The sequence below is a fragment of the Mesosutterella multiformis genome, assembly GCF_003402575.1.
Taxonomy (GTDB): domain Bacteria; phylum Pseudomonadota; class Gammaproteobacteria; order Burkholderiales; family Burkholderiaceae_F; genus Mesosutterella; species Mesosutterella multiformis.
Genome location: NZ_BGZJ01000001.1, coordinates 1 through 230,686, shown reverse-complemented (window position 1 = coordinate 230,686; position 230,686 = coordinate 1). Strand labels below are relative to the sequence as shown.

Genomic DNA, 230,686 nt, shown 5'->3' with positions numbered 1-230,686 from the left:
CATCGTGGTAAATTACCTGAACCGTCCGCTTTTCCCGGAACTCGTGCGGCATCTCGCCCCGGGCGGCGTCCTGATCTATCAGACGTTCACGAAGGCGCACGCCGAGGCGAATGGGAAACCCGCGAATCCGGATCACTGGCTGAAGTCAGGCGAGCTCCTCACGCTGGTTTCCCCGCTCACCGTGACGGCGTTTGAGGAAGGGCGGGCCGCGAACTCCTTTGTCGAACGGATTGTGGCCGTTCGGGAGAAGGACGACGGGGAGGCTGAGCGGTTTCCGCTCGCCGCTTTCCCCTAGAAGAAAGTATGAGGACTTTGCTTTAAAATCACCCAATCGATGTCTCCGGACGGCTCTCGGGAGTGACCCGACACGGAAGCGGAGGCAGTTCTGAAACAAAAGGTCAGAAAACATGATTACTGGTGCTCTGGTTGCGATTGCGACCCCGATGCGGGATGACGGTTCTATTGACTATGACTGCTATCAGAAGCTGATTGACTGGCAGGTGAGCGAGGGAGCTGACGCCATCGTTTCGATGGGAACTTCAGGCGAAAGCCCGACGGTCTCCTTTGAGGAACATACGGCGGTGGTGAAGGCCGCGGTTGAGGCTGTCGCGGGGCGCGTTCCCGTGATCGCCGGTACCGGCGCGAACAGCACGGCTGAAGCGATCCGCCTAACGCGTGAAGCGCTTGAAGTCGGCGCTCAGTATTCCCTGCAGGTGGTCCCTTACTACAACAAGCCCACGCAGGAAGGTCTCTTCCAGCATTTCTCCGCCGTGGCGCGAGAGGGCGGGCTGCCGGTGATCCTCTATAACGTTCCGGGCCGTACGGGCCGCGATATGACGAACGACACCGTGCTGCGCCTCGCTGAGGTTCCCGGCATTGTCGGCCTGAAGGACGCGACGGGTGACCTCGCCCGGGCTGAGGCGCTGCTTGCCGCGCTTCCGAAGGATAAGGACTTCGCGCTTTACTCCGGTAACGATGACTCGGCTCTCGCTCTCGTGCTCGCAGGCGGCCAGGGCGTGATCTCGGTGACCGCGAACGTCGCTCCGAAGCTGATGCATGAAATGGTTGAGGCGGCGCTTAAGGGCGACATCGCCACGGCCCGCGCGATCAACAACCGTCTCCTCCCGCTTCATAAGGAGCTCTTCTGCGAATCGAACCCGATTCCGGTGAAGTGGGCTCTGAACCGCATGGGGAAGATTCCGGCCGGTATCCGTCTCCCGCTCACCTGGCTCACTCCCGCGGGTCAGAAGAAGGTCGAGGCGGCGCTCGCTTCTGCCGGGCTCATTTAATTCACTACTTTTTGACTCGCCCCGGGCGGCCGTCTGAGAGATCTCTCGCACAGGCTGCCCGGTAAAAAGAGGTTTTTGGATTCTGTTATGAAGATGAAATTACTGCGTGTTGCAGTGCTTGCTGTCACTCCGGTTGCCCTGAACGCCTGTTCTTACCTCGGTGCCCAGTTCACGAACGACAAGGTTCAGTACGAGTCAAGCAACTCGCGCGCGCCGCTTGAAGTTCCGCCGGATCTCTCCCAGGTTCCGCACGATAACCTCTATAACGTCCCGCAGCGGACGCGTGACGTGTCGGCGAGCAGCATGCAGCAGGGGCAGCAGGCCGCGGCCGCGAACCGCACCTCTGCCGCTCAGTCGACTGTGCTCCCCGAAACCGTGACCGCCAAGGTGATGCGTGACGGCGATATCCGCTGGGTCCACACCCAGGTGCCGGCGCAGCAGCTCTGGCCCGTGGTGCAGGACTTCTGGGCTTCTGTCGGCCTCACGATCAAGAATCAGGATCCGAAGACCGGTTACATCGAAACGGAATGGGCTGAAAACAAGGCCCGTCTCCCGCAGGACATCATCCGCGCGACGCTCGGTAAGCTGATTGACGCCGTCTATTCGACCGGTGAGCGTGATCAGTACCGCTGCCGCCTCGAACGGAATCCGGATGGGTCGACGGATGTCTACATCACGCACCGCTCGATGGTGGAAGTGGTGAAGGGCAATCAGGGCGACCAGACGGTGTGGCAGCCGGGTCCGCGTGACCCGCAGCTTGAAGCCGAAATGGCGACGAAGCTCGCTCAGAAGATTGAGTCTGAGTTCAACCCCGATCTGAAGAAGGCGGATCTCCCGTCGACGAAGCAGGCAGCGCTTGAGAAGACCGCGGGGACGGCAGCCGCTAAGGCCGCGGCTCCGGTCTATAAGAGCGAAATCGTGAATGGCGCGGATGGCAAGGCCGCCGCGATCATCATCAAGGAACCGTTCGATCACGCCTGGCGTCGTACGGCCCTCGCGATTGACCGCATGAACTTCACCGTGTCTGACCGCGACCGCACGAAGGGCTGGTTCCTCGTGAAGTATCTGGATCCGACGTACGAAGCCGAGAAGAAGCGCGAACAGGGCTTCTTCACGAACCTCTTCAGCCAGACGAAGACGGTTGAACCGCCGACCTATCAGATCAAACTGACGGACGAAGGCAATCAGACCCGGGTGACCGTGCTGAACGCGAATGGCGGTCCGGATACGACCGGTGTTGCGCCGAAGATTTTGACGCTTCTTGGCGAACAGACCCGCTGATCGGCAGAGCGAGGGAAGAGTCTGTCCGAAGGACAGAATTCCCTCCCGGCTGATCCACTGAAGGGCGCGGGAAGCCTTTCCTCATCCGGGCATTTGGGGTGAGAAGAGGCTTCGCTGCGCCTTTTTCTATGTAATTCTGGAGGATTCTCTCTGTGGCGCTTTTATCTGAAACGCCGTTACTGAAGGACATTGCCGCCTGGACCACCGCAGGGCGTCTCACACGCGCCCGGTTCGGAGGCGCACTCGCACTCTGGCTCGCTGTTATGATGGCGGGCTTCGCGGCGGCGTGGCTTGGGCTCCGGTCCGGGGCCTCCCCGATGCTCGGGGGCGGTCTGATCGCGATCGGTCTCTGGTTCGCGGTCTGCGCGACCGCTCGCCGCCTTCACGACATGTCGCACTCGGGCTTCTGGGCGATTCTCGTTTTCGCGCTTTTCCCGATCGGTTTTATTCCGCTTCTCATCACGGAAAGCCGCGCGGGGGAGAACGCCTGGGGCGAAAATCCGAAAGGACTGCTGAAAATCAATGACCCGAGACTCCTCAGGCGTCTGACTGAGAATGCCCGCGAGGGATCGGTGATGCATGAAGTCGGAAGCCGGGATTCAGAAGAGAAGAAATAACGCATCGGATGCCGCCTGAACCTTCGGCGGAAAGAATAGGAAATCAGGAAAGAATGACTAAGAAGATTGAAAAGGGTGATCTCGTCACCGTATTCGTCACGGTCTGGGATCTCCGGGACCATATCGTCGATCAGACGGGAGAGGAAGGCGTGACGCTGCGGGCCGGGGCGGAAGACGTTTTCCCGCGCATGGATCAGGCGCTTCTGAAGCATAAGGAAGGAGATCGCTTTGATCTCGTGCTCGAACCTGAGGAGAGCTTCGGGGATTTTGATGAAAACCTCGTGCACCTTGTCCCGGTCGATAAGCTTGGGGTCGAGAATCCGAAGAAAGGCATGCGGTTCTCGCATATCCCCGGCGTGCCGGTGGATGACGGGCGCGGCTACATCATCACGGATGTCGGCGGCGGCATGGCGGTGCTCGACGGCAATCACCCCTACGCCGGCTGGACGCTCCGCTTTGAGATCCAGGTGATGCGCGTGGAATTGGTGGAAGAGGGCGATATCGCCGAGTCTGACATCTTTATTCCGGATTTCCTCAAGGTTGCGAATGACTCCGTGAAGGAAGAGGCGGAGGACCGTCTGGAAGTGGACGAAGCCCGCGCGAAGATCGCGGAGCAGCTGGATAAGGTGGATGAGGCAAAGCCCCAGAACGCGATGGGCACCGGGCTTTTCACGTCGCTTGTGCCGAAGAAAGAGGACTGATCGCTTTTTCTTTTCTGATAGGAGAATCGGAATGCCGGAACTGCCAGAAGTTGAAACCGTAAGACGCTACCTTGACACCAAGCTTCCCGGGGACAGAATCACGGCGGTGACGGTGGATCTTCCCCGTCTCATCAAGAACCGGACGGAAGACGCCTTCAGACGCACTCTCACGGACCGGGTATTCCGGGCCGCTGACCGGAAGGGGAAGTATCTGATTCTGAGGCTGGATGGTCCGGAGAGCCTCATGGTGCATCTCCGGATGACGGGGCGTCTCGTGTTTCAGGAGGATGAGTCGCTTCCGGATCCGCCTTATACCCGGATCCGGTTCAGCCTTGAGCGCGGGAAACTGACGTACGGGGATGTCCGGACGCTTGGCGACCTCTGGATCATTCCGAGCGAAGGGAAGACCGGAATTTCGAGGTACGACACGCTCGGCCCCGACGCGATCGGGGACGCTTTTACGCCGGACTATCTTTACCGGAAGCTGAAAGGGACCTCCCGCGCTGTCAAAGCGGTGATTCTGGATCAGACGGTGGTCGCCGGGGTCGGGAATATCTACGCGGATGAGGCGCTCTTTCTTGCCGGCATCCGGCCCTCAAGACACGCGGACCGGGTAACCAAGGCGGAATCCGCGAAGCTCTGCGAGGCCATCCGGTCCGTGATGCTGGGGTCGATTGAGGCCGGCGGCACGACCTTCAGGGATTTCCTCGATGGGGCCGGGCATGAAGGCGGAAACGTGGAGAATCTCCGGGTGTATGGCCGTGACGGCGAACCCTGCACGGTCTGCGGAACCGAGATCCAGCTGACAAAGATCGCGGGACGCGGCACGCGCTACTGCCCGAAGTGCCAGAAGTAGCGCCGGCGTAATGCAGCGCCCAAGCAGGAAATTCAGAACCGCCCGGAGTCTCAGTACTTCGGGCGCTTCAGTATGCGCTCCACAGTGTCTCGGTAGAACTCGTAACGCTTTGGGTCAATGTCTCCCCGCGCCACAGCGTCCTTCACACCGCACTGAGGCTCATTCAGATGCCGGCAGTTGAAGTAGCGGCAGCCCGTGACATACTGCCGGATATCCGGCATCCCGAGAATCACATCGTCAAAATCGAGATGCTCAAGCCCGAACTCCTGGAACCCGGGGGAGTCCACAATGGCTCCGTCTTCCCCATAGTCGTACCAGCAGGTGACAGTGGTGGTTTGTTTCCCGAGGTCGAGTGCTTCGGAGAATTCCCGCGTCCGAGCACCGGCATCTGGAATGAGGAGATTGAGGATCGTGGACTTTCCCATGCCGGACTGCCCGACAAAAAGCGTTTTGTGATGCGCGAAACGGGTTTCGAGAATCGGTTTTGCTTCTTCAGGCTTTGATCCCGCGGAAATGGAAAGGGTTTCGTATCCCAGGGCTTCAAGCTGCCGAAGAGCGGCGTCCGCTTCTTCCCGCCCCTCTTCAAGGTCCGTTTTATTCCGGATCACGATCGGCGTGATGCCGGCTTTCGTCGCGGCGAGGAGCGCCTTCCAGATGAACCACGGATTGAAGGTCGGGCGGCTCGCGAAGACAATCGCGACGAGATCGATATTAGACGCGAGCTCCTTGGTCCGCCATTCGTCACTCCGGAAGAGGAGGCTCGTGCGGGGAAGCACTTCCTCGATCGCCACAACGCCGCCAGAAGGTTCTGAGTAGCGCACCATGTCTCCAACCACGACGTCTCCCTTCCGGCCCCGCCTGTGGGCCTCGTAGAGTGCCCCGTCAGGCCCCTGCACGAAGTGGTGCCGTCCGTGGCTCCGTGTGACGCGTCCCGTCAGCAGGGACTCGGAAGCGGCGGATTTTTTGGGTTTTGCGGGTCGGGCCATGTAGGATCCTTTGTGATTGATTCTGCAAACATACCCCGGAAACGGCGGAGCTGCAAATAGAATTCCGGCGGCGATCCGCGCAAAGTGCGAAAATGACAGACCGCGGTCCGGAAGACGGCCGCCGCGTGTTTGGTAAAAAGGAATGCAAATGACTGATACGAAGCGGGATCCGCTCTTCTCTGAAACGAACCTCATCTGGATTGACCTTGAAATGACGGGCCTGCAGCCCGAGGTGAACCGGATTATTGAGCTCGGGGCCATCATCACGGACGCGCAGCTGAATGTGATTCACGAGGGACCGGTGATCGCGATCCATCAGGACAAGTCAATCCTCGACGCGATGGATGAGTGGAATACTAAGACGCACGGGAAGTCCGGTCTGATTGACCGCGTGCTTGCGAGCACGATTGATGAAGAGGAAGCGTCCGATATCTGCATCGAAACGTTTTCCCGCTTTGTCCCTGCGGGGAAGAGCCCGCTCTGCGGTTCCACGATCGGCCAGGACCGCCGCTTCATGGCGCGCTGGATGCCTAGGCTCGAGAACTTCTTCCACTATCGCTCGATTGACGTCTCATCCATCAAGGAGCTCGTCCGCCGCTGGAAGCCTGAGGATGTGTGGACTTCTGTGAAGTCAACGAAGCATCAGGCGATTTCGGATATTCAGGAGTCGATTGATGAGCTGAAGCATTATCGAAAGCACGATATGTGTATCTGATCAGAAAAAGCCCGTTTCTGAAAAAACGAAAGCCTGAAATCCTTGGGTGGATTTCAGGCTAATTATTTGACTATTATAATATTTTATTCAAAATAAAATATCTTTTTATTATTATTATTATTTTTGTTTTTTCTCATTTTAAAATATAAATTGATAAAACTATCTCCCAGTCTGTAAATAAGCAATCTTCTTGCGTATTTGCTTCCGTAGATTCTTGCGTTGATTTTTCTTATAGTGCTGAATTTATTCTTGCAAGTGATTTTTTCTTCTGCATTATTGGTGGTATATGCATGCTTTAAAGTTCCCCACCAAGCATCTAATATTGATTTTTTTATATAATTTTTTAGATATAAATTTTCTGGAGATTTTTTTAGATCATTCTCAAGGTTCAGCATATTTTCCAAAGGCGATATATCAGCCTTTGAGAGTGATGATGCTCTTAATCGGTAAAAGTAGTTGCATTGCGGAATGTATACTCCAGTTTGCGCTTTTCTTAAAAAATTTATAATAAAATCAACATCTTCTCCAACTTTAAGATTTGGGTTGAATCGGAGATGTTTTACAATTGATGAGCTGTAGAATCTATTGGCAATAAAGATATGACTGGTTGAGCCTTGGTTTTTCCATTTTCCAAGACTGAAATATTGTTCGAATATGTCAGAATCTCTTAGTTCCATCGTTTCTTTATATTTTAAGTGATCGTCAGAACGATTTATTTTATCAAAACTAATTACCCCGCAAACGCCATAATCTGCATTTTTTGAAGTCAGCTCTTTCACAAAAGTCGAAACAAAGTCCTTCGAGATTATGTCGTCAGAATCTACAAAGGAGACATATTTTATAGATTCATCGTGTTCAATACTGTTGAGAGCTAGATTTCTGGCTGCGGAAACGCCGGAATTTTTCTGGTGGAGTACATGTATAGCCGGATTTTTATTACTGTAATAATTTAAAATATTCAAAGAGTTATCAGTTGATCCGTCATCGATAGCATAGATTATTATATTTTTGTAATCTTGATTGATAATCGAGTCTAAGCATTCTTTCAGATATTTTTCGGTATTGAAAACCGGAAGGATAATTGCGACTTTGGGGGAGGATTTCATAGGTGGCAATTTAAGTTAAGACCGTCGATACAGCCGATCTGTGGGATCAGTTTCTCGTAGGATTCAATGAATAATCCTATTTCAATGAGATTCTGTGGGCTGAGTATTTTCCTCGTTTTTTGTTTTCGTTTGACTTGAGTTTGGTCTCTCAGGCTGTGCTAACCAGGCTGTGAATAGGGCGGAACCGAGCGAGAGGAAGATCGGCCCCAGCAGAATGCCAAGAAACCCGAAGGAGAGAAGACCGCCGAACACGCCGAGGAACACGAGCGCCATCGGAAGCGGAGTCCCCTGCGAAATCAGCATGGGCTTCAGGAAATTATCGACACTTGACACCGCGAACGTTCCCCAGAGCGCGAGGAAGATGGCGTATCCCATTTCTCCCTTCAGATAGAGCGCAATAGCGACAGGTACCCAGACAAGCGGCGGCCCCATCGGAACCATGGAAAGGATAAAGACGAGGAACGCGAGCAGTGTTTTATTCGGAATACCGCAGATGAAAAAGCCGATATAGGCGAGGAGCGCCTGGCCAAGAGCGGTACCGAAAATCCCGAATACGACAGAGCGTGTCGTATTGACAAGGATTGAGCTGAAGGCGTTTGAAAGATTGCCGCCTACTTTATCGAGAATCCCCTGAACCTTATTCGCAAGCGATTCACCGTTCCGATAGAAGACGAAAGCGATAGCCGCGATCAGCAGGATCTGAATAATGACATTCACGATCGACGCGGTTGAGGTGAGGATACCTTTCGAGGCGGCCGTCGCGATCTGCTTCAGCGCGGTGGTGACTTCCGGGTACTCGAGAATCTTCCCGACCGGGGCGTGGAGATATTCGCCCACCCAGGGGAGCGTGGAGAGCCAATCAGGAAGCGGCATCCCGGCCGCCACCCAGTCCCGGATCAGAATGATGGTTGCTGATACCTGCTGGGCGAGGAAAATGACCAGAATAGTGAGCGGGATCAGAACGATCACGGCAAGAAACGCGACCATGAGAACAGCGGACAGCGTTCTCCGGTGCCCGAGCATGGTGTCGACCCGGATAAAGAACGGCCAGGTGACGACGCAGAGCATGGCGGAAATCAGAATTGCTGTCGCAAACGGAGCGACCACGAAGTAGCAGCCGATCGCCACAGCGACACCGAATCCGATCTTGATCAGAAGATCGATACGGTCCCGCAGACTGCTTTTGAGGTTATCTAATGGGATCTGCATGTTTTGCGCTGAAGCCTTAAAAAAGAGGAAAACCGCGTGCTTCGGAATCATCCTACCGCAAATGGAAGGCGGTTAAATCCGGTGTGTCGCGGAAAAACCTTTTTTTGGCTACAATGTCACCCCTGTTCCCGGAGACTGTCCGGGAACCCCGGTGTCCCCGTAGTTCAACTGGATAGAACGAGCCCCTCCTAAGGGTTAGATCCGAGTTCGAGTCTCAGCGGGGGCACCATTTTTTTTATCCGAATAATTCCAACTGGATAAAAATTAAAGCGTTTTCGTAAGGTTAAAACGCTGCTCTTCAGTTACGGAAATACATAAAGCCTTCGAACGGAAAAGACACCCATATCTGTGTCGGATGGTCCCGGAAATGTCCTTGCGTCAAATCCGGGTTGAAGGGGCTGCATTTCGTTCGCAGCTCTATGACGTCTCAACGTACTGCAAGAAAGAGATAGAACCCAGACATTTGCCTGACAGCCTTCACTTCAGCTCGTGGCTGGGGTAAGATGTCCGACCTGCTGAGAATAACGGTCCTGGCAGGAACAGAAACATCTAAGACGTCCCAACCGACATCATTTCTGCAGAGAGGAATGAATATTTTTGGGACGTATCCGTAAGTTCTTGATTTTTTACACCTCAGAATCTCAGCGGATGGTACTGCCCATAATCCAGTAACCGAATGATAAGGTTCTGGATTTTTTCATTTTTGCAATACCCCAAGAAGAAAATTCCGAGCCTGCTGATACATCTGTCTCAGGCGGCATGGGAATTTCCGAAATCCACTAAACTTCTCAGATTGGTGCTCCCGCTGAGCGCCAAAACTGATTCGACCTGAATCAGTATCTGCGACTTGTCTATCAATAAAGGTAAGAAGGATGGAAAAAGGCATCAATCAGGAAAAGCCGATTTCAAGCGTGATTCGTGAACGCATCAGGGAGGCAGGCGCGCCCTTTGCCGCGAACGACAATATCGCGCAGTACATCCGCGAAGGTGAAATGCCGCAGCTCGAGGCAGAGCTCGAGGAGAAAATCCAGGGCGTGCTCGAAACCCTCCTTATTGATACAGAGAACGATCACAACACGCGTGAGACCGCTCACCGCGTGGCGAAGATGTATCTCGGCGAAGTCTTTTCCGGCCGTTATACGGAGCGCCCCCGGATCACCGAGTTCCCGAACGTGAAGCAGCTGAACCAGATCTACACGGTCGGACCGATCGCGATCCGGAGCGCCTGCTCGCATCACCTTGTTCCGATCATGGGACAGTGCTGGATCGGCGTGATTCCGTCAGACCACGTGATCGGCATTTCCAAGTTCTCGCGTCTCGCGAACTGGATCTTCTCCCGCCCGCAGATTCAGGAAGAGGCGACGGTGCAGCTCGCCGACGAGCTCGAACGCCTCATCAAGCCGTATGGCCTCGCGGTCATCGTGAAAGCGAAGCATGAGTGCATGTCGTGGCGCGGCGTGAAAGAGCATGACTGCGCGATGACGACCTCTGTCATGCGGGGCTATTTCCTTAAAAACACCGCGACCCGCCTTGAGTTCCTTTCTCTCATCAAGGATCTCTGAGGCCGCTCTTTCAGGCGTCTCCCCCTGATAGGCTTTCTGAGTCCGAAGGCGTCAGGCAAAGGTCTTGCGGTAATATTGAACGTCTCAGATGCCTGAGAACCCGTTCCGGGTTCCCAGGCTGCTTCCTATTGTCACCTGAAGAATGGGCCGGATCCCGTTCTTCCCCTTTCAGAGAAAACATGGCAACACGCAAACAAGCTGGCAGCTACGTAGAGTCGAGCGTCCGGGTCCTGAAGGGGCTCGAACCGGTGAAAGAAAGACCGGGGATGTATACCCTCACCTGCGACCCGCTTCATATTATTCAGGAAGTGGTCGATAACTCGAGTGACGAAGTGCTCGCCGGGTTTGGCTCAAAAATTGAGGTGTGGCTGCATCCGGATAATTCGGTAACGGTTGAGGATAACGGCCGCGGTATTCCGGTCGGCATGCATCCGACAGAGAAGCAGCCGGTGGTGCAGCTGGTCTTTACGTCACTGCACGCGGGCGGCAAGTTTGATAAAGCGTCAGGCGGCGCGTACGCGTTTTCAGGCGGTCTTCATGGTGTCGGCGTTTCGGTGACCAACGCGCTTTCCACCCATATGGAAGTGGTGGTCTGGCGCGACGGGCTTGAAAGCCGGATTACCTTTAAGGATGGGTTTGTCGATGAGCCGCTCGCTTCCAGAAAGAGCCCGAGGCGTAAGAGCGAGACCGGAACCCGGGTAACTGCGTGGCCGGATCCGAAGTACTTTGATTCTCCCGTGATCCCAGTGTCACAGCTCGTGCGGCTGCTCCGCTCGAAAGCCGTTCTGATGCCGGGCTGCGAAGTGATCTTCCATAACGAGATTGCCGGAACCGATCAGCGCTGGCTTTACGAAGGGGGGCTCGGCGAATATCTGGCATCCGAAATGGCGTTTCCGCCCGCGGTGCCCGCGTTTGAGGCGGAAGGGTTTGCAGGCCCTGATACCGAAGCCTTTTCTGAAGGCGAGGGTGCCTCCTGGGTGGTCGCGTGGACGGAGGAAGGTCCGCTTGTCCGTGAGTCCTATGTGAACCTCATTCCGACGCCTTCAGGCGGTACGCATGAATATGGCTTGAAGGACGGCCTCTTTCAGGCGATGAAGAACTTCATCGATGCGCATCAGCTCGCCGTGAAGGGCGTGAAGCTTCTCGCGGAAGACGTCTTTTCCCGCGCGTCCTATGTGCTTTCCTGCAAGATGCTGGATCCTCAGTTCCAGGGGCAGACAAAGGATAAGCTGACGAGCCGTGACGCTCTGAAACTCGTGAGCGCTTTTGTGACGCCGCAGTTTGAGTTCTGGCTGAATGACCATGTGGAAGAGGGGAAGAAGCTCGCGGAACTCGTGATCCATCAGGCGCAGAAGCGTCAGCAGTCCGCGCCGAAGATTGACCGGAAGAAGGGATCGAGCGTCGCGGTGCTCCCTGGAAAACTCACGGATTGTGAGAGCTCGGATATCACGCGGAACGAACTCTATCTCGTGGAAGGTGACTCCGCCGGAGGCTCCGCGAAGGTCGGCCGCGATAAGGAATTCCAGGCCGTGCTTCCGCTTCGGGGGAAGATTCTGAACACCTGGGAAGTGTCCCCAACGAGACTCTTCTCAAGCCAGGTGATTCATGACATCGCGACCGCGATCGGTGTGAACCCGCATAAGAAAGCGTCCGACGCGGATCTCTCGCACCTCCGCTACGGCAAGATCTGCATTCTTGCTGACGCGGACGTCGACGGATCTCACATTCAGGTGCTTCTCCTCACGCTTTTCTTCCGGCATTTCCCGGGACTTGTTGAGGCGGGGCATGTTTATGTGGCAATGCCGCCGCTCTTCCGCGTGGATGTGCCGGCGAGGGGACGCCGCCCGATGCGACGGATCTACTGCCTGGATGACCGGGAACTCGCCCGGACGCAGCAGAAGCTCGCGAAGGAAAAGATCAATCCTGAGGATCTCACCATTGCCCGATTCAAGGGCCTGGGTGAGATGAGCGCGGCAGAACTCGGAGAAACCGCCCTGAACCCGGATACCCGCTGCCTTCTTCCGATCTCCTGGGGTGAAGTCGACAAGGCTCAGACAGAAAGCGTGATGACCATGCTGATGGGGCATAAGGAATCGGGAGCCCGGAGAACGTGGCTTGAACGCTACGGTGACCGGGCCCGCGCGGACATCTGATAAACAAGGAACAGCACTGAATGACGAAGAAAGACATGAATCCGGAAGACGGCGCGACGGAATCCCTGTTTACGGATGGTGAGGAACAGGATTCTGAAGAGATGGAAGCGGTGGATGAGGACGAGAACGAGACTGCGGCGGATTCCCGTGACGAACCCGAAACCGCTGAAGAAACGTCTGCCCTGCAGCTGATGGGACAGTTCCTCGGCGAGGACGAGACGGATGAAAAGGATGAGGGGAAGCTGACGCTCGCCCGGTTCGCGAGCCGCGCGTATCTCGATTACGCCATTTCGGTGGTGACAGACCGAGCGCTCCCGAATGTCTGCGACGGGCAGAAGCCTGTGCAGCGCAGAATCCTCTTCGATATGGCGAAGGAGCTCCATCTCTCCGCTGATAAGAATTATGTGAAGTCCGCCCGTGTGGTCGGCGATGTGCTCGGTAAATTCCATCCGCACGGCGATCAGTCGGCGTACGACGCCATGGTCCGCATGGCGCAGCCTTTCAGCCTCCGGTATCCGCTTGTGGATGGTCACGGAAACTTCGGAAGCCGTGACGGTGATGGCCCTGCCGCCATGCGTTACACGGAAGCCCGCCTCACGAAGATTTCCGAACTGCTGCTTTCTGAAATCGATCTTGGCACGGTGGACTTCATCCCGAATTACGACGGGGCGTTCAAGGAACCGGCGGTGCTCCCGGCGCGGCTCCCGTTTGTACTGCTGAATGGCGCGAGCGGCATCGCGGTCGGTATGGCAACGGAAATTCCGCCTCATAACCTCCGGGAAGTGGCTGCGGCTTGCGAGCTGCTTCTTGAGAAGCCTGACGCGACGCTTGATGACGTGCTCGCGGTGCTCCCTGCCCCGGACTATCCGGGCGGCGGCCAGATTATTTCTTCTCCTTCGGTGATCCGGGAAACGTACCGGACCGGCCGCGGCACGCTTCGCGTCCGCGCCCGGTATGAGTTTGAGGAGATGTCGCATAACCAGTGGCGTCTCATTGTGACGGAGCTTCCGCCGCAGACTTCGACCGCTCAGGTGCTTTCTGAAATCGAGACGATCACGAACCCGCGCCCGAAGGCCGGGAAGAAGACGCTGACTCCGGAGCAGCAGCAGACAAAGAGCGCGATGCTCGCGCTCCTTTCGCACGTCCGCGATGAGTCGGATAAAAACGTGCCGGTGCGGCTCGTTTTTGAGCCGAAGACGTCTAAAGTCGATCGGAACGCCTTTATCGCGGCGCTCTTCTCGCAGACGAGTCTCGAGAGCAACGCGCCGATGAATCTCGTGATGATCGGGAGTGACGGGAAACCCCGTCAGAAACCGCTTCTTGAGATTCTTTCCGAGTGGGTGGCGTTCCGCGTGGCGACGGTCCGCCGCAGAACGGAAGCGCGCCTCGCGAAGGTGCAGGATCGGATCCATATTCTCGAAGGCCGCACCATCGCGCTTCTCCACGTGGATGAGGTGATTGCGGTGATCCGGGAGAGCGATGAGCCGAAGCCCGAACTGATGCGCCGCTTCAGTCTCTCTGAGCGTCAGGCTGAGGACATTCTGGAAATCAAGCTGCGGCAGCTCTCCCGGCTGTCCGAGGCTCAGATCAAGTCTGAGCTTGAGTCGTGCCGGGATGAAGAGAAGAGCCTGACGCGGCTTCTATCGTCTGACCGGCGTCTTGCCACTGCGGTGGCGCGCGAAATTGAGTCTGACGCGAAGACCTACGGGGATGACCGCAGGACGCTTGTCGAAGAAGCGGCTCCGCTTCAGGCCGCGCCTCAGGTGCTCGATGAACCGGTCACGATTGTTTTCTCCGAGAAGGGCTTTATCCGAACGCGGTCCGGGCATGGGCATGATATTTCGCTCATGAATTACAAGATCGGTGACGGACCTGGACGTTCGATCGAATGCCGGAGCACGGAGACGCTCATTCTGATTTCGAGTTCGGGGCGCTCCTACTCAATCGCCGTTTCGGCGCTACCCGGGTCGCGCGGCGACGGGCTGCCTCTCACGAGCTTTATCGATCTTGAGCCTGGAACCGAGATTGTCGGTATCTTCTGCGGCCCTGCCGATCAGAAGATGTTCCTCGCCGGAACGAAGGGCTACGGCTTTATTTCGAAGCTCGGCGATATGCCGGCGCGTGTCCGGAGCGGCAAATCCTTTGTCCGAGTCGATGAAGGACGGGCGCTTGAACCCGTGCCGATCAAGGCGGAGGACGAATTTATCGCGGTGCTTTCTGAGCACGGCAGACTTCTTGTCTTCCCGATCTCCGAAATGCGGATGCTGCCGTCTGGCGGCCTCGGCGTTTCTCTGATGGGGCTTGAGCCGGATGAGAAGATAGTCGCGGCGATCCCGATTACAGCCTCCGGTGTCGCGGTGATCGGAGAGGGCCGCGCGAAGCAGCCGCGTGAAGAGACGGTGAGCGGCGCGAAGCTTGCTGAATACACGCTGCACCGGACGAGGAAGGGACGCGGTGTCTCTCCCCGCCTGATCCGGGTAACGGGGCTCCGGGCGCTGCCCGCGGGGAAGGATCCGTCTCCTGCCGTTGAAAACCTGCCCCCTGAGGATGAAGAGGGGAATGTAAGGCTCCTCTGAGCTGAACGAAAGAGGGACTAGTCCCTTTGAAGCCGTGCGGCGGAAAAATAATTATTCGCCGTGCGGCTTTTCTTTTGTATAGTATTCAGCGAATTTTTCTACAGTTATCTGCCCGGTTCAGGCAGCAAAAATCCGGAAATATTTCCTATGCAGGTTCAGAAGTTTCACAGCCTCTCAATGAGGCTTCTCGCACTCACGGCGGCGTGGGTCTCTTTTGTGGTCGGTGTTGTGGCCTATACGATGCTGCTCAGCTGGAACGCGGAGTCGTCCGCCGCCGCGCTGAACCAGGTAAACGAAATCAAGATCCACTTCCACCGCGCGAATGTCTTCACGAACACGAATTACGCGCCGGAGATGTTTGATGAGGAAATCCGGGTTTCGAACACGCTGATCAAGGGGCTTCACGATATCGATCTCTGGTCGCCCTTCAAGGTGCCGAATACGCCGGATATCGAGGACTCCATCAATAAGGCGACCCAGGTCTGGGAGACGCAGGCGCGTCCGCAGCTGTTTCAGCAGCGGGAGAACGGCGCGACGATTGACACCGAGATCTTTAATTCCTACACCGGCGCTCTGAATCACCTGAAGGATCGGATTGAAGATTACCGCGTTCGCTATCTCTGGCAGATGCGGTATCTGCAGACGCTGATCATCGCGCTCGCTATCGGCAGCCTCTTCGTGATTCTCTTCCTCCTCAAGCGCTGGGTAATCCGCCCGGTGAATAAGCTCGGAGAGGTGATTGATAAGGTGCGCGCGGGAGACCTTTCCGCCCGTGTGAACGTCGGAACGAATGACGAATTCGGCCGCATCGGGGAGGGCTTCAACCGCATGGCGTCGAGGCTCGAGGATCTCTACGACAATCTGGAAGCGAAGGTCGCGGAGAAGACCGCTTCAGTGCAGGAAAAGAACACGAACCTCTCGCAGCTTTACGAGATGACGACGTTCCTCTCGCAGGCCGTGTCAATCGAAGATATGAATGAGGGCTTTATCGACCGGATCCGGAGCTACACCGGGAGCGACGCCTGCGCGGTGCGCCTGGTGGATGAGAGCGGAAAGCTTTCCATTGTGGCCTCGTCCGGACTCTCCGGGCGGTTCCTGGAACTGTCGTCCCGCGAGAGCGACACGGACGCGCCGATTTACCGCGCGTATCAGAAGCCGCTTCCCACACGCTTTGATCTGCTGAAGGGAACGCGTGACACCGCGAAGGAACTCGTGAAAGAAGGCTTCCAGGTGTCTTACGGATTCCATATCCGGAATGGCCAGACAAGCCTCGGGACGTTTGAGGTGTTCTTCCGCGATAACCGCGATATTGCGTCGCCCGCCTTCCGGCAGCTCGAGTCCTTCGGCACGCATCTCGGCATCGCGATTGATAACCATCGGCTGAACGAACGCGAGCGGCAGTTTGCTGTGGTTCAGGAGCGCACCTTCATGGCGCAGGGTCTGCACGACTCGATCGCTCAGACACTTTCCTTCCTCAACATGCAGGTGCAGCTCCTTGAGTCAGCGCTCGCGGGGAACGATAAGCAGATGGTGGATGAGACCGTGAAGCAGATCAAGGCGGGTGTCCAGGAGAGTTACGAGAACGTCCGCGAGCTGCTCCTCAATTTCCGCGAGAAGATTCATAAGGAAGACTTCAAGACCGCGCTGCTCACCGTGACCCGGCGCTTTGAGGCGCAGTCAGGTGTCAGCGCCAAGGTGCAGTTCTCCGGTAACGGCCCGAACCTCACCGAGAAGCAGAAGCTTCAGGTGACGTTCATTATTCAGGAAGCGCTTTCCAACATCCGGAAGCACGCCAAAGCCTCTCAGGTTGAAGTGCGGATCATGAATAACCGCGACTTTGTGGCAAGCGTGCGGGATAACGGCGTCGGTATTGACCGGAAACTCGCTGAGGAACGGAAAGCCCGTCACGTGGGTCTTTCCATCATGGAAGAGCGCGCGAAGAAGATCGGGGCGGAACTCGTGATCGATTCCGAACCCGGCAAGGGCACAACGGTTGAAGTGCGGCTTCCTGAAGAAAACCGGAAGAACGACTAACGGTTTCCCCAGCCTTCGCGCCAGAGCGGAAGCGCGGCGCGAAGGAAAGCGGGAACAGAATCCGCTCCGAGCGGTCGGAAACCCAGAGACCGCCAGGCGCGTTCAAGTTCAATGAGGGGCGACTCCGGATCCACCGGTGTCGCCCCTCCCTGTTTGGAGAGCTTCTCACCCCGGTCGTTCAGCACAAGCGGAAGGTGGAGGTAACGCGGAGTCGGGAGTCCCAGAGCTCTCTGAAGGGCGATCTGACGCGGTGTGTTCCCATAGAGGTCTTCACCCCGGACAATATCTGTCACGCCCTGCAGACCGTCATCCATGACGACCGCGAGCTGATAGGCGGGGAGACTGTCAGCTCGCCAGATCACGAAGTCGCCAAGCTCTTTTTCGAGATTCTGGGTGAGCGTCCCGAGACGCCGGTCCGTAAAAGAGACTGGCTCCGAATCAACCCGGAAGCGGATGGCCCGGGGTTTACGACCTCCGGTGCCGTTTCGGCAGATCCCCGGGTAGACCGAAGGATCGCCCCCGTGGATCCGATGCCACTCCGCGATATCGTGCCGCGAGCAGGCGCAGCCAAACGCCTTTCCTTCAGAAACCAGCCGGGCGGCGGTTTCCCGATAGGCGTCAAGCCTGTCATGCTGCCACAGCACCGGTTCATCGGACTCAAAACCGAAGCGGCTGAGTGTCTCAATAATCTTCTCACCGGCACCGGGAATATCCCGCGGGGGATCGATATCCTCAATCCGGATCAGCCAGGTGCCGTCATGCGCCCGGGCGTCAAGCCACGAGGCAAGAGCGGCGAGGAGGCTCCCCGCGTGAAGGAGCCCTGTGGGGGAAGGCGCGAAGCGCCCCCGATAAGCGGATTCGAGAGACTCAGACATCGCGAGGTCAATTACTCAGAGGCGGCTCCAAAGCGGCCGACGGCGTAAAGCATCAGGGAGCCTGACGCGACTTCAAGCGCTGACTCGAGGAGGTCATCCGCATCCGACACCGGAATACCGAAGTTATGCCCCGCATCCATCATGAGAACATTTTCTTCGTAGGCGGTCTTGAGATACGCAGTGATGCCGGGAGCGTTCGGAGCGATACCGGCGTCAGAAAGGAGCAGCGCGGCTGATCCCCCGTCATCCACCTGCCAGCCGCCGATAGAAGCGTCTTCTGTCACAAAGATCATCACAGACTCTTCGGTGCCAGGATAGCGAAGTCCGGTCGTGAGAACCAGGGTGCGGTTCTCTTCATCCCACTCGGATGAGACAAGGGGGAGTGACTGCAGAATGGGGGTGAATTCGCTGGGTATCGGCATGGAGAATAGTCTCGCGTCGGTTAAAACTGGGAAAAGAGTTTCTGGAGGTCTGTTCGCTTGGCTCTCGGGTTCTTAAGGAGAGCGAGCTGCAGAAGAATACGGCACTGAGCGGCAGAAAGCGCTCCGCCGCAGACAAATCCGTTTTCAGCGTCGTTAATTTCTCCTGCTTCCAGCACGGGGCCGTAAGCACAGCGGCTGGACCGTACGACAGCAAGCCCCGATTCCGCGGCAAGCCGCAGCGTGGGGAGGAGACCTCCGGGGATATTGCCGTCACCGAAACCTTCAATGACGAGTCCCTGATAGCCGGCATCCATGTAGGCGGATGCGGCAACGCCGTCAGAACCAGCCCAGACCGCGATGCAGGCGATTTTGGGAAGCGAACTCTCGCGGATTGCCCCGAGGTCCCGGAAAGAGGGAAGGGATCGTTCAGGCGCGGGACTCACGCTGAAGTGCGTGACACCGCCCTGCGTCCAGCCAATCGGACCTCCGAAACGGGTACTGAATGTGTCAAGCGCCACCGTCTTTGATTTGAAGAGCCCCCGGGCGGCGAAGAGTTCTCCGTTCATCGCGGCTATGACACCATAGCGAGACGATTTGGGAGCCGCGGCGGCAGAAACCGCGTTATAGAGGTTTTTAGGACCGTCAGAAGAAAGAGCGGTGGAGGGGAGCATGGCTCCCGTGATCACAACGGATTTTCCTGCCGGCACGGTGAGGCTAAGGAAGAAAGCGGTTTCTTCCATAGTGTCAGTGCCGTGCGTGATGACGAACCCGTCAAACTTCTCCGCGTCCTCACGGATCGCGGAGAGAAGGGCGAGCCACACGCCTTCTGTCATGTCCTGAGAAGGGATGGAGGCGATTTCCCGCACTGTAATATCAGCAACCCGGCTGAGCCCAGGGACTGAGCGGACAAGTTCGTCTCCAGGAACTTCTCCCGCGTGGTAAGAAGAGCCGGTTTCACTCTCTCCCTTTCCTGCAATCGTGCCGCCTGTCGTCAGAATTTCAATTTTTGGCAGAGCCATGGCGTGGTGTTCCTTTTTGCTTTGAGGGATCAGAGGCGTCGGAGTTCGTCCGACACGAGAGCCGCGAGACGCTGAACACCTTCAATCGTCTTTTCCTTCGGAACAGTCACAAAGGAAAGTCGGATATGGTTCTGCTCAGGGGAGTTCGGGTAGAACGCGAATCCCGGCACATAGAGAAGCTTCATCCGGAGCGCCTTCGGAAGCATGGCAAACGTGTCAATCGGCTTCGGAAGCGTAAGCCAGATAAACATGCCGCCCTCTGGCCTGGTCCAGCTGATGCCGGGGTCTTTCGGCATGAATTCAGAAAGCGCCTGCTGCATATCGAACGAATGCTCGCGGTAGATCGCGCGGACTTCCGGGAGATGCGTCTTCAGAAGGCCGCTTGCGAGCACTCGGGCAGCGACGAGCTGATTGATGCAGGGAGTGGAGAGGACAGCGTAGCTCTGGATCTTCGAGAACATCTGAATCACGTCACGCGGCGCGATGATGTAGCCAAGGCGAAGACCCGGGGCGAGGATCTTCGAGAAGGAGCAGAGGCGGATCGTGCGGTGCGGCGCCAGATTCCGGATGGAGATCGGAGGCTTCTTTTCGTACCAGAGTTCGCCATAAGGATCGTCTTCAACGATCCAGAAATCGTACTGCTCGGCTTTTTCAATCAGCTGCTTCCGGCGCTCAGCGCTCATCGTCTGTCCGGTCGGATTGCAGTAAGTGGCGAGCGTATAGGCAAACCGGACACCGCGCGCTTCTTCCCCGATTTCAGCCGGAGCCGCGCCTTCAGCATCAGACGGCATTTCAACGTACGTCGGCTGAGAGAGGTTGAAAGCTTCCAGGGCGCCAATATAGGAAGGACGCTGAATCAGAATCTTTGAACCCGGGTCACAGAAAACCCGGCCGCAGAGATCAAGCGCCTGCTGACTGCCTGACGTGACAAGAATTTCGTCAGGCGACGTCGGATTCCCGCGGGAAGTTTCGTAAGCGGCGATCTGCTCACGGAGTTCCGGTTCTCCTTCCGGTCCCGAATACTGCAGAGACCGGCTCGGGTAGGTCTTCAGGCACCAGTCGGAGGCTTCCCGCAGCGCTTCAACAGGGAAACCTTCTGGGCAGGGAAGACCGCCGCCGAACGAAATAAAATCCGGTTTTGAGCCGTCAGCGAGAATCGGTCCCAGGATGTCGTCCGCAAGGCCAAGGGCCATCTGGGAATACCTGGGCGTGAGGTGCTTCGTTCCTTCCATATATGCTGTCTCTTTTTTCTTTAGCCGCTAATAAACCGCGTCGAAATTCCGAGAGGAAATTTCAAAACGTAATCTATCTATGTTAGCGGAGCTGAGAGAAAGCGGAAACTGCAACCGGCCTGGAGTGATGGAGGAAAAGCGTCAGGATGACTTTTTCTTCCGGGAAGCGGAAGCGGCGCGCGGTTTCCGGCCTTCTTTTTTGGGAAGGATATGAGGAATCGGTTTTTCCTCCGGCGCAGGTGTCTTTTCGTCAAATTCGCAGAGATCCCGGATCGGGCATTCCCAGCATTTCGGGTTTCTCGCGGTGCAGCAGTAGCGGCCGTGAAGAAGGAGCCAGTGGTGCGCGTTATGGAGATATTCCTTCGGGCAGACGCGGACGATAGCTTCTGATACTTCGTCCGGTGTTTTCCCGGGGGCGATGCCGGTCCGGTTCGCGACACGGAAGATGTGGGTATCTACAGCAACTGTGGGATGACCGAACGCGACGTTAAGAACAACGTTTGCTGTCTTGTGCCCGACACCAGGAAGGGAGCAGAGCGCATCAAAGTCTTCCGGAACTTCGCCGTTGAAGCGCTTGATCAGCTCGGAGCAGAGCCCGATCACGTGTTTTGCTTTGTTCCGGTAGAGACCGATCCTGTTGATATAAGGGATGAGTCCCTCTTCTCCGAGCGCGAGAATCGCCTCAGGGGTGTTTGCGTGAGCGTAAAGAACTTTGGTGGCCTCATTCACGCTCTTATCGGTCGCCTGCGCGGAAAGCACAACGGCAACGAGGAGCTCAAAAGGCGTCCGGTAGTTCAGTTCGCTTTTGGGATCAGGACGAAGTTCGGCGAGGCGCCTGAAAATTTCCCGGATATCGGCTGAATTCACGTGAAAGCACCTCCCGAATTTGGATGAAACTTATTTTTTGGCGGCAAGCGCGAGGATGGCTTCGATAGCCGCCTTCTTGCGGGCGAGATCCCCCTGACCCAGAGCCGCGTAGCGGGCTTCCTGTTCCAGGGATTCTCTCTCAAGGCGGGACTTGCGGGCCTGATGACGGTTTGAGGCGGCAGACGCCTTTTCGGGCGTCCACTCGGCCCCGGTTTCCACCATGCTGATACAGGCAATCGGACACGCGGCCTGGCAGAGCGAGCAGCCGGTGCAGGCATCCTCAATCACAGCGTGAAGACGCTTGGGACCGCCTGTGATCGCGTCTACCGGACAGACCTTGCGACAGCGGCCGCAGCCAATGCATTCGTCACCGCGGATCCGGGCGACAGCAAAAGGAAGTTCCCGACCGTACTCAGGGTCAAGAGGAAGGTAGAGCTGATGCGTGATAAGAGAAAGCGCATGAATGCCCTCATCGCCGCCTGGGGGACAGCGGTTAATGGGAGCAAGGCCGGCAGCAACCGCTTCGGCGTACTCACGACAGCCCGCAAAGCCGCACTGCCGGCAGAAGGTCTGCGGCAGCGCGTCGTTTATGCGGTCTGCGAGGCTCTGAGTCTTATCAGCCACCGTTCGCTTACCTCTTCAGGTACTGAAGCTTATTCGGCACGCCAGACCATTTCTCCCAGTCATCAGGAGCGGGCTTCTTGCGGGTGATGGAAGGCCACTGCTTGGAAAGCTCCGCGTTGATCTGGATATATTCCTGCTGATCTTCAGGAACATCTTCCTCCGCGAAAATCGCGGCTTCCGGGCACTCCGGAATGCAGACCGCGCAGTCGATGCATTCATCAGGATCGATCACGAGGAAGTTGGGACCTTCGCGGAAAGCGTCTACCGGGCAGACGTCCACGCAATCAGTGTGCTTGCAGTTAACGCAGCCATCACAGACAACATGTGCCATGAAACAAGTACCTCTAGAGAAACAGAGTTTATGAATAGCGACGTTTTCGGCGTCTCTTTTTGTCGTAGGGGACAGTATTTTAGAAGAAAAGAAGAACGCATGACAGGATGAAAAAGGATGACTTTGAGAGGGTGACAGAGGTCCCTAGAGGGTGTGTAATTTTTTGTGGGCGGCTCGTTCAAGGTTAATCGATGTAGGGGGTGATTCGGTCACCAAATAGCACAACCAATTCTCTCATAGCGGCACTCCAGTATGGAGAAGGCCGCACCCATCTTTTCTCTACTTTCCGGATTGCCAGAAAGAGAAGTTTCAAAGCAGCCGTTTCAGTAGGGAAAGCAGCTCGGGTCTTAATTACTTTTCTTAGATCCCGATTAAGGCTCTCTATGGCATTGGTTGTATAAATAAGTCTGCGGATATTTGGGGAAAAATCAAAGAAGGGGATCACCTTATCCCAGGAATCGATCCACTGTTTGGCGATGTAAGGGTATCTGAGCCCCAGTTCCGACTGTGCAAAAGCGTCCAGTTCCTTCCGCGCATCAGCCGCGTTTACGGCCCGGTAAATGGGCTTCAGCGCGCCGGCTACGGCCTTGTAATCCTTATATCCGACGAATTTCAGACTGTTCCTGATCAGGTGAACAATGCAGGTCTGCAGCAGAGTGTTGGGAAAGGCAGCTTCAAGCGCCTCCTTCATTCCCTTGAGTCCGTCTGTGACAGCAATCAGAATATCAGACACCCCCCTGTTTTTGAGTTCAGTGAAGACCTTAAGCCAATATTTTGCGCTTTCGTTATCAGCGACCCACATCCCCAAAACTTCCTTGCGGCCCTGGGCGTTTACGCCCAAGGCAAGATGGACCGCTTTCGGGGTAACAATGCCATTATCACCTCGGATTTTGACTCGAATAGCGTCAAAGAAAACAGTTGTATAAAACGGATCCAGAGGACGGTTCTGCCATTTTTCAACCTCAGGAAGGATGGCGTCCGTAACATCGCTGATAAATTCGGCACTGGTCTCCATACCGTATTCATCATAGAGAAAGCCTTGAATTTCCCGGGTTGAGAGCCCTCTGGCGTACAAGGCCAGAACCTTGTCCTCAAACCCCGCCAGCTGGCGTTTATGCTTAGGAACGACCCTCGGCTCAAACTCTCCCTTGCGGTCTCTGGGTACGTCAATACGGATATTTCCAAGGCTGGACGATTTGAGGGTTTTCGAACTATGCCCGTTACGCTCATTTTCGGTGACACGTTTACCGCCTCTTTCGTAACCGAGATGATTGGTCATTTCACCGTCAAGCATTTGAGTCAGCAGCCGACCGAGCATATGGGCCATAAGATTTTCCGCATCCTCTGCGGTATTAATCTCAAGCCCGGATTTCTTGGCGTTTTCTAAAATCTGTCCTGCAACACTATCCAAGGGGTCTGTCTTTCGTTTCATTTGAGGCTCCTCCAAGAGCAATTATCTCAGAGTCACCCACAAAATTTTCCTCACCCTCGGTCCCTATGACAGCAATCAGAAAAAAATGTTGTGGCTATGCCTTGACAATGTGATATGCATCCGTATAATTTCAAGTCTCGCTAGCCGGTAACGCTGGTTGTCCTGAAGACGTAAACCTTTATTCGGGACGGGCTTGAAAGCCTTAGTGGAACCCATCCTGGAAGGGTGGCAGAGTGGTTGAATGTACCGCCCTGGAAAGGCGGCATAGGGCCTGGCCCTATCGAGGGTTCGAATCCCTCCCCTTCCGCCAGTTGTAAGTAAACCCCCGAAACTCTTAAGAGTTTCGGGGGTTTTTGCTATTGCTCTAAGCAAGCCCGAATCTTGAATGCTAAAGTTTGTACTTATACCTGTGGAGTGGAAGAGATAGAGGGTTAGGGCACGGACATCTGATTTCACGGAAATCCTTTTGTGACAGGTAATCCAATGCCGAGTGAGTATGAATTCTGTTATAAATATTCTGTACTTTTCCTAATGATTCCATTGCGGTATAAGCGCTGGTTAAATCTTTGAAAGGGAGATAATCCCGTTTCAGGATTTTGATAGAAGCCTCTGCTATGCCGTTGCTTTGCGGCCTGCAGACCGGAGTTTTGCAATCAATCAGCCCCAGTCTGCAAACGAGGTCTGAGTCGATATGGATGTGTAGGCTGCCCCGTTATCCGTCAGAAATTGCACAAGGACGTGGTTTCCTGAAAGATTTTCAAATCTTCTTTCTGTGGCGATAATCAAGGCGTCCCGCACCATAGCGGGGGTCAATCCCTTGCCTGATTTTGCGACAAGAGAAAGACACCCCCTGTCACAGCAATCAATTACGAAGGTAGCGGTGACGATCTCACCATTTAGGCATCTGAATTCGAGACCATCTGAGCACCAGCGGCGATCGAGTTCAGCGACAGCAATATGTCCCCGGTGATCGGAGGAAAAGCCATGCAGCGGTAATTTCTGAGGCAAAGTCAGATTAAATTGATGGATTATCCGGAAGATTCGTTTATGGTATCGGTGGCTTGCCCAGGTTTCTGCGCCTCTGGGCTATGACCGCGCTGATTCGGCGGTACCCAAACGAAGGAAATACCTTCAGCACTCCCATTACGTCAGAAAGAATAGATTGGTCAGACTCTGCGAGACCGTCCTGTTGGCTTTTATCCTCTTGTCAGTCCAGTTTTCTTTCCGGTGGAGCATGATCTCAAGATTTGAGCGTGCTAAACCAAGCACCCTGGAAACCCCTTGATTGGGTGCCCTTCTTGTATCAGGCTCAGCGCGTATTGAATTTTTCTCCTGACATCATCTCCACAGCTTCTTTGAGGAGCTCGTTATCAGAAACAGCTCTCCCAAGCAGTTTTTGCAGGCGCTGGATTTTATCCAGCGCCTGCGCATACTGAGAAGCTGGGACAGTTTTCTCACCTGCACTGTGCCCTGACGTCAGTAACCCTTTCTTCGCCTTTGATCTCCAGGCAAAAAGCATCACAGGGGATATGCCGTACTGCCGCGCGACAGAGGACATGGTATTTCCGTCCAGATAGGTCAGCCTGATAATCGACAGCTTCTGCTCAGCTGTCCAGCGCTTCCTGGTTTCCCTGACGACAACCACTGGAGACGAATCTTCTGACACCGCGTCATCAGGATCATCAAGATGCGGGGAACTTCGGGCACTAATTTCTCAGCCTCAATCCCGGAAGTCTCCTAATAAGAACTACTAGTCGTACGACTAGTCGCAGAACTAGTTCTTAAAGTTTCCACTTTCTTCTTGATCGTCATAGCTTTCCCCCTAAAGAAATTTTAGGTTAGAGAAAGTGTCCTGTGATCAATGGGAAAGGTACAATCTGCGTGAAAAAGTTGATGGGTAACAGTTTATTTTTATATAATTTTAAAGAGTGTATTACTTTTATGGTGAATTATCAAATCAAGTGCAAAGTTACTGAATAAAAGACTTCAGCCGGACACTTCCAATTGAGACGTTTTCTGGGTCTGAAATTCAGAGCATTGAACCGTTTCTGAACTTCTGCCTGAGAAATTTTATCGATACTCATTCCTTTTGGGAAAAAGTCTCTAAGAAGTCCGTTTGTATTTTCATTACTTCCTTTCTCCCATGGATGATGAGGCAAGCAGAAATACACTTTGGTTCTGAGATCTTTCTCCAGTTTTTCAGCCCAGGAAAATTCTTTTCCGCGATCTACGGTAATCGTACGCAGATCCTTATCTGACAGAGATTTCTCAATTACGGCAGACACATCGGCCGCAGTCTTGGAAGCGGTTTTCCCGCCACAGAGAAAGCCGGACTTCCTATCGACCAGAGTCGTGAGGCAGGCTCCGCCCTTTTTTCCGATGACGGTATCGCCTTCCCAATCCCCCAGGCGAGATCTGTTCTGAGCTTCCAGGGGTCGCTCTTCAATGCTGTGAGTGATCTGGATCTTTCCTCGCCTCTCGGTCATGCCTTTACGGTGACGCGTTTTACCGTGGTGTCGCAGGTGTCGGGACATCTTTCGGCCATCCACAAAGCGATCCAGAAAGCCAGAATTGATTCCTCGGTAGATTGTCGTGGCGCTGATCCTTAGATTCGGCAGCTCCTTTCTGAGACGGTATTGAATCTGCTCCGGAGACCAGAATTTCTTAACCAGCAGATTTGAGACAATCCTTGTCAGCAACGAGTCAGACTTCAGAATGTTTCTCTTTCCGCAATGCTTTCTCTGTCTCTGATATCGGGCCTGCGCGGCACAGGGATCATAGGCAGCTGAAGCCCCATCCTGGGCCGATACAGCCTTGTTTCGCTTCAGTTCGCGGGAGATCGTAGAAACATTTTTCCCAATCGCACATGCAATTTCAGACAGGGATTTGCCTGAAATCGTTAAAGCCGAAATAAATACTCTGTCCCGAAGAGTAAGATGATGATAGTGGCTCATGAACTGAGGGTGAGGAAAATTTTGTGGGTGACTCTGAGATAATTGCTCTTGGAGGAGCCTCAAATGAAACGAAAGACAGACCCCTTGGATAGTGTTGCAGGACAGATTTTAGAAAACGCCAAGAAATCCGGGCTTGAGATTAATACCGCAGAGGATGCGGAAAATCTTATGGCCCATATGCTCGGTCGGCTGCTGACTCAAATGCTTGACGGTGAAATGACCAATCATCTCGGTTACGAAAGAGGCGGTAAACGTGTCACCGAAAATGAGCGTAACGGGCATAGTTCGAAAACCCTCAAATCGTCCAGCCTTGGAAATATCCGTATTGACGTACCCAGAGACCGCAAGGGAGAGTTTGAGCCGAGGGTCGTTCCTAAGCATAAACGCCAGCTGGCGGGGTTTGAGGACAAGGTTCTGGCCTTGTACGCCAGAGGGCTCTCAACCCGGGAAATTCAAGGCTTTCTCTATGATGAATACGGTATGGAGACCAGTGCCGAATTTATCAGCGATGTTACGGACGCCATCCTTCCTGAGGTTGAAAAATGGCAGAACCGTCCTCTGGATCCGTTTTATACAACTGTTTTCTTTGACGCTATTCGAGTCAAAATCCGAGGTGATAATGGCATTGTTACCCCGAAAGCGGTCCATCTTGCCTTGGGCGTAAACGCCCAGGGCCGCAAGGAAGTTTTGGGGATGTGGGTCGCTGATAACGAAAGCGCAAAATATTGGCTTAAGGTCTTCACTGAACTCAAAAACAGGGGGGTGTCTGATATTCTGATTGCTGTCACAGACGGACTCAAGGGAATGAAGGAGGCGCTTGAAGCTGCCTTTCCCAACACTCTGCTGCAGACCTGCATTGTTCACCTGATCAGGAACAGTCTGAAATTCGTCGGATATAAGGATTACAAGGCCGTAGCCGGCGCGCTGAAGCCCATTTACCGGGCCGTAAACGCGGCTGATGCGCGGAAGGAACTGGACGCTTTTGCACAGTCGGAACTGGGGCTCAGATACCCTTACATCGCCAAACAGTGGATCGATTCCTGGGATAAGGTGATCCCCTTCTTTGATTTTTCCCCAAATATCCGCAGACTTATTTATACAACCAATGCCATAGAGAGCCTTAATCGGGATCTAAGAAAAGTAATTAAGACCCGGAGGGTGAGGAAAATTTTGTGGGTGACTCTGAGATAATTGCTCTTGGAGGAGCCTCAAATGAAACGAAAGACAGACCCCTTGGATAGTGTTGCAGGACAGATTTTAGAAAACGCCAAGAAATCCGGGCTTGAGATTAATACCGCAGAGGATGCGGAAAATCTTATGGCCCATATGCTCGGTCGGCTGCTGACTCAAATGCTTGACGGTGAAATGACCAATCATCTCGGTTACGAAAGAGGCGGTAAACGTGTCACCGAAAATGAGCGTAACGGGCATAGTTCGAAAACCCTCAAATCGTCCAGCCTTGGAAATATCCGTATTGACGTACCCAGAGACCGCAAGGGAGAGTTTGAGCCGAGGGTCGTTCCTAAGCATAAACGCCAGCTGGCGGGGTTTGAGGACAAGGTTCTGGCCTTGTACGCCAGAGGGCTCTCAACCCGGGAAATTCAAGGCTTTCTCTATGATGAATACGGTATGGAGACCAGTGCCGAATTTATCAGCGATGTTACGGACGCCATCCTTCCTGAGGTTGAAAAATGGCAGAACCGTCCTCTGGATCCGTTTTATACAACTGTTTTCTTTGACGCTATTCGAGTCAAAATCCGAGGTGATAATGGCATTGTTACCCCGAAAGCGGTCCATCTTGCCTTGGGCGTAAACGCCCAGGGCCGCAAGGAAGTTTTGGGGATGTGGGTCGCTGATAACGAAAGCGCAAAATATTGGCTTAAGGTCTTCACTGAACTCAAAAACAGGGGGGTGTCTGATATTCTGATTGCTGTCACAGACGGACTCAAGGGAATGAAGGAGGCGCTTGAAGCTGCCTTTCCCAACACTCTGCTGCAGACCTGCATTGTTCACCTGATCAGGAACAGTCTGAAATTCGTCGGATATAAGGATTACAAGGCCGTAGCCGGCGCGCTGAAGCCCATTTACCGGGCCGTAAACGCGGCTGATGCGCGGAAGGAACTGGACGCTTTTGCACAGTCGGAACTGGGGCTCAGATACCCTTACATCGCCAAACAGTGGATCGATTCCTGGGATAAGGTGATCCCCTTCTTTGATTTTTCCCCAAATATCCGCAGACTTATTTATACAACCAATGCCATAGAGAGCCTTAATCGGGATCTAAGAAAAGTAATTAAGACCCGAGCTGCTTTCCCTACTGAAACGGCTGCTTTGAAACTTCTCTTTCTGGCAATCCGGAAAGTAGAGAAAAGATGGGTGCGGCCTTCTCCATACTGGAGTGCCGCTATGAGAGAATTGGTTGTGCTATTTGGTGACCGAATCACCCCCTACATCGATTAACCTTGAACGAGCCGCCCACAAAAAATTACACACCCTCAGACCCGAGCTGCTTTCCCTACTGAAACGGCTGCTTTGAAACTTCTCTTTCTGGCAATCCGGAAAGTAGAGAAAAGATGGGTGCGGCCTTCTCCATACTGGAGTGCCGCTATGAGAGAATTGGTTGTGCTATTTGGTGACCGAATCACCCCCTACATCGATTAACCTTGAACGAGCCGCCCACAAAAAATTACACACCCTCCATGAGCTCCCTCTATAGTTATCTTGACAATCTCTATTATGGAAGCTTTATGGGCCACTATTCTTTTCTCAGGCTTTGCACTTGATTTGATAATTCACCACTAAAAAAATTTACACAATCCCTCTTCAGTATTTTCCAGAAAATCAATCTGTCACTGTTGTAGTAGGAAATTTTAATCACTATTTTCTCCTAAACTTCCTGCATTTTACAGAGTTTGGCATAAATCCCATTTTCTGTTAAAAGAGACTGATGATTTCCTTCTTCCTTTATTTCTCCATCTGATATTACATATATCCTATTGCAATCCTCGATAGTTGAAAGGCGATGTGCAACTGTAATTGAGATTTTCCCCTTGGTCAGATTTTTCAATGCATTCTTGATTTCGTTTTCGCTTTTGCTATCTAAAGCGCTAGTCGCTTCGTCAAGAATAATAATCGGGGCATTCTTTAGGATGGCCCGGGCTATCGATATTCTTTGCCTTTGTCCCCCTGAAAGCAGCTTTCCTCCTTCTCCGACGGATGTGTCGATGCCCTTAGGAAGGCTCTTAACCAGTCCTCTCAAATCAGCTGCATCTATTGCGGCATCGATTTCTTCTTCAGTTACTGAGCTCTTCACACCATATGTGATGTTGTTTTTTATAGTATCTTCAAAGAGGAATACATCCTGTGATACGAGAGACATCTGCGATCGGAGACTTTCAAGTGTGTAATCTCTGATATCAATTCCATCGATTGTTATCTTGCCCCCAGTTACTTCCAGAAATCTAGGAAGCAGGTTCACAATAGATGTCTTTCCGGAACCTGATTGCCCCACCAAGGCGATTGACTCACCTTTTTTGACGGTAAAAGAAATTCCCTTCAGTGCGTCTGCGTCTTGCCCAGGGTATCTGAGATGTACGTCTTCAAAGGCAATTCCTTGGTGAATTTCTTTGAGCTCCTTTTTGCCAGTATCTAGTTCAGGTTTGGCATCAATGACATCAAAGATGCTTTTTGCGGCCACAGAAATACTTGCAAAAGTAGAGTTAAGTCCTGCGAGATGTTGAACAGGAGCTTTGATCAGTAGAAGGGCGGACAGGAAGGTTACGAACTGACCGAATGTCAGCGCACCTCCTTGAGCTTCAATCAGCGCTACTGCCACGACGAATGCAACCGCGACCATTGTCAGAATCTGCGTCAGAGGCGTAGGAAGCCCCTGCAGAATATTGGTTTTCAGAGCCAAGCGGCGGATTCTCATGTTAACTTTTGAGAACCGTTCATCTTCAAAATCATATGAGTCGTTGATTTTGACAATTCGTTCCGCTTCATATGATTCCTGGATTCGGGAGATCATATTACCCAGCGTTTCCTGACTTTGTTTAACAACGACTTTGACTTTTTTGGATAGAAGACGAAGCACTATAAACAATGCCGGTCCAATGACAAACGTGACCAAAGTCAGAATCCAGTCGTGCCAGAACAGAACACATAGAAGACCGATGATTTGGACAGTATCGCGAATCATGACAGTAACTGAATCCGCTGCCCCTGAAAGGGCAATGGTAGATTCATTTACAAACTTTGAGCTTATGAGACCAGTAGATACTTTCTGATATTGGGATTCCGGCCAATGCAGTACGCTGTTGAAGAGTTCTTTTCGAAGGGTCACCAGTACAGACTGGCTTACCTGAGACATGATATAGGCGCTCAGGACTGTCGAAATGGCAAACACCAGGGTGACCGCGATCAATGCAGCAGGCAAAGCAAAAACCAGCCAGCTTCCTCCTTGGTAAAAACTCACGTCTGTCAGCTTACCTAAAAGGGTGGCTGTAGCGGATGAAGTTAACGCGGTGGCAATCAGAAAAATACTGGCAATGGCTATTTTTCCTTTATAAGGAAGAAAGTACTTATAAAGCCTCACCAGGTTTTCGTCTCTATGCTTCAGTATGTTAATCATTCTGTTTCCAAAACATGAAGAGATTGCAGATGGCAGAGATTAGCGAAGAGACCGCCTTTTTTCATCAGCTCATCCCGGGTCCCAACCTCTTTCACCTCCCCTTCAGCCATCGCAACAATAGTTGTGGCTCCGGATACTGTTGAAAGTCTGTGAGCGACAATAAACACTGTTCTGCCCTTCATCAGTTTTGCCAAAGCGTTTTTGATATGGGTTTCGCTGATGCTGTCAAGAGCGCTGGTTGCCTCATCCAAAATCAGGATAGGAGCGTCTTTCAGAATGGCGCGTGCAATAGAAATTCGCTGTTTCTGCCCGCCTGAGAGGAAATTTCCTGCTTCGCCAACCGGAGTCTCCAAACCTTTTGGCAGTGCATCGATGAATTCTCTCAGAGCAGCATCATCAATGGCCTTATTAATTTGCTCTTCTGACGCATTGGGAACTCCGTAGGCAATGTTGTTCCGTATCGTGTCGTCAAAGAGGATGACATCCTGAGAAACAATAGCGATTTGTTTTCTCAGGCTTTTTAATGTGATATCACGGGTGTCGTAGCCATCAATAAGGATACGTCCGGACGTTGGATTCCAGAATCGTGGAATCATGTTGACCAGAGATGTTTTTCCTGATCCCGAGAAGCCTACAAGAGCAACAGAATCGCCAGGATTGACTGTCAGGTTAAAGTTGTGTACGGCGTCACGTTCAGAATTAGGATAGCGTAGAGATACGTGATCAAAGATTACCTGCCCGCTGCAGTATTCCAGTTCTGTCTTTCCCCTATCTTCTTCTTCCTTTTCATCCAGAGTGGCAAAAATACTGTCTGCAGCTATCCTGATCATGATGAAGCCGGTATTCATGCCAGCCAGATTCTTGACAGGAGGAATGAGAAGAAGGAGAGCCGCGAGAAACGTAACAAACTGTCCTCGATCCAGAGCACCATTCTGCATCTGAAATACCGCGAATGTCAGAACAACCGCAATTCCGATCATGCATAGGACCTGAGACGCTGGAGTTCCAAGCGTTGTGATTTTCGTCATTCGCACCATCATTTTGTAGATTTCATTATTGATGTGAGAAAAACGGTCGTATTCAGCTTTATACGTATTGGAAATCTTGATCAGTCGGTGTGCTTCGTATACTTCCTTAACGCGTGAAAGAATACTCGCAAAAGATTCCTGGCACGATGCCATTACTGACTTTATTTTTCTCGATACATATCTAAGAAGTACGAAGATCAGCGGCCCGACGATCAAAGCTACAAGGGAGAGTTTCCAGTCCTGCCAGAAGAGAGTGACCACCAGACCGACCACCTGACTTGAATCACGAACCAGAATGATGCAGGACTTCGTCGCGTTTGAGAGCATGACATTTGCTTCAAACACAAATTTGGACGTGATGGCACCGGTGGAGTTGTTCTGATAGGCTGCAGAAGGCCATCGTAGCAATCGATGAAACATTTGCTGACGCAGTGTGGCGGATACGGACTGGCTGACTTTCCCGAGCAGATAGTTGCTCATAAACATGCTGCCGCCGTGAAGGAATGACACTCCGATCAGTCCAAGAGGTGCTGCGACGATAATCCAGGCAGCCTGGTTATAGAACCCCACATCTGTCAGCTTACCCAGCAGCCAGGCGATCAAAGAAGATGCTGCGCCTGCTGATACCATAAAAAAAATGGAAAGCGCGATGATGCCTTTATAGGGGGGCAAATAGCCTAAGAGTCTTTTCAGGCTTGAACCAGAAAAAAGATTCCTCAGTATCATGAAAGGTCTTAAAAACTAAATAAGCGGCAAGTTCAAGAGCATACGGAGAGGGCATCAAACAGATAAGGCTGAATTTCTGACTCAAAATGTTGAAAAACAGCGCTTTGACACCGATCTTGCCTAGATTGAAATCAAGTACTATTTTTGATGACTTAATTCCCTTGCCGTGACCGCTTCAGAATTCACGTAGAAAGCGGTCATAAACGGGAGGGCATTTGCTGATTCTTTCAGCGAAGCGCCCTGAATCCTGACAATATTAACCTGTTTCACCTACGGATATTGCATCGATTTGTCATTGGATAAGAGCTGTAGGCTTAGAGGGGAACACTGTCACGACAATTCATGAGCAATGAAAACAAAATCCCCTTTGACACTCCATATGAAGTCAAAGGGGATTGAAAGAGCTTAAAAGGCTTCTTTTAGTGCTTGGCAATCAGAGCAAGCAATGCGGACTTCAGCTCTTCAATAGAAAGACCGCTGTGACGGCTCATGTCACCGGCTGTTGCCTTGGGGATCATGATCCTTGCGAGCGGCGTCTTAAGGGCCTTGAAGACAGGCGAAATGGTAGACAGCTCATCCTTCAGCCAAGGGAAGGCTTTCAGGATATCCTCAAGACGGGTGGATTCCGTCAGGGTCTCAATGATGGAGGGCGTATCGGCCGCGTCAGACGCTTTGCCAGTCAGATTGCCATCCTTCGTTACAGGGGCGTCGTCGCTCGTACCGGGTTCCGAGATGCCATAGACCCGTTCCGGGGCATGGGTTTCGTTGCTCCAGGTGAGCAGTGTGCGGGATCCCGTCAGTTCGCGGATACGGGTGCAGTCCTGCATCGTCTCAAGAACGCCGCGGAACTTGCCATCCGCATCACGCACGGCGACATATCGAATGTAGATGAACGCGTCCTTCTTATTGATCCAGAAGTCAGCGACATCCTCTTCTCCGGCCTTGAACTTCGCGAGGATTTCTTCCACATACTTCACGCTCGTCTTCGGGTGGCAGTTACGGACCTGGCGGCCGATCACGTTCTTGCTTCGGGGGAAGATTCGATGCTCCGTATCGGAGTAGAACGCGACGAGATCATTTTCGTCGACGAAGGAGATATCAAGAGGCAGGTTCTGCAGTACGAGGTTCACCTGATCAAGCGTGAGTTTTCCGTTCCGCATTTCGAGCTTCTCATCAGAGCCGGCTCCGGAGGCGAGACCGTACTTAGCGAGAAGCTTTTGAAGATCGCTGACGAAACCCGTGGCTTCAGCCGCGGCGGCCGGAGCCGAAGCAACCGGGGCAGTTGCAGGGGCAGCGCCGGTATTTTCAAGCCAGGCGTAGCCGATCTCGGCGTCTCCCGAGCGCATGTCATCGAACTCCTTATTGCTGATCAGCATGAGGGAAGTCGGAAGAAGAATCTGCTCTTCCTTATTCATGAGATCGGTCAGATCGTCAATCAGAGCCTGCTGACGGGAGAGGAATTCGTCATCAGACCCAGCTTCGAGAAGCGCGCGGTTATCGCGAATTTCATCCCGGATCGTGTCGTCGAAGAGCCACATATGAGTGGACGGGCGGTCAAAGCCCTTCTTTTCAAGAACCGAGTAAAGCTGATTCTGTTTCCTGGAAAAATGCTTCTTGATCTCGGCGAGGCGATCATAAATATCAAGCCACTGATTGCGGATCACGGGATACTGCGCGAGATCCTCAATCTCTTTGACAATGCCGCGTTCCTTATCGTTTTCCTGGAAGTAGCGGGCAATCGGATGATCCTCGGGCAGCTCAGGACGGCTGCGATCCATGATGGGACCGTAGATCTTGAAAATATCGGAAATCCGATTCAGACGGCAGGCTTCATCGCCTTCTTCAGGGCTGATGTTCTGTTCAATCTGGGCGATCTCCCAGGGTTTCAGAGACTGGATTTCGCTCTTCAGCTGACGCTGCGCTTCTTCAAGTGAAATCTGGTTCTCGTCATAAGCCTTGCGGATAGCAACCGCCTTTTCTAGCTTAGCGTTATCAAGTCCGGGAATTTCTTTCAAGCTGGTTATGGCAACCCTGTGTTTTGTGTTGGGGGTGGTAGAAAACGGGAATCATTTTAAATGGAGACTCAGAAAAGCGAGAGGCTTATTTCTGTCGGAAAACTCTATGCACCGGGAGTCTTCTTAGACCGGGAAACTGACTGAATTTGCGTCAGATATCTTCACTGTAGGTAGCGACATTGATGCCCTTATAAGAAAAAGATTCGGACGCTATACTGCTGATATTGAAAATGGTTATTAATCCCGAAGGGAGGAAGAGACGATGCTGAGACGGACTTTGGCCTTGGGAGCGGCTTCGTTTTCTCTTCTGATTGCCTGCAGCAGGGGAGGAGCCCAATCCATGGAAAAAGATACAAGAATGCTTCCCGCGGAAAAGCCCCGGGCGGGAGAGAAGGAGATTTATCTCGCCGGCGGCTGCTTCTGGGGAACTGAACACTTCATGTCGAAGGTTGCTGGTGTCAGGGTGTCTGAGTCGGGATACGCCAATGGCACCGTTGCCAATCCAACTTATGAAGACGTGTGTACCGGCCGAACCGGAGCCGCGGAAACAGTGCATGTCATTTACGACCCTGAAAAAGCTGATCTGCCATTCCTTCTCGGTCTCTTCTTTGAAACCATTGATCCGACAAGCCTTAACCGCCAGGGGAATGACATCGGAACCCAGTACCGGACCGGCATTTTTTATACCGATCCAGGCGATAAACCCATCATTGAGGATGAGGTAAAGAAGCTCTCAGCCAAATATTCAAAGCCTCTGGCGCTTGAAGTGAAGCCGCTGACCTCCTTCTACCGGGCTGAGGAATACCATCAGGATTTTCTCGTGAAGCATCCGGACGGCTACTGCCATATTCCGCGGCGCCTGATGGAAGAGGCTGAGAAAGCCAAGTATCAGCCGACCCATAAGGGATTTCGAAAGGCCGGATCGCAGAGTCTCAAGGATCGCCTGACACCAGAACAGTATGACGTCACGCAGAACTGCGGCACCGAGCCGCCTTTCCATAACGCCTATTGGAATGAGCACCGGGCAGGGATCTATGTGGATATTGTGAGCGGAGAGCCGCTTTTCTCCTCTTCAGACAAATTTGATTCCGGCACCGGGTGGCCGAGCTTCACGAAGCCGATTTCAGAGTCCGCTCTGAAAAATACGACGGATACGTCGTACGGTATGGTGCGGACTGAGGTGAAATCAGCCGCGAGCGGATCTCACCTCGGGCACGTGTTTCCGGATGGGCCGTCTGATAAGGGCGGACTTCGCTACTGTATGAACAGCGCGTCTCTCCGGTTTATCCCGAAAGAGGAAATGGAGAAGGAAGGCTATGGGGCGTACCTGAAGTATGTGAAGTAAAAACAGTTCAGGCGTTCAGAACGAAACCGGAGATAGGGCAGCCTCTCTCCGGTTTTTCTTACGGCAGTTGATATCAGCTGCGCCAGGTATCCCGGAGGACATTCACCATCTCCCTGATGACAGAAAGCCCTCCGGCAGGAATAATAGTCACGCTCACTTATACACAGTAAAAGGGTTCCGGCATGGCATCTGCAGAAATATTGAAAATCGGGGCTTCGAAGGAAGTCCTTGAATCCCGGCTGAAAACCGTTCTTCCAAAGATTCATGAAACGTTTGATGGTCAGGTTCAGGTCATTGAAGAATCGGATACAGATGTGCTCGACGCGGTTATGTCGGGAGAGCTCGACGCCTGCTTCACTGTCAGGGGAGAGGAAGATGATGCGTTTAATCGCTGGCCCCTTTTCTTTGAGGACATCATGCTGATTTATCCGGATTCTCATATTCCGGTGGAGTCTCAGATGGATCTCGACGATGTGCCGTTCCTCGTGATTCCTGAAAAATCAGTCTGCAAAGACCGGATGCTTTCATGGCTGTCAGACGCCGGTCAGGCTCCGATCGGTATTGAGGAGGCGGGGGACTTTTTAACGATTATCCGTCTCGTTTCCGAAGGCGCGGGCTTCAGCGCGGTGCCGGGATCGCTTTTTGCCGGATCTCCTTATAAGACAGAGATTCAGGCGGATCCGATGGAAGAACCTTACCGTACGATGCGTATCGATCTTGTGGCACGAAAGGGAGTCCGCGAGGATGAGATTCGCAGACTTCTCGGGCTCTTTGGAAAATAAAGCGTCTTCTGTCTCACCGGAAAAAATAAAAGCGGGTAGAATAGACCTTCCTTGGGGCTGCCTTGGTTTCGACGTGGATTACGAAGGAGCACGGGGCATGTCGAGGTCCGAGATCCTCGTTAAACAGTTCGGAAAAGTAATAAACGCCAATAACAAGCGTTACGCTCTCGCTGCTTAATACCAGCGGGACGCTGCACCGGTTCGCCTGAGGGCCGGGTCAGCCTAAAAACTGACAGCAGCGCCATATACTCGGGCTGGATCCTGTTGGAGCCGTGACGGCAGGATTAAGATCAAGCGGCTGGTCTTCATATGGCCTGCTGGTGGGCATGGATGAAGATGAGATTTAAAGTTCATCAGATACGCATGTAGAACCGTCTTTGGACAATTTGCGGACGCGGGTTCGACTCCCGCCAGCTCCACCAGACACTAATCCCAGACTGTCTTAGGACGTCTGGGATTTTTTATTAAATCAATAAATTACAAGCGAATTCCGCCTATAGCCGTCCAAGTCTGTCTAAAGAAATCCATGTTTTTATGATGGGTGGTATGATGGGTAAATAAGAGTTAAAAAATCACATATATTTTTACCCATCATAAAAAGGAGGTTCCTCCCATGCCAAAAATCACAAAAGAGCTGACGGCACTTGAGGTTAAGCATTTGGGGTACGGAACCTTTTCTATTGGCGGAGTGAAAGGGCTTTACATCAGAAAAACTCCCCATCAGCAGTTCTTTTTCCTCCGATACAAAGACGAAAGCGGGCGCCATGATTATGCTTTAGGTAATTACCCTGAAGTGTCTGTCGCACAGGCACGAAAGGCTGCTGCTGATGCACGTGCGTCAATTGCCAAAGGGACCAACCCAATAGATGAAAGACAATCGGAGAGGGCAGCAAGACTGGCTGCTAAGCAGGCAGCTCAGGCAGAGCTCGAACAAAAAAAGCAGACCTTTGAAAAAATAGCCAATGAGTGGGTGGAGGATCGCGTTAACCATGGCTACTGGTCAAAGAATCATCGCGGGGAAAAAGACACTCGCCAAATCCTCAGCAGACACCTTTTCCCCATTATCGGTGCCAAGAACATTGATCAAATTACTCCGGAGGATATCCGGGAATGTCTGTCTCCCATTTGGCAGTCGGCGCCGTCAACGGCCAAAAAAGCACGTACGCATGCTCGAAAGATCTTTCAATGGGCGATCGCATTTCATAAACGAAAGAATAGGGAAAACCCTGCCGATATGGCAGGAGCGCTCGGCGTATTAATGGAGCCGTTTCAGAAGAACAGAAAGCCCAAGCAAAACCATGCGGCATGTCCGGTCGAAGAGATCCCCAGACTGATGGCAACGATTCATGGATACGATTCCATGTCGGCGCGGGCCTGTGAATTTGCCATTTTGACCGCTGCTCGGTCTCAAGCCGTGCGAATGGCTCAGTGGGACGAAATTGATTTGGAACAGGGAATATGGGTTATTCCGTTGGACCATGACAAAATTAAAGTGCCCAATAGAGACCGAACTATATTTCTGTCCTCCTTTGCTTTACAGCTCCTGAAGGGGCTAGTGCGTTATGAAGATAGTCCTTATGTCTTCCCCAGCTCTCATGGGAGCGCCTTTTCTGATGCAGCTTTAACCATGTTTTTGCGAGGTCTTCACGAAAAGCGCTTACAAAAAGACCATCGGGGCTGGATAGATCCCATCAAATCTTCAAAAATGGGCAAACCTTGCGTGATCACCCTGCATGGTACGGCGCGCGCTTCATTCCGCACGTGGGCGAAAGATGATGAATTGGAGAACAATCGCCGTTTTGATCAGCAGGCCGTGGAAATGTGCTTGCTCCACGCAAAGAATGATGCCTACAACGGCGCCTACGATCGCGCTCCCTTAGCCAAAGAGCGCCGGCGGATCATGGAAGCCTGGGGGAATTTTTGCATGTCGGAGATCCATAAATAACCCGGGTGGTTCTTAAAGTTTCGAGTGAGTAAACCTGATTTTTTGTTGAACTAGCTTTTGAGCGTGTGTCGACATTTTCTTGAGACCGCGGGAAAAAAGGTAAAAAACCAGAGAAACCTCTCGGACAGCAGCCCTGGGTTGTTTTGTGTCTGGCTGTTTTGCCATTCAATGTTTTTTCCAGGTGCTTACGAGCATCAGTAGAATTGAGAGCTATGTGAAAGCGGCTTTGGGAGAACCCAACCGTTTCGGGGCTGTTACACATTTTCAACGGGGCTGCTCATGAACAAATCGACGGAGATGGCGGCAGCTTCCCTTTCTTCCACGTGAACCGATTTGGCAGGATTAACAATGGCGGCGCTCAATCAGGCGAAGATCATCAAAGGCCTCAGAGAAATCACCTCAGGAGAGCCTGACCGCACCTTTTTCTTCAAGTTCCTGAAGCTTTACGGATTTCCCAGGACCACTATCCAAAAGCTCGAACATAACGATCCAGACCGGAATATTGCTCTTCGCGAAGGCGACTATGGCCTAACCAAACAGATTTTTTTCCGGGAGGCGAAGGGGCAGGACCCTAACGAGGTGCTTGAAAGCCTTCTGAACGCCCCCGAGTTGGAAAGATACAAGATTCGTTTCTTTATCGTTACCGACTTTGAAAGACTCGTAGCCTATGATCGCCGGGTAGACGACAGCATCGATATCGATTTTTCGGATCTTGCAAACAATTTTGATTTCTTCCTTCCACTTACAGGTCAATACGAGAAGCCGCTCGCATATGCTGCACATCCTGCAGACATTAAAGCCTGCGAAAAAATGGGGCGACTCTACGATGCGATACGAGAGTTGAATCATTATGAGAATGACGAATTACACGGGCTGAACGTCTTTCTCGCTCGGTTGCTCTTCTGCTATTTCGCAGAGGATACGGGAATTTTCCCTAAGCCTGGGCAGATGACAGTGGCGCTTGAATCCATGACTGCGAAAGATGGAAGCGATCTTCCACAGTTCTTCGAGACGCTCTTCGCGGCCCTGGGCACGCCAGAACAGGATCGGCGCCGTCTAAACCTTCCCGCGACGATTCGAGAGTTCCCCTTTGTGAATGAAGAGTTTTTCAGCGAACGGGGCTGCATTCCGAAGTTCAATACAAACGTCAGACGGCATCTGATTGCTGGCGGCAAGCTCTCCTGGAGGGAAGTTTCACCCGTCATTTTCGGTTCCATGTTTCAGTCGGTGATGGATCCTGAACTCAGGCGTGAACTCGGGGCGCACTACACAAGCGAAAAGAACATCTTCAAAGTGATTGGCCCTTTGTTTCTTGACGGGCTTAATGCAGAGCTCGAAAACATTCTTGGCATCAAGACAAAGTCTCTGAGAAAAAAGCGGCTAAAGGAGTTTCAGGAGAAGCTCGCTTCGATCAGGATAGGAGATCCTGCCTGCGGATCCGGCAACTTCCTTGTGGTTTCCTATCGAGAACTGAAGATGCTCGAACTTAGGGCGGTCAAGGCAATCCTGGATACAGATCCAGATCGCGGTAGATCTCTTTTGACCGACTGGATGAACCAGTACTCGAAGGTTTCAATCGACCATTTTTACGGGATGGAACTGGAAGAATTCCCTGCGTACATCGCCCGCGTGTCCATGTGGCTCATGGAGCATGTCATGAAGCAGAAGTTTGGCGCATTGCTCGGAGCGGTGTCGCCATCGCTCCCGCTTGAGGCCAAAGCAAATATCGCCTGTGTCAATGCACTCACAAGCGATTGGACCACAGTCTTTCCAGCAAAGCAACTCAGTTACATTATTGGCAATCCGCCTTTTGGTGGCGCGTTGCGCATCAGCAAGTCGCAAAAAGCGGAAGTACTCGCAATTTTCCCTGATGTTAAAGATGCGGGAAAACTTGACTATGTGACCTGTTGGTACCAGAAGGCAACACAGCTTATGTCGGTCAATCCTAGGATTGAGTGCGCTTTTGTTTCAACAAACTCTATTTGCCAGGGGGAGCAGGTAGCACCCCTGTGGGGAAAACTTTTCAGCGAAGGCGTTCATATCAACTTCGCCCATCAGACTTTCCAGTGGCGGAACGAGGCCCGCGGGAATGCCGGGGTTTATTGTGTTGTTGTCGGTTTCAGCAAGAAGGAAAGGGAGAGGAAATTCCTCTATCAGTATGAAAATCCGCAGGCAGAGCCAGTGACGGTACAAGTAAACCAGATCAACGCTTATCTGTTAGATGCGAAAGAATCTGTTTTCATAAGAAAGGCTTCTTCAGCTATTTCAGCAGATAAGCCGATGTTCTTGGGAAACATGCCGAACGATGGCGGTAACCTCATCATCGAGCCTGCAGACTATGCAACATTTTGGGCTGTTGAAAAGCTCCGTCCGTATATCAAAAAGCTAATCGGATCGCGCGAACTGCTCCATAGTGAAGAACGATTTTGCCTGTGGCTTCACAGTGCGCCAGAAGAGATTCTAAAAATTCAATTAGTGGCCGAACGAATAGAGCGATGTAGGTCCGTGAGACTTGCAAGCAGAGATCCTGGTTGCCGCAAGCTTGCACAACGGCCTCATGAGTTCCGGGACCTGAACAACCCAGAAAGCTGCATTGTTGTTCCGCGCGTTTCTTCTGAACGACGGGAATATATTCCTATGGGGTTCATCGGTAGCGACACGATCCTTACGGATCTTTGCCATATGGTGCCAAACGGTACTCCCTATGACTTCGGCATTCTCGAATCCCGCATGCACATGGTATGGATGCGGACAGTATGCGGGCGGCTAGAATCGCGGTATCGCTATTCTCGCAATCTCTGCTACAACACTTTCCCTTGGCCGCAGGTCTCGGAAAAGCAGCGAGAGCAGATTGAAAATCTCGCTCGCAACATCCTCATGATCCGCGAGTCCTATCCTGGGACAACGCTTGCTGATCTCTATGATCCGGACAAAATGCCCTCCGACCTGAGAAAAGCTCATTACGAGCTTGATGTCGCGGTTGAACGCCTTTACCGTAGGAAACCGTTCCAGAGCGATGAAGAGCGTCTATCGCATCTCTTCAGGCGCTACGAAAAGCTGGTTTCCCACGAAGACGACTCTTCCCTCTTTAATGAGGAATGAACAAGATGACAGATATTCTTACCGTTCGTTATGCCCAGACCGGCAAAAGCACGGCTCCAAATAACATGGGCATGCGTGAGATGCAAGCCCGTGCTTATGAAAAGAGGGATGCGCAGTATCTTCTTATCAAAGCCCCGCCTGCTTCTGGTAAGTCCCGTGCTCTCATGTTCATCGCGCTCGATAAGTTGTTCAAGCAGGGATTGAAAAAAGTCATTATTGCCGTGCCCGAGATGTCGATTGGCGGTTCCTTTAAGGATACAGACCTTACCTCTCATGGTTTCTTTGCCGATTGGAAGGTCGATCCTCGCTACAACCTCTGCACTCCAGGAAACGAGGGTAAGGTAGACCGCGTGATCGAATTCCTCGAAGATCCGTCGGCGCGAGCCCTCATCTGCACTCATGCAACCTTTCGGTTTGCTTATGACCGAGCCGGAAGTGCTCGGAAGTTTAACCAGACGTTGGTCGCAATCGACGAATTTCACCATGCCTCGGCAGAGGAAGGCAACATTTTGGGCGGCATTGTGAGTGATCTGATGGCGCGCTCCACCGCCCATATCGTCGCGATGACAGGCTCTTATTTCCGGGGTGACGCCGTACCGATTCTGACGCCGGAGGATGAAGCAAAGTTCACTCAGGTCACCTATACCTACTACGAACAGCTGAACGGCTACAAATATCTGAAGTCTCTGGGCATCGGTTACCACTTTTATCAGGGACGCTATTTTGACGCGCTCAAAGAAGTCCTGGATGTTACGAAAAAGACCATCATTCACATCCCAAACGTCAACTCGATGGAGTCTACGGGCCAGAAGCTGGATGAAGTAGATCGCATCATGGATGTCATCGGCGATGTGCAGGGACAGGATCCTGAAACTGGCATTTATCGCGTGAAAACCCGCAGTGGAAAGATTCTCTTTGTAGCCGACCTAGTAACCGATACGCCGATCCGTCAAAACGTTCTGACCTATCTCCGGAACATCAAGAACGCGAGCCAGATGGACATCATCATCGCGCTTGGCATGGCAAAAGAAGGCTTCGACTGGCCCTGGTGCGAACACGTACTCACAATTGGCTATCGCTCATCGCTTACCGAGATCATCCAGATTATCGGTCGCGCTACCCGTGATTGTGAGGGCAAGACTCACGCGCAGTTTACAAACCTCATCGCACAGCCCGATGCAGAGGATGAGGACGTTCGAAACTCGGTCAACAACATGCTGAAGGCGATCACGGTATCGCTATTGATGGAGCAGATTCTTGCTCCCAATATTACCTTCAAGCCTCGTTCCCTCATCGGGTCGGGGGAAGCTCTCCCGCCAGGCACCGTGATTATCGATGATTCGGAGGCGCCTGTGAGCGCCAGGGTCGCTCAGATTCTTGCCAACGGTGGCACTCAAGACGTCATCACTGCAGCCTTGCAGAACACCAGGGCTATTGCTCCGATGATCACAGGAGAAAGCACGCCAGAGCTCTTCACGGAGGAAACGCTCCCTAAGATAGTGACTCAGCTTTATCCTGACATCACCCCGGATGAAGCCAAGACCATTGCGAAGGCAGCGCAGACCGCCATGGCGATCCACAGCAACGGCGGCCTCGTTCCCGAGGACGAGCTTCCTCCAGGCGTAGAAATAGCTGACGATTCAGGCTCCATGGTCTCGGACTCTCTAGATTCAGGCTCTGCCGGAGGGGATGAGAATCAAGAAGGCCGTGATCCGCAGCGCCGTGTATCCGAGTTTCTCAAGGTGGGTGAAAAATTCATCAACATCGAAAAACTCAATATCGATCTCATTTCGAAGATCAATCCCTTCCAGGGAGCCTATGAGATCCTCTCCAAGTCGGTCGACGCCCCGATGTTGAAGACTATTCAGGATATCGTGGTCTCAAACCGTTCAGGTGTCACAGAAGAAGAAGCGGTTCTCCTCTGGCCTAATATTCAAGAGTTTGTGCAGGAACATGGCGGCAAGAAGCCCTCGCTTTCTTCCGAGGACGCCTATGAGAGACGGCTCGCTGAGGTACTTGCCTTCATCGCGAAGAAGCGCGCCGAGAAGCTGGCCCAGCAGGCCTGAAAGAGAGGGAAAAGTAATGCCTGACTTCAAATCCCCGCTTTCCTTTGATGACATTATTTCAGGAAATTGTGATCCTCAGGGGATTCTGAATGACCTGAAGCCCGAGATGAAGAAAAAGTCTGCGCCAGCCGATTCGCTTGCCCGCAGACAGTTCGAGGAAATCAACGCTTTTCGGGAGCGGACGGGCCGCCCCCCTTTCTACGGTGCGACAGATATCAATGAAATGCAGCTTGGAGCGCGCCTGAAAACCCTTTGAGGGAAATGCAAAGCTTGCAGCAGAAGTTTCTGACCTCGATTGCTATGGCCTTCTTGCAAGTACCAGCGTCCACACCAAAGAACACGCCAAAGAAGAAAGTCTTCCAGTTTCTGCCACGGTATCCAGTTTTGATGATGTATTGAACGCCGCCGGAGCGCTTTTGGGGGATTCGGATCCCTCTATTTTTCAGATCGAGCATGTGACCGAGCAGCGGGCAGACGCAAGACACTGGCCGGACGAAATTGCGAACCGGAAGCCTTGCAAAGACTTCTATAACTTTGAAAAACTCTTCCGGGATATGCAGCGTGACATCATCAACAGGAAGGCTCAGACGGCCTGTTTCAAAAGCAGTTCCCAGATTGTGCCTGGCGATTTCTTCATCCTGAGCGGCCTTCTTTGTTTTGTGGACAGCGTCCTGAAAGAGGGGCAGGACCGAGCAGGGCAGGACAATCCTCGCTATCGCGTCATCTTTGAAAATGGAGTTGAAACCAACATCCTGAAGCTCTCGCTTGCGAGAGCGCTTTATCAAGACAGCAACGGGCGCCGCATTATTCCCGATCCTTCAACCGTGGAAAATAATTTCTTAGGCCTTTCTCGCAAAGATCGGGCGACAGGCTGCATCTATATCCTCGCTAGCGAAACCAAGGCTCCGGCTCTTGCAGACCTTAAGAATCAGGGGCGGCTCGTAAAAATCGGGTATTCGACCCAAAGCGTCAACGAAAGAATTAAGAACGCGGAAAACGACCCTACCTATCTTGAGGCGCCGGTCAGAGTTCTAGCCTCCCTTGACTGCTATAACCTCAATCCCCAGAAGGTGGAATACCTGATCCATGCTTTTCTGGCTAAGCAGCGAGTCAACATCACGATCATCAGCTCTAAAGGCGTTCCATACAAACCGGTTGAATGGTTTGCGGTGGATCGCGACACAGCGGTCGCAGTTGCCGAACACATCGTAAAGGGTGACATCCTGAACTACCGTATGGACAATACAACAGGAAGAATAAAGCGAGTGGCATGAGCCGGGAGGGATTGGCAGGACCCGTAGGATCAAAAAACGAGACTCGGATAAAACATTTACCTTCTTGAGGAAAGTCAGTTCTCTGCGGTTCGGGTAAGCTATTTTCTATAGTTGGGTCTGTTTTGATGTCGGATAGTCAATTTCTCGTCAAGATCCCGTTTTCATTCTCGGGGGCCCCATGAGCCAAACGCTTTCCATTCAAACCTTTCTTCGGAAATACCCCGCAGACCTTGTGGCCCGGTATTTCGGCTCTGTCTACGGTTGCAAAAGTTCAGCCCTTGCAAAGAGATCAAGCTCGCGACAGGGTAAGATCGTCGCCTGGCAGGGACTGCAGCCGGAGGTCCGAGATAAGGTAGAGAGCGAGCTCGGCGAAGTGATCGCGATGTCTGATGAAACTGGCCTTCACGCGATTCAGACTCTGCTCAGCTTCGACACTCTGGCACCAATAGAAAAAAACGGGGATGAATGCAAAAAAGAAGCCGAAACCATTGAAACTAGGGTATTCAGGACTTTTATCGAGCGCAAAAGTATTTGGCCACAGGCTGTCGATTTAGCATTTGCAGACCGTATTTCGAGCCGTTTTTGGAAAAAACGCAACAATGTCCCAGCGGATGGTCTGGATACATCTCGCGAAGCGTGTGAGGCACTCAAGGAAAGAATTGGCGCCTTTCTGGCAAAGACGGATAGCCGCGGGAAAAGTTGTGATGTCGAAAAAATCGAGCGCGACGATCGCATCTATTTCTTCGCGTCGTTTGAAGACTTTGCTCGTAGCAGCGAAGAATGGCAACGTGGAAAGCTCACATCCAGGCCCGTTAAACGCGCCAAGAAGCTGGTTTTTCTATACGACTCGATTGAGGAATCTCTGTCGATATACTGCAAGGGATTCTCAAAGCTTTACGAAGACCTGGAGGCCATTTTCGCAGAATCATGCCTGGGGATTAGCAAGCTTTCCTGTTCAAAAACAGACCTGAGTGTATATGATCTGACTCCGTTGCTTTCATCAGATTTTTCGTTCACTTGGCCTCCCACCAGTCGGATCGTCTCGGCGGATATCGCCAAGTTGCGCCTTACTCATCTCGCGAAAAACCGCAGGATTATCTTCGAGGCGCCTCCTAAAGGCGGTTCGCAGGATATTCAGGAGATGCTCTCCGAATTCAAGAAACGTCAGTCTCTTGACCCCTACAAGGTATCTCAGGCCGAAATCAAAGTCAGGTACAAGACCGAAAACGGTTCCACCAGATCAAAGCGAGTGGCTGTGACATGTCCTTGTTGGTGCAACCTGGCTTCGGCTGAGATTGATAGCATGATTCAACAAATGTTTATCATGTCAGGCATCGAGCCGCATAAGAGGGTGGGTGATGGCACGCCCAAAGAAGAGAGAACCAGCGCCACTTCCTTCTGATGATCCACTGCGTCAGCTCCTGGCTTCTGTTTCTCCTGAAAGGCGAACTCTTACCTTTAGCGAACAGCAGAGAGAAGAGGGCGGCTGGTCCGATAGCAGGTGGAAGGCGTTGCTTGACGCAGATCTGGTAAAACCGGCGCCTCCGTCGAAAACAGCAAACTGCGATAGGTGTGAGCAACAATGCATCAACCTTGACGTCATCCAGCCCTACGGCAGGAAAGACGCGACCTTCATCGTCTGCCCGGCACACCACGGAGACATCATTGCTATAAATCCATCGGTGAGTGTCAAATGATCTTTCGCCGAAATTGTTCGTAAAAAAATAGGTTGCAGTGTTTGTTCAAGCAGCCCCCGGCAAACGCTTTTCCTCAAGCTGTCCATTTTCGGGGTTAAGCCATACCCTGCCGATCGGAGTGCAGTTCAGCACGGAATCGCCGATCCAGCGCTCCGGGTGGTTTCTGCGAGCCTCCAGCATCGTTTCCCTGCGTCGGCGCAGCACCTCCGCATCTTCGCAGCGGTAACGCTGTCCGGGTGTAACCATTCGGATGCCGCGATGTCTGTGGTGCTCGTTGTAATGTTCCACAAAACTTTGCACCCATTGTTCAGCTTCCTCGACGCTGTTAAAGCCGTCTCGGGGATACAGGCAATCGCCGCTGTACTTAAGCGTACGGAAAAAGGACTCAGAATACGGGTTGTCGTTACTGACTCGCGGACGGCTGTGCGAGAAGATAATTCCGTTCTTCTCAAGCAAAGCCATAGTGGGCGCGGCTTTCATGCTCGCGCCATTGTCTGAATGCACGACAAGCTGTCCGGGCCTGATTCCATATTTTCTGAAGGCATCTCCGAGAAAGCGCACGGCAAAATCAGCATTGTCTGCGTCGAACACCCTGGCACTCACAACCATACGGCTATAGACGTCGACAATGACGTACGCGTAGTAGAACCAGCCCGTGTAAGTGCTGGAGCGAAGATAGGTGATGTCCCAGGTCCATACTTCATTAGGCTTCTCCGCGCTGTAAGCGGTCGGCCTGCTGCGGAGACGGGCTTTCCGGGTGGGAGCGCGGCGCGCGTTCAATCCCCGCGCTCTGAAAAGACGGTAAAGCGTAGAGAGAGAACACCAGTACTCCTTGTTTTCATCCAGAAGCTTGTAGAAAGCCTGCGTCAGGCTGAGATCGCGCACATCCTCCCGACAGAATCGCTCCACGATCTGCTCCCGCAAATCCTCCGGGATTTGCCGGGAGCTCGTAAAATTGCTCCGGTCGAGCCGTCCATCGCCATCAGGGGCATGCCGCCAGTTTTGCAATGTACGCGGAGTAATTCCAACTGCTTCGCAGGACAGCCTCTGCGACAGTCCCAGCGATTGACCGAAATCGACCAGTGAAATAATTTCCTGACGATCCTGGGCACTGATCAGTTTTCCTTTTCCCCCCAGATCGCCTCGGCTTTTTTTGACAGCATCAGCATCGTCGCAGCATCAGCCAATGCTTTGTCTTTTCTGGAAATTTCCTGAGCCTGTCTTGCGTTTTCCTTCTTGAGCTCGGTAATAGCGGAAGCCTGGGCTTCATGCTGTCTCTTGTCTACGGCATCCGGGTGTTTGCTGAACCATTCGGCCCAGGCGTCCACAGTGGATGCGAGATAGCCGTGTTTACGGCAGTATTGACCGAAGTCAGTCTCGCTCAGGAATGCTTTGGCGTTGACAGCGGTATGGGCTTGCAGGTAGGTCACACCCTTAGGAAGCTTAAGGTCGGCCATGGGCTTGGAAATTCCTGTGTTAGGCAGCGTGACGCAGTCTGATTTCTCTTTTGCCTTCTCGAGCCAGTACCTGATTGTTGATTTGCCTATCGAGTACTGAACGGAGGCTTCAGAGATTCGAAGCTCTTTGCTCAGAATGCGGGCCACGAGGTTATCTATAAACTCCTGCGAATATCGCATGTTTTACCACTCCATGTAAGACTGAAAGAGTGGCGAAAGTTATTTTGACAGATAATGCTGTTATCAAAGGCTGACGGTTTGCATTCACAATGGATTTGAGAAAATGGGAGGCTTTGGAAGTGGGAGGCGCCCTGAGCGCACACGGTACGCAGTAGAAGATATGCGCTCTATCCCGATGAGTTGGATCAAGGTGAATAAGGCTGCATTGTTAAAGGCACCACGGGTCATCAATTGGAAGGTTGGTGATTCTTCATACGGCAGTGCATTGATCGGGCTGGAGGGCAACAGCGTACGCGTAACCTTTCAGGTTCGAGAGGCAAAGGATCGACCGTGGCAGCATCTAGCGGTTTCGGTCGAAACGATTGAGCAACCTTGCCATCTCGGTGGGGTACGCCGATGGTTTGTGTGCCCGAGATGCGGACAGCGAGTAGGAACGCTGTACATTGGTTCAGACGTGGGCTGCCGGCACTGCATGCGGCTTACTTACTGGAGTGCCCAAGCCGACAAAATGGAAAGGCTTCGATTGAAAAAGAAAAAAATCCTATCTCGGATGGAGGGAGGGCATTTGGCCGCGCCGCAGCGGATGCAACAGAAAACTTACTTACGACACCTACAACAGTACCAGAAGGTAGAAGAGCAGATTAACGAACTGTTTCTCCTGGAAATACAGAAAATTTTGCAGACTCGGGTTCCGCTCGGAAAAAACGGATGGTTGTAACTGTACCGTCTGTCGGTGAGATAAGAGACAGAACGAGAGGATTGACCACCCCGAGGCGGGTAAAAATAAAAAACTCAGCCGAACCTAGACCGCGTCTTTAACGATTTTTTTGCGCGTGCAAAATTTTTTGGACCGCAAGATAAAATAAGAGATGGGAGAAAAAGGGGGTTTTAGAGGTTTTTACCCTTTTCCTGAGCGACCGTAGAAAAATGTCAGCAAGGGAAAATGAGGAAAGTTGCACTTGAATCCTCGGCGCCCAGCAAGAATTTTATGATGGGTAAGATGATGGGTAAATTTTTTTAACCCGTCTGTAAGCCCTGATAATAGGGGATTCTTTGCTCCCGCCAGCCCACCAAGATCCAGAATCCCAGCCGATACCGGCTGGGATTTTTTTGTGGGTGCAATGCGAGGAACTTAACTGTCAGGATGGACTCTGGCAATTGAAGACCGCCCGATCCAGCATCTTGGTTTGTGTCAGAGGGGGAAAGGGGGGGAGAAAATTACGCTCCCGTCTGATGAGACACGATCTGATAAAGCGCTGAGATCGCGAGAAGAACAAAGATAACGGCGGATCCCTTGTTCAGAACACGCTGCCACATGGGTTTCTTCAGCCGAAGAGACAAAGCCCCGGCAAAAAACGCGATCAGGGTGAAGACAAGCAGTGTCGCTGCGATGAATGTGATTCCCATGATGAGCATCTGTACCCAAACCGGCGCGGCGCCGGCCCCCTCGAACAGAAACTGAGGAAAGAACGCTAGAAAAAAGATCTGTACCTTGGGGTTCGTGATGTTCATCAGTGTGCCGCGCCGCCAGGCAGCCTGCGGAGCGAGGGATGAAACCCGGGCTGAGGGTTCAGCCACGATCGGAGCGTGCCAGGCTCCCCAGGCGATATAAAGAAGATAGAGTGCTCCGAGCACGCAGATAGCTCCGAAGAGCCACGTGCTCGCCGCGACTACAGCCGCAAGCCCCAGCGTGGCGCAGAGTGTCTGGAATACGAGTCCCGTGCAGAGCCCCAGAATCACGAAGAAACCGGATCTGAAGCCGTTTGTCGCGGACTGCAGGAGAACAAAAATGTTATCCGGTCCGGGGACAAAAGCGAGAAAGATGCTGGCTGAAAGAAAGCCAAGCCATCCAGAAAATTCCATTGACAGCTCCTGATGCGGGGAAAGAGAAAATAGACGAAGAGTGACGGGGAATGGAACCGGGTCGTCTGCCTGATGAGAGATTGTAATTTTTATGGGCGAATTATCACTTCAAGTGCAAAGCCTGAGAAAAGAATAGTGGCCCATAAAGCTTCCATAATAGAGATTGTCAAGATAACTATAGAGGGAGCTCATGAGCCACTATCATCATCTTACTCTTCGGGACAGAGTATTTATTTCGGCTTTAACGATTTCAGGCAAATCCCTGTCTGAAATTGCATGTGCGATTGGGAAAAATGTTTCTACGATCTCCCGCGAACTGAAGCGAAACAAGGCTGTATCGGCCCAGGATGGGGCTTCAGCTGCCTATGATCCCTGTGCCGCGCAGGCCCGATATCAGAGACAGAGAAAGCATTGCGGAAAGAGAAACATTCTGAAGTCTGACTCGTTGCTGACAAGGATTGTCTCAAATCTGCTGGTTAAGAAATTCTGGTCTCCGGAGCAGATTCAATACCGTCTCAGAAAGGAGCTGCCGAATCTAAGGATCAGCGCCACGACAATCTACCGAGGAATCAATTCTGGCTTTCTGGATCGCTTTGTGGATGGCCGAAAGATGTCCCGACACCTGCGACACCACGGTAAAACGCGTCACCGTAAAGGCATGACCGAGAGGCGAGGAAAGATCCAGATCACTCACAGCATTGAAGAGCGACCCCTGGAAGCTCAGAACAGATCTTGCCTGGGGGATTGGGAAGGCGATACCGTCATCGGAAAAAAGGGCGGAGCCTGCCTCACGACTCTGGTCGATAGGAAGTCCGGCTTTCTCTGTGGCGGGAAAACCGCTTCCAAGACTGCGGCCGATGTGTCTGCCGTAATTGAGAAATCTCTGTCAGATAAGGATCTGCGTACGATTACCGTAGATCGCGGAAAAGAATTTTCCTGGGCTGAAAAACTGGAGAAAGATCTCAGAACCAAAGTGTATTTCTGCTTGCCTCATCATCCATGGGAGAAAGGAAGTAATGAAAATACAAACGGACTTCTTAGAGACTTTTTCCCAAAAGGAATGAGTATCGATAAAATTTCTCAGACAGAAGTTCAGAAACGGTTCAATGCTCTGAATTTCAGACCCAGAAAACGTCTCAATTGGAAGTGTCCGGCTGAAGTCTTTTATTCAGTAACTTTGCACTTGATTTGATAATTCACCTGCCATAGCCCTGCCGATGACGATATGCAGGGAACCCAATATTCAGGATGCCGCGTTCCAAAACTAAAAAGAGGGATCCATAGACGCTTCCAAACCGCCTAAGATAAGGCATTACGTCTGAGTAATGTCTTTGGAGACTGAGTCACTATGGAATTTGTTCTCAAAAGAATTTACGATCCCGCGTCACCTGAAGATGGTTACCGTGTCCTGGTTGACCGGCTGTGGCCCCGGGGGGTGAAGAAGGCGGATGCCGATATCAGCTGCTGGGCTAAAGAGATCACGCCATCCCCGGATCTCCGGAAGTGGTTTCACGAGGATAGAGAAGGGCGTTTTAAGACTTTTTCCGAGCGCTACGCGAAGGAGCTCGAGGATTCCCCAGCGGTTGGGGAATTTATTCGCTCTATTCCGGAAGGCACTGATCGGGTAACGCTCCTCTATGCGGCAAAGGCCGGAGCGCCGAGTCACGTTGGAACACTGAAGGCAGCGCTTGAAAAAGCGGCCGCTGCCATTTCCCTGAAAAAGTAATCCCTGAGATTGGAGACGCGATGCCTCAGGCCGTAGTGCTTCTGTTATTCAGCGCGCTTCTGGTTTTCTGCGTCGCGTCCGGGCTTTCCATTCTGTATGCGCTTGCGGGAGGATATCTCCTCTTCGCGGGCTTCGCGGTCTTCCGGGGGTATGGCCTCAAGGAAGTCTGGGAGATGTCGATTGAGGGTGTCCGTACGGTAAGCGGCATCCTCATCACGTTTCTCTTTATCGGCATGCTGACCGCGAGCTGGCGGGCAGCGGGCACGATTCCGGATATCGTGATTTTTGTATCCGACCTCATCCGTCCGGAATTTTTCCTCGTTCTCATTTTCTTCGCGAATACACTGCTCTCGGTTCTCACGGGAACGTCTTTCGGCACCGTCGCGACCATGGGCGTGATCTCAATGACGATCGGGGCGTCACTTGGCGTTTCGCCGCTTTTCACAGCGGGTGCTGTGATGTCAGGAATCTTTGTTGGGGATCGGTGGTCTCCGATGTCGACCAGCGCCATGCTGGTTTCAGCGATCACGCATACGGACCTGAGATGTAACCTGAAGAGAATGCTGGTGACCGGAGCGCCGGCTTTTATTCTGGCGTCTCTCCTTTACCTTCTGATGGGGTTTCTTTATCTCGGGAGCGGCCAGGTTCCGGAGATCCGCGGAATTTTCGCTTCCGTTTTCGTTTCTTCCTGGATTACGGTGATTCCGGCTCTGATTGTGGTGGGGCTCGTACTTTTTCGCGTCAACGTCAGGCTCACCATGGGGATCAGCGTCGCGGCGGCCTCTCTCATCTGCTTTTTCATTCAGCATATGGGAATTTCTGACATTCTCAGAATGCTTGTACTGGGCTACCAGTCAGAAAATGCCACTGTTGCTCATCTGATGAATGGCGGCGGCATGGTGTCCTTCGCGAAGGGGATCGCGATTGTCTGTATTTCAGCAACGTACGCCGGGATTTTCATTCGTACCCGGCTGCTTCAGGGGATCCGGGGGCTGATTGAACGAGTCGCGGCCCGGGTAACAATTGTCAGTGCGGTGACGCTGGCCGCGATTCTTGCCTGCGGGGTCTCCTGCAATCAGTCGTTCGCCGTCATGCTGACTCATGATCTCTGCACTGGCGTGAGACCGGATCAGGAGAAGCTCGCGCTGGATATTGAGGACAGCGCGATTGTGATCGCGCCTCTGATTCCCTGGTCAATCGCGGGCGCTATTCCGCTCTCCGTTCTCGGCGCGGCCCCCGCGTCGCTCGCTTTCGCGTTTTTCCTTTATCTGCTCCCCGCAAGCCGCCTTGTACTGGATCGGGAAAAGCTTGCGGGAACATAGAACCAAACGCGGAGAAACGCCCTCAGTCAGGCGTTTTCAATCTGGGTCTGCTCAAGCGCCCGGTCAAGCGACTCACGGATCGCACCGGCTTCTTCCTCTGAGAAGAGACCTTCTGCGGGGCTTGAAACATAGTTATTCATGAAGTCGTTCCAGTCGACATTTTCAAAGTAGTCAGAGGCCCAGCTGAAAATATCGAAGGCATCCGGAACTTCAGACTCGTGGAAGAGCAGAACCAACGCCTCAGCCACAACGCCCTGATCCTCTCCTGCGTCAATCATCTCGTAGCCGCGCTTGAGAGCAATCATCGCGAATCCTCTCAGCACCTCATCGGTCTCGAGGTAATGGGAGAAATCATTCGGATCGATACCACCTTCGTCTACTTCAACGTCATCCCATTCCTGATCTAATTGCATATTATGCCTTTTCTGTAACACTTTATAAAAAAGCCGGTCTTTTCAATTCCGGGAAGCTCCCTAATAATAGTGGGAAAGAAAAGCTTTTTGAGGCTTTTCCTTCTGATCTCTCGGATTGAAGGAGTTGCGTGATGGAAAAAAATTCCGGATGGACCACTGGCGGTCTGATTGGTGCCGGCGTAGCGGTTGGTCTGATCTTTCTTGGCTGCATGTTTTATACCGGCGTTTCCCAGTATCTGGGACAGACCCGGGTTGTCACGGTGAAGGGCCTTGCTGAGCGGGAAGTCCCGGCAGATCAGGTGATCTGGCCGATTACCTTCAAGGAAACCGGCGACAACCTTCTCACCACGCATACGAAGGTTGAGGCGGACAGCCAGAAAGTGGTGGCGTTCCTGAAGAAGAGCGGGCTTGAAGACTCCGAGTTCAGCTTTGGGGCCCCGGAAATTCAGGACCGGAACGCTGAGGGGATGGATATGCGCGGTCCGCGCTATACGCTCACCGGCTCCATTACGGTGAATTCCACAAAAGTGGATCAGGTTCGCCGTCTGATGGCGGCCCAAAAGGAGCTGATCGGCGAAGGCGTTCCGGTGACCACGGATAAGTGGAATACGGTGTTCCTCTATACCAAACTGAACACAGTGAAGCCTGCGATGGTTGAGGAAGCGACGAAGAACGCGCGCGAGGTGGCGCAGAAGTTCGCGGCGGACTCGGGTTCCCATATCGGAAAGATCAAGTCCGCGAACCAGGGACAGTTCTCCATTACGGATGCCAATCAGAGCACGCCGTATGAGAAGAAGGTTCGTGTCGTGACGACCGTGACTTACTTCCTGAAAGACTGATCACCTGATCGGTGTACCAGTAAAGAAAAAGCACCGAGGCGAAGTCTGCTTCGCGTCGGTGCCTGAAGAAGAGGGATCGCCAGACGGAGATCCCTTCTTTTTCTTTGGAATCAGGCTGCTTTCGTCAGCTCGTCGATACGGTAGGTGAGCTCGTCGCTGGGAACAGCGCCGACCACGTGATCCGCCACTTCGCCATCCTTCATGAAGACAAAGCACGGAATCGAACGGATGCCGAACTGCGCCGCGATTTCCTGCTCTTCGTCGACATTGATCTTGCCGACCTTCACTTTGCCCTCGTAATCCTTGGCAATTTGGTCAACAACTGGACCCATCGTACGGCAGGGACCGCACCAGTCGGCATAGAAATCGATCAGCACGAGCTTATCGCTCTTCAGCACTTCGGTTTCGAAATTGTCTTTCGTGAACTTGTATTCCATGGTGTTACTCCATCAATCTGTATGTCGGTTTTCAGGCTTGAGGTTTTCTTTAGGTATCGGGGATTTCTGCAGTTGTAGAAGCAACCTGATGCCCCATTCCTCAATCACGTTGAACATCAATCTAGCATGAAAGAAAACAACGAATGAGCCTTTTTGAGCCGCATTCAGATGGGGAAGGTAAGCATCCGTTTCAGCGTATTCTCTCTTGGAGAAGGCGGCCTGAAAACAATACAGAAGTGATAGGAGCGGCTGAAAAACAGGGCGGCTTTCCAGAGGGAGCAAAGGATGCCGTATCCGATTTAAGCGTGAGAGGAGATAACCGCCTGTTGGCCAGCGAAGCTGCGGACATCAATGGAGAGTCAGAGGATGCGCAGAAATCCGAATCGGCGGATCCGGATCCCTGCCATGTGTCCTTCTCTCTATCAATCCTTCTTCTTTGCTTTCTGGATGAGTTCGTAGAGTGAAGCGAGCGCTTCCCGCGGAGTGAGGGTATCCGGGTCGATTGCGAGGAGATCATCCCGGATGGAGAGGGCCTTCTCCACCTCAGGACTCTCACGTTCCTCCTCCAGTTCGATTTCGGGTTCCGGAAGTGAAGCCGCCGGAGAGGAGAAAAGATCCGGTTCAGGGCCATTCTCTTCCGCCCGTTTCTCCAGTTCCCGAAGCATCGCTTTCGCCTCGCGGATCACATGCTGCGGCACCCCGGCGAGCTGCGCCACCGCGATACCGTAGCTCTGGCTTGCCGGCCCCTCAGTGACTTCGTGCAGGAAAACCACTTTTCCGCCGCTCTGCACCGCTTTGACGTGTACATTCGCGACTTCCGCGCAGGTCTGCGCGAGCATCGTGAGTTCAAAGTAATGCGTCGCGAAAAGCGTGTAGCAGCGGATCCGGTCCGCGAGTTCCCGCGCGATGGCACCCGCGAGCGACAGACCGTCAAAGGTTGATGTGCCCCGGCCGATTTCATCCATGAGAACGAGTGACCGGTCAGTGGCCTGATGAAGAATCGCAGCGGCCTCCACCATCTCAACCATGAAGGTGGAGAGACCGCGCGCGAGATCGTCACTCGCGCCGATGCGGGTGAGAATCCGGTCGATCGAACCGATACGGGCGTGCTTCGCCGGAACCCAGGAGCCGGCGAGCGCAAGAATCACGATCAGCGCGACGCTGCGCATATAGGTCGACTTGCCGCCCATATTCGGGCCGGTGATCACGAGAAGCCGCCGCCCGGGTTCTAGCGAGCAGTCGTTTGCCACATAGTGCTCCAGCGCCTTTTCAACCACAGGGTGCCGGGCCCCTTCGATCATGAGCCCAGGGGCGTCCGAGAGCTCGGGGCACGTCCACTCCATATCAGCCGCGTGCTTCGCGAAGGAGAGGAGGGCGTCAAGTGTTGCCGCGGCTTCAGAGGCCCGCGTCAGCGCATCAACATACGCGCTGCAGGACTCGATCAGCCCCTGGTAGAGGCTTCGCTCGAGCGCGAGCGCCCGGTCTTTGGCGGCGAGCGCCTTGTCTTCAAGCGACTTGAGTTCCGGCGTAATAAAGCGCTCGGTGTTCTTCAGTGTCTGACGTCTGCGGTAGTCATCCGGCACCTTATCGGCCTGAGCCCTGGAGACCTCGATGTAGTAGCCGGAGACACGGTTATATTCCACCCGGAGTGTCGGGATGCCGGTCCGCTCTTTTTCCCGCGCTTCGATCTGCGCGAGCACATTGCCGGCATTGTCCCGGAGTTCCCGGAGTTCTTTCAGCTCGTCACTGAAGCTATCCGCGATCACGCGTCCATCCCGGAGCGTAACGGCGGGAAGTTCAAGAAGCGCTCTCCCGAGGAGATCGGTAAGCGCGGGATCGGGTTTCAGGATTGCCGCGGTGTCGGAGATAAGCGGAACCCGTGAGAGCGCGGCGGCTTCAGAGAGCCTCTGCAGAGCCGGGAGCGCGTCCCGTAACCCGGAAAGCTCTCTTGGCCGTACGGAACCCAGCGCGATACGGGACGCCACGCGTTCCAGATCGGGAAGGTTTTTAAGCGGCTCGGAAAGTGCGTCGCGGAGTGATTCGTTTTCAATCATCTCCCGAACGGCTTCGTGCCGCGCGCGGGGAACCGTTGGATCCCGCAGCGGCTGCGTGATCCAGCTTCGCAGCATCCGGGATCCCATCGAGGTGTGGCAGTGATCGATCGTGGAGAAAAGGGTCGGTCCGTTTTCGCTCCGGAGCGGTTCTGTGAGTTCAAGATTCCGTCGGCTTGAGGGATCAAGGCCGACAAAGCGGCTCGACTCCTCAAAGACGAGAGGACGGATATGCGGCACCGCGTCCACCTGAGTCTGTTCCACGTACCCCAGAATGGCGCCGGCGGCCGCGAGAACCCCTGGCTTTTCACTCACCGCCCAGGCGTCGAGATTCTCCATATTGAAGTGATGGAGCAGCTCATCGGTTCCGTGCTTCGGGTCAAAATGCCAGTCGGGAAGCGGGGTGAGCTGCGCGGCTCCTGAGAAAGACTTCGCGGTTTCCCGGCAGGAATCCGGTATCAGGATTTCCTGAGGCGAGATACGGGCGATTTCGCCCGGAAGCTCGTCCTCTGTGCAGCAGAAACCCTTGAACGCGCCGCTGGAAAGTACAAGGGACACCACGGACCACTGCGGGGATTTTTTTCCGGATGGCGGGCAGACCGCAATTAGCGCGGCGTCCGCCTTCGCGGGAAGCAGCTCATCCTCTGTGATGGTGCCGGGGGTCACAATCCGCACGAGTTTCCGCGGCATCGTGCCTTTGACCGCTGCCGGGTCCCCAATCTGCTCCACAATTCCCACGGATTTCCCGAGTTTCACGAGACGCGCGAGATATGAGTCCAGCGTCATAAAGGGGACGCCCGCCATCGGAATGGCATCCGGCTTATCCTTTCCGCGGCTCGTGAGAGTGATGCCGAGAAGCCTGTTGATTTCCACCGCGTCTTCAAAAAACGTTTCGTAGAAGTCTCCCATCCGGTAGAGGAGCAGGATATTCGGATGCTGCTTCGCGACCTCTGTGCGGATTTCAATAAACTGCCGCATGGCAGGGGTGAGCGTGGAGAGATCAGCGTTCTCTGTGGATTGGTTAAGGCTGGGCTTGGTCACTTTGTAAAGCGTCTCCCGGGGATTGAAGAAAAGCGGGCAGGGTGAAATTTTATCCTGTATGCCAAGAGAGAATAGAAAAAGGGCGGCTCATTCAGAAATGAACCGCCCCGATTCAGAGAGTGTCTGAAGTTTCAGACCGCTGCCGTACTCAGGCGACCTTGTTGGTAACGATCGGGAAGAGCGTTCCGAAGATCTTCGGCGTACCGGCGACGATGGAGCCGGTGTCGAGATAGTGGTCTTCTCCCTCAAAGTCAGTCACGAGACCGCGGGCTTCAAGAACGAGGAGAGAGCCGGCGGCAATGTCCCAGGGCTTCAGACCGCTTTCCCAGAAGCCGTCGAGACGGCCGCAGGCGACATAAGCGAGGTCGAGCGAGGCAGCGCCGGCGCGGCGGATACCGGACGTCTGCTTCGCGACAGAAGTGAAGACACGGGCATAGCCCTCAAAGTCATCACCGCCGCGGAAGGGGAAGCCCGTGCCGATCAGCGAAGCGCCGAAGCTCGTACGGCCGGAAACGCGGATACGGCGGTTATTGAGGCGAGCACCTTCGCCGCGGGTCGCGGTGAACATCTCATCCTTCAGCGGATCGTAGACCACAGCTTCGAGAATGTCGTTCCCGCGCTTCAGCGCGATCGACACGGCGTACTGCGGGAAGCCATGAATGAAGTTCGTCGTGCCGTCGATCGGATCCACGACCCAGACAAACTCGGAATTCGTCTGACCGACAAGCCCGGCCTCTTCGGAAAGAATGGCGTGATCCGGGCAGTAGTGAGACAGAATATCGATGACAGCGCGCTCGGCAGCCTTGTCCGCGTCGGTGACGTAGTCATGAAGAGCTTTCGTCTGGACGTTGACGTTTTCGATGTTGCGGGAAGCCTGGTTGATGATGTCGGCTGCTTCGCGGGCCGCACGGATGGCGATGTCTATGTTGGCCATATGTTCAGATGCACCTGGTTGTTAATGGGATAAGTGGATCGGGGAAAAGAGAACGAGGGGGGACGATAGAGTGCCCAGGCGTGATTTTTCCCTGCAATAAAGAGACCGTTATTTTAACGAGTAAAAATAATTCCGGCGACAGAAGGATACAGCGGAAAAGCGGGGATGGGAGGCGGCACCCTCGCCTAAAGCTGTTACCATCTTCAGGTTTCAATTCAGCTTTATGCGTGAGTATCAGGAAATGCAGACTCCTAACAAGGCTTCCCGGGTGAGGTTTGTCCTCTGCGACCCCAGTCTCCCCGCGAACATCGGTGCCGCCGCCCGGGCAATCAAAACGATGGGCTTCAGAGACCTTTGGGTGGTGAATCCGAAGCACCCGGATTATCGGGAGCATCCGGACGCGATCGCGCTTTCGACAAGCTCGGTCGACGTCCTGCGGGAGAGCCATTCAGTCGCGACGCTGACTGAGGCGCTGAATGGAGTTACCTTTGCCTGGGCGCTTTCGGGGTATGACCGTGAGTACGGTCCCCCGATCGAGGAACTCCGGTCCGCGGCTTCCCGCGCCTGCGATTTCCTCGCGTCTGAACCCGGTGACATCGCGTTTGTGTTCGGTACGGAACGCAGCGGTCTCACGAACGCGGAGATCGAGGTCTGTCAGGGGATCGCAGCCATCCCCGCGGATCCTGAGAGCCCGAGCCTTAATCTTGCGCAGTCCGTGCAGGTGACCGCGTATGAACTTCATATGACGGAGCGCAGCCGGGCTGGGGAAGAGGGCAAGCTCTACGACTGGGAAACCCGTTTCGACCGGGATCCCCCGGCAGAAGTGCCCGCGATTGAAGGCTTCCTTGAGCACTGGGCCCGCGCGATGACAGCCTGCGGGGCTCTCAATTCGGCAGAACCCAAGTTTCTGATGCCGATGACCCGCCGGATTATTGCCCGCGCAGGTCTTACGCAGCCGGAAGTCGACATGCTGCGGGGCGTGTGCGCGGCCATCATCTGCCCGAAAACCGAACGGAAGGGGCAGAAGAAAGCCGGGAAGAAATCCGAGCTGAAATAAATTTCGACGCCCGCTTAAACCCGAGTGAAAAAGTCGGGTAATATAGGCGAATCCTGCCAGAACCTTAAGGACTGATTTCCATGTTTGAGCGAGTGAGAGAAGATATCCAGATCATCCGGGAGCGAGACCCGGCGTGCCACAGCACGCTTGAAGTGCTACTCGCCTATCCCGGGTTTCACGCGGTGCAGTTCTGGCGGCTGAGTCACTGGTGCTGGATCCAGGGCTGGTATACCTTCGCCCGCTGGGTGAGTCATGTTGCCCGGTTTCTCACCGGGATCGAGATTCATCCGGGGGCAAAAATCGGACGCCGTGTTTTCATTGACCACGGTATGGGCACAGTGATCGGCGAAACCGCCGAGGTGGGAGATGACTGCACGATTTACCAGGGCGTGACGCTCGGCGGCACGAGTCTCGGACGAGGTGAAAAGCGTCACCCGACGCTTGAACCCGGTGTGATTGTCGGTGCCGGCGCGAAGGTGCTCGGCGGATGGACTGTCGGACGAAACGCCAGAATCGGCTCGAACGCGGTCTGCCTGAAGCCGATCGCGGCGAACGCGACGATTGTCGGCGTTCCGGGCCACGTGGCCGGTGAAAAGAAAGCCGCGAAGCAGGCGGATCACGAGCACTTCAGCGCATACGGTGTTGTCGAAGGCGCTGAGGATCCGGTGACGCGGGCCTTTAATCAGGTGCGTAAGGAGCTGGATGTCCAGCGCAATACGATTAATCGCCTGGAGCGAGAAATCGCAAAACTGAAGGGGCTTGATGAAGCGGACGCTCCGGCGATTGAGGATCCCGCGGAACGGTCATTCCTTGACTCGGCGCTCTGAAGTCCATTCGGCGGACTGATCTGCTTCATAAAAAAGAACCGGCATTTTTCGGGGAGACTCCTTGAAAATGCCGGTTTTCTTTTGGGAGCGGATTCTCTTACTTTTCCGCGAATCCCTTCTTCTGCAGGAAATCGAGGACAAACGGACGCCGTTCGCGAAGCAGAATTCTTTCGAGCTCATCAGACCAGGCGGTGTCTTTCGCGTTGGACGAGCGATGCTGGTAATAGTTCCTCATCTGCTCATCGTAGGCTTTCAGTTCCGCCGGATCCGGTTCCTGATAGGCGTTTTCGCAGAGCGTGATGGAGGCGGGGAGCCGGGGTTTCAGTTCATTCTTATGAGCGGGGTGTCCGAACGCGAGGCCGACCACCGGGAAGGTGTTCTGCGGAAGCTTAAGGAGACGGTCCACTTCCTCAATGTGATTCCGGATGCCGCCCGCGTAAACACCGCCGAGCCCCAGAGCTTCAAGCGCGGCAAAGGCGTTCTGAGCCTGAATCGCGGCATCCACGCAGCCCACAATCAGCTGCTCGGTCCAGCCGAGATCCGCCTTCGGCACGAGGACCTGATCGCGGTGATAATCCGCGCAGAACACCCAGAATTCAGGAGCCGCAATGATGTGCTTCTGATTGCCGGCGAGTTCCGCGAGCTTCGCCTTCAGTTCCTTATCCGTGATCCGGATAACCGTGGTGACCTGCAGAAAGCAGGTGGAGCTTGCCGCGCGGGCGGATTCATAAATCGCTTCGAGATCTTCCTGGCTCACCGGTTCATCAGTAAAAGCCCGGACTGAGGTGTGGGCGCGAAGCGTATCGGTCATGGGGTTAGGTGTCGCAGACATAGAGTCTCCTTCAGGAGTAAGAGCGGATTCCGGCTGAATCTAAGAATAACGCGGACACAAAAAAAGGAGGAGATCCGGCCGTGAGGCGCGGAATCTTCTCCTTCAATAGCGCGGGCAGCGCGCAGCTTACATGATGATCTGCAGGCGCTGACCGTTCACCGTGCGGATATAGCCCCAGTGATCTTTTCCTTCGCCGGAATCGAGATCCCAGTCAGGAATCACCCAGCGCTCGATATCCGCGAGTTCGTGGCTCGCCGGCTTATGCGTGTGACCATGAATCACGATATCCGCGTTATGCGCTTTGGCGGCCTTGTAGACATCCACATCCACCACATCCATGATGGCGGCGGATTTGCTGCCCTTTGTGGTTTCGGACTGAGCGCGCGCCTGGCGGGCAAGCTCAATACGCTTCTCAACCGGAAGGCTGAGGGCGGAGAGCTGCCACTGCGGGTCGCGGGTCATCGCGCGGAACTTCTGATACTCCTCGTCCTTCGTGCACCACTCATCGCCATGCGAGAGAAGAATGGTTTTTCCAATGCACTTCACCGCGACTTCAGGCGCGAGAAGCGTGGCGCCGCAGGCCGCGGCAAAGTCGCGGCCGAGCATCACATCACGGTTCCCCTGGGCAATCAGAACGCGCTTCCCGATGGAGGAGGCGTAGGCGAGCGCCTTGACTACGGACTCCGCGGACGAAATGGTGTCGTCACCGAGCCAGAAATCGAAAAGGTCGCCGAGAATCACGAGCTCGCTGTAGTAAGGCACCTGCGTCTTCATGAAGCGGAAGAACTGCATCAGCGTCTTATCGTGCTCCGGAGCGAGATGCAGGTCCGAGATGAAAACCGGATTTTCAAGCGGAGCTATTTCTTTGGTGCCGGCAAGAGCCGGCGCAATCATTTCAGCCATTTCTCAAGCGATTCCTTTTCCTTTGCAGGTCCGTTCCCCGGGCGCAGGCTGCGCCCGGAGGCCTTGTTACAGCGCTTCGGCCTTGAGGATGACGATGTCTTCAAGCGGCACATCGTCGTACCAGCCGCGGCGTCCGGTGCGGACCTTGGCGATGGCGTCCACCACCTCGGTGCCCTTCGTCACACGGCCGAAAACAGCATACCCCGGATTGCCCGGGTTGTAGTTGAGGAAATCGTTATTGGCAACATTGATGAAGAACTGGGCGGTAGCGGAGTCCGGGTCACTCGTGCGGGCCATCGCGATCGTGTACTTGTCGTTCTTCAGGCCGTTCTTCGCCTCGTTCACGATCGGATCGTGAGTCTGCTTCTCGCTCATGCCGGCCGTGAAGCCGCCGCCCTGGATCATGAAGCCCTTGATGACGCGGTGGAAGATGGTGCCGTCGTAGAACCCTTCGGTGACATAGCGTTCGAAGTTCTTCGCGGTGATCGGAGCTTTTTCGCTGTCGAGCTCAAGTTCAATCGTGCCCTGGTTGGTCGTAAGACGAATCATGCTGTCAGTCCTCTTGCTGGTAACTGGTAATTAAGTGGCTCAGCGGGGGAAGAAACCGGAAAAAAGAGCCGGTTCGGACTCCCGCCTGAGAGGCATCCCATTGTAGCGGTTCATGCCCGGTGTGTTGAGTCTCAGTTCAGTTCGGGAAGCGGCTTGAAGAGCGTGCTCTTCGTGGTGCTCCCGGTACCGTTTTCCTTCGCGCTGTAGCTGCCAGGCTGCGGTGCTGAAGCCTGTGCCGGGGAGGCAGCCGCGGGAGCCGCGATTTTCTGAACCGTTTCCGTGATGCCGCCAGTGGTCGTGGTCACCGCGTTGGAGGCCGCTTTGGCCGGAGCGGTTCTCTGTGCCGCGCGGTTCTTCAGCACGGCAGCCGCGGCGGCGCTCCGCTTCGCTTCAATTGGGTCCGCTTTCGCCGCGGGCTTTTCCTGAAGCGCCGGAATCTTTTCCGCCCCCGGCTGCTTCAGCAGATCCGGGTCCGGGTCGTTCCCGGTCGCTATCTGCAGCATCGCGATTTTTTCACTTACGCGGCGGCGGGCGTCGCGGTTTGCGGGAGTGTTCGCCGGCATCCCAAGACGGTAATTCTGCAGAGCCTTCAGCGCGTAAAGGTCTCCCAGATTTTCGTGTGCCGTCGCGAAGTTCGGGTTCGCGGTGATCGCCCGGTCAAGGAGCTCAATCGCGTGATCGATATCGCCCTTGCCGCCGTCAGCCGTCAAGATGGCGAGGTTGTTATAAGGCTCCGGAATCTCGGGGTAGGCGTTGATCAGCTGCTGATAGGCTGCCATCGCTTCATCCCGCCGTCCCAGGTGCTCGAGAATCGTCGCGCGCTTAAACATCAGGGCGACATTCCGCTTATTTTTGGCGAGGCCCTCATCCGCGTACTGGAGCGCCTTCGTGTAGTTTCCGTCCGCGATCATCCGGTTCACGAAGATCGGATAGTCCTGCTCAGTCTCCGGAGCCTTCTGCTGCTCGGGAATCGGGTAAAGGACCGTCTGTGAAAAAGCCGGAACGGCCGCGAGGCTAATGAAGAGGGCAAGCGCCGCGCTTCTGAAAGTGTGCTTCAGCATGAGGTATCAGACCTAGAAAAAATGAGAAAAGCCGCAAAGCGGCCGGGCAAAACCGGGACCGCTGTCCGCTGAGGGCGATTCTGAACGGCTATACTTTTCCCACGATTTTAACCGCTCGAAAGGGAAAGCACCGGAACCGCGGGAAGAGAGGTCCCGCGGTCCGCGTCCGCGGCTTTCCGATCCGAGAGCCAATTCTGTCCTGGAGGGGCACTGCCCATATGACTATCACGAAACCTCTGACGCTTTACTCCACAATGAGCCGCAAAAAGGAAACCTTCAAACCCATCAAAGAGGGAAAGGTGGGGATGTATGTCTGCGGGGTGACGGTCTATGACTACTGCCACATCGGGCACGGCCGCACCTTTGTGGCGTTTGACGTGATCCGCCGCTGGCTGATGGAGCGGGGAAACGAGGTCACCTTTGTCCGGAATGTCACGGATGTGGATGACAAGATCATCCGCCGCGCGGCCGAGAAAGGCATTTCGACAAAAGAACTGACGGATTTCTATACGAAGGCGATGCAGGAAGATATGGAGTCTCTCGGCTGCCTTCCCCCGACCTATGAGCCTCACGCGACGGATTTCATTCCGCAGATGCTTGGCATCATCGGAAAACTCGTCGATAAGGGCTACGCCTATGTCGGCGGCGACGGAGACGTGGATTACGCGGTCCGTAAGTTCCCGGCCTACGGGAAGCTTTCCGGAAAGAGCATCGATGATCTGCAGTCCGGCGCGCGTATTGATGTCGCGGAAGGGAAGCGTGATCCTCTCGACTTTGTGCTCTGGAAGAAAGCGAAGCCGGGTGAGCCGCAGTGGGAAAGCCGCTGGGGTGCCGGCCGTCCGGGCTGGCATATCGAGTGCTCAGCCATGAGCTGCCACTATCTCGGGGAAAATTTCGATATTCATGGCGGCGGTCCTGACCTCATCTTCCCGCATCACGAGAACGAAGTGGCGCAGAGCGAAGCGGCGAACGGAAAGAAGTTCGCGAACTACTGGATGCACTCTGGTCCGCTTCGCGTCCGTTCCGCGGACGGCACAGAAGAAAAGATGAGCAAGTCGCTCCACAATTTCTGGACGATCCGCGACGCGCTGAAGGAAACCGATGAGCAGTTCGGGGCTGGAAACGGCGCTGAGGTGCTTCGCTTCTTCCTTCTCCGGACGCAGTACCGGAGCCCGATCTCCTTTAACCCGGACCTGATCGTCGACGCCCATAAGGGACTCACGAGGCTTTATGAGGCACTCCAGGGGCGCGAGGGTGATGGGAAGCCGCTCGACTGGAATGAGCCGAATGCCGCGGCGTTCGCGGACGCGATGGATGATGACTTCAATACGCCGGTCGCGGTGGCGCAGCTCTTCAGTCTCGCGACCGAAGTGAACCGTACCGGGGATCCGGCTCTCGTGCGGCAGCTGAAGGGGCTCGGCGCTGTGCTGAATATCCTGCAGAAGGATCCGGCGGTGTTCCTGAAGGGAGCGACCGAAGGGCTTGATGAGGCGGAGATCCGCCGCCTCATCGATGAGCGCGCGGCCGCGAAGAAAGCGAGGAACTTTGCCCGCGCGGATGAGATCCGGGACGAGCTGCTCGCGAAGGGCATTACGCTGCTCGACAAGGCGGAAGGCACTGTCTGGCGCAGAGCGTAAAAAGAGTCCCGGCTGAGTCTCAGTAAGACGCCGGGTAACGCGGGGCTTCGTCCGTACGGATGAGGTCCCGCTTTTTTCTTTTCAGCCCATAGCCGCTAAACTACAGGGAATATCGGAAAGACAAGGCCCGCGTCCCGGGAGCCTCAGCGCTTCCGGCCGCCGGCTATCTATTGGATGAAATCGTGAAAAAAACTTTCCTTGACTTTGAAAAGGACATTGAGGCTCTTGACGAAAAGATTGACGAACTGCGCTCCATGCAGGAGTCGGATCCGTCAATGGATATCGGTGAAGAGGTCGACCGTCTCGAGCAGAAGTCTGCCGAGCTTCTGAAGCAGACCTACGCGGAACTGACCCCGTGGCAGATTTCCCAGGTGGCCCGCCACCCGAACCGCCCGTATACGCTCGACTACATCCGGATGATGTTCTCCGATTTCTATGAGCTGCACGGCGACCGCCGCTACAGTGATGATCCGGCGATTGTCGGCGGTCTCGCGCGTCTTGGCGGTGACCCCGTGATGGTGATCGGGCATCAGAAGGGCCGTGACATCAAGAGCCGTACGTACCGCAACTTCGGCATGGCAAACCCCGAAGGGTACCGGAAGGCGCTTCGCCTGATGAAGCTTGCCGAGAAGTTCGGTCTCCCGATCATCACGTTTGTTGATACCCCGGGCGCTTACCCTGGCATTGACGCTGAGAAGCACGGGCAGTCCGAGGCGATCGGCCGGAATCTCGTAGAGCTCACGCATATCTCGGTTCCGGTTATCACGACGATCATCGGTGAAGGCGGTTCCGGCGGCGCGCTCGCGATCGCCGTGGCGGACTCCGTTCTGATGCTGCAGTATTCGACGTACTCCGTGATCAGCCCTGAGGGCTGCGCCTCCATTCTCTGGAAGGACGCGGGCCGCGCCTCTGAAGCCGCGAACGCTCTCGCGCTGACCGCTGACCGCCTGAAGGAACTGAAGCTGATCGATGAGATCGTGCTGGAGCCGATGGGCGGCGCTCACCGCGATCCGGAACTGATGGCGAAGACGCTCCGCAAGAATCTGACGGACCGGATGAAATATCTGCGCCGCTTTACGCCTGAGAAGCTGATCGCCCGCCGTCTGAACCGCATCATGCGTTACGGCGAGTACGAGACGGTGACAGCTGCCGAAGCGGAGAAGATCCGCGCCGAGGCGATCGCGGCCCGCGATGCCGCGAAGACCGCGAAGATCGCTGAGGCGAAGGCGGAACGCGAAGCCGCGGCAAAGACCGCGGCTCCGGCGGCTCCTGAAGCGAAGGAAGCCGCGGACACCAAGGAAACGAAGCCTGCGAAGTCCCGCGCGGCGAAAGCGACCGGCGCGGCATCGGCTGAAGCAGCGGAGAAGAAAGAGGCCAATTAAGCACGTCCCCCGGTGAGGGGCGGAAGGAGCGAGGATGGAGCGAAAAGCACAGAACGCGGTTCCCGGCGTACGGACGCTTGAGGAAAAGCTTCTTGAAGCGCTGGCGGAAAGCCTGAAACAGGTCTGCGCCACGATCCGGGGCCGTTCTGACGATATCCTTCAGCCTCTTGAGCGGCCGCTTCAAGTCGGAATCGCTTTTTCAGGCGGCCGCGACTCCATGGCGCTACTTGAAGCCGCGCACCGGCTGACACGGTCCCGCCGCTGGGGCGGCCTGATCGAAGGCCTTTATGCCCTTCACGTGAATCACGGCATTTCAGAAAATGCCGACTCCTGGGAATCCACCTGCCGGGCGTTCTGCGACGCCCGCCGCATTCCGTTCTCGGCGTACCAGGTCCGCGTGGACCGGAAGGGAAAGGGGCTTGAGGCGGCGGCCCGAGAAGAACGCTACCGGGCTCTCGCGTCTGCCGCGCGTGAGCTGAAACTTGATGTCATCCTCACCGCGCATCACCAGGATGACAGGCTTGAAACTTTCCTCCTTCAGTGGATGCGTGGGGCCGGGGTCGATGGACTCTCCGGCATGCCCGCTGTGCGGGAGTTCGGCGAAAACGGATTGCTTCTTGCCCGGCCCTGGCTCGATATTCCGAGAGCCTGGATTGAAGCCTGGGCGAAGGCCCGGGAGCTCGCCTGGGTGGATGATGAGAGTAACGACGATACGGCGTTTCTCAGGAATCTGATCCGGCATGAAGTGCTGCCGGTGCTGGATAAGGCCCGGCCCGGATTCAGAAAGGCCGCGAGCCGCTCGGTGGAACTTGTGACGGAAGCGGGCACCGTGCTTCATTCGGTGGCGGCGGAAGACGTTGCCCGCTGCACGGATAAAACCCGCCCCCGGGCGCTGAAGATCGCCTCTCTCCTCAACCTCTCGGTGCCCCGTCAGGCGCTCTGCCTCAGGGCCTGGATTTCCTCCTACGGGATTGAGCCGCCCCCTCGCGCGACGCTGATCGAGGCGCTCCGTCAGGCGAAGCAGACACACTCAGACACCGCGCTCACGATCCGGCTCGGCGCCTGGGATATCCGCCGCTGGGGTGCGGATATTGTTCTTCATCCTTACGCGAAACCGGTGCGTGATACGTCGAAAACCGTTTCTTTTGTCTGGAACGGCGAACGCGAGGTGGAACTGGCCCCCTGGGGCGGTGTTCTCGCCTTCAGACCCGCGGAAGCGGACGAGGATGGGTTTCCCGGGGAACTGCTGCGGACGGGCCCTCTTGAAGTCCGGGCCAGACGGGGCGGCGAGAAGATCAAGCTTTACCGGCTTCGCCCGAGCCGCAATCTGAAGCATCTCTATCAGGCGGCCGGTATTCCGTCCTTTGAGCGGGGGGATCTCCCGCTTCTCTGGTGCGGCGAGGATCTGATTTATGCGGCGGGGCTCGGCCCTGAAGTCCGGAAGCTTGAGCATCCGGACGGCTCCGGACGCACATCTCCGGACCGCTGGGTCGTCTCCTGGGAGCCGGATAAACCGCTCTTTGGCATATAGTCCAGGAAAAGTAAATAACTTTCCCTACTGCATTCAGGGGATCAGTGAAAGTTTTATACCCGGCAGAGGGTTCTCTGGGCTATCTTTCTTAATACGCTTCCCGAAACCGGAGGCGGGTGAATGTTCCCGCTTTCCTCTTTCGGGACCTTAATTTATGTCCCACTGAGAAACAAACCATGTCTCTGATTGTTCACAAGTACGGCGGCACTTCGATGGGCTCTCCCGAGCGCATTCGCAATGTCGCCCGCCGTGTCGCTAAGTGGCGCCAGGCAGGCCACCAGGTGGTGGTCATTGTCTCCGCGATGAGCGGCGAGACCAACCGCCTTCTGGCCCTAGCTAAGGAAGTGTCGCCCCGCCCGGATCCCCGCGAACTTGATGTCATCGCGACAACCGGTGAGCAGGTGTCTATCGGCCTCCTCGCGATGGCGCTGAAAGATATCGGGGTCGACGCGGTGAGCCTGACCGGATGGCAGGTTGCTGTTCACACCGATAACTCCTATATGAAGGCCCGCATCGATACGATCGATGATTTCAGAATCCGTGAGGAGCTGAAGCGCGGCCGCGTGGTTGTGGTGGCAGGTTTCCAGGGTGTGGACCCCGAAGGCAACATTACGACGCTTGGCCGCGGCGGTTCGGACACGTCCGCTGTCGCGATCGCGGCAGCGCTTCACGCTGACGAGTGCCTGATCTTTACGGATGTGGATGGCGTTTATACGACCGACCCCCGCATTGTGCCGGAAGCAAAGCGTCTGAACAGTATTTCTTTTGAGGAGATGCTTGAACTCGCGAGCGCCGGTTCCAAGGTGCTGCAGATCCGCTCCGTTGAATTCGCGGGCAAGTTCAAGGTTCCCTGCCGAGTCCTTTCCAGCCTCACAGATCCGGATCTGCCGGTCGAAGTCGAGGCCGTCTCCGGCACCCTGATTACCTATGAGGATGATCCCAAAATGATGGAAAAAGCTCTCGTGTCCGGCATTGCCGCTTCCCGCAGCGATGCCAAGGTTACGCTGCATAACGTTCCGGACATGCCCGGCGTCGCGTCGAACATTCTGGGACCGATCGCTGAAGCGAATATCGAAGTGGACATGATTGTCCAGAACGTGAGCGTTGAAGGAAAGACGGACTTTACTTTCACGGTTCCGCGCGGTGACCTGGAGAACACGCTTGAAGTGCTGAATAAGAAGGTGATCCCGGTTGTCGGCGGCGGCCCCGTCGAGACGAACGATCACATCGCCAAGATTTCGGTGGTCGGCATCGGCATGCGCTCCCACTCCGGTGTGGCTTCCCGCATGTTCAAGGCGCTGTCGGAAGAGGGCATCAACATCATGATGATCAGCACCTCCGAAATCAAGGTGAGCCTCGTGGTGGATGAAAAGTACACGGAACTCGCGGTCCGCGTGCTGCATCACGCCTTTAATCTTGAGAACGGCCCGAGCGAGGTCTGATTCTTCGCAAAGGGGGAGCAGGGCATTTGCCTTTATCCCCCTCTGACGGTAGAATTCGAAATCCATCGTCAATGGAAGGGTGGCAGAGCGGTTTAATGCATCGGTCTTGAAAACCGACGAAGCTTCAAAACTTCCGTGAGTTCGAATCTCACCCCTTCCGCCAAGTACACAAAATCAATGGTCTTCCTACATCACCATTGATGATCAAATGTAGCCCGTAAACCCCTGAAAACATAAGGTTTTCGGGCTTTTTCTTTGCTTATTTTCTGTTCAAGTCCCTTCATTCATCATCACTGAAAAGCGCCTTTAATCAAATTTCAGAGTACCATCCAAAGTACCACACGTGAGTTTGTTTAAACTCTAAGTACCACATAAAGCTACATGGGAGGAGGGATGAGAACAGCACGGGTTCTTACGCCGTTGGAAGTTCGGCAAAAATCAGAAGCGATCGGTGAACACAATGTGGGCGGCGTTGCAGGGACGCTGTTGCTGGTTGTGAGGAAAACTCAAGCTGGCGAAATTAGCCGGGCGTGGAAGTTTGTCATTCGGACAGGCGGAACCAAGCAGACCTTTGGGTTGGGCAGGTACACATACAAACAGCAGGTAGGCGCGGTAACGCTGGCCGAAGCTCGGGAGAAAGCCCAGAAAATCCGGGAAGACATTCTTGAGGGGCGTGATCCAAGGGCAGAGGTTTCTCAGGAAGTAAAGAATGATAAGCCTACCGAACATACTCTGGATGAGCTTTTTCCAAAATATTTTGCTTACTGCGAAAAAATGGATCTTTGGAAGTCGCCGAAAATGCTTCCGGATTATGAACGCCTCTACCGGCTTCACTTATCTCCGGGGCTGGGAGGGAAAGGGGTTAATGAGGTTACCCCGGCGGCCATAGCACAGGTATTGACACCTTTGCTGATAAAGTCGCCTTCAACGGGCAAGAAAGCCCAGCACCTTCTTTCCCCCTTCTTCCGCTGGTGCCTGAGGCTGGAGAACAGCTATCGCAGTCCCGCCCTAGGGAATCCGGCAACGAGTGAAGTCTTGAAAGACAGGCTCCCAAAGGCTGGGCAGTGCAAAGCAACCACCCATCACCCTATGTGCCACTTGGAAGACTTGCCCCGCTTTGTCCGGCTTCTGGTGGAAAGCGGGAGGGTGAATGACGTGGGCGGCATGGCTTGCCTGTTTATCCTTTTGACTGCTTCAAGGCAGGGGAATGTAATCAAAAATTCCCGTGCCGGCGCCAAATGTCATGCAGTTTGGGCTGATATCGATAAGCGCCGCGCACTGTGGACGATACCGGCACAGAAGATGAAAGTGGCGGCCAACGGGGCCCATGTTGTCCCGCTCAGCAAGCAGGCGTTAGCCATTCTTTCGAGGCTGGAGGCGCTGGGGATGAGTTCTGATGAGGATGCGGTTTTTCGCAGTCTACGCGGAAAAGTTGTAGGCGAAGCGGCCTGCGCCAGAATCATTAAGAATCTGTCCGTAAGAGATCGAGAGGCTGGAGGCAACGGCTTTGTCGACAAAGAGCAAGGCGGGCGACTGATGACAATGCACGGGACGGCACGGGCGGCGTTCCAGACATGGGCGGCAGAGCAGGGATACAGCAGAGATCTAACGGAGGCTGCCTTGCACCACACAAAGGGCGGTAACGGGGATGCCTACCTGAGGACAAAATACGCAGAACAACGCCGCCAGATGATGCAGGCATGGGCGAATTTCCTTTTCAATGAATGTCCGAAAGATTGGGCGAAGTTCAGAGCGAAATAAGTACAGGTCCTCAAAATCGTCTTCCCTCCACAACGGGGAGGAGTCGCTCGCAGGGAACTCCTTACTAATACGGGGTAGATGGGAGTAGACGGTTTTAAGACCGCAAGCTTACTATTGCATAAGGTATCCGTCTCCTGCAGAAGGAGATGCATATTTCCCTAGTCAAATGGTATTTCTCGTTCTCCTTACTTTCAGAGGAAAAACAGCGATGAATCTCAAACTCTGCCTTGCTTCTATCGGAACTGCCTTCTGCCTTTTAGCCGGGACGCCTTCGTCCGCTTGGGCAGGAGCCTTAGAAAACGCAAAGGCTGCTTATGATGCTAAAAATTACTCCGAAGCGGCAAAGTGGGCCAAAATAGCGGCGGAACAGGGAGCCGCTGTCGCCCAGTTCAACCTTGGAGTCTCGTATGCCAACGGCCAAGGTGTCAGGCAAGACTATCAAGAAGCGGCGAAATGGTACAGGAAAGCCGCTGAACAGGGCTATGCCTCCGCCCAGAGCAACCTTGGAGTCTTGTATGACAACGGCCAAGGTGTCAGGCAAGACTATCAAGAAGCGGCGAAATGGTACAGGAAAGCCGCTGAACAGGGAGCCGCTGTCGCCCAGTTCAACCTTGGAGTCTTGTATGACAGCGGCCAAGGTGTCAGGCAAGACTATCAAGAAGCGGCGAAATGGTACAGGAAAGCCGCTGAACAGGGCGATGCTGTCGCCCAGTTCAACCTTGGAGTCTTGTATGACAACGGCCAAGGTGTCAGGCAAGACTATCAAGAAGCGGCGAAATGGACCAGGAAAGCCGCTGAACAGGGCTATGCTGTCGCCCAGTTCAACCTTGGAGTCTTGTATGCCAAAGGCCAAGGTGTCAGGCAAGACTATCAAGAAGCGGCGAAATGGTACAGGAAAGCCGCTGAACAGGGCTATGCCGACGCCCAGTTCAACCTTGGAGTCTTGTATGACAGCGGCCAAGGTGTCAGGCAAGACTATCAAGAAGCGGCGAAATGGTACAGGAAAGCCGCTGAACAGGGCGATGCTGTCGCCCAGTTCAACCTTGGAGTCTTGTATGCCAAAGGCCAAGGTGTCAGGCAAGACTATCGAGAAGCGGCGAAATGGACCAGGAAAGCCGCTGCACAGGGAGCCGCTGCTGCCCAGTTCCACCTTGGAGTCTTGTATGACAACGGCCAAGGTGTCAGGCAAGACTATCAAGAAGCGGCGAAATGGTACAGGAAAGCCGCTGAACAGGGCTATGCCGACGCCCAGTTCAACCTTGGAGTCTCGTATGCCAACGGCCAAGGTGTCAGGCAAGACTATCAAGAAGCGGCGAAATGGTACAGGAAAGCCGCTGAACAGGGCTATGCCCCCGCCCAGGGCAACCTTGGAGTCTTGTATGAACAAGGTCAGGGCGTCCGGCAGAACAAGGCCGTGGCGAAAGAGTGGTTTGGAAAAGCCTGCGACAACGGCGACCAGAAAGGTTGCGATCAATATCGACGCCTAAACGAGAAAGGCTTTTAAAGCATGGACCGGAGCGATCCCCTTTCCCGGACCTTTTGGAAAACACTCGTGTACCCTTTGGGCTGCCCTTGCACGAGGGTGAGGAAAATTTTGTGGGTGACTCTGAGATAATTGCTCTTGGAGGAGCCTCAAATGAAACGAAAGACAGACCCCTTGGATAGTGTTGCAGGACAGATTTTAGAAAACGCCAAGAAATCCGGGCTTGAGATTAATACCGCAGAGGATGCGGAAAATCTTATGGCCCATATGCTCGGTCGGCTGCTGACTCAAATGCTTGACGGTGAAATGACCAATCATCTCGGTTACGAAAGAGGCGGTAAACGTGTCACCGAAAATGAGCGTAACGGGCATAGTTCGAAAACCCTCAAATCGTCCAGCCTTGGAAATATCCGTATTGACGTACCCAGAGACCGCAAGGGAGAGTTTGAGCCGAGGGTCGTTCCTAAGCATAAACGCCACAGCTGGCGGGGTTTGAGGACAAGGTTCTGGCCTTGTACGCCAGAGGGCTCTCAACCCGGGAAATTCAAGGCTTTCTCTATGATGAATACGGTATGGAGACCAGTGCCGAATTTATCAGCGATGTTACGGACGCCATCCTTCCTGAGGTTGAAAAATGGCAGAACCGTCCTCTGGATCCGTTTTATACAACTGTTTTCTTTGACGCTATTCGAGTCAAAATCCGAGGTGATAATGGCATTGTTACCCCGAAAGCGGTCCATCTTGCCTTGGGCGTAAACGCCCAGGGCCGCAAGGAAGTTTTGGGGATGTGGGTCGCTGATAACGAAAGCGCAAAATATTGGCTTAAGGTCTTCACTGAACTCAAAAACAGGGGGGTGTCTGATATTCTGATTGCTGTCACAGACGGACTCAAGGGAATGAAGGAGGCGCTTGAAGCTGCCTTTCCCAACACTCTGCTGCAGACCTGCATTGTTCACCTGATCAGGAACAGTCTGAAATTCGTCGGATATAAGGATTACAAGGCCGTAGCCGGCGCGCTGAAGCCCATTTACCGGGCCGTAAACGCGGCTGATGCGCGGAAGGAACTGGACGCTTTTGCACAGTCGGAACTGGGGCTCAGATACCCTTACATCGCCAAACAGTGGATCGATTCCTGGGATAAGGTGATCCCCTTCTTTGATTTTTCCCAAAATATCCGCAGACTTATTTATACAACCAATGCCATAGAGAGCCTTAATCGGGATCTAAGAAAAGTAATTAAGACCCGAGCTGCTTTCCCTACTGAAACGGCTGCTTTGAAACTTCTCTTTCTGGCAATCCGGAAAGTAGAGAAAAGATGGGGGCGGCCTTCTCCATACTGGAGTGCCGCTATGAGAGAATTGGTTGTGCTATTTGGTGACCGAATCACCGAGGGTGAGGAAAATTTTGTGGGTGACTCTGAGATAATTGCTCTTGGAGGAGCCTCAAATGAAACGAAAGACAGACCCCTTGGATAGTGTTGCAGGACAGATTTTAGAAAACGCCAAGAAATCCGGGCTTGAGATTAATACCGCAGAGGATGCGGAAAATCTTATGGCCCATATGCTCGGTCGGCTGCTGACTCAAATGCTTGACGGTGAAATGACCAATCATCTCGGTTACGAAAGAGGCGGTAAACGTGTCACCGAAAATGAGCGTAACGGGCATAGTTCGAAAACCCTCAAATCGTCCAGCCTTGGAAATATCCGTATTGACGTACCCAGAGACCGCAAGGGAGAGTTTGAGCCGAGGGTCGTTCCTAAGCATAAACGCCAGCTGGCGGGGTTTGAGGACAAGGTTCTGGCCTTGTACGCCAGAGGGCTCTCAACCCGGGAAATTCAAGGCTTTCTCTATGATGAATACGGTATGGAGACCAGTGCCGAATTTATCAGCGATGTTACGGACGCCATCCTTCCTGAGGTTGAAAAATGGCAGAACCGTCCTCTGGATCCGTTTTATACAACTGTTTTCTTTGACGCTATTCGAGTCAAAATCCGAGGTGATAATGGCATTGTTACCCCGAAAGCGGTCCATCTTGCCTTGGGCGTAAACGCCCAGGGCCGCAAGGAAGTTTTGGGGATGTGGGTCGCTGATAACGAAAGCGCAAAATATTGGCTTAAGGTCTTCACTGAACTCAAAAACAGGGGGGTGTCTGATATTCTGATTGCTGTCACAGACGGACTCAAGGGAATGAAGGAGGCGCTTGAAGCTGCCTTTCCCAACACTCTGCTGCAGACCTGCATTGTTCACCTGATCAGGAACAGTCTGAAATTCGTCGGATATAAGGATTACAAGGCCGTAGCCGGCGCGCTGAAGCCCATTTACCGGGCCGTAAACGCGGCTGATGCGCGGAAGGAACTGGACGCTTTTGCACAGTCGGAACTGGGGCTCAGATACCCTTACATCGCCAAACAGTGGATCGATTCCTGGGATAAGGTGATCCCCTTCTTTGATTTTTCCCCAAATATCCGCAGACTTATTTATACAACCAATGCCATAGAGAGCCTTAATCGGGATCTAAGAAAAGTAATTAAGACCCGAGCTGCTTTCCCTACTGAAACGGCTGCTTTGAAACTTCTCTTTCTGGCAATCCGGAAAGTAGAGAAAAGATGGGTGCGGCCTTCTCCATACTGGAGTGCCGCTATGAGAGAATTGGTTGTGCTATTTGGTGACCGAATCACCCCCTACATCGATTAACCTTGAACGAGCCGCCCACAAAAAATTACACACCCTCGGGTGAAACCCTGCGAAGTCACCTTGCCCGTTGCATCCGATGGCAATATCAACTTCGATTACATGGAACGCTACATCCGCGTCATTGAAAAACTGACAATAACCAATATAGTGAAATACAAAGACAAGATGATTGCGACTACAAGAAAGGTTGTTGCGGGGTAATTCAGACGCACCATCCGTAGCATCCCAAACCCAGTGCCTACTGGTCTATAAAAGTCAACGTTTCTCGGACGATCAGAGGGCGAACTTAGGAGACTGAGTGCCCGAGGTTTTTGATCTTTTCCCGGGGGAGGTCTGGTTCGGTCGTCAATAGCTTCAGATACCCCCTCATAGCATTCCGGAATCGGCGCCTGCTGATTATAAAATTCTGTATTCCCCGGATGGTATGTGCACCAACATTACCGGCGGAGTGCCTGCGATTTTTGCTATTTTCCCAGAGCCTGCGACCGCTTCAGCGAGTGGGAAAAAGTTGGATTTTCTGAACGGTCCGCGCGCACGTGCATGATGTTGGGAGCAGCCCGGGCCAACGGTGCGTTTTTGCGGCCTTATGTGAGCGCTTAGGGGCCGTTTCCGGCGGCGCCTTCAGTTGCTTGAACCTATGGTTTTCTAAAATAGCCGGAAATAGATATCCGGGTACAGAAAGCGAGGGGGCTTTAGCAGGGGTTTTTACAACGGTCCGTGCGGGCGTATGTGAATATGGGACAATTCTTATATGTCCGAACATATTATTACGGCGGTGGACTGAATGCAGATAACATTACGAAGCAGAGGAAGGGAAAGGACGGTTAACGTTCCTGATAATTGGGACAAGGGGCGCACGTGCCTGAACGTGTATCAGGTAACAGCGCTTTTAGGTTTGGCGCCTTCAACTGTCTGGAGGAAGGTGAAGACTGAATCCGCCTTTCCCCGCCCTTGCCGAATCGGTGCGCACAAAACAGCGTGGTACTCGGATGAACTGGATGAATACTTGAATGCTGCGCCCGCCGATTTTGGTAAGGGCGAAAGATTCCGGGACTGTGTGCTTGAAGCTATGAGGAATCCTCGATACAGGCGCGAGCTGATTGAGTTTCTTGTATCGTCCGGCCTGATCAATGAAAGCAACATCAATAAAGCTCTTAACATTACTTAGCTTCCCCACCCGCAGGCGGTGCCATCCCGGGGCTAATGTCGCAACTAGAACGCGCGCGCAGTGCCATCAGGCGGGCCGGGTATAAAGGAACACCGGCTTCATTGAGAAAGATTGGCAGCGAGAACCTGATAAAACCTGACATTGCTCGCGCGCGCGAGAACTTCTATCCGATGCCATAAAACGGAGAAAACCCCGCAGCGCCCAGAGTTAATTGAGCCATTGCGTGGGCTGCGGGTTATTGGAAGCACTGGAGCGCGGCTGTAACCTGAAACAGTTACGCACGGTATGAGCTGCTCCAGTGGCTGCGTTCTATGCGCTGCCCGGAAACGTCAACAGGGGTAGGGGGATCAGATTTTGAAATCGAAAGCCCTCGAGACCGCGCCCTTAGTCAATTTTTTGCGCACGAATTTCATTTTTTGGAAACCTTTTTTAACCATTCAAGCCAATATTGGTGGTCTTCCAGCTTGAAAAATGAGTGATCTCTCGCGCGCGCGTTAGCCCGTGAAGATGAGATAATATGTCCGGACATAACTATCGAGGTCTTGAATATGGAGAAACCGGCAGTTATCAAGGGGACGCTTCGAACAGCAAAAGGGACAAAACGGGTTGAGGTCCCGGCTAACTGGAATGCCGGACGCATTGCGCTTACCGTCTATCAGGTTGCCATTATCACAGGCATGGGGGTTTCGACCGTTTGGCGCCGCGTTAAGTTGGACCCAGAATTTTCGCGCCCTCGCGTGCTGTCGCCTCAGAGAACTGTGTGGTTCTCTGATGAAGTGGCTGAGTGGATGAATCGGGCGCCGGTGGATTTTGGCAAGGGGGAGGCTTTCCGCGATACGGTCTGGCGTTCCTTTACAAACCCTCGCTATAGGGAAGAGTTACTTGATTACTGCATCCGTACCGGCGTCATAAAACCGGAGCGAGTTGAGCATTTCCTAAATGACATTGAGCGATACCGCTTCGGTTCCAGTCCATCCTGAGTTGTTCTCCGTCATCAAGCCGACAGAGGTATGGTGCTGGCGTGCGTACTAGTAAAAACTTGGTGTTTTCTGAGGTTGCTCAGGGCGCCAGATTATCAGTTGTTTTAGGCGCTGATACCAGCCTGTTGCCTAGCCTTGTTACGCCAGCACTATAGCGCTGGATGTTTTATTTTTCAGAGTTCTATTTCTGTCTGTTTTAGGCTGTTCCCATTCCCCTCCCTTTTATTTGTCACTTGGGAGCCTAAAAGGGGCTGTAAAGGCTTAAGACAGCTAAGGCATAAGACAAAATTATATAAATCACTGATATATAATGAAAATAAATAAGAACTCAGTTCTAAGAAATTAAGACAATAATTAAGACATTTTAATACAACTGAACCCTTCGGAGCGGGAAGAAAAGAGCGCAGGATGATAACAGCGAGCGGACTTGCTACTATATGATGACGAATGATGTGAATTAACCACAATATATAAGCTCAGGAGAGTTGCGATCATGCAGTTGGTAGCGGGTTCCGAATTGGTTGAAGGTCCCAAATTGGAAGAAGGTTCCAAGTTATGGCTTGCCCTGAGAGCAAGAAGTGAATTTTCTATTGAAGAGTTTGCCCGGATCTTGGCAGGGTATCCGCCATATAAGGATCCATTCGCGGAAGCGAGAGAAGATTGGCGGGCTATTCGCGCATTTGAAGAGGCGATGAAAGAAGGTTTGACATGGGATACTGAGCCTGCCATAGAAGATATTCCGTTTTAAGTATCTGAGGAGCGGCTTTTAAAATGGCGATGAAAATCATAAGCCCAAAATTTTTTGGGGAACAGCTTTCGTTAGGTGCTTTCCGTGATGTGAGTAATGTCGATCTATTATCGCTGACAAGGATTCCCGTTCCCTTGTTAAAGAGGTTCTGCAATTGTAAGGGCATTCCTTTTCCACTGGATTCTAAGGAAGAGCGTGAGCAACGGGCAGGCGTTGCGGCTGACGAAGGCGTCGGCCAATCGGCTGAAACCGAAAAAGCGGGGAACGGATTAACGGGGGAAGAAATTCTGGGTGTAATGGAGCAGCATCCGGCGCTGGCAGATGTTGTTAATGCCGTAGCCGTGGCAGACACGATACCCTCAGACGAGCTTCACACAAAATCAGCGAAAGAAATTGTTGAGGCAAACCTTAAGCTGTCTGCTAAAAGGCACGGCTGGGGTTCCAGTCAGGGAGGGGAGCTTTCTGGTATCCAATTGAAGGTGCTTAATCGCATCATCTTCGGCGTAAATCTGGGCGGTCGCCCGAGAAAAACGGTTTGATGGGTTTAAATTCTTTTTAATACATTCAGTTATGATATCGCCGACTGAAACCCACTTTAGGGTTTTCTGGGCCGTAGAACGCTTCGATTACGAAAGCTGAGCTGACAAGAATCATTGGCTCAATAAGGCAGGGGATAAATGGAAAGCCCTTGCCGGTTTTTTTTGTCTTTATTGGCGCGGAGTTAGGAATCGAAAAGGGCGAAACCATGGGAAGAGTTTTCTTGAAACTCGCCCAAGGGTTTCTAACCCAGAAGTCTGTTTTTTTGGAAATTTAACTGCTTAAATCTGCTTCAGAAAAACGAGGAATGCGGCAAACCGCATCGGTGCGGAAACCGGCGCCTCATGTTACTGGAGTGAAAGCATGAAAGCAGAAAAAGAAATCGAAAAGACCACGCCCGAATATGCCCCCGTATCGTGGGTGTGTGAATTTCTGGGCGGATGTAGCCGGTCAACCGTTGACCGTCTCAGAAAGAACCCGGTAGTTGAGTTCCCGCGCCCCCTGAAGTTCGGCAAGGTTCCGCTTTTCAATATCGAGGAAGTTCGCCAGTGGGCGGCTACGCACAGGGAGTGAAGCCGTGAGGGAGAAGTTACCTGTGTACGCAACGGTAGAAGAGGCCTGCACGGCCTTGGGCGTAGAACCACGGCCGTTATCGAGGGCCGGGTTCATGGCCGCGAACCTGATTAACGACCGGCGCGGCCGTGGTGATGGTCGCATCAAGCTTTTCTCGGATGGCAAAGGTGGCTTGGTGACTAACTGGAAGACAGGGCTGACAGCGCTCTTTTTCTACGGCTACAAGGATAGGCACAACGGTCGGATTTCTCGTAAAGAGTGGGAGCGCTTGGAAGCCGAAAGAGAGGCTTGCAGGGTCAGGGAGGCGGGGGAAGAAGCTGAGCGGCAGGAGGCCGTTTCTGTTCTGGCGAATTCAATTCTGAGTGCGTCCTCGCCTTCGAATGCTCACCCCTATTTGAAGACCAAGAAGGTGTTGGGTTTGCCCGGCGCCCCCGCGCGAGAAATAAGCCGGACTGATGTACAGGCGCTCATCAACGCGGCGGATATTCCGCATGCAGATGGAGGACCTCAGCGCCTTGGGGGAGGAAGTCGGCTTTTGCTGGTGCCTGTTTCGGATGAGTTCGGAAAGGTCTGGGCGCTCCAGATGATTGATGAGCACGGGAGCAAGTTTTTCCTAAAAGGCGGGCGTTTCAAGGGTTGTGTGTGGCGCCCGGATGATGTTCCGGCGCATTCGGATGCAGTGACGCCGGTAGGGCTGGCGGAAGGCGTGGCAACGGCTATATCGGTTCGGGCCTTGTACGGCGTTCCCTGCTTGGCCGGAATGTGCGCCGGGTTCATGCCTGAGGCGGCCTTAGGCATCAGCAGAGCTTATCCAAGGGCCACTTTGTGGCTGTGTGGGGACAGGGACGCTAACGGAGTAGGGGAAATGGCCGCGCGGATGGCGACGAGCATAGTGCCGCGTTCAAAGCTATTTGTTTGTCCCGGCCCAGCAGGGCTTTCGAGAGATGAGCTGGCGGCGTTCAAGGCGTGGACGGGGCGCGGTAACCCGAAGGACTACAACGATTTTCTGATAGCTAGGAGCTGAATATATGGGAGAGAAAAAACTAGAAATTAAGGAGCCGGAAGGCGCCGTACCCAAATATGCGCGGGGGGCTTGCTACGAGTTTCCCAGCCGGTGTGACGGGCGTGACAAATTCAAGGTCGAGAAAGATGGCATCTATCGGGTGCGCAGTTGTTCGCAGAATGGCGGCGAAGGAGAGAGCAAAACCATCGTGTGCGCCCGGCTTGATGTAGTCGGGAAGTCCTGCGGCCGTGACGGTAAGGGTTGGGGGCGCGTTGTTGAGTTCAAGGATGATAACGGCAAGACTCACCGGATGCCAATTTCCATGGCTGAAGTTGGGGCGGGCGGCTCGAAACTTACCCAGCGCCTTCTAAGCGAGGGCTTGCCTTTCTGCGTACCTTCCAGCAGTGGGGGGATGGCGCCCGTGAACCAATTCCTGATGAGTTATCCGCTTGATGAGCTTCCGACTATTCGAACCGTGGATTGCGGCGGCTGGGCGGACGAAAACTTTTCTTGCTTTGTTCTGGGGGACGGGCTAACGGTCAAGGCGCGCAGGGCGGCAGACGCAGAGCTGGGGGCAGCGGCGGCCGCACCGGCGGTGACGGCAAAGGGAACCTTTGAAGAGTGGAAGCGGTTAAACAGTGAGATTGCTCCACACTCCAAGAGACTGAGCTTTGCAATTTGCGTAGCTCTGGCCGCCTCCGTCTTGCCTATTATCGGCGATTCGAGCCGGATTTTTCATTTTTTTGGAAAAACTTCGACCGGAAAGAGCACTGGCCTCAAGGCGGCATCGACCGTCTGGGGAGGCGCCAGCTGGGTGAACACATGGAATCTATCAGCCAATGCAGCCTCAGCTTTAGCTAAGAAGTACAACAACTTGCCGCTGATCCTTGATGAGCTAGGGCAGGCTAAGGATGCTGTCAGAGGAGTTTCCTACACTATCGGGAATGGTGTTGATCGTAGCCGTTCCGACCGGGAAGGGAACGCGAAAGAGTCCAAGGCGTGGAGCCTCTACGCATTGTCTTCAGGCGAGGGATCCTTGGAAGAGATTAAACGCACGGCAGGTAGAGGCGCGGATTCCGGAACCGCAACCGGTGAGCTGGTGCGTTTCATCAATATCCCAGCTCAGGCAGATCCCGAAGATCCTAGCAAGGGTATTTTTGAAACCTTTCCTAAAGGGCTGGCAACGGAAGGCCGCCGGAACTGGATTGATTCCCACTGCGGCAACTGTCCGGTGTATGGGACGGCGGGCGTGGCGTTCCTTCAGACGCTGATTGATGACATCCAGAATAGCGGTGTGGTGGCCTTCAAGGAAAACCTGAGGGCAGGCGTGGCGGCGTTCGAAAAGGGATACCCAGAAGCCTCTTCGTCTGCAACCATGGGGCGTGTGTTGCATGCGTTCGCAATTGTCGCGGTGGCTGGTGAGCTGGCTATCTCTTACGGCGTGTTGCCGTGGAACGAAGGGGATGCCGTGGACGCCGCTCGTGTTTGCTTCGAGGCGTGGGCGTCATCAGCAGAAACACCGGAAGCTCAGGAAGCGGCTTTTATAGAGTCGCTGAAGGAAGACCCGAAGAAGTCTGCAAAGAGTTATCAGATCTACTGGCCGGATGGGAAGATCTGTGATCTGGTCGCTAGCTATAGCCCTGCTTTCGGCCGCTTGATAGTGCAGGGTACGCCGGAAAGCTTGGAGGGGGTAATGGTAATCTACGATTCCCAGCAGTTTGATGATGTCATAGCAAGGGCAGGGCGCGGGCTTCCGAAAAGCAACGCCATTTCTGCGATAGAAAAGCGCGGCCTTTTCTACAGCACCGACAAGCACCACCAGATTTACTCAATCAGGAGGAAATCAGCTGCATTCTCCTTCGGGCTAACGGCAGAAACAAAATACCGGGTGATCGCCTTGATTGACAATCTTGAGCGTATTGACGAGATCATGGATGGAGCTGGGCTTCCTCTGAGGGCGAAGGCGAGGAAGGAGAATGACAATGATTGATCTGGCGAAAGTTGTAGACCGGCACCTTGCTCGGCGTCCCGTAGGTGAGAATGTCCGCCGCACAGAGTGGGCAGAAACCGATATAGAAGACTTGCTAGAGTTCTACCGCGAGCGCTTTGATGTTGCGGTTTATGACGGGGAGCTGGAGGAAGAGCTGGCAAACAGTGATGCCATGGAATCACTGAGGCGCCGGTTTAAGGTGCTTAAATTGATTCAGATCTGAGGCTCAGGAAGCGGCAACGACCAAGAGAAAACTTTTGGAAATTGCCGCTTTTTAGTTATTGCCTTGGCTGCCTTAGTGTTGTCTTGGAAAGCACAGCGCCACAAAAACTACATAAATAATTGATTTATATAAAAATATTGAATTTGTCTTACTGTCTCAGTTGTCTTAGCGTTTTTGAGATAGTAGAAAGGTGCTTGTGTTCGGATTCAGAGAAAAAACCGAACAAGGTGGAGGCTAGCAAAACATGAAAGTACCACACAAAGTACCACATAAAAATCTAAATTGTATAAAATCCCTTTGTTTAAAGTATTTGATGGCTCTCACCCCTTCCGCCAGACGCGCAGCCCTGCTTCTTCAATCTGAGGCAGGGTTTGTTTTTGTCTGGATAGGTTATTAAATAAATATCTATATAAAAAGTTTCCCTGAATTCCCGCGGGAAACCTAATGCGGAATCCCCGCCTGGAGGGGGTCTGCCGGGCAGAACGCCGGAAAGAAGCGGAGAATGGTTTCAAGAGCGGCGGAAAACAGCCCCGGGTTTTAAAAGAAGGGGCTTTTTCGCGGCAGATCCTTACAAACGTAAATAAGAATCGTTAACATAAGGACTTTTGTATTCCGGGCATTCCCCGGTCCCTTAACCGCGCGTATTCAGACCATGTGGCCGTATTTCAGAAAGTATCGGGTTTTTGCCTTCCTAGCCGTGCTCTTTATGGCGGCTGAAGTAGCGGCGGACCTTCTTCTGCCCTCTCTCATGCAGACCCTTGTCGATAAGGGGGTTCTCGGGCTGACGGATGGCGGGCAGGGGAGCGCCCGGGATATTCTGCTTCTCGGATTCACCATGATCGCCATTGTGGCGGGAGGCGCTGTCTGCGGGTCGCTGAACAGCGTATTCGTGAACCTCACGTCACAGAATATCGGGAACGATGTGAGAAAGAAGGTGTTCCGGCGGATTATGCGGTTTTCCTTTCCTCAGCTTGATTCCTTCGGGAGCGGCACCCTGATTACCCGCATGACAAACGATGTCTCGCAGGTTCAGTCGCTCGTTTCCCAGCTGATCCGGGGCGGCGTCCGCACCACGCTCATGATTGCGGGAAGCATCTACTTCATGCATCGCCTGAATCCGGAATTCGGGCTGATTGTTCTTGCGGCGGTTCCTGTGATGGCGTTCTGCGCCGCGGGTTGCGTCGCCTGGGTGAAACCGCTTTTTCCGAAGCTGCAGTCGAGGCTCGATCAGCTGAATGAAATCCTGCAGGAAGATATCTCCGGAATCCGCGTAATCAAGGCTTTCGGCCGCGAGCTTTACGAGCGGATCCGCTTCGGAAGGGCCAATAACCGCCTGATCCGGATGCAGCTGAAGATCCTGCTCGCGTTTTCGTTTCTCAGCCCGGCGATGAATCTCCTGATGAGTCTCGTGGTGGTGGCGCTCCTCTACCGGGGCTCCGTTCTGACGGGATCCGGCGCGGCGACACCGGGTGAAATCATGGCGGGTATCACGTACACCGGGCGGCTTCTTGTTTCCATTCTGATTCTCGTGATGCTTTCTCAGATGATTGCCCGGGGTTTTGCCTCTTGGCGGCGTCTTAGGGAAGTTCTGACCGTAACGCCAGGATTCCGCTACGGTGACGCGGCGACAGGCCCCGGTCCTCAGGGCGAAGTGGAATTCCGGGATGTCACCTTCGGGTACCCGAGACTCGCGTCTCCCATCTTTTCCGGTGTCTCGCTTCGGATTCGGAGCGGAGAAACCGTTGCCGTCATGGGGGCGACGGGATGCGGGAAAACCGCGTTTGCGGGGCTGATACCCCGTTTTTATGACCCGGATGCCGGAACCGTGCTGATTGACGGGCTGGATGTCAGATCTTATAGCCGCGAGGCGCTTCTCGGGAAAGTCTCCTTCGCGCTTCAGAAGAGTGAGCTCTTCAGCGCGACGGTGAGAGAAAACATCTCCTGGGGGAAGCCTGACGCGACGGACGAGGAAATCCGCGCGGCGGCCGCGGCCGCGCAGGCGGATGAATTTATCGCGAAGCTGCCGGAAGGCTACGATACGCTGCTGACTGAGGGCGGCACCAGTCTCTCCGGAGGCCAGAGGCAGAGGATCGCACTGGCGCGGGCGATTCTTAAGCCCGCTGAAATTCTCATTCTGGATGACGCGACAAGCGCTCTTGACACCAAAACCGAGGCCGCGTTTTTCAGCGCCCTGTCTAGGTTCGCCCCGGGTGTTACGAAGATCGTCGTTGCTCAGCGGATTTCCACGGCGCGGCGGGCGGACCGGATCATTGTGCTTGAGAAGGGGCGGATAGCCGGAGTCGGGACTCACGATGAACTCCTCCAAAACTGCGCCGCGTATCAGGAAATCGCGGCCTCTCAGTCGGGGAGGGCGTGAAATGGAAAAGAAGAATTCGGGCAGCTCACGCCGGGGTTCCTGGTTCGCTGAGCATGAGAAAGCGGAGCACGGCCGTGAATCCCTGATCCGGCTTTTGAAGTTCTTCGGTCACGAGAAGATGCTGCTCACCGTGATTCTCGCGGTGGTGCTGATGGGAACCGCCTGCGCGCTGATTATCCCGGCGCTTCAGAGTCACGCGGTTGACATCATCGCGGGGGAGAGGGAAGGGAGTCTCCTCCGGATTCTCGCGCTCTTTGCCGGGCTCTCCGTCTTCTACAGCGTGCTGCAGACCATGCAGGGGTGGTTCTGCGCGAAGCTGGGGCAGCGTCTCATCAAGCGTCTGAGGCGGGATCTCTTCAGTCAGACGATCACGCTGCCGATCGCCTTCATTGACCGCCACTCCCACGGCGACCTGATGAGCCGGATGACAAACGACATCGATAACATTTCGTCCACCGTCTCTATGTCGCTGCCGACCTTCATTTCCGGAATTCTCATGATTACCGGAACAGCGGCCGTGATGCTCTGGTTCTGCTGGCAGCTCGCGCTTCTCAGCTTTGTGAGCGTACTGCTGACGGTGCTCTCGACCAGTCTTCTCTCCAAACCGGTCCGCCGGAATTCAAGAAGCCGGCAGAAGGAGCTTGGAACCCTGAATGGCACCGTGGAAGAAACGGTAGCCGGTTTCCGTACGGTCTCGGCCTACGGGCGGGAGGCTTCCGTTATCCGGTCGTTTGAAGAGACGTCTGAACGTCTGACAAAGGCCGGGGTCCGGACCGAAACCCTGAGCGGAATCTTCGGACCGGTGATGAACGCGATCGGGAATATCAGCTTTGTCATCGTGGCGGCCTTCGGCGGATGGCTCGCGTTCAAGGGCGTCATCACCGTGGGCGTGATTGCCGCGTTTCTTATGTATGTGAGACAGTTCAGCCGCCCGGTGAATGAGCTCTCCATGGTGTATGGGCAGCTCCAGACCGCGGTGGCCGGGGCGGAGCGCGTTTTCTATATTCTTGATCAGAAGCCTGAGCCGAAGGACGGCGCGGAAGCGCCCGTTATTTCAGGTTCAGAAGTTGAGTTCCGGCATGTGAACTTCTCCTACGAGCCGGGGCACTCGGTGATACATGATCTCAGTCTCAGAGTGCCGGCTGGAAAGAAGGTCGCCCTTGTCGGCGCGACGGGAAGCGGCAAGACGACGCTCTCCAACCTCCTTCTCCGGTTCTATGAGCCGGACAGCGGTTCGATCCTGGTCGGAGGTCACGATATCCGCGGGTATTCGCGTCAGAGCCTGAGGCGGCGGATTGCCGTTGTGCTGCAGGATACCGTGCTTTTTTCAGATACGGTCCGCAATAACCTCTCCTACGGGAAACGTGACGCGACGGATGAGGAGCTGATGCGGGCAGCCGAGATGAGTCACTGTGATGATCTGATCCGGGCGCTTCCGGGCGGGCTCGATGCCAGAATCGGCCGAGGCGGCGTGACGCTCAGCGCGGGTGAGCGGCAGCTGCTCGCTATTGCCCGGGCATTTGTCGCGAATCCGGATATTCTGATTCTGGATGAGGCCACATCGAGCGTGGATACCCGGACTGAAAAATCGATTCAGCGTGCGATGCAGCGCGTGATGGAGCGCCGCACGAGTATTGTGATCGCGCACCGCCTTTCAACGATTGAGGACGCGGATCTTGTGGTAGTCATGGATTCGGGGCGAATCGCTGAGTCCGGAACGCATGAGGAGCTGCTGAAGCAGCGGGGCCGCTACGCTGAACTCTATGAGGCTCAGTTTGCCGGAAAGGAAATCTAGGGTCCCTGCTTCAGGCGAGCCGGTGCTTTCCGCCGTGACGGCCCTGGGCAAAAGCCGCCCGGTGTCCCGCTCGGGCCGCCCGGAGCCGTCGGGCGTCATTCGGGTCAATGGTGAGAGGGAGCGTGATTTCGACGCGGTCGCCGTCTGAAAGCGGGGCCGAAGGATCCGCACGGCGTCCCCAGAGCGACAGCGCGGCCTCTTCCGGCATCTGAAGCCCAAACTTCCGGGCCCCTTCCAGTGCGGCCTCCATCGCGGTTGATCCGGATGGAACCGTGATGCTGTACTCGCGGCCCGCACCATCTTTATCAATCCCGCAGACGCGGATCCGAATCAGCTCTTCCGTCATCAGTTCACCTCCGGACGTATCACGCCATACATTGCTAAAATGATCCGTCATTCTACGTGTTTTTTTACATATTCCTTCGGGTAAAAGCTGTGCCATCTGACAATCCACATATCGTCAACCGAAAAGCGCATTTCAACTATGCGATTGAAGAAAAGTTTGAATGCGGTCTGGTTCTGAAAGGCTGGGAAGTGAAGAGCGTCCGCGCGGGCCGTGTGCAGATCGGCGACAGCCACGTCTATGAGTATGGCGGCGAGCTGTGGCTGAGCAACGCCCACATGAACCCGACGGATGAAATCTCAACGCACGAGCGCGCGAATCCTACCCGTACACGCAAGGTGCTGATGCATCGCCGCGAAATCATGCGCCTGATCGGCCGCGTGGAGCGGCAGGGCTACTCGCTGATTCCGCTGGATCTTCATTTCAGCCGGGGCCGCGTGAAGATGACGCTCGCACTTGCAAAAGGCAAGCGTGAATTCGAGAAGCGCGCTGATGAATCGAAGAAGCAGTGGGAACGCGATCGTCAGCGTCTCATGAAGACCCGGACACGAGGCTGAGTCTGAATCGGGATAAAAAACGGGAGGCCGACATCAAGTCGCCTCCCGAAATTTTTGCCTGAAAATCGTTTTCCCGGACTCTCAGTTCAGTGTCGGCGGGACACCAGGTTCAGGAGCCACCTCAATCGGGCTGTTCTTTTCCCCCTCGACGAATTCGCGGAGGAATACGTTCCGGAGTTTTCCCTTCAGCAGCGCCGGAACCCGATCGTAGCGGAAGCGCTCCTCTTCCGGAACCCACTTCCAATAGTTCACCACGGGGCTGTTCATCCCTTCAGGTTTCATGATGGCGCGTGAAGGGCTTCCGCGGCGGCGGACCGACAGGTCTTCCGGGAAATGCGTGAAGAGATGCACGATCACCGGGAAGACCCGCTTCCAGGCATCTTTCAGATCCTCGTTCACGGAGGCCTTTTCCTTTTCGCTCATCGGAGGTTCGGTGGCTGGGTCCTGAGCCATGAATTCCGTGGAACTCTCGATGATGTATTCGAGTGACGCGTGCACGGTGAGCGGGATCGCGTAGTCATAGTATGAGTTCTTCGTTACAAAGCCGAGGTTAAGCGACATGCCGCCCGCGATGTTCTGCCCCCGGAAGATGAAGCAGCCGAGGCACCGCTCACCATGGAGCTCGAAATCAAGTCCTGAGAAGGAGAGCCAGAAAGCGAGTGTGTGAAGGTTATTGAGGAGCGCCTTGGGGATGAATCCCGTAAGCCCCTCTCCGTCCCGCACGATCTGACGGAAAACTTCCGGCGGGTACGCGATCACGTCCTTATAGACTTCCCAGCTGCCGGCAGCGAGCCGTGACTGAATGCTCGACACAACCTGCTCGAAATTTTCGCCGCTCACTGGATCCTGCCACTCTTCCTCTTCTCCTTCTTCCGGGAAACTGGTTTCCGGGTCGAAATCCTCCGCAGCTTCCTCATCCTGTCCTTCAAACCCACCCTCTTCCTGCACCTCCACGGTGCCGGTTTCGGGATGATCCTCGGGGTTTGAGGAGAGCGGCGGGAGCAGTCCGCGCAGCTGCGGAATCACGATTCCCTGCATGTAGAAGTCGCCCGGAATCAGTATGTCTTCAGGCCAGCTCGCTTTCGAGATGTGCTTCAGGCTCCTCTGCGAGCGGTACATCCCGGCAAGCTCATCATCGAACCCGGGGAAACTTCCCTGAAGCTGCCAGAGAAAGTGCTCAGGCGGCAGGATGTCAGCGATCCGTTCGCCATAAAGAGGAAAGTCGGCAGTTCCCTTCATTTCATCATCAATATGAAGTTTGGCCGATGGTTTTTCTGAAGACATGCGAGAATTATCCGGACTCCTGCCGGGAGACAGCTAGTGTGTGATGCGGCGAGCCCCTTGAAAAGGGCTGAAAAGACACCGCGTTGCAGCCCGGGGCAAGGTCACTCATGATACCTTAAAGGAGTCTGCTGAGCAGGACGGCAGTTGTATTCTTTTTCCATATGGCTTACAGAAGAATTCTCCACGTCGACATGGACGCGTTCTACGCGTCTGTCGAGCAGCGCGACCATCCGGAACTCCGGGGCCGTCCGATAGCGGTCGGCAGGGGAGAAGGGCGGGGAGTGGTTGCGACCGCGAGTTATGAAGCCAGGCGTTACGGTGTTCACTCGGCAATGCCGTCCTACCGCGCAAAAGAGCTGTGCCCGAATCTCATCTTCATCCACCCGAATATGCAGCGCTATAAGGAAGTGTCGGGCGCGATCCAGGCTATTTTCCGCCGCTACACGCCGCTGGTGCAGCCCATTTCGATCGATGAAGCGTTTCTGGATATCACGGAGAGCCCGATTCCGTTCGCGAGCGGCACAGAGGCTGCGCTCAGAATCAAGCGTGAAATCCGAGAGGAACTCTCGCTTGTTGCGTCGATCGGCGTTTCCTTTAATAAGTTCCTCGCGAAAATCGCGAGCGACTGGAAGAAGCCTGACGGACTCTTTGAGGTGAAGCCCGAAGATGCGCTGCGCTTTATTGACCAGCTTCCGATTGAGTCTTTCTGGGGAATCGGCCCCGCGACCGCGAAAAAAATGCATGGTCTTGGGATTTCAACCGGAGAGGAACTGCGGCGGCAGCCGCTCTCGGAACTGGTGCGGCTTTTCGGGTCCGCAGGGGAAATCTATTACAGCTTTGCGCGCGGAATTGATCCCCGGCCGGTGAACCCGAACCGTGACCGGAAGTCAGTCGGCGCTGAGACAACGCTTGAGTGGAACGCGGGAAGTGCGGAAGACGTGCTTCGGGAGCTGCTGCCGGTGGAAATGAGTCTCATGAGGCGGCTCGCCCGCAACCGATTCCTCGGGGACACGCTGACACTGAAACTGAAGTTCGCGGATTTCCGTCAGATTACCCGATCGAAAATGGCGGGGCACCCGATACAGGATCCCCGTGAGGTAAGGCGGCTTTCTGAAGAGCTGCTTTCGGATGTCACGATTCCCGCGTCGGGGGTTCGGCTCGTTGGGTTATCGGTGTCACGGAGCGAAGGCGTACGCGGCACGCCTTCGCAGCCGGAACTTTTTTCAGAGTGAAGCTTATGGGGTGCTGAGCCGCTGCTTCAGGAAGAACGCGGCGTCCTGAAGCGCTTCCTTCGCGGCGTGGCTCCCGATCTTTTCAAGGAACCCGTGCGCGGCGTCCTGGATACTGCACCAGATGACCGGGACGCGAGCGGCATCGAGCCTCTGCGCGAAAAGCCTTCCTTCGTCGTGACGGATATCGTGTTCCGCGGTGATGATCATTGTGGGGGGCAGCCCCGCGAGTGACCGGGAGGCCATTGGGGACACCCGGGGGTCGTCCCGTCTCACGCCTTTCAGCGCGTACGAGGCAAACCAGTCAGAAAGCGATTTTGTCACCGGCCCGCCCTCGGAAAAAATCCGGCGCGAAGCGAGTGACTCCGCTTCCCGCCGCTGATCAAGCGACGGATAGAAGAGAAGGAGGGCCGCCGGACGCTGAGGAGTGTCAGCGGAGGCAACCGCGGTTGAGGCGGCAAGAGACGCCCCGGCGCTGTCACCTGAAAGAGCGAGCTTTCCGGGATCGATGCCGTAATCAGACGCGTGAGACTGAATAAAGCGGAAGATCGCAAGCGCGTCATCCGCCGCGGCCGGCATCGGGGACTCGGGCCCCAGCCGGTAGTCAGCGGAGATTACAGTGAGCCCGGAGGCTGCCGCGAGACTCCGGACCGCAGCGTCATGCGTGTCAACAGAGCCGATTACCCAGCCGCCGCCATGAAAGAAAAGCACCGCGCCTCCCGGAACCGGGGCTTCCTTCGGACGGTAAAGCCGTCCACGGAAGGTACCGGTTTCTGCCGGGATCTCGATATCGCGGACCGTTTCCACCTCTGCCCGCCTGGGTGTCGCGGCGGCCAGCTTCTCGTATGCCGCCCGGGCTTCAGGCGGCGTCATGGATGTGAAGGACGCGGGGGAGGATTTCCTCCCCGTACCCTGGTTGACAGACGCCATGGATGATCTCCAGAAGATTGCCGGAATCAGACCCGCGTGGGCATCTCGTAGTCAGGCGCGGTGTCGCTGTGAGACACCTCACTGAAGACGGAGCGCCACATCGGGTAGTAGGTACCGTAAAAAATTGCCGTTCCGAGGAGTGTGACCGGGAGGAGAACAAAGATCGCGATGGATCCGGCTCCCATGACACCGAGCAGCACCGAGGCGCAGCCGATCATCACGGAGAAAGTGAAGAAGGCAAGGAAGAGCGCCGTGATCACGGCCGCGAGATTGGTAAGACAGCCGGTGAACGAATAAAAAAGCGCCTTTCCGATCGTCATATTCTTCAGATAGATGAGGAGCGGCGTGAACCACATTGCCATCATGCACGGAATGTAGAAAGCCGTGGAGGCGATGATGGCTCCGTACGGAATATGCTGAAGCGCGGAGCTCCAGACCACGCGGTCATCTTTCGTGATCTGCCACTGCGCGATTTCATCCGCGCCGAGGAACTGCCAGATCGCGGCTGCCGTGACGAGAACGATCGAATAAAGAATGCCGGCCCGGACGAGACGCAGGCGCGTATCCGGTTTGGCGAAGGATTCGGCGAGCGGCCGCGTGCTCGGAATTTTCCCCGCGAGCGTATCGCGGCCCGCCCCGGCAATCATGATGGTGCCGAACGGCCAGAAGAACCCCGCGAACACAATGCCTACGATCGGGATCAGGCCAAGAAGCCCCATGATGCCAGCGTAGGCGATGACAACAGCAGTGAAGGACAGGGGCTGCAGCCTGACAGTCTTCAGACTGTCGCGGAACCAGCCCGTGCCGAGTCGGATTTGTTCAAATAGTCTCATGGGCTCAGTCGGTCGAGGCTTCAGGCCAGTAAAGATCACAGACCTGGCGGTTCACGAGAATACGGCGGAACTCTTCCGGGTCGTGAGGCTTCAGAAGCGCGGCGTCCCGCGGTTCATAGAAGTCAGAAAGACGGCTCACCCAGAAGCGGAATGCCGCGGCGCAGAGCACCCCGCGCCACATCTGCTTTTCGAGTCCCGAGAGCGGACGCACGAAGGCGTACGCGTCGAGAAACGCCTTTTCGCGTTCCGGAATGAATTCCCCGGTCTTCATATCGGTGCACCAGTCATTCATCGTGACCGCGAGGTCATAAATGAAGGGGACACAGCCCGCGAAGAAGAAATCGAAAACCCCGGTAACGCGCTCGTGCCCGGTACCGATATCGGAGACTTTCGCGTTATTGCGGAAGAGGTCTGAGTGACAGGCTCCGGCGGGAAGCGCTTTCCAAGCTTCTCCTCCCTGAAGGGCGATCTGAGCCTGAAGCTCGTGGGCGAGCCCGCTTCGGATGTCGGCCGGCACAATGGGAAGAATTCTCGGGATGGTTTCTATCCACCAGGCAAGACCCCGTGGGTTCTCCTGCCAGAGCTTGAAGTCCTGAACCGCGAGATGCATGCGGGCAAGCGTTTCACCCATCGAGGCACAGGTCGGAGCCGTGACTTCCCGGCCGTCTTCTCCCGGCAGGCGGTTCGTGAGAATAGCGGGCTTTCCGTCATAGTGATCGAAAAGGTCGCCGTTCTTCGTCCGGAGAGGGCGCGCGACCGCGCAGCCTTTTTCACCAAGGTGCTCCATCAGCGAGAGATAGAAGGGAAGAGTCTTATCCGTGAGCTTCTCAAAAATCGTCAGCACCCAGCGGCCGGTGTCTGTATCCACGAAGTAATTCGTGTTTTCGATGCCGGACGCAATCGGTGTGATCGAGCGGAAGGCTCCGGCCGGCCAGCGCGAAATAAAGTCTTTCGCGGAAATTTCAGGAACGGTAGTAAATACAGCCATGATGTCTGTCCGTGAAAGAGGGGGCTACCAGCCGAAATGAATCTGACGGGTCGTGCCGGTGGTGCTCTTCGGGTTGCCGCCCGGCGTGTCGTCAGCGGGGCGCTCTGAACGGTTCTCAATCGTATACGGGATATGAGTGGAACCCGGAGTCACGATGTACTCGACCACACGGTTATTCTGATCGCGCACCTGCTGAATCGTAGTGTTTTTGGCAGGCGGTTCAGGAGCCTTGCCAGCCTCGCGCTCAGCGCGGGCCTTTTCCATATCCGCTTTCGTCGGAAGCAGGGGGTTAGCGTCCTCGGGATTCGCGGTTTTGGCCGCGGCATCCGCGGAGGGGGCGGGAGTGGCCGGAGCCGCGATCGCCGGAAGAGCGATAGCGGCGGATGCGATAACCGCAAGGGCAAATTGTTTAAGCATGAAATCCCTCCTTGGGGTTTGAAATGCACCGGGGGCCCAATGGGGAACTCGGCTGTTCGTGCGCCGCATAGTGCGCGGCTTTTAGGATTATTGTGCCATGCTCCACGGGGGATGACAGAGCCGGATGGCCTTTTTCGTGGCTAAGCAATGCAGAAAACGGGAAACCCGTTTAGAGTTGTTCCCGGACGCCATCTTCAGGGCATCCCGTTTCACAGGAACAGACCATGTCACAGACGCTGCTATTAATAGACGGATCGAATTACCTTTTCCGGGCGTTTCACGCGCTGCCCGATCTCAGAACGAGTGCCGGAGAGCCGACAGGGGCGATCAAGGGTTTCGTCTCAATGCTGGGAGCCGTTCGGGCAATCGTGAAGCCGGACTTCGGCGTCTGTGTTTTTGACGCGAAGGGGAAGACGTTCCGATCTGACATCTACCCGGAGTACAAAGCGAACCGTCCGCCGATGCCGGATGATCTCGCGAGCCAGATCCGTCCGATTCAGGAGTTTGTCGTGGCGATGGGCTGGAAGCTCATCGTTCAGGAAGGCGTTGAGGCAGATGATGTAATCGGAACCCTTGCCACCCGGGCGAAGGCCCGCGGCATCAAGAGCTTTATCGCGACCGGAGACAAGGATCTCAATCAGCTCGTTGAGGACGGCGAAATCGTGACGATCAATACGATGAGTCACGAGGTGCTCGATGAAGCGGGCGTCACCGCGAAATTCGGCGTTCCCCCTTCCCGGATCATTGATTACCTCGCGCTCATGGGAGACAAGGTCGATAACGTTCCCGGGATCAATAAGTGCGGTCCGAAGACCGCGGCAAAGTGGATCTCTGAGTACGGGAGTCTTGATGGTGTCCGCGAGCACGCCTCTGAAGTGAAGGGGAAGATCGGCGAATACCTGCGTGAGGGACTTCCGTTCCTTGATAAAGCGCGCGATCTCGTCACAATCCGTACCGCGGTTGAAATTCCGGAAGTGAAGACAGAAGCGGATCTCGTGATCCGGGATCCGGATGAGGAGACGCTTGAGGCGCTCTATCGCCGCTGGGAAATGAAGACAGGCGGAAGCCGCGCGAAGAAGCAGCTCGCCCGGGCTGTGAAGAAGCCGGGCGAAGAGGGGCCGCAGCCCGGGGCTCAGATGGATCTCTTCGCGGCGCTTCCTCCGAAGGTGGATTCAGATCTGATGCCGCTCACGCCGACGTCCGCTGAGGACCCGGTTGCCTATAAGCTGATTGTGGATGAGCCGACACTCGGAGAAGCGCTTGAATCGCTCTCCGCCGCGGAGAGTTCGGTGATCCCCGCGGGGATGCAGATTTTTACGGACAGCACGGAACCGCTCCGCGCCCGTCTGACGGGACTCGCGATCAGCGCGGGCCCCGTGGGGAGCTGGTATGTGCCGCTGACAGGCGAGTCCGGAATCCGGACTCCTGAGCAGCAGACGGTGATCGAGGGGCTGAAGCCCTGGCTCGAGGGAAAGGCGAGGAAAGTCGCGCACAGCGCCAAATTCGTGCTTCACGTGATGGCGAATGAAGGGATCCGTCTTCTCGCGCCAGGGGCCGGCAGGCTCGATGACACGAGGCTTGAAGACTACGTGCTTGAATCGCATAACCGCCATGAGCTTGAGCGTCTGAGCCTTCGCTGGCTGCACCGCGATATTCCGGGAACTGAAGAAGTTTTCGGAAAAGGCGCGTCGAAAAAGGCGACTCACGAGGTGGAACCCGAAAAGGCCGCCCGGTGTGGTGTCGAGCAGGCTGCGGCAATCCGGACGCTTCATGCCCGCTTCACGATGAAGCTCGCGGAAGACCCGGGGCAGAAGCTTACGAGCATTTATGAGGAGATCGAACTTCCGACCGAGCGTGTGCTCTTCCGTATGGAGCGGACCGGAACGCTGATCGATACAGAGCTGCTCCACCGTCAGAGCAAGGCGCTGGGGAAAGAGATTGAGAAGCTTGAAGAGAAAGCCTGGAGTGAGGCGGGAGAAAAATTTAATCTCGGGTCGCCTAAGCAGCTCTCTCACATCCTTTTCGAGAAGCTTGCGATTCCGGCAGGCAAGAAAACGGCTTCGGGCGGCTATTCAACGGGTGAGGATGTGCTATCCGAACTTGCGCTCACTTATCCGCTTCCGAAGACGATTCTTGAGTACCGAGCTCTCAGCAAACTGAAGAGCACCTACACCGATAAGCTCCCGAAGATGGTGTTCGAGGGAGACGGCCGGGTGCACACGACGTTCGGACAGGCTACCGCGGTGACCGGGCGTCTGGCATCTTCGGACCCAAATCTGCAGAACATCCCGGTCCGGACTGAGGAAGGGCGCAAGGTGCGCGAGGCTTTCATCGCTCCGAGGGGCTGCAAAATCATTTCGGCTGACTATTCCCAGATCGAGCTTCGGATCATGGCGCATATTTCCGAAGATCCCGGGCTGATTTCGGCTTTCCGGCACGGGATGGATGTGCACCGCGCCACGGCTTCAGAAGTTTTCGGTGTCGCGCCGGACGCTGTGACGCCGGATCAGCGCCGGATGGCGAAGGTGATCAATTTCGGCCTGATCTACGGGATGAGCGCGTTCGGCCTCGCGCAGAATCTCGGTGTCAGCCGGGGCGAGGCCGCGGGCTATATCGATCAGTATTTCACGCGTTACCCGAAGGTGCGTGAGTATATGGAAAAGACCCGGAAGCTCGCGCATGAACGCGGATACGTGGAAACGGCTTTTGGGCGGCGTCTCTGGCTGCCGGATATCACGAGCTCACGGGCCGCGGTCCGGGCCGGCGCGGAACGCCAGGCCATTAACGCCCCGATGCAGGGGACGGCCGCCGATCTGATCAAAATGGCGATGGTGGCGGTTGAGAAGTGGCTTGAAACCTCAGGGCTTAAGAGCCGCATGGTGCTTCAGGTGCATGATGAACTCGTCCTTGAAGTGCCGGAGGATGAAGTGGAGACCGTGAAAGAGAAGCTTCCCGAAATCATGGACGGAGTTGCAACACTTCGTGTCCCCCTCATTGCGTCGGTCGGCGTAGGTGAGAATTGGGAGGCGGCTCATTAGACCGGACAGGTCTGGGGAAAGGAGTCCTTCGGGACTCCTTTTTTATTAACGCTATGAATAAATTGAATAAAGAAACGTATAAGACTTTAATCCCAAAACCTAACTGTGATAGCTATATAGGGTAGAAAGTATCAATTTCGATACGCTTCAGTGAAATCCCCGAGAGACTACTCAGGGAGTAATACTGTCTTTAAAATACAGTTTTCATAAACCTACCGTAGGGAGTCTGTTTAGGACTGCCGGCTTAAGTCCGCAGCGCTAAGGAAGCTCCTCACTACGGGGTAGAGCTCGGACAAGGGCTCTGTCAGGAGAGTTTCCCTGTGGCAGCGCCTCGGTTTCTCACGAGGAATAAAGGCTGCCGGATGTGTTCATCTCACACGAAGGAAACAAAAGAAAGATGTTTTATTCAGGCGTACTCGTCACGGCAAATCCGGGAGAACTGGAGAAAGCCGTGCAAAGCGTGGAAGGGAAGGGTCTCGAGATTTATCACCGTGATCCTGACGCCGAACGCTTTATTGCCGTGATTGAAGGTGAAACGATTCAGAGCGAGGCGGATCTCTTCAAGGATTTGATCACGCTTCCCGGCATCCAGAATGTCTCTCTGGTCGCGAACCTGGAAGATACGGAAGAAGAACAGCAGTAATTTACAAAGCAGTATTTAAAGCAGTTTTATCAACGGCTGAAACCCGGGGAAATAGGAGTTCGGGAGACTCCTGCAGCATTCTCTGGCGGACGCCACCCGACAGAAAGCGGCACACACTTAATAAGCCGCTCTGCGGGGTATAAAGAGGAGAAGCAAATGGAGAACCAGAACCCGGTTTCTGCGGTCCGCGTGAGCCGTCGCCGTCTGATGAAGGCTGGCGTCGCTGCTTCCGCAGCCAAGATCGCAGGCATTCCGATCACTGTTATTGCCGCGAATGAAGCCGCTGCCGCTGAGCAGGGCATCAAGTGGACGAAGGGCGTGTGCCGTTTCTGCGGCACGGGCTGCGGCCTCCTGGTCGGTACGAAGAACGGCAAGATTGTGGCCACGAAGGGTGATCCGGACTGCGAAGTGAATCGCGGTCTCACCTGCATGAAGGGCTACTACAACTCTGAGATTATCTACGGCAAGGACCGTCTCACGCAGCCCCTGATGCGCCGTACGAACGGCAAGTTCGATAAGAACGGCAAGTTTGAGCCTGTGTCCTGGAAGGAAGCGTTTGACGAGCTCGAGAAGCACTGGCGCAAGGCCTATCAGGAACTCGGCCCGACCGGCGTCGGCATTTTCGGTTCCGGTCAGTACACGATTCCGGAAGGCGTCGCCGTTGTGAAACTTCTGAAGGCTGGCTTCCGCTCGAATAACATCGACCCGAACGCCCGTCTGTGCATGGCTTCCGCCGTGGTCGGTATGTATCAGACCTTCGGTGTTGACGAGCCGTCCGCCTGCTATCACGATCTGGAAATCACGCAGAACCTGGTCCTCTGGGGCAACAACCCCGCGGAAGCCCACCCGGTGCTCTGGAACCGCATCGTTGCCGCGAAGCGCGCGAACCCGGGTTACAAGATCTTCAATATCCAGACCCATCCGACGCTCTCCTCCCGTTTTGCTGACGTCGATATCATCTTCAAGCCGAACACGGACCTCGCGATCGCGAACTACATTCTTCGCGAAATCATGCACCGCGGCTGCTACGACAAGGACTTCATCGAGAAGCACTGCATCTTCGCGACCGGTCCGTATGACATCGGTTACGGCATGCGTCCGACCGAGAAGTTTGCCTATCCGGCTGAGCGTGATACCCAGGCGAAGCAGGTGAAGAAGGTCCTCTCTGAGGATGAAGCTATCGCCCAGCGCAAGGCTCCGGGTGAAGCGGTTGAGCAGAAGAATGCGGGCGGCCCCGCCGGCAATCACTGGCAGATCACGATCGAAGACTTCAAGAAGGGTGTTGAACCCTATACGCTTGAATTCGTTTCCCGCGTCGCGAAGGGCAATCCTGACGAGTCCACTTCTGACTTCGCGAAGAAGCTGAAGATGCTCGCTGACGTTTACTGCGACAAGGCGAACCGTGTGCTGTCGACTGGCTGCATGGGCACGAACCAGCACCAGCGCGGCTCGTGGATCAATGAGCAGCTCTACGCGATTCACCTCCTGATGGGCAAGCAGGCGAAGCCGGGCAGCAGCATGTTCTCGCTCACCGGTCAGCCTTCTGCCTGCGGTACCTGCCGTGAAGTCGGCACGTTCTCTCACCGTCTGCCGTCTGACATGCTGGTCGCGAATCCCGCGCACCGCGCCAAGGCTGAAAAGATCTGGGGTCTGCCTGAAGGCACGCTGAATGGCCAGGTGGGCTTCGACGCGATGAAGATGGTCCGCGGTCTTGAAGACGGCTCGATGCGCGTCCTCTGGACGCAGGTCGTGAACATCTTCCAGTCCCTCCCGAATGCCACGCACTGGCTGAAGGCTGCCCGTAAGCCCGAGAACTTCATCGTGGTGGCGGATGCCTACCCGACGTTCTCCGCTAAGAACGCGGCTGACCTTATCCTGCCGGCTGCGATGATCTTCGAAAAGTGGGGCGCTTACGGCAACGGCGAACGCCGTACGAATGGCTGGTCTCAGATGGTGCAGGCTCCGGGCGAAGCCAAGTCTGACGTCTGGATGATGCTGGAATTCGCGAAGCGCTTCAAGGTGAAGGAATGCTGGTGCGAGCAGAAGCTGCCGGGCGGCAAGACCCTCCCGAATGTGCTCGACAAGGCAAAGGCGATGGGTATCGACCCCGAGGCCTCGCTCTACGATGTGGTCTTCCACAATGCCTTCGCGAAGAAGGTTGCCTGGCCGGATCCGCTCTATAAGGGTGTTCACTGCGGCACGGCTGAGGATCTCGGTGACGGCTGGTTCCCGGAAAAGGCTCTGTACGAGGAGTACTGGCAGTTCACTCAGGGCGCTCACCAGATCGCTCACTTCGATGAAGTGGTGAAGGGACACGGCATTGTCTGGCCCTACATCAACGGCAAGAGCATTTCTTACCGCTTCAACGGCATGTATGACCCGTTCTGCAACGGCGCGGACTTCCTCTTCTACGGCCCGCTGATGAAGGCGATTCCTTCCGGCAACCTCGACGCTGTGACGGATAAGACTCCGAAGCCGCTGCCTGGCAAGGCGAAGATCTTCTTCCGTCCGTATGCTGAAGCGGTTGAAGTGCCGGATTCGCACTACGACCTCTGGTTTGATACGGGCCGCTTCATGGAGCATTGGCACACCGGTTCGATGACCGGCCGTGTCGCGGCGCTCCATAAGGCCCTGCCGGAAGGCATGCTCTACATGAACGCGGCTGACGCCAAGGCCCGCGGCATTGCGGACGGCGATCGCATCAAGATCACGAGCCGCCGCGCCACGGTGTTCGCGAAGGCCTGCATCGGCGGCCGTATGCCGGTTACCCGCGGTATCACGTTCGCTGCGTTCTTTGACGAGAACGTTCAGATGAACCAGCTCTGCCTCGACGCGACCTGCCCGCTCTCTCTTGAACCGGATTACAAGAAGTGCGCAATCCGTGTTGAGAAGGCCTGATATCTAACCGTAACCAGCTTCCGGTTCTCCGCCGCCAGTCGGCGGGATCCGGAGGCGGAAAAGAGGAATTAATCATGATGAAAAAAGCTCTTAAGGCTGCGGTTCTGAGCGGTATTGCAGCTATGTTCAGTGTGGCGCTCGCCGGCAACGCGGCCGCTGCCCAGACTCAGACGGCGGCTTCCGCCGGTCCCGTGAATGTCCTGATCAAGCATGACACGAAGGGCATGGAAATCACGAAGGACAAGAACATGTGCGTGATGTGCCACGCCGACGACTACGGTCGTATCGGCAAGGCAAAGAAGGGTGAGGAAGGCACTGAAATGCCGGCCAACCACTGGGTGAAGGGCAAAGACGGCAAGATGACCGTTGCCCCCCAGCGCTGGAACTGCACGATCTGCCACAGCCCGGCGAACAATAACTAATTGCTCGCTTGCGGGAAGAGGCGGTTTTCCGCCTCTTCGCTGAAAAAAAGAATCCTGGAACTTAAAAAATTCCAGGATTTTTTATTGCTTCAAAGCGGGAGCGAGGTCTCAGTCGCAGGCGCCGGCGACTGACGGCACGATGCGAAGCAGAGTCTTCCCTTCGGCATTGATAAGAAGAAGTCCCTTGCCATCCTTCTTCACAGTCTTCACGCCCTTCAGGGCCGTGGTGAAGGCGGCCTCAGGTTCGAGGAACGCTTTCGCGCAGCGGCGGTCCGTGGTCGGCTGATAGTTCACGGAAAGCGAGTCGCCATCCGCCTTCCAGCTTCCTTTGAAGTCATTGCAGCCCGCGTTTCCGGCAATTGAGCCGTCTTTCCTGAACTGAATCTCAGGCGGCACCTCGCAGCTTGAGCCCTTCGGAAGCTCCATCATCCAGCTCGTGCCGGCAAGAGACGCGGCGGCGCCAGGGGCAGCAAAAGCAGTGGTCGAGATCATGGCGGCAATGGCCGCGGCAAAAATCGAACGGCGAAGAGTCATGGCGTTCCGGGTATCCTTCTGGAAAAAGTTACTGATCGGTAAAGGATAGCGCGGGAAGTCCCCGCGCGAGATCCTTAGCCGTGCTTTGCCTGATTTTTCTTGATAAAAAGTGTTGCTACGATGCCGGCCGCGATAATGATCGCGATACCGACGCCCGCGTCAAGCGAAATCCGGTCACCGAAGAAGAAGTAACCGAAGATCGTTGCGAAAATAATCGCGGAGTACTGAAGGACAGACGACACGAGAATGTTCTTCACGCCGTAGGCCTGCGTCATGCAGAGCTGAGCGATGGTGGCCGAGATACCCATGCCGGTGAGCGGGAGGAGGCTCTGCATATTGATGGCGGAGAAGCTCCCGTGCGCGATGAGGTGACCGATAAAGCCCCAGAGCGTGCCGAACGACGTGTAGTAGAACACGATTCGCCAGGTCGGCTCGTGAAGCTTCGCGAGTTCCCGGATCTGAAGTCCCACAAAGGCAGCGAGGAATCCGGAGCAGAGGCCGATCAGAGCCGGTTTGATCTGTCCGGTTTCAACAGTCGGATGCAGCATCAGGACGACACCGGCGAACCCTGCAATGGTCGCGATGATCAGCCCCCAGGGAATTTTCGCGTGCCGTCTCAGCACCATCACAAATACGAAGAGCGCCATGAAGATCGGGTTCGTGTAGTTCAGCGTGAGACCTGTAGCGAGCGGCAGAAACCCCATCGAATAGAACCAGATCGTCATCGAGAAGGTGCCGATGAAGCTTCGCTTGAAGTGACCGAAAATATAAGGCGTCCGGATTGTGCGGTGAGTGGCGAAGATCCACCCTCCAATCAGAATCACACCGAAAAGCGACCGGTAACCGACGAGTTCAAAGAATGAAAAGTGGCTTGCCCCCATTTTCACAAAGGCAGCCATAAGGGCGAAGAAGAACGACGCCCCGAGCATCCAGAATGATCGCATGCGAAGCTCCGCGGCAGGCGGGTGAAGAATTTAATCAATGAAGGCGCACATTTTAGCGCCGCGCGTGCATGGCCCGCCGCATCCTCTCTACTTGTGATCGATGGCTTTCATGTGGCTCTTCGTGAGGAGTGTCGCTGCGGAGCCAGCGGCGATGATGACCGCGATGCCAAGAATCGCGACTGGCGGAATCGACTCCCCGAAGAACACCGCGCTGATTACGGCAGAGAAAGCAATCGCCGAGAACTGAAGCACAGAGGTAAGGAGAAGATTCCCGGCGCCGAACGCCCGCGTAAGGCAGAGCTGCGCAAATAGCCCGAAGAGCCCGGTACCGGCGAGCGCCGCGATACCACGGAAAGAGGGCACAACCGAAATGCCGCCCGGCTCAAAGAACGAGCCAAGGAGCCCAAAGAGGGAACCGAAAAACGTGAAGTAGAAAACAATCCTCCAGACCGGTTCGTGCAGTTTATTCAGATCCCGGACCTGCAGATACGCCCAGGTTGAAAGGATGCCGCAGGCAAGACCGATCAGAGCGATATGCTCCTGTCCCGCAGAGACAGTGGGCCGAAGTACCATCAGAATGCCGACAAACCCGACAGCAATCGCGGCGATCAGGCTCCAGGCGACCGGGAGCTTCTTTTTATAGGAGACCGCGACGACGAAAAGCGCCATGAAGAGCGGGCTTGTGTAGTTCAGTGTCATGCCGGTTTCAAGCGGCAGCTTGCCCAGCGTCCAGAACCATAAAGCGAGGTTCCCGATACCGATGAAACAGCGCTTGAAGTGTCCCCAGAGGTAATGCGTCCGGATTTCCCGTCTCGTCGCGATGATCCAGGCGGCAATCGCGATGCAGCCAATCGCGGAACGGTAGAAGACAAGCGTGAAAGTTCCGTAGTCTGCGGCACCCCACTTGGTACAGGCGGCCATAAGGGCGAAGAAAAGCGACGCGAGAAGCATCCAGAGAGACTGCATGGGGAAAACCTTTGAAAACCGGAAACAGCCGCCGCCGGCGGCAAAGATTTTTACATTTTAGCGATGCCGGTCAGGTGAGAATAGCTGCGATCCTTCAGGATACCGATTTCACATAGTGTCCCGGAGCGCATTGGCTCCGGAAAGCGTGTTGCATACCCATCAAGCCCGGTAAAATACCCCCATGGTGAATTCTTTTTGGTTTGAGGATTGTGCGGATGTCGGTTAAGGCGCAGAAGGACCCGGAGAAGCTCTCGTATGAAGAAGCGATGAGCGAACTTGAATCGCTAGTCGGCCGTATGGAGCAGGGCGGACTGACACTTGAAGAGTCGGTTGAAAGCTATGCCCGCGGCATTGCGCTCACGAAGGCGTGCCGTGCCAAGCTTGACCGCGCTGAGGAACGGATCCGGAAGCTGGATGAAGAGGGAAAGCTCTCCCCTGTGAAGGCGTCAGACCTCCGGCCTGACAGCGCGTCGCGGGCTGAGCCTGCGGCCTCCGCTGCCGCCTCGCCTGCCGCTTCGGATGATTTCGGCGACGTTCCTTTCTGACGCAATGAACGCCAAGGAGAAACAGATGTCTGAAGTGTCTTTCAGGGACTGGATGAAGGAACGCCAGGCGCATTTTGAAAGTGTGGCCGAAGCGGGAATTCCGGGTTCGGATGTCTTCCCGCAGGGGCTGCATGAAGCGATGCGCTGGTCGATCCTGGAAGGAGGGAAGCGCGTCCGCCCGCTGCTTTGCTACGCGGCGTCCGCGATTACCCGCGCGAAGCCTGAGGCGGCTGACGCAGCAGCGCTTTCCCTTGAATGCATCCATTCCTATTCGCTTGTGCATGACGATCTTCCCTGCATGGATAACGATCTTCTGCGGCACGGCAAGGCATCGACCCACGCGAAGTTTGGTTTTGCCGAAGCGGTGCTCGCGGGTGACGCTCTTCAGGCAGAGGCGTTCCGGGTGATCGCGGACGCTCCGGTTGAGCCGCGGTCAGCAGTGCGCCTTACGCGGATTCTCGCGGAGGCGGCCGGATCCCGCGGCATGTGCGGCGGTCAGGCGTACGATCTGTCGCTTACCGGAAGCCGGAATGCCGCGATCGCGATTGAGGATCTGCGGCGGCTTCACGCGATGAAGACCGGTGCTCTGATCCGGGCCGCGGTTCTGATGGGCGCGGTGTCGGGAGACATCCCTGAAACGGATGAGCGGAAGCTTCTCGACTCGCTCTCAGATTTTGGGCGTGCAATCGGACTCGCGTTCCAGGTGGTGGATGATGTGCTTGATGTGACAGGCAGCGCGGAGACTCTTGGAAAAACCGCCGGAAAGGATGAAGCAGAAGAGAAGCCCACCTATGTGTCGCTTCTTGGACTTGAGGGGGCCAGAAGCCTTGCCCAGCAGAGCTGCAGCGAAGCGCTTGCGGCTCTGGATCAGATTGAATCACTGCCGGGTTATGCCGGCTCGACGAAGCGGCTCGCGGAAATCGCGGGCTATGTTGTCAATCGGGACCGCTGATGAGTACAGACCTGAAAGAAAAGAAAACTGAGACGGCAGGCGAAATCAACGCCCGGGACGCTTACCCCTACCGTTTCCTCGGGGCGATCAATTCCCCGGAGGATCTGCGGAAGCTTTCCAGCGCGGATCTGCCCCTGCTCGCGGCTGAGCTCCGTCACTTCATTGTGAACTCAGTCTCGCAGACGGGCGGTCACCTGGCGTCGAGTCTCGGCGCGGTGGAGCTTGCCGTGGCGCTTCACTATGTCTTCAATACCCCGGATGATCCGATCGTCTGGGATGTGGGGCATCAGGCTTACGCTCATAAGATCCTCACAGGGCGGCGCGAAGCGATGGCGACGCTCCGGCAGACGGGCGGCATTTCGGGGTTCCCGAAGCGCTCCGAAAGCCCGTATGACGCCTTTGGCACAGGGCACGCGTCTACCTCGGTGTCCGCGGCGCTTGGCATGGCGGTCGCGTCTTATCTGCAGGGTGCTACCGAACGGTGGCATGTCGCTGTGATTGGCGACGGGGCGCTCACCGGCGGCATGGCGATTGAAGCCCTGAATGACGCCGGGTCCTGGAAGGATCAGATCCGTCTCCTCATTATTCTGAACGACAACAATTACTCGATCTCAGCCCCGGTCGGAGCGCTTTCAAAGAACCTGACGAAGCTCGTTTCAACTCCTGCGTTCCTTGGAGCGCGGGAGCGGTCGAAGCAGGTGCTGTCGCATCTTCCGAGTCTCTGGGAATTCGCGAAACGCTTTGAGAAGCAGGCGATGAATTTTGTGTCGCCTCCTTCCTCCCTCTTCTCCACGTTCGACCTCAATTATTTCGGGCCGATCGATGGAAACGATATTTCGTACCTGGTCCGCGTGCTTCAGAATCTGAAGACACAGCGGGGCCCGATTGTGCTCCACGTGGTGACGAAGAAGGGGAAGGGGTACGAGCTTGCGGAAGCGGATCCTACGACGTACCACGGCGTGAGCCACTTTGATCCTGAGGCCGGCGTGCAGGCGAAGAAGAGTTCGGCTCCGACGTTCTCCAACGTGTTCGGCCGCTGGATCTGTGATACCGCGGAGAAGGATCCGAGAGCGTACGCGATCACCCCTGCCATGACGGAAGGCTCTGACCTGGACGAGTTTGCGAAGCGTTTCCCGAAGCGGTTCCGGGATGTGGCGATCGCGGAACAGCATTCCGTGACTTACGCCGCGGGTCTTGCCTGCGGCGGCATGAAGCCCGTGGTCGCGATCTATTCCACCTTTGCCCAGCGTGCCTATGACCAGATTGAGCACGATGTGGCGCTTCAGCACCTGCCGGTGGTTTTCGCGGTGGACCGCGGCGGCATCGTTGGCGCGGATGGTCCGACTCATCACGGGCTCTTTGATATTGCCTGCTTCAGGCAGTTCCCCGGTTTCACGGTGTTTACGCCGTCAGACGAAAACGAGTGCCGGCTCGCGCTGAATACCGCGTATAGCCTCGACACACCGACCGCCGTCCGATACCCCCGCGGGAAGGGGCCCGGAACTCCGGTGACAGCGGTGAACGGCGAGACGATCCCGATCGGGAAGAGTGTTGAGGCGGTGAGACTCCCGGATGATGTCCCTGAGGGACAGCAGGTCATTTTCCTCGCGTTCGGCGCGATGACCTGGCGGCTCATGGACGCGGTGAAGCAGCTGCGTGCGGGGCTGATCGATATGCGGTTCGCGAAGCCGCTTGACCGTGAGGCGATTCTTGACGCTGCACGGCGCGCGGATCTTCTTGTGACCGCTGAAGAGGGTGTGATTGAAGGCGGCGCGGGGGACGGCGTTCTTGAAGTGCTGGCGGAGGCTGATGCCGAAGTGCCGGTGCTGCAGCTCGGAGTCCCGGATCGGTTCCTTCCGCACGGCTCGATTGATGCGCTTTTCAGACTGTGCGGCCTCGATACCGACTCAGTGGTGCGGCGGGTGACCGAACGGCTCAGGAAATAGGCAGGATAGGGGAAGAGATGCTCCGCGGAACCTCTCCCTCTTCCGGCAAACTGCGTTATAAAGAACTTTTCCCGGGGCTCTGCCCCGGATTTTCATTCTTTCAGAAGATTTGACCATGCGTGTGGAACACCAGATTTCTCTTTCTCCCTTCACTACCTTCGGAGTCGAAGCCCGGGCTAAACGCCTGGTGAGACTTGAGTCCCGTGAGGATCTTGAAGCGCTGCGGACAGTGAGAGAGAAGGATGAACCGCTCCTCATTATCGGGGCCGGGTCAAATATTCTGTTCACGAAAGATTTCGATGGGCTCGTGGCCCTGAACCGTATAACGGGGGTTGAGGAACTCCCGCGGGGTGACGCCGGTGAGTATCGCTTCAGAGCGGGGTCTGGTGAAAACTGGAGTCCGCTTGTGAGCCGGATGACTGAATCCGGGCACCCGGGGCTCGAGAACCTCGTGCTGATTCCGGGGTCAGTCGGCGGCGCTGCGGTGCAGAATATCGGGGCCTATGGGATTGAAGCCGCGGAGCGGATTGATGCGGTGGAGATTTTTGATCTTGAAAGCGGTGAATTCCGGACGCTTTCCACGGAAGAGTGTGACTTCGGTTACCGGAGCTCAGTGTTTAAGAGTGAGGAAGGAAAGAACTGGGTGATCGTCTCCGTGACGTTCCGGCTTCCGAATGAAAAGGACTGGACCCCGGTGACGGGCTATAAGGGGCTTTCCGCCGCGCTTGAAGGAAAGGAAGTGACGCCGCGCTCAGTGCTCGTCGCGGTCGAAGCGCTTCGCCGCTCGAAGCTCCCTGACCCGAAGGAATTCGGGAACGCCGGCTCATTCTTTAAGAACCCGGTTGTGCCTGAGCTGCAGGCGAGGGCGCTGCTTGAAGATTATCCGCAGCTCGTTGCTTACCCTCTGGGGGGACGGCGGACAAAGCTCGCGGCCGGGTGGCTCATTGATGCCGCCGGATTCCGAGGCCGTGTTCTGGGGAACGCCGCGGTCTGGGATCGACAGGCGCTGGTACTCGTGAATCGGGGAGGGGCGACCGGGAAAGAAGTGAAGGCGCTCTGCGACGAAGTGATCCATGCGGTGAATGCGAAGTTCGGAATCGAGCTCACCCCGGAAGTGGAGATCCTGTGACGAAACATTGCCGCAGGAGCTTCTGGCAACATTCCGTTATAGATCATCGGGTTTTTACCTAAAAAGCGGGGGCTTTTCCCGCGGTCATCCCGTCCAGAATGAAACACGTCGGACGGCGATTCATGTTCCGGTTCTGAAGAAAAATCAGAGCCATGCCATCCGGCTTTCCAATAGGAAATCAATATAGATGGCTGATCAGACTGCTAGCTACAGCCTCGGCGAAGAGATCGCGAACAGTGTGACGCACGGTGTCGCCGCGATCTTCTCCGTGGTTGGGCTGATTCTCATGGTGACGCTTGCCGCGCTCCGCAGCCAGTCTGCGGTTGCGGTAACGGCGGTGGCAATTTTCGGGGCTTCGATGATTGTGCTGTACACGGCATCGACCCTTTATCACGCAATTACGAACCGAAAAGCGAAAAAGATCCTTCAGGTCTTTGATCACTCATCGATCTATCTTCTGATTGCGGGGAGCTATACGCCGTTCTGCCTGATTACGCTTCAGGGGACGCTCGGCTGGACGCTCTGCATTGCGGAGTGGGTGCTCGCGGCCGTTGGTATTCTCCTGCAGCCGATTCTCATGAAGCGGGGAAACTTTATCAACTGCCTGATCTATCTCGCGATGGGGTGGCTCGTGCTTCTCGTGATCAAGCCGCTTGTTGCGGCTCTTCCCGCGGGCGGTCTCTGGCTTCTCGTGGCGGGCGGCCTCGCGTATTCAGTCGGCGTTTTCTTTTACGTGATGAACCGGATCCCGTTTAATCACGCGATCTGGCACGTCTTCGTTTTTGCCGGCACACTGCTGCAGTTCCTGTCGGTGTTCTTTTACGTGCTTCCGGCGTCATTCGCGGCGGCGTAGAAAGCAATCGAAAGACAAAGAATAACAATAATGCCGGTGTTCCTTAAAAAGAACGCCGGCATTTTTCGTTGGAACGCCCAGCAGCCTCAGTGCGTCTTTTCGGGGCTGTGGAGCGTGAGAAGCGTGATTTCAGTCGGCGCTCCGATGCGGGTCGGTGTGCCGCTCCAGGAGCCGATGCCAGGCGACACATAGAACGGGATATTCCCGACGTGGTAAAGCCCCCGGACGTAGCCGTGGTTCTGGAGCCAGACAGACGGATACATGATGAAGATCTGACCGCCATGCGTGTGGCCCGCGAGCAGGAGATCAAGCCCCCAGCGCGGATCAGCCCATTTGGCGGCGTCTTCCGGCCGGTGGATCAGTCCGATACGAAGCGCGTTGCTCGCGTCAGCGCCAAACGTCGCCTTTTCAATATCAGGTCCCGGGTATCCGTACTGGATACCGGAGCGGTCCGTCATGCCGACCACCGTGATGACATCGTCACCCTTACGGAATTCGACATGTCCGTTTTCGAGGAATGGAACGCCGATCGATTTGTAGTAGTGGCGCCAGGCCGTGTAATCCACATAGTAATCGTGGTTCCCCGGAATCATCACGACCCCGATCTTCGCCTTCAGATCGTGAAGGAACGGCATGATGGCGCGGCGTGACTGCGGCGTGCCGTCCGCGATGTCGCCCGTAATGAAGATGAAGTCAGGATTCTGGGCATTCACCTTCTTCACGAGATCCGTAAACCGCTCTTTTTCGTAAAGCGGGGAAACGTGAATATCGGTGAGCTGCACAATTTTCAGGCCATCGAGATCGGCAGGGAGCCGGGGTACGGTGACGGCAACATTTTTCACCGGAGGATCCGTCTTCACGTTCCATCCGCCCCAGACCGCTAACACCGCGCAGAGCGCGAGAAGTCCTCCATAGAGCTTAAGCGGCATTCGGATTCCGCAGCGCCGCCCGCGGAAAAGCCGTGTGATGATGAAGGAAATCAGCCAGATGACATCCAGAATCAGCAGGAAAACAGAAAAAAATGCCGCTGTGCTGAAAAAGACCCCGATCACTGAGAGAGCTTCATGTGCGTTCGGCCACGGGTGCGTGACCCCAAGCATCATGAGGTAGGGGTAGAGTCCCATCGACAGCGCGATGAGAACCGCGAGAAAGATCCGCAGCCCCGGATTCTTTCCGCGAAGAATCTGATACGCCCGGATCTCGAGATACAGCGCTATGAGAGACAGGGCGACATAGTAAAAAGGTGTCATAACTTCAATTCTCAATCCTGTTTCTTTTCATGATAATGTCGTGAGACGAAAAAGGTAATGAGAATCGGGTTCCACTACGCCTGCCGGCTGCGATTCATCTTTACTGAATACAAAAAAAAGCGCACTGAAATCAGTGCGCTTTTTTTCCGGCGGGAAGGAGACCAGTGCTCCTTCCGGATCGGACGCTATTAGGCCATCGCCTTGATAGCGGCAGACAGACGGCTCTTCTGACGGGCAGCGGCGTTCTTGTGGAGAACGTGGCGGCAGGAGAGACGGTCGAGGATGCCGGAGGTCTTCTTGAATTCTTCAGCAGCAGCGGCCTTGTTGCCAGCGGCGACGAGCTTCTCGACAGCCTTGATGGCGGTGCGATAACGGGTGCGCTGAGCGGTGAGGCGGAGGTTGTGCTCGATGTCCTGACGAACGCGCTTGCGAGCCTGCTTGGTATTTGCCATTTTGAATTTCCTTTTCGAAGTTGCCCGGCGGAATCTCGATCCCGGTGGGGCTTATGTTTAAAGTCTGCCATGCGGCAGAAACGCAAAATATAGCAGAAAAAGACTTTTTGTTCAATAAGAAGGGAGTTATCCGCGTAAAAGCGCTAAACTCACCCTTTCTTTTCCGGAAACACCTGTCTTGCCGACGGCCCGGATGCCGTCAGTCGGGACAATGCCGCTGTCTTTTCACTCATGAATCTATTCCGAGCCGCTGCCTCAATTTCGCTTCTTACGCTCGTCTCCCGCATTACGGGCGTCGTGCGCGATATGCTGATCGCCCGATTCTTCGGCGCGTCCGTTCAGACTGACGCGTTTTACGTGGCCTTCAGGCTCCCGAATCTGCTCAGGCGGCTGTTTGCGGAAGGGGCGTTTCAGCAGGCTTTCGTCCCGATGGTGGCTTCTGTCCGCCAGACGGAGGGCGAAGAGCGGACGAAGCGCTTCGTGGATCATGTGTTCTCGATTCTGGCCCCGGTTGTCATTCTGGTGAGTATCCTCGGCGTTCTGATCGCGCCGGTGCTGGTCTGGCTGATCGCGGCAGGGTTCCGTTCGGATCCGGAGGAATTTTCTCTCGCCACGTCGCTCACCCGGTGGATGTTCCCCTATATCGCGTTTATGAGCCTGGTTGCCATGAGCGCCGCGGTGCTGAACACCTATAAGAGTTTCCGGATCCCGGCGGTCACCCCGGTGCTCCTTAATCTCTCCTTCATCGCCTGCTCGCTCCTTCTCGCGCCCCACATGTCGCAGCCAATCTACGCACTGGTGATCGCGGTGATTCTCGGCGGTATCGCGCAGCTCGCGTTTCAGCTTCCGGCGCTGAAGAAGATCGGCATGATTCCATCCTTCACCGGATTCAGAACCGCGCTCGCTGATTCTTCAGTGATCATGACCATGAAGCAGATGGTGCCGGCGCTGTTCGGCGTTGCCGTGGCGCAGCTTTCCATTCTGATCAACACAAATATCGCGTCGCATCTTGAGCGCGGCGCGGTCACATGGCTTAACTACGCGGACCGTCTGATGGAATTTCCGACGGCGCTTCTCGGGGTCGCGGTGGGCACGGTGCTTCTCCCGTCACTCTCAGCCGCTCACGCCGCAGGGAATGAGGATCGTTATAACGAACTCCTTGACCATGGCCTGCGGCTCATCGTGCTCCTTGGCATTCCGGCCGCGATCGGGCTTTTCGCCTGCGCGGATGGGCTTGTTGCGTTCCTTTTCGGAGGACGCGCTTTTACCGGAGAGGATGTCCGGCAGACCGCTTACGGTGTAATCGGTTACTCGGTGGGGCTTCTTGGGCTTATCGCGATGAAAATCGTGGCCCCGGCGTTTTACGCGAGAAAGGATATCCGGACGCCGGTCCGGGTGGCGGCGCTGAGTCTCGTCTGCGTGCAGGTCTTCAACCTCATCACGGTGCCGCTTTTCCATCAGGCGGGACTCGCTCTTTCTGTCGGTCTCGGGAGCCTTGTGAATTCAGGAACGCTGCTCTATCTGCTTCGGAAGCGCGGCATTTACCGCCCGCTTCCCGGGTGGAAGAAGCACTTCCTCGCGATCATCTGCTCGTCATTTGTCATGCTCTGCGTGCTGCTTGGCGTGCAGTGGAATATCGACTGGTCAGCGCTTTCCGATCCCTGGATACGGCGTGCCGCGAAGGTGCTTGCGATCTGCGCGTTCGGTGCCGCGGTTTACGGCGCGGGCATGGTTTTCTTCGGATTCCGCCCGCGGGATCTTCGCCCTCCGAAAGATCGGGCGGACGAAGAATAAAGCATCAGGAGAGCTGCCTCAGAACGGCAGCTCTTTTACTGGATAGGCGACCAGTTCGTCATCCTCCATCGTGTCAAGGCCTTCCGCCCCGCATCGGGCGGTGTTCACCGCGTAGTTCAGTTTGGCGTAGGCCGCAGCGATCTCTTCCGTCAGAATTTCCTCAGCTTCTTCCGGGTGGCGGGAAAGGGAGTCGATCGCCGTATCAAGCGCGTCCCGCGTGTCTTCCAGCGTTGCAAGGAGCCAGTCAGCCTGGATCGGATCAGTCATTCGGAAAACCTCATTTTTTTAGGTGGATGATGGAATGCCTCATCATATTCGGTTTTACTGAATTCAGAAGACTCCCCAAAACCGCGGCAAATCACATACAATCAAAAGAACGCTGTACGAAAACACCGCCATTTCAGGCGGATTCAACAGAGGACATCAGTCTTTAAGGACAAGCATGCCGGGTTCTTCGATCGGACGCCTTTTCAGGGTGGAAAATTTCGGTGAAAGCCACGGGCCCGCCATCGGCTGCGTGGTGGACGGGTGCCCGGCTGGACTGATGCTGTCTGAGGCCGACATCCAGACTGAGCTCGACAGGCGCCGTCCCGGCACAAGCCGCTTTGTGACGCAGCGCCGGGAGCCTGATGCCGTGGAAATTCTTTCTGGCGTCTATGAAGGCCGTACGACCGGCACGCCAATTGCGCTCCTGATCCGCAACACCGATCAGAAGAGCCGCGACTACAGCGCCATCGCCGAAAAATTCAGACCCGGACACGCGGACTTTGGTTACTGGACGAAGTTCGGTATCCGCGACCCGAGGGGCGGCGGGCGGTCGTCTGCGCGCCTCACTGCGCCGACCGTGGCAGCCGGTGCCATTGCGAAGAAGCTTCTCCGCGAGGCTTTCGGAACCGAGATCCGCGCGTGTGTCACTCAGGTAGGACCGATCCTCTTCCCGGTGGAGAACTGGGATGCCCGGGAAAAGAATCCTTTCTTTGCCGCGACGGAGAACGGCGATCTGATTCAGGAGGCCGAAGCGCTTCTTGACGGTCTCCGCCGCGAGGGCGATTCGATCGGTTCGAAAATCCATCTTGAAATCACATCTCTCCCCGCAGGGCTTGGCGAACCGATCTATGACCGGTTTGACGCGAGACTCGCGGCCGCTCTCATGGGCCTCAACGCCGTAAAAGCGGTGTCGATCGGCGAAGGATTCAATGTCTGCTCGATGCGGGGATCCGAAAATAACGATGAGATGACTTCTGACGGATTTGCCACGAATCACGCGGGCGGCATTCTCGGCGGAATCACGACTGGCGCTCCTGTCGTTGCTGATATCGCGGTAAAGCCGACTCCCTCAATCCGCAAGACTCAGATGACCCGTGATATTCACGGGAACTTCGTTGAAGTCTCGACGACCGGACGCCATGATCCGTGCGTCGGTCTTCGCGCGTCCCCCATCGCTGAAGCGCTCGCGGCCCTCACCGCGGCGGATTTCCTGCTGCTAGCCCGCGCCTCGGGCGAACGACTAACGAAGGGCGGCTCCGCCCTATAAACCGGAGCAGGCGGCCGCAACGGCCGCTGAGAGAAACATCGGTACCCCGGCGAGAGCCACAAAAAGAATCGGCCGCAGGCCGGGGATCGCCACATCGCAATACCTATTTCTTTACGAAGGAATCACTGCTATGACAGCAAAGACCCTCTACGACAAGCTCTGGGACGAGCATGTCATCAAGTCACAGCCTGATGGAACCACGCTTCTCTATATTGACCGCCATCTCGTGCACGAAGTGACGTCGCCCCAGGCGTTTGAAGGCCTTGCCGAAATGCATCGCAAGCCCTGGCGCATGACTTCTGTCGTGGCGACAACGGACCACAACACGCCGACCACCGGCTGGGATAAGGGGCTTGACGGCATTGAGGATCCGATTTCAAAGCTTCAGGTGACGACCTTGATCGATAACCTGAAAAAGAATCCTCCGGCGGCTTTCTTCCCGTTCCTTTCCCGCCGCCAGGGCATTATTCACGTGATCGGACCGGAAGAGGGCGCGACGCTCCCGGGCATGACGATTGTCTGCGGTGACAGCCACACGTCCACGCACGGCGCTCTCGGTACGCTCGCGATGGGGATCGGAACATCGGAAGTTGAGCACGTGCTTGCCACGCAGTCGCTTCTCACGAAGAAGAATAAGAACATGCTGGTGCGGGTTGAAGGAAAGCTTCAGCCCGGCATCACCGGGAAGGACATCGCGCTTGCCTTTATCGGCCGCGTCGGTACGGCGGGCGGCACGGGCTGCACGATTGAATTCGCGGGTTCCGCGATCCGCGGCCTCTCAATGGAAGGCCGCATGACGCTCTGCAACATGGCGATTGAGGCCGGTGCCCGCTCGGGTCTTGTCGCGGTGGATGAGAAAACGCTTGAGTACATCAAGAACCGTCCGCTCGCGCCCGAGGGCGAGCTCTGGGACAAGGCGGTTGCCTACTGGAACACGCTGCATTCTGACGAAGGCGCGCATTTCGATATCGTGGTCGACATGAAGGCGGAAGAGATTGAGCCGATGGTGACCTGGGGAACGTCTCCTGAAATGGTGGCTCCGATCACGGGCGTTGTGCCGGATCCGAAGGATATGCCGGACCCCGTGCGGCGCGAAGGCTGGGAACGGGCTCTTGCCTATATCGGTCTTGAACCCGGTACTCCGATTAAGGAGATCCGTCCGGATCACGCGTTCATTGGCTCCTGCACGAATGGGCGTCTCGAAGACTTCCGGGCCGCAGCTGACATCATCCGCCGCATGGGCGGGAAGGTGTCCCCCACGATGAAGCAGGCGCTGGCGGTGCCGGGATCCGGCCTCGTGAAGGCCGCGTGTGAAGCTGAAGGGATTGATCAGGTGTTCCGCGACGCCGGCTGGGAGTGGCGGGAGCCTGGCTGCTCGATGTGCCTCGCGATGAACGCCGATAAGCTGAATCCGGGCGACCGCTGCGCGTCGACCTCAAACCGCAACTTCGAAGGCCGTCAGGGCAAGGGCAGCCGCACGCATCTGATGAGCCCCGCGATGGCGGCCGCAGCCGCAATGGCGGGTCACTTCGTCGATATTCGCGACTATCTCAAGTAATCGGGAGCGGAAAGGAAAAATCATGGAAAAATTCGTACGTCATACCGGAATCGTCTGCCCGCTCGACCGCTCAAACGTCGACACGGATGCCATTATTCCGAAGCAGTTCCTGAAGTCGATTTATAAAACCGGGTACGGTCCGAACCTCTTCGATGGCTGGCGCTACCTCGATAAGGGTGAGCCCGGCATGGATTGCTCGAAGCGCCCCCTGAATCCGGACTTTGTGCTGAATAAGCCCCAGTACCGGGATTCAACGATTCTTCTCGCGAGGAAGAATTTCGGCTGCGGCTCGTCCCGTGAGCATGCTCCCTGGGCCCTGATTCAGTACGGTTTCAAGGCGGTCATCGCGCCGTCGTTTGCGGATATCTTCTACAGCAACTCCCTGAAAAACGGGCTCGTGCTCGTGACGCTCGATGAAGCGACGATTGACCGGCTTTTTGCCGGCGCGGAAGGAACCGAGGGCTATAAGCTCACGGTGGATCTTGAGAAGAAGGTGGTGATTGAGCCCGATGGCCGTGAGACGCCTTTTGAATTCAACGAATTCCGCCGTCAGGCGATCATGAAGGGGCTCGATGATGTGGGCATCACCCTTTCCTCAAACGTTGAGGCGATCCGAGAGTTCGAAGCGAAGCGTCTCGCTGAGAAGCCCTGGCTTGTGAAGACATTCCCCGGCGGCGCGGAGTAAGGCGGCGGCCGTTTCTGTAAACCTTTTAAAGAAAAATTGAGAAGCACGTTATGACAAAGAAAATTGCAGTACTCCCGGGTGACGGCATCGGTACCGAGATTGTTGAGCAGGCGGTGAAGGTGCTGAAAGCGCTGGGCGAGGATTTTGAGTACGAGTACGCGGATGTGGGCGGTGTCGCCTACGCGAATCACGGGCATCCGCTGCCGCCTGAGACTCTGGCGCTCGCGAAGGAAGCGGACGCGGTGCTCTTCGGCGCCGTGGGTGACTTCAAGTACGACACGCTGCCGCGCGCGCTCCGCCCCGAGCAGGCGATTCTCGGTCTCCGAAAGAACCTCAACCTCTTCGCGAACCTGCGTCCCGCGGTCTGCTACCCGGAACTCGTGTCCGCGTCGACGCTTCGCCCGGAAGTGGTGTCGGGTCTTGATCTTGTGATTGTCCGTGAACTCACCGGTGACGTTTACTTCGGTACGCCGCGCGGCCGCCGTGAGGCGCCGGACGGCCCCTTCAAGGGCGCTGAGGAAGGTTTCGACACGATGCGTTACTCCCGCCCCGAAGTGGAGCGGATCGCGCACGTCGGTTTCCGCACCGCCATGCAGCGCCGTAAGCACCTGACCTGCGTGGATAAGAGCAACGTGCTTGAGACTTCTCAGCTCTGGCGCGAAGTGGTGACGGAAGTCTCGAAGCAGTACCCTGAGGTGAAGCTTGATTACCTCTACGTCGATAACGCCGCGATGCAGCTCGTCCGCGCGCCGACTGAGCTTGACGTGGTGCTCACCGGAAACCTCTTCGGCGACATCCTCTCTGACGAAGCCGCGATGCTTACGGGGTCCATCGGTATGCTCGCCTCCGCGTCTCTGAACGAGAAGGGCACCGGGCTTTTTGAGCCCTCTCACGGGTCGGCCCCGGATATTGCCGGGAAGAATATCGCGAACCCGATCGCCACTGTGGAATCCGCCGCCATGATGATCCGCTATGCCTTCCACATGGATGAGCAGGCTGACCGGATTGAGGCCGCGATCCGCAAGGTGCTTTCTGACGGTATCCGCACCGGTGACATCTGGAGCGAAGGATGCGAGAAGGTTTCCTGCTCCGGGATGGGGGATGCGATCCGCGCCGCGCTTCGCTGATATCCGCATTACTTCTCGCTAACCCGACTCCCCCTGCAAGGACAGCCCTTCAGGGGGTAAGCTGTATAAGCGAGCCTGATTTTCTTTAATCGGAATCTCAGGCTTTTCAAATAATTCAAAGTGTCCCGGAGCCTGGCCTGCCCCCTTGCGGGCGGCTCCGCAGGGCGGAATTTGGGAGAAACAACATGATCCTAGGTATGGTGGGCTGGCGCGGCATGGTCGGTTCCGTGCTGACGAACCGAATGCGTGAGGAAAACGATTTCGCGTTCGCGGACAAGGTGATTTTCTATTCGACCTCGAACCCCGGCGGCGCGGCCCCTGCGCTTCCGAATGGGGAGCCGGTGCTGCTCGACGCGAATAAGATCGATGATCTCGCACGCTGCGACGTGATCCTCACGTGCCAGGGCGGTGACTATACGAAGGCGATCCATCCGCAGCTGCGCGCTGCCGGCTGGAAGGGCTACTGGATTGACGCCGCGAGCGCCCTCCGTATGGAGCCTAACGCCGTGATCGTTCTCGATCCGGTGAATGACGCGGTGATCCGCGAGTCCCTGAAGAACGGCGGTGTCGACTTTATCGGCGGCAACTGCACCGTCTCCCTCATGCTGATGGCGATGGACGGTCTGATCCGCGAGGATCTCGTTGAGTGGGTGAGCAGCATGACTTACCAGGCAGCCTCCGGCGCCGGCGCGAAGAACATGCGTGAGCTTCTCCTTCAGATGGGAAGCCTCTACGGCTCCGTGAAGGATCTGCTTGCTGACCCGAAGAGCTCCATCCTTGAGATCGACCGCCGCGTTTCCGAGCAGTTCCGCTCTCCTGAATTCCCGACCGCCGCATTCGGCGCTCCGCTTGCCGGCTCTGTCCTCTCCTGGATCGATAAGGATCTCGGAAACGGCATGTCCCGCGAAGAATGGAAGGGCGGCGCTGAAGCGAATAAAATTCTCGGCCGTCCGGCCCAGCCGCAGCCCGGCTCCCTCATTGTTGAAGGTCTCTGTGTCCGTATCAGCTCGATGCGCTGCCACAGCCAGGCTCTCACCGTGAAGCTGAAGAAGGACCTGTCGGTTGAAGAGATCGAAGCGAAGCTCGCCGCCGCGAATCCCTGGGTGAAGGTGATCCCGAACGAACGCGAGGTCTCGATCCGCGAACTCGCGCCGTCCACCGTCGCCGGTACGCTTTCCGTGCCGATCGGCCGTATCAGAAAGCTCGCGATGGGGCCGGAATATATTTCCGCCTTTACGGTGGGTGATCAGCTCCTCTGGGGCGCCGCTGAACCGCTTCGCCGTATGTTCCGCATTCTGGTTGACTTCAAGAAGGCGGCCTGAGCTGTTAAAGGCATCCGGAGCGCCCCCCCGCTTCCGGATGTCTCTGAAGTTCAGAAAAGAGCTCCTGGAGCGTCACTCCCGGAGCTCTTCGCTTATCCGGAGAAAATCTGTTCGGACACCGCGGATTTCATACTGCTATACGTCCGGGGGCCGGTTTCTTTAGAATTAGGCGGGACAGATGCCTGCGGAGCACGGTCAGCAGACCGCGGTTTGTCAGGCGAAGAAATAAAGGATTTTTGATCAAATGCCGGTTCTGAAACGATTATTCGCTTCGGCCTTGGCCGCAGCGATCGCTGCAGCTTCGCTTCCCGCTCTGGGCGACACGCCCGGACCGTCAGCGTCGGCCCCGATGCCGTCGATTACAGCGCCGGAAAGCGCTGAGCAGAGCGCGACTCCCGCTCCGGCCTCTGACGTGACTCAGGAAATTCCCGCAGTGCCCCATGTTCCGGTCCCGGCCGATCAGGAAGAGGACTCGTCCTGGGCCTCATACGCAGCCCTCGGAGCGGCCATTCTGATGCTCGCGCTCCTTTGGTTTATGAGACGCGGCCGCCGCAATAAGAAGCTTGAGGAAATCCGGAACGCTCAGGAAGAACTCTGGAACCCGGTGACGGTGGTGCCTTTCGGAACCCGGGACTCGGCGGTGAAGACGGAAGAGGCCGGGCTGAAAGCCGTGACAGATACGGTGGACGCCGTGATGGCAGCTGAAAAGGAAGCGTCGACCGGCAGCTCAGGGATTCATGAAGCGGCGGATAACGCGGCGAAAAGCATTGCCGCGATCCGAGGAGGACTTCGGTCGGCTGACGAATCCCTGCCGCCCGCAAGGCCGGAACTTCCGAAGCCTGAGAAGAAAGAGGATCCCCTGGATCCCAAGACCGCCTATCGCGAGATGCTGGCTTCGCAGCTGAAGCTCGCGCGGGACTTCCTGTCCCGCGGCGCGGTTGATGAGGCGCGGGAACTCGCGACCGATGTGGCGAAAGGCGGCGTCGCGGAACTCAGCACTGAAGCGAAAAAGTTCCTCGATGAGCTGCCGCCCGCGGTGAAGAAAGAGCGCGGAGTCTGAACGGATGAAGATCGCGCTTGGAATTCAGTACGATGGGACCCCTTTCAGCGGCTGGCAGGTGCAGCCTGACCGGCCGACCGTGCAGCAGACGCTTGAAGAGGCGCTTGGAGCCTTCGCGGGTATCGGGCAGCCGGTTCCTACAATCTGCGCGGGGCGCACTGACACCGGGGTTCACGCGACAGGGCAGGTGGTGCATATCGAAGCCCCGGTTGAACGCCCGATGAACGCCTGGGTGAGGGGAACAAACAGTTTCCTTCCACCCGCTGTCGCTGTGCGCTGGGCAAAGCCCGTGCCGGAGGATTTTTCAGCCCGTTTTTCCGCGATCGGGCGGACCTATGAGTACTGGATCGTGAATGAGCCGGTCCGGGTGCCGCTTCTTGCCGGACGGGCCGGATGGTGCTTCAGGCCGTGCGATGTGGAGAAGATGGAAGAGGCCGCGGCGGTCCTTCTGGGAGAGCACGATTTCACGAGCTTCCGGGCGGCTGAGTGCCAGGCGAAATCTCCGGTCCGCCGGATTGACTCTATCCGGTTCACGGTCCGCGGGAACATGATCGGCATCCGTTTTGAAGCCAATGCCTTCCTGCAGCACATGGTGCGGAATCTTGTCGGGAGCCTGGTTTATGTCGGCATCGGCAAGAAACCGGTCGGGTGGCTCGCCGATGTCCTCGAAGCCCGCAACCGGGCGCTCGCCGCTCCAACCTACGCGCCTGACGGGCTTTATCTCGTCGGCGTGAATTACGGAGAGGCCGGAGACGCGGCCGGACTCCCCCGCTATTCCCCCACATTCATGGGACCTTTCTGATCATATCCTGCCGCTTTTGATAAACTTTTTTTCACATTGCTTTCTTTTGCGAGGAAAGTTTTTCGGATGCAGGGCCGGTTTTTACTCCGGAGCAGCGGCTCCGGACCGCACGCGGTGCAGGTCAAGGTGTGCGGATTCACGGATGAAAAAAATATCAGCAGTGTCGCGTCGCTCCCAATCGACGCGGCCGGGTTCGTGCTGTTCCGTAAAAGTTCCCGCTACGTGCCGTCCGACCGGCTCGACTCCCTGATCCGGACGCTCCCGGACCGCGTGACCCCTGTTCTTCTCTTCGTGAATCCGGATCCGGACGAGGTTTTCGCGGTAACGCGCCGGCATCCCGAAGTGCTTCTGCAGTTTCATGGTGATGAGACACCGGAGTTCTGCCGCGCGTTCGGGCTTCCTTACATGAAAGCAGTACACTTTGAAAAACCGGGGGATTTGCTGCGGGCTGAAGCCCGCTACCCGGATGCGGCGGCTATTCTTGCCGACTGCCCTGCGCCAGATTCCGGCGCAGCGCCTGGCGGCAACGGCACCGCCTTTGATTGGGAGCTGGCCCGGTCTGAAGCCGCGTCTCTCACGCTGCCTCTTGTACTCGCCGGAGGGCTGAATGCGGAAAACGCCGCAGCAGCCTATTCGCTCCTTCACCCCGCGGCGCTGGATGTCAGTTCCGGCGTCGAGGATTCCCCAGGAATCAAGTCCAGACAGAAAATCCATGATTTTTTAGGAGCGCTTCGCTGAGTGCTTGCAGCAGAGGCGTCTCCGGCCGGAAGAGATTTCCTCTCCGGCTTCTTTGTCGATAAAGGAATCGCACATGTACAACATGCCTGACAAAAAAGGACACTTTGGTCCTTATGGCGGCGTTTTCGCGTCGGAAACGCTGATCTATGCGCTTACGGAGCTGAAGAATGCCTATGAGCATTACCGTAATGATCCTGAATTCGACAAGGAGTGGCGCGACGAGCTCAAGCACTATGTCGGCCGTCCTTCCCCGATTTACTGGTGCAGACGGCTATCGGAGGTGACAGGAGGCGCTCAGATCTATCTGAAGCGTGAGGACCTGAATCACACCGGTGCCCATAAAATCAACAACACCATGGGGCAGGCGTTGCTCGCCCGCCGCATGGGAAAGAAGCGTGTGATCGCGGAAACGGGCGCGGGGCAGCATGGCGTCGCGACCGCGACGGTGGCTGCCCGTTACGGCATGAAGTGCTGTGTCTACATGGGCGCGGAAGATATCGAACGCCAGGCCCCGAATGTCACCCGCATGAAGCTCCTCGGGGCTGAGGTGCGCCCGGTGACGACGGGCAGCGGCACACTGAAGGACGCGCTGAATGAGGCGATGCGCGACTGGGTGACGAATGTGGACGACACGTTCTACATCATCGGCACGGTCGCGGGTCCTGCGCCGTACCCTGAGATGGTGCGTAACTTCAATGCGATTGTGTCTGAAGAGTGCCTTACGCAGTTCCCTGAACTGACGGGCGGGGATCCGGACTATATCGTTGCCGCGGTGGGCGGCGGCTCAAACGCGATCGGCGCTTTCTATCACTACATTGATCGGCCGAACGTGAAGCTGATCGGCGTTGAGGCGGCGGGGCTAGGGCTCCTTTCCGGGAAGCACTGCGCGTCAATCGAATGCGGGAAGCCGGGCGTTCTGCACGGAAACCGCACGTATCTGCTTCAGGATAAGGATGGGCAGATCACGCCGGCCTACTCAATCTCCGCGGGGCTTGATTACCCGGGAGTCGGTCCTGAGCACAGCTATCTCGCGGATATCGGCCGCGCCGAGTACGTGGGCATCACGGATGACGAAGCGATGGACGCCTTCCAGAAGCTTTGCCACATTGAAGGGATCATCCCGGCGCTTGAGTCGAGCCACGCGCTAGCCTACGCGCTGAAACTTGCCCCGACGCTTCCGAAGGATAAGAAGATCCTCGTGAACCTCTCGGGCCGCGGTGACAAGGACCTGGGAATCGTGACGAAGTACCTTAAGGCGCATGAAGGAGAAGAGAAATGAGCCGTCTTGAAAAGCGTTTTGCGTCCCTTCAGGCTGCCGGGAAAAAGGCCCTGATTCCGTATATCTGCGCGGGTGACCCGTCGCTTGAATCCACGGTGCCGCTGCTGCATGAACTCGTCCGGTCCGGGGCGAGCGCGATTGAGCTCGGCATGCCGTTTTCTGACCCGATGGCGGACGGTCCGGTGATTCAGCGGGCGTCTGAGCGGGCGATCAGCCGCGGCTCGAATCTCGACTTCGTGTTCAATTGCGTGAAGGAATTCCGGAAGACGGACAGTGACACGCCGATCGTTCTCATGGGATACGCGAATCCGGTGGAGTGCCGCGGTCAGGAAGCGTTTATCCGCGACGCGGCAGAGGCGGGGGTTGATGGTGTCCTGATTGTCGACTACCCGTTTGATGAGGTGCCGGAGTTTTATGAGGCGGTGAAGAAGGCCGGGATGGATCCGATTTTCCTTCTCGCGCCGACCTCTTCAGATGAACGCGTTGAACAGGTCTGCCGTCTCGCGACCGGGTACCTCTACTACGTGTCGCTGAAGGGAACCACGGGGGCCGGAAACCGGCTCGATATCGCTTCGGTGAGACAAAACGTCGCGAGAATCGAGCGTTACGCGAAGTGCCCGGTGGCTGTGGGGTTCGGTATCAGTAACGGCGAGACGGCGCGCGAGATCGCTTCCGTCTGCTCAGGCGTCATCATTGGTTCCGCCCTGATCCGTGAGATGGATAAGACCCCGGATGATGCTGTGGGTGCTGCCGGCCGGTGGCTCGCCGGAATCCGCGCGGCGCTTGACGCCGCATAGCGGGATTTAAGACACATCGGAGCGGTCCGGATACCGCCGGACTGTTTCGGATTACCATCCGTGCGGGTACCCCCGCACGGTTTTTTTGTTGTACCCTAGTGTGACTTAAGCAAAAGGGAGCTTTCGATGAGCTGGATTGACCGCCTTCGACCGAAAATCAAGAAAGAAACCAACGCGACGCAGAGCCGCGTTCCTGAAGGCCTCTGGAATAAATGCCCGAAATGTGATCAGGTAATCTACAGTCACGAACTGGAAGCCTCTCTCATGGTGTGCCCGAAGTGCGGCTATCACATGAGAATGGGTGCCCGCGCGCGTCTTGAGGCGTTCCTCGACTACGATAGCCCGAAAGAGGAAATCGGAGCCGAAATCCTCGCGAAAGACCCTCTCAAGTTTGTTGACTCGAAGCCCTACCCGAAGCGTATCGCCGAAGCCCGCGCGAAAACCACGGAAACTGACGCGCTGGTCGTGATGGCTGGTGAGCTGAAGCATTACCCGGTGGTCGCCGCCGCATTTGAATTCGGTTTCATGGGCGGATCGATGGGGTCTGTGGTCGGAGAGCGTTTTGTCCGCGGTGTCGGCTATTCGATCGACCACAACTGCCCCTTTATCTGCTTCGCGTCTTCTGGCGGTGCCCGCATGCAGGAGGGTCTCGAATCCCTTATGCAGATGGCGAAGACATCTGCCGCTGTGGCGGAGCTCTCAAAGGCCGGTCTTCCCTTCATTTCGGTCCTCACTGATCCAACGATGGGCGGTGTTTCCGCGTCGTTCGCCTTTGTGGGCGATATCGTGATCGCGGAGCCGGGTGCCCTGATCGGCTTTGCTGGTCCGCGCGTGATTGAGCAGACCGTCCGCGAGAAGCTTCCTGAAGGCTTCCAGCGCGCCGAGTTCCTTCTTAAGATGGGCGCGATCGATATGATTGTCGACCGCCGGGAGATGCGCTCCACGATCGGCCGCGTCCTCGCGATGCTCGCGAAACGGCCGCCCCGGGCGCATGACCTGCCTGCGGCAGTCTAAAATCAAGCCTGGCTCTCAGTTAAGCCTCCGGAGAAAACCGCTCCGGAGGCTTTCTGCATTAGAGCCCGGAATTTTCTTATAGGTCTCAGGAAAAATGGAAAGCAGGAAGACGCTCGGTGAGTGGCTCGACTATATCGAAGCAATGCATGGCGGAGCCGAGGTGATTGATCTTGGGCTCGGCCGGATGACGGAAATGATCTCCCGGATGGGCATTCACTTTGACTGCCCGGTTTTCACCGTGGCCGGCACAAACGGGAAGGGGAGCACCTGCGCGATGCTCGAATCTATTTTCCGGTCTGCCGGTCTCCGGGTCGGAATGCATACGTCGCCTCATATGCTGCGGTTTAATGAGCGGGCCTGGCTTCTCGGGCGTGAGGCAACAGATGAAGAACTCTGCCGCGTGTTTGAGGAGGTGGAAGAGAAGCGGGGTGACCTGATTCTCTCTTACTTCGAATTCACGGCACTGGGCATTCTGAAGCTCTTTATGGACGCGAAGCTTGACGCGGTAGTGCTTGAGATCGGACTTGGCGGAAGGCTTGACGCCATCAATTCAATTGATCCCACGGTTTCCATTGTGACCACGGTCGGAATTGACCACACAGCGTTCCTCGGACCTGACCGTGAATCGATCGGCCGCGAAAAGTCTTTTGTCTATCGGGCAGCCCCTGGCCACGCCGCGGTCTGCGCGGATCCTGAGCCTCCGAAGTCACTTCTGCAGCATGCCGAAGAGATCGGCGCCGATCTCCGGTGCGTCAACCGTGACTTCCGCACGGTGGAGCACGGGGACGGCACGTTTGACTACGAGGGACGCACCTGGTCACTCAAGGCGCTCCCCCGCCCGGCGCTTGCCGGAGAAATGCAGATCGCGAACGCGGCCGGTGCTCTCGCGATGCTGGAGGCTGCGGACGAACTGAAAGCCATCCATGTGGGGCGCGAAGCAATTGAAACGGGACTCCGCCGCGTGGTGATCACGGGGCGCTTCCAGCGTGTTGCCGAGTCCCCCGCGATTATTCTGGACGCGGGTCACAATCCTCACGCCGCTCATGAACTTGCGCGGAACCTCGCGTCGCCGCTTTATAAGACGCCCGGAAAAACGATCGCGGTGGTCGGCATGCTGAAGGATAAGGACCGGTTCCATGTCGCCGGTATCGTGAAAGATGAGATCGATGAGTGGCGGATCGCGTCGCTCACCGGCCCCCGAGCGAGCACCGCGGATGACCTCGAAAAGGAATTTCTCCGCGCCGGTGTACCGGCCGAACATGTAAGAAAATTTGAAAATATTCCCTCCGCGCTTGAATTTGCGAGGGGAGAAGCCTCTCACGCTGATAGAATTATCGTATTCGGGTCTTTCGTGACGGTTTCTGCCGCGATTGAAGCTCTCCGGAAAGACGGCTTCCAGGTGGATATCGTCCCCTAGACGAAAATAAAACAGACAGAGTAGGCATTTCTCTGGCGCGGATCTTTCCTTTGAGGAAGGATCCTGGCCGGAGCGGTTGTGGAGAAGCGGGTAATGGGGATCAGTTTCTGGCATAAAAAGAAAGAGGAGCCGCAGGCTCCGAAAGCGGTTCCGGAAAACGGAGTCAATGCCGTGAAGCGGTCCGATACAGAGAGCGATGCTCCGGGCGGTGTTCGGCTTCGCCGGATTGCGGTCGGGGCCGCTGTCATTCTTTCCGCGATCGTGATTGCCGGACCGTTTGTGGTGAGTGAACGGGCGGTGAAAGCGGAGTCTCCCGCGAAGACCGAGATCCCGTCACCTCCCGCGGTTTCCCAGGCGGCACAGGCGCAGCCGGCGTCCGCAGCGGTCGCGACCGCTGCCATGCCTCAGCTCACTTCTTCTCCCGCTGCCGCGTCGCCGGCCGCTTCAGCCACAGTCCCCGCCGCTCCTGGCGCTGCCCAGCCGATGGCTCAGACCGCGCCGAGCACTCAGCAGGCTCCTGCCGCCGCGGTTCCCCAGTCCCAGACTCAGGCTGACATTGCCAAGGCGAAACTCGCCGCGGATAACGCCGCCAAAGCCCGGATGAAGGCGGCTCAGGAAGAGAACGCCCGCCAGAAAGCTGAAATCGAAAAGAAAGCGAAGGCCGCGAAAGCTGCCCGTGATGATCAGCTGCAGGCTGCCATCGCGCAGCAGCAGAAGAAGGAAGCCGCTGCGAAGAAAGCCTCGGCTGACGCCTCCCAGCAGCGCTGGGTGATCCCGGTCGGGGCGTTCTCGGATCCCGCGGCCGCGAAGAAGGTTGTGGCAAACGGCCGCGCGAACGGCGTGTCGCTCAGCACTTCAAGCGTGAAGTCCGGCAGCACGACACTCACCCGTGTGACCGCGGGTCCCTTCAAGACGCGTGATCAGGCGGAAGCCGCGGAAGCGAAACTCGCTATGGCCGGTATCCGCACAGGCGGCGTACATCAGGCAAAATAGCGCCTTTCAATTTTCTGCCTCTCTGAGGCTCGGATTTTCCATATGGACAGCGGAACACTGAATCAGCTCGACTGGGTGATACTCGCGGTACTTGCGGCGTCCTCCATTCTCGGTGTCTGGCGCGGCGTTGTGAAGGAAGTGTTTTCGGTCGCGGGCTGGATCGCGGGCTTTATCTTCGCGTTCCGTCACGCGGCGGATGTGGGGCAGGTGCTTCCGATCACGTCTTTTGGACCGGTAGGGCGGACCGCGGCCGGCGCTGTGATCGTGATTCTCGTGACGCTTGCCGCGTTCGCGGTTTTCGGTTCGCTTCTCAGACTGGTGATCAAGGCGGTTTCAGGCGGCGTCGGCGACGGGGCTCTTGGATTTATCTTCGGTTTCATCCGGGGAGCGGTGATCGTGATGGCAGGCGTATTTGTCGCCTCTTTCACATCATCCCCTGAATCCCGGATGTGGCAGCAGAGCGAACTGATTCCGTACGCTGAAAAAGGGCTCGTGATGTGCCGCCCGCTGATGCCGGACACGCTCGTGCAGATCGCGGACATCGCGAAAAAGCAGCAGGACTCCGCCAAGGCCCTTTGGAACGCGAAGTACCGTCTGGAAGATCATGCGGGATCGCTTAAATAGAGGAAGCTTTTTCGCTTTTTCATCAGTGTGCTTTCTTTTCTTTCAAGTAAAATAAGCAGTTTCTCTCCTTCCATCATTCTCGAGGAAATAAAAGAGCTATGTGCGGCATTGTAGGGATGGTCTCTGACAGCCCCGTAAATCAGCGCCTTTATGACGCGCTTCTTCTCCTTCAGCACCGCGGTCAGGATGCTGCCGGCATCGCAACGCTGGACGGTCTGACCTTCCATCAGCATAAAGCGATGGGTCTCGTGCGCGAAGTCTTCCGTACCCGCAACATGAGAAACCTCCTCGGGAATGCCGGCATTGCGCATACCCGCTATCCCACTGCAGGCTGCTCCACGTCGTCTGACGAGGCGCAGCCTTTTTACGTGAATGCCCCGTACGGCATCATGTTTGCGCATAACGGGAACCTCACGAACGCTTCCCGCCTGAAGCAGGAGCTCTATGAGCTCGATCACCGTCACATCAATACGTCGAGTGACAGTGAGGCGCTGCTGAACGTCCTCGCGGATGAAATCAGCCACCTCGTGGTCGGCACCACGCTCACCGCTGAAAAGGCTTTCCAGGCGGTGCGCGGCGTTCATAAGCGTATCCGCGGCGGCTATTCCTGCGTCGCGCTGATTGCCGGAAAAGGTCTTCTCGCGTTCCGTGATCCGAATGGCATCCGTCCGCTCTGCTACGGCTCCTATACGAATGAACGCGGTTTCACCGAGTACATGGTGGCCTCTGAATCCGTCGCCCTTACCGGCACGGGCTTCAATTTCGAGGACGATGTGAAGCCGGGCGAGGCGATCTGGATCGATCTGAACGGCAACATCGAGCGCTGCCAGTGCGCTGAGAATCCGAAGCTCACCCCCTGCGCGTTCGAGCTCGTCTACTTTGCCCGTCCGGACAGCGTGCTTGACGGCATCAGCGTTTACGGCGCCCGCCTGCGTCTTGGTGAATATCTCGCTGACACGGTGGCGCACGAGATTGAGCTGAAGGACATCGATGTTGTGATGCCGGTTCCGGACTCTGCCCGCCCGTGCGCGCAGCAGCTCGCTTCCCGCCTGAACCTTCCGTACCGCGAGGGTCTTATCAAGAACCGCTACGTCGGCCGTACGTTCATCATGCCGGGCCAGACGGTCCGCAAGAAGAGCGTCCGCCAGAAGCTGAACCCGATGCCGGTCGAATTCAAGGATAAGAATGTGCTGCTCGTGGATGACTCGATTGTCCGCGGCACCACGATGGGCGAAATCGTGGCCATGGCCCGCAGCGCCGGCGCGAAGAAAGTGTATGTCGCGTCCTCCGCTCCCCGTGTCTGCTTCCCGAATGTCTACGGCATTGATATGCCGACCCGCTCGGAACTCCTCTGCGGCGATGGCAAGGGTGCGGATGAGGTGGCCCGTATCATTGGCGCTGATAAGGTCGTCTATCAGACGATCGACGGCCTGAAGGGCGCGCTTTCCGACATGAACCCGGCAATCTCCGATTTCGATTGCTCGTGCTTCGATGGCCGGTATGTGACCGGTGACATCGATGACGCGTATCTCAGCCAGCTTGAGGAAGAGAAGCGCCTCGCGAAGGAAGCCGATAAGCGCAGAAAGGCTGAAGAGGACTGATCGTTCCTGGTTCTGACGCCGCCGGGCTTTTCGCCCGGCAGCCCTCGAGGCCCGCCCGCGCTACCTGCGGCCGGGCCTTAGTTTTTTGGGAAGGAGAAATGCGATGACTGAAAACGAAGAGCCGCTTGTCGTGCGGCTTGATCACCTGGTGCTGACAGTCAGGGACCCTCAGGCGACAGTACGGTTTTATGAAGCGGTTCTTGGCATGAAACCCGTGCGGTTTGGAGAAGGGCGGCTCGCGCTTCAGTTTGGAAATACGAAGATCAATCTCCATCAGGCGGGGGCTGAAATCGCGCCTTACGCTCTCCGCCCCACGCCGGGATCCGCGGATCTCTGCCTGATCACGGAGGGGCCGCTCGATGCCGTGCGGCGGCGGCTTTCTGAAAACGGTGTTCCGATCGAACTCGGCCCCGTGAAGCGCACCGGCGCCGCAGGTCCCATCCTCTCGGTTTACTTCCGGGATCCCGATGGAAATCTGATTGAGGTTTCCCGGTACGAAGACCAGGCGGGGTCCTGAATAAGCAAAGGGGCAGTTCACTCAAGGTGAACTGCCCCTTCTTACTGGGTCTGAAAACGTGGGTGCCCTCAGGCGAAGCACCCCTGGTAGATCACGAGAAGCACCACGATCGGCGCGATGATCGCCACCATCGCATGGATAAAGGTGGTGTAGGCCGTGCCCCGGTTCTTCACGTAGTTCAGCTGTTCCTTGAACTTCGGCCAGGCGATCCAGCCCGTGAGAAGCGCGATAAAGAGACCGCCCATCGGAAGCAGAATGTTCGAGGAAAGGAAGTCAAGCGCGTCGAAAAGCGTCTTTCCGAAAACTTTCACATCTGACCACGGTCCGAAGGAAAGGGCGGAAACGCAGCCGAAGAGGAAAAGAGCGATCCAGCAGGCAAAGCACCCGCGGGGGCGCCTCACATTCCACTCATTTCCAAGGTACGCAATCACGACTTCCAGCATGGAGATCGAGCTCGTGAGCGCGGCCGTGAGAAGGCAGATATAGAAAAGGACCGCGAAGAACGCCCCGCCCGGAAAATAATCAAACACAATCGGCAGCGTCACAAAGACGAGTCCCGGACCGGCATTCGGATCAAGCCCGAAAGCGAACACCGCGGGCAGAATCATGAGACCGGAAAGAATAGAGCCGAGAAGCGCGAGAAACGCGATCCAGCCGGAAGAGGACGGAATGTCCGTTGTTTCCTTCACGTAGCAGCCGTACGTGACGATTGTGCCGCAGCCTAGTGAGAGCGAGAAGAACGTAAACCCGAGAGCGTTCAGGATGGTCGACGCGCTCATCGTCTCCGGGTGGATCGCGAAAAGGAATTCCACTCCTTTCATCGCGCCGGGGAAAGTGAGGCTTCGGATAAGGATCACCACCATCAGGATAAAGAGGAGCGGCATGAGGAATTTCGCAATCCGCTCAATCCCCTTCTCAACGCCGAGCGCTACGACGCCGCAGGTGAGGGTGAGGAAGCAGAAGTGCCAGAAGACATTTTTTACCGGATCCGACACGAGAACCGCAAAGCCCTCTTTCAGCGTTTCCGCGTCGCTCGAAAGCACGCTGTTCGTGAGCGACCCGATGAGGTACGACACGCACCAGCCGCCGACCACGGAATAGTAGGAAAGAATGATGAAGGAAGAGATCACGCCGATAAAACCGGCGATCGCGAAGAAGGGGCCTCCCATCTTCTTCATCGCCTGAACAGCGGAACCCCGGCCGGCCCGGCCGACCGAGGCCTCAGCCATCAGGAGAGCAACACCGATCGTAAAGGTGAAGATGATGTAGGGAATGATGAAATTTCCGCCGCCATTCGCGCCCGCCCAGAAGGGGAATTTCCAGATTGCGCCGAGGCCGATGGCTGAGCCCGCGGAAGCGAGAATGAAGCCGATACGCGAGCCCCATTCGGTTGATTTCGCCATGTTGCTGTCCTTGATTTTTTGTGAGGGGAGTCCCGGAGAAGAGGGGGATCTTTATGAGACTCTCCGAAGAAGAACCGAAATATCTCTCGAGAGGCAGAGGAAATGTCGCGCCGGGAGGTCCTTCAGAAATTCTGCTACGAATTGAAAGAATATTGATAATACCCGGTTCTGTCTAGTTGTTTCCCTGTAGTTCTGCTGAGTTTCCTGTTGGCAAACCAATGTTCAAAAGTGTATATTTTTTATTATTGGTTTTATCAAAACCAGGAACACGTATCAATCGATCCGCAGAACGGACCTGAGCAGATGCGGCAGCAATTCGAGTTGACCGACAGGCTGGCCAAAAGCAGTCCCGGAGGTCTCCCAATCAAATCCAGATTAGGTTTGAAAGGAACGCAACTATATGAATGCCAGTGAGACGGCCGCCCGCGCGGCCGGAACGCCGATTACAGGCGCTGAGATCGTCTGTCGGGCGCTCGCCGAGGAAGGGGTGACAAAGGTTTTCGGTTACCCGGGCGGAGCGGTCATCCCGATTTATGACGAAATCTTCAAGCAAAGCGCTTTCCAGCACATCCTGACGGGGCACGAGCAGGGAGCGGCGCACGCCGCTGATGCCTATGCGCGCGCTACCGGAAAGCCTGGCGTCCTTATCGTGACGTCGGGTCCAGGCGCGACGAATGCCGTGACCGGCATCTCGACCGCCTACAGTGATTCCATCCCCCTCATCATTATTTCAGGCCAGGTTGGCACCTCCTTCATCGGCACCGATGCTTTCCAGGAGTGCGATACCGTGGGCATTACCCGTCCCTGCGTGAAGCACAATTTCCTTGTGCGTCATGTGGAGGATCTGGCGAAAACGATCAAGGAAGCCTTCTATATCGCGACGACCGGCCGTCCGGGTCCCGTGCTGATTGATATTCCGAAGGATATTCAGCTTCAGAAATGCGTTTTCGACTATCCCGAGAAAGTGGATATTCCGACCTATAAGCCGATTACCCGCGGTCACATGGGGCAGATCAGGAAGGCGCTCAACGCGCTTCTCGACTCTGCCCGTCCGCTGATCCTTGTGGGCGGCGGCGTGGTGCTGTCGGATGCCTCAGAACTGATGAACCGGTTTGCCCGGCTGACTGGGATTCCCGTGATTTCGACCCTGATGGGGCTTGGCGGATTCCGGGGGTCGGACCGCAAGTTCCTCGGCATGGCCGGTATGCACGGAACGCTGGAAGCGAATTACGCGCTGCAGAACAGCGAGGTTCTCATTAATTTCGGCTCCCGGATGGAGGACCGTCTGGTCTCCAATGTCCCGGATTTCGAAAGCCGTCCGAGAACTGTCATTCATATCGATGTGGACCCTTCATCTATTTCGAAACGCGTGAAGGCTCAGATCCCCATCGTGGGCGACGTGAAGTCGGTGCTCGCTGACATGGTGAGCCTTCTTGAAGAAGAGGACTACCGGCAGAACACCGAGCTCCTCACGCCCTGGTGGAACCAGATTGACGAGTGGAGGTCGAGGAAGTCGCTTGACTATCCGGCTGACAGCAAGTCGATCATGCCGGAAGCGCTGGTGGAAAAGGTTCAGGCCGCAGCCCCCGCAGACACGATCTATACAACGGATGTGGGCGAACATCAGATGTACGCCGCCCAGTACCTGAAGCTCGACGAGCCCAGACATTTTCTGACGAGCGGCGGTCAGGGCACGATGGGCTTTGGATTGCCCGCCGCGGTCGGCGCCGCGGTCGCGTTCCCGGATAAACCGGTCGTCTGCTTCACGGGCGATGGGTCGATCCAGATGTGCATTCAGGAGCTGATCACCTGCAAGCGTTACGGTCTTGCGCCGAAAATCGTGATCTTCAATAACGGATACCTCGGCATGGTGGCGGTCTGGCAGAAGCTTTACTGCGGCGGCCGGCTTTCCGAAACGACGCTGGATCCGCAGCCTGACTTCGTGGCGCTTGCGAAAGCCTATGGCCACGTCGGCTACCGCTGCCGCACGTACGCGGAGCTTGACGCGGCGCTTAAGGATGCTTTCGGGGAAAACCGGAACGAATGCTGCGTGCTCGATGTTCAGATCAAGCGTGATGAACCCGTGTACCCGATGGTTGGGCCTGGAGAAGGTCTCACCCGAATGATTCTGAGGGAGGAATGAGAATGAGCGGAGAAAGACACGTGATTTCGATTCTCCTCGAGAATCGCTCCGGGGCGCTTTCGCGCGTCGTGGGACTCTTTTCGGCCCGCGGTTACAACATTGACAGCCTTACGGTCGCGCCGACCGAGTCTGAACACCTCTCGCGCATGACGATCGTGAGCCACGGTGACGATGCGCTCGTGGAACAGATCACAAAGCACCTCAATAAGCTGATCGAGGTGCTGAAGGTGGTGGATCTGACTGAGGCGCCCTACGCGGAACGCGACCTGATGCTCGTAAAGGTCAGGGCTGCGGGCCGTGAGCGCGATGAAATGATGCGGCTTACGGATATTTTCCGCGGTCACATCATCGACGTGACGGAACGCTCTTTCACGATTGAGATCACCGGCGACGCCGGGAAGCTTGACGCGTTTCTCACCGCGATTGATCCGAAGCAAATTCTGGAAACTGTCCGGTCAGGCGTTCTCGGAATCGGCCGCGGCGAACACATTCTGAAGTCCTAGCAGCAAAAGCGTTTCTTATTTACTGATCTGAATTTACCGGAAGACCGAAGCCGGTCTTCCATCTGACGAGGCCCCGCGCCTCTGGAGAAAAAGCATGAAGGTTTATTACGACAAGGACTGTGACCTTTCCATCATCAAGGGCAAGAAGGTCGCGATCATCGGCTACGGTTCCCAGGGACACGCCCATGCGCTGAACCTGCATGACTCCGGCGTCAATGTGGTGGTCGGTCTGCGCCCGAACGGCGCTTCCTGGAAGAAGGCTGAGGCTGCCGGTCTCGCAGTCGCGTCCGTTGAAGATGCCGTGAAAGGCGCTGACGTCGTCATGATGCTGATCCCGGATGAAAACATCGCGAAGACCTACCGTGAGCAGGTTGAGCCGAACATCAAGCAGGGTGCGGCGCTCGCTTTTGCCCACGGCTTCAACATTCACTACGGCCAGGTGATTCCGCGTGAGGACCTCGATGTCATCATGGTGGCCCCGAAGGCTCCGGGCCACACGGTCCGCTCCACCTATGCCGCCGGTGCCGGTGTGCCGCAGCTTGTTGCTGTTTTCCAGGATAAGTCCGGCCGCGCGATGGATATCGCGCTCTCCTACGCCTCCGCCAACGGCGCCGGCAAGGCGGGCATCATCGAAACGACGTTCCGCGAAGAGACGGAAACGGACCTCTTCGGCGAACAGGCCGTGCTCTGCGGCGGTATCGTTGAACTCGTGAAGACGGGCTTTGAGACCCTCGTGAAAGCCGGATACGCGCCTGAAATGGCGTATTTCGAATGCTTCCACGAAATGAAACTGATCGTCGATCTGATGTACGAAGGCGGTATCGCGAACATGGACTACTCCATTTCGAATAACGCCGAATTCGGCCAGTACTGGACGGGTCCGAAGGTTGTGAATGAAACCTCCCGTGCCGCGATGGAACAGTGCATCAAGGATATTCAGTCCGGCGTTTATGCGAAGGCGTTCCTTGAAGAGTGCGCGTTCGGCTATCCGGTGCTCCGTTCGATGCGTGCCCAGACCGCCCGTCATCCGATCGAGACCACGGGTGAGAAACTCCGCGCGATGATGCCCTTCATCACCGCTCACCGTCTGGTTGACCGCAGCAAGAACTGATCGCTCTTGCTGAGTCATTTCAGCAGCTTTCCGTCGCCCCGGGGAATATGGGTTCTCCGGGGCGACAGCGTATCTGCCGGGATACCCGGTGCGGAATGAAAACGGATACGGGGGAGGTGTAGAGAAATTGCGCGGTCACCCTGATAGAATGCCCTATCGGAAATACGTTTTTGGTGAGATCCTGGAGATCAATATCTATGGATAAAAGAATCTATCCCCATCCCATCTTTGCGAAAGAGGGTTGGCCCTTCATGGCGGGCACGGGCGTTCTTGCGCTTCTCGCGACGGCAATGGGCTGGGGCTTTCTGAGCGTCATCTTCTGGGCGCTTTTTATTCTTGTGGTTCAGTTCTTCCGGGACCCGGCGCGTGAAATTCCCCAGGGCGAGAAGCTTGTGCTTTCCGTCGTTGACGGCCAGGTTCTGAAGGTTGAAAAGGCGAAGGATCCCTATACGGGACGTGACGCGATTCTGATCTCCGTCTTCATGAATCTTTTCAACGTCCACAGCCAGAAGTCTCCGGTTGACGGCACCGTGCTGAAGAAGGTGTACCGCCCGGGCAAGTATTTCAACGCGTCGCTCGATAAGGCAAGCGCTGAGAACGAGCAGTGCGGCCTTGTGGTGCGGGCGGATGATGGGAACCTGGTGACGTTCGTTCAGATCGCGGGTCTCGTGACGCACCGCATTCTGAATTACGTGAAGGAAGGCGATCATCTGAACCGGGGTGATCGTTACGGCTTTATCCGTTTCGGAAGCCGCGTGGATATGTACCTTCCGCTGAACGCCCGCCCGAAGGTTGTGATCGGGGAGAAGGTCTGGGGCACGACAACCGTCCTCGCGGTTCTTGGCGAGGCTCTGGATGAACCCGAGGCTCCGCTCGATGAATCGGAAGACTCTTCTGTGACAGCACCTGCTGCCGCTCAGAGTGAAACCCCCGCTGCACCGGCCGCGGCCCCCGCAGCCCCTGCAGCTGAAGCAGAAGCTCCGGAAGCTCCTGCCGCGGCGAAGCCTTCGGAGTCCGAACCGGCGGCTGCCGCTCCCGCGGAGTCTGAGACAAGCGCTCCTGCCGCGGCTGAACCCGCGAAGACGACTGACGCTTCAGCGAAGTAAGGCTTCGGCGCTCTGACCGTTCCCCCAAAAAAGCAAAGCGGATGCCTGGGTAAGCCCCGGCGTCCGCGTCTGCATTCAGTTATTCAGGAAAAGACGATAAAAATGACTTCAGAACACATCCCGGGTCAGCGAGTTCCGCTTACCGAAATCGGAAAGCGCAATATCAGGATTGTCCGCACGCGGGGCATCTACGTTCTGCCGAACCTTTTTACGACGGCGTCGCTTTTCTGCGCGTTTTACGCGATTGTTCAGGCCATGGCCGGGCACTTTGATATTGCCTCCATTGCGATCTTCTTCTCGATGATTTTTGACGGCTGTGACGGCCGTGTCGCCCGCCTCACTCATACGCAGAGCGAGTTTGGCGTGCAGTATGACTCGATCGCGGATATGACAGCGTTCGGCGTGGCGCCGGCTCTCGTGATCTATCAGTTCGCGCTTTCCGGCCTTGGAAAGATCGGCTGGGCCGCGGCTTTCATTTACTGCCTGGGCGCCGGTCTCCGTCTTGCCCGCTTCAATACCAATGTGAAGGTCGTGGATAAGAGCTTCTTCCAGGGGCTTCCGAGCCCGGCGGCTGCCGCACTGATCGCAGGCTTTGTGTGGCTCGCGGTTGATAACAAGCTCCCCGCCTGGACGGGTGACGCGCTTCCCTGGATGGCCGCGGTGCTCGCGGTTTTCGCCGGCCTTACGATGGTCTGCAACGCGCCGTTCTTCTCCGGCAAGAGCCTTGCCGTTGTGAGAACCGTGCCGTTCTGGTTCCTTTTCGTCGCGGCGATTCTCTTCATCATTATTTCGAGCAATCCGTCACTCTCGATCTTCATCATCTTCTGCATTTACGCCGTCTCGGGCTACGTCTATCAGGCTTATCTCTGGTGGAAGGGCCGTCCGAACCCCGTGAAGCCTGAGCGTGATGAGGAAGAAGCCTGACGCTGGCTTTTCCGCCTAAGCCCTGAGGGCCGCAGGCAAATGAAGCATCATGCGGACGCGGCGCGAGCCGCCCTTTATCAGAGGAGTTCCTATGTCATTTCTTTTTGCACCGCCCCCTCAGGCCGTTCTGCCGATCGTGGGGGAGAAGAATCTTTACTTCCCCCTGCATCGCGTGTATTTCATCGGTCACAACTACTCGGCCCACAATAAGGAGCTGAACGCTCCGGACGAGCCGGTGATCTTCCTGAAGCCTGTTGACGCGGTTGTGCCGGTTCCGGAAGGAACCGTGGCTGAAATCTCGTATCCTCCTCAGTCCGATAATTTCCAGCATGAGATTGAGCTCGTTGTCGCGCTGAAGTCAGGCGGCCGCGACCTCACGCCTGAAGAAGCTGAAAAGGCGATCTACGGCTTCGCGGTCGGCTGCGACTTTACGCGCCGCGACTGGCACTTCAGAATGCGTGACAAAGGGCAGCCCTGGGAAAAGGGGAAGACGGTTGACAGCGCGCTCCCCGTCACGGCGCTCCGCCCGATTGAACGGACACCGGAGCTGCAGAATCTGGGGATCTGGCTCTACGTGAACAGCGAGAAAAAGCAGGACGGCAATATCGATCAGATGCTTTTCACGCCGGCTGAGCTGATCAGCCATCTCTCGAAGTTCTGGGAACTGAAGGCGGGTGATATTGTCTTCACCGGAACGCCGGCTGGTGTCGGTCCCGTGAAGAAGGGCGATTTCCTGAAGGGCGGCATCGCGGGTGTCGGTACGCTCGATATGAAGATCGTTTGATACGTCACTCCCGCGCGCTTTCGGGATAGGCAAGAAAAAACCGACCTCGGTACAGAACCGGGGTCGGTTTTTGCATTCCGGGAAATGATCACCGGTTTCAGGAAGAGGCGGAGCTTGACGCCATGCTGGCCGCTGCGCTGTCCATCGAAATCGTTTCGATTTCCTCCGCGAGATCTGATACCGCGCTGGCGTAGAAATAGCTGTGGTTATAGTTCAGGATCGTCTGGAAATTCCGGGTCCCGAGGCGGTACTCTGTCGCCTGCTTTCCATCCTGGTCGCGGTACGGGAGATCAACGATCATCAGAGGTTCGTCACCCGGGATGTTGAGCTCGAAATCCGGAATGAACCCGGCCCGGAGCGCGTGGTCAAACGTCGTATCAGTGGTGATGCCGCCTGTGACGAGCCGCATATCGGCGTCGCTGTCCGGCGTGCAGGAGAAAAACGGCGGAAGCCCCCGGACCCAGCCGTGGCTTGAGAGGTAGTTCGCCACTGAGCCGATCGCGTCAGCGCTCGACCCAACGAGATCGATCTGACCGTCCCCGTCAAAGTCGACGGCATACTTGCGCACCGAGGAGGGCATGAATTGCCCCATGCCGATTGCGCCCGCGAAGCTCCCATAGACCGTAGCAGGATCGAGATGCTGCTCGCGAAGAAGCAGGAGAAACTCGGTGAGTTCCGTCCTGAAGTAATCCGCGCGGCGCTTGTAATCGAAAGTAAGCGTGCAGAGGGAATCCAGAACGCGGAAACTGCCCTGGTTTCTGCCGTAGACCGTTTCAACGCCGATGATCGACGCCACGATGTCCCGCGGAATGCCGTAGCGGTCCTCCGCCTTTCCGAAAGCCTCGTCGTTTTCCTCGAGGAATTCCGATCCCTTCTCAATCCGGGACTTTCCGACCATCCGGTGCTGATAGACCCGCCAGTCGCCGCGGACCGCGGTTTTCGGCGCATTCGGCTTCCGGGGCTTCGGTGTCATCAGCTGCTCCACGCGGGCGGAATACGTAGCCTGCGAGAGGACCTCTTCAATAAAGGACTTAGGAAGCTGAGTCGCCGCGGCGGTTTCCTCAATGTAAGCCTGAACCTCTGGCATCGCGGGGTAAGACGTATCCTCGCTCGACTCCGTTTTTCTCAGAGCCGGATCCGGAAGCTGAGCGCAGACAGCCGCCGGCAGCCCAGGTATGGCGGCTGTCAGAAGCAGTGTCAGCAGATTTCGGCGGCTCAGCGGCATGGCTTTTCTGATTGAGTAAATAAGTGTCCTATCTCATTAATTATATAGGTGCGTGTCAATCCGTTAAGGGCGGAATCGTAACGAAAAACCAGTAGAGGGAAAAAATCTTTGGAGACGAAGCCTTGACAAACGGCTTTTTATCCGTAGAATTTGTATTCCTATGCGGGAGTAGCTCAGTTGGTAGAGCGCAACCTTGCCAAGGTTGAGGTCGCGAGTTCGAGACTCGTCTCCCGCTCCAGGATTCTTCAGTAATGCTGAGGAAGCGTGGTGGCGCGATAGCAAAGTGGTTATGCACCGGATTGCAAATCCGTTCACGGCAGTTCGATTCTGCCTCGCGCCTCCATAATTCAGCAGGCGTACTGATGCGGGAGTAGCTCAGTTGGTAGAGCGCAACCTTGCCAAGGTTGAGGTCGCGAGTTCGAGACTCGTCTCCCGCTCCATTTTCGAGAAGAGGAAGCTTTCAAGGGCTTCCTTTTTTCATATCTGCATCAGCGAGTGCCCGGGTGGCGGAATTGGTAGACGCAGGGGACTTAAAATCCCTCGCTTCGGCATACGGGTTCGAGTCCCGTCCCGGGTACCAGGCATTTCCAGAGACGTTCGTCTCACAGTATAATAATCAGTTAACCGCAACAGACTTTCGGTTTCGGAGGTCTCGAGCAACACAATCTGTAAGCCGGTGCCTTCTTTTCCCTTCAAAGCTGGTTCCGGCTCGTGCGCCCCGAAAGCGAGGAACCCGTCGGTTGCCCGCCGGGCACACTGTTTAACGTAACGGGAGAAGCACGTGAGCTCACTCATTCAGGACAACCGGCCTGAGGCTGTACTGGCCCTGGCCGACGGAACGCTGTTCCGCGGCCGTTCCATCGGCGCGCCCGGTCGTACCATCGCTGAAGTCGTTTTCAATACGTCCATGACGGGCTATCAGGAAATCCTGACAGATCCGTCCTACACCGGTCAGATCGTCAATCTCACGTATCCGCATATCGGCAACGTGGGCGTGAATAACGAAGATACCGAATCGGGCCGCATTTACGCGGTGGGCCTCGTCATCGAAACCCTTTCTCCCATCGTCTCGAACTTCCGTGCGAAGGAAACGCTTTCCGAATACCTCACCCGTTCCGGCGTGGTTGGCATTGCCGAAGTCGATAACCGTCTCCTTACCCAGATCATCCGTGACCGCGGCGCGCAGGCAGCCTGTATTCTGACGGCCGCGAACGGCACGCTGACTGACGAGGAACTGAATGCCGCTGTGGAAGCCGCGAAGAGCTACACCGGCATGGTGGGTCAGGATCTCGCTCAGGTTGTGACCACCAAGGCTCCGTACGAGTGGACCGAAGGCACCTGGCAGATCGATAACGACACGGGCGCTACCTCCTACACGAAGCCTGAGCTTCCCTTCCACATCGTGGCTTACGACTTCGGCGTGAAGCAGAACATTCTCCGCCTTCTCGTGAATCAGGGACTGCGCGTTACCGTGCTGCCCGCGAAGACTTCCTTTGAAGACGCGATGAAGTATTCCCCGGATGGCTTCTTCTTCTCGAACGGCCCGGGAGATCCGGAACCCTGCACGTACGCGATTGAAACCGCGAAAAAGATTCTGAAGTCCGGCATTCCGTTCTTCGGTATCTGCCTCGGGCACCAGATCCTCGGTCTCGCGGTGGGCGGAAAGACCGTAAAGATGAAGACCGGTCACCACGGCGCCAATCACCCGGTGATCGATGTGAAGACGAAGCATGTATACATCACGAGCCAGAACCACGGGTTTGCGGTCGACGCCTCCACGCTTCCCGCGAATGTCCGTGTGACGCACGAGTCGCTCTTTGACGGCACGCTCCAGGGTATGGAGCTTACCGACGCTCCGGCCTTCAGCTTCCAGGGTCACCCTGAAGCGAGCCCGGGACCTCAGGACATTTCCCCGCTTTTCGAGCGTTTCGGACAGATGGTCCGTACGTACGCTGAAAGCAAGGCGGCCAGGTAATTTTCCGGTAATTCTTAATATTGGCCTTTGCCCGGGGAGCGCTCCGGCCACTCGGGGAAAGGCGGCAGACAGGATAGCGAAATGCCAAAACGTCAGGACATAAAATCCATTCTCATCATCGGCGCCGGCCCGATCATCATCGGCCAGGCCTGTGAGTTTGACTACTCCGGTGCTCAGGCCTGCAAGGCGCTGAAGGAAGAAGGGTACCGCGTCATTCTCGTGAACTCGAACCCCGCCACGATCATGACGGATCCGGGGCTCGTGGACGCGACCTACATTGAGCCGATCACCTGGGAGGTGGTTGAGCGGATCATCGCGAAGGAACGGCCCGATGTGATTCTGCCGACGATGGGCGGTCAGACAGCGCTCAACTGCGCGCTCGATCTGAAGAATCACGGCGTGCTCGATAAGTACGGGATCGAACTGATCGGCGCCTCGCCGAAAGCGATTGAAAAGGCTGAGGACCGCAAGCTCTTCAAGGAAGCGATGGAGAAAATCGGCCTTGAATGCGCGAAGTCCGGTATCGCCTACAACATGCAGGAAGCGCTCGAAGTGCAGCAGACCGTGGGATTCCCCACGATCATCCGCCCGAGCTTCACGCTTGGCGGCTCAGGCGGCGGCATCGCCTACAACATGGAAGAGTTCGTGCGGATCTGCCAGCGCGGTCTCAAGCTTTCCCCGACGCACGAGCTTCTGATTGAAGAGTCGCTTCTCGGCTGGAAAGAGTACGAGATGGAAGTGGTCCGCGATCACGCGGATAACTGCATCATCGTCTGCTCGATTGAGAACCTCGATCCGATGGGTATTCACACGGGCGACTCGATTACCGTCGCTCCGGCCCAGACGCTGACCGACAAAGAGTATCAGATCATGCGTAACGCCTCGATCGCGATTCTCCGCGAGATCGGCGTGGATACGGGCGGATCAAACGTGCAGTTCGCCGTGAACCCGAAGAACGGCCGCCTGATCGTGATCGAAATGAACCCGCGCGTGTCGCGTTCGTCCGCTCTCGCCTCCAAGGCAACCGGTTTCCCGATCGCGAAGGTCGCGGCCAAGCTCGCCGTGGGCTACACGCTTGACGAACTCCGGAACGACATCACCGGCGGCAAGACCCCGATTTCCTTCGAGCCGACGATTGACTACGTCGTCACGAAGATGCCGCGTTTCGCCTTTGAGAAGTTCCCGCAGGCGGATGACCGTCTGACCACCCAGATGAAGGCTGTGGGCGAAGTGATGGCGATCGGCCGCACGTTCCAGGAATCCTTCCAGAAGGCGCTCCGCGGTCTTGAAACCGGTAAGGACGGTCTTGACAGCAAGACATCCGACCGCGAACAGATCGTCTATGAGATTTCCGACGCGGGCCCCGAGCGTATCTTCTATGTCGGTGACGCGTTCCGTATCGGCATGACGCTGAAGGAAGTCCAGGAAGCGACGAATATCGACCCCTGGTTCCTTATCCAGATTCAGGAAATCATCGATATCGAGAAGCGGCTTGAGGGCCGGACGCTTTCCTCGCTCACGCGTGAAGAGCTCCTCTTCCTCAAGCAGAAGGGCTTCTCCGACCGCCGTCTTGCGAAGCTTCTCCACGTGTCTGAGGACGAAGTGCGTTCTGACCGCTGGATGATGAAGCTGCACCCCTCCTATAAGCGCGTTGATACGTGCGCCGCGGAATTCAAGACCACGTCCGCTTACCTCTACTCCACCTACCACGGCGCGAGTGAGGCCGATCCGGATGACCGGAAGAAGGTGGTGGTGCTGGGCGGCGGTCCGAACCGTATCGGCCAGGGTATCGAGTTCGACTATTGCTGCGTCCACGCCGCTCACGCGCTCCGCGAAGATGGCTACGAGACCATCATGGTGAACTGCAATCCGGAAACGGTGTCGACTGACTATGACACGTCGGATCGCCTGTTCTTTGAACCGGTGACGCTCGAAGACGTGCTCGAGATCTGCCGCATTGAGAAGCCGTTCGGTGTCATCGTGCAGTACGGCGGTCAGACCCCAATCAATCTCTGCCGGAAGCTTGAGAAGGAAGGTGTGCCGATTCTCGGTACGACTCCGGATTCGATCGATATCGCGGAAGACCGAGGCCGCTTCCAGAAGCTTGCGTCAGACCTTGGCATCCTGCAGCCGCCGAACCGTGCGGCCCGGTCCGAAGAAGACGCCATCGTGATGGCAGACGAAATCGGGTACCCGCTCGTTGTCCGCCCGTCCTACGTGCTTGGCGGCCGCGCGATGGATATCGTCCACAGCCGGAAGGATCTCGAGGCCTACATGCGTGAGGCGATCAAGGTGAGCAACGACAGCCCGGTGCTCCTCGATCGGTTCCTCGACGACGCGGTGGAAATGGACGTTGACGCCGTGAGTGACGGGGACGAAGTCCGGATCGGCGGCATCATGCAGCATATTGAGCAGGCCGGCGTCCACTCGGGCGACGCGGCGTGCTCGCTCCCGCCTTACAGCCTCCGCCCTGAGCTCGTTGAAGAGATCAAGCGTGAGACGAGACTCCTCGCTGAGGCGCTTAAGGTGAAGGGGCTCATGAATGTGCAGCTCGCCGTGCAGCACGCCTACTCCGAGAACCCGAAGGTCTACATTCTCGAAGTGAATCCGCGTGCCTCGCGCACCGTGCCGTTTGTCTGCAAGGCGACGGGTGAGCCGCTCGCGAAGATCGCGGCCCGCGTGATGGTCGGGCAGACGATGAAGCAGCAGGGGGTCAAGGTTGAGGTAACGCCGAAGTACATGTGCGTGAAGGAAGCCGTGTTCCCGTTCACCAAGTTCCTCGGTGTGGACCCGGTCCTTGGACCTGAAATGCGGTCGACCGGCGAAGTGATGGGTGTCGGCGCGTCGTTCGGCGAAGCGCTTTATAAGGCTGAACTCGGCGCCGGTGACCGGCTCCCCGAAAAGGGTACGGCGTTTATTTCGGTCCGCGATGTCGATAAGGCCCGCGCGGTGTCGGTTGCCACGCACCTCCGTGACCAGGGCTTCAATATCGTCGCGACGCGCGGCACAGCGGCTCTTCTGCAGCATGCGGCGATTCCCTGCCGTGTGGTGAATAAGGTTTCTGAAGGCCGTCCGAACGTGGTCGATATGATCAAGAACGGTGACGTGCAGCTCGTGATCGCGACGGCTGACGAATCCCGTACTCAGATCAGCGACGCGCGCCAGATCCGCCAGACGGCGCTTGCGCAGCTCGGCGTTGTGTACTACACGACGATTTCGGGCGCTGCCGCCGCGGTTGAAGGCCAGAAGCACGCGAAGGATGTCGAGGTCCGCAGCCTGCAGGAACTTCACGCGATGAACCGCGCCTGAGTGTTTCGCTGATCCCGGATTCGTCCGGGAATCGCGGGACTTGCCGGCTTTCCTGTTACACCGGGGAAGCCGGTTTCTTTTGCCCGGTGCGGAGCCCGGGGCTCCGCTCCTCTCTTGGAAACTTTTCGAAACGGCTCCGGGGCTTTTTCCGCCCGAACCGGTCCCGGAAATCTTTTATCATCAGAAAAGTTTTGGTTCCGCAGCGGTCCGGAGAAAAACACGGGACCGCCTGCCGTATTTGCTGATTTTTGCGTTATTTCATGAAACGGATCCGATTTGACCGGAGAGCCACCGTCGTGGTGGTCATTCTTCTGGCCCTGATTTTTATTTTCCAGCCGATATCCTGGACCACTGTCCCGAAAAACGGTGTGCTCTCCGTGATCATTGACCGGACAGACACAACGACGGCGGATGCGGTGAAAAAACTCCGTCTCTCCGGCGTTCAGACGCCGGAAGCGATCCTGTACCCCGTGGTGTCGGCGGCGAGCGCGTTTTCCTCTTCGGGTCTGAAGAAGGGCTGCTATCAGCTTTCCCCGAAGTCGCCTCTGATTTCACTTTTCTTCAAACTTGCCTCGGGACGCGTGAGTTACCTCGTTATCCGGATTCCGGACGGAGCGAATATCTGGGGCGTTGAAAAACTCTTTAAGGAGAGCCCGGATCTCGATCGCAAGCTCACTGATTTTTCGGATGCCACCCTGAAATCGGATCCGGAGGTTTTCCGCGGATTTGATCAGGATATTGATTCGGTCCGCAAAAAATTCAGGGAATCCGCTTCTGTCAGTTATTACGAAGGGCTCGCAGCGCCCGACACGTATTACTACAAGCCGGGGCAGTCTGATGCCGCGCTTCTCGCGAAGATGGTGCGTCATCAGAAACAGATTCTGGATTCTGAGTGGCAGAACCGCGATACGGCGGCCACCGCTCTCATCCGGACACCGTATGAGGCGCTGATTCTCGCGTCCCTTATCGATAAGGAAGCGGGTCAGGGGCAGGAGAAATACCTTGTTTCGAGTGTCTTCTATAACCGTCTGAAAATCGGAATGCCGCTTCAGACCGATCCTACGGTGCTCTACGCGAAGGGCCTGGAAACCCGCTCTGACCCGAAGAACATCACGAAAGACGATCTGCTGAAAGACAATATTTATAATACGTACCGCCAGCGCGGCCTTCCGCCCACGCCGATCGCGTGTCCGTCACGTGAGGCGATTCACGCCGCGATGCATCCGGCGGACACAAAGTATCTTTACTTTGTCGCGTCCGGTTCCGGCCGCTCCAAGTTTTCGGAAACGCTCGGCGAACATAATGCCGCCGTGAATCAGTACATTCTGAAGAAATAACGGAGGGGATTCTGAAGGAGGCGGCGTTGCCGCCCCTTTCTGTTTCACCCGTTTCTTCACATCAGCGAAGGAAAAACCTATGCCGCTCGCGATTTACCCCTGGCAGGAAGCACTCAGCCGGGATCTGGAAATCTTCAGACACCGGATGCCGAGCGGCATCATCGTGAGCGGGCCCCGGGATATCGGCACCTTTGAGCTCGTGCTCGCTTTTACGAAGAGCCTGATGTGTGAGAATCCGGCAGAGGACGGCACGCCCTGCGGGAAATGCCCGGGATGCCGGCTCGCGGAAGCGGGAACTCACCCGGATATCCGTTTTCTGCTTTCGGAAGAGGAGGCAGCGAGGCACGATCTGCCCATCCCTGAAAGCGCCGGGAAGAAACTCTCAGACGAAATCTCCATTGCGGCTGTCCGTGAGCTCCGGGACTACGTGGCGCTGAAGCCTCACCGGAGCCCGAGACGCGTCATTCTCATTTCGCCGGCGGACCGTATCCGGCCGGACGCCGCGTCAGTTCTTCTCAAGATGGTGGAGGAGCCGCCGCCTGATCTCAGTTTCATCATGATCGCGGAGGATCTCGACGCCATTCTCCCAACCCTCCGCTCGCGCTGCGTTCTGCTTCACGCGAGAAAGCCGGATCCGGAGGCAGCCTCCTCCTGGCTTGAATCCAAAGGGCTGAAGGACTTTGATGAGCAGCTTGCCGAAGCGGGCGGGAATCCGCTTGCCGTGGTCCGAGGTCATAAGATCGTGCCGGATGAGGCGAGAACGCTTTTCCTGAACCTGCTTAAGGCGGGGAAACGGCTGGATATCACTCAGGTCGCGCCGGGTGTCGGCACCGGCTGGAAGCTCGACGCCTGCGCGGATTTTCTTTCCCGCTGGGGCACGGATCTGATCCGCGTGAAGTCCGGTCTTCAGCCGTCCTACTTTGTCGGCGAGACCCCCGAACTGCAGTCGATCGCGCCGCGCGCGGATCTTCAGGCGCTCTTTCACTGGCTCGATGAGACTGAGTCCCTGAAACGGGCCTCCACGGTGCCCCTCAATAACAAGCTCGCGCTTGAAAAGATTCTGGAAAGCTACCGCTCGGCTTTCCGGTCCTGAGCGGCTGACTCAGATCGGTTTTACCTTCTTGAATTCCTGGATCACCCGGGCGTCCGCCGGTACGAGGTAGAGCGACGTGGTGGAGAGAGAGGAGTGACCGAGTGCCGTCTGCACGACATTCACCGGCATGGATTCAAGAGCGGTTTCAGCAAAGGTGTGCCGCAGCCAGTGAGCGGATGCTGTGCGGAGCTTCGCGCCGTCGATCGGATTCTTCTGATCCGCGAGAAGCGCCGCTTCCTCGAGAAACTTTTTCAGTATGCGGTGAAGCCCGGAGCGGGAGAGGGCGTCTGTCGCGTTTTTCGGACGCTTTCCCTTTCCGAGACTCGCGAGAAGCGGGGTTCCCTTGGGGCAGCTTCCGATCGGGGGAAGCCCCCGGATCTTCAGATAGGCGTTGAAGGCGTCGAGATGCTCCTGCTGCAAGGGCAGGCGGCGGACTTTGTCCCCTTTTCCGATCACCTCAATAATGGTGACGGATTCATTCCCGATCCGGCGCTGCGTGATCCAGCCCGCGGTGGAGGAGAGCATTTCGCTTGCCCGCATGCCGAGTCCCTTTCCCATCATGAGAATGGTTTCAAGCCTCGACTTTTCGATCCCATCCTCCATGGCGTCAAGGCACCGGAGGACGTCACCCCACTGCTCTGGCGTAAGCGAGCGGTCAGAAAACTCTTTCGGCGCGCCTTCCCCGGGGAGAAAACGGATGCGCTGCGGGACCTGATCAAAAGGATTGGTGCGGAGGTAGCCGGTTTTCGTGAGAAAACTGAAGAGGAGCCTCACCACAGTCAAAGCCTGACGCCGGCTTGTGTGGGAAAGCGGGCCGTTGAAAGGGCGCCAAGCGGGGGAATCCCGTCTTTCGCTCTTCTTTCCAATCCACTGCGCGGCAGGAACCCGCCACTTCCGGCTCCAGGCTTCCGGCGTGAGGCGCGCGAGATCCTCAAGCCACCGGAGATACTGAGAGGCCTGAGGAACGGTTACCGAGCTGAGCGCCGTGTTTTTCTCCATGATGCACCAGAGGAGAAATCGCTCAGCCTCTTTCTGATACGCGCTTCGGGTGTTGGGGTTTGAGGCGCGCGAGGCGAGCCAGGCGTGGATCGCTTCGAGGTCGTTTGAAGCGTCGAGCGCGGATTTCTCTTCCGGTCCCCGGTTTCGTCCCTGGGACCCATCGAGAAGCGACGGGAGGCCGAGTGACTCGAGAGGCGCGATGCCAGGAGCGGTCCTCTCCGCGGAGAGGATCACTGCGCTTCCTTCAATTTCTGGATTGGCGGCTGATTTGGCGGACATCCGGCCTCTGATCCCCCCGGCTCAATAAAAGAATCTGTATGAAGCGGAACGCCGCGAGGTGCAGCCTCCCGCATTCCGTTTTATCATTGTATGAATTTTCCGCCCGGCGGTCCTTTATGCGCCGGGTTTTGTTACCCGTACACGAGCGAAAGATTTCTTTCGTTCTCCGTGGAAACCTGAACTGAGGTTTTTTTAAAGCCATGATTGCCGCTTTTGATATTGCCTTTGCCGGTGCGCAGAAGGTTGAAACGACTACTACCAATCAGCCGCTCGCGCAGGCGATTATCGGCGTGGACCAGCTGCTGACGATGGGGTCCCGGGCGCTCTACGGCTATCTGATTGATCCGGAAGTGGACGTGCGCCGCGATCCGTCGCTTACGGCCTATAGCGTTGATCTCGGGTTCAGGAAGAATTTCGGTATGGCGCGCCGCGCTCAGCTGGCTGGCGTCGCTGAGTTCATCAATCCGCCGGAATCTTCTGTCGGCGAGGCTCTGGGCTGGTTGGAGACGGAAAACACGTCTCTGCTGGGACTCTTTCAGCTGCTGAAGCAGATTGCCGGACGCCGTATTGACGCGGTCACGCTGAAGGATGAAACCGTTCTGATCACCTGCGGCCGCGATACCTACGAGGTATCGACCCATACCTACAAGCTTTTCCGCCACCTCGGTGTGCGTGAGGCGGTTGAGCAGCTCGCCGGAGTCTTCAAGAATCCGGAAGTGCAGGCGATTGAGATCCGTAACCGCGCGACCGGCAATGTGACCGTGAAGCTCGCGCGTGAGGATGCGGATTTCTACGCGGTTCCGAAGGAAGAGGAAGTGGTGCTCGTGGATGACATTCACACCCGCGCTCTGATGCTCCCGACCTCCAACTTCCGCGATGATCAGATCTGGACCTTCTTCGATGGTGAACAGACGATCCGCGCTCGCATGGCGGATAAGGACTTCCTCCGTATCATCGATAACGGCGTCTTCCGCCTGAATGCGGATGACATCCTGATCGTGAATCTTCACGTGAAGACGGTGCAGACTCCTGCCGGTCTCGTGAGTGACTACGAAGTTATCCGCGTTCTGGATCACCGTAAGCCCGGAAAGCACATTCCGATCCCTGGAGTCTGATTTCCGGAGCGGCGTTTCGCTGATGCGATCTGATCGACCGACTTTATCTGAGGCATGCCGCGGATTCACTCCGCGGCATGCCTTTTCGTGTCTTGCGGGGGTTTCTCTGAGGAAGGCCGTTGCGGTCCTCATGGCGGCGGCGATCGCGTTTCCGGCGGTCGCGGAACCGATCGCGGCCGAACTTGTGGCTCCCCGGTCACAGCCCGCTGGAAAAACCGCGGTTCCGATGCCGAGCCGCTCGGTGCTGGATCCGGACTATGCGCCCCAGATGATGAGCCCCGGGCCGTTTTCGGACGTCTCGGCGTCCCCCGCGGATGCCAACGCCACGGTGAGGATCGGAATCCAGCAGACCACCGCGGTGAACGTGCTGCAGCCAGGCGACGGCGGGTTCCTCGATCGCACAAAAGACCGTATCCGCGAGGCTTTCGGATCACGGCGGGTGGAATTCATGACACTCACCCGAGGGGAACTCGCCGAGGCGATCCGGAACGGTGATGTGGATTTCGTGATCGGGCAGTCAGACTTCATTGCCCAGGCGCAGATGGAAAACAATCTCCGTCTGATTGCGTCTTTCTGGCCTGTCGAAGCGCGTGACGTGAATAGTGTGGCCTCCGCGGTTTTCTTTACGAAGGCGCAGAGTCTTGATGTGCAGTCGCTCGCGCAGCTCGGTGATCACGCGGTCGCGGCGATCAGTCCGGATTCTTTCCCGGGGTATCTGGTGCCGCTTTATGAGCTCTCGCGCCGCGGCTACGCGCCGGGCTACCTGCAGGAGCTCTACTTCACGGGCCCCCCGTACGAAAATGTGACGCGCGACGTGCTGTCCGGGAAAGCCGCGGCCGGAATTCTTCCGGCCTGTGTTCTTGAAGCGCTAGACCGTCAGAAGAAGATCAGTCTCTCGGACTTCCGGATCATCAATCCCAGGCGTGAAACTGAGCTTCAGTGCTCTCACTCAACAGACGTTTTCCCGTCTCTCACCGTGGCGTCGCTGCAGAAGACAGACGGGAATACCCAGAAAACGATGGCGACCGCGCTCTACCTGATGCCGCATACCGGGAAAGAGGCGCAGTGGGCGCTGCCTGCTTCCATGCAGAGCGTTCTTGACGTTTTTTATCGCCTGAAGATCGGACCGTATCAGTATCTCGCGCAGTGGAGCATTCAGCGGTTTGTGAAGGAAAACGCGGCTGAGGTGGCGGTCGCCCTGATTTTTATCCTGATGGTGGTGTCATACGCCGCAGTGCTTCAGATGATGGTGCGCCGGAAGACCCTCGCGCTTCGGAAGTCAATGCAGGAGCGGCAGCGTTACGAGCAGGAAATCGCGGCGTCGCGCGAGCATATCGCCGCGATTGAGCGCACCGGTATCATCGGTCAGATGTCCTCCATGATCGCGCATGAGCTGAAGCAGCCGCTCGGAGCCATTAATAATTTCGGTAACGGTCTTCTGCGGCGCCTTCACCGCGGTCCCGTGGATCCCAAGGTGCTTGAAGGGGCGCTGGAGGAAATCGTCGGGCAGGGCACAAGGGCGTCAGAGATTGTTGACCGCGTCCGCGGCTACGCGAAACACCCGGATCCTGTGATGCAGGTACTCGATATGAAGCCGGTGCTCGAAAAGGCCGCGAAGGAATTCCACCACATCTATCCTGACGCGCCGCCGATTACGCTCGCCTGCCTGCCGTACTCCTGGGCTGAGGTGGATGCCTGGGAAATCCAGCTCGCGGTTCTGAATCTTCTGAAAAACGCGTCAGAAGCGCTTCATGGCTGCCCGGATCCGCAGATCCATATCTCGCTTAAGGATGTTGACGGCATGTGGCATCTGTCAGTCGCGGATAACGGGCTCGAACTCACGCAGGAAAAGGCGGATCTTTTCTTTGAGCCGCTTCACACGGGGAAAATGTCCGGCATGGGGCTTGGGCTCTCCATTGTGGCGAATATCGCCGAGCGCCATAAAGGCCACGCCATGGCGGCCCCGAACACCGCGATCGGTCACGGCTGCGTGATGACAATTGTGTTGCCAAAAGCAAAAGCGCCGATCAGTCTCGGGAAGTCCTGAGGCGTGAGCAGGTAGAATAAGGGATTATTCTGATAGGGGCCGTTGAGAGCCCGGAATCAAGAGGGAGAGGAATTTTGGACGACGAAAAACTGAAGCGGATCTTTTTCGAGGTGCTTCGGGTCATCGCAGCGATCGTGGTGCTTTATTGCATCTGGCAGGTCGTGAAGACGCAGGTGCTTTATTTCCAGGAGGACGGTCCCCGGTTCGGGGTGCCTCTGACGCAGTCAGCTCCCGCGTCGGCCGCCGCGGCTTCTCAGAGCCCGGCAGCCTCTCAGAGCGCTTCCGCCGCGAAATAGCCCGAAAGGTTTCCATCCCGATTCAGAACGTCCGTGAACAGTCTATTTAAGGAGAAAACGATGAAGAAAGTTTCCTGTGTCTCTCGTACCGCAGCCGCGGCAGCTGCTGCTCTGCTTCTCCTTTCAGGCTGCGAGACTCCGGTGCCGATCTGGCAGCCCCCTCTTGGGAGTGGTGAGACTTCGGGGGCGGGTTCTCAGACCGTAACTCCCGGAACCGCCCCGGTGACGGATCTTTCGACCTCTGACGTAAAGCAGCCGGCCCCGGTTGTCCAGGCGCAGTCACCTGATCCCACGACATCCTTTTCGACAGAATTCGATGCGGCGGCCGCGGCTCCTGTGCCGATGCAGCCTGGATTCGTGATCACGGGTCAGGGCATCGATGACGGGAGCCCTGCGATTCTGATTACGCTCGACGCCCGGAACAAAGACTCCTCGATTCTGAGCCGCAGGCTGGTCCTTCGGATTCCAGAAGCGATGGCAACCCGCGTGGGTATCGAAACACCGTCCGGCGTTGAACCGGTCTCGAAGTGGCTTGAAGAGGCGAAAAGCACGATGGTTTCAGCCCCGGGTGCTGTCGGATCCGGAACGGACGAAATTCAGCTTCGCGTGAAGAGTGTGGCTTTCCCGGGAGATGTCCCCGGGATCGCGCTCGATATCGGCAATATGGCAGAGCCCGGTAAGCGGGACTTCCTGATCGCGATCCGCGAGGTGGACGCGGCGTTCATCAATGTCACGGAACCGAGCGGCGGAGCAACGCTTCATCAGACGCTCCGGCAGTGGATTGAAACGCATGCCGGGTACGAATTCCGGGTGCCCGAAGCAAAGCCGATGCCGCTGATCCCGGAGGCCTCAGAAACCTGGCAGGCTTACACGTCGATTGATAACCTCCGGACAGACGGCGGAATCGGTGAGGCGAAGGCAAAGGATCTGATCCCGGATCTCCGCATTACGCTCTTCCCGGAGGGACTCGCGGGTGATGGTACGCTGCAGGCTCCGGATGGGAAGACTTATCCGGTCCGCCGCTGCTCGATGACACCTGGAACCGCGGTTCCGGTCTGCGCTGTAAAGCCCGGTGCGCTGACAGCGACAGCTGAAGCCGCCGCGCCCGGAGACGGCCGGGAGTGGATTGAGGTGACGGGCGGCGCCAAGGTTCAGGGCGTGGGTCCGATCCTGCTTAAGGTCGGCGACCGGCTCCTCACGTCTGACGAGGGGCGGATTTTCTTCTGGAAGAAGGGAACAGGAGATATCGCTGAAGTGAATTCCGGTGCGAGCCGCTTCACGGGTACCGCAAGGCTTGATACGACCCACTAAGCAGGGCAGATGGAAAGCCGTCTAACACTTCCCGTTTACGCGGAGATTGAGATCACTGAGAGACCTGTGACACCTGAGTGTCTCGGGCTTCTTTCGGATGAGCAGCTCACGCGGGCAGCGCGTTTCACAAAGCCTCTCCGCCGTAACCAGCATATCTGGGCCCGGGTTCTGATCCGGCTGCTCGCTGAGAAGCTGTACCCCGATATTCCGCGTCATTCGATTCAGATTGTTGAGGATCCGCCCCGCGCTCCCCGGATCGTGCTTCCGGACGGTGTGCTTCGGACATCGATCACGCATAGCGGAAACCGCGTGGCGTGCCTCGTTGACTCAGAAATCTGCGCGGCGGATCTCGAGAAAATAGATCTCTCGCGCCCTCTCCTTCGCTACGCGGACGTAGCCTTTAATCACGAGACAGCGGCGCGTGTCAAAGCGGAGCCGGATATCGGGACCGCGTTTTTCAGGGCCTGGGGGGCGTACGAGTGCGCTGTCAAGGCGGACTGCCCGAGAGAGTTTTACTGGGAAGATCACGAGCCGCGGATCCGCGGCATGGTGGTCAGTACGGACCTCACGGACGGCTGGATGCGGGTGACCGCGCTTTCAAGAAAGGCTCCGGTCGCGCTGTGGCGTCCGGAGCCTGAGATGCTCGAAACTCTGGCGGCATCCGGCCGTCAGAGCTGAAGCGTTTTACTTCTGCTGCATCTGCCGCAGCGTCTCGCGGTTCTTTTCCGCCTGGCGCTCGAGATCCCGAAGAATAAAGCCCCGGGCGGCTCGCTCCGTGCCATAGAAAATCAGGATGACAAACCAGGCGACACCGCCATTCCAGAAAGCCCATGACTTGAGATTGCCCCAGAAGCAGGTCAGCGCGGCAACCGCGCCGAGCAACACAAAGAGCACGATCCAGACGTAGGAGAGACTCCGGGCGTAGACCCGCTGGGGATCCGTCTTCGCGCCTTCCGGGCCCGCAACCGCCTTGGCGACCATGCCGTCATCCTTTCCAAGCCCGATAAAGAGCGCGAGGATCACGAGAATCACCGCGAGAACCGGCCAGAACTTCAGCATCAGAAGGCTCTGCGACAGGGCGACAAGAATCCCAAGAATCGCCGTGACCATCGCCATGATTCCGGTAAGGGCGTTCGGCTTATAGAGAATCCGAAGCAGCGTCGCGAGAATCAGAAGGCAGGCAGAGGCCGCGACACCGAACCGCGGCTCAATGAAATACGTGACTCCGGGGAAGGCAATAAGAAGCAGCAGACCCAGCCAGGACGCGATCCGGCGGGGCAGGGTATCAGTGTTTTTGACAGGGCGGGCCGCGGTAACGGGAGTGTCAGACGGTTTGTTTTCAGTCAAGCGTTTGGACATGGAATTATTTTGCCTTCTTGATCCAAGGTTGTTTGGTCATCCGAAAGGAGAAGAATACCGCAGTTCAGCCGTACCTAGTTTTGGGAATGGGAGAAATCCGGAACAGAAAAAACGGTCAGAGACTACAGAAAACATGATCTAGTACCGTATCGCCTAGGGACTACTGAGTAACTTCAGGCCGGGTTTCTTTTTGGGAATACGTAAGATATTTGAAGGACATCTTTATAACGATCCCCCGGACGAATGGAGCCCAATCTCCGTGCGTCTACGAAAAAAGGGTCCCGAACCCTGTAATAAGAGGCTGTCATGTTCAACAATATGTTCTTCTATCTCTTTATATGCCTGCTCTTCTTCGGCATCGGAGATTTTCTCTCAGTGCTTACCAAGGCGAAGGTTTCCTCCGTTTTCGTGAGCCTCCTTCTTTTCCTGATTGCCTTTATTACGGGGATCATCCCGCCTGACATCATCAAGCAGGCGGGGCTAGCGGATTTCGGCAAGTGGGCCATTCTCTTCATTGTGTTTTCGCTTGGCACCACCATCAATCTCCGTGAGCTGATTGATGAGTGGCGGACGCTCGCCGTGTCCTTCATCGCGATGGCGCTCGTTGTCGTGACCGGGTTCGCTCTGATCCCGGTGATCGGCAAGAATGAAGCGCTTGTCACGATCCCGATCGTGAATGGCGGCATTGTGGCGACCCAGATCATGACGACTGCTGCTCTTGAGCATGGCTTTGCTCTGGCCGCGGCCCTCGGTACGATCGTGTACGCTGTGCAGAAATTCTTTGGCACGCCTTTTGCCTCCCACTTCGGCATCAAGGAAGCGGAAACAGTGGTCGCAGATTTCCGTAAGACCGGCGTGAATAAATACAAGAAAGAAGCGCCGAAGAAGGAGGACGGGACGCTGTCGAATCCCAACTTCTTCGAACGCAACAAGAAGTACTACGGTGTCTTCGTGTCCCTCGCGATTACGGCGCTCTTCGCCTGGCTCTCCTTTGTGATCGGCAAGATGACTCACATCTCTGCTCCGATCTGGGCTTTGCTTCTCGGTGTCATCGTGACTTCTCTGGGGCTCGTGCCGAAGAACATCCTGCTTCACGCGAAGTCGCTTGGTATTTTCAATGTGGCCTGCTTCGCGACGATTATTCCGAGTCTCGCAACGATCAAGCCTTCGCAGCTCCTGGGGCTTGGCGTCAATACGCTCATCATTTTCGCGGCCGTCTTTGTCGTGCTCTATCTCGCTTTCTGGCTTCTTCCGTTCTGGAAGATTCTGGGGTCGAAGAATATGGCGCTTGCGGTTTCTGTCTGCCAGCTGCTCGGCTTCCCGGCGACTTATCTGATCGCGAACGAAGTCGCCAAAGCGGTCGGTGAGACTGAAACGGAGCGCGAGGTGATTCTTGACGCGATTCTCCCGAAGTACCTGGTGGCTGGCTTTGCGACCGTGTCGTCGGTCTCGGTTCTGATTGCCGGTATCCTCGTTCCGTTCGTCGGATAAAAGGTTTCCGTCCTGAATGAATAACGCAACGGCGTACGGAAGGCGCAAAAATAACGGATGCGCCTGTCCGCCGCCGTTTTTTCACGGCCGGTCTCAGCGATTAACTTTAGAGGGGCAAAGAAATGATTGAATTTGATCCGCTTCACTATCCGTACGCGTCGACCCGCAATGTGGTCTATGCCAAAAACGGCATGTGCTGCGCTGGAAACCCGAGTGCGGCCTCTGCCGGTCTGCAGACACTCCTGAAAGGAGGCAACGCGATTGATGCGGCGGTCGCGATGGCGCTTGCGCAGCCCGTGGTGGAGCCTTCCGGTAACGGTCTCGGGTGCGAATGTTTCGCGATCGTCTGGTACAAGGGAAAGATGTATGGGATCAACGGGTCCGGCCCGGCTCCCAGAGCTGCGTCGATTGACGCTCTGAAAGCACGCGGTTTCGATAAGATCCCGATGCTGGGGGTAGAACCGATTGATGTGCCGGGAGCGGTCGCAACGTGGTGCGCGCTGCATGAGAAATTCGGCTCACTTGATCTTGAAACCGTGGCGGAGCCAGCCGCGCGCTACGCTGAAGACGGTTATCCGGTGTCACCTAACATCAGCCGCCTCTGGGATGACGCGTTTAAGCGCTTCGCGCCGCTCGCGAAAGAACGCCCTGAGTTTGAGGGCTGGATGAAGACTTTTGCTCCTCAGGGTCACCCGCTTCGCGCGGGAGAAATTTTCCGCAGCCAGGCAATGGCGGACACCATCCGGAGCATCGCGAAAACGAACGGCCGCTCTTTCTATACGGGTGAGATCGCGGAGCGGACTGACGCCTTTATGAAGGCTCATAACGGTTTCCTCACGGGCGACGATCTTGCCGCTTATGCTCCAGAATGGGTAAACCCGATTTCAGTCAACTACCGCGGAGTGGATGTCTGGGAGCTGCCGCCTAACGGACACGGCATTACGGTTCTCATGGCGCTTCAAATTCTGAAGGGAATGGAGCTCGGTGACCGTGAGGATCCGGCAACGATCCACCGCCAGATTGAGGCTCTCAAACTCGCCTTTACCGATACGAAGGAATATGTGGCGGAACCCTCCTTCATGCGGGTAACGCCTGAGCAGCTACTTTCGGAACGCTATGCGGCAGACCGCCGGGCGCTGATCGGTGAAGAAGCGATTGATCCCAAGGTGGGTGACCCCCGGTACAGCTCGACCGTGTACTTCTGCGCGGCGGACGGCGAGGGGAACATGGTCTCGATGATTCAGAGCAATTTCTATGGATTTGGATCCGGAATCGTCGACCCGTCAACCGGGATTTCGTTTAATGACCGCGGCTTCAATTTCCGGTTTGATCCCGAGCACCCGAATGGGCTTGCCGGCATGAAGCGTCCGTATCACACCATTATTCCGGGTTTCCTCACCCAGAACGGTGAAGCCCTGGGTCCCTTCGGGATTATGGGCGGCTATATGCAGCCTCAGGCCCACGTGCAGTTCGTCATGAATATGGTTGACTGGGGTCTGAACCCGCAGCAGGCGCTCGACGCGCCGCGCTGGCAGTGGGTCGGCGGGAAGAAGGTTCAGGTTGAGCAGGATACGCCGAACCATATCGTGCGGCAGCTCCAGAGACGAGGACACGATGTCACTCTGATAGCAGATAAGGTGCTGATGGGACGCGGACAGGCCATTCTGAGGGACAGCCAGACAGGAGTCCTGGTGGGCGGTACTGAGAAACGGACAGATGGCCAGATTATGAGCTGGTAAATATCTGCGACTGTAGTAAAAAAGAAGCTCCGGAATCAGCTATTCCGGAGCTTCTGTGTCTCTGACATCCTGCCTTAAGAACAGAGAAGGCAAAAAGACAGTGTTTTAGCGTCCGTAGTAATAGTCTGATGACGTCTGACCCTGAGCCGCGGCGGCCGCGTCAGCCGCCCGCCTTGCTGCGATATCAGCCTGATTCCGGCGGACGAGATCAATCTGCTCGGAAAGCGGCAGCTGGGGCGCGCGGGGCTTCAGACTATTCAGCACGCCGGATTCTGTCTTGATAATCGGGGTCGGCGGATAGGTCGTTGTTGTCGTAACCCGACCGTCCGTAGCCGTGGTGGTCCGCGAATTCTGCGTATCCGGAGGAACCTGGCTCACGGCAGAGGGCGGAGTGAATCCGCGGGGAGCAGTCACAGTCGTCGCCGTGTTCGGATTGTAGTCAGGAGGAACACCCGCAGAAGAAGCGGACGGCGGAACGTAATCCGGAGGAACCGCGCCGGCAGCCGAAGCCGCGCCGCTTGCGGCAAGACCAACTGTAAAGATCGCGAGAACCAGAGATTCTTTCATGCTTTTATCCTTCCGAAGCCCGGAATTTCACTGAAAAGACTGGATGGCGTCTCACGTGTGAGACGCCATGGGAGTCCAGACCTCTTGCTTAGTGAGCGACAGACGTTGTTGCAGATCCGCAGCCGCCCGGATTATTCGGCTGAATACGGGAGCCGCGGGCTGTTTCCTGAATCATCACAGCGGTCCCGAGCTGATACTCACACGGATTGCCGACCTGAACAGAAGTAAACATCTGGTTTCCGTCCCGGAAGGTGATCTGTACACCCTGCTGGTAGTCGGTTTCACCAGCCGCGAGGTTGGAGGCGCGGTTACCAAGAATGCCGCCCGCGATACCGCCGAAGATGCGGGCATCCTGACGGGAGCCCAGACCATGACCGAATTGATTGCCAAGAATCATGCCGGCCGCGGCACCGGCGACGGTACCGGCAAGCTGTGCCGCAGAGTTCTTGGTTTCATTCGGGAGCGCGATGCGGGCCGTCTGAACCGACAGAATTTCAACGGTTTTCACAGCCTGCGCTTGGTTAAGGGAACCCGGACCGTAGACATCCGCGCGGTAGCGCGCGTTGTCGTTAGCGCAGCCGGAGAGGGCAAGAACGGCAGCGAGCGCAGCCGGAAGGGCAAGAAATCTGAGATTCATATGTATTCCTTCTGTGTGAACAGGCGGAGACCTCACAAAGCAAAGCTCCGCAGCGGGATCTGCAGCGTCAGGGCCGGATCCCTGCTTTATTTCTTTCATTCTAGCGGCGCCGATTGATGGCTGACTGCTAAGAAAAGGTATAAAAGGTTATCCGTTCGTTACAGATTGCTAGTAACGATTTATTCTACAGATTACCAGACCTTATTGAAAGGATACCACTCAGTACTTCTTCAGAACATTATTAAACGTGGCACGGAGATCGGATTCGGACAGATAGCCCGAATGCGCGTCAATAAATTTGCACTGCCGGTCGAACAGTATCTGGGTAGGCACAGCGCTGATCTGCATGGCCTTTGAGATATCCGGATGCTCATCGATATCAATATGAACAAAGGAAATTTTCCCCTTGTATTCTTTTTCGACGGCCTTCCATGCGGGTTTCATCATCTTGCAGGGCGTGCACCAGCTGGCTTCAAAGTCCACGATTGAGATCTTTCCCTTCGCGGGGCAGAAGGCTGCTGAATGATCAGGAACCGCGGCCCCGGCGGCGGCAGAAAAGAGCGCGATCAGGGCGGTGGAAACGGTGCAGAGAAGCCTGGAATTCATAGTGTTGAGCCTGCTTTGTAAAACTGAGTGAGTGGTGCGCCTATTGTAGTCTGACAGGCCGCCGCATCAGGAAGACCAATACAGACTGAATAAAATAGTTTATACCGTATTTTTGTGACGGCATTTGCTTTTTGTATAAGACTGTGTAAAATGCATCCTCGTTCTGCGGGAGTAGCTCAGTTGGTAGAGCGCAACCTTGCCAAGGTTGAGGTCGCGAGTTCGAGACTCGTCTCCCGCTCCAGAATTTCTGATGTGATGAAGAGAGGCCGGCTAATGATAGCTGGCCTTTTTCCGTTATGGAAGCCGGAAAATTTCTTTCCCGTTTCTTCCTCCGCCTGATTCCTCTGATTTATCAATCGCTTTCCGATCGGTTTTTACCCCCTCCTGAAAGAGCTTTCCCCGCAACTTTGCGGCTTGTAATGCATTTGTCACTTTCTGGTGCTAAGGTTATCTTTACGGCTTCTTTTAGCCTATAAGAAGCTCCGAAAAATAGACAGATTCCCATAACGGCTTTTTGAGCTGAAGAGAGTCAGCGCGAGGGTCATATGCCAGTTTCCAAGAAAACTTCCGATCAGAATGCACCTGCTCAGGTTACTGAGTCCCCTGTTACAGCAGAGAAGAGTGCCAAGCCGGCGGCACGCCGTCCGCGCACCCGCCGAGCCGCGAAGCCTGCTGCAGCTGCCACATCCCGCCCGGTCAAGGCCGTTGCTTCCCGCGCCGCGAAGACCGCCGCGTCAGCCCGCCCGAAGCGTGCTCAGCGCAAGGTGACTTCGCTCACTTCTCCTGCTCTCTATACGAACCGCGAGCTTTCCTGGCTCGACTTCAATAAGCGCGTTCTCGAAACGGCGATTGAGCCGAACCGCCCGCTGCTCGATCAGGTGAAGTTCCTCTCGATTTTCTATACGAATCTTGATGAATTTTTCATGGTCCGTGTGGCGAACATCTTTAAGCAGTACAAGACGGGTTCCGGTTCTTCCGGCCCCGATAAGATGACGCCCGCCCGTCAGCTGACGGAAATCCGCAAAAAGGCGCTTGCTCTTATTGATGTAGCGGCTGCTCACTGGACCGAGAAACTGCAGCCCGCTCTTGCTGAGGCAGGTGTTCGGGTCGCTTCTTATGATCAGCTTTCTCCTGATGCTCAGAGAACGCTTCTCGCGCGGTTCCAGACGGAGATTTATCCGATTCTCACGCCTCAGGCGATCGACCCGGGACATCCTTTCCCGAGAATCTCGAATGTCTCTATCAATTTCCTGATCGAACTGCAGAGCCGTGACGGCACGCATCACTACGCGCGTCTCCGCGTGCCGCATAACATTCCCCGCTTCTTCTTCGTGACGAGCGAGGGGGATGAAATGGAGGCGGATGATCCGCTCGGAAACCGCCGCATCGATGTGGTGCCGACAGAAGAAATCATCGGTGAATTCCTTCCGCTTCTCTTCCCGGGGTACCAGGTGGTGAGCAAGGGTATGTTCCGCATCACCCGTAATACGGACGTGGAGATTGAAGAGGACGAGGCGGACGACCTGCTTGAGGCTGTTCGTGACTCCGTGACCCGCCGTCAGTGGGGCGGTGTGGTTCGCCTCGAAACCGAACACGGTATGCCCTCGAACCTCACGGAATTCATCATTCAGAAGATGAAGCTGAAGCCCTTCCAAGTTTACAGCGTCAAGGGGCCGATGGCCTTTGCGGGCTACATGGCTCTGAATGATCTGGATTATCCGAAGCTGAAGGACACGCCGTACTTCGCGAGCTTCAACCCGGATACTCAGCCGGTTGATAAGCTTTTTGAAAACATCGCGAAGCGTGACATTCTGCTTTACCACCCCTACCAGACATTCACTTCAGTCGTGGATCTGGTGCAGCAGGCAGCCAAGGATCCGGCTGTGCTGGGTATCAAGATGACGCTTTACCGCGTCGGCAATAACTCCCCGATCGTGAAGGCGCTGATGGAAGCGCGTCAGCGCGGGAAGCAGGTTACCGCTGTGGTGGAACTGAAGGCCCGTTTCGACGAAGAGCGGAACATCAACTGGGCAGAAGAAATGGAGCGCCAGGGCGTGAACGTGGTTTACGGCTTCGTGGGGCTCAAAGTGCATGCCAAGCTTTGCCTGGTGATCCGTAAGGAAGCGAGCGGCATCCGCTCCTATGTTCATATCGGTACCGGCAACTACAACCCCGGCTCCGCGAAGAACTACACCGACCTTGGCCTTCTTACGTCCGCGCAGGATATCTGCTCCGATGTGACGGACCTCTTCAACGTGATGACCGGATACGCTGTCCGTGATAACTACCGCCGGCTCTTCGTTTCCCCGACCTGCATGCGAAGCGGAATCGAGCGCGCTATCCGCGCTGAGATTGAACGTCATAAGCGTGAAGGGAACGGCCGCATTGTGCTGAAGTGCAATCAGCTTGTTGACCCCGATATGATCCGGCTGCTTTATGAAGCCTCGATCGCGGGCGTCAAGGTGGACTGCCTCGTGCGCGGTATCTGCTGCCTCAAGACCGGCATCAAGGGGATTTCCGACAACATCACCGTGCGCGCGATTCTCGGCAAGTTCCTTGAGCATGCCCGTGTGTACTGGTTCGGACCTCTTGAGGATACCGAGAAGAGCTTATGCTACATGGGATCGGCTGACCTTATGGGCCGCAACCTCGATCGCCGTATCGAAGTAGTGACACCGGTGCTCGATGAAGCCCTGAAGGAGCGTATCGCGAACGAAGTGCTGAAGCTTCAGCTCGCGGATAACGCCCGTACCTGGAAGCTTGAAGGGGATGAGTATGAACGCATCCTCCCCGCCGAAGGCAAGCCTCTCGTTGATGCCCAGGCGCTGATGAGCGAAAAGTACGGGTCCTGAAAAAAGGAAAAAAAGTATGAAACCATCCCCCTATCTGGAGCTGCCGGACGCGGCTGATGCGTCTGAACAAGATTCACAGGTACCACTTCCTGAAGGTGCCCGGCGTGTTGCGGTGATCGATCTGGGAAGCAACTCGCTCAGACTTCTGGTGAGTCAGGTTGGCGGAGATGGGAGGATTCAGGTTCTGAACTGCGTCAAGTCGATGGTGAGGCTTGGCGAGGGGGCGTTCGAAAATCAGGCGCTGCAGCCGCAGGCAATTGAGCGCACGATTTCGGTACTGAAGACCTTTGCGAGAACGTGCCGCTCCTACGGTGTGAGCAAGGTGGTGGCGGTCGCTACAGCCTCTGTCCGTGAGGCGGAAAACGGAAAAGAATTCACGGAACGGGTCAAGGCTGAGACCGGAATCGATTTCAGTGTGATTTCAGGACCGGAAGAAGCCCGTCTGATCACGATGGGGGTTGAAGCCTCTCTTCCCAGAGCCGACTATCCGCGCGCTTATATGGATATCGGCGGCGGCAGCACGGAGTTCTCTGTGTCGCGGGAAGGGGAGCTGCTCGCGGCAGAGTCACTCCGTGTTGGCTGTGTGCGTCTCGCGGATCTCTTTTTCAGAGATTTTCCCGATGCCGTGCCGAAGGCGAAGTTCCGTGAAGTCCAGGACTATGTCCGCGATAAGTCTGTGATGCCGTTCAAACGGCTTCTGGCAAAGAAGCCCCGTGAGCTGATCGCAAGTTCCGGAACGGCCGGCGCGATCGCGAGTCTCGCTTTATCCATGCGTACCGCGGAACAGACCTCTGTGTCATCCGACACCACGGTTATCACAATTGATGAAGTCCGGGCTGTTGTCGATAAGATCTGCAGTTCAACAGCCGCCGAGCGCGCGGCGCTTCCTGGCATGAATCAGAAGCGGGTTGGCGTCATTATTCCAGGTGCCGCGATTTTCCTCACGGCGATGGAGGAGCTCGGATTCAATCAGATTTCGATCACTGATCGCGGACTCCGGGATGGGGTTCTCATTCAGTATCTTGAGACAGAAGGACTGATTCCGGGGCGGGCTGTGGAGTCGAAGCAGCGAGGCCATGCTGTGAAGAGCCTTGCCAAGACTTTCCAGATCGATGTGCGTCACGCGAAGCAGGTCTCGTTCCTTTCCCGCAGTCTGTTTTCTCAGGCGCGGGAGCTCGGACTCACTGATCTGCCAAAAGAGTGGGGGGCACTGCTGGGATACGCCTCCTGGCTTCAGGAAACCGGCATTTCCATTTCTTATCTCAGGCAGCGGCAGCACAGCGCCTATATCGTCGCGAATTCTGATCTCCTCGGCTTTACGCAGCGCGAAACGCATCTTCTCGCGGCGATCATCTATAGCAGCAAGTATTACGGCAAATCGCATCCTTTTTTCATCCGTCTTTCAGATGACGACTGGAAAAAGGCAGCCCAGGCCGGCATTTTCCTTCGTCTGGCGGTAGGTCTTGATAAGAGCCATCGGTCGGCGGTTACCGGGGTTACGCTTCAGAGAAGCGAGAAGGGCTTGACTGTCCGGGTCGAATCCGATTCTCCAAGCCCAATTGAACGGGACTGCCTCGAGCGGATGGCGAAAAGCATCGCTAAGGCGCTTAATTCTCCGATTGAGATTCTGTGGACGGATCCGATTGGCGGTGAAGTGAAGGATGGTGTTCCGGAAACGGCGATCAAGGCCTGGAGACGGAAGAAAGCCAATAGAAAAAAGAAGTCCAAACTTAAGAAAGCCAAAAATAAGCTGAAGAAGAAGCACCACAAGAAATGATGCGGATTGGATTGATTCTTGCGGGGGGCCGCGCCACACGGCTGGGCGGGGCTGATAAGGGGCTTGTTCCTTTTCAGGGAGAGCCGCTGGCGCTTCGTGCCTATCGTCGTCTTTCACCTCAGGTCGACAGGATTCTGGTGAGCGCCAATCGGTCGTTTGACGAATACCGGAAGGTTCTGCCTCCTGATACTGAACTCATTCCGGACCGTACGGACTCTTTTCCGGGGCCTCTGGCAGGGCTTGAGGCGGCGATTGCGAGTCTTCCTGAGGAATCCAGGAAAGAAACCTGGCTTTTCACGGTTCCCTGTGACTGTCCCTTTTTCCCGTCGGATCTCACTGAGAAGCTGATTTTCGCTGCAAATGCTGCGGGTGCCAGATCTGCAATAGCGGAAGCCTGCGGAGAACTCCAGCCCACGTTTGCCTGTGTCAGAGCAGATCTCTTTCCTGAGCTGGAGGCTTACAACGCGGCCGGCAATCATCGGGTACGTCAGTGGTTTAAGGAAATCGGCGCAGCGACAGCTGTTTTTCCTGATATCTCTGCCTTTGATAACTGCAATACTTTTGAAGAAATAAAACAGGCTGAACAATTAGCTTTTTCTCTATCGGACAGGTAGGCTTATTTAGGTGAAAACCATATGCCAACCCGGTACAATGACCGTTACGTGATTCATATTGATGAAACTGTTCAGAGAAAAAGATGAATAGCCCAAGAAAATTTGCTCAGCCGCTCCTACCGTTCCTTCGTGACGGGGATGGAGTCACTGCTTTTGAAGCGTGCGGACTGCGGGTGGATTTCAGTCGCCAGAGGCTGACGCAGGACGATCTCGCCAGACTGGTTGATTTTGCAAATGGCCTTGGTCTGATGGAAGCCCATCACGCTATGGTTCAGGGCGAAATCGTGAACAAGTCAGAGAACCGGGCCGCTCTTCACACATCGCTTCGCTCACAGGATCCGGCGTCGCCTCATTTTGATGAGGTCAAAGAGGCGCGGGATCGGGCCTATGCTTTCGCGGAGTCTGTGAGATCCGGCAAATGGACAGGATGCCGCGGAGACACGATCACGGATGTCATCAATATTGGTATCGGCGGCTCGGAAGTTGGTCCTCGCGCGGTCTATCATGCTTTGATGGGGCTACCGCAGCCAATCAAGGTCCATTTCCTGTCAGGTGTTGACGGAGTCCAGCTGGACCGGATTCTTTATGGTCTTGATCCTTTCCGCACGCTCGTCGTTGTATCCAGCAAGAGTTTTCACACAAGGGAGACACTGGTCAACGCGTCGGTCGTTGATGAGTGGCTTGCGGCTGCAGGAATTACCGGAAGCTCCCGGGATAGACACGTTATCGCGGTCTCCGCTAATCCTGATGCGTATAAGGATCTTCGGATTCCGGTGGAGAACTTATATCCGCTGTGGGACTGGGTTGGCGGTCGGTTTTCTGTGTGGGGTAGCATCGGTATCCCCGATATGATTGCTCTTGGCACCGATGTTTTTAATCAGTTCCTGTCGGGTGCCTATGAGATGGATCGCTATGTCTACGATGCCCCGGTGGCCGAAAACATTTCCGCACTGCTTGCCCTGATTGCTTTTTGGAACGCCACGAGACTCAATATCACCCTTCAGTGTGTGCTGCCGTATGACGAGCGCCTGAGAATCTTTGTTTCCTGGGAGCAGCAGCTTGAGATGGAGAGTCTCGGCAAGACTACCCGGGCGGACGGTACAGTGATTGTTGGCAATACGGGACAGGCTGTCTGGGGCGGTCACGGTGACGAGTCTCAGCATTCTTTCTATCAGTGGCTGCGTGAAGGGACCGGAAGAACGAGTATTGACCTGATTTCCTGCGAGAAGCCGGGGCATAGCCATGAAGAGCTTCATCGTGTCATGATCGCGAATGCCAGGGCTCAGGCGGAAGCTCTTGTGACCCGTGATCCCTCTATGCCGTGGTTTAACGGCGTCACGACGATCAGCATCAGTGACCTTACACCTAAGACGCTGGGAGCCCTGATGGCGATGTATGAGCATAAGATCACGATGTTGGGAACGCTTTTTGGTCTCAATCCGTTTGATCAGCCGGGTGTTGAGTTTGGTAAGAAGCTGTCGCGGGAGGCTGAGAACAGACTGAGAGAAGATGCCTGAGTGACATCAGACATTTAATTCAGATGAAAACCGCCGCGCTGAACGGTGGTTTTTTTAATATCTATTCGGTGTTAAAGTAAATATTTAATTTTGGTAAATAATAAGGGAAAAATATATTTTTAATCAACAATTTAAATATTTACACTAATTAAGTGATTTCTCCGGACTAATGACCTGATTCATCTGCGGTAAAATCCATTCACCTGCCTGTGAATCCGTTTTTTATTTGTCAACGGAAAGTCAGAAAACTGAAAATATCTTAGAGCCCGTTATGAAGCGATTAGCTTTTTATACCTTTTGGGAAAAAAATGGAATTGTCAGAAAATATGTTCTAACGTATCTGAAGGGACTTCAGGAGGTTGCTGACAGGATTATTGTTATCGCCAATGGGAATTTGTCCAAGGAAGGAAAAGAGACGCTTGAGCGTCTTGGCGTGGATGTTCTGCAGCGTGAGAATCGAGGAATTGATTTTGGTGCATGGAAGGCAGCTTTCGACCACCTTGGGTGGAATGAGGTCCGACGGTTTGATGAGTTGATTCTGACAAACTGCAGTTGCTATGGTCCGGTGTATCCGTTCTCAGAAAGTTTCCAAAAAATGGCAGGCAATCCCTGTGATTTCTGGGGATTGACTCGCCAGGTGGAGATAAAAAAATCCCAGCTTCAGCCTGATAAACCGGATTCGTATATCCGAGCGCACATCCAGTCTTTCTTTATTGTTCTGAGACGTCCTGTTATCGAATCCGAGGGCTTCGAAAAATATTGGAAAGACCTCCATTACTACGATAAGTTTTTGGAGGAAGTTTATTGGCACGAAACTCAATTCACGGCTTATCTTGAATCTCTTGGTTTTAGCTGGGACACAGTTTTTAAACCTGAAGGAATAATGAATCCTTCGTATTATCAGGCTTACGATTATATTAACTGCCGATATCCATTGGTAAAAAGAAAACTATTCAGTTCATCACCTGAAGTCTGGACTGAAGTTACAGGCGGAGAAATACCCCGGCTTGTGATGGAAAAACTGGAGAAGCTGGGATATCCTGTGAGCGAAATATATGAAGACCTGTTGGGCACAACGCAGCTAAGTGTCTTGAACAGTAATATTCATTTTAATCAGGTTATCCTAGATGATAGATCCGAAAATATTGACAAAGTACTGGAATCAAAAAAAATAGCTGCTATTTTCTTTGCATACTATGAAGACTCTGTCGATAAATATATTCCCTATATTCGTAATCTTCCATCTAAAACTCATATCTGTCTGATTTCTACATCAAATGAGACGTTAGAGGCATACCGCAAAGCATTCAGTCATTATGATCTTGATATTGAATACCGGATCAAGATCAACAAGGGGCGGGATTTTGCGGCTTATTGCATAGCTGCCCGGGATATCTTTGATCAATACGACTATATCTGCTGTGTTAAAGATAAGAAATCCCCTCAATTAATGCAGATTGTAGGGGACTCATTCGATCGGTTATGCTGGAACGGAGTTTTGTTTTCCAAAGATTACGTCAATAACTGCATCAGTCTTCTCTCCCGCGAACAATCGCTAGGGATGATTTTTTCTCCTCCTCCGAATTTTGGTCCATTTACGACGATAGGCGATGAAATAGGACCGAATTTATCTGCTTTTGAAAAACTTTGGGAGAAGCTTGGTATTAATGTCCCCGTTGAAAAGGGGCAAGTAGTCGCTCCCTTTGGATCCGTTTTCTGGATCAAAAAAGAAGCATCAAGGACAATTCTCTCGCGTTCTTGGACGTATGACGAGATGCCGAAAGAACCTCTTGCTCCTGACGGTACATTGCTGCATGGCATTGAGCGGATCTGGGCTTATGCTGCACAAAATGATGGATACTATCCTCTGATAGCGATCCCATCCTCTCTGAGTGATGTTTATTATGGGAATACTTTCTTAAGATTAAGAGATCTAAACGCTTGTCTTTTCAAGCGCTATGATCCTCATAGTCATCAGAGCATGCTGAAAATCGTTGGCCCTTCCGATGACCAAAAGAATATCAATCAAATTTCAGTTCTGAAACTCATTAAGTATTGTTTTTTTGCAAAGTTTCTTTCAGGGAAAAGGAAAGAGCATTACAGAAAAAAGCTACAGGTCTATCTGAAGAAATTTATGTAGCGACTGACTGAGAAAATTTGCTCTTGCCACTATCTCAGAAACAAAAAAGGAGAACTTTGAACTGCTCCCCAAATTTAGGACTTGTTAAATAAAAATCCTAAGGGGCGATAGAAAGGGATTGATTTCGGTATTCTACCGGGGTCAGTCCCTTTAATTTCATCTGCCTTCTTCTGTTGTTCCAGTGCTGAATGTAACGATCCAGGTCTCTTTCAAAATCTTCATAGCAGTCCCATGTCTGATCAAGAAAGAATTCGTCCTTCAGATGCCCAAAAACCTGTTCGGTCGCGGCATTATCAACCTAAATTCCCGCTCTGTTAGCTGTATTTTTTAACAAAAGTCTATTGATTTTCCAAATAGAAAATTTAAAAAAAGGGTTGATTTATAGGTAAAACATACGTATAATATAGACATATATAATCTCTTTTGCAGCCCTTGCGATATGACTGATCACAATCCGATCCTTCCCGAAGATGCGCGTATTGTCCGAATCAAAGACACAGAGTACGTTGCAATCCATAAGTATTGGTGGGATAAAGAAAAAAAGCGGGGCCAACAAAAAAGGCGATATATTGGCAAGCTTGTTGATGGAAAATTTGTTCCGAACGCAGCTTATGCGGCAGAGCTGAAGCTGACCCGTGTCAAAAAGACCACTGATAAGCGTCAGAAATTTGATCATGACAAAACGTTCGGAACAACCGCACTCCTTACTCAAGCAGCAGAAACCTCGGGTTTAACTGATGATTTGAAGAAAGTTTATGGTGAGGGGAAGGCCGCCATGATGGTAAGCCTGGCGGCATATCAAATCATCAAAAACACTACTTCACAGCATAGATTCAAGATTTTTTCTGATACTAACGCCTTGCCAGCCGGTCTTCCAGACAATATCGAGTCTCAAAGACTAAGTGAGTTATCGCAGGATATTGGCTCAGATACAGCTTCATTAAATCGGCTCTTTGCTCTTCGGGCCAAGCGTCTTCCTGAAACAGAATATTTATCATTCGACAGCACACGAATCGCGTCTGAAAGCCGATCTCTGACAGATGTACGAAAAGGAATTAGTAAACGCGGAGGCTACGAAAACCAGATTGGTTTGGCGCTCCTCTACGGTCATAATTCTGGTGTTCCCCTGATGTTCAGGCGATTCGCCGGAAACGTGCCAGATATAGTCACTATGCATGACCTTCTGACTCGATGGGAAAACATCGGAGTCAGTAAAAAAATTATCTCAATTTTTGATCGGGGCTATTGCAGCCGTGAGAATCTTCGGCTGCTCTGCAAGAACAAGCATCACTTCATCATGGCTGCCAAAACTGATCACTCCTTCATCAGGGACGCCATCGAAGATAATCTTCCCGCTTTCTGGGATATGACGAACAACGTTCGCGGTCACAACCTGACCGCTGTTCAAACCCAGGTCACAATACCAGGCACGAAAGAGGACCCAAAATCATGTAGTGTTTGGGTGTACATCTATTACAGTCTTGCAGTTGCAAATAATGAGCAGGATAAATTTTTATCTGATTTGGTAACCTTTGAAGAAGACTGGATTAACGGGTTAGCCAGCCCTGATTCCAAACTTTTGAGATTCTATGAAACACCTGATAGTGAACCCGGTAAAAAGCCTCTGATCAGAAACAATGATGCTGTCAATGAAAAGGTCAGATACATGGGATTCTTTTCAATGATCAGCGATCGAAAACTTGAGTCGAAAGAAATCCTGGAGATCTACAGAACGCGCGACTGCATCGAGAAATGCTTTGGGGTTATCAAGACTGATGTTGGTTTTACAACTACAAGGGGACACTCCGACGTTTCTGTTAATGGACGTCTCTTGTTAGCCTTCATCGCTGCCACAATTGTTTCCTGGCTCATCAAAGCCATGAGTGTTGAAGTGAAAATAGGGAAGAAATCCTATGCACCTCTGCTTGACGAATATTCTCTCATGGAGCTGCTGGAAGATGTGGGGCAGATCCGTTTCTATAGCTCATCAACAGGAAAAGTTTGGCTCGGGGAAATTTTAGGTCGCCACAGACTCGTTTTTGAGCGACTCGGACTGGAAAACTGCCTCCTGAATCCCGCTATGTATAAGTAAATCGGGAATTCAGGTATCAAGGCAGTTACTTTTTCTTGACATGCTTTGCCGGATTCCTGCGCTCTTCAGGGTCCGTACCCAATACCAATGCTGGTACTGCCAGCCCATATCCGAGTGAAGGATTGGGTGCACGCCCTTGGGCATCGTCCTAAGCATCATCCTGAGCATTTTCTTCTGCTGCTCCATATTTGGAGAGCGGGAGATAGCCCAGGCCACGATTTCCTTTGTCGCAAAGTCGTAGACCATAGCCAGATACGCCTTACCCCAGGGCTGAGCAAACTCAGTGACATCCGTCCCGAGCTTGACCCAAGGATGCTTAGCCTCAAAATCGCGCTTAATCAGGTTCTCGTGCTTATTGTCGGTTACTCCTTTGAAAGAGCGATACGGAGTTCTTCTCTCACGTCGGATGGTGCAAATCAGTCCAAGTTCGCGCATCATCTTCCGTACAGTCTTGCCATTGATCACAGCACCCTGCTCATGACGCAGGCACATCGTAATCTGCCGGTAGCCGCAGCCATTGGCTGTTCTAGAAAAAATTTCCACGACGTGCTCTCTGAGCTCAGGCCTGGTTGGCTTCAGAGGATGTTTGCAAAGGTAGTAATAAGTTGATTTTGAAAGCTGGACAGCTTTCAAAATCTCTTTAGCAGGAAATTGCCCTGAAAGCTCCTTGATTATTTCCGCTTTGTCCCTGTTGCCAAGGACTTTGAAGCCTTCAGGGCCGCCACTTTTTTTAGGACGGCATTCTCGATCTGGAGCTGTCTGACCATGGCTTCGAGTTCCTGCTCACGGGTAAGTGGCTCTTTCTCGACTTTGTAACCTTCGGGGCGGCCGCGCTTTTTCTGGATCAGAGCCTCGGCCCCGCCTTTACGGTAAAGAGCACACCATTGGTACAAAGGAGAGGGAGAAAAGATGCTGTAGGCTCTCATCACGCTGACGACATCTTTCTTGTCGTCGACAACGGCTTTTGCGGCTGCCAAACGCGTTTCATAGGAATACTTATGCTGTTTCATAGGCTCTAAAAGGGCTTCTTTGCCATGAGCTAAGTATATAGTCCACCAATTGCCCACATACCCGTGTGACATTCCTGTTATGTGAGCTACGCGAGTCTGGCCTAAGCCTTGCTGAAATAATTTAAGCAGTTTCTCCCTGATTTTTGGGTCGTGATTGGTTCCACCTCTTGGTCTACCTGTTGGTCTTCCTGTTCGGTTCATAAAAAACTGACTCCCACTTTTTTTAGGTGTGTCCTAAAAATGGGAGTCAGTTCACTTAAGTTCTCCTTTTTTGTTCCTGACGAGGCAACAGAGACTCCGTTACTGAGAACTACTCTGCGTCTCCTGACGTATCGAATCCGGCTTTCTTCGCATAATGCACCGTAGCGGTGATGAATCCCTGCTTGGAACCGCAGTCAAAACGCCGCCCGGAAAATCTGCAGGCAGTCATAGGGACACTTTCGAGCGAAGCCTCCATGGCGTCTGTCAGCTGGATTTCACCGCCGGCCCCAGGAGTGACGTTCTCCAGATAGTCAAAAATGGACGGTTCGAAAACATAGCGGCCTATTACAGCCAGCGTGGAAGGCGCCTCTTCAGGCTTCGGCTTCTCGACCAGACCTGTAACAGACTCAGGGGCATCCGCCTTAACACTCGCGATACCGTAGAGATTTGTCTTTTCACGGGGGACATTCTGCACAGCGACAACGTTTCCGCCGCCTTTCTCTTCCCGCTTGGTGATCAGTTCCCCAATGCAGGAGCTCGGGGAGTCAACAAGATCATCGGGCAGAATCACAGCAAAGGGGGAATCTCCGATAACAGGCTTTGCGCAGAGAACGGCGTCCCCCAGCCCCTTCGGGGAATACTGGCGGGTGAAAATCAAATGAACGCCTGGCGGGCAGATGGAACGGACGACATCGAGAAGCTCTTTCTTTCCCTTTGACTGCAGCTCATTCCAGAGTTCATAGGAATAGTCAAAGTGGTTCATGATGGCCTCTTTCCCCGCGGCCGTCACAAAAACCATGTCAGTGATACCTGCCTTCGCGGCTTCTTCGACTGCGTATTGAATCAGCGGTTTGTCGACCACGGGGATCATTTCCTTAGGAACCGCCCGGGTGGCTGGGAGAAAACGGGTCCCAAGCCCTGCCACGGGGAAAACCACTTTGCGAATCGGAGAAGCCATAAAAATGCCTTTAATGAAAAGGAGAAAGACTGATTAATTGTATCGATTGAAAACGAAACGGGTAGCTCAGGATGCCCCTGCGAAATGATTCAAAGTTTGAAGCAATAGGCCGCACGAGGCTGTAAACGAAACGTTCAGGACGGCTCTATCCGGTTGAGTTCGAAGATTTTGTGCCGATCGGTCCCTCAAGCGGCACGATGCCTTCAACCGCCTCTTCAAAGCTTCGGAAGAGTTTTCTCAGTTCAGATGCGAACCATTCCGCGAAAATCCGGCAGCGTCTGATATGCCAGCTGGAGCGAGAGAGAGCGACAAAGCATTCCGCCTGCGGGCGGCGCCAGCCGGGAAGAATCGGAACGAGAGTCCCATCGCGGATCGCTTCCCAGCATTGGACAAGCGGCATATCGAGCGATACGCCAAGCCCGTCAATCAGTCCCTGACGGATCGACAGAATATCCGGGCTGAGAAGAGTCTTCCCTGCCGGCACCGAAACCTCAAGAGTTCCTTTCCTCAGAGTTCTTGTCTGCTCACGGACGGGGCCCGAATAGATAAACACCGTGTGGTGAGCGAGATCCGCGGGTTCAAGCGGCATGCCGTGCGCCTTGATGTAGGCGGGAGAGGCGAGTGGCAAGTAAATATTCCGCCCCCGGGGGAGTGTCACAAGCTTCGGATCCTCCGGATTGCCGGTAATAATCGCGACATCGGTTTTCTGCTTCTTCAGATCAGCGGCACCCATGCCAACCTGGATTTCGAACGTGATATTCGGATAGTGTTCGGAAAAGCGGGCGAGCATCGGAACGAGGTATCGTGTCGCGAAACCAGGGGCAACGGAAACCCGGATCTGCCCCTCAAGCCCCGTGCTGTCCTCTGTCATCTCGTCAATCAGCTTCTCGTGGGAGCGAATGATCGGCGCGATCCGTTTGACGGCCCAGAGTCCCTTGGGGGTCAGTTCAAGAGGCCTCGCGGAGCGGTCGATCAGTTTCTGACCGAGCGAATTTTCCAGTGTTCCAAGGGTCCGGCTGATGGTTGACGGTTCCACCCCGAAAGCCTCCGCGGTAACCGAAAAACTCCGGGACTCCGCGAGTGAAAGAAAAATTTTCCAGCTGCCAAGATCGTCGTATTTAGGCATGGTTAGAGGAGCCGAAGATGGAAATTCATTTTCGCACGGTTTGCGGAAAACGCAAAAATATTCCGCAAAAAACGCGGCTTCAGAGACCTGGCTCTGAAGCCGCGCTGAATGAAAGCGACAGACCTGTTACTTCCGGCCGCAGATCTTCTTCACCATGCCCGCGAACATCTTGAAGCCAGTGTCAAGCGCCTCTTCGTTCACGTCGAAGTTGAACTGATGGTGACCGGCTTCGCGGTCAGCGCCGTTCACAAAGAACGCGACTTTGCCGCCATGATCCTTCACGCGGCGCGCGAGGAGCGAGGCGTCTTCAGAACCGCCGAAGTTCGCTTTCTCCGTGATCGTCTTGATTTCGGGGATTCCCTTTGCCACTTCGCGGAGCGCATCGATCATGTCGGGATCGTTCTTCATATCGCAGGCCGCACCCATCTTGCGGACGTCGTAATCGACGCCGTAGGAAACGGCGTTCCCCTTGATAATCGCCATGGCCTGTTCAGCCATGTAGTCATTGATTTCGGCGGTTTCACCGCGTACTTCCATCACCATGGTGGCGTTCGGCGGGATGACGTTCCGGCCCTTGCCGGCGTTCAGCATGCCGACATTCACGCGGGTCATGCCGGAGCCGTGGCGGGGGATGCCGAGAAGCTGAAGTGTCGCGGAGCAGGCCGCGGCGAGAGCGTTCCGGCCGGCGTTCGGCTCAATACCGGCGTGAGCAGGCTTACCGGTGTAGGTGACATCAAACTTCGTCGTGCAGAGGAAGCCCCAGGGATCGATCACGACTTCGCCGTACTTCGCAACCATGCCGATGTGGCTTCCGACGAAGTAGTCGACATCGTCAAGGACACCGGATTCAGCGACCGCGTTAGCGCCGCGGACGCCTTCTTCTGCCGGCTGGAAAACGATCTTGATCCGGCCGCAAAGTTCGTCCTTATGATCAACGATGAATTTCGCGACAGTGAGCCCGATCGACATGTGGCAGTCGTGGCCGCAGGCATGCATATAGCCGTCATGCTTCGAGCGGAAGCCTTCCTTTGTCGGAATATGAGCGGCATCGGTGGTTTCCTGGACCGGGATGCAGTCGATATCAAAACGCATGGCAAGCGTCGGGCCCGGGCGGCCGGAGTCAAAGATACCGACAGCCCCTGTGTAGCCCTCAGTGGCTTTCAGGAATTCTTCCGGAACGTGATGATCACGGGCGGCCTGAAGACCGGCCTCCACGTCTTTTTCGGATCGGCCGAGAACGGCATCAGGATTCACGACTTTCGTCCCGAGGAGGACGTCGTACCCCCACTCCTTCAGTTTTTTAGCGAGATAGTAAGTGGTCGTGAATTCAGTCCAGCCGGGTTCCGGCCACTGATGAAGTTCACGGCGCTGAGAGACGAGCTGCGGGTAATACGAAGAAAAAGCCATTTTCCTGATCTCCTTCACAGAAAAGAGAAACACATGGAACTTCGAATGAATCGGTTTCGGACAGCCTTCCGGACTGCGTCCGGTATACCGCCGGCACGATCGATTATAGGCGAATAGGTTTCAGGGATTAGGCCGGAATAGGTAATGATCAGAGCCGTGAGAAAAGATATACATCAATTGCGTCAGGGCATTGACTGAGCGGGGCTTTGGTGCTTTCAGGAGCGGAAACGCGGCTCCACCGCACTGACAGAAAAAAAGCCGGAAGGGGGGGACCCTTCCGGCCTTGGCATCAGTGAAGAGGAACGGAATTCAGTCAGGCCCCGTTAAACGGGAACTTCGCGCTGATCTTCCGGGTGAGGAGCGTCATCAGCTCGTTCTCAAGCGCGCGGGCCCGGGTGAGAGCATCTTCGAGAATCCGATCTGACTCGAGCTGCAGGAAGCGGTCAGCTTCTTCAGCACTCTTCTCTACGAGCGCGGCGTAGCGGATCTGGATCCGGTTCACGCGCTCTTCAGCCTCCCGCTCCCAGGCGTCCCACACGCGGCGGACAATCGGCTCAAAGGCGCGGTAGTCCGTCATGGCGAGCGTCTGCACCTTCCGGAAGGCCCAGCCGGCTGAGACACTGTCCGCGTCGTGCGTTCCAATGCCATACGCCTTCGGGAACCACTTGGCTCCCTGGAAGACCGGGACAAAGACGCCAAGAGACGGCATTCCCCAGGACACCCAGGTCACAGCGCCGACCGCGAGCGGCAGCCAGGGTTTCAGCTGCAGAATGTGGCTCTGGCTGCAGCGGAAGACCGAGATCGGTCTCCAGGCGGTGTGCGGGTTATCCGTCTGATAGGGATCGGAATCCGTCCCTTCATAGCGGTTCCGGAGACCGGACGCGATTGAGGTGAGTGTGAGTTTGGACTCCGGCTTCACGAAGACCGGGAAGGTGAGGTCCTCCTCAGGCTTCAGACGGAGAGACGGGCAGTACTTCTCGAGAAGCACGCGGTTCCGGGCGAAGTTGTAGTACGTATCCCGGGCGGTGTTCTCATCCACGTAAGCCTTTCTCACGTTGAAGGGACGGACACCGGTTTTCCAGAGACCGTTCTCTTCCGCGAACGAAATGAGATCCGGGGAGCCAAGGCAGTTTTCGGTATCTTCCGGGTCAAACTCCTGGAGTCTCGCGTGATTCGCTGTGACATAGCAGGCATCGTCCGGAAGCCGCACCGCAGCCCAGCGGTGACCGGAACAGGTTTCGAACCACCAGATTTCCTTTGAGTCGACAAAGGCGACACCGCAGCCCTCACCGGCACCGGCAGTCTCTACCTGTTTCCCGAGCAGCAGTACGCCTTCGCGCGCTGAATGGATAAAGGGGAGAACGGAGTCTTCGAGCGAATCCTCGATCACACCGGTTTTCGGGAGATAGGGGTCGATCGCGAGTGAGGCAGCGCTCGCGAAGATCGTTTCTGTCGCGGTGATGCCGACGCCCGCTTCGTTAAAACCGGCTTCGCCCTCGGATGCGCCGTCCGTCGCGGAGTCTGAGACCGAAAGGTACGCGAGTGACTCAGGCGGCAGAGGCCAGGTGAAGTCATTCCGGAAGGAGCGGAAGACAGCTCCTTCAGCGTTTTTCATTGCCGGGTGATACACGAGACGCTTCGCGTCATCCGGTGAGCAGTCTTCGTTCCGCGAAATATAAAGCGCGCCGTCCTCAGTCGCTTTCGGACCGGCAAGGATCGTGGTGCAGGGCATTCAGTTTCACCTCGAATTAAGTAAAAAAACAGGTGAAAACAGTTTAGCCGCAGAGGGCTGAGCCGGAAGGGATTCGGGGCAGAAAAAATCCGGCGGCTCGGGCTCCCGAACCGTCGGATCTGACCGTTATGATGAAATCTCAGCGATTAACCGAGATGCCGGAGCGCGAACTTCACGAAGACCGCGGCGCCGAGCGGCAGAAGCTTGTCATCAAACGTCATGTTCTGCTTATGAAGCCCCGGCGTTACGCCGACACCGACGCCGAAGTATCCGTTCTTCATCTCAGGACGCGCGATCTTATAGAAGTGGAAATCCTCACCGCCTCCGCCGCAGGCCGGGGCAAGCTTGTCGTCACCGGCCACCTCGCGGATGCATTCAGCGAGTTCATCCGTGATTTCGGGGTCGTAGTTCGCGGCAGGGCAGAGCGTCGCGAATTTCACTTCAACCGTGGCGCCGAACGCGGCGGCGGAGGATTCAGCCGCGCGGCGGACTTCCTCGATCAGCTGCTTCATGAGCTCCGTTGTCTGAGCCCGCATATCTATCCCGAGGTGAGCGGAAGCGGGGATGATGTTGAGGGCGCCGTCATTCGCGTCAAACTGCGTGGGTTTCACGGACCAGGCCATATTGGGCGGCAGCTGAATCTGGGAAATCGCGTTCACGATTGCCGTGCCGACATAGATCGAGTTGATGCCGAGATGCGGGCGGGACGCGTGGGCGCTTTTCCCATGGATATAAATGTCGCAGGGGCAGGATGCCGTGTGGTTCACCGCGGGGCAGAGCGTCCCGACTTCGAGGTCCTGAATCGGGCGGACATGAGCTCCAACCAGGTAGTCGACGCCGTCAAGCACACCTTCCTTGATCATCACATTCGCGCCTTCCAGCGTTTCCTCTGCAGGCTGGAAAAGCAGTTTCAGCTTGCCCTTTTTGATATTTCCGACGAGGCGGCTCGCAGCTTCAAGAAGCATTGCCGTGTGGCCGTCGTGCCCGCAGGCGTGTATTGCCGTTTTCTTTCCGTCAACCTCAAAGGGGAGAGCGTCCATGTCAGCACGCAGCATGACGGTGGGGCCAGGAACGCCGGAATCAATGACGCCGAGGACACCATTCGTGTTTCCAACCCGATGAGCCTCAACGCCGATTTTTTCAAGGTGATCGAGAACGTACTGCGCGGTGTTTTTGGTGTTGAGTCCCAGCTCGGCAAGCGGATGAAGCTCGCGCCGCAGCTCGGTGGAATTGAAAATTTCCGTCATGAGAAGCGTCTCCTCCAAATAAGTGACTGCAGGGAGAGGCGGCCGCGTACCGCGCAGACCGCCTTTATTTCAGCCCTGAATCATACCGCCCGGGAGGAAGACAGAAGAGAGACTAGGCTTTTCCGTTCTCTTTCGGGGCCGGGGTTTCCGTGTCCCCCTTATAAATCCGGAAGTAGTCGGATACGGGGAGCTCCTCGGGGTTCGGCGGCGGAGCCTTTGCGGCTTCCTTCGCAATTTCCTTCAGCGCTTCTTCCTGAGCCTTCTTCGCGGCAGCGGATGCCGGATCAAGCGTGTCTTCAGCCGGAGCGTCAGCCTTCGGAGCCGCGGCATCGGATGCCGGAGCGGTTTCTTCCGGGCTCTTATCCTGCGGCTTGGTGCCCGCGGCAGGCGCTTCTGCGGAAGGTGCGGCCGGCTGCGTCTCTGAGGCAGGCACCTTTTCCGGTTCCGCTGCCGGTTCGGACGGCGGGGTGACCGCCGGCTTTTCCTCTTCGAGAGGCGGCCAGGCAGCGAGAGCATCCTCCCGCATGGAAGCCTGTTTCTTTTCCTGAGCGGGATCTGCGGGAGCGGGTTCCGCGGGTTTCTCGTCAGATGAAGGCGCTCCGGTTTCAGGCATCGGCCCCGGAGTTTCCGCGAGATGCATGGATCTCGAGCGGATCGCGGCGATTCGCTCCCGGCGATAGGTCCGGATCTGTTTCATCACGGATTCAAGCGTCTCATCGTTTGAACGGTAGGCCGCGACAGCCTGATCAATATCGCCCCCGGTGTCCACCATTTCCCGGATGAGTTTGACGGTGTAGCGTCTGAAAATATCGCCGATTTCGCGCGCTTCGTAGGGCGAAAGCACATTCAGTCTCACAAGGCACGAGCGGGCAGCTTCGATCGCGGGCTCAAAATTGACGAGGTACCCCTCGATATCCTTCGCGAGGAGTTCGAGATGATTTTCGATCGTTGATACCTGAGCAATGATGTGCAGGTGCGGGAATGCCTCGCGGGCGAGATCCGCGATCTTTTCTGTCATCCCGCCGGGGCCGACGGCAATGACGAGGATCTTCGCTTCATCAGCGCCGGCGGCCTTTAGCAGGGCGAGCTGGCTTGCGTCACCGTAGTACACCTTGGTGCCGAAGTGTTTTGCCTGCCGGATGCGGTCCGGATCATTATCGATAATGGTCGGCGTGATCCCCATGGCAACAAGCATTCGGGCAACGATCGCGCCGAAATCACCGTAGCCCGCGATGATGACAGAGAGATCCGGAGCCGCGGCGAGTTCCTCACGGTCATCCTCCTCATCATCAAGCCGCTGGGCCCGGCGCTGGAGCCACTTGGACGCGAGCTGCATCAGGATCGGTGTCGTTCCCATCGAGCAGGCGACAGCCACTGTGAGAATGGCGGCCCACGAGTTCGAGAGCACGCCCTGCCCTTGGGCGAGGGAGAAGACGACGAACGCGAATTCACCGCCCTGGGAGAGCGAGACCGCGAAATTCATTTTGTTCGCGATGCCCTTCAGCCGCATCGCGAAGGCCAGGACGAAAAGCATCCCGGTCTTCACAATCAGGAGGATCGCAAGAGCGAGGATCACTTTCACCGGCTCCGACATGACGAGATGCATGTCGATACTCATGCCGACGGTCACGAAGAAGAGACCGAGAAGGAGCTGCTTAAAGGTCGAAATCTCGGCTTCCAGCTGGTGCCGGAAACCCGAGCTGCCGAGAAGCAGACCGCCGACAAAGCCGCCCATGGCGGACGAGAGCCCTGCGGCCTGCATGATCCAGGCGGAGCCGACCGTGAGGAGCAGCGCGAAGGCCGTGAGCATCTCACGCGCGCCGCTACGGATCGTGAACCGGAGGAAGGGCACAGTGAGGAATCGGCCGACACCCACCATGAAGATAAGGGCGATCGCGGCGCGGATCAACGTGTCAACCGCGCCGGGGTTTGCCGCGCCGTTTGAATCCGAACTCCCCATCGTGAGCGCGAGCACCGGAATCGCGGCAATCAGCGGGATCGAGGCGAGATCCTGAAAGAGGAGAATCGAAAAAGCCTTCTGCCCCACGGGCTGCCCCATCATGCTGCGGGATGAGAGCTCCTGCACCGCCACCGCGGTGGAGCTCATCGCGAGCGCGAAGCCTGACAGCACGGCGACCGGCCACGGCATTCCCGCGAGATCGAGGAGCAGCGCGAAGGGAAGCGCGCAGAGGATCATTTGAAGCGGCCCCCCCGCGAACACCGGCAGCTTCATTTCCCAGAGACGCTTCGGATCGAGTTCCAGACCGATCAGGAACATCATGAGCACGATCCCGAACTCGGCGAAATTCATGATCGTCTCGACTTCTTCCACGAGGCCGAGACCATAGGGACCTACCACGATACCGGCGAGCAGGTACCCGATCATGGTGCCGAGACCAACCCGGGACATGATCGGAACGAGGATCACCGCGGCGATCAGCGCGAACGATATACCCGCCGCGATGGAGTTTGTCGGGGGAAGGAGCGCAGAGGCGTGCGTCAGGAACCCGCCCCAGAATTCAAGGAGCTTCGACCAGGCGAGTTCAAACATGGTAGGACTCCCAGTCAGCGATGCGGTCAGCGAGCGAATCGATGATTGAAGAGAACTGCTCGGGGGTGAGCGGCTGCCGGGAATCGATAATCTCGGGATCGAGCCACTTCGCGCCGCAGAAGGTCCACATGCGGCGGATCGGGGCCTCAACTTCGGAGATTTCCACTTCCCCCGGGAATTCGCCGTCGCGGTACCCGGTGCCGAGTGACGGAATCCAGAGGACCCCTTTTCCCTTTACGGCATCGCCTCCGTTTCCATAGGCAAAGCCATAAGCGAGCACTTCATCGAACCACTTCTTCAGAAGCGCGGGCACGCTGTACCAGAAGACCGGGTGTACGACGAGGATAAGGGACGAATGAGCGACTGCTTTCCTCTCTTCCCACAGATCTATTGAACTGTCAGGGTAAAGGTCATAAAGCGCCCGGATATCCATTTGAGGGAATTGTTCTTTCAATCCCTCAAGCAGCGGGATGCTGATTACAGAGAAACGGGGATAGGGGTGCGCGAGAAGAGCAGTGATCATCAGTCAGTCGATATAGGGTAAAAAGTCCAAAGAAATGAAAGGTGAGGGCGATATTTTACGGGAAAACCCACAGCCTGTGGAGCCTTTTCGTTCCTATTTAAAGTACTGATAGAGATATTTGTTACAAAATTCCGAATTCGATCGGTGTTTTCACACAGAAAACACCGAGATTTTCAGACCGGATCCGCTCGATCAGGCGTTCCGCGTCCGCTTCTGTAACGGCCACGCGGACTTCGACGCTCTGCTCGCCGGACTCAAAGAAAGACGCGCTTTTAAGCCATCCGTCCCGGCCATAGCCTTCCGCAGCCGGGAAAAGGGTTGCCCCCGGAATCCCGAGACTCTTCGCGGTTTCGAGAATCCAGTTCCCCATGGGACGGCCGTCCTTTCTTCTGCTCTGCTCAGTGAAAAACGAAATCTGATATCCCTTCTGCATGGACAGCTCCTTCTTTAAAGGTGACGAAGCATGGCAATGGTGCCCATGCCGGCCAGCGTGGCGATAAGGGATCCGCCGACATGAACGCAGACCTCCATCGCGGCGAGCGTGAATTCGCCCCGCGTGAGGAGAGTCACGGTTTCAGCGGAAAACGTGGAAAACGTGGTGAGACCGCCGCAGAACCCCGTGACGACGAGCAGCCTCCACTCGGGTGACAGTTCAGGAAGCGCTGCGAAGAACGCGATAGCGGCGCCGATCACGTAGCCGCCGATCAGGTTCGCAGCGAGTGTTCCCGGCGGGATGGCAGGGAAGAGGCTGTTCAGCCAGAGCCCGAGCGCCCAGCGGAGAACGGCGCCGCACCCGGCACCGAAACCGATCACAAGAATGGAGAGCAGCAAGATTCAATATCCTTTGAGAGACGCAGTTAAGCGCCGGGCGCTTAACCGCGCGGAAAATCTGTCTACAGTAATGATTTTATGCCCGGTGAGACTGGCGGCGGATAGCAAAAAAGCGCAGGGATCACATCCCTGCGCTTCTCAGCAGCATCCTGGCAGATGCCGCGGCAGATTCAGACCGTGTTACGGCCAGAGGATTTCGACCTTCTTATCGATCTTATCGGAAAGGGCGAGACCGACCGGGCAGGCATCGGCGTACTTCTGAATCACTTTCTTCTGGCTATCCGTGTATTCAGCCTGCGGCATGCGGATCGTGAGCGTAATGGAGGCAATGCGATGGGGACGTTCCGCCATTGTGCAGTCGCACTCAGCGGTGGCACCCTTCGCATCAGCGCCGTTCGCTTCAGCCGCGTAGGCAATCATCGTAAGCGTGCAGCCCGCGAAGGCACCGAGCAGTCCCTCCACCGGGTCATAGGATTCGCCGAGCCCGTCAGGTTTCCCCTGATCAAAAGTCAGACGGCCGCCAGAGCGGGGATTTTCCGCTTCAACACGCTTGTTTCCAACGTAACGGGCAACGATATCAGCCATAAATGCAGCTCCTTAGAGAGATAAAAAGAGGAGAAAAAGCTGAGGGTCAGGAACCGACAGACTCTCCCCTATAATGCAACCGGCGCGCCGATGGAGTATTCCTTCGCGGCGCAGGTTTACTGATAACTCTAAGCATACGGCGTTGCAGAAAAAACGTGAGGCAGATTCCCCCTCTTCCTCAGACGCCAGGAATAAGGAGCAAGTGATGGACGCGGCAAAGACTCTTCAGGGCACTCCGTACTGCGACTGCCTCGTTATTTTCGACCCCGAATCCGACCGGAGTGTCGAAATGGCCGGTGTCTGGAGCGAGGCGGCAAGAAACCTCGGCGCGATTCCTGTCTGCCGTCCGCTCGAGGATCTGGAGGCGGGAGAGCTTGCCGGAAACCGGCTGTCCGCCGGCGGCTGCCTCACTGACGCCCTGATTCTTTCTGAAATCCGGGGCTACAGCGCGCCGACTCTCGATCTGCTTCTTAATTTCGTGATTTTCGGCGGTGCGATTGCGGCTTCGGGTCCCAGACTTTCCGGCTCTTCCGCGATCCGGAATGCGGAGGGACGGAACTCGTTCACCGTCCGATCCGAGATCGCCCGGGTGGAGCAGTACACGAGCCGCGCCGATCCCTGGGATGAGATCAACGCGGATCTGCTTCAGAAGGGGATTCCGTCACTTCGCATGCGGCGCCCGGGATTCTTTTCGGAAACGGCGATCACCCGGGTTGAAAAGGGTGTGTCGCTTGATCTGTCATCCGGGCGTGAAGTCTGGCAGATCGAGCTTTCACCGGATGAGCCGGGCTGGGACGGGATTCTGAGACTCCCGTTCCCCGCGAAATCGATCAGGGCTCTCACGGAAGAAACGCTTGAACTCGGTTCCGCGATTGGTCCCGTTCTGATGGCGAAGATCACGCGTCCCGCGGTGATTGAGGTGACGGCCGCGGATACACCCGAGCGTTTCCCCGCGGCGTCAGAAGAGGGATGGTGGGTGAAGCGGGGAGAGGAACCTGATGCGCTGCTTTCAGCCTCTCAGGACTGGGACTCCTCTGCCGGCGAAGGCCCGCTTCTCTACAGCACCGAGGCGGATCGATCGGACTTCCCTCCGGTGCCTGAGGGCGGCACGCTGATGCTCGACCTCGGGAACTCTGCCGGGCAGCTCGCGCTCGCGCTGAACGGAAAACTTCTGCAGCCCGCTCAAGGGAGCGATGGGACGATTTTCCCGGTGAATCCGAAGGACATCCAGGATAAAAACCAGGTCCGGATCGCGGTGAAGCGGACGAAGGAAGACGCGGGGACAGAGGATCACACGGTCGGCATTTTCTCGCTTCCTGACTGGCAGGTCTCAGAGGCGGGTCAGATGACCGCGTTTACGATCTGAAACCGATTCTGACCGCCTGATCTGTGCAGGAGGTCCCGGATATCAGAGAAAACAAAACGCCCCCGGATTCCTTTTGGAATCCGGGGGCGGCTGCATTCTTCCAGCCCGGGAGAGGGCGGGGGAGCCGCAGCGAGGAGAGACTGTTACTTCGCGATGTTTTCGCCCGCGACCATACCGAAGGTCAGAGCGTCAAGCACAGCGACCGTTCCGAGGCGGGATGCGCCATGGACACCGCCCGTGATTTCGCCGCCGGCGTAGAGGCCCGGAATCGGCTGGTGGGTCTTCGAGCTGATCACCTGAGCCTTGGTGTTGATCAGGAGGCCGCCCATCGTGTGATGGATCTTCGGAGCCACTTCAACGCCGTAGAACGGGGGCTTCGAGATGTTGAGGCCGTTGTTGAACTTCAGAATACGGTGGAAGTCCTTATCCTCACCATCCTTCACGAAGCCATTGAAGCGCTTCACTTCCTCAAGGAACGCATCCTTCTTGATGCCGAAGTGATCAGCGAGTTCAGGCAGCGTCTGAGCGACAAAGACGGTCTTCGCGGCGAGCGGAGCCTTCACGAAGGACGGGTTGATCGCGTGAACGATAGCGTCGTCGCAGATGGCGATCGGGTAGTTCTTATCCGTGCCGATCACTTCGAGTTCCGCGTCGCTCTTGATCTTGCGGCCGGCGTGTTCATCCATGAAGCGCTTGCCGGTCTTCTTATTCACCACCATGCCGAGGTCCATGCAGGCGTGGTTCGTGAAGTTCACCGTCACGCCGAAGCCGTCCTCATGCGGGTTGCAATAGGGGAGGAACTGCAGCCAGGAGATCTGAAGCGGGGTAGCGCCGATTTCGAGAGCCTTCAGGAGCACGCCGGCAGTGGCGCCCGGCTGGTTCGTGGAGTCAGTGGACGGCACAACGCGCGGATCCTGGACCTGACGGAACCAGATGTCGCGGGAGAAACCGCCAGCCGCGAGCATCACAGCGCGGCGGGCGCCGTAGACCTTACGCTTGCCGGTCTTATTCTCGACGTCATCGCTCGCGAGATTGCGGTTGAAGCGATAGCCTTCGCGGCAGACAACACCCACCACGCGGCCGTCCTTATTCATCACGAAGTCGTCAAACTTCGTGCGGCTCTGCATCTTAACGTTCTTCAGCTTCGAGAGGGTTTCATACATCGGGACGATGTACCCGGAGCCGGAACCAGCCTTGATTTCATAGGAACGCGGAACCGAGTGGCCGCCTTCAAACAGCATCTTGTTCGGCACGAATTCAGCGCCGCAGTCCTGAACAAACTTCACCGTGTCGTTGCAGCGGTCAACGAGAACGTTCAGCAGTTCGGTGTGGTTGATGCCGAGGCCATCCTTCAGGCAGTCCTTGATGAAGAGCTCGCGGGAGTCCTTGATGCCCTGAGCCTTCTGAACCGGATTCACCGGGCAGGCCATGTTGCCGCCGCAGATCGCGGAGTTGCCGCCGAAGACGCCCATCTTCTCAATCATGAGAACGGAAAGGCCTGCCTTGGCAGCCTTATAAGCGCAGGCCATGCCGGCGAAACCGGAGCCCACGACCACGACGTCATACGTGGCATCAAACTTGGTGTTTTCAGCCGAAACAGCGGCCTGAGCCGTGAGCGGCGCAGCGGCAACGGCTGCGGCAGCGGCGGTGCCGGCTTTCAGAAGATTTCTGCGGCTAGTTTCCATAGAACCCATGATTTCTCTCCAGAAAATTGATGAGCGGCTGGCTGCGTACGTCCAACCGATGATGGAAATATAGCACTTTGGTCCTAAAAATCAAGACTAAAGTCCTAGTACTTTAGTTTATGTTTTCCCTGAGTTGTTTTTTGTGGCCGGAAATACGCAGAAAAGCCCGGTCTGAACAGGTATTTGTTCAGAAACCGGGCTTCGGGGAGCCTTCTGTGGCCGCGTTCAGTAATTCACGGTATCGGGGTCTAGCCCCGTGAAGGCCGTGAGCGGCAGTCTGTCGATCGCGCGCATTTCGTCCAGCGGCAGCGTGAAGTCAAAGATCGAGGCATTTTCCTCGATATGGGCTTTCGATGTGCTCTTCGGAACTGGCACCACCCCGTGCTCAAGCGCCCAGCGAAGGGCAACCTGCGGAACCGTCTTGCCGTGCTTCGCGGCGATGCTCTGAAGGAGCGGATCCTCCATCAGCGCGCCGCGCCCGAGCGGTGCCCAGCCCAGCACCTTCATGCCGTGTTCGTGCGAAAAGCGAAGCGCCTGGAACTGCGGGTAGCCGGGATGAAATTCAAGTGAATTCACCATCGGCGTGATTTCCGCGCGGGCAAGGAGCGGCACAAGATGGTGTGGGAGGAAGTTGCTGACACCGATCGCGCGCACAGATCCGTCGCGGTACAGCTTCTCAAGCGCCCGCCACGTTCCCGCGTTGATCGCCTGGCAGGTAATCGGCTCTTCATGCGTCGCGGGCCAGTGAATCATGTAGAGGTCGAGGTAAGAGGTGCCGAGAAGCGCCGTGCTTTTCCTGAAGGCCTCCAGCGTTTTCTCGTACCCCCGGTCCGCGTTCCAGACTTTGTCGACCAGAAAAAAGTCACTCCGGGGAACACCGGAATTCCGCATGGCGATGCCTACGGCACGCTCGTTCCCATAGATCGACGCGGTGTCGATCAGACGATAGCCGGCATGAATAGCGTCGCTAAGCGAATTGAGGAGCGCGTTGCCCTCCGGGACCTGCCACGAACCAATTCCGAGGCAGGGCATTCTGACGCCGTTCGATAGCTGAATTGTGTCTGCTGGCGACCTGAGCACGGAAGAGACCCTGTTAGAGAAGACAAAAGCGGATTGGCCGCCCCGGAGATTCAGACCGCAATACGAGGAGGCTATTACCACTATCGCCCCATTTTAGGGGATGAGGTATGCGCTTCATCAAAATCGCCAAATAAATCCTTTAGATGCGGGATGGCCGCATGAAGTAGGAATTTAATTCCTTCGGATTATTTCTTCTCCGTTTCAGGTCAGAAGCGGGAGAAGAACCGGTAACCGTACTTGGCGGCTGACTCCCGATGGCTTTTAGAGATAGGGGACAGCAGACAGTGGTAGCAGAACTTCAGCAGATCATCCCGGTGATGAACATTCGCGGCCGCGCGAAGCTTTTCATAGAAAGGCGTTTCCTTGGCAGCTTTCCACCACTTGTCGTGATAGGGATAGAGTTTGGAGCGCCAGGGCTTTTCCGCGGTGGTGTAGTGAATGACAACAGGAGACTGAAGCGCGGACTCAATCGTGCGTCTCAGAGTCCGGTCACCGATCAGCGGGGGGAGCTTCGGCCAGGTGTGCACCGTGAGGTTATAGCGGATATCGAGCATCCGAACCCGGGTGTTCAGAATGATATTGAGGCAGTCCTGATCCAGCATTGGGAGGTTTCTGTGCGCCAGTGTGTCAGAAACCTCTGCGTTAAACGCCTTCGCGTCGATATTTCGGGGATAAAAAACCACCATGCCGGCATTGAAATACTTTTCCGGGTATTTCAGATGCAGAGTGGCATTCTGTCGGTCAATGTCGTTTTTCCCATAGGAACGTGAGAAAGTCAGGCTTTCAGGCACACAGGCCGCGGGCTCATCTCCCTGCGCGGGCTGAAGGAGAGGATCAATGTCTCCAGCCACGATTGTGTCAGCGTCCAGATAGAGAACAGTCTGGTACTCCTGGCAGAGTGTGGGAATCAGCATCCGATAGTAGGTCGCGATAGGCCAGTTGCCTTTTCCCCGAAAACTGTTCCCGGGAAAGTAAGCGCTTACTGCTTCAGCTACGTTGATAAAGCGTAATGAAATATTCTGAGGACACTGTCGGCGAAGTTCCTCTTCACTCTCTGCTGGCAAATCGACATGGAAGCAAAGGACATCTCGTTTTTTCCCGGATGCCTGGTCAATCAGCGACTGCAAAGCTACCGAGAAATACGGGACAAAACGTTTGTCAAACGTATAGACGATGCACGAATTTACGTCTGGGAAAGCTTTGGGGATAGAGGTGATAACAGACATAACAGTGAAGACATTCCGGGGAATTGGAGCCGCCCGGCATCCATCCGGGGAAGCGCTCTGAAGATCCGTTATTCTACGGCATCAGAGAGGGCTCCTCGCCATGGTTTACCCGGCGCAGAGGCGAATGAAAATTGCCAGTCCGGCAATTGCCGGCACGGGTCTGCTTGAAAAATCAACCGGACTATACGACACTCTACCGATAAGACGGAATATCAGCAGTTATGAGCCTCATTCGGAGGCGGAAGGAGGGGAATCGTGGGAGATACGTTTTTTTGGATCGCCCTGGGCGTGGTACTGGCGGTGGTTCTTGCGATTCTCATTATCCGTCGGGTGAGGCGCGGTATCCATGCAGTGCAGGGAGCGGCAAAAGCGGAAAGCTACCGGCCGTCCCGCGACCGGGTCCGCGTCGGGAAACGTCCGGTGCCCGCGGTTCCGAAAAAGACGGTTAAGCCAAAGCCGGTTTTCAGGGGACCGCTCGGTCCCGCGCTGATCGCGTTTGGGTTTGATGATCCTGCCGGTTTTATCACGCTCTTCACCTGTCAGCCAATGAGGACAGGATCCCTTGGGGCGTTTACACCTATCACGGGCGCACTTCCCGATATCCGGATTCCCTTCGCCTGGCAGCTCGGTGCAGCCTCCGGGATCGGTGACAGGGGAAAGAACTCGGACCGGGCTTATTTTGAATTCGCCTATCCGCCAGAAGCGACCCCGGAACAGGGAAACGCCGTGCTCGCAAAACACGCTTCTGACCCTGTGACTCAGATTTTCTGGGATAAAAACGGAAAGATGATCCGAAAGAGCGCTCTGCCGCCCGAAGACTCTTGTCAGATGACAGACGCGATCCCCAAAGTGAAAAGCGTGCTTTTCACTAACCGGCTGCTTCCCGCTCTCCGCCGGGTTTGCCTTGAAGAGTCCACCCGTTTCAAAGGCCTGATTGAAGCATCGCCCGATGTGCCGCCAGAGTGGCGTGAGAAAGCCTCACGCCTTGAAGCGTTCGCGAAGCAGGGCGAAATGCCGCCTGAAGAGAAGCTTCGGGCTCTGATGGATGGGGAAAAGTCACTGCCGCCGAAATTCCGGCTGCCGCTTCTTCGCGTGGCGGTCCCCTTTCTGATCGCGGCCGGTATCCCCTGGAGTGAGGCCGTGACGCTCCTCTCCCGCATTGCGGATGATGAGAGCGGCGCCAATGGGGCTCCGGCGAAGCATCTCAGCACGTTCCTTACCCGGGTAGCGGCTTTTAACGGCCATCTGCCGAGGTTTGGCGCCGAGGTGGATGAGACGGGCCGCGTGACGCAGCTTTTCTGCTACGAAGAAAAAGATCTGACAGGCGCACCTCCGGCAGCCGCCCGGAGCTCTTTAAAATAAACAGGTTATCTGAACAATGCCCTGACTCAGGATGCCGTACACGGTCTGTCCTGACCGCTTATCTTTTCCTCAGAGGAATTTCCCGCTTTGCAGCAAGCTGAACTGAACCCCGAGCAGCGCCTCGCCGTTGAGACCACGGAAGGCGCGGTCTGCGTGATTGCAGGTCCCGGTGCCGGTAAGACGCGGACACTGACGAGCCGCTATGTCTATCTTGTGCGCGATCTCGGCATCAATCCGCAGAATATTCTCTGCGTGACCTTCACGAATAAGGCGGCCCAGGAGATGAAGGCCCGGATCCGCGCGATGACAGGGGATCTCGATCTGGGGCAGATCTGTACCTTCCACGCCTTCTGCGTCCGGTTCCTGAAGGACGAGGGCTATGTGATCGGTATCCCGAAGGACTTCATCGTGATCGATGAAGAGGATGAGCTTGAGCTGCTGAATGAGGTATACGAAACCTTTGGGATTCCCGGAAATCTCATGAAGTTTTCGGCCGCGATGGATGTGATCGGAAACTTCAAGGACGACTCCAATTACATCCGGGATCTGGTGCTGACATCCCCTGAGTCGCTTCGGGAGAAGGCGCTTCAGTCACCGGATATCTCGGATAAGGTTTTCTACGGCTACCTTTGGGCTGAGCGGAAGATCTTCGGACTCGACTTTGATGATGTCATCTGGGCGGCCTTCTATATCCTGGACCACTTTCCGTCCGTGAAGCAGAAGTGGCAGGAACGGCTTCAGTACGTCATGGTGGATGAGTACCAGGACGTGAGTAACGATCAGGCGGCGCTTGCCAATATTCTTTCCGAACTGAATGGCAATCTCTTCGTGGTCGGTGATCCGGATCAGACGATCTACACCTGGCGGGGGTCTTCCCCTGCGATCATGCTCCGGTTTCCGAAGAGTCACAAAAACTGCCGCACGATCAAGCTGATGCAGAACTACCGGTCGCTCCCCGCGATCATCGGCGCGGCAAACTCGCTGATCCGCCATAACCGGGACCGCTTCCCGGTGGAAGGCGTGCCGATCCGGCGTGACGCGGATCCCGCGAATCCGAGCCTGGTCGTTTTTGACGGCGAAAAGACTGAGAAAGAGTCACTCGCCTGGTTCGTCAAGGCGCTCCTCCATCTTCATAAGGCGGGCCGCGGCTGGGAAGAGTTCGCGGTGCTCTACCGCTCGAGACAAAGTTCGCGCGCCGTTGAGGAAGCGCTCGTCCGAGCCGGTATCCCGTATCGGGTGTGGTCCGGTGTCGCTTTCTACGCGAGACGCGAAGTGAAGGACTCGCTCTGCTACATGCGGATGCTGACCCGGGGGGACGACGCGGCGTTCCTTCGTACGGTGAATTCTCCCAAGCGGGGATTCGGCCCGAAGAAAGCGGATGCCCTCAAAGTTCTTGCGATGCGGGAAGGTATCTCGTACTACGAGGCACTGAAGCGCCACATTGACGAGAAGCCTTTCAACACGAAGGCGATCCGGGAGTATGTGGCGGTCATTGAGAAGGCGCGCGCGAGCGCTGCCGCCCGCAAGGTGAGTGATGTCTTCAATCTCATCATGGCGGACTCGGGGTACGAGGCCTCTCTGCAGCTCTCGGGCGAAGATGAGCGTCTCAATAATCTCGCGGAACTCAGGCAGGCAATCGCGAACTACGAGAGTGACGCGGATGATCCGACGTCGCTCCCGGAATTCCTTCAGCGGGCCTCAGTCTTCGCGGAGGATATCGGAGAGCAGAAGGGGCCCGCGATGAAGCTGATGACGATTCACGCGGCAAAGGGGCTTGAGTTCCCGGTTGTGTTCCTTTGGGGATTTTCAGAAGGTATCATGCCGAGTTCCCGCACGAGCACCATGGAAGAGATGGAGGAGGAACGCCGGGTCTGCTATGTCGGCATGACCCGCGCGAAGGATCTTCTGATACTCTGCCACTCTCAGGGAACGAGTGAGGCCAGCACTTTCCGTTATCCAAGCCGGTTCTTTTTTGAGCTTGACCGGAATCTCGTGAAGCTGGTACGCCCGCTTGAACCGGGGTTGGAGGAGAGCGCGAAGGAAGCCCTGATGTATAAGGACAAGTTCCTTACAGGGGAACCGCTTGAAAGCAGCTCCTGGCGTCCCGGTGACCATGTCAGACACAAGGTGTTCGGAGACGGGGAAATTATTGCTGTCGCGAAGTCAGGTGCCATGACGATCCGGTTCCCGACGCTCGCGACTCCCCGGACTCTGATGGCAGGGGCGCCTCTTGAGCGGATTTCGACGGCCGGGGCACCGACCGTCGCGGACTCATCCTTTTCAGGAGCTCCGGTTCCCGAACCGTCCGCTGAGCCGGGCGTGAAAGATCAGAAGTAAACGAAACAGATTCCAGCAGCAAGGAGATTTAGCGAATGTCACGGACCGCAGTGGTTCTTTTTTCCGGCGGACAGGACTCGACCACGTGTCTTGCCGCCGCGCTGAAGCAGTATGACGCGGTGTACACCGTCGGTGTCGATTATGGACAGCGTCATCGGGTTGAGCTTGAGTGCAGAGAGCGGATCCGCGCAAGGATCGAGTCCATTCTTGGCACGCATTCCCTGAAGGATGATCTGCTTCTCGACCTGAAAGCCTTCGGACAGCTTTCCGACTGCGCACTGACGAAACCCGAAGCGATTGAGATGAACGAGAAGACTCATCTTCCGACCACCTTTGTCCCCGGGCGGAATCTGATTTTCATCACCTATGCCGCAGCGTATGCCTGGAAGCTTGGGGCGGAAGCGATTTTCACGGGTGTCGGCCAGGCGGACTACAGCGGGTACCCGGATTGCCGCGAGAACACGATGAAAGCGCTTGAGCTCGCGATTGATCTCGGCATGGAAACGAGTCTCCGGATTGAGCGGCCGCTGATGAACCTCTCGAAAGCCGAAACCTGGAAACTCGCTGAGACGATCGGTGGCGACGCGCTCGTCAGCTTTATCCGTGACGAAACGCATACCTGCTACGAGGGCGATCACACGCACTTTCACGACTGGGGCTATGGCTGTGGGAAATGCCCGGCCTGCGTTCTTCGTGAAAAAGGCTGGGAAGAGTACGTCGCAAACCTTAAAGGACGGTAACCCCTTATGCGGATCGGGATCATCACAAATAAGTTCGCCCCGTCGGGCGGCATGGAACGCTACGCCCAGGATGTGGTGCGGGAGCTTCTGAGACAGGGGCACGAGATCACGGTTTTCACCAAGAAAGCTGATCCGGCGCTCGATCTCGTGCCGATGGTAGAGCTTATTGTCTGCCCGCTCAGTTTCCTGCCGAATAAGATTCAGGATGAGTCATTTAACTGGTGGCTGAACCGTGAATGCCCGAAACGCGCGCTCGACTTTATCCTCAGCTGCTCAAGAACGGATGCGGGCGATGTTGTGGCCTGCGGCGGGACGCATATCGGATTTCTTCACGATGCCGGACGGACTCCCACCTTCTTTGATCGCCGGGCGATCAGACTGGAAACGCGGTCCTTTGAGCGTGCGAAGCTCATCATCGCTCACTCGCAGAAGATGGCGGGAGAAATTGAGGACTACTACGGGATACCGGGTGAAAAGATCCGCGTGATCTATCCTCCGGTCGATACCGAGCGTTTTACTCCGGTATCAGCAGAGAAAAGGCTTGAACTGAAGCGGTCTTTCGGTCTGCCGGAGGATCGGATTGTGTTCCTTTTCCCATCCTCAAGCCACGAACGGAAAGGGTACCCATTCCTGTCATCCTTCTTCGAGTCCACTGATCTCCCGGTCCACCTTGCGGTGGTTGGGCGCCCAATCCATAACGAGGGTGAGAACATTTCGTACCTGGGGTACAGCAGGGAAATTGAAAACTGCTATCGGGCGGCCGACTATACGATCATGGCGTCCCAGTATGAGCCGTTTGGGCTTGTGGGTATTGAAAGCCTGCTCTGCGGCACCCCGATCGTGATGACGGACGAGACCGGATGCTGCGAGGTGGTGACTTCGCCCGCTGTGACCGCTTTCAGGAAAGGGGATTCAGCAGATCTCGCGGCCAAAATAAAAGAGATTGTCACCCGGGGAGCAAAGCCTCTGACTGAGTCAGAAGTCACGCAGAGTCTTCGGTATGATCCGCATTTGCAGACCCATGTGAAGCTCCTGCTGGATGCCTGGAGGCGCCGGGGGAAGAGTCCTGGCGTCTGAGAAGACGAGATTCTCATCGGATCCGGGGAAAGGGGGCCTTAGAGGGTTCCCTTTTTTTTGTTGTTCCCTCTCATTTCGCAGATGATGTAATAATCGATGGAGGGTTATTTATTAGGTGCTTTCCCTAATATAACTAAGAACGAAAATTACACGAATTAAATATGTTATTTGTTTTCAATATATTGAAAATTAAACGCACACAGAAATTAGTTCCGGATTCCAGTAAAAACAGGATTAATGCATTACCGAAATTTACAACTTAATCCGTACAACATTTTTGCAGGGCGAATTATCACTTCAAGTGCAAAGCCTGAGAAAAGAATAGTGGCCCATAAAGCTTCCATAATAGAGATTGTCAAGATAACTATAGAGGGAGCTCATGAGCCACTATCATCATCTTACGAGGGTGAGGAAAATTTTGTGGGTGACTCTGAGATAATTGCTCTTGGAGGAGCCTCAAATGAAACGAAAGACAGACCCCTTGGATAGTGTTGCAGGACAGATTTTAGAAAACGCCAAGAAATCCGGGCTTGAGATTAATACCGCAGAGGATGCGGAAAATCTTATGGCCCATATGCTCGGTCGGCTGCTGACTCAAATGCTTGACGGTGAAATGACCAATCATCTCGGTTACGAAAGAGGCGGTAAACGTGTCACCGAAAATGAGCGTAACGGGCATAGTTCGAAAACCCTCAAATCGTCCAGCCTTGGAAATATCCGTATTGACGTACCCAGAGACCGCAAGGGAGAGTTTGAGCCGAGGGTCGTTCCTAAGCATAAACGCCAGCTGGCGGGGTTTGAGGACAAGGTTCTGGCCTTGTACGCCAGAGGGCTCTCAACCCGGGAAATTCAAGGCTTTCTCTATGATGAATACGGTATGGAGACCAGTGCCGAATTTATCAGCGATGTTACGGACGCCATCCTTCCTGAGGTTGAAAAATGGCAGAACCGTCCTCTGGATCCGTTTTATACAACTGTTTTCTTTGACTCTATTCGAGTCAAAATCCGAGGTGATAATGGCATTGTTACCCCGAAAGCGGTCCATCTTGCCTTGGGCGTAAACGCCCAGGGCCGCAAGGAAGTTTTGGGGATGTGGGTCGCTGATAACGAAAGCGCAAAATATTGGCTTAAGGTCTTCACTGAACTCAAAAACAGGGGGGTGTCTGATATTCTGATTGCTGTCACAGACGGACTCAAGGGAATGAAGGAGGCGCTTGAAGCTGCCTTTCCCAACACTCTGCTGCAGACCTGCATTGTTCACCTGATCAGGAACAGTCTGAAATTCGTCGGATATAAGGATTACAAGGCCGTAGCCGGCGCGCTGAAGCCCATTTACCGGGCCGTAAACGCGGCTGATGCGCGGAAGGAACTGGACGCTTTTGCACAGTCGGAACTGGGGCTCAGATACCCTTACATCGCCAAACAGTGGATCGATTCCTGGGATAAGGTGATCCCCTTCTTTGATTTTTCCCCAAATATCCGCAGACTTATTTATACAACCAATGCCATAGAGAGCCTTAATCGGGATCTAAGAAAAGTAATTAAGACCCGAGCTGCTTTCCCTACTGAAACGGCTGCTTTGAAACTTCTCTTTCTGGCAATCCGGAAAGTAGAGAAAAGATGGGTGCGGCCTTCTCCATACTGGAGTGCCGCTATGAGAGAATTGGTTGTGCTATTTGGTGACCGAATCACCCCCTACATCGATTAACCTTGAACGAGCCGCCCACAAAAAATTACACACCCTCCATCTTACTCTTCGGGACAGAGTATTTATTTCGGCTTTAACGATTTCAGGCAAATCCCTGTCTGAAATTGCATGTGCGATTGGGAAAAATGTTTCTACGATCTCCCGCGAACTGAAGCGAAACAAGGCTGTATCGGCCCAGGATGGGGCTTCAGCTGCCTATGATCCCTGTGCCGCGCAGGCCCGATATCAGAGACAGAGAAAGCATTGCGGAAAGAGAAACATTCTGAAGTCTGACTCGTTGCTGACAAGGATTGTCTCAAATCTGCTGGTTAAGAAATTCTGGTCTCCGGAGCAGATTCAATACCGTCTCAGAAAGGAGCTGCCGAATCTAAGGATCAGCGCCACGACAATCTACCGAGGAATCAATTCTGGCTTTCTGGATCGCTTTGTGGATGGCCGAAAGATGTCCCGACACCTGCGACACCACGGTAAAACGCGTCACCGTAAAGGCATGACCGAGAGGCGAGGAAAGATCCAGATCACTCACAGCATTGAAGAGCGACCCCTGGAAGCTCAGAACAGATCTCGCCTGGGGGATTGGGAAGGCGATACCGTCATCGGAAAAAAGGGCGGAGCCTGCCTCACGACTCTGGTCGATAGGAAGTCCGGCTTTCTCTGTGGCGGGAAAACCGCTTCCAAGACTGCGGCCGATGTGTCTGCCGTAATTGAGAAATCTCTGTCAGATAAGGATCTGCGTACGATTACCGTAGATCGCGGAAAAGAATTTTCCTGGGCTGAAAAACTGGAGAAAGATCTCAGAACCAAAGTGTATTTCTGCTTGCCTCATCATCCATGGGAGAAAGGAAGTAATGAAAATACAAACGGACTTCTTAGAGACTTTTTCCCAAAAGGAATGAGTATCGATAAAATTTCTCAGGCAGAAGTTCAGAAACGGTTCAATGCTCTGAATTTCAGACCCAGAAAACGTCTCAATTGGAAGTGTCCGGCTGAAGTCTTTTATTCAGTAACTTTGCACTTGATTTGATAATTCACCAGACATGAAATAATGAAGTTGTAAGGAAGCAGTGAGATTTTCAGCTAAGTTTTCACGTCATACACATAAAATTTTGAAATACTGAAAGTTTTTCATACTGCCAACACTTCAGTGAAGATCAGGGAGCTTCCGCCTGAAGAAAATCAAAATTGGTTTTGAAAAATCGGAAAAAATAAATATTTGTCAGTTTTTTTCTAAGTTTCATAGCTCCTTACCTGATGACAGCCACCGACTTTTCGGGGTAAAATTCTTTGCCCTGCGATGAGACGATAAGTGTCGTTCCCGGTCATCAGAGCAGTTTTAATACTTTACAAATTAATATTACAAGTTTAAAAAATAATTCCCGCTTGTCTGTAAGACAAGAAAGGAAATGCCATGACTAAACCTGCCCCCTCACTTGGCAACTACGTATATCAGCAGCTGCTCCAGCAGATCTGCGTAGATAACCTGTATGCGATCGGTGCGAAGCTTCCCCCCGAAGAGAGGTTAGCTAAGGAATTCGGCGTGTCGCGTCCGGTTGTGCGTATTGCCCTTGCCCAGCTGCGTACCGAAGGCATCATTCAGTCCCGCCAGGGCTCCGGATCCTATGTGATCCGCACGAGTCAGGGCGCCGTGAAGATTGATCAGGTCGATAACTGGAGCGATATCAACCAGTTTTACGAATACCGTGCGCATTTGGAAAGCGAGATCGCAAGACTCGCGGCTGAACGCGCGACAGCGGAAGACCGCGAGCGGATCCAGAAAGCCTATTACCACGTGGTGGACGACTACTATAAGAACACCACCGGTGAGGCCTCCAAGGAAGAGGAAAGCGATATGGACCGCGACTGCGCGTTTCATCTAGCAATCGCCGCGGCTGCTCACAATCATTTCTACTATGAGAGTCTGGAAAGGCTTCTCTCTGAAATGAAACAGAGCATGTTCCTGATTACAAAGATCTTTGAAGCGCATAAGAAGCGTCATGTTGAGATTCTGACCGAAGAACATGGCTGGGTTCTCAATGCAATCCTTTCAGGTAATGCCACGCAGGCGAGCGCCGCAATGCTCCTCCACATCCAGAACGCCCGCGATTCGATCATGCCGAATAAGCAGGCGGCTCAGGTTCAGGGGCTGACCGAAAGGACCTCTGTCCTCGCTTAACAGCGTCATCATCCGCAAGTACAGAAAACCTCTCTTCGGAGAGGTTTTTTTGTGTATTAAAAAAACATCTTTTAGTACGGCGTTCAACTTATTAAAAAGATGTTAAGTTGTAAAATAAAATATAAATAAAAATTACTAATTATTATTAATATCCGGTTAAAAATTGATGAAAGATCAAATTAAAGCGTGTTTTATTTAATGCTGTAAAACAACTTATTTGTATTTAATGTCTAATACCCTGTTATTAAACAATTAATTGTTGTTTTTCCGAATCAGTGAAAATTATGCGGCTGAGGCTCCCGGCTACCTATTTGATCTCAAAGCAAGAATTTTAGTGCCTGTATCAGAGCCATTCGGCATCTTTCTGTTCATCTTCCGGAAGGTTCAGAACCTCTGTCACAGTCCGATAAAAAAGCTTGGTCGGTGTGGAAACATAGCGGCCATGTTTCTTTACGAGGCAGAGGCGGCTTTCGTGAAGTTCACTGCCAAGGGAAAAGAGAGCCAGGGGAAGACTGAGCAGTTGTTCTTTTATGGTTTCAGGGACCAGCGCAGCGCCGACACCAGCCGCGACCAAGGCAGGAACCGTTGTGATGGATTGGTTTTCTAGCGTCACCCGGGGTTCTATCGAAAACTTTCGGCAGAGTGACTCAAAGTAGTTATGGAATGCCTGCCCCGGTTTCATGATGATGAACGGTGTATCCCGCAGTAAGGCAAATGAAATTTCGGGAAGCGGGAATTGGACTGGATGAGGCTGATTTCTGGCAAGCGGGTGGGTGAGCGGAAGAGCGACCCAGACGGCTTCGTGGGTGACAACTACGGAATCGAGTTCAGAAGTCACCATCGGCGACACAACAAAACCGCAGTCCACGGCACCGGATGCGACAGCATCTGCAATTCCTTTCGTGGTTCCTTCTGTAATCCGGAGCTGGATCTTGGGAAATCGTCTCGCGAATTCCGGAAGAATCCGGCTGAGAATGGTTTCAGACCGGTAAGGAGTGGAGCCAATCAGCAGTTCGCCAGCCGCTCCCCCCTGAAGATCCTCAAGATACTGCTCGCGCTCGCGTCGGATTGCGTCAATTCTCCTTTCTGTTTCCAGAAAGTACCGGCCTTCCGGCGTTAGCACCCAGGGTGACTGCGATCGGTCGAATATCGTAATGCGGTGTTCCTCTTCAAGGCGTTTTACGAATTGGGAAAGCGAAGGCTGAGCAATGAAATACTGGCGGGAGGCCTCCGCAATGGAGCCAGTTTTAAGAATCGCCTCTAAATGATGAAGAATTCGGCTTCGCATGAAGAGAACTCCTGAAAGGAATGAATTAGGAAGTGTCCTAATTATTCCTCATATAAAAAGTATTAGCCAAAAGAATTAGCTATCCCTAGCATTTCTCAAATAAAACAGTCGGGAAGAACCGCAGTGTCCCGTAGAGGAAGAGAAAATGCTGGATTTGCTGATCAAGGGCGGTCGTGTTGCTGATTGGAAGAACCATACCGATCGCATCCTGAACCTGGGGGTTCAGGATGGAAGGATTGCGTATTTGGGGACTGACGTTCCGGCAGCCGCTCGGATTATTGAGGCATCAGGGCTGATTGTCATTCCGGGTGTTATCGATAGTCATATGCACGCGAGTTCCTGGCTCGGGGGAAGTTCAGCATTTCGCATGATGGCTAAGGCCGGTGTCACGACCGCGATGGAAATGGCGGGGCCCCTTGAAACGGTCTTTGAAGGCATGAAGCGGGAAGGGGCGGGGCTCACGATCGCGGTGCTGCAGCAGCTGAAGCCGGGGCTCAATATTTCAGGAACAGATCCCTCGGATGACGAGCTGAAACGGGCGATCCAGGAGTCTCTGGAATCCGGTGCTTATGGGGTGAAACTTCTTGGCGGGCACTATCCCATGACCCCGGACGCGATGAAGCGCCTGATCCGGATCTGCTGCGACTCGTATACCTTCCTCGCTATCCACGCGGGTTCAACCGAGCATGGTTCCAATCTTGAAGGGGTCCGGGAAGTTATTGCGGCAGCAGAAGGCCGCCCGTTTCATCTTGCCCATATCAACGCATACTGCCGCGGCAATGTCGAGCCGCTTGAGGACGAAATCCGGGAAACCGCAGACCTTCTCAGCCGTCACCCTGAGATTGAGACCGAGTCCTACCTCTCTCCTATCAACGGCTGCAGTGCCAAATGCCGGGATGATGTCCCTGAGAGCGGTGTTACGAGGTCATGTCTGAAAAGCCACGGGTATGACGTCAGCGCAGAAGGCATTCTGAAGGCCGTAGCAGACGGTTATGCCGCGGTCCACGAAGTGGTAGATGGATTTGTCACGCTGGCATCCCCTGAGAAGGGAATTGAGATCCTGAAAGCCCGCGGTATGGATGTGCCGGTGAGTTTCAAAGTAAACCCGGCTTTATCGCGTTTCTATTTCGCTACGCAGAAGAAGCAGGATGGAACCTTTCTCGTCAATTCCTTCTGTACCGACGGCGGCGGAATTCCCCGAAATGTCATCCTGAAAAACGGGCTTCTGCTTGTTGATTTCGGGGCTCTCACACTGCAGGAATTCGTTCTGAAGTCGAGTTACGAGACGGCCTGCCGCCTGGGGCTGACATCCAAAGGTCACTTTTCGGCCGGTGCTGATGCCGATATAACGATCGCGGATCCGGTATCAAGAGAAGCCGTGTCGACCTTTATTTCCGGACAGCCTGTGCTTGAGGAAGGAAAGGTCGTGGCGAGAGGCGGAACCATCGTGACGACACCTGACGGAGCGGATGCGGTACGGAGGTTTGGTCTCCCATCCAGGGTAGTGGATGTCAGAACGCTGCTTAAAACCCGCTGGAATCGCTGAAAAAAGAATCAACCGACGTAAGAGAGAAGCAAAGCTGCAGCCGATTCCGAATTTTCCGGGCTGCCAAAAATTAATACCAGGAGAACACATCATGATCTGGATTGGATTGGCGATTGTCATTCTGACCTTCTATCTGATTTACAAGAACTATGAGGCAAGACTGGTTCTGGCGCTGTCAGGCATTCTGATGGCCGGGATCGGCTGGCTCGCTGCGGGATCCAATGTCACGATCGGCACCGCTGTGGATGCCTTCGTGAAGCAGCTGGTGAATGGCGGGCTCGTGCCGACTATTGTGACCGTGATGGGGTTTGGCGCTGTGATGACTTACACGCACTGCTCTGATCATCTCGTTAATGCGCTCGTGAGACCTTTGACTCATGTGCCAGCGATTGTGATTCCAGGGGCTGCCATCATCACCTGGCTTCTGAATATCGTGCTTCCGTCAGCCGCAGGCGTTGCCGCTGCCGTTGGCGTGCTCCTGATTCCTTCTCTTATCGCTCTTCGCGTGAACCCGGTTATGGCCGCGGCCGCTGTGTTCCTCGGAACCTGGGGTTCCGCGATCAGCCCGGGACTGATGTTCAACCCCCAGGTGGCGGATATTGCGTTCAAGGCGGGTGAGATTTCGTCACCTGACGCGATGATCGTGATTTTCAGTGAAGCGCTCCCCGCGGCCTGCGGTGCGGTGGTTGCTGCGATCACGCTTGCGATTCTCAGTCACTTCATCAAGGAAGGAGTTGGAACCGCTGATTTCCGCCCGGAAGACGCCCAGGTGGATCTGAAGAATTTCCATATCAACCCGATCATGGCAATCATTCCGATTGTCCCGCTTTTCCTTCTGGTGATTGCCTCAAAGGAAGTGGGCTGGCTCCCGACGAAAACCTTCTCGGTACCGGTCTGCATGCTGATCGGCACGGCTCTTGGCCTGATTGTTGCCATTCTGCATAAACAGGATCCGGGTGAAGTGTCGAAGCAGTTCTGCAAGGGGGCAGGGGATGGATTCAATAATGTTGTGATCCTGATCGCTGCGGCATCGCTTTTTGCCGCAGGTATGAAGTCAATCGGCCTTACCGGTTCTCTGATTGATGCCATGAAAGGGTCGCAGTCCGTCGCTATGGCGTCAGCTGTTCTTGGACCATTCATCATGGCTATTGTCTGCGGATCAGGAAATGCGGCAGCTCTCGCTTTTAATGAAGCGATCACGCCTCATGCGGCTGATTTCGGTATGACCATTGTTCAGCTTGGCGCTGTAGCTCAGCTTTCGGCCGGTATCGGCCGCACGATTTCCCCGATTGCCGGGGGGTTGATTGTTCTTTGCGGCATCGCGCATGTGAATCCGATGGAAGTGGTGAAACGCACAGCGCTTCCCTGTGTCCTTGCCTTGATTGTAGTAACCGCCGGGATGTACTTCTTCTAAAAATCTAAAACCGGCACACAGAGTGAGCGGCCCCGGAATTAACTTTCCGGGACCGCTTTTTTTAGGAAGTCTTAAAACGGAGTCAATCCAGATATCATTACAAAGTGCTGATCCTTTCCTCAAAGGTGCTGAGAAGAATCGTTATTTCACGGGATAAACTTTACCCAGGATAGGGACGGGTAGAAGGATCTTCACTGCTTATCCGCTTTATTTGAATGGGAAAATGCTGCTAATGGCTACGTGCCCAGTTTTTACTCTTATCCCTTTCCATCTAAATTGGGCTGGAAAAATACGTAGTCGATAGTTTCGGTTATTTTTCAGCCCAATCTGGGATCATCGTATACAAATCAGGGAACCCAAGCCGAGCGGCAATGCCATGTTGCCGCTTGGTAACCTCAAGCCAATGACCGACCCCGTTCCTGTCAAAGATAACCCGCGGCGTGGCCAGTCGGTTTTTCAGCTCGTTAAATGTCATTTCGTCTGCAAGCGCCGGCATTTCTTTGAGTCCGCTCTTGGTTTCGGTATACGTTTTTTGCTTCATCAAAACATAGAGCCGGTTGAGAATCGACATGGCAGCAAAGCCGATGATGAACCGTCCTTCCATCGTTGCCTCGCCATGAGCTCTCACGACATCCAATTCAATATTTGTCTTGCCGCCCTTGAATGATTTTTCAATGAGATCACGAACTCTGTATGTTGTCATGGCTTCGCGGGCAGAACACTCCATCGTGGTGACATTGCAGAAGATACCGAAGTAGCGTGTAGCAGCGTCAACCGCGTCGTTATCCTGTTCAAGAGGCGTCCTGCCGGGGATGCCAATCCCCGGCTTGAAATATTTCATCCACCGGCTCTTGAGAAGAGGACACGTTTCCGAGCTGTCACCCTCGTGGTTCGGCCGCCACCGAAGCCACTCTTTCTGAAACGATTCCAGTTCGTCGTAGAAGGCTGTATTTTCAGTGTGAGATTTCGAGTCATTGCGATAAACATGAACCCAGAGTTTACGATTGCCCCCGTCTTCAAAACCGGGGTGGACGGGAACCGTCCAGCCCCAGCAATGTTCGCCTGGAATACGGGCGGCATTACTCCAGAGGTGTTCCATAGCGGTTTCAATGGCATCCTGAATCCAGATTGAATCAGTCTTGGCCGCAACAATGACGCGGCTGCCTGCATCGACAAACCGGGCCAGATTGGCCAGAGAGAAATAACCGCGATCAACAACCGCCCCAAAGACTCTGCGGCTGTCGGTAATCTCATCAAACCGGAACAGCATGTCCTGAACCGTAGTCACATCGGTAATGTTTCCAGGAAGCACTCTGAAGAGCACCGGCATATGCGACTCATGACCAACCAGGAGAATCAATCCGAGCTGGCGCTGGTACCCTCCTTCTTTTCCCATGCCGTATTGAGCATAGGAAATCTCAGCGGCTTCGGCAGCGATTTCCGTTGCGTCAAACGACAGCATTTCTTTGTCTGGCAGTCTTGAAATACGGGCGTTGAAGAAGTCCTTTCTCCAGCCCGAAACCTCTGTCAGACTGGCGAAGAACTCACTCATTTCCTTACTGGAAATACCCCTGGAATAAGGCAGCAGCTTATTGACTGACCAGGATTCATAAAGGTAAGCAGCATTGGATCCGGTATGAAGCCATTGGTACGCGATAGAAAGCGCCGCATTGGCCTTGTCTTTACCCCAAACCGCAGCCAGATCTTCCGTGAGTCCGATCTCCTGGGCGATTGCGTGATAAACGGGAAACTCTGCAGCCAGCTTTGTTTCCAAAGAGCCCAGCTGATCCAGCGAGAGTGAACCAGATTTAACGGATTCATCGTCCTGTTCAACCAGCCGCTTAGAGGGTGAGGAAAATTTTGTGGGTGACTCTGAGATAATTGCTCTTGGAGGAGCCTCAAATGAAACGAAAGACAGACCCCTTGGATAGTGTTGCAGGACAGATTTTAGAAAACGCCAAGAAATCCGGGCTTGAGATTAATACCGCAGAGGATGCGGAAAATCTTATGGCCCATATGCTCGGTCGGCTGCTGACTCAAATGCTTGACGGTGAAATGACCAATCATCTCGGTTACGAAAGAGGCGGTAAACGTGTCACCGAAAATGAGCGTAACGGGCATAGTTCGAAAACCCTCAAATCGTCCAGCCTTGGAAATATCCGTATTGACGTACCCAGAGACCGCAAGGGAGAGTTTGAGCCGAGGGTCGTTCCTAAGCATAAACGCCAGCTGGCGGGGTTTGAGGACAAGGTTCTGGCCTTGTACGCCAGAGGGCTCTCAACCCGGGAAATTCAAGGCTTTCTCTATGATGAATACGGTATGGAGACCAGTGCCGAATTTATCAGCGATGTTACGGACGCCATCCTTCCTGAGGTTGAAAAATGGCAGAACCGTCCTCTGGATCCGTTTTATACAACTGTTTTCTTTGACGCTATTCGAGTCAAAATCCGAGGTGATAATGGCATTGTTACCCCGAAAGCGGTCCATCTTGCCTTGGGCGTAAACGCCCAGGGCCGCAAGGAAGTTTTGGGGATGTGGGTCGCTGATAACGAAAGCGCAAAATATTGGCTTAAGGTCTTCACTGAACTCAAAAACAGGGGGGTGTCTGATATTCTGATTGCTGTCACAGACGGACTCAAGGGAATGAAGGAGGCGCTTGAAGCTGCCTTTCCCAACACTCTGCTGCAGACCTGCATTGTTCACCTGATCAGGAACAGTCTGAAATTCGTCGGATATAAGGATTACAAGGCCGTAGCCGGCGCGCTGAAGCCCATTTACCGGGCCGTAAACGCGGCTGATGCGCGGAAGGAACTGGACGCTTTTGCACAGTCGGAACTGGGGCTCAGATACCCTTACATCGCCAAACAGTGGATCGATTCCTGGGATAAGGTGATCCCCTTCTTTGATTTTTCCCCAAATATCCGCAGACTTATTTATACAACCAATGCCATAGAGAGCCTTAATCGGGATCTAAGAAAAGTAATTAAGACCCGAGCTGCTTTCCCTACTGAAACGGCTGCTTTGAAACTTCTCTTTCTGGCAATCCGGAAAGTAGAGAAAAGATGGGTGCGGCCTTCTCCATACTGGAGTGCCGCTATGAGAGAATTGGTTGTGCTATTTGGTGACCGAATCACCCCCTACATCGATTAACCTTGAACGAGCCGCCCACAAAAAATTACACACCCTCGCCGCTTAACACCGCCGCGCTTAAAGAGCCGGTGGTAATCATCATTGGAATAAAACTGATTGCCGACAACGTAGCCCAGATAATTTCGTTTCTCGCATCCCCGATGCTTTTCCTTATCCCAGTAATACAGACGTTCAACCACGCGGATAACTCCGCGGGCAGAGACCATGACTGCTTTGGGGTTATCCGGGTAATCAGCTACATTCTGAGGATCAGGGAGCGAGCTTTTAGTAGGCATATAAACCTCTCTATTCATACGTATTTATTATATCACATGAATACGTATGATGCAAGTAAAAAAGAACTGATTTTTCTATATTTTCTTAAGAAAAATCGGTTCCTACGGATTCCCTGAGACTAATTTAGATTTCCAAGAGGGCGGATTGGGAGGAATCCACACAAAGGAATCAGAGGCATAATCAGGATTATTCTGCGTCTGAGAAGAATGGTAGTTTGCTTTATATAACTGATTTTGAAGCTGGAATGTAGCGTATCCGTGCTTATGCAAAAAATGTAATTTCTGTTGGACTTTGGCTCTATGTGTTTATTTTTGGCGAATTATCACTTCAAGTGCAAAGCCTGAGAAAAGAATAGTGGCCCATAAAGCTTCCATAATAGAGATTGTCAAGATAACTATAGAGGGAGCTCATGAGCCACTATCATCATCTTACTCTTCGGGACAGAGTATTTATTTCGGCTTTAACGATTTCAGGCAAATCCCTGTCTGAAATTGCATGTGCGATTGGGAAAAATGTTTCTACGATCTCCCGCGAACTGAAGCGAAACAAGGCTGTATCGGCCCAGGATGGGGCTTCAGCTGCCTATGATCCCTGTGCCGCGCAGGCCCGATATCAGAGACAGAGAAAGCATTGCGGAAAGAGAAACATTCTGAAGTCTGACTCGTTGCTGACAAGGATTGTCTCAAATCTGCTGGTTAAGAAATTCTGGTGAGGGTGTGTAATTTTTTGTGGGCGGCTCGTTCAAGGTTAATCGATGTAGGGGGTGATTCGGTCACCAAATAGCACAACCAATTCTCTCATAGCGGCACTCCAGTATGGAGAAGGCCGCACCCATCTTTTCTCTACTTTCCGGATTGCCAGAAAGAGAAGTTTCAAAGCAGCCGTTTCAGTAGGGAAAGCAGCTCGGGTCTTAATTACTTTTCTTAGATCCCGATTAAGGCTCTCTATGGCATTGGTTGTATAAATAAGTCTGCGGATATTTGGGGAAAAATCAAAGAAGGGGATCACCTTATCCCAGGAATCGATCCACTGTTTGGCGATGTAAGGGTATCTGAGCCCCAGTTCCGACTGTGCAAAAGCGTCCAGTTCCTTCCGCGCATCAGCCGCGTTTACGGCCCGGTAAATGGGCTTCAGCGCGCCGGCTACGGCCTTGTAATCCTTATATCCGACGAATTTCAGACTGTTCCTGATCAGGTGAACAATGCAGGTCTGCAGCAGAGTGTTGGGAAAGGCAGCTTCAAGCGCCTCCTTCATTCCCTTGAGTCCGTCTGTGACAGCAATCAGAATATCAGACACCCCCCTGTTTTTGAGTTCAGTGAAGACCTTAAGCCAATATTTTGCGCTTTCGTTATCAGCGACCCACATCCCCAAAACTTCCTTGCGGCCCTGGGCGTTTACGCCCAAGGCAAGATGGACCGCTTTCGGGGTAACAATGCCATTATCACCTCGGATTTTGACTCGAATAGAGTCAAAGAAAACAGTTGTATAAAACGGATCCAGAGGACGGTTCTGCCATTTTTCAACCTCAGGAAGGATGGCGTCCGTAACATCGCTGATAAATTCGGCACTGGTCTCCATACCGTATTCATCATAGAGAAAGCCTTGAATTTCCCGGGTTGAGAGCCCTCTGGCGTACAAGGCCAGAACCTTGTCCTCAAACCCCGCCAGCTGGCGTTTATGCTTAGGAACGACCCTCGGCTCAAACTCTCCCTTGCGGTCTCTGGGTACGTCAATACGGATATTTCCAAGGCTGGACGATTTGAGGGTTTTCGAACTATGCCCGTTACGCTCATTTTCGGTGACACGTTTACCGCCTCTTTCGTAACCGAGATGATTGGTCATTTCACCGTCAAGCATTTGAGTCAGCAGCCGACCGAGCATATGGGCCATAAGATTTTCCGCATCCTCTGCGGTATTAATCTCAAGCCCGGATTTCTTGGCGTTTTCTAAAATCTGTCCTGCAACACTATCCAAGGGGTCTGTCTTTCGTTTCATTTGAGGCTCCTCCAAGAGCAATTATCTCAGAGTCACCCACAAAATTTTCCTCACCCTCTTCTGGTCTCCGGAGCAGATTCAATACCGTCTCAGAAAGGAGCTGCCGAATCTAAGGATCAGCGCCACGACAATCTACCGAGGAATCAATTCTGGCTTTCTGGATCGCTTTGTGGATGGCCGAAAGATGTCCCGACACCTGCGACACCACGGTAAAACGCGTCACCGTAAAGGCATGACCGAGAGGCGAGGAAAGATCCAGATCACTCACAGCATTGAAGAGCGACCCCTGGAAGCTCAGAACAGATCTCGCCTGGGGGATTGGGAAGGCGATACCGTCATCGGAAAAAAGGGCGGAGCCTGCCTCACGACTCTGGTCGATAGGAAGTCCGGCTTTCTCTGTGGCGGGAAAACCGCTTCCAAGACTGCGGCCGATGTGTCTGCCGTAATTGAGAAATCTCTGTCAGATAAGGATCTGCGTACGATTACCGTAGATCGCGGAAAAGAATTTTCCTGGGCTGAAAAACTGGAGAAAGATCTCAGAACCAAAGTGTATTTCTGCTTGCCTCATCATCCATGGGAGAAAGGAAGTAATGAAAATACAAACGGACTTCTTAGAGACTTTTTCCCAAAAGGAATGAGTATCGATAAAATTTCTCAGGCAGAAGTTCAGAAACGGTTCAATGCTCTGAATTTCAGACCCAGAAAACGTCTCAATTGGAAGTGTCCGGCTGAAGTCTTTTATTCAGTAACTTTGCACTTGATTTGATAATTCACCTTTTAAGAAATTTAATATATAGGGATAGGATATTGTTATGAGATGTTTGATACTGGGCGGCACTGGTTTTTTGGGAGTTAATCTAACCAATTTACTGATAAATTTGGGGAATGAGGTAACTGTTTTCAGTTCGGGCGCGAATAAAGATTTTCTTGACTATGGCTTAAAAGCCAAGTTTGTTTGCGGAGACTTTAAAGACAGAAATTTAATAGATAGTCTGAGCAGGAATGGGTTTGATTATATATTTCATTTGATCAGTACAACCAAGCCTTCAAATTTAGACCCATACTCCGAATTCACTGATAATGTTTTGCCGACTATTAATCTTTTGGAATCGGTCAAAAAATCAAGTGAATTGAAAAAGATCATATTTATATCTTCAGGAGGAACGGTATATGGTATTCCGGAAAAACTTCCAATAACGGAAGAGCATGATTGCAATCCTATATCCTTGTATGGTATTCAGAAACTTACGATTGAGAATCTTTTTTTCTATTACCACCACCAATACGGTCTTAATTATCAGTCAATCCGGTTGTCAAACCCCTATGGACCAGGACAGCCGGCGTATTCCAATCAGGGTGTTATCGCTAATTTCCTTCGGAAAGCTATTCTTGATGAGCCTATAGAAATATGGGGGACGGGTAATGTTATACGGGACTTCATATATATTTCCGATGTATTGGAAGCTTGTAAGGCCTGTATGAATTATTCAGGAGACCAAACCGTATTTAATATAGGATCCAGTCAGGGAGCTTCACTTATTCAGATTATCGGATATATAGAAAATATCCTAAATAAAAAGGTGGAAATTGTATTTAAAGAGGGAAGAAAGCAGGATGTACCAGCGAATGTCCTGGACATCAGTCTTGCCCGGAGGGAGCTGAAATGGAGGCCTGAGATTGAGCTGCCGCAAGGCATAAGACTGATGTTTAATTCCTGGTCTGCTTCAAAGCATAAATTTATGATTTAACACTTATCCGTAAAAAGCCCGGTGCAGGTTCTGATCAAGGCTGGACTGTCTTCGGGGCAAGGCAATCTATATAGGACAGTCTGTAAAAAAGTTCACTGAAACGTTTGGATAGGTAGATCTAATGTATTAAAAGAAGGTTTTGCGCGCCTTAAATGTAACAATTTATTTCTAAATCTGGCACACATTCCAATCAAACACGCCCAATTTTATCATCCCGAATTTCAGATCAAAAAAACTGGTATACCTGATTTTCAACACCACGAATATAAGAATTTGAAGCTGAGACCTGAAATTCTTTTCCATCCAGAAATAGAGATAAAAATATTTTAAATTTATCAATAATTTAAGTAGTTAAAAAAGATATCAGAATCATTGGGAATGTAAAAATATATCATAGGAATACAGCTTTTTATATAAGCTATATGCATCACGGTAAATGACGTAAATTCCCGCTATTCATTAAAGAAATATTTATAAATGTATAGCGATACAAATGCATGAAAGGCTTTCTTATTGAATTTGAGAATTTCATAATAACTAGTCAATTAGGATTACCACCGGAGAGCGCAAGACAGGGGTGATCCGACTGACTTCAAACGAATTCAATAAGGAGGACAAACCAATGTCCCAGATTTCTCGTCGTACATTAATCAAAGCTTCTGCAGCGACGGCAGCTGCCGCAGCGGTTGCCGCGCCCGGTGTTGCTTCTGCAGAAATGATGGAGAGTCCGAAGGAGCATCCCGGGTATCCTGCCGCAAAAGAGAGTGCAGCAATCTTTCCGGAGAATCCGCTCCCGGAATCAGACCTTTCTCTTACAGGTTCTTTTAATCTCGGAAAGTCCCAGCTGAATGAAGGTGAATCGATTACGGCTTTCCGCTGGGGTGTTGTCCGTCCGGTAGTGAAGGGCGGCCGTATTGTGGGCTGCAAGCCGTTTGAGCATGACTATCAGCCTTCGGTCAACCTTCAGGGGATTGCGGAAATGCCGTATTCCACGGCTCGTATCCGCTATCCGATGGTTCGTGAGTCCTACCTGAAGAATGGTCCGGCTTCCCGCGCGACGCGTGGCGACGAAAATGAAAAGTGGGTTCGGGTTTCCTGGGATAAGGCGCTGGAACTCGCAGCCAAAGCAATCCGCGACACCTATGACAACTATGGTCCGTCCGCGGTTTATGGTTCTTCATACGGCTGGATGTCAACCGGGAAGCTCAATGCCGCAATTACCTGCCAGCATCGTCTGCTCAATCTGATGGGAGGCTTTGTTGGCCGTCGGAACAGCTATTCGTCCGCCGCTGTTAACACGATCTTCCCCTATGTGGTCGGAACCGGTGATCCTCGGTCCACATCCTGGGATGTTGTGATCAAGCATTCAGAACGTGTCGTCTTCTGGGGCTGTGATCCTGTAGTGACGAATGATATTGACTGGTACACGACGCTCCACAACTACGCTGGTTATCTCCGCGCCCTGAAGAAGAAGGGGACGAAAACCATTTCCGTGAATCCGGTTGAGACGGATACGGCGGAGTATATGGGATCCGAATGGATTCATCCGAATCCTGGCACCGATCCTGCTGTGATGGCCGCCATGATTTATGAACTGGATGCCACGGGCAAGATCGACAAGGCTTTCCTCGACAAATACACCTATGGCTGGGCTGAACTCCGCCGTTACATTGTGGGTGAAGAGGATGGTGTCAAAAAGACACCTGAATGGGCCGAAAAGATTTCTGGCGTTCCTGCCTCAAAGATTCGTTCCTTCGCTCACGAAGTGCAGGAACATCGCACGATGTTCATGATCGGCTGGGGCATTCAGCGTATTGACTTTGGTGAACAGAGCCACTGGATGCTCGCGGCGCTCTGTTCGGTGCTTGGGCAGATCGGTCTTCCGGGCGGAGGACTCGGCACCAACTATCACTATTCGTCCGGCGGTTCTCCGCTCAGCGAAGCGCCGTTCATGGCTCAGATTCCGAGCAGCGTAAAGCCGGTTCGTCCGGTGACGAAGCCCTGGAAGGGCAGCAAGGTACTTCCGGTTGCTGCCGTTTCAGACGCGCTCCTGCACCCGGGCAAGACAGTTGACTATGACGGGAAAAAGGTGACGTTCCCGGACTTTCATCTGGTGATGTGGGCAGGCGGCAATCCGTTTGCTCACCATCCGGATACGAATCAGCTGGCGAGAGCTTTTAAAAAGCCGGATACCGTAATCGTGACGGATATCGTCTGGACGGCTACAGCGCGGCACGCGGATATCGTGCTTCCCGCCTGCACGGCGTTTGAACACAACGACATCACGAATATCGGCACATATTCCAATGACGGCTTTATCGCTATGAAACAGGCGATTGAACCGCAGTGGGAGGCAAAACCGGATTACGACATTTTCTCCGCTCTTGCTGACAAGCTCGGCATCAAGCAGGCCTATACGGAAGGACGCTCTCAGATGGACTGGATCCGCAAGTTCTATAACGACGCGCGGCAGATGGGAGCGACTCTGGGTCAGAAGATGCCGGACTTCGATACCTTCTGGAAGAAGGGATATCTTCTCTTCCCGGTGTCTGAAGAAAACCGGAATTATGTTTCCTTTGCGGACTTCCGTGCTGATCCGAAAGCGCACCCGCTCTCAACTGAATCCGGGAAGATTCAGCTCTTCTCCCCGAAGATTGCCGGCTATCACTATAACGACTGCCTGGGGCATCCGACCTATTTCCAGCCGACTGAAGGTGTCGCCGCGGCGACGAAGGAATTCCCGCTTGCCCTTATGGCCTGCAAGAGCCGTTATCGCATGCATAGTCAGCTTGACTGCACGGCCACCCGTCTCCGCGGAACGATTGAAGACCGGGAGCCTGTCTGGATCAATCCGAAGGACGCTAAGGCGCGCGGCATTCAGAACGGTGATATCTGTCTCGTGAAGAGCCGCCGCGGTCAGATTCTGGCCGGAGCTGTTCTTACGGATCGGATTATCCCGGGCGTTATCGTGGTGCATCACGGCGGCTGGTTCAATCCCCGTCAGACAGCTCATGGGGTTGTGGACGTCCGAGGCAATTCGAACACTCTGGTGCTCGATAAGCCGACATCCCAGCTTGCCCGCGGCAATCTGGCGTCAACTGCCAATGTCGAAGTGTCGCTCTGGAAAGGTGCCGTTCCTGAGGTGACCGTGTACGATCAGCCGCCCCGGACTATCGTGTAACAAAGCTGACCGCTGAAAGGCGAGTATCAGTTCAGACAGTCAACAGAAGCCCCGAAGATTTTCTCCGGGGCTTCTGAATGTTTACGGATTTTATTCTAAACATATGAATATCTGATTATTTTTATAATATTTTCCCTCTATCAGGCATGTTTCGTCAGCAGTCAGATTCTTCGGAAAATATCATCCAATCCGCCTTTTGTAATTCTTATTATTACGTAGTCTTAAGCTGTAAAAAGCAGTATCATTACGATAAATTTTTTACCGGAAATAGCTGACCTCCTATAAGATCAGTCTCAGTCGGGCGATTCAGATTTGAGCGGGTCTCAGTTGTTCAGCAGACGCATCCTGCAGAGGATGGACCTGCAAGGACCAAAACCGCCGAAAGCGAAGGTGCCTTTCCCAGCCAAACAGACTAATTGGAATTCTGAATGCCTAAAATCTCGGTTCTGACCCCTCTTTACAATACGGAACCCGATCAGCTGAAAGAAATGATTGAGTCCGTTCTGGCTCAGTCATTCAGTGATTTTGAGTTTCTGCTCCTGAATGATTCTCCGGACAATACTGAGCTTGAAAGTCTCGTGAAGGGATTTTCAGACCCGCGGATCCGGTTCTTCAGCAATGAAGAAAATCTGGGGATTTCTGAGAGCCGGAATAAGCTTCTCGGGCTCGCTTCAGGCGACTATATCGCCATTCTGGATCATGACGATATCTGTTACCCGACCCGTCTGGAAAAAGAAGCAGCTTACCTTGATTCCCACCCCGATGTGGGAGTCTGCAGCAGCTGGGCAGATGAGATTCCCAGTGGCCGGATGCTCAGAGTTCCTGAAAGTAACGAGGATATTAAGAGAGGGCTTCTCTCTGACTGTGCAGTGATTCATTCGGCGGCCATGATCCGGAAAGATGTACTGCTGAAAAACCACATTCGGTGGGAAGCGGTTTACTCACCAGCTGAAGATTACATGCTGTGGGTGAAACTGATGGAGGTAACGATGTTCTATAACCTCCAGGAACCGCTGCTTAAATACAGGAATACGCCTGACAATACGACCCATAAAAAATCTGATCTGATGGAAGACCGGGCTAACGTGGTCAGGAGTTACGCGATCAGAACGTATCCATACTTTTTGCTGCAGCATGACAGAAAAAGATGGGTCTACCTGTTCGGAAAAATTCCTTTTCTCAAAGTTAAAAATTATGGTTCCAAGTCCGAGTATCTGCTCTTTGGGATCCTCAAGATCTGGACCATTCTGTAGCAATTGTTAGTGGAGCAAGCATGAAGACACTGTTGGTAACCGGAGGAGCCGGTTTTATTGGTTCCTGTTTCGTTCTTCAGAGAATTGCCGCGGGCGATAAAGTTATCAATCTCGATAAGCTCACCTATTCCGGCAACCTGATGAATCTGAAGGATGTCGAAAGCAATCCGAACTACGTGTTTATCCACGGCGATATCGGAGACGAAAAGCTGCTGCGGAAGGTTCTTCCTGAATATCAGCCAGACGCGGTGGTGAACTTTGCAGCGGAGAGCCACGTTGACCGGTCCATTGTTGATCCGGACTCCTTTGTCCGCACTAATGTGATGGGCACCAGCATCCTGCTCCGCTGCGTGAAAGACTGGTGGAACACCCTCGAGGCGGAGAAGAAGAGTGCTTTCCGCTTCCATCACATTTCGACAGATGAAGTGTTTGGGACGCTTTCCATGACGGATCCGGCCTTTACGGAAGAAACCAAGTTCGCGCCCAACAGCCCGTACTCTGCTTCCAAGGCGTCGAGTGATCATTTTGTCCGTGCTTTTCATGAAACGTATGGTCTGCCGACTGTGATTACGAATTGTTCGAATAATTACGGTCCCCGCCAGTTTCCTGAAAAACTGATTCCGCTGATGACCCTGAACGCGATTCAGGGGAAGCCTCTTCCGATTTATGGATCGGGTGAAAACATTCGCGACTGGCTGCATGTGGAAGATCACTGCGAAGCGATTTATGACGTGCTGACCCGCGGCCGGGTGGGCGAAACCTATAACGTGGGTGGTCGCTCGGAGCGTAACAACATCACGATTGTCACGAAGATCTGTGAGATTCTGGATGAGCTTCGTCCGCGAAAAGACGGTAAGTCTTATAAGGAACAGATCACGCACGTTGCTGACCGTTTGGGGCATGACCTTCGCTACGCAATCGACTGCTCGAAGATCGAGCGGGAACTTGGCTGGACGCCGAAGCATAAGTTTGAAGATGGGCTCCGCGAAACAATTGAGTGGTATCTCAATAACAGTGAATGGGTTGAGTCCATTCAGACCGGTGAATACAAGAACTGGCTTAAGACTAATTACGGCAGCAGAAACGAACTGTCCTGAAGGAGCTGATTGTGGAAAACAACAAGAATAAATGGCGCGGCATTGTGCTTGCCGGCGGATCCGGAACGCGTCTTTATCCGCTCACGCGCAGCGTCAGCAAGCAGTTGATGCCGGTTTACGATAAACCGATGATTTTTTACCCCATATCGGTTCTGATCAAGGCTGGTATCCGTGAGATTGCCATTATTACGGCCCCGGATCAGCAGCACCTTTTCAAGGAACTTCTGAAGGATGGTTCCCAGTGGGGGTGCTCCTTTACTTACGTTGTCCAGGAAAAGCCGGCGGGGCTCGCTCAGGCGTTTACGCTCTGCGAGGACTTCATCAAGGGCTACCACACGTGTCTGATTCTTGGTGACAACCTGTTCTTCGGGCACGGACTCGCTGAGATGCTGGAGCGCGCGATGAGCCGGGATCACGGAGCTACGGTGTTTGGTTATCACGTGACGGATCCGGAGCGCTATGGCGTTGTTGAGTTCGATGATCAGCATCGGGCAATCAGCATTGAAGAGAAACCGAAGCACCCGAAGTCGAACTTTGCGGTAACCGGGCTTTATTTCTATGATCCTGACGTGCTCGAAATCGCGAAGCAGGTGAAGCCGTCCGCCCGAGGCGAGCTTGAAATTACGGATGTCAATAAAGCCTATCTTGAACGCAAGGATCTTTGCGTCGAACTGATGTCGAGGGGCATTGCCTGGCTTGATACCGGTACGCATGAATCCCTGCTTGAAGCGGCCATGTTTATTCACGCGGTTGAGTCCCGTGAAGGTCTCATGATTGCCTGCCCGGAAGAGATTGCCTGGAGGAAGGGCTACATTTCGAGTGAACAGGTTGCTGAACTGGCAAAACCGATCGCAAAGAATCACTACGGTCAGTATCTGCTGAACTTGATCGAAGGAGATAAATAATGGAAGTCGTAAAGACACCGATCGAAGGTGTGCTGCTCATCAAGCCTCAGGTTTTTGGTGATGAACGTGGGTATTTTGTCGAAACCTGGCAGAAGGAGCGTTACGAAGCCGCAGGCATCAATCTGCCTTTTGTTCAGGACAATCACTCCAAGTCCACGAAGGGGATTCTCCGCGGCCTCCATTTCCAGAAGCAGCACCCGCAGGGCAAGCTTGTTATGGTGTCTCTTGGAGAAGTGTTCGATGTGGCGGTGGATATCCGCAAGGGATCTCCCACCTTTGGCAAATGGTTCGGAGCCATTCTGAACCAGGAAAATCAGAATCAGCTCTGGATTCCGCCAGGAATGGCTCACGGGTTTGTCGTTCTGAGCGATGTCGCTCACTTCCACTATAAGTGCACGGACTTCTATCACCCGGGGGATGAAGGCTCCATCCGCTGGAATGACCCGACGATTGCGATTGACTGGCCCTATAAGGAAGAACCGGTTCTGTCCGCAAAAGATCAGATCGCTCCGTTCTTCAAGGACGCTCTGGAGTTCTGACCGATGAAAGTACTGATTACCGGCGCGGATGGCATGCTCGGCCGTACTCTGCAGCATGAGCTGCAGGGAGTCGAAGTGATTCCCACCAATCACAAAACAGCGGATATCACCGATGCCGCCGCCTTTGATCGGTGCCTTGCTCTCCATAAACCTGACGTGGTGATTCACTGCGCAGCCATGACAGCCGTCGATAAGTGCGAAACTGAAATTGATCAGGCTTACCGGATCAATGCGGTCGGCACTGAAAATGTGGCATCTGCCTGCTACCGCCACGGCGCGAAGCTGATTGCCATTTCAACAGATTATGTGTTTGAGGGCGATTCTCCCGTTCCCTATACGGAATTCGATGCTCCAACAGGGGGGCACTGTGTATACGGTCAGAGCAAATGGGCGGCCGAGCAGGCCGTGAGAACACACTGCCCGAACCACATTATTGCCCGCGTCTCCTGGCTTTACGGTCCCGGCGGCCCGAGCTTCCTCGATAAGATGCTTTCTCTTGCGGATGGCACCCGCGAGGTTCTGAAGGTCGTGAATGATCAGAGGGGTAATCCGACGAGCACAATCGCCGTCGCTCAGGCCCTGAATGAGCTTCTCCGTCATCCGGAGCTGGTGGGAACCTATCACCTCACTTGCGAAGGAGAGGCGACCTGGTACGATTTCGCGTGCCGGATTTTTGAGCTCGCGCACGTGAATCAGAAGGTGATTCCCTGCACATCTGAAGAGTTCAGGTCTCCAGCGAAGCGTCCGGCAAATTCCCGCCTGGCGAAGAAGAAGCTTGAATACACGCTGAACTACAAGATGCCGAGCTGGGACACAGCACTTGCGGATTATCTGACGCGGTTTTATACGAAGTAACTGAGGTCAGGAGCGGAAGTGCTGTGAAAGGCTGATTCACTCATTGTGGATCAGCCTTATATTTTTTCTGGGTTCAGCAAAGGCGGAAAGTTAGTTTGAAAGAAGAAATGCTTCGGGCATGAAAAAATCCCAGACAGCGGAACTATCTGGGATTTCTTGAATTCGTTTGGTGCGCCCGGTAGGATTCGAACCCGCGCCCCCCTGGTTCGTAGCCAGGTGCTCTATCCAACTGAGCTACGGGCGCAACTCAGAACTGAAATATTACACATGAAAATTAAAAAAGGCAAATTTTTTTGATGCCGTTTTTTGATTTAACGTCTTCATTATTGATTTAATTAGAAAGTGCGCTTCAGAAGGATGCCTCTGTTCCGCCAGAGTAATGAATGAGGTCAAGGTGGGATAACCCATTCATGCGTCACGCCTTATAAGAGCGGCAGGGGACGTGAGGATCGCAGGTATCCATCAGTTTTCTGAAACAATTCAGAGCTCACGCCGACTTCAATACGGGGCTATCCTTCATGACACAAGCCGGGCGGTGTTGTACTATTCTTCAATTACACACTGCAAACAGGGGACGCGTCCGACTGTCCCCAGTCCCCATCTTTTTTCGAGGTTAGTTAGTCATGACCGCTTTGGTTCTAGGCCACAAGAATCCGGATACCGATTCCATCGTTTCTGCACTGTCCGCCACGTATCTCTACCGCGCCCGCGGCATTGATGCTGTTTCCGGCGCTCAGGGTGATCCTTCTCCTGAAACCGCTTTCGTGTTGAAGCGCTTCGGTCTCAAGGCTCCGGAAGTGGTGCATTCGGTCGAAGGCCGCGAGGTTTATCTCGTCGACTACTCCGATCTTGCTCAGGCTCCGGACGACTTCCCGAAGTGCCGTCTCCTCGGCATCATCGATCACCATAAACTTGGCGACGTGACGAGCGACTACCCGCTCGAATGCTGGATTCAGCCGGTCGGCTGCAGCAACACGATCGTGAAGCTGATGTACGACTACTACAAGGTTGAAGTGCCGAAGGATATCGCCGGTGCCATGCTCTGCGCGATTCTTTCTGACACGGTGCTGTTCCGCAGCCCGACCTGCACACCGACGGATATCCGCGCCGCGAAGGAACTCGCCGCTATCGCTGGTGTTGACGACATCGAGGCGCTCGGTATTGAGATGTTCAAGGCCGGCAGCAACCTCGACGCCTCCCCGCGCGACCTCGTGTTCCGCGACTATAAGGACTTCGATATGAACGGCAAGAAGGTCGGTATCGGCCAGCTTTCCCTCATTTCGCTTGATCTCATCACGCCGGAACTGAAGGCCCAGCTCGCAGCCGAACTGAAGGAAGTGAAGGCTGAAGGCCGCGACACCGTTCTCCTCGTTTTGACGGACATCATGAAGGAAGGTTCCGAGCTTCTGATGGAGTCTGACGACGCCGATATTGTCCGCGGCGCTCTGAAGCCTGACGCGAACGGCTGGATGGCTGGTGTCATGAGCCGCAAGAAGCAGGTTGTTCCGCCGCTTCAGCTCGCCTTCAAGGCTTAATCAGCGATCCTTATACAGGTAGTCTGATTCCATCCCGCAGGGTTTAGGCTCTGCGGGATTTTTTCGGCGCTTGGTTCTCAGAGAAGAGAACTGAATCCGGAATCTATCCTCACTGTGACGGGTTTTCCGTCAGATACCCGAGGGAAGGTCAGTTCCTCGAGGTGCAGATAAAGCCTTGGTTCTCTGAGCTCGAAGAGCCCCCGTTTCCCATAGAGTGCGTCCCCGAGGATCGGGCACCCGAACCCCAGTGCCATATGGATCCGGAGCTGGTGCGTGCGCCCGGTCTCAGGATGCAGTCGGACGAGGGTACGGGCGAACCCACGGTGTTCACTCACCGCGATGATCTCCGCTGCTGATTTCGCGCTTTTTCCCCGGTTGGATTCCGAGAGCACGATCTGGCGCGGAAGATCGAACGGATCTCCCCCGAGAGGAAGCCGGAGAGTCTCCACACTGCCTGCGATTCCTGTTTCGCCCTCGAGAATCGCGGTATAGGTTTTCCGGGTCAGCCGTGAAGCAAAAGCGTCAGAGAGGCTTGCTGCCGCCGCGGCGTTTTTGGCGAAGAGCAATACACCTGATGTTCCCTGATCAAGTCGGTGAACGGTGTAAAGCGGACCGGTTTTTTCTTCAAGAACCGACTTCATGTTGACCGGCTCAAGGATCCCCGGGACTGACGGAATACCTGAGGGCTTCAGGATCGCAATCGAATCCTGATCCTCGTACAGCACCTCGAAGTCTGGATTTTTCCCGAGACTGAATGGGATTCTCGGAGCCTGCTCGACCTCCGGCATCAGAGAGGCTATGAGTGGACGCGTAAATGTCCGGACCGAATAGGGCGCGCCAACCGTTCGGGCTTCAAATGAGAACGGCGTTCCTGCCCGTGTTTCAAGGAGCTCAACCGGACGCCAATCGCAGAAGTGTTCTCTCCAGGTATTGATGACGGACACAGGAGCGCTCTGGAGCTCCCGCAGGATAGCGCCGCGCCAGAGATTCCGATTCCTTCCCGGCTTAGAAGCCCAGGCGGGAGCGGAGTGCTCGAAAAAGCGGGATAAATCAACTCTGCGTCCACCCGCGGTCTCCACCGGAGTCTCTGGGTTCAGGCGTTCCCCGGATTCCTCAAGATTCCGATAAAAGGAGCTCCATGAGATTTCAGCAGGCGGCATTCCGGCACTCCCCGGGAACCTCTCGTCTGAAAGCGCCGTGAGAATACGGGTGCTCCCATCCTTTTCAAGCAGAAGCCCGGCCCCCGCATTGGATGGCTGACCGTGTGGGCAAGTTTCTGAAGCTGCGCCGCGAGTTCAGGAGTCGGGGGAACCGATTCCGGCATTCGGAAAGGCTTCGAGAAGTTATCCGTCATGAGGCGATTCCTCTCTGCTTAAGCCAGGGAACCAGAAAGCGAAGAAAAGACCGGGCCGGGGAGGCGAGGCGGTTTCCGGCGTAATACGCGTAACCAGAACTCGGCATTGTGAGATCCGGCAGGATCTGCGTCAGTTTCCCGGACTGAAGGGCGTCAGACACCGCCCAGCGGCTTCTCAGAATAACGCCGAGACCAGCCTCAGCCCATCGGGTTGCGGTTTCACTTGAATTTGTGCGGAGTGATGAATGAAAGCGGATTCGGACAGCGCCGTTTTTTCCTTTCAGCTCCCAGATGTTTCCGGGTAGGCGGTCCTCATCGATTGAAATGGCAGGGAGCTTCGCGAGATCCGCAGGTGATGTGACGGAGCTTCCGGTTTTCTGAAGCAGGGAGGGAGACGCGCAAAGGATACGGTCATTCCGGAAGAGGCGCTTGGCGTGAAAACGGCTCTCGGGGAGCTCTCCGATATGAATGACCAGATCGAGCCCGGACTGTACCGGATCGAGAGGAGGATCGGAGAGGAGGAGGGTGAGTTCGATTTCAGGATTCGCGGCGGCAAATTCCGCTGCCGCGAGGCTGAGAACCCGTTCCCCGAACCCCCAGCTGCAGTTGATGTGAAGCTTTCCTTTCAGAGTGCCTCGCGCTGACGTCACAGCGTCTTCAAGAGCGGCAATCCGTTCCAGAATGTCGTCCGCGCCCGCGAGAAACCGCTTTCCTTCCCCGGTAAGCGCCATCCCGCGAGTATTGCGGAGCACCAGGGGGCAGCCTAACCGGGTTTCCATCGCGGCGAGCCGGCGTGACACAGCGCCGGCGGTCAGTCCGAGACGGCGCGCTGCCTCAGAAAGACTTCCGCTTTTCGCGATTGCGGAGAAGAGTTCAAGATCAGTTGCCCGGCTCAAACCGAAACCCTCCTGGAAGAGACCTTCCGGAGGTGTGGCACTCCGGAAAGCCGTGACAAGTAATGTTTATTTTGCGGGCTTTCTGCACGCTGCCTGCGTGAAGGGATTCACATTCCCCTGAATCGCCGCGATGCGGCTCGCCCTCTCACACTCCCAGGCTGTTGCCGGGAACGTCTTATCCCAGGCGTTCATCAGCTGACGGGTCTGGTTACTCATCCGGTACTTCGAGTAGGCCCACTCCATGTACTTATACGTGCGGGCGACGAGCCCCTTCACGGCGTCCGGCGGTTCCGCCTTCCGGTCCTCAATCTTCATAGGGCACGTACCGAAGGTGTTCGGGGTCCCTTTCGCGAACTGCGTGTAGTCGTAGTTCTGCCGCGCGGCATTGACGGAGCCGATTGCGGGGTAGAGGTTATACATATCCGCCTGCATCAGGCGGTACTCCGCGCTCGCGCGGTTTGCGCAGGCACGGCCCTTATAAGGCTTACCGTTTCCTTTTACGCATTCCGGCGCGCCTTCCCGCCATTCCGTGAAGGCCCTTCCGAAGTTTTCCGCCGGCAGAATATGTTCCCATTCAATTCGGTTTGCGCGTTTCGGGGATTTGGCCGCGATGAATCCCTTCGGCAGAATGACCTGCTTATCCGGCGTGAAAGACGCGCCGCAGTAAATCGTCGTACGGTGATCGTTGAAGACCTGATTGAGCAGAATCTTCTTCACCTGGGAAAAGCTTTCAAACTGGGTGTTCCCGCGGGGAGCGTCAGCAGCAGACGCGGCCGAAGCGGCAAAAATCAGAGCGGGAAGGAGCAGCAACACGCGTTTCATGAATTTTCAGTCCTAAAAAATCTGAAAAAACCGAAAAGAGAAGGCAGGAATAGGGTTGGAAAATCGGTCTTCCTGTTTCTTATCTTTGATTTTTTCTCAAAACTCTTTTGATTTTATGCGTGATTCAGACTATCGGGGTGGGGGAGAATAAAAAATAAATTTTCTTTTTCTTCCTCGAGGCCACGCCTATGAAGCTCACCGAGCTCGATACACCGTCGCTTTTGATTGATCGCGACAAACTTATCCGGAATATTGCCCGAGCCAAAGCATCCTGCGCGAAGCTCGGTGTGCATTGGCGTCCGCATCTGAAAACGCATAAGTGTCTGGAAATTGCCCGTCTCCAGATTGAGGACCCGACTGGTCCCGCCACAGTTTCCACCCTGAAAGAGGCGGAATTTTTTGCCTCCAACGGAATCACAGATCTGATTTACGCGGTCGGAATCGCCCCGCATAAACTGCCCCGCGTTGATCGGATTAATAAGTCTGGGGCTGACTGCAAGATCATTCTCGACAGCGTTGAGGCGGCCGATGCCGTGAGCCGCTATGCGCGGACAGCTGGCACCAGTTTTCGGGTACTGATTGAAATTGACTGCGATGGACATCGTTCCGGCCTGAAACCGGGAAGCCCTGAAATTCTTGAGGTAGCCCGACATCTGAAAGATGGCGCGGCGCTTGTCGGCGTCCTGACACACGCGGGCGGCAGCTATTCGGCGCACGGGGACGCCGAGCTGAAGGCCGCGGCCGAGAATGAAGTGACTGCAATTACCCGAGTCGCGGATGACCTTCGCGCTGCCGGTTTCCCGATTGAAATCGTGAGTGTCGGTTCCACCCCGACACTCTGCGCCGCGGAAAAGGCTCCTGGTGTCACGGAATATCGAAGCGGCGTCGGGACCATCTTTGATCTCTTTATGCATGGTGTGGGAGTTTGCGAGATCGGGGACATCGCTGAGTCCGTGCTGGTCTCTGTCATTGGCCGGCAGCAGGAGAAGGGCTGGCTGATTACGGATGGCGGGTGGCTCGCGATGAGCCGGGACCGCGGCACGGCTTCTCAGGCGGTTGACTGGGGTTACGGAGCGGTCTGCGATATCAATGGGAACCTGATCCCTGAGCTTTGGGTGGCGTCCGCGAACCAGGAGCACGGGATCATTGCCCGGCGTGACGGGAAACCGATTTCAGAATCGGATTTCCCTTTGGATACGCGTCTTCGCATTCTCCCAAATCACGCTTGCCCGACGGCGGCGGCTTTCGACCGCTATCACATCGTCGATCACGGAGAGGCTACGGAAGTCTGGCACCGAATCAATAATTGGGAGTAGACTTTAAGCGGTATTACGCTGAGGCGTGCATATAACGTCATCTCTAAAAAATGCTGAAGAATTCAATTCAGCTCACGCCTCCGCGAGGTTGTCCGTCAGGATAAACCTAATCTTCTGTTCCCTAACCACCAGGATGGCAGAAGAAAACGGGCATCAGGGTCTGTGCCTCAAGAGTTATGCATCAACCACAAAGGAGATGAAGCATGCTAGGTGTCGTCATAACGCTCGCAGTGATTGCGGCGGTCGCGTGGTGTATTTTCAAAAACTATTACCCTCCAACCGTTCTTTTGATTGCAGGTCTTTTATTCCTTGCAGTTGCTGCGTGTTTTGGAGTTGATCCGGTGCCGGCAAAGGCATCCACTCATTTCCTTGGATTTGATTTTGCGCAGGCCTTCACTGATCGTATGAAGACACGCCTCCCCGGTCTGGGTCTCAACATCATGTGGATTGCAGGTTTCTCGTATTACATGGATAAGATCGGGGCATCCAAGGCTCTCGTGAAGCTTTGTGTGAAGCCGCTATCAGCGATCCGCTCGCCTTATCTGCTTCTTGCCGTGACCTATATCGTTGGTCAGTTTATGGCACTCTTCATTAACAGCGCAGTCGGTCTTGGATTGCTGCTGATGGCTTCGATTTTCCCGCTGCTTGTCGCGCTGGGGGTTTCTAAGACTTCCGCGGCTGCGGTGATTGGTTCGACCTGCTGTCTTGACCTTGGACCGTCATCCTCAAATGCGATGCGGGCGGCAGATCTCCTTAACACAGACGTCGTTACCTATTTTGTCCAGAATCAGATTCCGGTTGCACTCTGCGTGATCGCTGTAGTAGCAATCGGACATTTCTTTATTCAGCGTTGGTTTGATAAGAAGGATGGTATTGAAACAAGCGGAGCCGGGACTCAGGAAGATGTAGCAAAGGCATTTGAAGGAGCAGGTCCTGTCTGGTATTCAATCCTTCCGATGCTGCCCCTTGTTCTTCTGATTATTTTCAGCCCGATGGTCTATCAGCCTGTGAAACTCTCGCTTCAGACCGCCATCATTATTTCCATTCTTGTGTCTTTCGTAGTTGACCTCATCACAACCCGGGGTGTGAAGGATTCGATTGGAAGGACAAAGGCTGTATATGAAGGGATGGGCAAAGTATTTACATCAACTGTGGCCCTTATTTGCTGCGCTGAACTCTTCGCTTTTGGTATGACAAAGGTCGGCGGTATCACGACGATGATCAACGCCGCCGCATCAATGGAATCGGCAGGTGTCTGGGTGATGCTCTTCATCATGATTGCCATTATGGTCCTTGCGACTCTGGTCACAGGCTCAGGAAATGCAGCGTTCTTTGCATTTTCGCCGCTTCTTCCTCAGGCAGCGTCTTCTGTCGGCATGAGCGCGGCTGTGCTTGCCGTTCCTGTACAGCTGTCGGCGGGTATTGCCCGTACGATGTGCCCGATTGCGGGTGTCACCATTGCCGTGTCATCGATCGCTGGCATTACACCGTTCCAGCTCGTGCGCCGCACGATTCCGGTGATGGTGCTTGCCCTGATTACAAACATTGCGGCTTCAGCCGCCTTCCTCTGAACGGAACCCGGGCTGCCGTAAAAAATTCCGGCAGCCTGATCCCATTCTCTTTCTGACAGGAGTCAAATGATGAATGCAGTTCTGATTAGAAACGCCGAGGTATATGCGCCGGAACGTCTGGGGGTTCAGGACGTTCTGATGGTGAATGGCCGTTTTGCTGCGGTTGGGAAAGATCTCAACGTAGTAATGCCTGGACTGGAAACAATTGATGCAGCAGGGAAACTGCTGACGCCTGGATTCTTTGATCAGCATATTCACGTCACGGGAGGCGGCGGAGAAGGCGGTCCCGTGTCCAGAACACCGGAACTGGTGCTTTCGGAATTGGTTGCCTGTGGAACCACTTCTCTTGTTGGGGTATCAGGGACAGACTTTATTACCCGCTCAATTGAAAATCTGCTTGCCAAAATTCGTGCGCTGGCCGCAGAAGGGGTGTCCACATGGATGTATACGAGCAATTACCGCTTTCCTCCGACCACGATGAGCGGTGAGGCCGCAAAAGATATCTTTATGGTTCCGGAGTGTCTGGGAGTCAAGATTGCGCTTGGCGATCACCGCTCATCCTTCCCGACAGTTGATCAGGTTATTCAGCTACTGGCTGACATTCGTCTTGCCGGCATGATTTCCGGAAAAATCGGTGTATTGCATGTTCATTCCGGAAATCTTCATGGCGAATTTGAAATGTTTAAGGAAATAGTGGACCGCGGTTTCCCGATTCGCCATATTCGCCCGACTCATTGCGCAAGGGCAAAGTATGTGTTTGATTCCGCTGTGCAGTTTGCCAAAGCAGGCGGCTATATCGATATCACAACAGGCGGATCCTGCTGCTTCGACTCCCCGGCTGATGCCTTTATTGAAGCGGTTGGCGAAGGGGTTGACCCTGCCCGCATTACGATGAGCTCAGACGGTCATGGCTCCAAACCTCGTTTCAATGACAAGGGGGAAATGGTAGGGCTGGCTGTCTGCGGGATTGAATGTAATCTTGAAACTATTCAGAAGCTTGTCAGGGAAAAGGGGCAGAAGCTCGAGGATGTTCTTCCCTTTATCACCAAAAATGTTGCGGATTCGCATGGGCTATCTACGCAAGGTCGGGTGGCCGATGGAGCAACGGCAGATGCATTGCTTTTTGATGACAATCTTGAACTTACGGATGTTTTTGCCAAGGGGCGTCAGATGATGCGGAATCGCGAAATTATTGTTCGCGGTACTTTTGAAGAATAATTGGTTATCCCGAGCTTCCGATAAAAACAGCGTCCCGTTAGTGATTTTTCGGGGCGCTGTTTTATTCAGGCTTGTGTCAGTGCTTCCTCTCTGTTCGATCGGTTCCAGAGCCGCTTGAATGCGGGGATCAGGAGAAGGAGATGCCAGGTGCCATATCCAATCACGAGTCCCACGGCAACACCCCCCAGAACGTCTGTCGGGAAATGGGCAAAAAGCCAGAGCCGCGAAAAGGCGATCAGAAGCGCGACGGGAAGCGCCGCGAGAGCAATTTTGAATTCCCTGCTTGCGAGCAGAACGCCGAGCACCGTGAATGACACCGCCGTGTGACCGGAAGGAAATGAGAAAGAAGGCGGGCACGCCTGCAGCATAGAGACCCCTGTCTCAATGGCGCAGGGTCTCGGACGGGCAAAAAGAAACTTCAGAAGGCCGTTTGAAATAAAAAGATCCGCGAACAGACTGACGATGATCGCGATGCTTACCGGGCGGGTCTTTTTTGAGCATAAAAGCACCGCGGCGAGCGCGATCCAGATTTCTCCCGCGTTCCCGACCCGGGTCGCCGCCATCATGATGGAATCAAAAAATGTTCCATGAAGCGCCTGGAGTGAGAGGAGAAAAGACATTTCCGACATTTTGAAGCAAACCTCTTCCGGGGGCGGTTTCTGGGAAACCGTCCCTCTTATTAATTTTCGAACCGGATCAGCGTTCAGGCTTTCTGAGGAATCCGAATGAAGCGAGCCGCATGGCTGCGCTTTAACGAAGACGCGAGAAACGCGAGGTAGACCAGAGCGGAGAGACTCCAGTCAAGAAGGAACGTCGCCACATTGTGGCTCGGGAAGTGGTATCCCCGCATCATCTGAATGACACCGCAGACCGTTCCGAAGAGGATAGCGAAAAAGAGACCGGCGCGGGCAAGGGTCGGACGGCGACGTCTGAAAGCAAACCAGAAGGGGATCAGGCTGAAACCGGTTCCGGCAAAGCCTCCGGGCCAGCAGTTGCCAGGGGCTGAAAGGCTGAATCCAAAGTGAGGGGCAAGAATCGGATGCGTACCGCCGAAGAACGTCGTGGAAACCGGGCAGTAGACCCCGGTCATATCTTTCAGCACTGAGACTGTCCCGACGCAGACGAGTATTGCGGTAATAAGATAGCCCGCTTCAGTGACAGAAATCCGGGGGGAGATCTTGGCACGGTCTTTTACCGCGATCGCGATAACTCCCAAAGCTACGAACACCGTGAGCAGTTTTGCCCATTTATGGAAGAAAAGCAGCGCTGCGCTGTTCTGAAGCGGAAACGTTCCATCCGGCGCAAAGAAACGCTCCACCGCGAGGTCAATGGAGACCGGGTGAAGGATGATGAGCGCCGCGAGCAGCAGAGCCGGAATAATCGCTTCGGCTGCAGCGGAAAGAAAACGTCTTTTCACGGGATTCAGAGTGCCGACGGACGGAAGTCCGGCAGCAGATAAAGGGAGACAGTTAAAGTGTGTTCCCTGCCGTGTGAAACCCCCGTTCAAAGCGCGTCAAAACAGTGTGAAGAATAAGAGAGGAGAGAGCCAGATTCAAAACCGGCCGAGGGTCTTTTTGAAGACCAAGCTTCTGAGGGGGAAATGTGAACGGGGAGACAAATGAGGGAAAAAGAAATATCCCTCCTTCCATGAGGAGAACTTGCAGGGAAGGAGGGAAAAAGACCTCATCTCCGAGGAGAGAGTCACGGGATGAGGCTGTACGCACTCATGCTTCTACAGATGCCGGAGCAGTGTCTCCGGATTCGCCGTGATGCTTCCGCTGCAAGGACTTCGGGAAAATAGCGGAACCGGCTTCCGGCTGCTCCTAAACCCGCTTCGCGGAGAAGAGAAGAAGGAAGAAATGCTCTCGGGGTTTCTTCTTTTTCTTTTCTCTGCAATTCATACATTACGCCTTTTTAAAAATATTTATGTATCACCAAATAGGGATTCCAGGAAGAAATGCCGTAATTTATTCATCATGATGGAGGCTTCTGTCTTGGATTTACGGGTTTCTGTAAAAGCTCTATTTATTTATAGGTATCAATATTGCGGCAGGCGGCACAGAGCGTTTCGTATGGCGGTCAGGAGGAACGGTTCACGGTTTTATTCGGTGAATTATCAAATCAAGTGCAAAGTTACTGAATAAAAGACTTCAGCCGGACACTTCCAATTGAGACGTTTTCTGGGTCTGAAATTCAGAGCATTGAACCGTTTCTGAACTTCTGCCTGAGAAATTTTATCGATACTCATTCCTTTTGGGAAAAAGTCTCTAAGAAGTCCGTTTGTATTTTCATTACTTCCTTTCTCCCATGGATGATGAGGCAAGCAGAAATACACTTTGGTTCTGAGATCTTTCTCCAGTTTTTCAGCCCAGGAAAATTCTTTTCCGCGATCTACGGTAATCGTACGCAGATCCTTATCTGACAGAGATTTCTCAATTACGGCAGACACATCGGCCGCAGTCTTGGAAGCGGTTTTCCCGCCACAGAGAAAGCCGGACTTCCTATCGACCAGAGTCGTGAGGCAGGTTCCGCCCTTTTTTCCGATGACGGTATCGCCTTCCCAATCCCCCAGGCAAGATCTGTTCTGAGCTTCCAGGGTCGCTCTTCAATGCTGTGAGTGATCTGGATCTTTCCTCGCCTCTCGGTCATGCCTTTACGGTGACGCGTTTTACCGTGGTGTCGCAGGTGTCGGGACATCTTTCGGCCATCCACAAAGCGATCCAGAAAGCCAGAATTGATTCCTCGGTAGATTGTCGTGGCGCTGATCCTTAGATTCGGCAGCTCCTTTCTGAGACGGTATTGAATCTGCTCCGGAGACCAGAATTTCTTAACCAGCAGATTTGAGACAATCCTTGTCAGCAACGAGTCAGACTTCAGAATGTTTCTCTTTCCGCAATGCTTTCTCTGTCTCTGATATCGGGCCTGCGCGGCACAGGGATCATAGGCAGCTGAAGCCCCATCCTGGGCCGATACAGCCTTGTTTCGCTTCAGTTCGCGGGAGATCGTAGAAACATTTTTCCCAATCGCACATGCAATTTCAGACAGGGATTTGCCTGAAATCGTTAAAGCCGAAATAAATACTCTGTCCCGAAGAGTAAGATGATAATAGTGGCTCATGAGCTCCCTCTATAGTTATCTTGACAATCTCTATTATGGAAGCTTTATGGGCCACTATTCTTTTCTCAGGCTTTGCACTTGAAGTGATAATTCGCCTCAGAAAAAAACGTGAACGAAAGATAGCGTCGTTGAAATTTAAAAACGTTACTTGATGGTGATATCCGGAAAATGTCTGATGAAAACCCGAAAAGAGAGAAAGCGGGGGAAAGTCTCAGACGTTTTCCTTATCTCAGTCGACCGTGGTCAGAGAACGGCTTTGGAGCGCTCCTTCGAGTCACAGTGCCGCACTAACATGGAAGATGCCGGAGCCTCGGGGCTTCCTGCTTCCGCGGATTCGGCAGTCCATCCAATTTCACTCAATATAAAAAATAAATCCTATGACAGAAACCAGAATTGAGGCGTCAAGCCCCCAGGCCGGGGGTCTGAAACGCACATTCGGCATGCGGGAGGCGGTGACGATCACGGCGGCTCTGTGATCGGTGTCGGTCTCTTTACAACGGGTTCCAATGTTGTCGGCACGCTCGGGCCAGCGGTCATTCTTGCAACGCTCCTCGCGCTCGCGGTGAGTATTTATCCGGCGCTCCTATACGCGGAAATGGGAGCCGCGCTTCCTTACGCGGGCGGCACCTACCAGTTCGCATCTCTTGGTCTTGGACGTGCGGCCGGAATGCTCGCGGGCTGGAACTTCATCATTTCGCTTGTCGCAGTGACGGGGGCGAAGCGCTCGCTTTCAGTTACTACTTCCGAACGCTTTTCCTCGCGTTTGGCTACGACCTGCCGATATCCGACGTGGTGCTCGCCTCCATTGTGACGCGGGCTTCATTGTGGCCAATGTTTTCGGCGTGAAGCTCACCGGAAAACTGCAGAACGGCTTCATGTTTTCTTCTGGGGCGTCGCCTTCATCTGGTTCCTTACGATGATTCCGAATGTCCACCTGCCGTCCTTTGTGCGGGCTCCGGAATTCCTTCACGCGACAACACCTCTCGGATTCTTCTCCGCGACCTGCATGATCTGGTGGTGCTTTGCTGGGTTTGAGGCCTGCGTGGCGATGGGGGAAGAAATCAAATACCCGCATATCAATGTGCCGCGCGCGATGTTCCTCGCCCCGTTTGTCGTCTTTGCGGTGAACGCGCTTTTCCAGTGGTACCTCGTCGGCATCACGCCTCCGGATCAGATCGCATCGCTCGCGGATGCGGAAGCGCCGTTTGCCCAGGCGATGAAGGCGGCCGGGATCCTCGGGTTCCCTCTCGCGCTCCTTGCTGCCGGTATCGCCTTTGGCGGCGACTTCTCCACGCTGACGCCTCGATCTCGACGCCTCCCCGCTATCTCTTCACGATGGCGCGTGACGGCTCCATGCCGAAGGTCTTCGCGATCACGAGTAAGAAATATCAGACGCCGTATGTCGCGGTGATTGTGCTCGGTGTGCTGTCCGTAGCGCTGATTGCGACGAATTCGCTTGAAATACATCGCGTCGCTTCCCTTTTCGCCGACCTCTTCTACTACGTGCTTGGCATCATTGCCGCGCTTGCTCTTCGTAAGAAGCATCCGGAACTGAAGCGGAGCTACAAGCTCCGTGGATCAAGGTCGGGGGCTCCGGTGAGCGCGGTGATCTACGTGCTGATGATGACGCAGCTGGACGCGAACGCCTTCATCACTGGCGTGCTCTGGTGCGTGCTCGGTATCGCGATTTATCTTGTCTGCCGGTGGAAGTACGGCAAAGCCGGGGAATTCACGCTGGATCTCGCGGCGTCCGGTGCGGATGACGTACCGCCGCCTGAGGAAAAACGGGCGATGGATCGTGAGTACCTGATCTGGAAAGTGATTGTTTCAGCGTCCTGCGTGATCGCGGTTGTTCTCTATATCTTCCCGTTCTTCGTGAAGTAGCCGGGAAGAGAAGACTGTTATCCGCCAGGAAACAGCGCGCCCCTGTCTGAAAGCTTCAGGCAGGGGCGCTCTTCGTATCACGAGGATTACTTCAGTGTGTAGGATCTCGCCTTTGTGGAGCAGGGCGAACCTTCAGTCAGCCAGAGTGTCCGTTCGTCAAGATCGAGC

At 55.0% G+C, this 230,686-nt stretch carries 190 protein-coding genes, 9 tRNA genes, 1 other RNA gene and 9 pseudogenes (1 of these 209 cut by a window edge); 136 read left to right on the top strand and 73 right to left on the bottom strand.

Features of this window, described 5'->3' with window-relative positions:
* The 6 genes from M4NBBH2_RS01030 to mutM form a co-directional block, all read left to right on the top strand.
* Positions 1 to 295, top strand: the 3' portion of a protein-coding gene (locus tag M4NBBH2_RS01030; protein ID WP_116269354.1) for a class I SAM-dependent methyltransferase. It extends 275 nt beyond the left edge of the window; the window shows 295 of its 570 coding nt (coding positions 276-570); its start codon lies beyond the left edge, outside the window; it ends in the stop codon at positions 293 to 295.
* A 112-nt stretch (positions 296 to 407) separates the two neighbouring features.
* Positions 408 to 1,289 carry a 4-hydroxy-tetrahydrodipicolinate synthase gene (gene dapA / locus M4NBBH2_RS01025; RefSeq protein ID WP_022444392.1) on the top strand — a complete coding sequence of 294 codons (882 nt, stop codon included), beginning with the start codon at positions 408 to 410 and terminating at the stop codon, positions 1,287 to 1,289.
* A gap of 87 nt (positions 1,290 to 1,376) precedes the next feature.
* Positions 1,377 to 2,570 (top strand): NlpB/DapX family lipoprotein, encoded by a 1,194-nt coding sequence (gene bamC / locus M4NBBH2_RS01020; protein WP_238691361.1) that lies wholly within the window; start codon positions 1,377 to 1,379, stop codon positions 2,568 to 2,570.
* A gap of 152 nt (positions 2,571 to 2,722) precedes the next feature.
* The gene (locus M4NBBH2_RS01015) at positions 2,723 to 3,187 is read left to right on the top strand and encodes a DUF805 domain-containing protein (RefSeq protein ID WP_160117843.1); all 465 of its coding nucleotides are present in this window, start codon (positions 2,723 to 2,725) and stop codon (positions 3,185 to 3,187) included.
* 53 nt (positions 3,188 to 3,240) lie between these two features.
* Entirely contained in the window at positions 3,241 to 3,888 is a 648-nt protein-coding gene (locus tag M4NBBH2_RS01010; RefSeq protein WP_160117844.1) for an FKBP-type peptidyl-prolyl cis-trans isomerase, read from the top strand.
* A gap of 31 nt (positions 3,889 to 3,919) precedes the next feature.
* Positions 3,920 to 4,744 carry a bifunctional DNA-formamidopyrimidine glycosylase/DNA-(apurinic or apyrimidinic site) lyase gene (gene mutM / locus M4NBBH2_RS01005; RefSeq protein ID WP_116269351.1) on the top strand — a complete coding sequence of 275 codons (825 nt, stop codon included), beginning with the start codon at positions 3,920 to 3,922 and terminating at the stop codon, positions 4,742 to 4,744.
* Between the two features lie 50 nt (positions 4,745 to 4,794).
* On the opposite strand, the gene rsgA is transcribed toward mutM, so the two are convergent.
* Positions 4,795 to 5,730 (bottom strand): ribosome small subunit-dependent GTPase A, encoded by a 936-nt coding sequence (rsgA, locus tag M4NBBH2_RS01000; protein ID WP_116269350.1) that lies wholly within the window; start codon positions 5,728 to 5,730, stop codon positions 4,795 to 4,797.
* A gap of 148 nt (positions 5,731 to 5,878) precedes the next feature.
* Between rsgA and orn the strand changes: the two genes are divergently transcribed.
* Positions 5,879 to 6,445: an oligoribonuclease gene (gene orn, locus M4NBBH2_RS00995; protein WP_022444398.1), complete on the top strand. Its 567-nt coding sequence runs from the start codon at positions 5,879 to 5,881 to the stop codon at positions 6,443 to 6,445.
* A gap of 83 nt (positions 6,446 to 6,528) precedes the next feature.
* On the opposite strand, the gene M4NBBH2_RS00990 is transcribed toward orn, so the two are convergent.
* Both M4NBBH2_RS00990 and M4NBBH2_RS00985 read right to left on the bottom strand, forming a co-directional pair.
* Positions 6,529 to 7,551 (bottom strand): glycosyltransferase family 2 protein, encoded by a 1,023-nt coding sequence (locus M4NBBH2_RS00990; RefSeq protein ID WP_116269349.1) that lies wholly within the window; start codon positions 7,549 to 7,551, stop codon positions 6,529 to 6,531.
* Between the two features lie 81 nt (positions 7,552 to 7,632).
* Positions 7,633 to 8,760: an AI-2E family transporter gene (locus tag M4NBBH2_RS00985; protein WP_124944284.1), complete on the bottom strand. Its 1,128-nt coding sequence runs from the start codon at positions 8,758 to 8,760 to the stop codon at positions 7,633 to 7,635.
* Between the two features lie 153 nt (positions 8,761 to 8,913).
* On the opposite strand from M4NBBH2_RS00985, the gene M4NBBH2_RS00980 reads away from it, so the two are divergent.
* From M4NBBH2_RS00980 to M4NBBH2_RS00960, 5 genes are all read left to right on the top strand, one after another.
* Positions 8,914 to 8,989 (top strand) — tRNA-Arg (locus M4NBBH2_RS00980).
* Positions 8,990 to 9,632: 643 nt separating this feature from the next.
* Positions 9,633 to 10,322, top strand: coding sequence for a GTP cyclohydrolase I (folE, locus tag M4NBBH2_RS00975; RefSeq protein ID WP_022444400.1), 690 nt, complete (start codon positions 9,633 to 9,635; stop codon positions 10,320 to 10,322).
* A 179-nt stretch (positions 10,323 to 10,501) separates the two neighbouring features.
* On the top strand, positions 10,502 to 12,475 hold the full coding sequence (locus M4NBBH2_RS00970; RefSeq protein ID WP_116269347.1) for a DNA topoisomerase IV subunit B: 1,974 nt from the start codon (positions 10,502 to 10,504) through the stop codon (positions 12,473 to 12,475).
* A gap of 191 nt (positions 12,476 to 12,666) precedes the next feature.
* The gene (gene parC / locus M4NBBH2_RS00965) at positions 12,667 to 15,051 is read left to right on the top strand and encodes a DNA topoisomerase IV subunit A (RefSeq protein ID WP_116270553.1); all 2,385 of its coding nucleotides are present in this window, start codon (positions 12,667 to 12,669) and stop codon (positions 15,049 to 15,051) included.
* A 147-nt stretch (positions 15,052 to 15,198) separates the two neighbouring features.
* Entirely contained in the window at positions 15,199 to 17,085 is a 1,887-nt protein-coding gene (locus M4NBBH2_RS00960) for a histidine kinase (RefSeq protein WP_116269346.1), read from the top strand.
* On the opposite strand, the gene gluQRS is transcribed toward M4NBBH2_RS00960, so the two are convergent.
* The 8 genes from gluQRS to M4NBBH2_RS00920 form a co-directional block, all read right to left on the bottom strand.
* Positions 17,082 to 17,960: a tRNA glutamyl-Q(34) synthetase GluQRS gene (gene gluQRS, locus M4NBBH2_RS00955; RefSeq protein ID WP_116269345.1), complete on the bottom strand. Its 879-nt coding sequence runs from the start codon at positions 17,958 to 17,960 to the stop codon at positions 17,082 to 17,084. The two genes, M4NBBH2_RS00960 and gluQRS, sit on opposite strands and share 4 nt — an antisense overlap.
* Before the next feature lie 11 nt (positions 17,961 to 17,971).
* A complete protein-coding gene (locus M4NBBH2_RS00950) occupies positions 17,972 to 18,382 on the bottom strand; it encodes a hypothetical protein (protein WP_116269344.1) in 411 nt (136 codons plus the stop codon).
* A 20-nt stretch (positions 18,383 to 18,402) separates the two neighbouring features.
* Positions 18,403 to 19,401: an asparaginase domain-containing protein gene (locus M4NBBH2_RS00945; protein ID WP_116269343.1), complete on the bottom strand. Its 999-nt coding sequence runs from the start codon at positions 19,399 to 19,401 to the stop codon at positions 18,403 to 18,405.
* Between the two features lie 29 nt (positions 19,402 to 19,430).
* Positions 19,431 to 20,633 (bottom strand): aminotransferase-like domain-containing protein, encoded by a 1,203-nt coding sequence (locus M4NBBH2_RS00940; protein WP_022444407.1) that lies wholly within the window; start codon positions 20,631 to 20,633, stop codon positions 19,431 to 19,433.
* A gap of 141 nt (positions 20,634 to 20,774) precedes the next feature.
* Positions 20,775 to 21,500: an endonuclease III gene (gene nth / locus M4NBBH2_RS00935; protein ID WP_022444408.1), complete on the bottom strand. Its 726-nt coding sequence runs from the start codon at positions 21,498 to 21,500 to the stop codon at positions 20,775 to 20,777.
* Between the two features lie 30 nt (positions 21,501 to 21,530).
* Positions 21,531 to 22,124: an RnfABCDGE type electron transport complex subunit B gene (locus M4NBBH2_RS00930; protein ID WP_116269342.1), complete on the bottom strand. Its 594-nt coding sequence runs from the start codon at positions 22,122 to 22,124 to the stop codon at positions 21,531 to 21,533.
* 7 nt (positions 22,125 to 22,131) lie between these two features.
* A complete protein-coding gene (fdxA, locus tag M4NBBH2_RS00925) occupies positions 22,132 to 22,455 on the bottom strand; it encodes a ferredoxin FdxA (protein WP_022444410.1) in 324 nt (107 codons plus the stop codon).
* A gap of 184 nt (positions 22,456 to 22,639) precedes the next feature.
* Complete coding sequence (locus M4NBBH2_RS00920; protein ID WP_116269219.1) at positions 22,640 to 23,887, bottom strand: IS256 family transposase; 1,248 nt, start codon at positions 23,885 to 23,887, stop codon at positions 22,640 to 22,642.
* Between the two features lie 219 nt (positions 23,888 to 24,106).
* Here M4NBBH2_RS00920 and M4NBBH2_RS00915 point away from each other — a divergent pair.
* Positions 24,107 to 24,197: transfer RNA gene (locus M4NBBH2_RS00915), tRNA-Ser, on the top strand.
* Positions 24,198 to 25,196: 999 nt separating this feature from the next.
* Here M4NBBH2_RS00915 and M4NBBH2_RS00910 read toward each other — a convergent pair.
* Positions 25,197 to 25,553, bottom strand: a complete 357-nt coding sequence (locus tag M4NBBH2_RS00910; protein WP_160117845.1) for a transposase — start codon at positions 25,551 to 25,553, stop codon at positions 25,197 to 25,199.
* A gap of 286 nt (positions 25,554 to 25,839) precedes the next feature.
* Complete coding sequence (locus M4NBBH2_RS00905) at positions 25,840 to 26,841, bottom strand: IS30 family transposase (RefSeq protein WP_116269340.1); 1,002 nt, start codon at positions 26,839 to 26,841, stop codon at positions 25,840 to 25,842.
* 63 nt (positions 26,842 to 26,904) lie between these two features.
* Between M4NBBH2_RS00905 and M4NBBH2_RS00900 the strand changes: the two are divergent.
* The 3 genes and pseudogenes from M4NBBH2_RS00900 to M4NBBH2_RS12185 form a co-directional block, all read left to right on the top strand.
* Positions 26,905 to 27,996: pseudogene (locus M4NBBH2_RS00900) on the top strand (IS256 family transposase); the annotation flags it as partial.
* A 57-nt stretch (positions 27,997 to 28,053) separates the two neighbouring features.
* Positions 28,054 to 29,301, top strand: coding sequence for an IS256 family transposase (locus M4NBBH2_RS00895; protein ID WP_116269219.1), 1,248 nt, complete (start codon positions 28,054 to 28,056; stop codon positions 29,299 to 29,301).
* A gap of 36 nt (positions 29,302 to 29,337) precedes the next feature.
* Positions 29,338 to 29,502: pseudogene (locus M4NBBH2_RS12185) on the top strand (IS256 family transposase); the annotation flags it as partial.
* A gap of 226 nt (positions 29,503 to 29,728) precedes the next feature.
* Here M4NBBH2_RS12185 and msbA (M4NBBH2_RS00890) read toward each other — a convergent pair.
* The 3 genes from msbA (M4NBBH2_RS00890) to M4NBBH2_RS00880 form a co-directional block, all read right to left on the bottom strand.
* Positions 29,729 to 31,471, bottom strand: a complete 1,743-nt coding sequence (msbA, locus tag M4NBBH2_RS00890) for a lipid A export permease/ATP-binding protein MsbA (protein ID WP_116269338.1) — start codon at positions 31,469 to 31,471, stop codon at positions 29,729 to 29,731.
* Positions 31,468 to 33,225: a lipid A export permease/ATP-binding protein MsbA gene (gene msbA, locus M4NBBH2_RS00885; RefSeq protein ID WP_116269337.1), complete on the bottom strand. Its 1,758-nt coding sequence runs from the start codon at positions 33,223 to 33,225 to the stop codon at positions 31,468 to 31,470. Before msbA (M4NBBH2_RS00885) ends, msbA (M4NBBH2_RS00890) begins: the two co-directional genes overlap by 4 nt.
* A 419-nt stretch (positions 33,226 to 33,644) precedes the next feature.
* Positions 33,645 to 35,240, bottom strand: a complete 1,596-nt coding sequence (locus tag M4NBBH2_RS00880) for a DUF438 domain-containing protein (protein ID WP_202973731.1) — start codon at positions 35,238 to 35,240, stop codon at positions 33,645 to 33,647.
* Between the two features lie 340 nt (positions 35,241 to 35,580).
* Between M4NBBH2_RS00880 and msrB the strand changes: the two genes are divergently transcribed.
* The 9 genes from msrB (at position 35,581) to M4NBBH2_RS00835 (ending at position 47,156) form a co-directional block, all read left to right on the top strand.
* Positions 35,581 to 36,585, top strand: a complete 1,005-nt coding sequence (gene msrB / locus M4NBBH2_RS12305; RefSeq protein WP_116269335.1) for a peptide-methionine (R)-S-oxide reductase MsrB — start codon at positions 35,581 to 35,583, stop codon at positions 36,583 to 36,585.
* Between the two features lie 182 nt (positions 36,586 to 36,767).
* Positions 36,768 to 37,367 (top strand): LysR substrate-binding domain-containing protein, encoded by a 600-nt coding sequence (locus M4NBBH2_RS00870; protein WP_022443987.1) that lies wholly within the window; start codon positions 36,768 to 36,770, stop codon positions 37,365 to 37,367.
* Positions 37,368 to 37,420: 53 nt separating this feature from the next.
* Positions 37,421 to 37,789, top strand: a transfer-messenger RNA (tmRNA) gene (gene ssrA, locus M4NBBH2_RS00865).
* A 191-nt stretch (positions 37,790 to 37,980) separates the two neighbouring features.
* The gene (locus M4NBBH2_RS00860) at positions 37,981 to 39,312 is read left to right on the top strand and encodes a tyrosine-type recombinase/integrase (RefSeq protein ID WP_049687224.1); all 1,332 of its coding nucleotides are present in this window, start codon (positions 37,981 to 37,983) and stop codon (positions 39,310 to 39,312) included.
* Positions 39,313 to 39,660: 348 nt separating this feature from the next.
* The gene (locus M4NBBH2_RS00855; RefSeq protein WP_116269334.1) at positions 39,661 to 42,414 is read left to right on the top strand and encodes a DNA methyltransferase; all 2,754 of its coding nucleotides are present in this window, start codon (positions 39,661 to 39,663) and stop codon (positions 42,412 to 42,414) included.
* Positions 42,415 to 42,419: 5 nt separating this feature from the next.
* Positions 42,420 to 44,480: a DEAD/DEAH box helicase gene (locus M4NBBH2_RS00850; protein ID WP_086936895.1), complete on the top strand. Its 2,061-nt coding sequence runs from the start codon at positions 42,420 to 42,422 to the stop codon at positions 44,478 to 44,480.
* Between the two features lie 16 nt (positions 44,481 to 44,496).
* The gene (locus M4NBBH2_RS00845; RefSeq protein WP_116269333.1) at positions 44,497 to 44,736 is read left to right on the top strand and encodes a hypothetical protein; all 240 of its coding nucleotides are present in this window, start codon (positions 44,497 to 44,499) and stop codon (positions 44,734 to 44,736) included.
* A 139-nt stretch (positions 44,737 to 44,875) separates the two neighbouring features.
* A complete protein-coding gene (locus M4NBBH2_RS00840; RefSeq protein WP_125064638.1) occupies positions 44,876 to 45,754 on the top strand; it encodes a GIY-YIG nuclease family protein in 879 nt (292 codons plus the stop codon).
* Positions 45,755 to 45,932: 178 nt separating this feature from the next.
* Positions 45,933 to 47,156, top strand: a complete 1,224-nt coding sequence (locus tag M4NBBH2_RS00835; protein WP_116269331.1) for a hypothetical protein — start codon at positions 45,933 to 45,935, stop codon at positions 47,154 to 47,156.
* A 340-nt stretch (positions 47,157 to 47,496) separates the two neighbouring features.
* On the opposite strand, the gene M4NBBH2_RS00830 is transcribed toward M4NBBH2_RS00835, so the two are convergent.
* Positions 47,497 to 48,567 carry an IS3 family transposase gene (locus M4NBBH2_RS00830; RefSeq protein ID WP_238691393.1) on the bottom strand — a complete coding sequence of 357 codons (1,071 nt, stop codon included), beginning with the start codon at positions 48,565 to 48,567 and terminating at the stop codon, positions 47,497 to 47,499.
* A complete protein-coding gene (locus M4NBBH2_RS00825) occupies positions 48,567 to 49,088 on the bottom strand; it encodes a hypothetical protein (RefSeq protein WP_116269329.1) in 522 nt (173 codons plus the stop codon). The genes M4NBBH2_RS00830 and M4NBBH2_RS00825 overlap by 1 nt, the downstream gene beginning before the upstream one ends.
* Before the next feature lie 175 nt (positions 49,089 to 49,263).
* Here M4NBBH2_RS00825 and M4NBBH2_RS00820 point away from each other — a divergent pair, with 175 nt between their 5' ends.
* Positions 49,264 to 49,806 carry a hypothetical protein gene (locus tag M4NBBH2_RS00820; protein ID WP_049687218.1) on the top strand — a complete coding sequence of 181 codons (543 nt, stop codon included), beginning with the start codon at positions 49,264 to 49,266 and terminating at the stop codon, positions 49,804 to 49,806.
* Positions 49,807 to 50,306: 500 nt separating this feature from the next.
* Here M4NBBH2_RS00820 and M4NBBH2_RS00815 read toward each other — a convergent pair whose 3' ends face one another.
* Positions 50,307 to 50,951, bottom strand: a complete 645-nt coding sequence (locus M4NBBH2_RS00815) for a LysE family translocator (protein ID WP_116269327.1) — start codon at positions 50,949 to 50,951, stop codon at positions 50,307 to 50,309.
* Positions 50,952 to 51,141: 190 nt separating this feature from the next.
* Between M4NBBH2_RS00815 and M4NBBH2_RS00810 the strand changes: the two genes are divergently transcribed.
* From M4NBBH2_RS00810 to M4NBBH2_RS00800, 3 genes are all read left to right on the top strand, one after another.
* Entirely contained in the window at positions 51,142 to 52,143 is a 1,002-nt protein-coding gene (locus M4NBBH2_RS00810; protein ID WP_116269326.1) for an IS30 family transposase, read from the top strand.
* Between the two features lie 156 nt (positions 52,144 to 52,299).
* Positions 52,300 to 52,677 (top strand): DUF488 domain-containing protein, encoded by a 378-nt coding sequence (locus tag M4NBBH2_RS00805; RefSeq protein ID WP_116269325.1) that lies wholly within the window; start codon positions 52,300 to 52,302, stop codon positions 52,675 to 52,677.
* Between the two features lie 20 nt (positions 52,678 to 52,697).
* Entirely contained in the window at positions 52,698 to 53,999 is a 1,302-nt protein-coding gene (locus M4NBBH2_RS00800) for a Na+/H+ antiporter NhaC family protein (RefSeq protein WP_116269324.1), read from the top strand.
* Positions 54,000 to 54,025: 26 nt separating this feature from the next.
* Here M4NBBH2_RS00800 and M4NBBH2_RS00795 read toward each other — a convergent pair whose 3' ends face one another.
* Positions 54,026 to 54,412 carry a hypothetical protein gene (locus tag M4NBBH2_RS00795; RefSeq protein ID WP_116269323.1) on the bottom strand — a complete coding sequence of 129 codons (387 nt, stop codon included), beginning with the start codon at positions 54,410 to 54,412 and terminating at the stop codon, positions 54,026 to 54,028.
* A gap of 131 nt (positions 54,413 to 54,543) precedes the next feature.
* Here M4NBBH2_RS00795 and M4NBBH2_RS00790 point away from each other — a divergent pair, with 131 nt between their 5' ends.
* Positions 54,544 to 55,251 carry an SIMPL domain-containing protein gene (locus M4NBBH2_RS00790; RefSeq protein WP_022444690.1) on the top strand — a complete coding sequence of 236 codons (708 nt, stop codon included), beginning with the start codon at positions 54,544 to 54,546 and terminating at the stop codon, positions 55,249 to 55,251.
* A 110-nt stretch (positions 55,252 to 55,361) separates the two neighbouring features.
* Here M4NBBH2_RS00790 and trxA read toward each other — a convergent pair whose 3' ends face one another.
* A complete protein-coding gene (trxA, locus tag M4NBBH2_RS00785; protein WP_116269322.1) occupies positions 55,362 to 55,688 on the bottom strand; it encodes a thioredoxin in 327 nt (108 codons plus the stop codon).
* Between the two features lie 143 nt (positions 55,689 to 55,831).
* Here trxA and M4NBBH2_RS11690 point away from each other — a divergent pair, with 143 nt between their 5' ends.
* On the top strand, positions 55,832 to 56,152 hold the full coding sequence (locus M4NBBH2_RS11690) for a hypothetical protein (protein WP_124944550.1): 321 nt from the start codon (positions 55,832 to 55,834) through the stop codon (positions 56,150 to 56,152).
* On the opposite strand, the gene mutS is transcribed toward M4NBBH2_RS11690, so the two are convergent.
* Positions 56,111 to 58,780 (bottom strand): DNA mismatch repair protein MutS, encoded by a 2,670-nt coding sequence (mutS, locus tag M4NBBH2_RS00775; RefSeq protein ID WP_306307586.1) that lies wholly within the window; start codon positions 58,778 to 58,780, stop codon positions 56,111 to 56,113. The genes M4NBBH2_RS11690 and mutS overlap by 42 nt on opposite strands.
* A gap of 148 nt (positions 58,781 to 58,928) precedes the next feature.
* The gene (locus M4NBBH2_RS00770) at positions 58,929 to 59,714 is read right to left on the bottom strand and encodes an inositol monophosphatase family protein (protein WP_116269319.1); all 786 of its coding nucleotides are present in this window, start codon (positions 59,712 to 59,714) and stop codon (positions 58,929 to 58,931) included.
* A gap of 223 nt (positions 59,715 to 59,937) precedes the next feature.
* On the opposite strand from M4NBBH2_RS00770, the gene M4NBBH2_RS00765 reads away from it, so the two are divergent.
* Complete coding sequence (locus M4NBBH2_RS00765) at positions 59,938 to 60,771, top strand: RNA methyltransferase (protein ID WP_238691360.1); 834 nt, start codon at positions 59,938 to 59,940, stop codon at positions 60,769 to 60,771.
* Between the two features lie 80 nt (positions 60,772 to 60,851).
* A complete protein-coding gene (cysE, locus tag M4NBBH2_RS00760; RefSeq protein ID WP_116269318.1) occupies positions 60,852 to 61,598 on the top strand; it encodes a serine O-acetyltransferase in 747 nt (248 codons plus the stop codon).
* Between the two features lie 97 nt (positions 61,599 to 61,695).
* Here the strand turns inward: cysE and nfsA are convergent, their stop codons facing one another.
* The 4 genes from nfsA to M4NBBH2_RS00740 all read right to left on the bottom strand — a co-directional run bounded on the left by nfsA (position 61,696) and on the right by M4NBBH2_RS00740 (position 64,943).
* Positions 61,696 to 62,430, bottom strand: a complete 735-nt coding sequence (nfsA, locus tag M4NBBH2_RS00755) for an oxygen-insensitive NADPH nitroreductase (protein ID WP_238691359.1) — start codon at positions 62,428 to 62,430, stop codon at positions 61,696 to 61,698.
* Positions 62,431 to 62,556: 126 nt separating this feature from the next.
* Entirely contained in the window at positions 62,557 to 63,333 is a 777-nt protein-coding gene (locus tag M4NBBH2_RS00750; RefSeq protein ID WP_022444683.1) for a UDP-2,3-diacylglucosamine diphosphatase, read from the bottom strand.
* A gap of 66 nt (positions 63,334 to 63,399) precedes the next feature.
* The gene (locus M4NBBH2_RS00745) at positions 63,400 to 63,882 is read right to left on the bottom strand and encodes a peptidylprolyl isomerase (RefSeq protein WP_116269316.1); all 483 of its coding nucleotides are present in this window, start codon (positions 63,880 to 63,882) and stop codon (positions 63,400 to 63,402) included.
* A gap of 131 nt (positions 63,883 to 64,013) precedes the next feature.
* The gene (locus tag M4NBBH2_RS00740; RefSeq protein ID WP_116269315.1) at positions 64,014 to 64,943 is read right to left on the bottom strand and encodes a tetratricopeptide repeat protein; all 930 of its coding nucleotides are present in this window, start codon (positions 64,941 to 64,943) and stop codon (positions 64,014 to 64,016) included.
* 218 nt (positions 64,944 to 65,161) lie between these two features.
* On the opposite strand from M4NBBH2_RS00740, the gene cysS reads away from it, so the two are divergent.
* The 19 genes and pseudogenes from cysS to M4NBBH2_RS00640 all read left to right on the top strand — a co-directional run bounded on the left by cysS (position 65,162) and on the right by M4NBBH2_RS00640 (position 88,267).
* Positions 65,162 to 66,580: a cysteine--tRNA ligase gene (gene cysS, locus M4NBBH2_RS00735; RefSeq protein WP_116269314.1), complete on the top strand. Its 1,419-nt coding sequence runs from the start codon at positions 65,162 to 65,164 to the stop codon at positions 66,578 to 66,580.
* A gap of 179 nt (positions 66,581 to 66,759) precedes the next feature.
* Positions 66,760 to 67,734, top strand: a pseudogene (locus M4NBBH2_RS00730) (acetyl-CoA carboxylase carboxyltransferase subunit alpha); the annotation flags it as partial.
* A gap of 262 nt (positions 67,735 to 67,996) precedes the next feature.
* Positions 67,997 to 69,493 (top strand): tRNA lysidine(34) synthetase TilS, encoded by a 1,497-nt coding sequence (tilS, locus tag M4NBBH2_RS00725; RefSeq protein ID WP_116269313.1) that lies wholly within the window; start codon positions 67,997 to 67,999, stop codon positions 69,491 to 69,493.
* A 176-nt stretch (positions 69,494 to 69,669) separates the two neighbouring features.
* Positions 69,670 to 70,935, top strand: a complete 1,266-nt coding sequence (locus M4NBBH2_RS00720) for an aspartate kinase (protein ID WP_116269312.1) — start codon at positions 69,670 to 69,672, stop codon at positions 70,933 to 70,935.
* Positions 70,936 to 71,008: 73 nt separating this feature from the next.
* Positions 71,009 to 71,098 (top strand) — tRNA-Ser (locus tag M4NBBH2_RS00715).
* A 230-nt stretch (positions 71,099 to 71,328) separates the two neighbouring features.
* Positions 71,329 to 72,696: a tyrosine-type recombinase/integrase gene (locus tag M4NBBH2_RS00710; protein ID WP_170135091.1), complete on the top strand. Its 1,368-nt coding sequence runs from the start codon at positions 71,329 to 71,331 to the stop codon at positions 72,694 to 72,696.
* Between the two features lie 208 nt (positions 72,697 to 72,904).
* Positions 72,905 to 74,200 (top strand): SEL1-like repeat protein, encoded by a 1,296-nt coding sequence (locus tag M4NBBH2_RS12180; RefSeq protein WP_116269310.1) that lies wholly within the window; start codon positions 72,905 to 72,907, stop codon positions 74,198 to 74,200.
* 132 nt (positions 74,201 to 74,332) lie between these two features.
* Positions 74,333 to 75,654: pseudogene (locus M4NBBH2_RS00695) on the top strand (IS256 family transposase).
* Positions 75,626 to 76,873, top strand: a complete 1,248-nt coding sequence (locus M4NBBH2_RS00690) for an IS256 family transposase (RefSeq protein WP_116269219.1) — start codon at positions 75,626 to 75,628, stop codon at positions 76,871 to 76,873. Before M4NBBH2_RS00695 ends, M4NBBH2_RS00690 begins: the two are co-directional and overlap by 29 nt.
* Before the next feature lie 784 nt (positions 76,874 to 77,657).
* The gene (locus tag M4NBBH2_RS12300; protein WP_116269307.1) at positions 77,658 to 78,041 is read left to right on the top strand and encodes a helix-turn-helix transcriptional regulator; all 384 of its coding nucleotides are present in this window, start codon (positions 77,658 to 77,660) and stop codon (positions 78,039 to 78,041) included.
* A 548-nt stretch (positions 78,042 to 78,589) separates the two neighbouring features.
* Positions 78,590 to 79,021 carry a helix-turn-helix transcriptional regulator gene (locus tag M4NBBH2_RS00680; RefSeq protein ID WP_116269306.1) on the top strand — a complete coding sequence of 144 codons (432 nt, stop codon included), beginning with the start codon at positions 78,590 to 78,592 and terminating at the stop codon, positions 79,019 to 79,021.
* A 493-nt stretch (positions 79,022 to 79,514) separates the two neighbouring features.
* Positions 79,515 to 79,769, top strand: coding sequence for a hypothetical protein (locus tag M4NBBH2_RS00675; protein ID WP_116269305.1), 255 nt, complete (start codon positions 79,515 to 79,517; stop codon positions 79,767 to 79,769).
* Between the two features lie 23 nt (positions 79,770 to 79,792).
* The gene (locus M4NBBH2_RS00670; RefSeq protein ID WP_116269304.1) at positions 79,793 to 80,308 is read left to right on the top strand and encodes a hypothetical protein; all 516 of its coding nucleotides are present in this window, start codon (positions 79,793 to 79,795) and stop codon (positions 80,306 to 80,308) included.
* Positions 80,309 to 80,669: 361 nt separating this feature from the next.
* Positions 80,670 to 80,879, top strand: coding sequence for a helix-turn-helix transcriptional regulator (locus M4NBBH2_RS11685; protein WP_125064637.1), 210 nt, complete (start codon positions 80,670 to 80,672; stop codon positions 80,877 to 80,879).
* A gap of 4 nt (positions 80,880 to 80,883) precedes the next feature.
* On the top strand, positions 80,884 to 81,903 hold the full coding sequence (locus M4NBBH2_RS00660; RefSeq protein ID WP_125064636.1) for a primase/helicase family protein: 1,020 nt from the start codon (positions 80,884 to 80,886) through the stop codon (positions 81,901 to 81,903).
* 4 nt (positions 81,904 to 81,907) lie between these two features.
* Positions 81,908 to 83,872, top strand: a complete 1,965-nt coding sequence (locus M4NBBH2_RS00655; protein ID WP_116269301.1) for a DUF927 domain-containing protein — start codon at positions 81,908 to 81,910, stop codon at positions 83,870 to 83,872.
* Positions 83,865 to 84,095, top strand: a complete 231-nt coding sequence (locus M4NBBH2_RS00650) for a hypothetical protein (RefSeq protein WP_116269300.1) — start codon at positions 83,865 to 83,867, stop codon at positions 84,093 to 84,095. Before M4NBBH2_RS00655 ends, M4NBBH2_RS00650 begins: the two co-directional genes overlap by 8 nt.
* 697 nt (positions 84,096 to 84,792) lie before the next feature.
* Positions 84,793 to 86,472 (top strand): ABC transporter ATP-binding protein, encoded by a 1,680-nt coding sequence (locus tag M4NBBH2_RS00645; protein WP_170135089.1) that lies wholly within the window; start codon positions 84,793 to 84,795, stop codon positions 86,470 to 86,472.
* Between the two features lies 1 nt (position 86,473).
* The gene (locus tag M4NBBH2_RS00640) at positions 86,474 to 88,267 is read left to right on the top strand and encodes an ABC transporter ATP-binding protein (protein ID WP_160117847.1); all 1,794 of its coding nucleotides are present in this window, start codon (positions 86,474 to 86,476) and stop codon (positions 88,265 to 88,267) included.
* 10 nt (positions 88,268 to 88,277) lie between these two features.
* Here the strand turns inward: M4NBBH2_RS00640 and M4NBBH2_RS00635 are convergent, their stop codons facing one another.
* On the bottom strand, positions 88,278 to 88,664 hold the full coding sequence (locus M4NBBH2_RS00635) for an RnfH family protein (RefSeq protein ID WP_170135088.1): 387 nt from the start codon (positions 88,662 to 88,664) through the stop codon (positions 88,278 to 88,280).
* Positions 88,665 to 88,702: 38 nt separating this feature from the next.
* On the opposite strand from M4NBBH2_RS00635, the gene smpB reads away from it, so the two are divergent.
* Positions 88,703 to 89,167, top strand: a complete 465-nt coding sequence (gene smpB / locus M4NBBH2_RS00630; RefSeq protein WP_174703607.1) for an SsrA-binding protein SmpB — start codon at positions 88,703 to 88,705, stop codon at positions 89,165 to 89,167.
* 81 nt (positions 89,168 to 89,248) lie between these two features.
* On the opposite strand, the gene M4NBBH2_RS00625 is transcribed toward smpB, so the two are convergent.
* Positions 89,249 to 90,451, bottom strand: a complete 1,203-nt coding sequence (locus M4NBBH2_RS00625; protein WP_116269296.1) for a hypothetical protein — start codon at positions 90,449 to 90,451, stop codon at positions 89,249 to 89,251.
* A 161-nt stretch (positions 90,452 to 90,612) separates the two neighbouring features.
* Here M4NBBH2_RS00625 and dinB point away from each other — a divergent pair, with 161 nt between their 5' ends.
* A complete protein-coding gene (gene dinB, locus M4NBBH2_RS00620; protein WP_116269295.1) occupies positions 90,613 to 91,683 on the top strand; it encodes a DNA polymerase IV in 1,071 nt (356 codons plus the stop codon).
* A 3-nt stretch (positions 91,684 to 91,686) separates the two neighbouring features.
* On the opposite strand, the gene M4NBBH2_RS00615 is transcribed toward dinB, so the two are convergent.
* Genes M4NBBH2_RS00615 through M4NBBH2_RS00600 form a run of 4 tightly spaced genes read right to left on the bottom strand, consistent with a single transcriptional unit; the run spans position 91,687 to position 94,848 of the window.
* Positions 91,687 to 92,610 (bottom strand): alpha/beta hydrolase, encoded by a 924-nt coding sequence (locus M4NBBH2_RS00615; protein ID WP_116269294.1) that lies wholly within the window; start codon positions 92,608 to 92,610, stop codon positions 91,687 to 91,689.
* A gap of 26 nt (positions 92,611 to 92,636) precedes the next feature.
* Entirely contained in the window at positions 92,637 to 93,443 is an 807-nt protein-coding gene (locus M4NBBH2_RS00610) for a BPSS1780 family membrane protein (RefSeq protein WP_116269293.1), read from the bottom strand.
* 4 nt (positions 93,444 to 93,447) lie between these two features.
* A complete protein-coding gene (locus M4NBBH2_RS00605) occupies positions 93,448 to 94,431 on the bottom strand; it encodes a homoserine kinase (protein ID WP_022443593.1) in 984 nt (327 codons plus the stop codon).
* Positions 94,432 to 94,455: 24 nt separating this feature from the next.
* On the bottom strand, positions 94,456 to 94,848 hold the full coding sequence (locus M4NBBH2_RS00600; protein WP_116269292.1) for a hypothetical protein: 393 nt from the start codon (positions 94,846 to 94,848) through the stop codon (positions 94,456 to 94,458).
* A gap of 224 nt (positions 94,849 to 95,072) precedes the next feature.
* On the opposite strand from M4NBBH2_RS00600, the gene polA reads away from it, so the two are divergent.
* The 4 genes from polA (at position 95,073) to M4NBBH2_RS00580 (ending at position 101,849) form a co-directional block, all read left to right on the top strand.
* The gene (gene polA, locus M4NBBH2_RS00595; protein WP_116269291.1) at positions 95,073 to 97,886 is read left to right on the top strand and encodes a DNA polymerase I; all 2,814 of its coding nucleotides are present in this window, start codon (positions 95,073 to 95,075) and stop codon (positions 97,884 to 97,886) included.
* 397 nt (positions 97,887 to 98,283) lie between these two features.
* Positions 98,284 to 98,529, top strand: a complete 246-nt coding sequence (locus tag M4NBBH2_RS00590; protein ID WP_022443590.1) for a chaperone NapD — start codon at positions 98,284 to 98,286, stop codon at positions 98,527 to 98,529.
* Positions 98,530 to 98,685: 156 nt separating this feature from the next.
* Entirely contained in the window at positions 98,686 to 101,427 is a 2,742-nt protein-coding gene (napA, locus tag M4NBBH2_RS00585; protein ID WP_116269290.1) for a nitrate reductase catalytic subunit NapA, read from the top strand.
* 74 nt (positions 101,428 to 101,501) lie between these two features.
* On the top strand, positions 101,502 to 101,849 hold the full coding sequence (locus tag M4NBBH2_RS00580) for a nitrate reductase cytochrome c-type subunit (RefSeq protein WP_049687206.1): 348 nt from the start codon (positions 101,502 to 101,504) through the stop codon (positions 101,847 to 101,849).
* Positions 101,850 to 101,957: 108 nt separating this feature from the next.
* On the opposite strand, the gene M4NBBH2_RS00575 is transcribed toward M4NBBH2_RS00580, so the two are convergent.
* From M4NBBH2_RS00575 to M4NBBH2_RS00565, 3 genes are all read right to left on the bottom strand, one after another.
* Positions 101,958 to 102,383, bottom strand: a complete 426-nt coding sequence (locus tag M4NBBH2_RS00575) for an META domain-containing protein (protein WP_116269289.1) — start codon at positions 102,381 to 102,383, stop codon at positions 101,958 to 101,960.
* Positions 102,384 to 102,457: 74 nt separating this feature from the next.
* Complete coding sequence (locus M4NBBH2_RS00570) at positions 102,458 to 103,327, bottom strand: DMT family transporter (RefSeq protein ID WP_116269288.1); 870 nt, start codon at positions 103,325 to 103,327, stop codon at positions 102,458 to 102,460.
* Between the two features lie 87 nt (positions 103,328 to 103,414).
* On the bottom strand, positions 103,415 to 104,293 hold the full coding sequence (locus M4NBBH2_RS00565; protein WP_049687204.1) for a DMT family transporter: 879 nt from the start codon (positions 104,291 to 104,293) through the stop codon (positions 103,415 to 103,417).
* 215 nt (positions 104,294 to 104,508) lie between these two features.
* Here M4NBBH2_RS00565 and M4NBBH2_RS00560 point away from each other — a divergent pair, with 215 nt between their 5' ends.
* From M4NBBH2_RS00560 to trhA, 5 genes are all read left to right on the top strand, one after another.
* Positions 104,509 to 104,838: an exodeoxyribonuclease VII small subunit gene (locus tag M4NBBH2_RS00560; RefSeq protein ID WP_116269287.1), complete on the top strand. Its 330-nt coding sequence runs from the start codon at positions 104,509 to 104,511 to the stop codon at positions 104,836 to 104,838.
* A 25-nt stretch (positions 104,839 to 104,863) separates the two neighbouring features.
* Positions 104,864 to 105,790: a polyprenyl synthetase family protein gene (locus M4NBBH2_RS00555; RefSeq protein WP_238691358.1), complete on the top strand. Its 927-nt coding sequence runs from the start codon at positions 104,864 to 104,866 to the stop codon at positions 105,788 to 105,790.
* Entirely contained in the window at positions 105,790 to 107,736 is a 1,947-nt protein-coding gene (gene dxs, locus M4NBBH2_RS00550; protein ID WP_116269286.1) for a 1-deoxy-D-xylulose-5-phosphate synthase, read from the top strand. The genes M4NBBH2_RS00555 and dxs overlap by 1 nt, the downstream gene beginning before the upstream one ends.
* Positions 107,737 to 107,851: 115 nt before the next feature.
* Complete coding sequence (gene murB, locus M4NBBH2_RS00545) at positions 107,852 to 108,865, top strand: UDP-N-acetylmuramate dehydrogenase (RefSeq protein WP_116269285.1); 1,014 nt, start codon at positions 107,852 to 107,854, stop codon at positions 108,863 to 108,865.
* A gap of 187 nt (positions 108,866 to 109,052) precedes the next feature.
* A complete protein-coding gene (gene trhA, locus M4NBBH2_RS00540) occupies positions 109,053 to 109,718 on the top strand; it encodes a PAQR family membrane homeostasis protein TrhA (RefSeq protein WP_116269284.1) in 666 nt (221 codons plus the stop codon).
* An 86-nt stretch (positions 109,719 to 109,804) separates the two neighbouring features.
* Here the strand turns inward: trhA and M4NBBH2_RS00535 are convergent, their stop codons facing one another.
* On the bottom strand, positions 109,805 to 110,968 hold the full coding sequence (locus M4NBBH2_RS00535; protein ID WP_116269283.1) for a metallophosphoesterase: 1,164 nt from the start codon (positions 110,966 to 110,968) through the stop codon (positions 109,805 to 109,807).
* 188 nt (positions 110,969 to 111,156) lie between these two features.
* Positions 111,157 to 111,420: a 30S ribosomal protein S20 gene (gene rpsT / locus M4NBBH2_RS00530; protein WP_022443578.1), complete on the bottom strand. Its 264-nt coding sequence runs from the start codon at positions 111,418 to 111,420 to the stop codon at positions 111,157 to 111,159.
* A 231-nt stretch (positions 111,421 to 111,651) separates the two neighbouring features.
* On the opposite strand from rpsT, the gene murJ reads away from it, so the two are divergent.
* Entirely contained in the window at positions 111,652 to 113,214 is a 1,563-nt protein-coding gene (murJ, locus tag M4NBBH2_RS00525; RefSeq protein ID WP_116269282.1) for a murein biosynthesis integral membrane protein MurJ, read from the top strand.
* Positions 113,215 to 113,232: 18 nt separating this feature from the next.
* On the opposite strand, the gene M4NBBH2_RS00520 is transcribed toward murJ, so the two are convergent.
* Positions 113,233 to 113,481 carry a hypothetical protein gene (locus M4NBBH2_RS00520; RefSeq protein ID WP_116269281.1) on the bottom strand — a complete coding sequence of 83 codons (249 nt, stop codon included), beginning with the start codon at positions 113,479 to 113,481 and terminating at the stop codon, positions 113,233 to 113,235.
* A 175-nt stretch (positions 113,482 to 113,656) separates the two neighbouring features.
* On the opposite strand from M4NBBH2_RS00520, the gene aroC reads away from it, so the two are divergent.
* The 16 genes from aroC (at position 113,657) to M4NBBH2_RS00440 (ending at position 130,282) form a co-directional block, all read left to right on the top strand.
* Positions 113,657 to 114,748, top strand: a complete 1,092-nt coding sequence (gene aroC / locus M4NBBH2_RS00515) for a chorismate synthase (RefSeq protein ID WP_116269280.1) — start codon at positions 113,657 to 113,659, stop codon at positions 114,746 to 114,748.
* Positions 114,749 to 114,878: 130 nt separating this feature from the next.
* Positions 114,879 to 116,306 carry a 3-isopropylmalate dehydratase large subunit gene (leuC, locus tag M4NBBH2_RS00510; protein WP_022443574.1) on the top strand — a complete coding sequence of 476 codons (1,428 nt, stop codon included), beginning with the start codon at positions 114,879 to 114,881 and terminating at the stop codon, positions 116,304 to 116,306.
* Between the two features lie 22 nt (positions 116,307 to 116,328).
* Entirely contained in the window at positions 116,329 to 116,991 is a 663-nt protein-coding gene (gene leuD / locus M4NBBH2_RS00505) for a 3-isopropylmalate dehydratase small subunit (protein WP_022443573.1), read from the top strand.
* A 50-nt stretch (positions 116,992 to 117,041) separates the two neighbouring features.
* Positions 117,042 to 118,118, top strand: coding sequence for a 3-isopropylmalate dehydrogenase (gene leuB / locus M4NBBH2_RS00500; RefSeq protein WP_022443572.1), 1,077 nt, complete (start codon positions 117,042 to 117,044; stop codon positions 118,116 to 118,118).
* A 185-nt stretch (positions 118,119 to 118,303) separates the two neighbouring features.
* A complete protein-coding gene (gene asd, locus M4NBBH2_RS00495) occupies positions 118,304 to 119,440 on the top strand; it encodes an aspartate-semialdehyde dehydrogenase (RefSeq protein WP_022443571.1) in 1,137 nt (378 codons plus the stop codon).
* A gap of 244 nt (positions 119,441 to 119,684) precedes the next feature.
* Positions 119,685 to 120,500, top strand: coding sequence for a hypothetical protein (locus tag M4NBBH2_RS00490; protein ID WP_124944563.1), 816 nt, complete (start codon positions 119,685 to 119,687; stop codon positions 120,498 to 120,500).
* A gap of 4 nt (positions 120,501 to 120,504) precedes the next feature.
* Positions 120,505 to 121,302: a tRNA pseudouridine(38-40) synthase TruA gene (gene truA, locus M4NBBH2_RS00485; protein ID WP_116269278.1), complete on the top strand. Its 798-nt coding sequence runs from the start codon at positions 120,505 to 120,507 to the stop codon at positions 121,300 to 121,302.
* Positions 121,303 to 121,416: 114 nt separating this feature from the next.
* On the top strand, positions 121,417 to 122,040 hold the full coding sequence (locus M4NBBH2_RS00480; protein ID WP_160117849.1) for a phosphoribosylanthranilate isomerase: 624 nt from the start codon (positions 121,417 to 121,419) through the stop codon (positions 122,038 to 122,040).
* Positions 122,041 to 122,113: 73 nt separating this feature from the next.
* On the top strand, positions 122,114 to 123,319 hold the full coding sequence (gene trpB / locus M4NBBH2_RS00475; RefSeq protein WP_116269276.1) for a tryptophan synthase subunit beta: 1,206 nt from the start codon (positions 122,114 to 122,116) through the stop codon (positions 123,317 to 123,319).
* Entirely contained in the window at positions 123,316 to 124,116 is an 801-nt protein-coding gene (gene trpA, locus M4NBBH2_RS00470) for a tryptophan synthase subunit alpha (RefSeq protein ID WP_116269275.1), read from the top strand. The genes trpB and trpA overlap by 4 nt, the downstream gene beginning before the upstream one ends.
* Before the next feature lie 126 nt (positions 124,117 to 124,242).
* Positions 124,243 to 125,130: an acetyl-CoA carboxylase, carboxyltransferase subunit beta gene (accD, locus tag M4NBBH2_RS00465; RefSeq protein ID WP_116269274.1), complete on the top strand. Its 888-nt coding sequence runs from the start codon at positions 124,243 to 124,245 to the stop codon at positions 125,128 to 125,130.
* A 94-nt stretch (positions 125,131 to 125,224) separates the two neighbouring features.
* A complete protein-coding gene (folC, locus tag M4NBBH2_RS00460) occupies positions 125,225 to 126,547 on the top strand; it encodes a bifunctional tetrahydrofolate synthase/dihydrofolate synthase (protein WP_116269273.1) in 1,323 nt (440 codons plus the stop codon).
* A gap of 93 nt (positions 126,548 to 126,640) precedes the next feature.
* Entirely contained in the window at positions 126,641 to 127,540 is a 900-nt protein-coding gene (locus tag M4NBBH2_RS00455) for an SPOR domain-containing protein (protein WP_116269272.1), read from the top strand.
* Positions 127,541 to 127,582: 42 nt separating this feature from the next.
* Complete coding sequence (locus M4NBBH2_RS00450) at positions 127,583 to 128,164, top strand: CvpA family protein (RefSeq protein WP_116269271.1); 582 nt, start codon at positions 127,583 to 127,585, stop codon at positions 128,162 to 128,164.
* 98 nt (positions 128,165 to 128,262) lie between these two features.
* A complete protein-coding gene (purF, locus tag M4NBBH2_RS00445; RefSeq protein WP_116269270.1) occupies positions 128,263 to 129,765 on the top strand; it encodes an amidophosphoribosyltransferase in 1,503 nt (500 codons plus the stop codon).
* A 103-nt stretch (positions 129,766 to 129,868) separates the two neighbouring features.
* Positions 129,869 to 130,282, top strand: coding sequence for a VOC family protein (locus M4NBBH2_RS00440; RefSeq protein WP_116269269.1), 414 nt, complete (start codon positions 129,869 to 129,871; stop codon positions 130,280 to 130,282).
* 68 nt (positions 130,283 to 130,350) lie between these two features.
* Here M4NBBH2_RS00440 and M4NBBH2_RS00435 read toward each other — a convergent pair whose 3' ends face one another.
* Positions 130,351 to 131,685 carry a sodium-dependent transporter gene (locus tag M4NBBH2_RS00435; protein ID WP_116269268.1) on the bottom strand — a complete coding sequence of 445 codons (1,335 nt, stop codon included), beginning with the start codon at positions 131,683 to 131,685 and terminating at the stop codon, positions 130,351 to 130,353.
* A 400-nt stretch (positions 131,686 to 132,085) separates the two neighbouring features.
* Here M4NBBH2_RS00435 and ilvB point away from each other — a divergent pair, with 400 nt between their 5' ends.
* The 6 genes and pseudogenes from ilvB (at position 132,086) to M4NBBH2_RS00405 (ending at position 138,256) form a co-directional block, all read left to right on the top strand.
* Positions 132,086 to 133,828 carry a biosynthetic-type acetolactate synthase large subunit gene (gene ilvB, locus M4NBBH2_RS00430; RefSeq protein WP_116269267.1) on the top strand — a complete coding sequence of 581 codons (1,743 nt, stop codon included), beginning with the start codon at positions 132,086 to 132,088 and terminating at the stop codon, positions 133,826 to 133,828.
* A gap of 2 nt (positions 133,829 to 133,830) precedes the next feature.
* Positions 133,831 to 134,331, top strand: a complete 501-nt coding sequence (gene ilvN / locus M4NBBH2_RS00425) for an acetolactate synthase small subunit (protein WP_116269266.1) — start codon at positions 133,831 to 133,833, stop codon at positions 134,329 to 134,331.
* Positions 134,332 to 134,425: 94 nt separating this feature from the next.
* On the top strand, positions 134,426 to 135,442 hold the full coding sequence (gene ilvC, locus M4NBBH2_RS00420; protein WP_116269265.1) for a ketol-acid reductoisomerase: 1,017 nt from the start codon (positions 134,426 to 134,428) through the stop codon (positions 135,440 to 135,442).
* 197 nt (positions 135,443 to 135,639) lie between these two features.
* Positions 135,640 to 136,284: pseudogene (locus M4NBBH2_RS00415) on the top strand (phosphatidylserine decarboxylase); the annotation flags it as partial.
* Positions 136,285 to 136,650: 366 nt separating this feature from the next.
* Positions 136,651 to 137,472: a CDP-diacylglycerol--serine O-phosphatidyltransferase gene (gene pssA / locus M4NBBH2_RS00410; RefSeq protein WP_022443057.1), complete on the top strand. Its 822-nt coding sequence runs from the start codon at positions 136,651 to 136,653 to the stop codon at positions 137,470 to 137,472.
* Between the two features lie 91 nt (positions 137,473 to 137,563).
* Positions 137,564 to 138,256, top strand: a complete 693-nt coding sequence (locus tag M4NBBH2_RS00405; protein WP_116269263.1) for a fumarylacetoacetate hydrolase family protein — start codon at positions 137,564 to 137,566, stop codon at positions 138,254 to 138,256.
* 97 nt (positions 138,257 to 138,353) lie between these two features.
* Here M4NBBH2_RS00405 and mltB read toward each other — a convergent pair whose 3' ends face one another.
* Positions 138,354 to 139,481, bottom strand: a complete 1,128-nt coding sequence (mltB, locus tag M4NBBH2_RS00400; protein WP_116269262.1) for a lytic murein transglycosylase B — start codon at positions 139,479 to 139,481, stop codon at positions 138,354 to 138,356.
* A 162-nt stretch (positions 139,482 to 139,643) separates the two neighbouring features.
* Here mltB and M4NBBH2_RS00395 point away from each other — a divergent pair.
* From M4NBBH2_RS00395 to M4NBBH2_RS00360, 8 genes are all read left to right on the top strand, one after another.
* Positions 139,644 to 139,719 (top strand) — tRNA-Gly (locus M4NBBH2_RS00395).
* A gap of 31 nt (positions 139,720 to 139,750) precedes the next feature.
* Positions 139,751 to 139,824, top strand: a tRNA-Cys gene (locus tag M4NBBH2_RS00390).
* 21 nt (positions 139,825 to 139,845) lie between these two features.
* Positions 139,846 to 139,921, top strand: a tRNA-Gly gene (locus M4NBBH2_RS00385).
* A gap of 57 nt (positions 139,922 to 139,978) precedes the next feature.
* Positions 139,979 to 140,061 (top strand) — tRNA-Leu (locus tag M4NBBH2_RS00380).
* A 201-nt stretch (positions 140,062 to 140,262) separates the two neighbouring features.
* Entirely contained in the window at positions 140,263 to 141,456 is a 1,194-nt protein-coding gene (carA, locus tag M4NBBH2_RS00375) for a glutamine-hydrolyzing carbamoyl-phosphate synthase small subunit (RefSeq protein ID WP_238691357.1), read from the top strand.
* A gap of 81 nt (positions 141,457 to 141,537) precedes the next feature.
* Complete coding sequence (gene carB / locus M4NBBH2_RS00370) at positions 141,538 to 144,765, top strand: carbamoyl-phosphate synthase large subunit (RefSeq protein WP_116269261.1); 3,228 nt, start codon at positions 141,538 to 141,540, stop codon at positions 144,763 to 144,765.
* Between the two features lie 260 nt (positions 144,766 to 145,025).
* A complete protein-coding gene (gene mltG, locus M4NBBH2_RS00365) occupies positions 145,026 to 146,102 on the top strand; it encodes an endolytic transglycosylase MltG (RefSeq protein WP_124944567.1) in 1,077 nt (358 codons plus the stop codon).
* 79 nt (positions 146,103 to 146,181) lie between these two features.
* Positions 146,182 to 147,195, top strand: coding sequence for a DNA polymerase III delta subunit-related protein (locus tag M4NBBH2_RS00360; RefSeq protein ID WP_116269259.1), 1,014 nt, complete (start codon positions 146,182 to 146,184; stop codon positions 147,193 to 147,195).
* Positions 147,196 to 147,204: 9 nt separating this feature from the next.
* On the opposite strand, the gene M4NBBH2_RS00355 is transcribed toward M4NBBH2_RS00360, so the two are convergent.
* Positions 147,205 to 148,473, bottom strand: coding sequence for a tyrosine-type recombinase/integrase (locus tag M4NBBH2_RS00355; RefSeq protein WP_116269258.1), 1,269 nt, complete (start codon positions 148,471 to 148,473; stop codon positions 147,205 to 147,207).
* 200 nt (positions 148,474 to 148,673) lie between these two features.
* Here M4NBBH2_RS00355 and M4NBBH2_RS00350 point away from each other — a divergent pair, with 200 nt between their 5' ends.
* The 5 genes from M4NBBH2_RS00350 to M4NBBH2_RS00330 all read left to right on the top strand — a co-directional run bounded on the left by M4NBBH2_RS00350 (position 148,674) and on the right by M4NBBH2_RS00330 (position 153,920).
* On the top strand, positions 148,674 to 149,588 hold the full coding sequence (locus M4NBBH2_RS00350) for an LAPAL motif-containing putative phage structural protein (RefSeq protein ID WP_116269257.1): 915 nt from the start codon (positions 148,674 to 148,676) through the stop codon (positions 149,586 to 149,588).
* Positions 149,589 to 149,718: 130 nt separating this feature from the next.
* Complete coding sequence (locus M4NBBH2_RS00345; protein WP_160117850.1) at positions 149,719 to 151,635, top strand: sensor histidine kinase; 1,917 nt, start codon at positions 149,719 to 149,721, stop codon at positions 151,633 to 151,635.
* Positions 151,636 to 151,709: 74 nt separating this feature from the next.
* Positions 151,710 to 151,931 carry a hypothetical protein gene (locus tag M4NBBH2_RS00340; protein WP_116269255.1) on the top strand — a complete coding sequence of 74 codons (222 nt, stop codon included), beginning with the start codon at positions 151,710 to 151,712 and terminating at the stop codon, positions 151,929 to 151,931.
* Positions 151,932 to 151,991: 60 nt separating this feature from the next.
* Positions 151,992 to 153,242 (top strand): hypothetical protein, encoded by a 1,251-nt coding sequence (locus tag M4NBBH2_RS00335; protein ID WP_116269254.1) that lies wholly within the window; start codon positions 151,992 to 151,994, stop codon positions 153,240 to 153,242.
* A gap of 9 nt (positions 153,243 to 153,251) precedes the next feature.
* Positions 153,252 to 153,920, top strand: a complete 669-nt coding sequence (locus tag M4NBBH2_RS00330) for a 4'-phosphopantetheinyl transferase family protein (protein ID WP_116269253.1) — start codon at positions 153,252 to 153,254, stop codon at positions 153,918 to 153,920.
* Between the two features lie 6 nt (positions 153,921 to 153,926).
* On the opposite strand, the gene M4NBBH2_RS00325 is transcribed toward M4NBBH2_RS00330, so the two are convergent.
* Positions 153,927 to 154,601 (bottom strand): COG4648 family protein, encoded by a 675-nt coding sequence (locus M4NBBH2_RS00325; protein WP_116269252.1) that lies wholly within the window; start codon positions 154,599 to 154,601, stop codon positions 153,927 to 153,929.
* A 306-nt stretch (positions 154,602 to 154,907) separates the two neighbouring features.
* On the opposite strand from M4NBBH2_RS00325, the gene M4NBBH2_RS00320 reads away from it, so the two are divergent.
* Together M4NBBH2_RS00320 and M4NBBH2_RS00315 are read left to right on the top strand one after the other, a co-directional pair.
* On the top strand, positions 154,908 to 156,092 hold the full coding sequence (locus M4NBBH2_RS00320; RefSeq protein WP_116269251.1) for a hypothetical protein: 1,185 nt from the start codon (positions 154,908 to 154,910) through the stop codon (positions 156,090 to 156,092).
* Between the two features lie 122 nt (positions 156,093 to 156,214).
* Positions 156,215 to 157,831, top strand: a complete 1,617-nt coding sequence (locus M4NBBH2_RS00315; RefSeq protein ID WP_116269250.1) for a gamma-glutamyltransferase family protein — start codon at positions 156,215 to 156,217, stop codon at positions 157,829 to 157,831.
* Between the two features lie 105 nt (positions 157,832 to 157,936).
* Here M4NBBH2_RS00315 and M4NBBH2_RS00310 read toward each other — a convergent pair whose 3' ends face one another.
* The 3 genes from M4NBBH2_RS00310 to M4NBBH2_RS00300 all read right to left on the bottom strand — a co-directional run bounded on the left by M4NBBH2_RS00310 (position 157,937) and on the right by M4NBBH2_RS00300 (position 159,641).
* Positions 157,937 to 158,398, bottom strand: coding sequence for a hypothetical protein (locus M4NBBH2_RS00310; protein WP_116269249.1), 462 nt, complete (start codon positions 158,396 to 158,398; stop codon positions 157,937 to 157,939).
* A gap of 88 nt (positions 158,399 to 158,486) precedes the next feature.
* Entirely contained in the window at positions 158,487 to 159,035 is a 549-nt protein-coding gene (locus tag M4NBBH2_RS00305) for a hypothetical protein (protein WP_116269248.1), read from the bottom strand.
* 219 nt (positions 159,036 to 159,254) lie between these two features.
* Complete coding sequence (locus M4NBBH2_RS00300) at positions 159,255 to 159,641, bottom strand: thioredoxin family protein (protein WP_022443335.1); 387 nt, start codon at positions 159,639 to 159,641, stop codon at positions 159,255 to 159,257.
* 165 nt (positions 159,642 to 159,806) lie between these two features.
* Here M4NBBH2_RS00300 and M4NBBH2_RS00295 point away from each other — a divergent pair.
* The 6 genes from M4NBBH2_RS00295 to M4NBBH2_RS00270 all read left to right on the top strand — a co-directional run bounded on the left by M4NBBH2_RS00295 (position 159,807) and on the right by M4NBBH2_RS00270 (position 168,541).
* Positions 159,807 to 159,882 (top strand) — tRNA-Gly (locus M4NBBH2_RS00295).
* 304 nt (positions 159,883 to 160,186) lie between these two features.
* Positions 160,187 to 162,493, top strand: coding sequence for a polyphosphate kinase 1 (gene ppk1, locus M4NBBH2_RS00290; protein WP_116269247.1), 2,307 nt, complete (start codon positions 160,187 to 160,189; stop codon positions 162,491 to 162,493).
* A 16-nt stretch (positions 162,494 to 162,509) separates the two neighbouring features.
* Positions 162,510 to 164,270 (top strand): Ppx/GppA phosphatase family protein, encoded by a 1,761-nt coding sequence (locus tag M4NBBH2_RS00285; RefSeq protein WP_116269246.1) that lies wholly within the window; start codon positions 162,510 to 162,512, stop codon positions 164,268 to 164,270.
* On the top strand, positions 164,267 to 164,884 hold the full coding sequence (mobA, locus tag M4NBBH2_RS00280) for a molybdenum cofactor guanylyltransferase MobA (RefSeq protein WP_116269245.1): 618 nt from the start codon (positions 164,267 to 164,269) through the stop codon (positions 164,882 to 164,884). The genes M4NBBH2_RS00285 and mobA overlap by 4 nt, the downstream gene beginning before the upstream one ends.
* A gap of 83 nt (positions 164,885 to 164,967) precedes the next feature.
* A complete protein-coding gene (locus M4NBBH2_RS00275) occupies positions 164,968 to 166,401 on the top strand; it encodes a phosphoglucose isomerase-related protein (protein ID WP_116269244.1) in 1,434 nt (477 codons plus the stop codon).
* A 271-nt stretch (positions 166,402 to 166,672) separates the two neighbouring features.
* Positions 166,673 to 168,541, top strand: a complete 1,869-nt coding sequence (locus M4NBBH2_RS00270; RefSeq protein ID WP_116269243.1) for a rhamnan synthesis F family protein — start codon at positions 166,673 to 166,675, stop codon at positions 168,539 to 168,541.
* 97 nt (positions 168,542 to 168,638) lie between these two features.
* Here the strand turns inward: M4NBBH2_RS00270 and M4NBBH2_RS12295 are convergent.
* A pseudogene (locus tag M4NBBH2_RS12295) lies at positions 168,639 to 168,824 on the bottom strand (IS3 family transposase); the annotation flags it as partial.
* Between the two features lie 156 nt (positions 168,825 to 168,980).
* On the opposite strand from M4NBBH2_RS12295, the gene M4NBBH2_RS00260 reads away from it, so the two are divergent.
* The gene (locus M4NBBH2_RS00260) at positions 168,981 to 170,633 is read left to right on the top strand and encodes an IS1634 family transposase (protein WP_116269242.1); all 1,653 of its coding nucleotides are present in this window, start codon (positions 168,981 to 168,983) and stop codon (positions 170,631 to 170,633) included.
* A 9-nt stretch (positions 170,634 to 170,642) separates the two neighbouring features.
* Here M4NBBH2_RS00260 and M4NBBH2_RS00255 read toward each other — a convergent pair whose 3' ends face one another.
* The 12 genes from M4NBBH2_RS00255 to M4NBBH2_RS00200 all read right to left on the bottom strand — a co-directional run bounded on the left by M4NBBH2_RS00255 (position 170,643) and on the right by M4NBBH2_RS00200 (position 182,804).
* Positions 170,643 to 171,305, bottom strand: a complete 663-nt coding sequence (locus M4NBBH2_RS00255) for an IS3 family transposase (RefSeq protein WP_238691392.1) — start codon at positions 171,303 to 171,305, stop codon at positions 170,643 to 170,645.
* Positions 171,305 to 171,844 carry a helix-turn-helix domain-containing protein gene (locus tag M4NBBH2_RS00250; protein ID WP_116269240.1) on the bottom strand — a complete coding sequence of 180 codons (540 nt, stop codon included), beginning with the start codon at positions 171,842 to 171,844 and terminating at the stop codon, positions 171,305 to 171,307. The genes M4NBBH2_RS00255 and M4NBBH2_RS00250 overlap by 1 nt, the downstream gene beginning before the upstream one ends.
* A 109-nt stretch (positions 171,845 to 171,953) precedes the next feature.
* Positions 171,954 to 172,802: a UTP--glucose-1-phosphate uridylyltransferase GalU gene (galU, locus tag M4NBBH2_RS00245; RefSeq protein ID WP_116269239.1), complete on the bottom strand. Its 849-nt coding sequence runs from the start codon at positions 172,800 to 172,802 to the stop codon at positions 171,954 to 171,956.
* A gap of 145 nt (positions 172,803 to 172,947) precedes the next feature.
* Positions 172,948 to 173,928 (bottom strand): LysR family transcriptional regulator, encoded by a 981-nt coding sequence (locus M4NBBH2_RS00240; protein ID WP_116269238.1) that lies wholly within the window; start codon positions 173,926 to 173,928, stop codon positions 172,948 to 172,950.
* Positions 173,929 to 174,054: 126 nt separating this feature from the next.
* A complete protein-coding gene (locus M4NBBH2_RS00235) occupies positions 174,055 to 175,335 on the bottom strand; it encodes an amidohydrolase (RefSeq protein ID WP_116269237.1) in 1,281 nt (426 codons plus the stop codon).
* Positions 175,336 to 175,648: 313 nt separating this feature from the next.
* Positions 175,649 to 177,067, bottom strand: a complete 1,419-nt coding sequence (locus M4NBBH2_RS00230) for a C69 family dipeptidase (RefSeq protein ID WP_116269236.1) — start codon at positions 177,065 to 177,067, stop codon at positions 175,649 to 175,651.
* Positions 177,068 to 177,213: 146 nt separating this feature from the next.
* Entirely contained in the window at positions 177,214 to 178,314 is a 1,101-nt protein-coding gene (locus M4NBBH2_RS00225) for an amidohydrolase (protein WP_116269235.1), read from the bottom strand.
* Positions 178,315 to 178,426: 112 nt separating this feature from the next.
* The gene (locus M4NBBH2_RS00220; RefSeq protein WP_116269234.1) at positions 178,427 to 180,865 is read right to left on the bottom strand and encodes a cation:proton antiporter domain-containing protein; all 2,439 of its coding nucleotides are present in this window, start codon (positions 180,863 to 180,865) and stop codon (positions 178,427 to 178,429) included.
* A complete protein-coding gene (locus tag M4NBBH2_RS00215; protein ID WP_022443275.1) occupies positions 180,858 to 181,388 on the bottom strand; it encodes an NAD(P)H-dependent oxidoreductase in 531 nt (176 codons plus the stop codon). Before M4NBBH2_RS00215 ends, M4NBBH2_RS00220 begins: the two co-directional genes overlap by 8 nt.
* 121 nt (positions 181,389 to 181,509) lie before the next feature.
* Positions 181,510 to 181,821 carry a DUF190 domain-containing protein gene (locus M4NBBH2_RS00210; protein WP_116269233.1) on the bottom strand — a complete coding sequence of 104 codons (312 nt, stop codon included), beginning with the start codon at positions 181,819 to 181,821 and terminating at the stop codon, positions 181,510 to 181,512.
* 14 nt (positions 181,822 to 181,835) lie between these two features.
* Positions 181,836 to 182,219: a fluoride efflux transporter CrcB gene (crcB, locus tag M4NBBH2_RS00205; protein WP_116269232.1), complete on the bottom strand. Its 384-nt coding sequence runs from the start codon at positions 182,217 to 182,219 to the stop codon at positions 181,836 to 181,838.
* 180 nt (positions 182,220 to 182,399) lie between these two features.
* Positions 182,400 to 182,804, bottom strand: a complete 405-nt coding sequence (locus tag M4NBBH2_RS00200) for an OsmC family protein (RefSeq protein ID WP_049687175.1) — start codon at positions 182,802 to 182,804, stop codon at positions 182,400 to 182,402.
* Between the two features lie 205 nt (positions 182,805 to 183,009).
* On the opposite strand from M4NBBH2_RS00200, the gene M4NBBH2_RS00195 reads away from it, so the two are divergent.
* On the top strand, positions 183,010 to 184,170 hold the full coding sequence (locus M4NBBH2_RS00195; protein ID WP_116269231.1) for a hypothetical protein: 1,161 nt from the start codon (positions 183,010 to 183,012) through the stop codon (positions 184,168 to 184,170).
* Positions 184,171 to 184,313: 143 nt separating this feature from the next.
* On the opposite strand, the gene M4NBBH2_RS00190 is transcribed toward M4NBBH2_RS00195, so the two are convergent.
* The 3 genes from M4NBBH2_RS00190 to M4NBBH2_RS00180 form a co-directional block, all read right to left on the bottom strand.
* On the bottom strand, positions 184,314 to 185,864 hold the full coding sequence (locus M4NBBH2_RS00190) for an FAD-dependent oxidoreductase (RefSeq protein WP_116269230.1): 1,551 nt from the start codon (positions 185,862 to 185,864) through the stop codon (positions 184,314 to 184,316).
* 216 nt (positions 185,865 to 186,080) lie between these two features.
* Entirely contained in the window at positions 186,081 to 186,887 is an 807-nt protein-coding gene (locus tag M4NBBH2_RS00185; protein ID WP_116269229.1) for an aldo/keto reductase, read from the bottom strand.
* A 254-nt stretch (positions 186,888 to 187,141) separates the two neighbouring features.
* Complete coding sequence (locus tag M4NBBH2_RS00180; protein ID WP_116269228.1) at positions 187,142 to 188,161, bottom strand: glycosyltransferase family 8 protein; 1,020 nt, start codon at positions 188,159 to 188,161, stop codon at positions 187,142 to 187,144.
* 255 nt (positions 188,162 to 188,416) lie between these two features.
* Between M4NBBH2_RS00180 and M4NBBH2_RS00175 the strand changes: the two genes are divergently transcribed.
* The 8 genes from M4NBBH2_RS00175 to M4NBBH2_RS00145 all read left to right on the top strand — a co-directional run bounded on the left by M4NBBH2_RS00175 (position 188,417) and on the right by M4NBBH2_RS00145 (position 197,558).
* Complete coding sequence (locus M4NBBH2_RS00175) at positions 188,417 to 189,523, top strand: hypothetical protein (RefSeq protein ID WP_116269227.1); 1,107 nt, start codon at positions 188,417 to 188,419, stop codon at positions 189,521 to 189,523.
* An 87-nt stretch (positions 189,524 to 189,610) separates the two neighbouring features.
* Positions 189,611 to 191,860, top strand: a complete 2,250-nt coding sequence (locus M4NBBH2_RS00170) for an ATP-dependent helicase (RefSeq protein ID WP_116269226.1) — start codon at positions 189,611 to 189,613, stop codon at positions 191,858 to 191,860.
* Positions 191,861 to 191,895: 35 nt separating this feature from the next.
* Positions 191,896 to 192,600 (top strand): 7-cyano-7-deazaguanine synthase QueC, encoded by a 705-nt coding sequence (gene queC, locus M4NBBH2_RS00165; protein ID WP_022442964.1) that lies wholly within the window; start codon positions 191,896 to 191,898, stop codon positions 192,598 to 192,600.
* A 6-nt stretch (positions 192,601 to 192,606) separates the two neighbouring features.
* Positions 192,607 to 193,677, top strand: coding sequence for a glycosyltransferase family 4 protein (locus tag M4NBBH2_RS00160; RefSeq protein WP_116269225.1), 1,071 nt, complete (start codon positions 192,607 to 192,609; stop codon positions 193,675 to 193,677).
* A 237-nt stretch (positions 193,678 to 193,914) separates the two neighbouring features.
* Entirely contained in the window at positions 193,915 to 194,166 is a 252-nt protein-coding gene (locus tag M4NBBH2_RS11760; RefSeq protein WP_170135087.1) for a hypothetical protein, read from the top strand.
* Positions 194,138 to 195,385 (top strand): IS256 family transposase, encoded by a 1,248-nt coding sequence (locus M4NBBH2_RS00155; RefSeq protein WP_116269216.1) that lies wholly within the window; start codon positions 194,138 to 194,140, stop codon positions 195,383 to 195,385. The genes M4NBBH2_RS11760 and M4NBBH2_RS00155 overlap by 29 nt, the downstream gene beginning before the upstream one ends.
* The gene (locus tag M4NBBH2_RS00150; protein ID WP_202973730.1) at positions 195,357 to 196,409 is read left to right on the top strand and encodes an IS30 family transposase; all 1,053 of its coding nucleotides are present in this window, start codon (positions 195,357 to 195,359) and stop codon (positions 196,407 to 196,409) included. The genes M4NBBH2_RS00155 and M4NBBH2_RS00150 overlap by 29 nt, the downstream gene beginning before the upstream one ends.
* A 384-nt stretch (positions 196,410 to 196,793) precedes the next feature.
* Positions 196,794 to 197,558, top strand: a complete 765-nt coding sequence (locus M4NBBH2_RS00145; RefSeq protein WP_116269224.1) for a FadR/GntR family transcriptional regulator — start codon at positions 196,794 to 196,796, stop codon at positions 197,556 to 197,558.
* Positions 197,559 to 197,901: 343 nt separating this feature from the next.
* Here the strand turns inward: M4NBBH2_RS00145 and M4NBBH2_RS00140 are convergent, their stop codons facing one another.
* A complete protein-coding gene (locus M4NBBH2_RS00140; protein ID WP_116269223.1) occupies positions 197,902 to 198,846 on the bottom strand; it encodes a LysR family transcriptional regulator in 945 nt (314 codons plus the stop codon).
* Between the two features lie 145 nt (positions 198,847 to 198,991).
* Between M4NBBH2_RS00140 and M4NBBH2_RS00135 the strand changes: the two genes are divergently transcribed.
* Both M4NBBH2_RS00135 and dcuC (M4NBBH2_RS00130) read left to right on the top strand, forming a co-directional pair.
* Positions 198,992 to 200,392 carry an amidohydrolase family protein gene (locus M4NBBH2_RS00135; RefSeq protein WP_116269222.1) on the top strand — a complete coding sequence of 467 codons (1,401 nt, stop codon included), beginning with the start codon at positions 198,992 to 198,994 and terminating at the stop codon, positions 200,390 to 200,392.
* Between the two features lie 91 nt (positions 200,393 to 200,483).
* Positions 200,484 to 201,806 carry a C4-dicarboxylate transporter DcuC gene (gene dcuC, locus M4NBBH2_RS00130; protein WP_116269221.1) on the top strand — a complete coding sequence of 441 codons (1,323 nt, stop codon included), beginning with the start codon at positions 200,484 to 200,486 and terminating at the stop codon, positions 201,804 to 201,806.
* 310 nt (positions 201,807 to 202,116) lie between these two features.
* Here dcuC (M4NBBH2_RS00130) and M4NBBH2_RS00125 read toward each other — a convergent pair whose 3' ends face one another.
* Positions 202,117 to 203,580, bottom strand: a complete 1,464-nt coding sequence (locus M4NBBH2_RS00125; RefSeq protein ID WP_116269220.1) for an IS1634 family transposase — start codon at positions 203,578 to 203,580, stop codon at positions 202,117 to 202,119.
* A gap of 128 nt (positions 203,581 to 203,708) precedes the next feature.
* On the opposite strand from M4NBBH2_RS00125, the gene M4NBBH2_RS00120 reads away from it, so the two are divergent.
* Positions 203,709 to 204,956 (top strand): IS256 family transposase, encoded by a 1,248-nt coding sequence (locus tag M4NBBH2_RS00120; protein WP_116269219.1) that lies wholly within the window; start codon positions 203,709 to 203,711, stop codon positions 204,954 to 204,956.
* On the opposite strand, the gene M4NBBH2_RS11680 is transcribed toward M4NBBH2_RS00120, so the two are convergent.
* The gene (locus M4NBBH2_RS11680) at positions 204,953 to 205,231 is read right to left on the bottom strand and encodes a hypothetical protein (protein WP_125064635.1); all 279 of its coding nucleotides are present in this window, start codon (positions 205,229 to 205,231) and stop codon (positions 204,953 to 204,955) included. The two genes, M4NBBH2_RS00120 and M4NBBH2_RS11680, sit on opposite strands and share 4 nt — an antisense overlap.
* A gap of 410 nt (positions 205,232 to 205,641) precedes the next feature.
* On the opposite strand from M4NBBH2_RS11680, the pseudogene M4NBBH2_RS00110 reads away from it, so the two are divergent.
* A pseudogene (locus M4NBBH2_RS00110) lies at positions 205,642 to 205,941 on the top strand (helix-turn-helix domain-containing protein); the annotation flags it as partial.
* Between the two features lie 38 nt (positions 205,942 to 205,979).
* Here the strand turns inward: M4NBBH2_RS00110 and M4NBBH2_RS00105 are convergent.
* Positions 205,980 to 207,227 carry an IS256 family transposase gene (locus M4NBBH2_RS00105; protein WP_116269216.1) on the bottom strand — a complete coding sequence of 416 codons (1,248 nt, stop codon included), beginning with the start codon at positions 207,225 to 207,227 and terminating at the stop codon, positions 205,980 to 205,982.
* A 55-nt stretch (positions 207,228 to 207,282) separates the two neighbouring features.
* On the opposite strand from M4NBBH2_RS00105, the pseudogene M4NBBH2_RS00100 reads away from it, so the two are divergent.
* The 8 genes and pseudogenes from M4NBBH2_RS00100 to rfbD form a co-directional block, all read left to right on the top strand.
* Positions 207,283 to 207,993 (top strand): annotated as a pseudogene (locus tag M4NBBH2_RS00100) (IS30 family transposase); the annotation flags it as partial.
* 46 nt (positions 207,994 to 208,039) lie between these two features.
* A complete protein-coding gene (locus M4NBBH2_RS00095; protein WP_116269214.1) occupies positions 208,040 to 208,975 on the top strand; it encodes an NAD-dependent epimerase/dehydratase family protein in 936 nt (311 codons plus the stop codon).
* Positions 208,976 to 209,597: 622 nt separating this feature from the next.
* A complete protein-coding gene (locus tag M4NBBH2_RS00090) occupies positions 209,598 to 212,156 on the top strand; it encodes a molybdopterin-dependent oxidoreductase (protein WP_116269213.1) in 2,559 nt (852 codons plus the stop codon).
* Positions 212,157 to 212,584: 428 nt separating this feature from the next.
* The gene (locus M4NBBH2_RS00085) at positions 212,585 to 213,409 is read left to right on the top strand and encodes a glycosyltransferase family 2 protein (RefSeq protein ID WP_116269212.1); all 825 of its coding nucleotides are present in this window, start codon (positions 212,585 to 212,587) and stop codon (positions 213,407 to 213,409) included.
* Between the two features lie 20 nt (positions 213,410 to 213,429).
* Positions 213,430 to 214,506: a dTDP-glucose 4,6-dehydratase gene (gene rfbB / locus M4NBBH2_RS00080; protein ID WP_116269211.1), complete on the top strand. Its 1,077-nt coding sequence runs from the start codon at positions 213,430 to 213,432 to the stop codon at positions 214,504 to 214,506.
* An 11-nt stretch (positions 214,507 to 214,517) separates the two neighbouring features.
* Complete coding sequence (rfbA, locus tag M4NBBH2_RS00075; RefSeq protein ID WP_022442953.1) at positions 214,518 to 215,411, top strand: glucose-1-phosphate thymidylyltransferase RfbA; 894 nt, start codon at positions 214,518 to 214,520, stop codon at positions 215,409 to 215,411.
* On the top strand, positions 215,411 to 215,950 hold the full coding sequence (rfbC, locus tag M4NBBH2_RS00070) for a dTDP-4-dehydrorhamnose 3,5-epimerase (RefSeq protein WP_116269210.1): 540 nt from the start codon (positions 215,411 to 215,413) through the stop codon (positions 215,948 to 215,950). The genes rfbA and rfbC overlap by 1 nt, the downstream gene beginning before the upstream one ends.
* 3 nt (positions 215,951 to 215,953) lie before the next feature.
* Positions 215,954 to 216,805 carry a dTDP-4-dehydrorhamnose reductase gene (rfbD, locus tag M4NBBH2_RS00065; RefSeq protein ID WP_116269209.1) on the top strand — a complete coding sequence of 284 codons (852 nt, stop codon included), beginning with the start codon at positions 215,954 to 215,956 and terminating at the stop codon, positions 216,803 to 216,805.
* 167 nt (positions 216,806 to 216,972) lie between these two features.
* On the opposite strand, the gene M4NBBH2_RS00060 is transcribed toward rfbD, so the two are convergent.
* Positions 216,973 to 217,049, bottom strand: a tRNA-Arg gene (locus M4NBBH2_RS00060).
* A gap of 379 nt (positions 217,050 to 217,428) precedes the next feature.
* Here M4NBBH2_RS00060 and M4NBBH2_RS00055 point away from each other — a divergent pair.
* Positions 217,429 to 218,340, top strand: a complete 912-nt coding sequence (locus M4NBBH2_RS00055; RefSeq protein ID WP_116269208.1) for a manganese-dependent inorganic pyrophosphatase — start codon at positions 217,429 to 217,431, stop codon at positions 218,338 to 218,340.
* A 77-nt stretch (positions 218,341 to 218,417) separates the two neighbouring features.
* On the opposite strand, the gene M4NBBH2_RS00050 is transcribed toward M4NBBH2_RS00055, so the two are convergent.
* From M4NBBH2_RS00050 to M4NBBH2_RS00040, 3 genes are all read right to left on the bottom strand, one after another.
* Positions 218,418 to 219,500 (bottom strand): pseudouridine synthase, encoded by a 1,083-nt coding sequence (locus tag M4NBBH2_RS00050; protein ID WP_116269207.1) that lies wholly within the window; start codon positions 219,498 to 219,500, stop codon positions 218,418 to 218,420.
* Between the two features lie 190 nt (positions 219,501 to 219,690).
* Entirely contained in the window at positions 219,691 to 220,590 is a 900-nt protein-coding gene (locus tag M4NBBH2_RS00045) for a LysR family transcriptional regulator (protein ID WP_116269206.1), read from the bottom strand.
* A gap of 66 nt (positions 220,591 to 220,656) precedes the next feature.
* Positions 220,657 to 221,412 carry an endonuclease gene (locus tag M4NBBH2_RS00040; protein WP_116269205.1) on the bottom strand — a complete coding sequence of 252 codons (756 nt, stop codon included), beginning with the start codon at positions 221,410 to 221,412 and terminating at the stop codon, positions 220,657 to 220,659.
* A gap of 188 nt (positions 221,413 to 221,600) precedes the next feature.
* Between M4NBBH2_RS00040 and M4NBBH2_RS00035 the strand changes: the two genes are divergently transcribed.
* The 3 genes from M4NBBH2_RS00035 to iadA all read left to right on the top strand — a co-directional run bounded on the left by M4NBBH2_RS00035 (position 221,601) and on the right by iadA (position 225,517).
* Positions 221,601 to 222,728, top strand: coding sequence for an alanine racemase (locus M4NBBH2_RS00035; protein WP_116269204.1), 1,128 nt, complete (start codon positions 221,601 to 221,603; stop codon positions 222,726 to 222,728).
* Between the two features lie 203 nt (positions 222,729 to 222,931).
* Complete coding sequence (gene dcuC / locus M4NBBH2_RS00030; RefSeq protein WP_116269203.1) at positions 222,932 to 224,299, top strand: C4-dicarboxylate transporter DcuC; 1,368 nt, start codon at positions 222,932 to 222,934, stop codon at positions 224,297 to 224,299.
* A gap of 66 nt (positions 224,300 to 224,365) precedes the next feature.
* Positions 224,366 to 225,517 (top strand): beta-aspartyl-peptidase, encoded by a 1,152-nt coding sequence (iadA, locus tag M4NBBH2_RS00025; protein WP_116269202.1) that lies wholly within the window; start codon positions 224,366 to 224,368, stop codon positions 225,515 to 225,517.
* A 65-nt stretch (positions 225,518 to 225,582) separates the two neighbouring features.
* On the opposite strand, the gene M4NBBH2_RS00020 is transcribed toward iadA, so the two are convergent.
* The 3 genes and pseudogenes from M4NBBH2_RS00020 to M4NBBH2_RS00010 all read right to left on the bottom strand — a co-directional run bounded on the left by M4NBBH2_RS00020 (position 225,583) and on the right by M4NBBH2_RS00010 (position 228,634).
* Positions 225,583 to 226,137, bottom strand: coding sequence for a phosphatase PAP2 family protein (locus M4NBBH2_RS00020; protein ID WP_170135086.1), 555 nt, complete (start codon positions 226,135 to 226,137; stop codon positions 225,583 to 225,585).
* Between the two features lie 83 nt (positions 226,138 to 226,220).
* On the bottom strand, positions 226,221 to 226,934 hold the full coding sequence (locus M4NBBH2_RS00015; RefSeq protein ID WP_160117852.1) for a phosphatase PAP2 family protein: 714 nt from the start codon (positions 226,932 to 226,934) through the stop codon (positions 226,221 to 226,223).
* Positions 226,935 to 227,633: 699 nt separating this feature from the next.
* Positions 227,634 to 228,634 (bottom strand): annotated as a pseudogene (locus M4NBBH2_RS00010) (IS30 family transposase).
* A gap of 472 nt (positions 228,635 to 229,106) precedes the next feature.
* Here M4NBBH2_RS00010 and M4NBBH2_RS11985 point away from each other — a divergent pair.
* The 3 genes from M4NBBH2_RS11985 (at position 229,107) to M4NBBH2_RS12170 (ending at position 230,518) form a co-directional block, all read left to right on the top strand.
* Entirely contained in the window at positions 229,107 to 229,445 is a 339-nt protein-coding gene (locus tag M4NBBH2_RS11985) for an amino acid permease (RefSeq protein WP_238691356.1), read from the top strand.
* Between the two features lie 105 nt (positions 229,446 to 229,550).
* Positions 229,551 to 230,045 (top strand): amino acid permease, encoded by a 495-nt coding sequence (locus M4NBBH2_RS12175; RefSeq protein ID WP_269148208.1) that lies wholly within the window; start codon positions 229,551 to 229,553, stop codon positions 230,043 to 230,045.
* Positions 229,988 to 230,518, top strand: coding sequence for an APC family permease (locus M4NBBH2_RS12170; protein ID WP_269148207.1), 531 nt, complete (start codon positions 229,988 to 229,990; stop codon positions 230,516 to 230,518). The genes M4NBBH2_RS12175 and M4NBBH2_RS12170 overlap by 58 nt, the downstream gene beginning before the upstream one ends.
* Positions 230,519 to 230,686 lie beyond the last annotated feature (168 nt).

Bases quoted from the DNA above. Each gene is read 5' to 3' on its own strand.
- dapA (WP_022444392.1), top strand. From the start codon at position 408: ATGATTACTGGTGCTCTGGTTGCGATTGCGACCCCGATGCGGGATGAC.
- bamC (WP_238691361.1), top strand. From the start codon at position 1,377: ATGAAGATGAAATTACTGCGTGTTGCAGTGCTTGCTGTCACTCCGGTT.
- M4NBBH2_RS01010 (WP_160117844.1), top strand. From the start codon at position 3,241: ATGACTAAGAAGATTGAAAAGGGTGATCTCGTCACCGTATTCGTCACG.
- mutM (WP_116269351.1), top strand. From the start codon at position 3,920: ATGCCGGAACTGCCAGAAGTTGAAACCGTAAGACGCTACCTTGACACC.
- rsgA (WP_116269350.1), bottom strand. From the start codon at position 5,730: ATGGCCCGACCCGCAAAACCCAAAAAATCCGCCGCTTCCGAGTCCCTG.
- orn (WP_022444398.1), top strand. From the start codon at position 5,879: ATGACTGATACGAAGCGGGATCCGCTCTTCTCTGAAACGAACCTCATC.
- M4NBBH2_RS00990 (WP_116269349.1), bottom strand. From the start codon at position 7,551: ATGAAATCCTCCCCCAAAGTCGCAATTATCCTTCCGGTTTTCAATACC.
- M4NBBH2_RS00985 (WP_124944284.1), bottom strand. From the start codon at position 8,760: ATGCAGATCCCATTAGATAACCTCAAAAGCAGTCTGCGGGACCGTATC.
- folE (WP_022444400.1), top strand. From the start codon at position 9,633: ATGGAAAAAGGCATCAATCAGGAAAAGCCGATTTCAAGCGTGATTCGT.
- M4NBBH2_RS00970 (WP_116269347.1), top strand. From the start codon at position 10,502: ATGGCAACACGCAAACAAGCTGGCAGCTACGTAGAGTCGAGCGTCCGG.
- parC (WP_116270553.1), top strand. From the start codon at position 12,667: ATGGGACAGTTCCTCGGCGAGGACGAGACGGATGAAAAGGATGAGGGG.
- M4NBBH2_RS00960 (WP_116269346.1), top strand. From the start codon at position 15,199: ATGCAGGTTCAGAAGTTTCACAGCCTCTCAATGAGGCTTCTCGCACTC.
- gluQRS (WP_116269345.1), bottom strand. From the start codon at position 17,960: ATGTCTGAGTCTCTCGAATCCGCTTATCGGGGGCGCTTCGCGCCTTCC.
- M4NBBH2_RS00950 (WP_116269344.1), bottom strand. From the start codon at position 18,382: ATGCCGATACCCAGCGAATTCACCCCCATTCTGCAGTCACTCCCCCTT.
- M4NBBH2_RS00945 (WP_116269343.1), bottom strand. From the start codon at position 19,401: ATGGCTCTGCCAAAAATTGAAATTCTGACGACAGGCGGCACGATTGCA.
- M4NBBH2_RS00940 (WP_022444407.1), bottom strand. From the start codon at position 20,633: ATGGAAGGAACGAAGCACCTCACGCCCAGGTATTCCCAGATGGCCCTT.
- fdxA (WP_022444410.1), bottom strand. From the start codon at position 22,455: ATGGCACATGTTGTCTGTGATGGCTGCGTTAACTGCAAGCACACTGAT.
- M4NBBH2_RS00920 (WP_116269219.1), bottom strand. From the start codon at position 23,887: ATGAAACGAAAGACAGACCCCTTGGATAGTGTTGCAGGACAGATTTTA.
- M4NBBH2_RS00905 (WP_116269340.1), bottom strand. From the start codon at position 26,841: ATGAGCCACTATCATCATCTTACTCTTCGGGACAGAGTATTTATTTCG.
- M4NBBH2_RS00895 (WP_116269219.1), top strand. From the start codon at position 28,054: ATGAAACGAAAGACAGACCCCTTGGATAGTGTTGCAGGACAGATTTTA.
- msbA (WP_116269338.1), bottom strand. From the start codon at position 31,471: ATGATTAACATACTGAAGCATAGAGACGAAAACCTGGTGAGGCTTTAT.
- msbA (WP_116269337.1), bottom strand. From the start codon at position 33,225: ATGATACTGAGGAATCTTTTTTCTGGTTCAAGCCTGAAAAGACTCTTA.
- msrB (WP_116269335.1), top strand. From the start codon at position 35,581: ATGGAAAAAGATACAAGAATGCTTCCCGCGGAAAAGCCCCGGGCGGGA.
- M4NBBH2_RS00870 (WP_022443987.1), top strand. From the start codon at position 36,768: ATGGCATCTGCAGAAATATTGAAAATCGGGGCTTCGAAGGAAGTCCTT.
- M4NBBH2_RS00860 (WP_049687224.1), top strand. From the start codon at position 37,981: ATGCCAAAAATCACAAAAGAGCTGACGGCACTTGAGGTTAAGCATTTG.
- M4NBBH2_RS00855 (WP_116269334.1), top strand. From the start codon at position 39,661: ATGGCGGCGCTCAATCAGGCGAAGATCATCAAAGGCCTCAGAGAAATC.
- M4NBBH2_RS00850 (WP_086936895.1), top strand. From the start codon at position 42,420: ATGACAGATATTCTTACCGTTCGTTATGCCCAGACCGGCAAAAGCACG.
- M4NBBH2_RS00845 (WP_116269333.1), top strand. From the start codon at position 44,497: ATGCCTGACTTCAAATCCCCGCTTTCCTTTGATGACATTATTTCAGGA.
- M4NBBH2_RS00835 (WP_116269331.1), top strand. From the start codon at position 45,933: ATGAGCCAAACGCTTTCCATTCAAACCTTTCTTCGGAAATACCCCGCA.
- M4NBBH2_RS00825 (WP_116269329.1), bottom strand. From the start codon at position 49,088: ATGCGATATTCGCAGGAGTTTATAGATAACCTCGTGGCCCGCATTCTG.
- M4NBBH2_RS00820 (WP_049687218.1), top strand. From the start codon at position 49,264: ATGAGTTGGATCAAGGTGAATAAGGCTGCATTGTTAAAGGCACCACGG.
- M4NBBH2_RS00815 (WP_116269327.1), bottom strand. From the start codon at position 50,951: ATGGAATTTTCTGGATGGCTTGGCTTTCTTTCAGCCAGCATCTTTCTC.
- M4NBBH2_RS00810 (WP_116269326.1), top strand. From the start codon at position 51,142: ATGAGCCACTATCATCATCTTACTCTTCGGGACAGAGTATTTATTTCG.
- M4NBBH2_RS00805 (WP_116269325.1), top strand. From the start codon at position 52,300: ATGGAATTTGTTCTCAAAAGAATTTACGATCCCGCGTCACCTGAAGAT.
- M4NBBH2_RS00800 (WP_116269324.1), top strand. From the start codon at position 52,698: ATGCCTCAGGCCGTAGTGCTTCTGTTATTCAGCGCGCTTCTGGTTTTC.
- M4NBBH2_RS00795 (WP_116269323.1), bottom strand. From the start codon at position 54,412: ATGCAATTAGATCAGGAATGGGATGACGTTGAAGTAGACGAAGGTGGT.
- M4NBBH2_RS00790 (WP_022444690.1), top strand. From the start codon at position 54,544: ATGGAAAAAAATTCCGGATGGACCACTGGCGGTCTGATTGGTGCCGGC.
- trxA (WP_116269322.1), bottom strand. From the start codon at position 55,688: ATGGAATACAAGTTCACGAAAGACAATTTCGAAACCGAAGTGCTGAAG.
- M4NBBH2_RS11690 (WP_124944550.1), top strand. From the start codon at position 55,832: ATGAGCCTTTTTGAGCCGCATTCAGATGGGGAAGGTAAGCATCCGTTT.
- M4NBBH2_RS00770 (WP_116269319.1), bottom strand. From the start codon at position 59,714: ATGGCCAACATAGACATCGCCATCCGTGCGGCCCGCGAAGCAGCCGAC.
- M4NBBH2_RS00765 (WP_238691360.1), top strand. From the start codon at position 59,938: ATGCGTGAGTATCAGGAAATGCAGACTCCTAACAAGGCTTCCCGGGTG.
- cysE (WP_116269318.1), top strand. From the start codon at position 60,852: ATGTTTGAGCGAGTGAGAGAAGATATCCAGATCATCCGGGAGCGAGAC.
- nfsA (WP_238691359.1), bottom strand. From the start codon at position 62,430: ATGTCTGCGACACCTAACCCCATGACCGATACGCTTCGCGCCCACACC.
- M4NBBH2_RS00750 (WP_022444683.1), bottom strand. From the start codon at position 63,333: ATGGCTGAAATGATTGCGCCGGCTCTTGCCGGCACCAAAGAAATAGCT.
- M4NBBH2_RS00745 (WP_116269316.1), bottom strand. From the start codon at position 63,882: ATGATTCGTCTTACGACCAACCAGGGCACGATTGAACTTGAGCTCGAC.
- M4NBBH2_RS00740 (WP_116269315.1), bottom strand. From the start codon at position 64,943: ATGCTGAAGCACACTTTCAGAAGCGCGGCGCTTGCCCTCTTCATTAGC.
- cysS (WP_116269314.1), top strand. From the start codon at position 65,162: ATGACTATCACGAAACCTCTGACGCTTTACTCCACAATGAGCCGCAAA.
- tilS (WP_116269313.1), top strand. From the start codon at position 67,997: ATGGAGCGAAAAGCACAGAACGCGGTTCCCGGCGTACGGACGCTTGAG.
- M4NBBH2_RS00720 (WP_116269312.1), top strand. From the start codon at position 69,670: ATGTCTCTGATTGTTCACAAGTACGGCGGCACTTCGATGGGCTCTCCC.
- M4NBBH2_RS00710 (WP_170135091.1), top strand. From the start codon at position 71,329: ATGAGAACAGCACGGGTTCTTACGCCGTTGGAAGTTCGGCAAAAATCA.
- M4NBBH2_RS12180 (WP_116269310.1), top strand. From the start codon at position 72,905: ATGAATCTCAAACTCTGCCTTGCTTCTATCGGAACTGCCTTCTGCCTT.
- M4NBBH2_RS00690 (WP_116269219.1), top strand. From the start codon at position 75,626: ATGAAACGAAAGACAGACCCCTTGGATAGTGTTGCAGGACAGATTTTA.
- M4NBBH2_RS12300 (WP_116269307.1), top strand. From the start codon at position 77,658: ATGCAGATAACATTACGAAGCAGAGGAAGGGAAAGGACGGTTAACGTT.
- M4NBBH2_RS00680 (WP_116269306.1), top strand. From the start codon at position 78,590: ATGGAGAAACCGGCAGTTATCAAGGGGACGCTTCGAACAGCAAAAGGG.
- M4NBBH2_RS00675 (WP_116269305.1), top strand. From the start codon at position 79,515: ATGCAGTTGGTAGCGGGTTCCGAATTGGTTGAAGGTCCCAAATTGGAA.
- M4NBBH2_RS00670 (WP_116269304.1), top strand. From the start codon at position 79,793: ATGGCGATGAAAATCATAAGCCCAAAATTTTTTGGGGAACAGCTTTCG.
- M4NBBH2_RS11685 (WP_125064637.1), top strand. From the start codon at position 80,670: ATGAAAGCAGAAAAAGAAATCGAAAAGACCACGCCCGAATATGCCCCC.
- M4NBBH2_RS00655 (WP_116269301.1), top strand. From the start codon at position 81,908: ATGGGAGAGAAAAAACTAGAAATTAAGGAGCCGGAAGGCGCCGTACCC.
- M4NBBH2_RS00650 (WP_116269300.1), top strand. From the start codon at position 83,865: ATGATTGATCTGGCGAAAGTTGTAGACCGGCACCTTGCTCGGCGTCCC.
- M4NBBH2_RS00640 (WP_160117847.1), top strand. From the start codon at position 86,474: ATGGAAAAGAAGAATTCGGGCAGCTCACGCCGGGGTTCCTGGTTCGCT.
- M4NBBH2_RS00635 (WP_170135088.1), bottom strand. From the start codon at position 88,664: ATGACGGATCATTTTAGCAATGTATGGCGTGATACGTCCGGAGGTGAA.
- M4NBBH2_RS00625 (WP_116269296.1), bottom strand. From the start codon at position 90,451: ATGTCTTCAGAAAAACCATCGGCCAAACTTCATATTGATGATGAAATG.
- dinB (WP_116269295.1), top strand. From the start codon at position 90,613: ATGGCTTACAGAAGAATTCTCCACGTCGACATGGACGCGTTCTACGCG.
- M4NBBH2_RS00615 (WP_116269294.1), bottom strand. From the start codon at position 92,610: ATGGCGTCTGTCAACCAGGGTACGGGGAGGAAATCCTCCCCCGCGTCC.
- M4NBBH2_RS00610 (WP_116269293.1), bottom strand. From the start codon at position 93,443: ATGAGACTATTTGAACAAATCCGACTCGGCACGGGCTGGTTCCGCGAC.
- M4NBBH2_RS00605 (WP_022443593.1), bottom strand. From the start codon at position 94,431: ATGGCTGTATTTACTACCGTTCCTGAAATTTCCGCGAAAGACTTTATT.
- M4NBBH2_RS00600 (WP_116269292.1), bottom strand. From the start codon at position 94,848: ATGCTTAAACAATTTGCCCTTGCGGTTATCGCATCCGCCGCTATCGCT.
- polA (WP_116269291.1), top strand. From the start codon at position 95,073: ATGTCACAGACGCTGCTATTAATAGACGGATCGAATTACCTTTTCCGG.
- M4NBBH2_RS00590 (WP_022443590.1), top strand. From the start codon at position 98,284: ATGTTTTATTCAGGCGTACTCGTCACGGCAAATCCGGGAGAACTGGAG.
- napA (WP_116269290.1), top strand. From the start codon at position 98,686: ATGGAGAACCAGAACCCGGTTTCTGCGGTCCGCGTGAGCCGTCGCCGT.
- M4NBBH2_RS00580 (WP_049687206.1), top strand. From the start codon at position 101,502: ATGATGAAAAAAGCTCTTAAGGCTGCGGTTCTGAGCGGTATTGCAGCT.
- M4NBBH2_RS00575 (WP_116269289.1), bottom strand. From the start codon at position 102,383: ATGACTCTTCGCCGTTCGATTTTTGCCGCGGCCATTGCCGCCATGATC.
- M4NBBH2_RS00570 (WP_116269288.1), bottom strand. From the start codon at position 103,327: ATGCGATCATTCTGGATGCTCGGGGCGTCGTTCTTCTTCGCCCTTATG.
- M4NBBH2_RS00565 (WP_049687204.1), bottom strand. From the start codon at position 104,293: ATGCAGTCTCTCTGGATGCTTCTCGCGTCGCTTTTCTTCGCCCTTATG.
- M4NBBH2_RS00560 (WP_116269287.1), top strand. From the start codon at position 104,509: ATGTCGGTTAAGGCGCAGAAGGACCCGGAGAAGCTCTCGTATGAAGAA.
- M4NBBH2_RS00555 (WP_238691358.1), top strand. From the start codon at position 104,864: ATGTCTGAAGTGTCTTTCAGGGACTGGATGAAGGAACGCCAGGCGCAT.
- dxs (WP_116269286.1), top strand. From the start codon at position 105,790: ATGAGTACAGACCTGAAAGAAAAGAAAACTGAGACGGCAGGCGAAATC.
- murB (WP_116269285.1), top strand. From the start codon at position 107,852: ATGCGTGTGGAACACCAGATTTCTCTTTCTCCCTTCACTACCTTCGGA.
- trhA (WP_116269284.1), top strand. From the start codon at position 109,053: ATGGCTGATCAGACTGCTAGCTACAGCCTCGGCGAAGAGATCGCGAAC.
- M4NBBH2_RS00535 (WP_116269283.1), bottom strand. From the start codon at position 110,968: ATGACACCTTTTTACTATGTCGCCCTGTCTCTCATAGCGCTGTATCTC.
- rpsT (WP_022443578.1), bottom strand. From the start codon at position 111,420: ATGGCAAATACCAAGCAGGCTCGCAAGCGCGTTCGTCAGGACATCGAG.
- murJ (WP_116269282.1), top strand. From the start codon at position 111,652: ATGAATCTATTCCGAGCCGCTGCCTCAATTTCGCTTCTTACGCTCGTC.
- M4NBBH2_RS00520 (WP_116269281.1), bottom strand. From the start codon at position 113,481: ATGACTGATCCGATCCAGGCTGACTGGCTCCTTGCAACGCTGGAAGAC.
- aroC (WP_116269280.1), top strand. From the start codon at position 113,657: ATGCCGGGTTCTTCGATCGGACGCCTTTTCAGGGTGGAAAATTTCGGT.
- leuC (WP_022443574.1), top strand. From the start codon at position 114,879: ATGACAGCAAAGACCCTCTACGACAAGCTCTGGGACGAGCATGTCATC.
- leuD (WP_022443573.1), top strand. From the start codon at position 116,329: ATGGAAAAATTCGTACGTCATACCGGAATCGTCTGCCCGCTCGACCGC.
- leuB (WP_022443572.1), top strand. From the start codon at position 117,042: ATGACAAAGAAAATTGCAGTACTCCCGGGTGACGGCATCGGTACCGAG.
- asd (WP_022443571.1), top strand. From the start codon at position 118,304: ATGATCCTAGGTATGGTGGGCTGGCGCGGCATGGTCGGTTCCGTGCTG.
- M4NBBH2_RS00490 (WP_124944563.1), top strand. From the start codon at position 119,685: ATGCCGGTTCTGAAACGATTATTCGCTTCGGCCTTGGCCGCAGCGATC.
- truA (WP_116269278.1), top strand. From the start codon at position 120,505: ATGAAGATCGCGCTTGGAATTCAGTACGATGGGACCCCTTTCAGCGGC.
- trpB (WP_116269276.1), top strand. From the start codon at position 122,114: ATGTACAACATGCCTGACAAAAAAGGACACTTTGGTCCTTATGGCGGC.
- trpA (WP_116269275.1), top strand. From the start codon at position 123,316: ATGAGCCGTCTTGAAAAGCGTTTTGCGTCCCTTCAGGCTGCCGGGAAA.
- accD (WP_116269274.1), top strand. From the start codon at position 124,243: ATGAGCTGGATTGACCGCCTTCGACCGAAAATCAAGAAAGAAACCAAC.
- folC (WP_116269273.1), top strand. From the start codon at position 125,225: ATGGAAAGCAGGAAGACGCTCGGTGAGTGGCTCGACTATATCGAAGCA.
- M4NBBH2_RS00455 (WP_116269272.1), top strand. From the start codon at position 126,641: ATGGGGATCAGTTTCTGGCATAAAAAGAAAGAGGAGCCGCAGGCTCCG.
- M4NBBH2_RS00450 (WP_116269271.1), top strand. From the start codon at position 127,583: ATGGACAGCGGAACACTGAATCAGCTCGACTGGGTGATACTCGCGGTA.
- purF (WP_116269270.1), top strand. From the start codon at position 128,263: ATGTGCGGCATTGTAGGGATGGTCTCTGACAGCCCCGTAAATCAGCGC.
- M4NBBH2_RS00440 (WP_116269269.1), top strand. From the start codon at position 129,869: ATGACTGAAAACGAAGAGCCGCTTGTCGTGCGGCTTGATCACCTGGTG.
- M4NBBH2_RS00435 (WP_116269268.1), bottom strand. From the start codon at position 131,685: ATGGCGAAATCAACCGAATGGGGCTCGCGTATCGGCTTCATTCTCGCT.
- ilvB (WP_116269267.1), top strand. From the start codon at position 132,086: ATGAATGCCAGTGAGACGGCCGCCCGCGCGGCCGGAACGCCGATTACA.
- ilvN (WP_116269266.1), top strand. From the start codon at position 133,831: ATGAGCGGAGAAAGACACGTGATTTCGATTCTCCTCGAGAATCGCTCC.
- ilvC (WP_116269265.1), top strand. From the start codon at position 134,426: ATGAAGGTTTATTACGACAAGGACTGTGACCTTTCCATCATCAAGGGC.
- pssA (WP_022443057.1), top strand. From the start codon at position 136,651: ATGACTTCAGAACACATCCCGGGTCAGCGAGTTCCGCTTACCGAAATC.
- M4NBBH2_RS00405 (WP_116269263.1), top strand. From the start codon at position 137,564: ATGTCATTTCTTTTTGCACCGCCCCCTCAGGCCGTTCTGCCGATCGTG.
- mltB (WP_116269262.1), bottom strand. From the start codon at position 139,481: ATGCCGCTGAGCCGCCGAAATCTGCTGACACTGCTTCTGACAGCCGCC.
- carB (WP_116269261.1), top strand. From the start codon at position 141,538: ATGCCAAAACGTCAGGACATAAAATCCATTCTCATCATCGGCGCCGGC.
- mltG (WP_124944567.1), top strand. From the start codon at position 145,026: ATGAAACGGATCCGATTTGACCGGAGAGCCACCGTCGTGGTGGTCATT.
- M4NBBH2_RS00360 (WP_116269259.1), top strand. From the start codon at position 146,182: ATGCCGCTCGCGATTTACCCCTGGCAGGAAGCACTCAGCCGGGATCTG.
- M4NBBH2_RS00355 (WP_116269258.1), bottom strand. From the start codon at position 148,473: ATGTCCGCCAAATCAGCCGCCAATCCAGAAATTGAAGGAAGCGCAGTG.
- M4NBBH2_RS00350 (WP_116269257.1), top strand. From the start codon at position 148,674: ATGATTGCCGCTTTTGATATTGCCTTTGCCGGTGCGCAGAAGGTTGAA.
- M4NBBH2_RS00345 (WP_160117850.1), top strand. From the start codon at position 149,719: ATGGCGGCGGCGATCGCGTTTCCGGCGGTCGCGGAACCGATCGCGGCC.
- M4NBBH2_RS00335 (WP_116269254.1), top strand. From the start codon at position 151,992: ATGAAGAAAGTTTCCTGTGTCTCTCGTACCGCAGCCGCGGCAGCTGCT.
- M4NBBH2_RS00330 (WP_116269253.1), top strand. From the start codon at position 153,252: ATGGAAAGCCGTCTAACACTTCCCGTTTACGCGGAGATTGAGATCACT.
- M4NBBH2_RS00325 (WP_116269252.1), bottom strand. From the start codon at position 154,601: ATGTCCAAACGCTTGACTGAAAACAAACCGTCTGACACTCCCGTTACC.
- M4NBBH2_RS00320 (WP_116269251.1), top strand. From the start codon at position 154,908: ATGTTCAACAATATGTTCTTCTATCTCTTTATATGCCTGCTCTTCTTC.
- M4NBBH2_RS00315 (WP_116269250.1), top strand. From the start codon at position 156,215: ATGATTGAATTTGATCCGCTTCACTATCCGTACGCGTCGACCCGCAAT.
- M4NBBH2_RS00310 (WP_116269249.1), bottom strand. From the start codon at position 158,398: ATGAAAGAATCTCTGGTTCTCGCGATCTTTACAGTTGGTCTTGCCGCA.
- M4NBBH2_RS00305 (WP_116269248.1), bottom strand. From the start codon at position 159,035: ATGAATCTCAGATTTCTTGCCCTTCCGGCTGCGCTCGCTGCCGTTCTT.
- M4NBBH2_RS00300 (WP_022443335.1), bottom strand. From the start codon at position 159,641: ATGAATTCCAGGCTTCTCTGCACCGTTTCCACCGCCCTGATCGCGCTC.
- ppk1 (WP_116269247.1), top strand. From the start codon at position 160,187: ATGCCAGTTTCCAAGAAAACTTCCGATCAGAATGCACCTGCTCAGGTT.
- M4NBBH2_RS00285 (WP_116269246.1), top strand. From the start codon at position 162,510: ATGAAACCATCCCCCTATCTGGAGCTGCCGGACGCGGCTGATGCGTCT.
- mobA (WP_116269245.1), top strand. From the start codon at position 164,267: ATGATGCGGATTGGATTGATTCTTGCGGGGGGCCGCGCCACACGGCTG.
- M4NBBH2_RS00275 (WP_116269244.1), top strand. From the start codon at position 164,968: ATGAATAGCCCAAGAAAATTTGCTCAGCCGCTCCTACCGTTCCTTCGT.
- M4NBBH2_RS00270 (WP_116269243.1), top strand. From the start codon at position 166,673: ATGAAGCGATTAGCTTTTTATACCTTTTGGGAAAAAAATGGAATTGTC.
- M4NBBH2_RS00260 (WP_116269242.1), top strand. From the start codon at position 168,981: ATGACTGATCACAATCCGATCCTTCCCGAAGATGCGCGTATTGTCCGA.
- M4NBBH2_RS00250 (WP_116269240.1), bottom strand. From the start codon at position 171,844: ATGAACCGAACAGGAAGACCAACAGGTAGACCAAGAGGTGGAACCAAT.
- galU (WP_116269239.1), bottom strand. From the start codon at position 172,802: ATGGCTTCTCCGATTCGCAAAGTGGTTTTCCCCGTGGCAGGGCTTGGG.
- M4NBBH2_RS00240 (WP_116269238.1), bottom strand. From the start codon at position 173,928: ATGCCTAAATACGACGATCTTGGCAGCTGGAAAATTTTTCTTTCACTC.
- M4NBBH2_RS00235 (WP_116269237.1), bottom strand. From the start codon at position 175,335: ATGGCTTTTTCTTCGTATTACCCGCAGCTCGTCTCTCAGCGCCGTGAA.
- M4NBBH2_RS00230 (WP_116269236.1), bottom strand. From the start codon at position 177,067: ATGCCCTGCACCACGATCCTTGCCGGTCCGAAAGCGACTGAGGACGGC.
- M4NBBH2_RS00225 (WP_116269235.1), bottom strand. From the start codon at position 178,314: ATGACGGAAATTTTCAATTCCACCGAGCTGCGGCGCGAGCTTCATCCG.
- M4NBBH2_RS00220 (WP_116269234.1), bottom strand. From the start codon at position 180,865: ATGTTTGAACTCGCCTGGTCGAAGCTCCTTGAATTCTGGGGCGGGTTC.
- M4NBBH2_RS00215 (WP_022443275.1), bottom strand. From the start codon at position 181,388: ATGATCACTGCTCTTCTCGCGCACCCCTATCCCCGTTTCTCTGTAATC.
- M4NBBH2_RS00210 (WP_116269233.1), bottom strand. From the start codon at position 181,821: ATGCAGAAGGGATATCAGATTTCGTTTTTCACTGAGCAGAGCAGAAGA.
- M4NBBH2_RS00200 (WP_049687175.1), bottom strand. From the start codon at position 182,804: ATGGCTGATATCGTTGCCCGTTACGTTGGAAACAAGCGTGTTGAAGCG.
- M4NBBH2_RS00195 (WP_116269231.1), top strand. From the start codon at position 183,010: ATGGACGCGGCAAAGACTCTTCAGGGCACTCCGTACTGCGACTGCCTC.
- M4NBBH2_RS00190 (WP_116269230.1), bottom strand. From the start codon at position 185,864: ATGGGTTCTATGGAAACTAGCCGCAGAAATCTTCTGAAAGCCGGCACC.
- M4NBBH2_RS00185 (WP_116269229.1), bottom strand. From the start codon at position 186,887: ATGCCCTGCCTCGGAATTGGTTCGTGGCAGGTCCCGGAGGGCAACGCG.
- M4NBBH2_RS00180 (WP_116269228.1), bottom strand. From the start codon at position 188,161: ATGTCTGTTATCACCTCTATCCCCAAAGCTTTCCCAGACGTAAATTCG.
- queC (WP_022442964.1), top strand. From the start codon at position 191,896: ATGTCACGGACCGCAGTGGTTCTTTTTTCCGGCGGACAGGACTCGACC.
- M4NBBH2_RS00160 (WP_116269225.1), top strand. From the start codon at position 192,607: ATGCGGATCGGGATCATCACAAATAAGTTCGCCCCGTCGGGCGGCATG.
- M4NBBH2_RS11760 (WP_170135087.1), top strand. From the start codon at position 193,915: ATGCATTACCGAAATTTACAACTTAATCCGTACAACATTTTTGCAGGG.
- M4NBBH2_RS00155 (WP_116269216.1), top strand. From the start codon at position 194,138: ATGAAACGAAAGACAGACCCCTTGGATAGTGTTGCAGGACAGATTTTA.
- M4NBBH2_RS00145 (WP_116269224.1), top strand. From the start codon at position 196,794: ATGACTAAACCTGCCCCCTCACTTGGCAACTACGTATATCAGCAGCTG.
- M4NBBH2_RS00140 (WP_116269223.1), bottom strand. From the start codon at position 198,846: ATGCGAAGCCGAATTCTTCATCATTTAGAGGCGATTCTTAAAACTGGC.
- M4NBBH2_RS00135 (WP_116269222.1), top strand. From the start codon at position 198,992: ATGCTGGATTTGCTGATCAAGGGCGGTCGTGTTGCTGATTGGAAGAAC.
- dcuC (WP_116269221.1), top strand. From the start codon at position 200,484: ATGATCTGGATTGGATTGGCGATTGTCATTCTGACCTTCTATCTGATT.
- M4NBBH2_RS00120 (WP_116269219.1), top strand. From the start codon at position 203,709: ATGAAACGAAAGACAGACCCCTTGGATAGTGTTGCAGGACAGATTTTA.
- M4NBBH2_RS11680 (WP_125064635.1), bottom strand. From the start codon at position 205,231: ATGCCTACTAAAAGCTCGCTCCCTGATCCTCAGAATGTAGCTGATTAC.
- M4NBBH2_RS00105 (WP_116269216.1), bottom strand. From the start codon at position 207,227: ATGAAACGAAAGACAGACCCCTTGGATAGTGTTGCAGGACAGATTTTA.
- M4NBBH2_RS00095 (WP_116269214.1), top strand. From the start codon at position 208,040: ATGAGATGTTTGATACTGGGCGGCACTGGTTTTTTGGGAGTTAATCTA.
- M4NBBH2_RS00090 (WP_116269213.1), top strand. From the start codon at position 209,598: ATGTCCCAGATTTCTCGTCGTACATTAATCAAAGCTTCTGCAGCGACG.
- M4NBBH2_RS00085 (WP_116269212.1), top strand. From the start codon at position 212,585: ATGCCTAAAATCTCGGTTCTGACCCCTCTTTACAATACGGAACCCGAT.
- rfbB (WP_116269211.1), top strand. From the start codon at position 213,430: ATGAAGACACTGTTGGTAACCGGAGGAGCCGGTTTTATTGGTTCCTGT.
- rfbC (WP_116269210.1), top strand. From the start codon at position 215,411: ATGGAAGTCGTAAAGACACCGATCGAAGGTGTGCTGCTCATCAAGCCT.
- rfbD (WP_116269209.1), top strand. From the start codon at position 215,954: ATGAAAGTACTGATTACCGGCGCGGATGGCATGCTCGGCCGTACTCTG.
- M4NBBH2_RS00055 (WP_116269208.1), top strand. From the start codon at position 217,429: ATGACCGCTTTGGTTCTAGGCCACAAGAATCCGGATACCGATTCCATC.
- M4NBBH2_RS00050 (WP_116269207.1), bottom strand. From the start codon at position 219,500: ATGCCGCCTGCTGAAATCTCATGGAGCTCCTTTTATCGGAATCTTGAG.
- M4NBBH2_RS00040 (WP_116269205.1), bottom strand. From the start codon at position 221,412: ATGAAACGCGTGTTGCTGCTCCTTCCCGCTCTGATTTTTGCCGCTTCG.
- M4NBBH2_RS00035 (WP_116269204.1), top strand. From the start codon at position 221,601: ATGAAGCTCACCGAGCTCGATACACCGTCGCTTTTGATTGATCGCGAC.
- dcuC (WP_116269203.1), top strand. From the start codon at position 222,932: ATGCTAGGTGTCGTCATAACGCTCGCAGTGATTGCGGCGGTCGCGTGG.
- iadA (WP_116269202.1), top strand. From the start codon at position 224,366: ATGATGAATGCAGTTCTGATTAGAAACGCCGAGGTATATGCGCCGGAA.
- M4NBBH2_RS00020 (WP_170135086.1), bottom strand. From the start codon at position 226,137: ATGTCTTTTCTCCTCTCACTCCAGGCGCTTCATGGAACATTTTTTGAT.
- M4NBBH2_RS12175 (WP_269148208.1), top strand. From the start codon at position 229,551: ATGATTCCGAATGTCCACCTGCCGTCCTTTGTGCGGGCTCCGGAATTC.
- M4NBBH2_RS12170 (WP_269148207.1), top strand. From the start codon at position 229,988: ATGCCGAAGGTCTTCGCGATCACGAGTAAGAAATATCAGACGCCGTAT.